Source organism: Grimontia sp. SpTr1, assembly GCF_947387585.1.
GTDB lineage: Bacteria > Pseudomonadota > Gammaproteobacteria > Enterobacterales > Vibrionaceae > Enterovibrio > Enterovibrio indicus.
Genome location: NZ_CANDOD010000001.1, coordinates 115,344 through 346,029, shown reverse-complemented (window position 1 = coordinate 346,029; position 230,686 = coordinate 115,344). Strand labels below are relative to the sequence as shown.

Sequence of the window (230,686 nt, the reverse complement as noted above, 5' to 3'; positions counted from 1 at the left end):
GATAGCAACGAGGTGTTTGGCAACCTCAAGCTGACCATGCCAAATAACTTCTATCATGGGTTTGTTGGGGATGTGATTAGTCGATTCCTTGAGGATTATCCCAAGGTAAAACTTGAGATTATTTTAAGCCAAGAACAGCAGATCCCGACAACAGATAGGGATCTCTTAATGACCTTCGATTTAACCGGTCTTGAAAGCTTCATTGCCAGGCCACTTTTTACAGCCAGGCATGGCTTCTTTGCCAGCGAGGGTTACCTGAGAAAGTATGGAGAGATCAAAACAGTCGATGCACTAAAGCAAGCAGACTGGATCGCAGTGGATAAAGTCTGGAACATAAACCTATACCGCGAACAGGTTCTTGAGCACACTATTGCCATCCGTCCTAAATTAGTGGTCAATGATATCACTGCGGTGATTACCGCCGTTGAACAAGGCATTGGCGTATCATCCCTTCCATTTCGCCATACCTCTGGCAATGAAAAACTCAAAGAGATTTTGCCGGAGTATACACGAACCGACAGAACAGCCTATTTGGTATACCGTGAACGGCAGCATCAGCCCCGCGCACTGACCTTACTGGTGGATGCGTTACTGTCAGCCACAAAAGCGATTAACTATGAGCAGACGCCAATCGAGGCACAGTAAATAGGAAGCTCGCTGGTGAATCAGGATTTAAGCAAGAAAAGCACCCATTAACGGCTAGACTCGGGGAAACAACGCGCTAAAGAAAGGACGCATTGAAATGAGCGATCAAAGAAAGCAATGGATTTACGATCTCCTCAAGAAAGGCATTGAGCATGGCGATCCTGAAGCCGTCAAAGTTGTCGATGAAACTCAGTACAAACAGCACAACCCTATGACAAAAGAAGGCGATGTCGGGCTAGCTGAGCTGTTTGCAAAACTGGCAAAGACTAACCCTCATGTTGAAATTCTGCGCATTTTCTCAGATGGCGATTATGTGTTTGCCCATACCGAGTATGACTTTTCCAGCGTAAAAATCTGTTTTGAAGTATTCCGGTTCGAAGGGGATAAGACCGTCGAGCATTGGGACAATTTAGAGCTCAAGCAGCCCAACAATGCTTCTGGCCGAAGCATGATTGATGGCGAAACAAAAGTCGCCGACTTGGAGAAAACAGAACCCAATCGCGAAACCGTGGTCAATCTTGTTAATCAAGTATTGATAGGTCAAAACCCCGATGTAATTCCTCTCTTTTTCAATATCACTGACTATACAGAACACAGCCCTGAGCTCAGCAATGACCTGGATTCGTTGAAACAAACCCTATGCAAAACACTGCCAGATGGCTCGCCATATGTTCATTACCAAACACTACACCGCACTTTTGCAGAAGGTAACTTTGTCCTGACCGCTTGCGAAGGTCTGCGTGCCGGTGTTCACACGGCCTTTTATGATCTGTTCAGATTAGAAAGCGGAAAAGTGGTCGAGCATTGGGATACCGTGGAAGAAATCCCCCCGCGCGAGATTTGGAACAACCGGAACGGGAAGTTCTGATTTAAACACTTGACGAGATTGAGATTCCAAATGATGCTGTATATATAAACAGTATCATTTGGAGGTGCTCATGAATACGAAAGAGTTTGACCAGTTGCTTGAACGGGTTAACCAAAGCCGTAAAGCAGCCTTGAAAGATAATACGTTTATTGAACAGGCTGAACTCCATGCAAAAGAGTTGGCTCGCCTAGAAAGCATGAACATGCGCCCGGTAAAAAAGCGGGTGAAGAAAAAGAAAGTCAGTGCGCCAAAGCGTTTCTCAAACGTTTACGAGGGATTCGCAGAAAGCCGCGACGATATTTTCCATTATTGAGTCAGAGAGAATCCAGACTGAGCTTATCCCAACGCATCATGGCTTCTTTACCTGACTCATACCCTAGGTAATAAGCCTTCTTAAGAGGCGCCTTTTCCCTGCTAAGGCGCTTCAATTTGAAGTCTTCTGGCGGGCAAACCTGAATAATCTCCACGCCTTCCGGCGGATGCTCAATCAGTTCAAGTGTTTCGTTGTAGCGAATATGACGGGTCAGCATCGGCTCTATCAACGCAGGATGATCTTTGAGTAGCCGTTTAGTCAGCGCATCAAACTTGGAGGCGGATTTTCGATAGCATGCCGGACGGCTTCGGAGCACCATGATTCGGGTGGCACCGCGTCGAATAGCTTCAGCAACAGGAATCGCATCTGTCACGCCGCCATCTACATATCTCACGCCATTCAGTTCCACGCCGTGTCGATACATCACTGGCAGTGCGCTGCTGGCTTTCATGGTTTCGGCCAACATTTCAACATCCGGTGTATGGTACTCAGGTTCGCCATTATCCTGTCTTGTGACACCTAAAAAGAACGGCCTTGGGTCTGCTTTCAGAACGTCTTTGTCGATACCAAGTTCTTCCAACGTGACTTCCCACATCCAGTCGAGATCCATTAAGTCACCGCCCATGGCGAACTGGCCCGGTCTCAGGAATTCTTTGCGAAGGCTGTAATCGAGGTAGATTTTCAGGTTCCGTCCAGGCATGTCAGCCAAGTACGCTGCCAGATTGCTGGCCCCTGCAGATACACCCCAGAAGCTATCGAACGGCGAGAAGTTTTTCTCCATGAAGTAGTCAAGAATGCCGCACGAAAACACGCCGCGCATTGCACCACCTTCTACAATGAGTGCAGATTTCCCAACCTTCTCCATTTATTTTTCTCCTACAAACTCCGTCACCGAGCCTCGCTCCACCACGGCTGGCTCCAACTCTACGACCTGAGGTTCGCTACCACTGTTACTGATGCGTTGAATCAAAGCACCGACCGCGGCTTTTCCGAGACGATACTTAGGCTGATGCACGGTAGTGAGCGATGGTGTCATGTATTTCGCCAAGTGAATGTCATCGTATCCCATCACGGACAAATCTGCTGGAACGGAAATCCCCTGTTCGTTTGCAGCGTTGATAAGGCCCATCGCCATCATGTCGTTACCAGCGAAAATTGCGGAGGGCAACTTACCGCTGTTCTGGAATTTTGCAAGCGCCTGATAACCGCCTTCACATTCAAAGTCGCCTTCCACCACCCATTTGGGGTTGATGTTGAGGGCCGCCTCTTTCATTGCGCGTTTAAAGCCCTGATAGCGCATTTGCGCCTGATGTTTAAGCAACGGCCCGGTGATGCAACCAATTTCTCTATGCCCTTGCTGGATAAGGTGCTTGGTCGCCAGATAACCCCCACGCAGGGAGTTATCCTGAATCTTGTCGCAAGGCAGGGAAATCGGCCCCCAATCCATCACCACCACAGGTACGGATTGAAGCTTTTCAAGGATCTCTGAATACTCCCCTTCCAGCGTTGAACACATCAGGATGAAACCATCAACACGCTTTTGCATCAGGGTATCAATAGACGCTTTCATCCGTTGTGCATCACCTTCAGTGTTACAGAGGATAAGGTTGTAACCCGCGTGATAGCAGCTTCGCTCCACGCCCTTTACCACCTCACCAAAGAATGGGTTGGTTGATGTGGTCACAATCATGCCAAGGGTGTTAGTGCGGTTGGTTTTGAAACTGCGCGCCAAAGCAGACGGCGCAGTGTAATGGAGTTCTTTAGCAGCGTTATTCACGCGCTCTGCAATTTCATCACTGACAAAGCGCGTTTTGTTGATGACATGGCTAACGGTCGAGGTTGAAACACCGGCTAACTTCGCGATGTCTTTCATTGTCGCCATGTCTTCTCCTTAATCAGGCGTGTGCTTTTAGGAATTCGTCCACTTCATCACGTGTGGGAATCGATGTCTGGGCACCAAAGCGTGTCACAGAAATCGCCGCTGCTGCGTGAGCAAACTTAATCGCTGATTCTAAAGGCATTGATTCCATTAGACCAGTCACGAATGCACCATTGAAAGTGTCGCCTGCTGCAGTGGTGTCCGTTGCTTCTACACGGAATCCTGGCACGATTTGACCTTCGCCATTCTGGCTGACATACACACCTTTCGCGCCCAGCGTGATCATCACGGTTTCAATGCCTTTCCCATGCAGTATGTCTGCTGCCGCTTTTGCTGATGCATCATCTTCCACCTTCACGCCCGTCAGCACTTCTGCTTCTGTTTCGTTTGGCGTGATGATGTCGATACAAGCCAACAAACTTTCAGGCAATTCGCGGGCAGGAGCAGGGTTCAGAATCACTTTGGTGTCATGGCGCTTGCCAATTTGAGCTGCCAACTCGATACCATCCAGCGGTGTTTCCAATTGCATCAGCAAGTATTCAGCATGACGAATGCGTTCAAGCTCAGGTTCAATGGCTTCTGCCGTCAATTTGGCGTTGGCTTCCGCAGAGATACAAATGCTGTTTTCGCCGCTATCAGAGACTTGAATCATGGCGATACCCGTTGGGCAATCTGCCTGCATTTTCACACCACTGATATTGATGCCATCGCACTTGAAGCTTTCGCGAATGTTCACGCCGAATGGGTCGTCGCCCACACAGGCAATAAAGCCAATGTCAGCTTTCAAACGCGCTGCAGCCACAGCCTGGTTTGCGCCTTTACCACCGGGGATCACCTGATAATTGCGACCATGCAGGGTTTCACCCGGACGGGGAAAAGAAGGCACCTGTAATACATGGTCTGCGTTAACGCTCCCTAAAACCACTAACTTATTCATCGCGCTGTCCTCAGCCTCCTTCAGGGAGACCTTATTGTTGTACTAAAAAACTGAGTGATTTAGGCTCTTTATCAAGAATCTAAAGCAATCGGTTCTGCACTCTCCCTCAAAGCCGGAGGACTCACAGACCCTCCCGTTTACAAGGGGAGGGTCTGGCTGAGGTTTTCCCTGTTAGACTTACTGAGTGACCACTTTTAGCGGAACAGGAATCGATTTTTGAACCGGCTCGCCTTTCAGCATTTTATCTGCCACTTCAACACCAATAGCACCAATTAATTCAGGCTGTTGAGCGATGGTTGCCGCCAGTTTGCCACGTTTTACCGCTGCAATGCCGTCATCGGTGCCATCAAAGCCAACAATCATCACGTCTTTGCCCGACGCTTGCACCGCACGTAATGCGCCCAATGCCATTTCATCATTCTGCGCGAATACCGCCTGAACATCCGGGTTAGCTGCTAGCATGTTTTCCATGACGTTCAGCCCTTTAGTGCGGTCAAAGTCAGCAGGCTGACTCGAAAGCAATTCCATTGAACCGCCATCCACCACTTTCATGAAGCCTTCGCCACGTTCACGCGCTGCTGATGTACCAGCAATACCTTCCAGCTGAATGACCTTAGCCTGCTCACCGACTTTCTCCATGATGAACTTGCCCGCCATTTCGCCGCCTGCCACATTGTCAGACGCAATATGGCTCACCACTTCGCCGCGCTGCGCACCACGGTCTAATGTCAGAACTGGGATTTCGCTGCGGTTCGCAATGCGGATAGCGTTAGAAACTGCTGCGGAATCCGTCGGGTTGATCAGAATCGCTTTAACGCCACGAATGGTCAGATCTTCCACATTCGAAAGCTCTTTGCTCGGGTCGTTTTGGGAATCCAGAACAATCAGCTCATAGCCCAGCTCTTTTGCTTTGTTCTCTGCACCTTCCTTCATGGTGACAAAGAAAGGGTTGTTCAGTGTAGACACAACAATCGCCATGGTGTCTTGCGCTTGTGCAGCCACGGAAACTGTTGAGGAAAGCAGAGCGGCTGAGATAAGCATGGATAGTTTTTTCATTGTCTTCATCCTTTTGTTTTTGATGCGCCAGTGAGGGGGACACCGGCGCGTTCTACACGTAATTCGTTGGTTTAATATTGGATTCGTAGGGTTACTTGTTTTTGTTGTCGACCATGACCGCGGCGAGAATCACTGTCGCTTTGGCAATCATTTGGTAGTAGGAGGAAACGTCCAGCAGGTTCAGGGCGTTATTGAGGAAGCCGATGATCAGCGCGCCAATGAGGGTACCCATGATGCGGCCTTTACCGCCCATCAGACTGGTGCCACCCAGTACCACTGCAGCAATCGCATCCAGTTCGTAGCCCATACCTGCGGTAGGTTGTGCTGAAGAAAGACGTGACGTTACGATGATGCCTGCAAGAGCTGCCAACAGGCCACAAATTGCGTAAGCACCGATCTTCACTTTGTCGACGTCGATACCGGACAGGCGGGTAGCAGATTCGTTACCACCAAGCGCATAGATGTAGCGACCAAAACGGGTGTGGTTCAGCAGGTACCAGACCGCTGCAAACACAATCACCATCAACCAGACTGGAACCGGAATACCCAGTGCGTAGCCAGTACCGAACCAGGCAAACGCATCAGCGGTATCAGTAAAACCGGTAGAAATTGGACGGCCTTCGGTGTAAACCATGGTCACACCGCGCAGCAGTGTCATGGTGACCAGCGTGGCAATAAACGCCTGCACTTTGCCTTTGGCGATAATGATGCCGGAAATCGCTCCCAGTACCGCACCAGCAAAGAGCGCGGTTGGCACTGCCACCAGCACAGGCACTTCCATCGCAATCAGTGTTGCGGCAAATGCACCACACAGCGCGAGAACTGAACCCACACTCAGGTCGATCCCTGCGGTCAGGATCACCAGTGTCATACCTACCGCAATAATCGCGTTAATCGACGTCTGGCGAAGAATGTTCAGAATGTTGTCGACGGTAAAGAAGTTCGGGTTTAAAAACGACACCACGACAATCAGAAAAAGAAGCGCAACAAGAGATTTCTGTTCTATCAACCACTCTTTGCTGAACAGCTTTTTACCTTCAGCTTTTGATTGGGTTACGGCGTTACTATTCATGCTGCATCCTTCTTAACGTATTTACCTACAGCGCAGGCCAGTAATGTTTCTTGATCGGCATCTTTGGCATCGAACTCCCCGGTGATACGGCCTTCGTGCATCACCATAATTCGGTCACTCATTCCAAGCACTTCCGGCATATCGGAAGAAACCAGAATGATGCTCATACCTTCTGCTTTGAATCGGTTGATTAGCTGATAGATCTCTTTCTTTGCACCCACATCGACGCCACGGGTTGGCTCGTCGAGAATAAGCACGCGCGGCTTGGTCATCAGGCCTTTGGCAATCGCGACTTTCTGCTGGTTACCACCAGATAAGTTGCCGATAAGCTGCTCGCGGGTTGGGGTTTTGATGTTGAAGAGTTGGATGAAATCGTCGACAGCCATGACTTCGTCGTTGTGGCGGATTTGCATACCTTTGCTCAGCTTGTCCAGAGAGCAAATCGACATGTTTTCCTTCACTGACAGTCCCAGAATCAGACCATCGCCTTTTCGATCTTCAGAGATGTAAGCAATACCGTTGATCAATCCATCACGTGGGCTGATTGGGTTAACGGTTTTGCCATTGAGTATGATGTCGCCGCCGTCGCGTGAAAGCGCGCCGTATATCACCTTCATCAGTTCAGTGCGACCTGCACCCATCAGGCCGGACACACCGAGAATCTCTCCGCGCTTCAGGGTGAAGCTGACGTCTTTTACACCCACACCGGAAACGTTTTTCACTTCCAAACAAGTGTCGCCATGGGTCACTGCAATACGCGGATATTGCTCTTCCAGCTTGCGGCCCACCATCATTTCAATCAGGCGGTCTTCATCGATATCTTTCACCTGACATTCGCCGATAAATTTGCCATCACGCAGCACAGTAATATCATCGCAAATAGTGAAGATTTCTTTCAGACGGTGAGAGATATAAACGATGCCGCAGCCTTCGTCCCGGAGCTCACGGATGACCTTGAACAGCGATTCTGTTTCGGTGTCAGTCAATGCATCTGTTGGTTCATCCATGATGATGACCTTAGATTCAAACGACAGTGCTTTGGCAATCTCCACCATTTGCTGTTCGCCCAAACTCAGCGCACCCAACAAGGTTTTTGAGCTGTGTTTCACGTTCAGTCGTGCCAGCAATTTATCGGCTTCGGCGTACATCTTCTCCCAAAGCACGCGGCCGAATGGGCCAGTGAATTCACGGCCGAGGTAAATGTTCTCAGCAATCGTCAGTTCAGGGATCAGGTTCAACTCCTGATGGATAATGCTGATACCTGCCTGCTGCGAATCACGTGGCCCTTTGAATGCTGCTTCTTTGCCTTCGTAATGAATCGAGCCACCATCCAACGCGTGAATGCCAGTCAGCACTTTCATCAGCGTCGATTTGCCTGCACCGTTCTCTCCCATCAGCGCCATCACACGGCCTGGATAAACGTTGAGGCTGGCTTTATCCAACGCTTTCACCCCGGGAAAAGCTTTCTCAATCTCGCTGAGTTGCAATATTGCCTGAGTCATAGGAATGTCCTCGTCTCACTCAAATTCAAAGCGTTTAGAAAACCACGCCAGCTTGGAAAATCACGTTCGCATAAGGTGTGCATTCACCAGTGCGAATCACCGCATGGCTGTCATTGGTGCGTTCTTTGAATTCCTCATGCGAAAGGTATTGGATGGAAATCGATTTACCGCTGCGTGTTTCTTCGTTACGGATTTCCTGAATCAGTGCTTCATGGCAATCAGGACTTACTGTCACGAACTCTTCTGCCAGGATGATCCCTTCGATCTGAGACTCCGTCAGCACAACACGCACCGTCTCCAGAAAGCCCGGAACACCGTGAGTCAATGCCAGATCAATGCGCGCGACATGTTGAGGAATGGGTAAACCGGCATCACAAATGGTGTATTCGTCGGTATGACCCAGCGTAGAGACTAGGTGTGCAATATCAGAGTTCAGTAAGATGCTTTTTTTCATTCTTAACCTTCTTACAGCAGTCATTAATCGATGAACCACCAACCTGACTTGGGAAATTTGGCTGGAAAACCGATCTCATCGAAACGTTTCGCTGACGGTAATCGAAACGTTTCGATTCGTCTTTATAAGAAATTTTCAGGCGTGATTTTGATCGCTTATCTTTAGATATTTGGGCAGGGAAATTTGAGCTGACTCACTGTCAGCAAGAAAGCGGAATAGCGTTTCTAAATCTCAAACAGAGCCATTATTAGACGCACATTGAAAGATGATTACTCTAATTGAGATCGATTACACCAGTACAAAAAAAGCGAAAGATACCGATTTCAACAGAAAACGAATACATACCAAGGAAAAAATCAAACATTTTATTAACGCATCTCATTTATAGAACTCCGAAGCCGCTGGCTGCGCCTTACGATGAACCTTGAGGCAGTAAGGCTTTACCCATAAAAGGTCAATGCGCAGCACAACGTTTCACAGTGAGCAACAGGACGAAACCCATGCCCACTGAAGTCGGATACGATCACCCGCCGAAACCGCTACTCACTCGTCCCAGATAAGTAACGCAACACTACTGACCCTCATACTTTGCGGTGAATTCCAATAAGAACCCACCGCACCCTCAGTCTATATATGTAAACATCTGGAGGTAACATGAAGACTGATATTCCAGAGGGTGCCCGTGCGCCCATGTTCTGGGAGGCGATCATCTCGCTTCTTTCCCTTGTTGTCGGCATCAGCGTTTCCATCGTCATTTACGGGCTCGACCCACAGGTTCCCATGTTGTTGGGTGTCGTCGTGGCCAGTGTCGTTGCTCTTCGCTGTGGCTTTTCATGGAAAGATATTCAATCCGGCATGGTGAACGGTATCTACAACGCCCTGCCTGCAATGATCATATTGATGATTGTTGGCGCCCTGATCGGTGTTTGGATACTCGCTGGTGTCGTTCCAACACTGATTTACTATGGCCTGCAAATTCTGGCACCGGAAATCTTCCTGCCCGCATGTGTGATTATCTGTGCAGTCACCTCACTCGCGACCGGCACAAGCTGGGGTACCACAGGGACTATCGGTGTTGCGCTGATGGGCGTGGGTGGCGGTCTTGGCTTCCCACTTCCGCTAGTTGCAGGTGCGGTACTTTCCGGCGCGTACTTTGGCGACAAAATGTCTCCCCTGTCTGACACCACCAACCTGGCGCCAGCCATGGCGGGCACGGATCTGTTCACCCACATCAAACACATGTCGTACACCACAGGTGTGAGCATTTCGATCACTCTGGTTATCGAAGCGGTGTTGGGACTCAAATACAGCGCATCAGGCGGCGACATTGAACGTATCAATAGCATTCTGACGACACTAGACAGTACCTTCTTCATTAATCCCGTTTTATTCCTTCCCCTCTTTCTTGTGCTGTTCGTGTCTTATAAGAAGATGCCTGCCATTCCAGGAATTGCGCTGGGTGTAATTGCTGGTGCGATATGTGCTGCTGGTCTTCAAGGGGCTGATTACAACGCTATTGCCAGCGTAGCCTTTGGTGGATATACCTCTGAAACTGGTATCGGCGATGTGGACTCACTGCTGTCACGCGGTGGCCTGGATTCCATGATGTACACCATCAGTCTGATCATCGTTGCCATGATGTTTGGTGGTGTGATGGAGCGGACTAACCAACTTCGCGTGATTGCAGACAAGATCCTCGCTGCTGCAAAATCCACGGGTTCACTGGTGGTTTCTACTGTGCTCACCGGTATTGGCGCCAACCTGATTCTGTGTGACCAATACATGGCGATCGTGATGAGTGCGCGAAGTTATGCGGAAGCTTACAAAGAACGTGGGCTTGCACCGGAAAACCTCTCCCGCGCGGTGGAAGATTCGGCCACCGTCACGGCTAACCTTGTTCCTTGGAACTCTGGTGGTGCTTATCAGGCAGCCACATTGGGCGTTGCCACGCTGGCCTACTTGCCATTCAATTTCTTCTGCTGGATCTCCCCACTCGTGACCATTCTGTTTGGTGTGATGGGTTGGACCATGTGGAAAATTGACGATCAGCAAGAAGCGCCAGAAGCTTCAGTTGAACGAAACATATGATGTAGTTTCAATATACCTTTAAGGCTGCCATGGGCAGCCTTTTTATTATGATAAATACAAAAAATGTCTTTCCTTTCAACACCAATGCCTGCCTTCTTCATCAAAAATTTCGAACGAAGAATGAATTGTGATTTCTTTGTGAGAAATTTGAGAGATTTGTTCATTAACGTTTCCTAAAGCAACACACATCAGCGCTGAAGGTATTCAGCTAAGCAAGCTCTAGGGAGTGTTTATCCATGACAGTTCTTGTTAACTCGGTATTTTGTCCGCCTACACCTGGCGGCAATACCAATGAGCCAGGACAGTTCTTCAACCTATCACCACTTGCAAAGCTCAGTCAGCAAGAGCGTCTGCAGTTTGTCTCTTTTGGCCGAGGTCCTTCAGTTAAACCTTCGTTTCCCACTTTGAGCATGGCAATCGAACACCATGCGAGGGAAACGCCTTTTGCAATTGCCGCGATTGATGGCAGACAAACGATTTCCTATCGTGAGCTGGACGCCGAGGCCGAAAAGCTCGCCACCTTATTGCAACGATTGAAAGTGAAATCCGGCGACTCAGTCGGCATTTTTCTTTCACGCTCAATTCCCATGCTGGTAGGTATGCTGGCTTGTTTGAAGATTGGTGCCAATTATGTGCCCCAAGACGCCGGTGTCGCACCGAAATCCCAACTCTCCCATATCATTGATGTCGCCCGCATCCAGGTCGTATTTACCCTTTCCAAACATAAGCACGACCTGCCCGATTCAGACGGCACTATCCGCTTAGAGCTGGATACATTGCTCAAATCACCTGAATTTAAGTCTATGGAAGCGGGTGGAAAGCGGATTACCAAACCCAATGACGTCTGTTTTGTCTTGTTCACCTCTGGCACGACCGGAAGACCCAATGGCGTGCAGGTCACCCACAAAAATGTCGCCAACATCGTCATGACATCACCGGGGAACCTCGGCGTGAAACCGGGCATGCGGGTCGGGCAGATCCTGAGCATTGCTTTTGATATGTCAGCATGGGAAATCTATGTTGCATTGTGTCATGGCGCGACTCTACTTATCCGCGACAGTTCCATTCAGCAAGCCGCCAGCAACGCTGACGTGATTATTGCGACCCCTTCGATTCTGGGACAGATAGACCCGGAGGCATGCCCCGACGTAAGAACGGTCGCGGTAGCTGGCGAACCTTGCCCAGTGCCACTGGCAGAAACCTGGGGGGCGAAATGCGATTTCTACAACTCCTGCGGCCCAACCGAAACAACCATTATTAACACCGCAAAACTGTTCAAACCCGGTGACCGACTCACCATTGGAAAACCAACACCGAACAATACTGTGTATGTGCTTAACGATAACCTCGAGCCCTGCAGCATTGGTGAAGTGGGCGAGATGTGGGCGGGTGGTATTTGTGTCACCAAAGGTTATCTCGCAAATGTCGAACTGAGCCAGGCCCGTTATCGCCCTGACCCCTTCCTGGGTGATGGCCACGTCATGTTCCGCACCCGCGATTTAGGGCGCTGGAACCACGAGGGAGAGCTGGAACACTTTGGGCGCACCGACGATCAGGTCAAAGTCAGAGGTTTCCGTGTCGAGTTGGATTCGGTCTCCTCCCATCTGGAAAACCTGCCGGAATGCCGACTGGCCGTCACTCTACAAATCGACGACAGGCACTTAGCGTCTTTCGTGGTGCCATCGAGTGTGGATGAGCAAACTGCAATCGACCATGTGGCTGCTCATCTTCCCTATTACGCCATTCCTATCCGCGTAATTGCATGTGATGAATTGCCCCTCACAGACCGGGGCAAAATCGACAAACGCAAACTGCTCTCCCTTTTTGACACTGCCATGGAATCTGCCAAGGAAGGTAACGCATGATGGCTCCCTACTCAGAAACCGAATTACCGGCAAAGCAGGGGTTACTCCAACGCATGTGGAAAAATCCTGCACTGGAACATTATTTTCGTCTGGTGATTGTTATATCGCTGGTGAACTTTGGTTGGCTTATGGGATAACGGAAGGAAATTGGTTTGACCGAAACCATCTCGACCTTACCAGTCTGAGCAACATGGTGATCGGCAATTTCTTTGTTGCGGTGTTGGTTCGCCAGCAATATACGATCAACTTTTTGTTCTGGCTGGCCACCCGCGCTCCTGTGACCTGGCCGCTTTCTATTAGATGGCATCTGGGTAAGATCTATCACCACGGTGGTCTGCATTCTGGCTGTGCTATCAACGGTAGCCTTTGGTTTGCGCTATTTACCGGTGCCATCATCTACCAAAAAATGCACGCCCTCAGCCCAGTGTCAGATCTCAGCCTTTGGTCGACGCTCGGTATCATTGGCTTGTTAGTGGTGATGATTGCGATGGCAATGCCAAACATTCGCAAGAAATATCACAATGCCTTTGAAGCCTCTCACCGCTTTGCGGGGTGGTCCGTGCTTATCCTGTTCTGGGTGCAAACTTTGTCGATTGCCAGCGACCAGAATCCAGTTCAACCACTGTGGGACTTTGCCCAGCAAACCCCTTCAGTCTGGTTGCTCAGTATCATGACCTTCAGCATTCTCCTGCCCTGGCTTCGCCTTCGTAGGGTGCCCGTTGAGATCACCACGCCGTCTAACCATGTTGCGCTGTTGAAGTTCAATTATGGAGTCACGCCATTTGCTGGCTCTTCCATGGCAATAAGCCGTTCACCTCTGATGGAATGGCACCACTTTGCTAACGTCCCTTCACCAGATGAACCAGGCTATCGTCTGACCGTGTCACGCGCCGGAGATTGGACGGGGAAGCTCATTGACGACAAACCTTCCCACGTTTGGGTGAAAGGCATTCCGACTGCGGGTGTGGCGAATATTGAAGTGCTGTTCAAGCGCGTGGTGTACGTGGCAACAGGCAGTGGCATTGGGCCATGTCTCCCTCACCTGTTAGCCCAAAAGCTTCCGATGCAGTTGGTGTGGTCAACGCGTAATCCGAGAAAAACCTACGGCGACGCCCTCGTCGATGAAATTCTCGCTGCACAGCCAGACGCCCTGATATGGGATACCGATGAGCTTGGCAAACCGGACATGGTGCAACTCGCTTATGCCGCCTATCAGGCATTTGATGCGGAAGCAGTGATTTGTATCTCTAACCAGAAACTGACCAGACAAGTGGTGTATGGCATGGAAAGCCGCGGCATTCCTGCTTACGGCGCCATTTGGGATTCTTAATAAGAGGCTTTGACGATGAACATCAAAACAGAAGTCGATGGCAATGTAGTCATCATCCAACTGCACCGTCCAGAGAAACGCAACGCACTCTGTACGCCACTTCTCGAAGAACTGATGGAAACATTAACACGCTATGACGCAGACCCGAATGTCGGATGCTTCGTGGTGACGGGCTCTGAGCAAGTCTTCGCGGCGGGCGCTGACATCAGTGAAATGGCAGATATGAGCTATCAGGAAATGACAGCGACGGATTACTTCGGAGGCTGGGAGGCGTTTACCCGTATCCGCACGCCAATCATTGCTGCTGTGTCTGGGTATGCACTTGGAGGAGGCTGTGAACTCGCCATGATGTGCGACACCATATTCGCTGCAGAATCTGCGCTGTTTGGTCAGCCTGAACTGACCATCGGTGTCATTCCCGGCATGGGCGGTTCCCAGCGCCTCACCAAGCTGGTCGGAAAGTCCAAAGCTACAGACATGATCCTGACGGGCAGGATGATGGATGCCGTTGAAGCAGAGCGCGCAGGACTGGTTTCCCGTGTAGTGCCAGATGGACAATTAATGCAAGAAACGCTCGAAGCCGCTAAAACCATCGCACGATTTAGCAAGCCCGCGGTTCTACTGGCAAAAGAGTGCGTGCTAAACGCAGAAAAACTGTCTGTGGAAGATGGGGTTCGAATGGAACGCCGCGCGTTTCATGGGCTGTTTGCTACGGAAGATCAAAAAGAAGGCATGCAAGCTTTCATCGAAAAACGACAACCGCAATTCATTGGAAACTGACATCTCGTTTCTGTTTTTAGCGCCTGTCCTGGGCGCTTTTTTTATCGCGTGATTCTACTTCTGGCTAGTATCTAACTTTAGACAACTTCCTGTTTCACCGCTCGATACACTCTCCTATGCAACTTTTTGTTATTAGGGGCTGTTGAGTATCCTCAGCAGCCCTTTCTGATCTGTATTCGAGGCGTTTTCAATGAATGAAAGCAACCCGCCGCAGGAGGCGAAAAACACACCCGCTGCCGCTAACGAGCCAAAAGCCGCCAGTAGCGCCCGCCGTTTCACTTACTACCTGATCGCGGCTGCGCTGGTTATTTGGTTCTATACGCTGTGGGCAGATCGCATCACGCCCATGACAGATCATGGCCGCGTTAATGGGCAACTGATACGCATAAGCCCGCAAATCTCAGGACCAATCTCTGCCATTTCAATCCTCAATAATTCAGAGGTTAAGCGGGGCCAACTTCTGATGTCCATCGACAAACAACCCTTCGAATTGAGTGTCAACGCAGCAAGACTGGCGCTTCAACAATCCACACAATCCGTGAATGCCGATTCCGCCGCCATTGACGCTGCGAAAGCCAATGAAGTTGCCGCCCGCGTAAAAGTCAGCAATGCCAAACAACATGCAGAGAGAAACATGGCACTGGCAAGACGTGGCGTCGTCAGTCAGGCAACGCTGGATGACAGTTTAGCGTCTCTTGATGCCGCTAAAGCGAGTCTGGCTCAGGCCACGGCTGATCTAGCGAAAGCGCAACAGGAACTGGGCCCCAAAGGAGAAAGCAACCCACAAGTAAAAACCGCCTTGAACAATTTAGACCAAGCACTGCTCAACCTTTCCTACACAGATATCCGAGCGCCCGCTGCAGGGGTGATCACCAACATGAACCTGTCTGCGGGAGATTTCGCGGCGACAGGTAAACCGCTCCTGACGTTTATCAATAATCGTCATTTTTGGCTCACTGCCATGGTCACGGAGAACTCTTTGGCTTACGTGAAGAAAGGTACCGTGGTTAAGATTGTGTTTGATGCTTACCCCGGCGAGATTTTCCATGGAGAAGTCACTTCCGTTGGCTGGGGAAGCAGCGGTAATGGCAGCCTGCAAGTCGATGGCAACAGTGGTTTGTTTGATTCACCAACTGGCATACAGCATTCGCAGCGGTTTCCCGTCAATATCCGCTACTTTGATTTGCCGGCAGATATCCAGCTTCGCTACGGCGGTCGTGCGACAGTCAGCTTCTATCCTGGGCAGTCCACCATTGGTGAGTTGCTACTGGATACCTGGACCTGGCTTTGGAGCTACCTGAGCTATGTCTCTTAACTATGCCTCATCAAGCCATGTTTAGAAGCAGTGGTAACGGAATCATCCGTGTTGCGGTTTTTCCTGTGCTGCTTCTGTTCTGGCAACATGTTTTTGGCACAGACATTCCGCTTCTTGCACCCGCGATTTGTGCGGTATTCCTGACGACATCATCCAAGCCTCCGCCTCTTATCATGGTGTTTTTGATGGCAGTCATCTTGTTTGCCACCGCTTGGTTTCAGGGAGCCTTGAGTAACCTTCTGATCGACCAGCCCTTGGTCTATTACTGTGTACTGTTTGTAGTGTTTTACTGGTGCATGCAGCGCGCACGTGAAAACCCGCAGGATTTACTGGCAACGCTCTTGATCGTATCAACCGCGATGATTGCCGTGTTTTCCCGTCAGAAAGGTCTCGATGTCAGCCAGATCCCGCTGGCTTTAATGAAGAACATACTGATTGCGGGTTTTACTGCCTACCTCGGCTATTTTCTGGTGCCGGGCGGTGACCCTATTGCCCCCGATCCTGTTCCTGCTCCCCACCAGCCCATTCATACGGAAATCTGGCATATCGCTTTCAAAGCTGCCGTAGTACTCATTGTGCTGGTGAATGCGATCAGCTTTGATTTAGTTCAGAGCACCATTGTCACCATTACTGTTGCGCTAATCATCAAAGACCCCGATCCCTCCGCTGGCCACAATTATGGAGTTCGCAGGCTATTGGCAACGTATGCTGGCTTTCTCTATGCCCTTCCCGTGCTTTTAATGAATCTGCTTCAAACCAACTTTATCGGACACGTCAGTGTGACCATCATCTGTGCTTTGTTGATGGGAATCCATGCCGCCACCAAGCGCGCCAGCTTCAACACCATTCAGCTTTTATATTCTGGCTTCGTCGTCCTGATTTACTATGGTATTACCCAAAACGCCGGAAGTGCTTTTGTCGAAGACGGCAAAAGGTTGCTGTCCATCATGGCTGCCGTGCTACTGGGAACCTGCGTTTTAATTTTGCTTCAACCTACCCAAAGGCGGCTTGGGTAAAAGATTTGTCGACGTCTTCTCAATTTGATTTTTTTATTGATGACAGTTATAACTTTCTAAACGATAGTATTATCGTTAGCTTGAATTAGTGAGTTTCAGGTTGGTCAAAATGATGAATGTGAATAAATTAAATCGCTGGTGTACCCAGGACTACAAAATCGCTTTTTTCTTCCCTGCATAAGCATTCCCCTTGCGCAGCCCCTGCGCGCACTTATCGAAAAGCCGTATAAATAATCCGATTCACTTAATTGTGTTTTCGTATTGTCACGCTTACTGTTTCGGTAATTAAAACCCAAATCAAAAATTCGAAATCAGATTAATTTTCTGATGGAATCCTAGTGCCTAAATAAAATGAATAATTGGCAAGTTTTCCGTCAGGTAAAAGTAAAAGGTAGAAAAAATGGAAAACTTCAAACACCTCCCAGAGCCATTCCGTATCCGTGTGATTGAACCAGTAAAACGCACCACCCGCGCGTATCGCGAAGAAGCTATTTTAAAAGCGGGCATGAACCCCTTCCTGTTGGACAGTGAAGACGTGTTTATCGACCTACTGACAGACAGTGGTACAGGCGCTATTACTCAGGAAATGCAGGCAGCCATGCTGCGCGGTGATGAAGCCTACAGCGGCAGTCGTAGCTACTATGCGCTGTCTAACGCGGTAAAAGACATCTTCGGCTATGACCTCACCATTCCAACCCACCAAGGGCGTGGTGCAGAGCAAATCTACATTCCTGTGTTGATCAAAAAGCGCGAGCTAGAGAAAGGTTTGGATCGCAGCAAAATGGTGGCACTGTCGAACTACTTCTTCGACACCACACAAGGCCATACCCAGGTAAACTGCTGCGTTGCCAAAAACGTCTATACCAAAGATGCGTTTGATACCTCTGTCACCGCTGACTTCAAAGGCAACTTTGATCTGCAAAAGCTGGAAGCAGCTATCCTCGACGCTGGTGCAACCAACGTGCCATACATTGTGAGCACCATTACCTGTAACTCCGCGGGCGGTCAGCCGGTTTCTATCGCTAACCTGAAAGCGGTATACGAGATTGCCAAACGCTACGACATTCCGGTGATCATGGACTCTGCGCGCTTTGCGGAAAACGCCTATTTCGTCCAGCAGCGCGAACCCGGATTCAAAGATTGGACGATTGCTGAAATCACCCGCGAAGCTTACAAATATGCAGATGGCCTGGCGATGTCAGCAAAGAAAGATGCCATGGTTCAAATGGGTGGACTGCTGTGCTTCAAAGACGACGCTTTCATGGACGTTTATCAGGAATGCCGCACTCTTTGCGTGGTGCAGGAAGGCTTCCCAACTTATGGCGGTCTGGAAGGTGGGGCCATGGAGCGCTTGGCTGTGGGCCTTTATGACGGTATGCGTCAGGAATGGCTGGAATACCGCATCAAGCAGGTTCAATATCTGGTTGATGGCTTGGAAGCGATTGGCATTGTTTGCCAACAGGCCGGCGGCCACGCGGCGTTTGTAGATGCTGGCAAGTTGCTGCCACACATTCCTTCTGACCAATTCCCGGCACATGCGTTGGCGTGTGAGCTTTACAAAGTTGCCGGCATCCGGGCAGTGGAAATCGGTTCACTGCTTTTGGGTCGCGACCCTGCCACTGGCAAACAACACCCATGTCCGGCTGAGTTGCTTCGTCTGACCATCCCGCGTGCGACTTACACCCAATCACACATGGACTTCATCATTGAAGCGTTCGGTGAAGTGAAGAAAAATGCGCACAATGTGAAAGGACTCGACTTTACGTATGAGCCTTCCGTCCTCCGTCACTTTACGGCAAGACTCAAAGAAGTGGAGCCAGCGGAAGTAAAAAAGCACAACGCTGCTGAGCTGGAAACCACAGTGTAGAAACCTTTTAGAGCGCAATGAAAATTGCGCTCTTTTTTATATTAGAAAAATTATAAATCGCTAAATCCAATAACGTGAGAGAAATAAACAATGGAAAAGAGCCCATCGTTAGTCGGTGGCTCCTGCATTATCGCCAGTGTTTGTGTTGGCGCAGGAATGTTGGGGCTACCCAGTTCAGGAGCAGGCGCATGGACAGTTTGGTCAATCCTCGCTATTTCAGTGACTATGATCGTCATGACTATTTCAGGTTGGATGCTTCTTGAATCTTTTAAACATTACGATTTAAAAGTGTCTTTTAATTCCGTCACAAAAGATCTATTAGGCAATAAGGTTAATTTCTTTAACAATCTAACGGTTTATTTTGTGGGTGGAATTTTACTATATGCCTATATCACTTCCTCTGGGCTAATTCTGCAAGAATTAACGGGAATGAGCAGCCAACTCGCTTCCATTCTGTTCGTTGCCGTGTTTTCTCTGTTTGTCTGGCATTCCACCCGGGCAGTCGACCGAATTTCCGTCGTTCTTATTGCCTTTATGGTATTGAGCTTCGTCTTCGGCGTATCAGGCATGGCAATCAATGTGGATGTTGCAGTGCTGCTCGATGTCGCCAACCCAGAGCGCCAATATGCTCCTTATGCGATGGCGATGCTGCCAGTCGCCCTGACGTCCTTTGGCTATCATCATTCGGTCTCGTCAATGCGCGCCTACTATGGCGAGGAGAGAAAAGCGAAATACGCCATTCTGGGTGGCACCATTATCGCGCTGGCGCTGTATTGTTTTTGGCTCATCAGTATCTTCGGCAACCTGCCACGCCATGAGTTTGGCCCAGTCATCGAGCAAGGCGGCAATGTCGACGTGCTTCTGAAGCAGCTTGATGGAGTGATAGCATCAGAGAGCATTTCAAAGGCAATTAATGCCTTTTCAATGGCTGCGATCTTGTCTTCTTTTATCGGTGTGGGTTTAGGCGTTTTCGACTTCTTGGCCGACTTCTTCAAGTTCGATGACACCAAAGCTGGCCGAACCAAATGCTGGTTAGTGACTTTTCTGCCACCGCTGGTGATGTCACTGCTGTTCCCGTTTGGTTTTATTGTGGCAATTGGTTATGCCGGCGCTGCCGCGACGGTTTGGGCCTGTATCATACCAGCCCTGCTGGCAATGAAATCCCGCACCTTGTCAGGTGGAAACCAAGGGTTTATGGCCCCCGGTGGCAATGCCATGATTGGCGCAGTGATCCTCTTTGGTGTCCTCACCGCACTGTTCCACTTCCTCGCCATGGCAGGCAAATTACCTTCATTCATCGGTTGAATCACCGATAATACAATAAGGCCGATTACTCGGCCTTATTTTTTCCTGAAGGCGTCCCTTCATCCTCATCTTTAGAAACCGCACTGAATGAAGGTAATGTCACCGGGTGCCCGTTTCTTTCTTTGGCAGAGAGATGCATGTCTTCACCTTGCGTGCCTTCCTCCGCGTCAGAGGTTTCCGCTTTGACTGTCGGATAATCCGACTTTAGGGGTGGAGAATCATCTTCAAAGTCCATCGCCGTAGGCACCGCTCTGATCTGGGCACTCGGTTTCGCCATGACGGAGGACAATACAAAACAAACGCGGTAACGCGGTATTTCGGTGACTTGTGGTGGTGATACTTGGAGCTGACTTTGATGCAGGCTGAGAATGGCATCCACAATCTTGCTTCCCATACCCAATGAGCCAGCGTCACTGGTTTCATCGATGGTGTTTTCAATGCAAAAGCTAACGTTCGCTCCTTTGCTCCTGGTGGCGTCCATCAGAATGGAAGCGCGTGCAGGGCTATGTCGAATGGCATTTTCCATTAAGTTATCGAACACGCGATTTATCAGCACTTCATCTGCGAACACAACTAAGGGTTCGGAAACCGTTATCACCAAATCGACCTGTTTATTTTTCAGTTGAAGTTCGAAACGGTGGCGAACATCCTCAAATAGCTCGCGCACATCAATCTCTCGGTAAGAAAGCACAATCTTTGCGGATGGTGATCTCGCAGCTTCAAGCTGACTTTTTAAATGTCCCTGCAGGCGTTGGGCATTGTGGTAAGCCGTGTCGATCATGCCCCGTCCTTCATCATGCTGGATGCGCCATGTTTCGAGATACCCGAGAATATTCGCCAAAGGCGTTTTCAGGTCATGGCTCAATTGCACCAAATGCTCGCGTCGTTGTGCCTCTTGCACCCTAAGCTGGATAAATTGCTGTTGGATAACCGCCATCATTCTGCGGTATTGATTCGCCAGATCCTGAAGTTCCGGTGACCGTAAATACAGCGGGGGAGAAACTCGAAATTCGGTTTTCGCTGATTCTTCTATCTGCTTCACCATCAGCCTACCCGGCGTGATGATCCCACGATGAACCATGCGATAAACCACCAAAGCAAAAAGCAAAATCGCGACCAACGCAGCAGCAACAACCGGTGCATACTGAAGTAAACTTTCGGTGTCGGCAAAGGCGTTGTAACCCTGACTGCCAATAAGAACATAGAGGTAACCCGCCACCTGTCCGTCAGCATCAATTTGTGCTGCAGAGAACACCTTCTCACCTTGTTGAGATAGGGGATCTTCTCCTAAAACAGGGAACGGCTCTCCGCGAAGAAACTGTTTAATCGGCTCGACATCGACCTGCAAACGGATGACATCTTCTTTAGGAGGACCAGAGGTAGTGATATTACCCTGAGGATCAAGAAAGTAGATTTCAAAGTCGGGGCCCAGCAACATCAAAGTATGGAAGATAGAGGACAGTGCTTCCGGACTATAGTCATCACCGACCATCAAGGGGTTATCGTCCCGCATGTGCATTGCAAGATCTTGATGCAGCAGTTGCCGCGAGCGCTGTTCATTTTGCTGCCACACCGACACACTTAGCAGGGTCAATAGTGCTGCGCTGCACAAAAACCAAATCAAGGTGAATAACAGCAGACGGTTTTTAAACGCCAATATTTACCTCCCGTCCCTCATCAATTAAAGACTCGCTCTTTGGAGTAAGGACGGATCGGAAGCTTCACGGAACTTGTAGCCGACTCCCCAAACCGTGTGGATGTATTTAGGTGCCGCCGGGTTACTTTCCAATTTGCTACGCAGCCTGTTGATAGCACAACACACGGTGTGACGATATCCGTCGTAATCGGTATTCCATACCCGACTAAGCAGTTCATCTTTACTAAAGACGCGATCAGGGCGCTTTGCCAGGCAGCATAGCAAGGAGAATTCTGTCGGTGTCAGGTCGATTTCTCGACCTTCTAACTTGACGCTATGGGTTTCAGGGCAGATTTCAAGATGCTGGAAAAGTAGCGCAGTCGAATGCTCGCTGCTCATCTCACAACTGTCAGACTTCAATGCTTTTACTGGTCCAGCCTGCCACTGGCTATGAAGGGAAACGCGGCGCATCAGTGCCCTTACCCTTGCCTGAAACTCAATCACACTGAAAGGTTTGGCGAGATAATCATCTGCACCGGCTTCAAAGCCTTCCACCATGTCAGATTCAGAATCTAACGCGGTTAACATCAATACGGGAATACCGTTTTCTTGCTGGCGGAGAAATTCACAGAACGTTTTACCGTCTCCATCATCCAGACCTCTATCCAAAACAACAGCGGCGATGTTTTCGTTAGCCAACGTGCGATATCCTTCCTCTAGTGAAGAGCCTTTAACGACTTCAAAGCCCATCACTTTGAGGTGCAAGGCAATAAGGCCTGCGATATCAGCATCATCTTCCAGAACCAAAACTGATTGTTGCATAGGGAGCTCCCATTCTTAGGGTCTGTTGACCTTTGGTAATCATCACCCCCCTATGAACCGAGATTAGGTAGATAAATTTCACGATTTTCGTCAAAAATCGGCTAACGATCATACAAGTCTTCGATTTGAACACTGATTCTTACATTTCATACACCAGCCCCTTCTAGGCCTGACATTTCGCCTCTCAAATCATAAAGTTATGTCACCTTAACTTTCGGCGTCTCGCCCCAAAATTACTTACAGCTCGAATAAATTGGCACCAAGCAAGTAACAGCACTAAAGAATTTTTGATACGAACTTGTTATGATTACTTTCATTGCGCGCATATTTTTCAGTTATTTAAACCAAGAAAGGGTCAATAACGTAGTGCAATATCACTCTGATAAATGATTAGAGCTATATTCATTTATCATGTCATTTAAAATGAGAGGGAACTTCCATGAAAAAACTTCTAGCCTCGTCCTGCCTGCTGCTTTCAGCTATGCCAATGAGCAGCTTTGCGGCAGAGTGCGGCAAAGTCACCATCGCAGATATGAACTGGAACTCCGCAAGCCTCATCGCCAATGTTGACCGCATTATCCTCGCAGAAGGTTATGACTGTGATGCGGAACTGGTTCCAGGCGACACCATGCCTACCGGTACATCAATGATTGAAAAAGGCGAACCGGATATCGCACCTGAATTTTGGAGTAACTCCCTGAAAGCCGCGTTGGACCGCGGTGTTGAGGAAGGCCGACTCCGCTTTGCGGGTGCCGTATTGTCTGACGGTGGTGAAGAAGGTTTTTGGATACCTAAGTATCTGGTAGAAAAAGATCCGAGCCTGGCCACCATTGAAGGTGTCATCGCAAACCGCGAACTGTTCAAACACCCTGAAGATCCATCCAAGTCAGCATTTTTCGGTTGTCCTGCAGGCTGGAACTGCCAGATTTCCTCAGGCCACCTGTTCAATGCCATGGGCTTGGGTGACAAGGGCTTCGAACTGATCGATCCAGGTTCAGGTGCAGGTCTGTCTGGCTCAATCGCGAAAGCGTACGAGCGTGGTGAAGGTTGGTTTGGTTACTACTGGGCGCCAACAGCAGTTCTTGGTAAGTACGAAATGGTGAAAGTTGACTTCGGTTCAGGCATTGATGAAGAGCACTTCAAAACCTGTACCACGAATGCAGACTGTCTGGATCCGAAAGTGACCATGTACCCGCCATCAGCAGTGGACACCGTGATCACCGAGAGCTTTGCACAGAATTCTCCTGAAGCAGTTAGCTACCTGTCTAACCGCTCATTCACGAATGCTCAGTTGAATAGCCTGCTTGCTTGGATGGAAGACAATCAGGCTGACGGTGAAATCGCTGCCATGCACTTCCTGGAAAACCACGAAGACATTTGGGGCGCATGGGTAACACCTGAAGTGGCGAAGAAAATCAAATCGTCACTGTAATCGCTATAAACGCTTTGCGGGCTGGCTTTTCAGCCCGCAATTTTTTGCGACAAGCAAATCTCAAAACGCGACGTATCTTTTGGCTCTCTACGTACGTCCGCATTTACCCACTGGCGATGGGTATATAGTTTCTAATATTCTAAAGACGCAGAGGACGCTGTACTGTTATGGCAGACAATTCTTGGCTGACAGAATTTCCGGAGATGTCACGCTCCGATCTTCTGACGATTCGTAAAACACTTGATGGCGCCTATCGCGAGTTTTCGCGAAACTACGGTGAAACCATCGAATCTTTCTTCGACCCGCTGCTCCAATTTCTCATCTGGTTTGAAAAGCTGCTTCTCGGCACCCCTTGGTGGCTGATGATCGCCATTCTCGCGGGTGTTTCTTACATGGCCAGCCGTTCATGGAAACTCTCTGTAGCCGTTATTTTTTCTTTCCTCGCTATCGGATACTTCGGTATGTGGGAAAACACCATGCGCACCATGAGCATCATATTGGTGTGTACAATGCTCGCCATCTTCCTTGGCATTCCTATCGGCATCGCAATGGCACGCTCAAACCGCGTGCAGTCAATGGTCACACCGCTGCTCGACGTGATGCAGACCATGCCCGCTTTTGTATATCTGATACCTGTGGTCATGCTGCTGGGTATCGGTAAAATCCCAGGCGTGATTGCGGTAGTTATCTACGCTATCCCACCTGTTATCCGTTTGACTAACCTTGGTATCCGGCTCGTGGATAAAGAAGTGCTTGAGGCCGCCACAGCATACGGTGCAAGCCCAATGCAGCGCCTGTTCGGTGTTCAGTTGCCATTGGCGATGCCGACCATTATGGCGGGTATCAACCAGACCATCATGATGGCACTGGCAATGGTGGTTATCGCTTCAATGATCGGTGTGAAAGGCCTAGGCCAACCTGTACTGAAGTCAATCACTAACCAATACTTCACCTTGGGTCTCATCAACGGCCTCGCGATTGTCGCACTGGCAATCATCTTCGACCGCGTATCCCAAAGCTACGCAAAACGTTCACAGCAGCACCTGAGCGGAGGCCACAATGAGTAACACTGAAAACAGCACACCGCTGATCCAGATTAAAGGCCTCTACAAGATCTTTGGTAACACCCCTCAAAAGGTGTTGCCGGACGTCAAAGCCGGTAAATCCAAAGATGATATTCTGGCAGAAACCGGCCATACGGTGGGCCTTCAGGATATCAACCTGGACATCGCGCGCGGTGAAATCTTCGTGATTATGGGGCTTTCCGGCTCAGGTAAGTCCACCATGATCCGACACTTCAATCGTTTGATTGAACCAACTGAAGGCCAGATCATCGTTGAAGGCGAAGACGTCATGAAGCTTGATGAAAAAGGCCTTCAGAATTTCCGCCGCCATAAAATGTCGATGGTTTTCCAGCGCTTTGGTCTGATGCCGCACCGCACAGTGCTGCAAAACGTCGCTTACGGCCTGCAGGTGCAAGGCGTCGATAAATCCGAGCGCGAAAAGAAAGCCACTGATTGGCTGGATACTGTTGGTCTGGGTGGATACGAGCAACAGTACCCGTCACAGCTTTCCGGTGGTCAGCAACAACGTGTGGGTCTGGCCCGCGCACTTTGTACCGATGCTGAAATCCTGCTGATGGATGAAGCTTTCTCGGCACTGGATCCCCTGATTCGAAGTGAAATGCAGGACCAGTTGATTGGCCTACAGGAAAAGCTCCACAAGACCATCATCTTCATCACCCATGATTTGGATGAAGCACTTCGCTTGGGCGACCGCATTGCCATACTGCGTGATGGTAAACTTGTTCAACAAGGACGTCCGGTCGATATCCTACTCAACCCTGCTGACGACTACGTGGAAGCATTCGTTAAAGACGTCAACCGTGCACGTGCATTGACGGTAGATACAGTGATGAAACCGCAAAGCCTTCGCATCAGTTCAGAAACCATCGGTGAAGCGCTAGCAGAAATGCGTAAAGCGAAAGCAGAGCATGGTTATTACGTGAATGATGACGGTTATCAAGGTGCACTGAGCATGGAAAAACTGGAGTCGGTAGATTCAGCCCGCCATGGTGATGCCATTGATGACGCAGTACTTGAAGAGGTGCCTGGCATCCAGAGTGATGCACTGATTGAAGCAGTGATTCCGGACACGCTGGAACATGAGCTTCCATTGCCAGTACTGGATCAGGATGGCGAAATTCAGGGCGAGCTATCGAGAGCGAGTTTGGTCGAAGTACTTTCCGATCAATCTGCAAGCAACGCGGAGGATCGCGACGCGGAAGCAAAAAAGCCTGAATCGGCTTCCGCCTAACTCCTTATTTTTAAAGCTTGAAAAGCGCTTCGTTATGAAGCGCTTTTTTTATTCCAGCCCGTGTCTACTATTCAACATATCAACCACTGCCCCGCAGCAGACTTCGCTATACTAGAGGAATATTTATCATTCCTGAGACGGTATCGTGTTCGCAACCAATAGCAAAAGCTCATACGCACACAGCGCCTTCGGCCTAAAGCTAGCGACGATAAACCTGTTCAACTTTATCGAGCCGCCGGGTGCATTTTACGAATTCAGCAACATTTACAGCGAAGACCAATGGCGTCAAAAGCGTGCTTGGCTGAATCGTTATATCGGCAGTTACCAACCTGACATCATTGCGTTTCAGGAAGTATTCAGTGCGTCTGCGCTCAAAGCGCTGCTAGAGCCACTTGGCTATCGCTTCTTTTCAGTGGTGGATGAGCCAGAACCGCTTGAAGATTACATCTACAAAAGCCCCGTTGTATGTCTGGCATCCCGTTACCCGATCCTGAGTGCCCTTCCCCTTCAAGCAGACCCAGAAGTATCTCAACGTATGGGTATCCAACAGGATTTCGAATACAGCCGTTTGCCCCTGTTTGCAACCCTGGAGCTGCCATCTCTGGGTCAGACGGATATTTACGTCGTTCACTTGAAGTCTAAACGCCCAATCATGGAGGATACGACGGCTGAAGGTGAATCGAAAAAGCTCGCTCAATCCATGCAGGAGGAAATAACAGGCTCGTGGGCATCAGCCATACAGCGTGGTTCTGAAGCCTGTCACTTGATGAACAGCATTATCGAACGCCGCTCTCACACCAACAATCCCGCCATTGTCATGGGGGATTTCAACGATGACCTGCGTTCAGAAGTGCTGCGCGCTTTCCACGTTTCCGGTTTGCGTTCCATCACGGATGACATGGCCGACATGCCTCTCTCACACTACCAACTTCACGACAGCTGGGACTTGTACGTAAAAAGTACCGGAGAGACAGGTTTAGAGCGTCCTCCAACCCATTACTTCCACGCCAAAGGATCGGTGCTGGATTACATTTTGCTTTCCAGTGAATTCAACAGTGGTGATCCAGCGAGCATCGCTGAAGTCGGTGACTTTCATTGCGAAGACACCCATCTGGTGAATCCCAAATTCGATCAGGATACTTACAGCACTGACCACGCTATTGTCAGCGTCACCATTTCACTCCGCCAATAACATCCACCAGTAGTGAAGGTCGGCTGATCTCGTGGCAAACACAGTCGCCTTTAAGGTTGCTCACTAATTACGCTGTCATTTCTCGCGAAAATCATCATCTTGGTTAAGCTTAAAAGGGTGTCTCATTCTCGATACTTTGTTTTTAGGAGCCTGTGATGATCGGTTTATCCGCCAAGAAAGTGGTTTGCCTTTTTGCCTTCATTCTCTCAGCGTGTTTCTCGTTGCCAACAGTTGCCGAGAAGCACAGCAAGAAAGAAATCATACTGGTCAGCGAAGCTTGGGAAGACGCGACAGAAAAAGATGGCTCAGGCTTGTACTTTGAGATCATGCGCCGTGTTTTTGAGCCGCTTGGTTATAGTATAAAAACCATTACCACCACCTACTCCAGAAGTGTCTATCTTGTCCAAACGAAAAAAATGGACGCCTTTTTGGGCTCTTACATTGATGAGCAAGAAAAGGTTTTGTACCCCTATTGGCACTTTGATGCTGAACAGGTCTCTGCGGTCTACAAAGCATCTGTGATACCCGCTTGGGAGGGAGAGACTACGTTAAAAGGCCGCACTGTAGGCTGGGTAAAAGGCTACGACTACAACGATTACATAGAGACCAAGTTCAATATTCATGAAGTGAAATCACGCAGACAAGGTCTTTCTATGGTTTATTCTGACCGACTCGATGTCTTGCTAGATGCACGAGCTGAACTCGAAGAAGAGTTCGCGTTGGGCTATTTAAAACGTGACGAGTTTGAAATGGCGAACATTATGGATCTCAAACTCTATCCTGGCTTTGCCGACACAGAGAAAGGTCAGGAATTACGCCGGATATATGATGAGCGCTTTGAGGAGTTACTGAACAAGGGTGAGATAAAAAGGCTCTACGATGAATATGAATGGGAGTACTTTCCGTTTTCCGTCAATCCATCGCCTTAGGGGCCGTTGACCTTTGTTGATGATTTTTGCAGCAGTTTGTGGGGGTTTTATGCAAGGCAGAGGCTTCGATATGTAGCTGGCCTACATGAGAAGCCGATAACGCAGCAGAAATTCTCCACAAACGCTGCCCGAAGGGTTCTGCTCTAAGCGTTTTATGCTTTGTTGAGGTGTATTTGCTTAGAATGACTAGGCGGCACACACCTCGCCGCGCCTAAAACGCTTATAGCCAGAACAAAATTTAACCACCAAAGTTCAACAGCCCCTAGTGGCTGTTGACCCTAACTAGATATTAAAAAAACGCCGCCCATTGGGCGGCGTTTTAGTGTTCACTGGCGCTTATCGGTTATTGGTGATGTCTTGGTAATCACCATCAATCGTCTGTCCTTGGTGGCGTTGTTTAGGGCCGAACGGCGTTTCACGTGTTTCGCTATATGCTTGCTCAAACTGAGCAGCTTGTTGCTCTTGCGCTTTGCGCAGTTTCTTCATGACGAATGGTTTTGCAATTAATGCGCTTACTGAGATCAGGAGGCCAAATACTGCTGCAAACACCAAAGTAAAGAAGCCAAGAATAAGGGTAACCACACCGGTCAGGATTTGTCTCATAGTAATTTCCCGTGGATTAAAATCGTGTTGGCTTCGTATCACTTCCCCATAACATGCGGCTTGGGCGGCAAAATATCAAGGGGCCTTTACATTTATTTACTGACTAGGCTGTTTATCTGGTCCACCAACAGCGGCACATTTTCCCACAAAATGAAGTGTCCTTCATCTGGCATCATTTTTAATTCAGCCTCTGGCAGCTTTGTCTTTGCAAATAGCGAATTGCCAGGATCTGCCAAATCATCTTCTGCCCCATGCACCAAAACAACCGGCATGTTAAGTGGCGACCAGTCTTTCGCTGCTAACTTTTCCAACTCTTTGTCCAATACCATCATTTCTCGGTTCGACTTGAGCAAATCGTCCGGCAGTATCCAGTTCGCCACCAAGGTGTTTGTTAAGTGGTTATACCATTTAGGGGATTCCAATTGCGGATCAAACGCCGATGCGATCAACAACAAGCCATTCACACTGTCTGGTGATAACAAGGCCAGTTGCAACGCTATAGGCCCACCTAACGAATGACCCACTACCCAGTTTTCTTTGCCATCCTCTAGCAACCCCATTAGCGCTTCAGCTTGTTTCTCAATGGAAGTTTCTACCGGACGACCGGACTCACCAAAACCGGGGCGATCAACCGAAACAAGTTCCAGATGCTGTAATGCGGGGTGTGACAGGTAGTCGTCATACGCTTCTTTGCTTCCCGGTGAACCATGAATAAACACCACTCGACTTTCAGCGCCGGGACTACCCGACACTTTTATCGAAGCTTCAGCGATGTTTGACGCATCAACTTCAACTTTCTCTGCCATTGCAAAGCCTGGGGAAGCCACAAACATTAGAACAAGAAAGGCATTGAGTAATGGCGTTTTCACCATGGTAGAAATACTCCTTGTTACACGATAGCGGGATTCGACTATCACCCGGTATAGACCGCTTCTATCCGCTTTTTGCTCCAACCTCGACCTTCTTTGCGTCCAGTTTTCGGTATTAAAAACAAGACTTCACTGACCTTTTTACCACCTCATGTGCAGATAGTTACTTATGAGACAGATTGAGAATGCCACCCGAAGGTAATCTGCCTAGGGGCTGCTGCAAAAATCATCACCAAAGCTTAACAGCCCCTAGGCATCTCATGTCAGTAAGAGGAAGTATGACATGCAAACTCACAAGAACATCATTATGGCTCTCAAGGCCACATTGCTCATCGTCATAGCAACCAGTTTGATTGGCTGCTCAGCATCACGTCATGAACAGCTTGCTGATCTCGGCTTTAGCACGCCATACATGGAAGGCTATGACGACGGGTGCCACAGCAAAGTTACAGCGGCACGAACCAACAAAGACGGCTACCGCCAGGATCCAGAGCGTATGTTCAAAGAGCCACGCTATGCCAACGGCTGGAATGATGGTTATGAGCAATGCTTCGTTGCCAATAAAGAATTTTATTAATACGTAACCCCGCCTTAAAGGCATAAAAAATCCTGCTATTAAGCAGGATTTTTGTTTTCTGTCTGACCCGTATTATTAATCGTGATCACGTGGGAGCAACACACGCTTCTGCACTTCTTCGCCGTTTGAAAGTTTGGCGGTAAAGACAACGCTGCGGCTATATGTCTCATCAGAAATAACAAAGACGAGGCCATTTTCAGGCGTTACATACTCACTCAAAGCGCCTTTCAATGTCACCGTCGCCCCTTCAACAGGTTCGCCGTTTTGCAACACTTTCACCCATGCACCTTGTCCCGCAGCGACCACTCTCATACTGACATCATCGTTCATCATCCCTGCGCTCGCAGCAGATGAAACAGCAAACAGACTTAACGCAATCATTGTTTTTTTCATGATGACCTCTCCGTCATTTCTTTTCACACGTCACTCAACCTAAAGATAGAACTGCATCCCACATTAAGCCAGATGACAGATTCGAAAAACTCCAACAAAAATTTCGATATTTAAGGCACATACGTCATACACGAAACTTCATCTCACCCCGAATTTTTCCTTATTCACCACCCGATAGTCGTGAATAGAATCGCAGCGAAAATGTGATGTGTAATATTTTTGCAACATTTTCCGTGAAGTTAGCCAGAGCTGTCCTATATTTAAGACATCTTGTATAGGCCATTTCACCCATATCGAGCTGGCGCGAGAAAAAAGACAGGAGAAATCATGCGATTGGCACTACCACAAACTATCAAAGCACAACTCTCGAGTGTCGTTTTACTCATACTCTTTTCTGTTGCCGTATTCGCCATTTCCTTCCAGCGATCATTCAGTGAGCTGGAGACATTGGATGGCGCATCCGTAGAAATTCTGAAAAGCCAAACCTCCGTATTAATGCTTCGACGCCATGAGAAAGACTTCATGGCCCGCAAAGAAGCCAAGTATAAAGACAGGTTTGAAAACGAATACGGCGCGTTGACCCAGAAGTTGCTCACTGCGAAAGCGAAACTCAACGCTCTCGATATGGAAGGCCATGAAGCCATTGATGCCATGCTTTACAAACTGGAGAAATACCACAGAGACTTTGAAGCCTTGGTTGACCAGCGTATGGAGATTGGTGCCTCTTTCGACTCTGGGTTGAAAGGGACGGCTCGTGAGGCCTCACATCGCGTGGAAAGGGAGATACAGAAAGTCGAGAATGACATGCTTTACAACAAGCTTCTGATGCTACGACGTCATGAAAAAGACTTTCTACTGCGCTCTGATACCCAGTATGTCGATAAATTCAACGCCCTGATGGATGAACTATCTCCTGCCATCGCGACGAGTGATATGCCCGCCAGTAACCGTCTTATTATGGAAACCGCACTGCGCGAATATCACAAAACCTTCAATGCATTGGCAGCTGGCATGGAAGACGTAGGCTTAACACCGCAGAGTGGTTTGCATGGAAGTTTGCGTGCCTCGGTTCAAGAAGCTGAGAGACAAATGAAAGCGCTCAGTGAAGACTTGGTTACAGCCATCGATATCCGTGAGAAAAGTGTTACCAAGCGACTGACGCTGATCGGCGGCGCGTTGGCGATTGTTGTCTGTCTGACACTTGGGCTGATTACCCGTTTGGTAACAAACAAAGTTTCCGTTGCGAATGCCTTGATGAAAAAGATCGCCGAAGGCGAAAGCTCGCTGCGGGTTCGAATGAACCTTAGTGGTAAAGATGAGTTGTCTGAAATGGCATCTTACTTCAATCAATTTATCGGTAATCTCCAGCACACGATGGAGAAGATTGCAGGTATCTCTTCAGAACTTTCAAGCAACGCAAGACGCAGCCTGACCATGGCGAGTGATACCGCCATCAATGCAGAAAAGCAACGCTCAGAATCGGATTCAGTGTCGACAGCCATGACAGAAATGACGGCTACCAGCCGAGAGATTGCGGAAAGCGTATCGACAGCGGCAAACGTAGCAAAAGAACTTCAGGATTCAGCACAAACAGGACGGGCGGTGAACAGCGAAACCTCTGCCAAAGCCAATCAGCTTTCAGAGAGTATGCGAAGTGCCAGTGACAACATGCAAAGGCTTAATGCCGACAGCGAAGAAATTGGCTCTGTGATTGATGTTATCCGCTCTATCACGGAACAAACCAATCTTCTGGCATTGAACGCTGCTATCGAAGCGGCACGCGCCGGCGATCAGGGTCGAGGCTTTGCTGTCGTCGCTGACCAAGTTCGTGAGCTGGCGATGAAAACCCATCAATCCACGGACGAAATCACCAAAATCATTGAGCAACTCCAGGGCGGCATTCGTCATAGCGTGGATTTGATGAATGAGAGCAGTGAAATGGCATCAATCAGCGTTGAACAAGCACGTGAGGGTGCATCAGTCATGGCTGCCATGGTTTCGCAAATCGAGGATATTGCTGGTCAGAACCTACAAATCGCCACGGCTTCCGAAGAACAAACTGTGGTCACGGAAAGCGTAGACAGAAACATCATCGCCATTGTTGAGCTGGCAGAACACACCGCCAATGCTGCGAAGAAATCAAACGTCTCAGCGTCGGCGATTGAACAACTCGCCAACGAGCTGGATAAGCTGGTCGGAACCTTTACTGGGCAATCCCAACCTCAACCGCGTCAGCAAACAGAAAACGGCGAACAAGTCGATTTGGAACTGGCGCGCACATAACATTGGGGACTGTTGACCTTAGCAGGGGCGCTTGGGCGCCCCTACTTCTTTGTATCAAGCCTCCCCTCTGCCATCAACAAACTACTGCTATATTAATGAAAACACTCAAACATCGGGTTCACTATGAAAAAGCCAGAATTGCCAGTCGATGAAATGTACCGCCTGCAGGTGCTGCATCACCTCAATATTCTTGATACCGGTAATGAAGAGCGCTTTGACAGACTTACCCGACTCGCCAAACAGATGTTCGGTACAAAAATCGCCGCCATCAGCTTTATTGACACCAATCGCCAATGGGTAAAATCGGAGATTGGCCTTGCAAGAGAATACCCTCGGGATATCACATTCTGTGCTCACACCATTCTGGATAACGATCCCATGGTGATTAACGATACCCATGCAGACTCGCGGTTTTCAGATAATCCACTGGTGCTTGGGGACCCCAAAATCCGCTTCTACGCAGGCTACCCTATTCGACATGTGAGTGGCTCATTACTTGGCACTTTAAGCATTGCTGATGACGAGCCAAGAGGATTTGACGACGACGATTTACGCTGTATGAAAGATATCGTCGATCTGGTTGAGAATGAATTGGCCGCGATGCAACTAACCACGCAGGACCAACTGACTGGCCTGCTCAATGAGCACGGTTTTGAAGTCCTATGCCAAAACAGCCTCAACATGTGCGAACGCCTGAATGCGCCAGCGTCACTCGTGTTTTTCGATTTACGTGGTTTGAAAACAATTAACCTGCTTCAGGGCAATGTAGAAGGTGACCGGGCGTTGGTATTTTTTGCCGAGTTGCTGAGATTTGGCTTTCGCGATTCAGACGTCTTGGCAAGGCTGGAAAGCGACAAGTTTGCAGTGCTGATGAGCAACACCCCTATCGCCAACACTCAGGACATCCTGCACAGGTTCAAAGAACGTGTAGATCGATATTCTGTAGAGAACGCTCTCCCCTACACGCTGGATTACTGCATCGGGGTGTCGTGGGCTGAGCCTGAAGGCGATTATGATTTCGGACAACTGTTGGATATAGCCCGCAATCTGGCGCTCAAGGCCAAAGGTTAGCTGTGCCTACAGCCGAAAACGCTCACATTTGGTTTCTCGACGTTGATTCAGTGCATCACGGTCGAAAACAGGTTGATGATAACCACACCTGCAACGATGAGTGACATTCCCAATATTGCAGCCAAATCCAGTTGCTGCCCATAGAACATCCAAGCCACCAGAGACACCAACAAAATGCCTGCCGCGCTCCAAATAGCGTAAGCGATACCCAGCGGCATCGACTTCACTGTGATAGAAAGCAAGTAAAATGAGATTGAATAACACAGCAGTACTGATGTTGTCGTTACTGGCTGGGTGAAAGACTGGGTTTTTGGCATCATCGACGTTGCGACAATTTCAAAAAGAATAGCAACCGACAAAGTGACAAGTGGCGGCAAAGTAGTGATGAGTTTCAGCATAATGACTCAAACATCCTCTAGGTGCAGTTAAACGTGTTGGCATCCTGCCCCAGAAATAACGAAGCCCTGCCATATGCAGGGCTTGTTATACCCAACTGAACCAGTCAGCTGGATATTATCCGCAAAACGATTATACGCGGTTTGCAGCGTATTCGTTAAGCTCTTCTACAGAAACTGCAGTGATGAATTCATCGTTCAAGAAGAAGTTCACCATCTCGCCTTCTTTCTCGCCACGCAGAATCTGAGTCGAGCCATCAGCGTATGCAACAGACATTTCCAGAGACTTGTCGTTGATCTGCTTAACGTCAGCAGCAGAAATCTTGATTGGCGCGGTCGTCAGATCTTTGTCCAGCTTCTGGTTGATCTTGATAACAGCGCTCATTGGCGTATCAGCAACCGCTGGTGATTTGCCAGAGATTGGGTTGGTGCCAGTCCAGAACTCGATTGAGTTGAAGATGAACAGGTCAGCTGCTGCCGCTACGCCGTAAACTGGGCTCATCAGTACGTACAGACCTGCACGAGCATAGCGGTTGTCTACTGCAGACAGGTTCAGTTTCATCACTGCACCTGATGTTGCCATTTGACCGATACAACCTGTCAGAGACACTGTCAGAACTGCTGCCGCAACAGCTTTGATTGCAAATTTTTTCATCGTTTTACACACTGTGAGTTTAAAAAGTCGGCGAAGTATACAGTGTATTTTTACGAAGAAAAGAGGCGAAAATGAACACCTTCACTTGTCCGGCAACAAGTGATTTACAGACGTTTGTAAGGGCAATGTCAGCGCGGTTAATTCATCGTTAATGACTGAACGTATCCGTCTGTTTTCATTAACGGAGTGAATTTCACTCATTCACACGACAAATATTAACAAAAGGAAATCCAGACCTGTTCGTTTGCTTATATTTTAACCAGGAAATTCCCCTCACAGCCTTCAAGTCAAGTGCAAGCCCTCATGCTTTCTTATACAATCCTCCACCTTCGATCTCTGAGATACCATCATGAACCGTAAAAAGAAAGTCATCCAAACGCTGAAAAAGAAAGATAAGAAACAAAAAGCCAAGCTGAACAAAAGCAATAAGCCGCGTTACATTTCCAAAGCAGAGCGTGAAAAGCTGGCAGCAGAGGAAGTGCAAACTGAGTCAACCGAGAATCAAGAGCAAGCACAAACCTCTGAGTAAGTGATACCACGCGCGTTTTTCTTCCCCCATGCAATGGAATGCAACCTGATCCCTGCCCTCTCCTGTTCATGACATAGAATATTGCGATAGAGTGATCGCGCCAAAATGAAAAGGAGAAAGGCATGTCAGCACCAAGTTGGGACTTTTCGTTCGTCTACCAAAGCCTTCAAGACACTGCGATACAAAACGATCTCGCGCGCTGCAGCGATAACATTGCAGCACTGAAGAACCTCTCACCGGATACCATTGAAAACTGTCAGCGTGCGCTGACTTTGTTGGATGAAGCCTCTACCCTGCTTCAATCTGTCTCAAGCTATTCGGGATGCCTCTCAACCGTGGATGCCACTAATGCAGAAGCCAAGGCTGTCGTGGTGAAAACCGAAGTGATGGATTCCAGCCTCAATCAAGCGTTCAGCCCATTTGAAGACAAGCTATCCTCCTGCGACGATGCGTTCTTTGAGGATGTATTGGCGGGCTCCGATGCCACAGGTAGCTATCAGCGCCATGCGTTTCGTCTTTCCCGACTGCGCGCGCAGCAAGCTTTCCGTCTTTCCGTTCCCGAGGAGCAATTGCTTTCAGCCATGCAGGTCGACGGGAAAAACGCTTGGGGTCGCCTCTACGACGACATCACAGGTACACTGAAAGTCAGCCTGAAATTCCCAGATGGCAGCGAAGAAGAGATGGGGTTGTCACAGGCAGCAAGCCTGCTTTACGGCGGAGATACATATCGACGCGAGCCAGCCTGGCATGCCATTCGCGAAGCGATGGGAAAACAGGAAGTGACCTTTGCGGCTATCCTGAATGCCCTCGCAGGCAATCGACTCACTGAGTACGAGAAACGCAGCCACACCAAGCCACTGCATTTCCTCGCCCCTGCGCTTGAAGAAGCCCGTATAGAGCAACCTACACTGGACGCCATGCTGGATGTCACCAAAGCCAGCCAGGACCTTTCCCGTCGCGCAGCAAAAGCGATGGCAAAAGTGTTCGGCACAGAGCAGCTAAAACCTTGGGATGAAATGGCAGCAATGCCATCATTCGGTGCATCCAAGCCAGCAAACTATTCTTTTGATGACGCGATTGCGATCATCCGCAAAGCATTCGACAGTGTCGACCCTGAAATGGCGGAATTTGTTGACATGATGGTTAAACAAAACCTGATTGATGCAGCACCTCAATCTAACAAGAGCATGGGTGCCTACTGCACTAAGATTGCCAAAACCCGCACCCCACTGGTGTTTATGAGTTTTGGCGGCAGCATGTCTGATGTATTGACGCTTGCGCATGAACTGGGGCACGCATTCCACAACTGGGTGATGCGCGACATGCCATTTGTCGAAACCGAATACCCAATGACACTGGCAGAAACCGCCTCCATTTTTGCAGAAAACGTGGTGCGTGATGCGTTGCTCGAACAGGCAGAAAGCGACCACGACAAGCTATTGATGCTGTGGGAAGAAGCCCAAACCGCCGTAGCGCTCATGCTCAATATTCCGGTCCGTTACGGGTTTGAAAAAGCCTTCTATGAGCAACGACAACAAGGCGAATGCTCACCAGTACAGCTTCGCTCGCTGATGGCAGATACCTGGAATGAATGGTACGGCGACGCTATGTCTCAGCCTAACGATCTGTTCTGGGCGACTAAGCTGCATTTCAGCATCGCAGAAATCAGTTTCTACAACTATCCGTATCTGTTCGGTTATCTGTTCAGTACAGGTGTGTACGCAAGACGCGCAGAGAAAGGTGCTGCTTTCTACGGTGATTACAAAGCCCTGCTAAGAGACACGGGCAGAATGAGCGCAGAAGACGTGGCAAAAGCCCACCTGGGTGTGGATTTAACGAAGCCGGAATTCTGGCAGCAAAGCATCCAGATTGCTGAAAAGCGTATCGAAGCGTTTGAAGCCCTGGTTAAAAAGCTTTAACGAACTATCAGCAGAAACAAAAACACCCGCCGAGGCGGGTGTTTTTGTTTGCGTGGTTGAAGGCGAAATTAACCTTCAATACCACGTGATTTCAGGAACTCAGCGTAAGTGCCTTTGAAGTCAGTGATCTTGCCATCACGGATTTCGATAATGCGGGTTGCCAGTGAGTCAACGAATACACGGTCATGCGATACGAAGAACAATGTACCTTTGAATTGTTCCAAAGCTGTGTTCAGCGATTCGATAGATTCCATGTCCATGTGGTTGGTCGGTTCGTCCATCAGCAGCATGTTTGGCTTGTGCATCATGATCTTGCCAAGCAACATACGGCCCTGCTCACCACCAGACAGCACTTTGACAGACTTCTTGATGTCATCTTGAGAGAACAGCATACGGCCAAGGAAGCCACGAACGGTTTGCTCGTCATCACCTTCTTGCTGCCACTGGCTCATCCACTCCATCAGGTTCACGTCTTGCTCAAAGTCATGAGCGTGATCCTGCGCGTAGTAACCGATGTTTGAATTCTCAGACCACTTGTATTCACCGGTACGTGGCTCTAGCACACCTGCCAGCGTATTCAGAAGAGTGGTTTTACCCACGCCATTCTCACCAATGATCGCAACGCGCTCACCCACTTCAAAAATGCCGCCGAAGTTCGCGAACAAATCAGCTTCAAAACCTTGGCTCAGGTTCTCGACTTCCAGTGCGTTACGGAACAGCTCTTTTGACTGCTCAAAACGAATGAATGGGTTCTGACGGCTTGATGCCTTCACTTCACTCAGCTGGATCTTGTCGATTTGCTTCGCACGTGAAGTCGCTTGTTTTGCTTTAGAGGCGTTTGCAGAGAAACGCGCAACGAAGGTTTGCAGCTCAGCAATCTGTGCTTTCTTCTTCGCATTGTCTGCCAGCAGACGCTCACGCGCTTGTGTCGCTGCCGTCATATATTCGTCGTAGTTACCTGGATAAACGCGCAATTCACCGTAGTCCAGGTCAGCCATGTGAGTACACACTGAGTTCAGGAAGTGACGGTCGTGCGAGATGATGATCATGGTGCAGTTACGCTCGTTCAGCGTGTCTTCCAGCCAACGAATGGTGTCGATGTCCAGGTTGTTCGTTGGTTCGTCAAGCAGCATGATGTCTGGGTCTGCAAACAGTACCTGCGCCAGAAGCACACGCAGTTTCCAGCCCGGTGCTACCGCACTCATTAGGCCGTAATGTTGCTCAACAGGAATACCTACCGCCAGCAGCAATTCACCCGCTTTGGACTCTGCCATGTAGCCGTCCATCTCAGCGAATTCCACTTCCAGATCAGCCACACGCATGCCGTCTTCTTCGCTCATTTCTGGCAGAGAATAGATACGGTCACGTTCTTGTTTCACAGCCCAGAGCTCTTTGTGGCCCATGATAACCGTGTCGATAACTGTGAAGTTCTCGTAGGCAAACTGATCCTGGTTCAGCTTGGCAACACGCTCATTAGGATCAACGCTTACATTACCGCTGGTTGGTTCCAATTCACGGCTCAGGATCTTCATGAACGTAGATTTACCACAGCCGTTCGCCCCGATAAGGCCGTAACGGTTACCTTCACCGAACTTTACGGAAATGTTTTCGAAAAGTGGCTTGGCGCCGAATTGCTGGGTGATATTAGCTGTACTAAGCAAGGCAATAATCCTGAACTGAGAATGGAAAACGCCGCAAGGGTACAGAGTTCGCTCCAGTACTTCAAGCAAACAGCGAAACAAGTCACATTTCTGTCATTCACAGCCCGGTTTAACAACAAAAGTTTGCGCCAAGTCCCAAGCTCCCACATTCGGCCTGCAAGGCCCCAAATTCAGAGAATTAGTAACTACACTTAGTGGATTACTCTGTCTCAAATTAAATACAACCATTGACAGTCTTGAACACTTTTGAGAGCGCTATGGATACAAAGATCATCTCGACATTCTTCCGCTTAAATGCCCTGCCCGTGCTTGGTGTGGTTTTGGGGGCTTTTCTCTCCACTTTGTTGGTTGCTGTTGCTTCTTCCAATGCCTCCGCAGACGCTGGTGCTAAACAGGTGCTGTATATCAACGCCTTTCACCGCGGTTATGGTTGGAGTGACGAAATCGAAAGTGGCATTCGCGACACTTTCGATGCAACGGGGACAGAGATCGATCTTTCCGTGGTCTATCTCGACACACTGAGATATCAAGGGGAAACCGTCAGTGAAAAAGTCGCCGAGCTGTTGGCAATCAAACAAGTTGCCGATGCCACCGACTTGGTCATCACTTCTGACAATGCCGCATTAGATTTTGCGCTTCTCCATCAAAAGGAGCTGTTCCCTAAACAACCCATCCTCTATACCGCTCTGAAAGATTACCCGATCGACGGGTTAAGTACGGCTATCAATACAACCGGCATTTCCGAGTACAGTGATTATAAAAATGCCGTGGACCTCGCCTTGTCCCAGCACACTGACGCCCGTTCTATTGTGTTTGTGGGAACCACAAAAGAAGGCCATAACAAACGTGTTGTCGACATCGTGAGGGAAAGCGTGCTTCCAGCCTACGTCGATATCCTTGATACTGAAATTATCGTCGATAAGTCTATAGAAGCGTTGGATGCCGAGTTAAGCCAGTTCCCAGCACACTCACTGATTTTCCTTTTGAGTAATACCCTGCCTAAATCCGATGGCTCCGAATACAGCCCAGCGGAAACGGCAAGACTCCTTTCGTCTATCGCTCCGTTCCCTGTCTATACCTATTGGCATTCCCATATCGGTCACGGCGCGATAGGCGGTCAGATAGTCACAGGCTACAGCCAGGGTAAAGCCGCAGCTCAACTGGCGCTCGAAGTGCTTTCAAGGGATGTTGCAACTCCCCTACCTTCCGCCATGTCAGCGCCTGCCTCATTGTTTTTTGACCTTGAATCCATGGAGAAGCACAAAGTATCTCGTGATGACCTACCCGAGGGCACCCGCTTCATTAACTACCAACCGCCGATCTGGCAGGAATACAAAACCGAAGCCTTGACCACTTTGGTGATTATCTTTGGTTTAGCCTCACTGGTGCTTGCCTTCTCTTTACTGACCAAAAGACAAAGTGAAACTATTCACCAGATCAGTGATGAGAATGTAGAGCTGACACACGCACTGGATTTGAATCAGGAGGCATTGGACGATGTCACGCACCAACTGGAAGAAGTGAATCCAATTGATGAACTGACAGGATTGAGCAATTTCCGTCACTTCAACGACATGCTCGACAAAGAGCTTCGCAGAGCCAGTCGCTACAAAACCCCTCTAAGCTTGCTGATGATTTCCGTCGATAAATTTGAGGAATACAAATCAGCCCAAGGAGAAGAAGCCGCGAATAATGTACTGACAGACATCAGCAAAGTGATCTCGGAAACCTGCCAGCGTTCATCCGACGTGCTTGCCCATTTGGTGGACGAAAAATTCGCCATCATTCTTCCTCATACGACTCGAGAAAACTCGCACATAGTCTGTCAAAAGCTACATGATCAACTGAAGGTTAAAAATCTGCCTTTCGTCCTGTCCAAAACAGGTGCTGTCACCCTTAGCATCGGCTTGTCATCTCTCGAAGCCAGCGGTGAGCGTATAAACCCACAGCACATGTTCAATACCAGCGAAATGATGAGAATAGATGCGGAGAGGCAAGGTGGAAACGGCACCCGCTCGGACATTATTGCCATTCATCCGGAATCAGGTTCTTCGAGCGCCAGCTAGCCCTCACCGTTCACCTTCCCTTCACTCCCAAATAACACCGATCATCTTCATATCGGTGCTTTCATCGCATTGGCCTAACAGTCTTCACAAAATGGGTTAGTGTGAGCGGGTTGGTTGTTTTTCCTTAATTATTTTACGGAAAAGCTACTGTGCATCCGAAATACCTTATCGAAAGGCGCGCATGAATTATGCTGCGCCTCTTTTTTAGCCCAACAACTTGAACATCTCTACCCATAACAATGATTCGAGAATCAAAATTCTCGAGCATCTTCACCAATATAAGGACAGATAGGTATTTCACGGTAAAACAATAATAACTAACATCGCATTTGTTAGAAAAGATAGAGCACAATGAACCCTACAATCGCATACCTAGAGCGCACGCGCGTTCTCGTCGTCATCGGAATTTGTTCTGTAATTGCATACATTACAGGATTTCTTTTCGGCGGGGCTTTTTACTACCACCTAGCCATTTCGCTCGGCTATGGTGTCACTCTCAATTTTCTGCACGTATTTCTGGCGAGAAACTTCCCCAAATGGTCTAACCCCAAGCGAACGGCTATTGCCGTTAGCGTAGGCTCGATCATTGGCACCATGAATATGCAGTTGTGGATTTATCAGTACCGTGGTTTCTGGCGGACAGAAGTACTTCTTCCCACGCTAATATTCACGGTTTCTGTCGCGATCTTTACAGCCTGCTTTTTCATCATGCGTGACAGAGCAAGAGAAGCAGAAAATGACCTCAAAGATTCGCAACTCCGGCAAGCAGAGCAAGAAAAAGCCCTGATAAACAGCCAACTGAAAAGCCTCCAGGGGCAGATGGAACCGCATTTTCTTTTTAATACGCTGGCTAACATCCAGGTGTTAATTGACATTGATGCGCCCAAAGCAAAATTACTGCTCGAGAAAATCACGGACTTACTCAGGGCAAGTTTGAAACAGCAGCGCAAAGACACTGTCTCCCTGAATGACGAACTTAAGTTGCTGGACAGCTACCTCTCTATTCAACAGATCCGCTTGTGTGATCGCATGGGGTTTGAAATCAAAGTCGACCCCTCGATCTCCAAGCAACTCCGCATCCCTCCATTCCTGATTCAACCTGCTGTCGAGAACGCCGTGGTGCATGGCATAGAGCCTTCAGTGAAAGGGGGATACATCCAAATCAATTTCTTGAAAGAAGACGACATGCTTACCGTGGAAATTTCCGATAACGGCATTGGCTTTAATGATGGATCTAAAGGCAATGGTGTAAGCATGAAGAACGTGAAGGAACGCCTTTCAACCCTCTATGGTGAAAAAGGCAGACTGAAACTCATTCCCCATCATGGAGGGGGATTCACGACAAGGATTTCATTTCAATGCGAGCAATAATTGCGGACGACGAGCCGATTCTCCGTCATCACTTAAGTCGGCTTCTCGGGGCGGTATCTTCTGAGATTGACGTTGTAGCTAGCGCGAAAGACGGTATTGAGGCACTAGACCTCATCAAGAAACTTCAACCCGACGTGGTATTTCTTGATATCAGAATGCCGGGACTGGATGGACTGGAAGTGGCGAACCTTATTAGCGATATGAAAAAGCCACCTCGCATCGTTTTCGTCACGGCATATGATCACTATGCCATCGAGGCCTTTGAGCAAGGTGCCATTGATTACCTTATCAAGCCCATCGATGAGAAACGCCTAACCAAGACCTGCTCTCGCTTGAAAACGCGCACCAAACCCACTCTAAATGCTGACGAGCTGACCCAAATACTTTCTCAAACAAAGGAGAAAGCAGAACAACCACTCACTTGGTTAAAAGCGGCAAAAGGTGAAGATATCCACCTTATTCATGTTGATGATGTCGAGTACTTTCGGGCAGAAGACAAATACGTCACCGTCGTGACTAACGACGCTGAATACATCATCCGCACCCCGCTCCGCAACCTTTCCCAGATGCTGTGTGAAGAAACCTTCTGGCAAATTCACCGCTCTGTCATCGTGAAAGTGTCCGCGATAAATCGTGTATTTAAGGACATGACCGGCAAAATGGTGGTTGAAGTAGCTTCCAATCAGAGCCAACTTCCCGTGAGCCGAAATGCGCACGCTTTGTTCAAGCAAATGTAACCGATACCCAAACACTCTGAAGACGCTCGCATTCAGCATCTTCAGAGTGTTTGGGTGTCTATTACCTCGTTTTCGGTTCAAATCATCCAAATGCGGTTTATCGGCGAAAAATGCATTTGGTCTCATCGCACTTTTCTTTTCTCTAACCTGATGTAGCTTGGCATCGTGAAAAGACAAGGAAACACTCAAGGAGAAGGACAATGTACATCAAGGACAATTGGCTGAGTCGCATAGCGCTGTTAGCTATTGTCGGATTCGTTGTCGTTTCCGTTTTGTGGTTTAAGCAAGTTAACGCCGGCCCGATGCAAAAGACGCTTCAAGACGCCTTTGTAGATGCCAGCACGGGAGACCGTAGCGCAGGGGATCACGTACTGAGCGCCGTCGAAAACCTGCTTATTCAGTATCCCGAAGATGCCCTGTTGACCGCCTATTACGGCAGTACTATGTCGATGAAAGGACGTGATGCGTGGCTACCTTGGAACCGCCAGAAGTATTCAGAAATTGGTGTCGACTCGTTAAATAAATCACTCAAAAGACTATCGGACGAGTCGTTTAACAAACCTTATTACGGGCTCAATGAAGGGCTTTACATACAGTCGCTTGCTGCCATCACCTTCATTAGTCTGCCTGAATCTTTCGAACAACGAGATCGTGGTTTTGAAATGCTGAAAACCATGATGGCGTCTGAAGAACTCGGTTACTACCCTTTCGGGCCACGTGCTTGGATACACATTGAAGCGGTAAAAGCCGCTATTGATATGGAAGAAACAAGCACAGCGACCCAATGGGCAAATGAAATGCAGCGCCTTGCACCTACCCATCCTTATACCCAACAAGCGCTGGAATTGGTGACAAACTAACCAAGCACATCTTGCTTACGCAACTTTCTGCCCATCAATGATGTCTATACCCAAACAACTTGAAGATGCAGGATTCAGCGAGTTTGACTGGCGTTGTGATCGCGGCGTTCCTTTGCAGGTGTAGTCACCTCCATCAAAAAGGAACAACAAAGAGCACGACGTCAGTCAACTCGCCCGAAGGGAGGCCCTCAATGCGCCCACTTCTTCGTTAAATTCCACGGAAATAGAACCACTATTCCTCGAGAAATTTGCCTCGAATTGAACGCATTGATGGCCTCTGAATTCGAGCATCTTCAAGTTATTTGGGTATATAGCATTATCTCCACTATTCCACGATGAGGCGAAGTCATGTCCATACGTTTATTTTCTGTTGCCATGGTGCTGTTCCTAAGCGGCTGTGCCAAAAGTGTTTACACTGACTTTGACCAGCAGTTCGCTTATCAAGATATTCAGACCTACGATATCGCCGTCAAGCCTTCAACCTCTCCCGTATCACTGGACGACAGCCGTATTGAGCGCGCATTGGAGCGGGAAATGGCCGCCAAAGGCATTAAAGAAACCAACACTTCTCCCAACGTGACGCTTCGCTATTTCGTTCAGCCAAAAACCGAAGCCATTGCACATGGTCCTTCAATCAGCTTCGGTTACGGTTCACGCCGATTTGGTGCACGATATGAAACCCCAATTCGCATTGAAGAGCGAGATTACGGTCAACTGGTCGTAGAAATGGTGGACAATCAGAGCAATCAGGTCATTTGGCGTGCCGTATCAAACCGCAAACTGACGGATAGCATGACCCCTTCAAGTAAGAATGAGTTCATCAATGAGCAGGTGAAAGACATGTTTGCAAACTTCCCTCCTTCAAATGGTGAAAAGTAAGCAAGTTAACACTCACTTTTATGCCACTTTCGGACATTAACCTGCTATCCATCCTATTTTAAACAGCTAATGTCATCTTTCCTGCTGCTCAATGCATCGAGCAGCAGAGTGTTGACCTCCAACACTCAAATGTCAGCCTTTTATTTTAGGAATTCATCTCAGTAAATGACTTTCCCGTAGAATCTGCATTTAACACCGCATTTATAAATGCTTGAGTAAAAGGCAACCGATTACAAATGCGACTTAACTCACCCATCAAATCTACCAGACATAAAAACAGGCCATTAAATTCAGATAGTTAAAATGGGTCACTCAAAATAACCCTCAAAAGTAGCGGTCATTCGATTGACATCACACATTTCGCCGATAGAATACCGCGCCGTTTAACCGATAGAATCATATCGGGCGCGTTTCTCTTTGTTATTGAGGTGTAAAATGGCGGCGGACAACAACTACAGCCTGGGACCAGTCCCACAGTCAGCTCGAAAGGGCATCTTATCCCTGACGATGGTCATGCTGGGATTAACCTTCTTTTCAGCGAGCATGTGGACAGGAGGAACGTTAGGCACCGGCCTTTCATTCAATGATTTTCTCCTCGCTGTTCTCATCGGTAATCTTCTCCTCGGTATTTACACTTCCTTTCTTGGTTACATCGGCGCCTCTTCTGGTCTTTCAACTCACCTTCTTGCTCGATTCTCTTTCGGAACCAAAGGTTCCTGGCTTCCTTCTCTCATTCTTGGTGGTACACAAGTTGGTTGGTTTGGTGTTGGCGTTGCCATGTTTGCTCTGCCAGTCCAGAAAGCGACAGGTATCGACACCAACATTCTGATTGCAGTCGCCGGTCTAGCCATGACCGCCACCGTTTATTTCGGCATCTCTGCGCTTATGATTCTCTCCGCCATCGCTGTTCCTGCTATTGCCCTTCTCGGCGGATACTCAGTCATCGAAGCTATCGATAGCCTGGGTGGTATTGAAAAGCTCCAACTCATCTCTCCTGAAAATCCTATGTCATTCTCAACCGCGCTGGTTCTGGTGGTTGGTTCATTCATTTCGGCGGGAACACTGACCGCAGATTTCGTGCGATTTGGTAAGAGTGCAAAAGGCGCTGTCGTCGTAACCATGGTGGCGTTCTTCATCGGCAACAGCCTGATGTTTATCTTTGGTGCAGCTGGCGCGGCAGCAACAGGTCAGTCAGATATTTCAGAAGTGATGATGATGCAAGGGCTGCTCCTTCCAGCCATCATTGTGCTTGGCTTGAACATCTGGACAACCAACGACAACGCGCTTTATGCATCCGGCCTTGGTTTCTCCAATATTACCGGGCTGCCAAGTAAATACCTGTCCGTTGCCAACGGTATCATTGGTACCCTATGCGCACTGTGGCTCTACAACAACTTTGTTGGTTGGCTGACCTTCCTTTCAGCAGCGATTCCGCCGATTGGTGGTATCATCATCGCCGATTTCATCAAGCACCGTGCGCGTTACAAAGATTTTGCCAACGCCGAGTTTAAGACCGTGAACTGGGCAGCAATTGGTGGTGTGGCCGCGGGTATTGCGGCTGGTCACCTACTCCCAGGTATCGTGCCTTTGAACGCCGTATTAGGCGGTGCAATCAGCTATCTTGTACTGGATATGCTAAACAACAATAAAAAAACCGAATCTGCTCGCGTGTGAGCCAAAGAGGAAACCTCAATGTCAGCATCTCTACTGATTAAAAATGTTGTTATTCGCGGTCAGGAAACGCCTTCGCAAATCCTGATTGAAGACGGCGTTATTCGCGCCATTGAAGACAACAGCGCTGAGCTGAAAACAGATGCAACCGTAATTGACGCAGAAGGCGGTATGGCATTGCCACCTTTCTGTGAGCCTCATATCCACCTGGACACCACGCAAACCGCTGGTGAGCCAAGCTGGAATATTTCAGGCACCTTGTTTGAAGGTATCGAGCGCTGGGCTGAGCGCAAAGCCATGCTGTCTATCGAAGATGTGAAAGCACGTGCAAAACAAACCCTGAAGTGGCAAATCGCTAACGGTATTCAACACGTCCGCACCCACGTTGATGTGTCAGACCCTACCCTGACCGCATTGAAAGCCATGATTGAAGTGCGTGAAGAAATGAAGCCTTGGGTTGATATTCAAATCGTGGCGTTCCCGCAAGAGGGCATTCTCTCCTACCCAAACGGTAAAGAGTTACTAGAAGAAGCAGTAAAGATGGGTGCAGACGTTGTGGGTGCCATTCCACACTTCGAGTTCACCCGTGAATACGGTGTTGAATCCCTGCACTACGCCTTTGAACTGGCGCGTAAATATGACCGCCTGATTGACGTGCACTGCGACGAAATTGACGACGAACAATCACGCTTTGTCGAAACCGTAGCGACACTGGCACACAAATATGAAATGGGCCACAAAGTGACAGCGAGTCACACGACGGCAATGCACTCTTACAATGGTGCTTACGCGTCTCGCCTATTCCGTTTGCTACGTATGTCTGGCATCAGCTTTGTTGCGAACCCACTGGTGAATATTCACCTGCAAGGCCGTTTTGATGACTATCCAAAGCGCCGTGGTATTACCCGTGTCAAAGAAATGCTGGCATCAGACATTAACGTTTGTTTTGGCCACGACGACGTGTTCGATCCTTGGTATCCACTGGGCACCGCCAACATGTTGCAAGTGCTGCACATGGGACTGCATGTTTGCCAAATCATGGGTTACGACCAACTGAACCAATCGCTGGATTTGATCAGCCATCACTCGGCAAAAACCCTGAACATCCAAGACAACTACGGTGTGGAAGTTGGCAAACCGGGCAACCTGCTGATCCTGCCTGCTGAAAACGACTTTGATGCCCTGCGTCGTCAGGTGCCTGTTCGCTACTCTATCCGTGCAGGTAAAGTGATTGCAGAAACCCAACCTGCTACCACCTCATTACACCTTGAAGAGACCGAAGCCGTCACCTTTAAGCGTTAATAATAAAGCCCCGCAAGCGCGGGGCTTTATTATCCACTGAATCAGTTCAGCTCATCAAACCCGTTTATACCCAATGGCGCGCCGCCATTGACTGCGTCCTGTGCAATGGCACCATAGAGTTTTCCGCCTTCGAAGTTCACTGTCAGGGGACCAATTGCGACGGTTTTCGAACCAGCAGGTGTGATGGAAACCACCGCTTCGCCCGGCATTAAACCGACACCTGTTATCGTCTGTTTGTAGACGAAATTGCTGATGGTAGGGCTGGCGCTGGAAATATCCGCGGTCGGCGTAATGTAAACATCCACAGTTCCCGCAGAAACCGAGCCGTGAACCAGTGAGATCTTCGCTTCTGTTGCAACTTTTCGGCGATCTTCCTCAAAGGGAAGCAGCTCGATATCAAACGAGTCGGAAGCCTCTACCGAGCCCAAAACAATGGCGTTATAGAATTTACCTTGCTCGAGGGAGACAGGGATATCTTTCAGCACATCCGCACTTAATGACGGTACGTTCACCGTTACATCCTGCGTACCTGCAGGAACCTGCAAGAAAGGAGATTCGTTCAAATAAGTCAGGTCAGCCACAGCAGGGGTTGTGCTGTCATTTAAGAGTACGTTGACCGCTGGCGCGTCTGATACAGCATGAACCGCACGAAGATCTGCACCTGTCGTCTGGTCAAAAATCACAGATGCTCCTGTACCGGACGCTGCGACCAACACGACTGGCGACGTGGTATTCCCGCCGTAAACGTTTGGTGCTGCGGTGACCAACAAATCAGAACCGGATGCCAATGGCAGGCTGCCACTGTCATAAACCACCGTTTTTGTCCCCTCAGGCGCAATGCGGATTCGGTAATCCCCCGCGAGAACTGAGAGTGGATCGCTGAATTGTCGGTAGCTCAGTGTCAAAGCTGGTGAAGCCGATGCAATGTCCTCATCTGGCGAAGTCACGTACACATCGACAGTGGGTACAGCTGGCGAACCATGAACCGCCTGCACTCTGACATAGCCACTAGCAACCGCAGAATCCGCATTCTCCACCACCAGCACTTCCAGAGAATTGTCGGCGACACTGCCTATCGCAATCGCAGAATAATTGCGTTCAGCTTTCAGATCGTAATCTTCCGTAATAACCGTCAGTGTACTTTGGTCAGGCAACAAGGCGTTTACCTTTACCTCGTAGTTCTGTGAAGCGACCTTCGCAAAACCGCTGCTCTCTCCATAATCCAACCCTTCCACCAAGGCAGATTGGTTCGCCGTTATATTGACTTTTGGCGCATCCGCTCCCGCGTGGATAACCCTGAGCGAGGCCTGCGTATGCGAACCTCCGCCTCCACTACTTCCCCCACAGCCATAAAGTGAAAAGCCCATAATCACATACAAAATCATTAGCCATTGTTTCATCTCGTCACTCCTCTTCTTTCAACGAGTGACTGTGTTACACAATGACGCGAGGTTAGGATCAAAAGGTCAAATCTGAAGATTTAAGATGAGAAATATCAACGTAAAGACAAGGTATTATTGGAAGTGATCCAAATGGCTCGGCACGCTCATCATTCAACTCACTGTAATTTATAAATAACTTAGCAGCATCCTTGATATTCGCTTCGCGTGAGTGATTTTCATCATGAATGGCTAATTTAAACAGTGATTTACCTCTGTCTTTATTAAGAAGCAGTATTCGCAAAATAACACCACACTTTTTGTGTGAACTCAGCTTAAATTCGCTGCCGACTTTCTGTACACAGCCACCTCATAGGCATCTAATTACATAAAAATACGATCAAACTAAGTTGGTGACATGTTTCCACAAATTATTATTCTCAACGGAACAGGCAGCGCCGGGAAAACCAGCATTGCTAACGCACTCATTGAACGTCTACCCCGCCAGTACTTGAACTTCAGCATAGACAGCGTGCTTTACGCCCTCCCTCCTTCGGATCTGAAAGCCATGATTGAAGGCAAACCTATTTTCCGTGAAGGCTACGACTACCCAACCTTAGTAGAGGGGTACCATCAAGCCGCAAAAGGATTAGCAAAAGCAGGCTGCTACCTAATCCTTGATAACGCTTGGACTGTCGACGAAGAAAAGAAAAACCTTCTGGCCGCATTAGAAGGTTTCACTGTTTGTATGGTGGGTGTGAAATGTCATTTGCTGATTGCCGCCAGGCGCGAGAAAGAGCGTGGAGACAGAGCGATTGGACTGGCGGAAAGTGAATACAACTACGTTCACCAACACCTGTACTATGACATTGAGCTTGATACCACGAGTCAGTCACCGGAAGCGGCGACAACAGAGCTACTCAAATGGCTGGAAACGAATCCGGCACTGCTCGGGGCTCAACGCAGTCAGAAAAAGCTCAATGCGTGTTTAAGTGCTGCCTAGGATCACTACATACACCTTTTAATGCTTGGCACGGACTGGGAATCTGTTTCTGCCCCAGCCCAGAGCCAACAATGAAAGCAAGCTCAACCATCCCAGACTGCCACCACCTCCACCACCGGAAGAGACGTTATCTTGCGATGCGGTTTCTGATAGCGATAGGCTCGCACCTTCAAACGCTTCTGAGCCATATACCATGACGTAATAGGTGCCCGAAGTCAGGCTAGAAAGCTGACAGGTTTCCTGGTTGGAACTGGACGTGGATTTACAATCATAGACACTTGTCGTCGGTGCAGCGCCTCCGCGGACATACAAATCAGCGTCGCCTATCCCGCCACTCAGGGAAATCGTCAAGCCTCCCCCAGACATTGGCGTTGCTGGCATTGGTGTCGCCGACATCGCCGATGCCCGATTAGCAGACAAAACACCTGCTGAGCTTACGGTGAAGGAGTAGTAAACCTCCTCTCCCTGAAGCCCTTGAATGTTGGTGATAGGAGCGGATGTGTCGATCGGATCTGCACGTTCTTCCGGCGCTTGGGAACTACTTTCCTGTGTCAGAGAAATAGTGACACCAGAGAATGCTGCGTAGCCATGAAGCATCACAAAGAACTCATCCCCCGCGCTGCCCTGGGCAATACAACTTTCATTGTTGCCATAGTAGTAAGGGCGGCAATCGTAATCTGATTGGGAAGGCGTGCTGCCTTTTTTAAGGTAAAGGTCAGCATCACCCGAGCCACCAGAAATACTGACCCGTAGGCTGCTGCCATCATCCGGCAAGGTGAAGCTGTAGAAAAGCATGTCACCGCGGGTACCTGACAAGCTGGATACCGCATCGCCGACATTCAGAACCTGTGGCGGAGATTCCACTACATCCAGTTGGACAGAAGCACCCGAGTAGGCCGTTTGCCCCACCACCAGCACATTGTATTCACCCGTGCCTTGCAAGGTCACATCACACACTTCGTTATTGTCTGACGTGGTGGAAGCACAGTCGTAATCACTGGTTGTTGGCCAGCCATTGTATTTCACGTAAAGATCCGCGTTCCCCGACCCACCACTTATGGCCACAGATGCAGAATCCGTATTCGCGGGGAGCGAGAAGTAGTAATACGTTTCAGAACCGCTATCGCCACTGGTGTTATTCACAGGCACACCGCTGGTGAGTTCAGTAGTATCCAGACATGCGTAAACACCCACTTGGCTGAACGCATCGACCACGTCAGTAGTGTTGTAACCTAAATCATCCGCGGCGCGGGCCACGCCACAACCGCCTTCATCAAAGGTGGAATCCGGCGTCCAGTAAAGTTTGTTTGCAATGGCAAAGGCTGAAAAGGCCTTTTTAACGTCCCAGTCAGGCTTGGTCGCAAGCAAATAGAACGCGCGGTTAAACACGCCACTGGAGTAGTGAACATCCATGCCATCGTAATATTGGTTCGCATGGTCGATTGAGCGGCCATCATCCGACGGGGTGATAAAGTAACGCAAAGCGCCCGCAGATTTGTAAATGGCACGACCAACCTGCCAATCCACGCTGCCTTTCCAGTAAAACTCTGCTGCTTCCCCGGCAATATCAGAGAAGGCTTCGTTAATGCCGCCCGACATGCCAGCATAAATCAGATCTGAGTTTTGGTCGGTAAATCCGTGGCTCACTTCATGCGCTGAGACATTGACGTCCACCAGCGGATAAAAACGAGACTGACCATCACCAAATGTCATTGATGAGCCGTTCCAAAATGCGTTTTCGTAGTTGCTGCCATAGTGAACACGCATCACCAGTTGGAAGGTCAGCGGAGACATGCTCAACCAGTCCTGATACATGTCGAACACCAGGTTGCCGAAGAAGTGCGCGTCGTTCAGCGGCGAGTAAGCACCGTTGATAGATTTAAACGTGTTGGTATTACTGGCATCTGCGCAAGCATAAGAGAAGGCCGTAGAACCGGACGTACCATGGTTCAGGTTTACCGTTTTCACGTTCGCCGTTTCTAAAGTACATGTCGATCCCACTTTGTTAATTTTCATTTCGGCATAGTCAGTGCCGAAAATGTATTGCCCAGTTTTCTCATTCCCGCCAGGGCCGCGGCCCTTATCTTCAATGTGTGCAAGCCCTTCCCACGTTTTCAGGATTTCACCGGTTTTAGCATCAATGTATGCGCGTGGGCGGGTTGGTTTTCTGGCGGGAAGGAAGAAGCTGACTTCATAGACCAAACGTGGAGAGCCCTGCTCATCAAGCCAGACAAACAATTCCGACTTTTCGTTTTCAGGCGTCAGAATTTCAGCCGCAGGCGCCCCAATTAAATGTTGGTCTTTCAGAATTTGAAGGGCACGTTGTTGACTGACAGAAGGCGTTACGGAGGCCAAGGTATTGCTGAGAGATGAAACCTTTAACCCTCGGGCATTAGCGTATTGATTGTTCACATTGTCTGAGACAACACGGCCTTTGCGCACGGGAACACCTTGGAAAAACTGCTGGTGTTTCACCTTCACTTTGCCGTTAGGCAAAACCACGGTTTCAGACGGATAAAATCCTGTTTTTGAAGAGGATAAGCGACTACGCATTGCCGCTGCAGAAGGCGCGTTTTGAAACACAGAATCATCCGCCTTAACAACCTCGGCAGCATTTACCTTCAAAATCAGGAAGTTCAAAAAAATAAATCCAAACAGGAAAAGCGCGCGACCTAACATCCATCCCCCAGTAGTCTCACAACAGAAACATGCGTAACGATTATGATTAATCATGGTTGAGGGTTGAGTATTGATAAAGCGAAAATGAATATTTTTTGACCCAAATGATCCTATTTTGAGACTTTTAAAAATCAAGGTTTTCGGTGGGAGATTTAATGTTTTCTAAGTCAATGGGTTATGCTTACGGCAAAAGGAAAGAAATTAGGCTCTCACAGTGCCTAATGTTGTAAACCTTATCGACGGGCTGGCAGGACGCCGTAAAACCATCCAAAGAAGCACTGAATCTGGTGTTTGATTGACAACTGGGGAACGGGCATCACTTTTCGCTAAACGGCGGAAAATCTGAAAGAAATAAGCGAGCTTCTCTATTGCACCACTGAAGCGTAGTGTTTAGTGTTGTAACCGGATACTCACGATACAAACCAGGATCAGGATATTGTTGTGGAACAACTAGAGTTTCTTATCTCCTTTTTTACGGAACACAAATTTCTGCTCACTCTCGTTGTGATCACCCTTTTCATGCTGACTCGACGAGTGCTGATCAAGTTGATTTGGGGTGATTCCAACTTCCTGAGTGAAGAGCAGCGTAAATGGATTTCACGCACCAAAAACGGCTCCTTTACCATGCTTCTCGTGGTCATGTTTTTGGTCTGGCGTTCAGAAATCAATGAATTCGCACTGTCACTCACAGCTATTGCCGTTGCTGTCGTCGTCGCTTCCAAAGAGATTATTCTTTGCTTTACTGGCTCCATCCAACGCGCCAGCTCTCGCTCATTTCAAATTGGTGAATGGATCGAAGTCGGTTCGCTTTGTGGCGAAGTGATTGAACACAACCTGATGGCGACCAAAATTCAGGAAATCGACCTGCATCACGGCACATACAACTACACAGGAAAAACGGTTACCTTCCCGAATAGCCTGTTTTTCACCACGCCCGTGAAGAACCTCAATTTCATGAAACGCTATGTTTATCATGAATTTATTATCACAGTAAAAGAAACCGCGAACTTGTATCCGTTAGTGCCGAGCTTGCTGGCGAGAATTGATGACCACTGTGAAGACTTCTACGAAGTGGCGACGCGCTACAACCACGTGATTGAACGTCACGCCGGTGTCGACCTTCCGGGTGCAGATCCACACATTCACGTCACTTCGACTGAAATGGGCGACCCACAGGTACATGTTCGCATCTTCTGTCCGACCGAGCGCGCGACAGAATTGGAACAACTTATCCGCGAAGATTTCATGACTATGTACTGCGAAAGAGTCCTAAAACAACCGCCTGTCACCTTTGCCGAAGATTTGCTGACAGATTCCGACTCTAACGCGCTACATTGCTGATAACCCTTCCAGTTTTATCGACAAAAGGCTGCCTATTTTAAAAGGCAGCCTTTTGTATTTTCCGCCCAAATTTTTCAACTTTGTTAAATCCCCAAGGTAAAAATTTCATCATTCCACCGTCATAAAAGTACTTTTATGCACCGCTTTTGTTTCCAGTTGCCTTTTTTTGATCTTTGATTGTTATGCAGATGTTAACACTCGTTCGAAGTACATCTTTATCAAAGAGGAACGCAATAATGCTGTCTACAAGGAAAACGCTAACTACCATTGCTGCTGCCTGTGCGGCTTTTTCCGCCACCACTTTTGCGGCAACTGAGCTGACAATCGCAACGGTGAATAACGGCCACATGATCGAAATGCAAAAGTTGAGTAAGGAGTTCGAAAAAGAAAATCCTGATATCAAACTCAACTGGGTGACGCTTGAAGAAGGCGTACTTCGCCAGCGTGTGACCACCGACATCGCCACCAAAGGTGGTCAGTTTGATGTAATGACCATCGGTATGTACGAAACCCCAATTTGGGGTGAAAAAGGCTGGCTGAAAGAAGTCGAAACCGATGCCGCTTACGACGTTGACGATCTCCTGCCGGCGATGCGCGCAGGTCTGTCTTACGACGGTAAACTCTACGCAGTCCCTTTCTACGGTGAAAGCTCCATGGTGATGTACCGTAAAGATCTGGTCGACAAAGCCGGCATGACAGTGCCAGACCGTGCGACCTGGGGTCATATCCGTGACGTGGCAGCGGCCATTCACGATCCAGACAACGGCGTATACGGTATCTGCCTGCGCGGTAAGCCAGGTTGGGGCGACAACGCAGCGTACATCACCACCATGGCCAACTCTTTCGGTGCGCGCTGGTTTGACGAAGACTGGAAACCACAGCTGAACTCACCAGAGTGGAATCACGCCGTCAGCTTCTACGTTGACCTGCTGAGCACTTACGGTCCTCCGGGTTCAAGCTCAAACAGCTTCAACGAAATCCTGGCGCTGTTCAACGAAGGCAAGTGTGGTATGTGGATTGATGCCACTATCGCAGCGTCTTTCATCTCCGATCCTAAGCAGAGCAAAGTTTCTGACAAAGTGGCCTTCGCACAAGCACCCGTTGCTGTGACCGACCGCGGTGCAAACTGGCTGTGGGCATGGGCGCTGGCGGTTCCGGCAGCAACCAAAAATGCTGAAGAAGCACAGAAGTTCATCACTTGGGCAACGTCTAAGGACTACATCAATCTGGTCGCAAAAGAGAACGGCTGGGCGAACGTACCTACCGGTACCCGTCAGTCAACTTACGACAACCCTAACTTCCAGGAAGCCGCAGTATTTGCTGAAGCAGAACTGGCAGCAATCAACTCAGCAGACCCAGCGAACAGCACCCTGAAACCAACTCCTTACGTGGGCGTTCAGTTTGCTGCCATTCCTGAGTTCCAGGCGATTGGTATTGCTGCAGGACAGCAGTTCACTTCTGCCCTTGCAGGCAAAGTCACTGTTGAACAAGCGCTGAAAAACGCCAACAAGTCTGCGGATCGCGAGATGCGCAAGTCTGGCTACTACAAGTAAGCACCTCATTGCCGGGCAGTCACCTGCCCGGCTTTTCCTTCTCAGCTTTACTGGTAATTTCAAATGCAAAAATGGTTGCCTCGGCTATTGGTTGCGCCTTCCTTTGTCAGCTTGCTGCTCTGGATGATCGTCCCGCTTTCCATGACGATCTACTTCTCAACCATCAGATATAACTTACTTTATCCGGGAGACAACGAATTCATCGGCTCGATGAACTTCGAGTTTTTCTACACGGACGAAGCTTTTTGGCCCGCGATCATCAACACCTTAACCTTGGTGGGTATGGTACTGGTTGTTACCGTCATTGGTGCGCTGATCATCGCCATTGCGCTGGACAAACCTTTCTTCGGTCGCGGCATTGTGCGCGTACTGTTGATTTCTCCTTTCTTCATCATGCCAACCGTGAACGCGCTTATCTGGAAAAACATGATGATGCACCCGGTATACGGCGTGTTAGCCGCGCTTTGGGAAAGCGTTGGCTTGCAGCCCGTAGACTGGCTGGAACAATTTCCGCTCGGCTCCATCATCGCCATGATCAGTTGGCAATGGATGCCCTTTGCGTTGCTGATTTTCATTACCTCGCTCCAATCCATGGACCACGAACAAAAAGAGGCCGCATTACTTGATGGTGCGACAGGCTGGCAGGTATTCCGCTACCTGACACTGCCCCACTTGGCGCGTCCGATTGCCGTGGTGATGATGATTGAAACCATCTTCATGCTCTCTGTGTTCGCGGAAATCTTTGTCACCACGGGTGGTGGCCCGGGCTATGAATCCACCAACCTCGCTTTCCTGATTTTCGGGCAGGCATTGATGCAATTTGACGTAGGTGTCGCATCAGCAGGCGGTCTTATCGCCGTGATCCTCGCCAATATCGTCGCATTCTTCCTGATCCGAGCGATCGGCAAGAACCTGGTGACCTAAGGGGGCGTTATGGCTAAACATGTTTCACTTATCGACCAAACTGGCTGGCTGCGCCCCATCATTTGCTGGGCATTGGCGCTGCTGGTGTTCTTCCCAATCCTGATGATGCTGATCACCGCGTTTAAAACCGAACAGCAAGCGATTGAAGTACCGCCCTCGCTTATCTTTGAACCGACGATAGAAAACTTCGATTTGGTTCAGGAGCGAAGTGACTACCTGAAATTCGCGATTAACTCAGTGATCACCGCATTCGGCTCAACCATTCTGGCACTGATCATTGCCATTCCTGCGGCGTATTCCATGGCCTTCTACCCTAAGAAGCACACCAAGGATATGTTGCTGTGGATGCTTTCCACCAAGATGCTGCCGGCTGTGGGCGTATTGGTGCCGATCTACATTCTTTGCCAGAAAACCGGGCTGCTCGATACCACCTTGGCGCTTACGATCATCTACACACTGATCAACCTGCCCATCGTGGTCTGGATGCTGTTCTCCTACTTCAAAGATATTCCAAGAGACATCCTTGAAGCTGTTCGGCTGGATGGCGCAGACACACTCGGTGAAATCCGCCATGTGTTGCTGCCGCTGTCTCTGGGTGGCATTGCGTCAACCGCGCTGCTTTCCATCGTACTGAGCTGGAATGAAGCCTTCTGGTCAATCAACCTGACCTCGGCCAATGCGGGCACACTCGCCACCATGATTTCCACTTACTCCAGTCCAGAAGGGCTGTTCTGGGCGAAGCTTTCTGCGGCTTCTACTTTGGCCTGTGCGCCTATCGTCATTCTCGGTTGGTTCTGTCAGAAACAACTGGTTCAGGGATTAACCTTCGGGGCTGTAAAATGAGCTACTTACAAGTCAATCATCTATATAAAAAATACGGCGACGCGCTGGCGCTCAAAGACATTGATTTTGAAATTCAAAAAGGCGAGTTCGTCGTCTTCGTTGGGCCATCAGGCTGTGGTAAATCCACCTTGCTGCGCACCATTGCGGGGTTGGAAAACGCCTCCGACGGCGACATCCAGCTAGACGGTCAGTCGATCATCGAAACTCACCCGTCCAAACGTGATGTGGCCATGGTGTTCCAGAGCTACGCGCTCTATCCGCACATGTCAGTGAAAGACAATATGTCCTTCGCGCTAAAACTGGCAAAACGCCCGGAAACTGAAATTCAGGAAAAAGTCGCCAAGGTATCTAAAGCGCTAAAGCTGGATGCCCTGTTGGACAGAAAGCCCAAAGCCCTTTCCGGTGGTCAACGCCAACGTGTGGCCATTGGTCGCGCCATTGTGCGAAACCCGAAAGTCTTCCTGTTCGATGAACCACTTTCCAACCTGGATGCCGCACTGCGGGTCGAAATGCGTATCGAGCTTTCCCGCCTGCATCAGGAACTTGGCGCAACCATGATCTACGTGACCCACGACCAGATTGAGGCCATGACGTTGGCAGACAAAGTGGTGATCATGGCTCAAGGCGAAGTGGCACAAATCGGCACACCGCTGGAGCTCTACCACCAGCCTGCTAACCAGTTTGTTGCGACCTTCATCGGCACACCAAAAATGAATGTGCTGCCAGTGGATAACGCAATCAACAGCAATGATGCGCTGAACGTCAACTTCAATGGTGACGCCCACATCCAACTCAATCCTGACGCGTTCGAAGCCAGCGCCGCGGATGCCAAAGCCATTGGTTTCCGGCCCGAATCCCTAACCTTCTGTTCACCGGAAGAAGGCGATTTGAAAGGCGATGTGGAAGTGATCGAACAATTGGGTTCAGAAACCCTGACCTATGTACGCACATTGAGCGGCGAAACTGTCGTCGTACGTGCTGATCCGAAATATACCCCGAAGCTCCGCGATGCCATTGGTGTGAAGCTGGATCCGTCTCGCGTGTACCTGTTTGATGCCAATGAAAATGCCGTGAACATCTATGGAGAGGTCAGCCATGTCTGAGCATAACCGCCTTGTCCACTTTGGGATCGGAGCGTTTCATCGCGGACATCAGGCGTATTATCTGCACTTACTGAACCAACAGCTCCCGGAAGCGGAGCGTTGGTACTACACCGATGTGAATCTGCGGGAGGAAACCCGCGCCATTCCTGATGCGCTGCGCAAACAGAATGGGCGCTTTCACTTCAAGCGCATCGCACCGGATGGCAACGCCGACTACATCGAAATCACCAGTATCGACCGGGTGGAGGATGCTTCCTCCAACCCTTCGGTGATCCAGACCATCTTTGATGATGACAAGGTCAAAGCCATTACCATCACAGTGACAGAAGGTGGCTATTACCTGACAGAGTCGGATGATCTGAACCTCGCCCACCCCGAGATCGTGCAGGATATTGAGGTGGTGAAATCAGGCAGTGGCCAACCGAAAACCCTGTTTGGCTATTTAACACTGGCGCTGCTTGTGCGCCAAAAAATGGTGAATGGCGCAATCACCGTGGCGACCTGTGACAACCTGAGAGATAACGGCCACCGACTGAAACAAGCATTCGGTCAGTTTGTTGAAGCCGCACAGTTAGACGAGTTAACCCAATGGATTAGTGACAACGTCACATTTCCTTGTTCGATGGTCGACAGAATTACACCCGTTCCTCCGAAAAACCTGGCAGAAGACGTCGAGCGTGAAGTAGGTAAAAAAGACCTCTGCCCCATCATGGGCGAAGATTTCGAGCAATGGGTGATTGAAACCAAGTTCGCGACAGACTTTCCTCCGCTTGAACAGGTCGGCGTCACCTTTACCGACAAAGTGCAGGCGTTCGAAGAAACCAAAATCCGTATCCTCAATGGCGGACACTTCGGGCTGTCTTACATTGGTGCCTTGCGCGGTTACCAAACCTACGACGAAAACATCCGTGATGACGAACTCAACGCGTTGCTCAAGCAATACCACCAAAACGAAGTCATCCCGACCATTTATGAACACCCTTTTGATTTGGAAAATTATCGCCAAGTCATTGTATTGCGGTTCAGTAATACCTTTATCGCCGATTCCATCGAGCGTATTGCGATGGACAGTATCAGCAAGTTTCCGCAATTTATTCTGCCCACCATCAAATTTAACCTTGAGCGCGGATACGTGCCGACCGCGGCAATGACCTTAGTCAGCCACTGGTACTGTTTTCTCGCTTTGTATTTAAACGGCAAGCTCCAGTTCAACTATAAAGATCCTTATCTCCACATTGCAGAAAAGTGGATGCAATCGCCCGAGCCGATTAAAGCGTTCCTCGCCGATCCCGATATCTGGCAAGGACTCAACAAACGCTTTCCGTTCTTTGGCGAACAGCTCGAAGAGCAAATCAAACAAACGCTTGATGGCTATCAGGAGCGCTACCCATGACACTATCACTCCAACAAAATGGTGCGCCGTTACTTGAAGGAAAGGTTGCCCTGCTGACCGGTGCCAATGGCGGCATCGGGCTTGCCGTGGCGTATGCCTACCTCGCCAGCGGTGCAAAATGCGTGATTGCTGACATACCGCTCGACCCTTCACCAGGTGTGGCAGCGTTGCAAAGTCAGTTCGGAGAAAACGTCGCTTATCATCACTGCAATGTGACAGATGCCGACGCGCGGCATCACCTTGTCACCTCCACTATTTCGCAGTTTGGAGCCATTGATGTGCTGTTCAACAACGCTGCGATTTTTGACATGGGGCCATTGTTGGAGGCCACGGAAGAACAGTACGACAGGCTGTTCAATGTGAACGTCAAAGGCATGTTTTTTCTGATGCAGGATGTCGCCAAAGCCATGGTAGAAGCAGGCAATGGCGGCAAGATCATCAACATGGCATCACAGGCCGGTCGTCGCGGTGAAGCACTGGTTGCTCACTACTGCGCGACCAAAGCCGCCGTGATCAGCTACACCCAATCTGCCGCCCTCGCGCTCGCGGAACATGGCATTACCGTGAACGGCATTTCTCCCGGCGTAGTCGATACCCCGATGTGGGATCACGTTGATGCCTTATTCGCCAAATACGAAAACCGCCAACCCGGCGAGAAGAAAAAACAGGTGGGCGAAGATGTACCTCTGGGGCGCATGGGCGTGCCGAATGATATCGCAGGCACCGCGCTGTTTCTGGCCTCTTCCCTTTCTGATTACATCACCGCCCAGACTTACAATGTCGATGGCGGCAACGTGATGAGCTAAGCCTATGGCCACATACCTTGGCATTGATATTGGCACCTCCGCCGTCAAAGTCATCCTGATGGGAGAAAACGGCGATGTGCTCGATTCCCAGTCAGAATCTTATGGCTTTGACTCGCCTCATCCACTCTGGCGCGAACAGGATCCGGAGATCTGGTGGAACGGCTCTCGCGCCGCCATTGCCAAAATACGCGCCCGACAATCCTATGCCTGGAGTGCGGTCGCAGCGATCGGGCTTTCCGGCCAAATGCATGGCGCTGTTTGCCTCGATGAAAAGAACCAACCCGTGCGCCCTGCCATTTTGTGGAACGACGGACGGGCTTTTAAAGAGTGTGACACCCTCAACCAACAGCTTCCGCAGTTGGGAGAAAGCTCTGGCGTGCCAGCCATGCCGGGATTCACCGCGCCGAAATTGCTGTGGTTAAAGCAGTTCGAACCAGAGACTTTCAACAAAATCCACAAAGTGGTTCTGCCGAAAGATTACGTGCGCCTGAAGCTCACGGGGGAACTCTGCACCGATGTAAGCGATGCAGCTGGCACACTGTGGCTAAACGAACAGATCAGAAATTGGGATGAGAACGTCCTCAACGCCAGCGGCATTTCGACAGCGCACATGCCAAAACTCATCGAAGGCAACGACATCAGCGGCACGTTAACCGCAGAAACCTCGCTCGAGATTGGGCTTCCTGTCGACACGCCTGTGTGTGGCGGTGGCGGCGATGCCGCCGTTGGAGGCGTGGGCATTGGTGCCATCAATGAGGGCGATGCCTTTGTCTCGCTCGGGACCTCCGGGCAAATCTTCGTCGCCAAAGAGCGCTATGTCGCCAACCCTCAAAAACTGGTCCATGCCTTTGCCCACGCGATCCCAGATCGCTGGTATCAAATGGCCTGCCTGCTCAATGGCGCCAGTCCGCTAGCGTGGTTTTCAACCATTAGCGGCCAGCCAGTTCCCACACTGCTAAAAGAAGCCGAACAACATGGTACGGGTAACGGCTCAGAGATGTTCCTTCCTTACCTCAGTGGCGAGCGCACACCACATAACAACCCCTTTGCGACAGGCAGCTTTCAGGGCATCACCTCCACCACAGAACGGCACCATATGACACAAGCCATTCTTGAAGGCATCGCCTACAGCTTGCGGGATTGTTTACTCGCACTGTCTGACAATGGACTGCCATTTCATGCATTGGGTGCCATTGGCGGTGGTGCGCGCAGCCAATACTGGCTGCAAATGGTAGCGGATGTGCTTGAAGTGCCGATTAACCAATATGTTGGCGGCGAGACCGGCCCTGCGCTCGGCGCAGCAAGGTTAGCGATGCTTTCAGTAAAAGCGGGTACGCTTGAAGAGGTCTGCACCACACCTGTTGTCTCGGCAACGTTCCAACCCAACGCAAGCCGTCAGGCGTATCATCGGGAAAACCATCAACGATTTATTCACTATTACCAGCAGCTTGAGCCAACCATGGGCCCACGCGATAAGAATTAGGTGAGCTATGTCTGCAGCCAAGGATCCCGTTTGGGAGTTTATACAAATCGACGAGCAATCCATCTTCTACAAAGAACATGGCGTGCCCGCATCCTGTATTCATTGGCATGTTCATGAGCAGTATGAACTGCATCTGATTGTGAAAACTAACGGTAAGGCCATGATTGGCAACTATCTTGGCCCCTTTTCTCCCGGTCAACTGACTCTGGTTGGCCCATGGCTTCCACACAACTGGGAGAGCAATCTGGCACCCGGTGAAAGCCATCAGCTACGCGATATGGTGATTGTGTTCGAACCGGACCTGTTTGATAAAGCAACCAAGTCATTTCCAGAGCTGGCGCAGCTTGCTCCTGTGTTAGAACAAGCCAAAATGGGATTGGAATTTCTCAACGTACCCTTTGAAAAAGCCGTCGAGTTTTTTGTGAAGGTCAGGGAAAGTTCGGGCGTCACCCGTCTGGTGAATTTTCTCGCGTTTCTGGATTACCTGAGCCAGCGAAATACCCGCATTCTCTCAAGCCTGCCCGCGTCTGAAGTGAAAGATGCCGGCACACTGCAAACCCGCATCAATGATGTTGTCGACTATGTGATGGCGAACTACCAGCAACCTATCCGCCTGAAAACCATGGCTGACAGACTGGGAATGACAGAGTCTTACTTCTCGCGCTTTTTCCATCAATCTTCCGGCCACCGCTTCACCGACTTTGTCAACCGGGTGCGGATCCAGCGCGCCTGCGTATTACTGAGTGATACCGACGACACCATAGCCGACATCAGCCAAACCGTGGGCTTCCATAATCTGGCGAATTTCAGCCGTCAGTTCCGACGCATTAAAGGCGTCAGCCCGCTGGCTTACCGCAAGAAACACGCCTCGCCGAACATACTGTAACGGCCACTATCAGGGATCGAAGCTCTGGACTTGCCCAGACTTCGGCACCTGTGCCTGTTCCAGCAAATCTTTATCGAGAAACTCTGTGAGGGCGAAACTGGCCTTGCAGTAGCTCTGGCTTTCCGCGAACACATCACGGGCATAATCAATGCTTTCTTCCGCCAGACGGCGTTCTTCAGGAGAGTTTTCGCTGTCGCTGAACGCGATTTGCTGTGCGAGCAACTGGGTACGAAGGTTGTTACGGCAGATAGGCTCACTGACATTCACCTGCTGGCGTTCAAACGTGCTTTCCGCACTGTTAACGTCATCAGCATCGAGAAGTTCAGCGGAGTAGGCTGTTGATGCGAAAAGTAAAAGCGCAAACGCGGCAATCGCGCGGGAGAAAAATCGCAGTGGCAACATCTTTCTCATCATTCAATTAACGTGTGGCGAGATTATTCCATAAGTGAGAATGATTGTTGAGGTGCATCGCCAATTTTTGAACCGGGATAATGTAACGAAATGCTGACCCAATCCTCTTAAATTCCAACTATCTGATTTCTTTGAACAATATCTCATCAGTCACGCGATAACTGCGAGTTTAGTCGTGCCTTCACTTATGCACTTTGTGGTACATTCCGCCGGATAAATTAGACAGAGATGGCGTGTTGTTTGCCGAGAAGAAAAGGGCGGTAGCTTGGGGCTGGGTGAGCCAAGATATCAACGATTTTTTATGAGTAAAACCGCCGCTGGAAGCAGATAGTAAAAAATTAAACGTTTTTAGTCTGGGACGCCCGATTTTGACATAGCGGAAAGAAGCATAAGGTCTTAACACACTAATTTATAGGGAGTCTATGGCGGATGTGTCTAGGTCTACACGAACTAATCGAGCGTCCCGCTTTTGGACTAAACGGGCTTTATGCCCGCTAATGACTTGTTAACTAGTTTTTGCAAGGGATTAATATGAGTCGAAATAGTCAGCAAAAAAGAGCAAAAAAGAAAGCTTTAAAAAACAAAGTTGAAAATCAAAAGGCTGAGAAGTTAAGAGTAAAAATGAATACAATTTCAACCATTTACCTTGACGAGTCAGGAAACACTGGATCAAATCTATTAGATAAAGACCAACCAGTATTCTCATTAGCTAGTTGTAATTTCACTGAAAAAGAAGCTCAAATACTAAGTAACCTAGTTGGAAGTCAATCTGATCATGAAATTCATTTCAAAAGATTAAAAAGAAGAAAGCCGGGACAAGACGGTATCATTCGCCTTATGAAGCATGCATTGGTCAACCCAGATAACATTAAAGTAAATATATTCCACAAACGATTTATGATTACTTCAAAAATTGTTGATACGTTAATTGAGCATATGCTTCATATGCGCGGTGAAGATTTATACATTAACGGTAGGAATATCGCACTATCGAATATGCTTTTTTACTGCTTAGAATCATTCTGCGAAGAAGAAAAAGTTACTGAAATGTATCGTAAATTTATTGAAATGATTAAGGAAAAAACACCTTATAGTATTTCATCATTTTATTCTATCGTCGGAGAAGTAAAAGAGTCGTCGACACATGAAAGCTTTAAGTCATCAATTGACCAAATATTGGAAACTAAAGATTATATAGATGATGCTTTATCTAATATTGATAAGTCTTCTTTAGACCCATCAATACCAGCTCTTTTTGCACAGTGCGTACAATGGGGTCAGTCATCCCCTAGAGGATTCCATTTAATCCACGATGATTCACATGCTGTAGAACAACAGAAACTATTATTTGCACAATTTATGGATTGGACGCAAGAGACTGTAGAATATGGTTATGATCGCCGAAAGTTTGGCTTACCTTTGAAAGGTAAGTCATTAAAATTTGAAAGCTCTCATGACCACCTTCAACTACAAATAGCTGACATCATCACAAGCTCTTTTACTCATTGGGCTGCAGGTGTTTTAAAAGGCGAAACCGAAGAATATCTATTTGTTGAACTTAATAAATTAAATCTTGATCGATTTATTGGGAATAATAAAATTTGGCCAACACCAGATGTTGATCCAAAAGACTTAGGAACTGTTCATGACGGTGGTTTAAATGCTGCTAACCATATTCCTATTTATCTAGCTAAAGCCACGCCAAATCCTGAGGTAGCAACCAGTTAACAAGTTGCTCAAACGGACAAAAAACAGCTGGCTATTGCTCGTTCCTCGCTAATTTTAGCCAGCTATTTTATTGCCGATTAGCAAGACGTTAAGCTTCAATCGATAATTTTAGGAGTTGTAATGAAAATATATTTCTCGGATTTCTTTGACGTTAGTGAAGAATCGATTGAAAGCTATGGCGCTTTCAATCCTTCATTAATCAATGATATGCCTCTGTTTGTCGATCCGTTCCTATTATTCAATAGCGAAAAAAAACAGTATCAAGATTTACACAGCGATATGATTCAATACCTCGCTTTTCTTCGAGAGGTTTCAAAGGACGACGGAATCAATAAAGGGTTATTGAAAAGTTGGTTCATGTTCCCAGAGGTGAAGCAAAATTGGTTTGGGTACAGTACAGTAGGGAATGGAGGCAGTGGGCTAGGAGCAAAATTTGCTAAGGCGCTAAATGAAAATCTACATACTGTGTTTACGAACTTTGGTTCTGAAGAAATTACCACGAGCAGTCATCTTGAAAAACTATGCCTTATTAGAGATGGTGTTGGTAGGGATAACATCAGTGACTTTACGACAAACTTGATAAAATCGTTTTTACTTGAATATACACAAGAGTTCGCAAAGAAATATATCAATAAGGACTTCAGGCAAGTTCACCTTGTTGAAAAGGTTTATTTTAATTATCAAACCAGAACTTGGGTTAATAAGGAATTTGATCTACCAACCATTGATGGTGACTTTGTGCTGTTAACTCCGAAAGACATTCTCACCAAAGATGAAACATGGATTAACAAGGCTGATATGGTCGCTAACTTCAGCGGCATTGCTAACGCAATACCAAATGACCAGCTAAGAGCGCAGTTAAATGACTACCTAGCGCGTAACCTTCCTGTCGATCCTAACAAAAAAGACTACGACAAGGCCATTGCATCCACAATCCTTAAATATCCTGAATACATTGACTATTTTATTAAGTTTAAAGAAGACTCCGGTGAAGAAGCTAAAGATATTAGTAAGTTAAAAGTTAAAGAAACCGAAGTTATGTTTATTGAGCGAGTTAAGTCTTTGGCTGAAAAGCTCAAAGAAACTGAGTTTTACGAAAATAAGCCAAACACGTTTGACGAAACTCTTCAACGTATAAAATTCATGAAGCAAGTCATTGAAAACAATGACGGCTATAAGATCTTCCACATCAAAGGACAACCTGTTAAGCGAGAATCAGATCTACAACTTTTATTCCGTTTAACTTGGTTTGCATCAGTTTCTGACGTAAACGCTGAAGTTAATAATGGTAGAGGTCCTGTTGACTATAAGATTTCGCGAGGTAATCGAGATAAAACTCTAGTAGAGTTCAAATTAGCCAGTAATAGCAAATTGAAACAGAATCTCAAGAATCAAGTGCAAGTCTATGAGGCAGCGAATCAGACCAAGAAGTCGATAAAAGTTATTCTATATTTTAACGATACAGAGTTAGCTAAGTTGATCAAAGTCTTCAAAGAGTTAGAGTTAACAGAGGGTGATACGTTAGTAACTATCGATGCCCGTCCAAATAAAGATTCCGCTTCCAACGTAAAATAGACAACTACAGGGACAGACACTTTAGTGGTTATGAAGGTGTCTGTCTTTCGTAAGAAAAAAGAGACCTAACTTAATATAAGTTGCTTCGCCAAATCATTATAAACAAGGATAGTTATGGAAGATGTTATTGAGCGTGCCATTGCGCTTAGAAGAGTTGAAAAGCACGAGGAGTCGCGGGCGCTGCTGTCAGATTTGCTAAGAGACCCTGAGCTCAAACCACAGGCTCACCTCAATATAGCGTGGTCTTTTGATAGTGAAGGGAAAGAAAAGGAGGCGATTCCGCATTACAAGGAATGCCTGAAAGGGCACCTATCAAAAGAAGATCGCTTTAATGCATTGCTGGGGCTTGCCAGCACGTTGAGATGTTTAGGGCATTTTGAAGAAGCATTACCCTATTTCCAGACTCTTAGCGATGAATACCCAGATTCTGAGGCAGTTAAACCCTTCTTTGCTATGTGTCTCTATAACTGCGGACACCCCAAGAAAGCAGTTGAAATGCTTTTGTCTACTTTGCTTTCTACAACAAACTCCGATGAGTTACTGGCTTACTCAGCAGCACTTTCCCTCTACTCAGAAGACATTGAGAGGACCTGGTAGTCAGTCATCATCGGTTTTTTAATCGCTCAACACCGTCATTTATACAACACCAATACGGTGGTAGATGATGTGATAATGCGTTTAGAGACATACAATAACAAAGATGCTGCTCCGCTCCATCACGACCAGCTTTAACGTTAATCATCATCAAGGGGAACAAAGTTGTGATCGAAACAAACCGGCTCATTTTGCGGGATTGGAAAGAAGAAGACTTTGCGCCTTTTGCTCAGTTAAATGCTGACCCAGAAGTGATGCGGTACTTCCCTTCCACCCTTTCCCTAGAAGAAAGTAATGAACAGGCGATGCGTATTCAATCGCTGATTACTGAGAGAGGCTGGGGTTTTTGGGCCGTTGAACTGAAAGCCACGGGGCAATTTATCGGTTTTGTTGGGCTTCACAGTCAAGATGAACGGAGCGGTATTCCTTGCGCGCCCTTTGTGGAGATTGGCTGGCGATTATCTTCTGAATATTGGGGAAAAGGTTATGCCCCAGAAGCTGCACTTGGCGCGTTGGAGTTTGCTTTTTGTAAGCTGGGTTCCCCTTCGGTGTACGCATTTACCGCACTACCCAACAAGCCTTCACAACGTGTTATGTCCAAGCTGGGTATGGAAAACGTTAACCAGAACTTTGACCATCCTAAACTCCCAAAAGGGCATGATTTAGAAAGGCATTGTCTTTATAAGATCTCACGAGAGCAATGGTTTCAGAAGTCTAAATAGCCCGGTTAAACATTCGCTTTCAGTACCCGAAATATCTTCCCACTCAGCGCAACAAATCCTTGCCACAATGAGCCTGTGGGTAAAGGGTGAGAAGCGACTCACGGTTTTGTGCTTCGAGTCCTTCAAGTCATCAGTTGAACATCTGTTTTACATCTCAATTGGGGCGACGTTCTGTATTCTTATGGTAATAATTCTCAATCGCTTTTGTCATGCTATGCCTTTGGTTTTTGCCGTGGCGTCAGCAGAGCAATACGCATTAGGCTGCTAGGCCACTTTGATGGGTACCCACCAGTCAAAGCATGTCAGGAGAAGATAGATGTACTTTTGGAATATTGAAGCGCTAAAAAGCAACATCAAGCAAGGCGGTTTCTCGGAGAAAGATCGCTTTCGCTATGTTTTGATATATATCGTGCTGGGTTTGCTTAGCATGTCGTTTGGTGCCTACTTCCCTTTGGAAAACCCTAACCTTTGGGACAAAATTGACGACGTCGGTTTGCTTGTCATTACGATTGTAGGAACCTTTTTCGCTTATAAAGCCAATGGCGGAGACAAAGGTACAGACTTTCTTGGGCGCTATTTCAGTATCAATTTTGTCGTGACGCTGAGGTTATTGCCTTGGTTGATACCGATGCTGGTTGTCTTAGGGGTTTACTATTTCTATGTGTTTCCTTTAGAGGAAGACATCGTCACGACTCCCTTTGAAGTGATACTTTTTCAAGTTTGGTTTGCGTTTCTTTACTTCCGTATGTGTAAGCATATCGGTGATCTTAAAGAGGCAGGCTGAAACAGCGGATCGGGACAGACGCTATGAGAAAGGTCATGCCTATTTGCCTTAAAGGTTAATGGCTCCTCTTCAAAACAGTGTCTTTCCCGTTTAATTTCATTCTCTACCCCTCAAACTCTTCCATCTCAATCAAGAGCAACGTGATCTTTCTTTCGAGATCAACATCATAACTATTGATGCCTTGCATGCCTTTTGCTTCTATTTCGAGCTCTCTGACAATATCCATGACTTTTCCTCTCGTGCTGAAAGCTGTGTCCTTCTTTTTCACAAAGAATGGGATATGCGCTACAACTGCTTATCCCGAGTAGAATAAATTTTTAATTCATTTAGCCATTTATGCATACTTAGTCTGATATTTTACAATCTAGTCTATTTTCTCATAGCAAGTAGACTAAACTAGACTTTCTTTGTTTAGCGTTGAATTTTAGATTATATTTTTTGAGGAATTGTGTTGAAGTATTTAGTAATAGGATTATCTCTAATAACTTTATTTGGGTGCGAATTCCAATACGAATTTCAAAATACAAGTCGGCACACTGTGACAATAATTGACCCTAAAAGCATTGATGTTATATGCGCAATGGCTGCTATAGATAATGACTTGGGGTTTCATGATATAAAAAATGTCGGCAACGAGATAACGATGAAATATGAAAATATTGACGTGGCAGTTACTGTTGAAGAAAGTAAGTTTACTATTGTTTCCTCCAGCGATCCAATTATTCAATTTAAAATTGATGACACTCTTTCAGAAAAGATCAGTGATTTAGTTAAGAATAGTTCCGAAATCATTCATGTGGCATTAAAAGAACATTGTGTGATTTAAAGATAAGATTTGAATTTATAGGGTAGTCACTTACAATAGGATTAGCTAAAATAGCGGCAAACAAAGACATCAGCCAAACTTATATCCGATGCTAAGAGCAAAGCAGATTTGACTGATGTCTATCTACCCCTCAAACTCTTCCATCTCAATCAAGAGCAACGTGATCTTTCTTTTAAGATCAACATCATAACTATCAATGCCTTGCATGCCTTTTGCTTCTATTTCGAGCTTTCTGGCAATATCCACGACTTTTTGTGTCACATTGAAAACCTTATTTGGGCTGCTGATCCGCAATTCACAAGCATTAACTCGGCATTCCGCTTTGTCTAACTGGGCGTCTTGGGAAACCACGTAAAGATCAAAGTAGTCCTGAAAGCTTTGGGCAATATGAGCATGTTCATCGGTCTTTTCTTGCTTGGCGAACTCTGCATGCCTCTCTCGGAAGCGATTGAATACCTTATTGGACTCTGACGGCATGAGAAGCCGCTCGTAAGGGTCGTCACTTTCTTGGGCTTCGACATCAGCTTCTGGGAAATTGGCATATGCGTCAGAGGTTTCATCTCCTATGCCATTTTCTTCAACGTTGTCATTGGCAGACACATGGTCATCCGTTACTGGTTGCACGGAGGTGGGTTTAGCCGCAGATAAAGGTTCAGCATTGGGGAGTATGTCCGCAACGGGGTTGAGCAATTCGCTTGGCGCCAAAGGTGTAACGGCTGGAGTTCTGGTTGGCAATTGTTGGCCGAGGTCTTTGTGGACTTCAGCCGTTTGAATCTGAGCGCGGGTGGCGTGATAGGTGATCAAAGACCCGCCACTTGCCCCGATAACCACACCCAACAATAGGACAAGAAACCCGTTCGCTCTGTTTTTCATCTCTCAACTCAGTATCAAACCACTCCACCCGTGGCGTCCAAAATACTGCCTGTTGTGTAAGACGCTTCTTCAGAAAGTAAAAAGCATATAGCTCTCGCAACTTCTTCCGGTTCTCCGCCACGTTGCATAGGGATGCGCGGCGCAAGTCTCGCGACGCGGCCTGGCTCTCCCCCGTCGGCATGAATATCGGTGTGAATGAGACCCGGTCTGACGCCGTTTACCCGAATGCCTTCCGCAGCCACTTCTTTGGCAAGCCCAATGGTTAAGGTATCTACCGCACCTTTGCTGGCAGCATAGTCAACATATTCGCCTGGTGAGCCAGTACGTGATGCGCCAGAGGAAACGTTAACAATCGCGCCGCCCTTTCCGCCACGTTCGGTACTCATGCGTTTTACCGCTTCGCGGGCGCAGAGAAAACTGCCGGTGACGTTGGCTGCCAGCACTTTATTGATACGCTCTGCGGTTAGCTCCACCAGCTTGCTTTGGGTGAAAAGGATACCCGCATTGTTCACCAATCCCGTCAGCGGCATTGTATTGGCATCTATCTCGGCAAAGAGCGTGGCAACGCCCTCTTCTGTCGAAATGTCTGCTTTTACCGCAAAGGCGCTGCCGCCGTTTTCTTCAATCTCATTGACTACTTGGTCTGCGGAATCAGCGCGGGAGTGATAATTCACGCACACGGTATAGCCCTGCGCTGCCAGCAGTTTTGCGGTGGCAGCCCCAATGCCGCGGCTCGCGCCTGTCACCAATGCAATTTCGTTTTTCTTTATCACGGCTTACTTCTTCCCTGCATTTGGATAGTCAATGTCTTCGATGTCCACAACCTGCCACGGTCGGTTTTTGTTTCTGAAGATACGTTTGTGCTGCTTGGGGTAATCCGCTTCATCGTGGTCAAGGCGCTGACCCACCACAATGCAACGAAGGGTTTCGTCGCCTGTGTTGGTCATGATGTGTGGTAACCCGCCTGCAGGGTAGCCAATGAAATCACCCTCACCCACCTCGAAGTCTTCATCATCAATCGTGACAGTCGCAGTGCCGGAAAGGATGTAGACGCACTCATCTTCAAAGTAGTGAACATGATATTCGGTTGATTCATACCCCGGCTCAATCTCGACGATGTGGAAGCCCAAACCGGTCAGGCCAGCCAGATCACCTAGTGATTTATTGGTGCGAACCGCATTGGGGTTGAGGAAGTGGGTTTTGGTGAGCCCTTCCATGGATTCGATATCTTGCCTTTTGACGATGTACTGACTCATTGCTTTCTCCTTTTTTCACCACCATGCACTGCCCAACAGCAGGTGTAATGGTTACAGAGGGAGAATTGGGATCTTTGTCGCGCAGCGAAGGGAAGAAACCCGCTCAAGGTTCAGCGGGTTATCTGGGTTAGCGTGCTTTCGGTTAGTGAAAGCTGGGAATGAAGTCTTCGTCTAAATCTAGCCTTTCACCGTTGAGCGAGACGGGGTTCATTACGTCGTCAATTCGCGGGTCAGACAGCATCCGCTCCATGCCTTCATCTCTCGCCTCTCTCGAAGGCCAGATGATCCAGGAAAACAGCACCACCGACGGGCAATTTTCGTAGCCGGATGACGCCATTTTTCGTGAAGATTCCTGCTCATTACAGTGGACCACATTGAGTGCACCATACGCGCGCATCAAGGGGATCGCGTCCTGAACCAGACGCTTGTAGGCTTCTTTATTGGCAACAGGCAACGCTGTCACCAGTCCATCAACATATAGCATGATCTACTACCTCCGCCGATTCAGTTCCACTCCTATAGCGACCCTGCAAACGGCTTTATGATCAAGCCACTGACTTCTATATTATTGAAATTATGGTTTATTTGGTGAGCACTGAGGGAGTACCCAGCGCTTTACCATCACTATTCCTTGTTACGCGAATAGTACCTTTTGGGACTTGTCAGTGGATGACTCAGAAAGGAGACATGCAAAAAGTTTCTTATTTGTATTTGATATTGGGAGGAAAATTTTTTTTATCTTTGTCGTCAGCAAATCGAACGAAAATGATCAATCAGACCGACGATTTCGTCACCCATCTCACCAAACTCTTCAGCGGAAAGATCGCGATCCAAAAAGTCGTTGTAGCCACGAAGTTGGGATTTATCGAACGTTTCCAAATTACGGAACCCCATCGACCAGTCAGGAAATGCCCGCTTTTTGATTTCGGAGCGATCAAGGACAACCACTCTGTTGTGACGATCGTCCTGCTCAATCTTTTGATAGAGCTTGTCGACGTTGTGCTCTTCGCCTTCCAATACCTGAAAGAAGTTGCCTTTCGCGTAAAGTAAAAGGCCACTGACAGCGAGTTGTCCGTTGTTTTGACGAGACTTGCCAAGCAGTTGCATTAACTTACTTTCCGTAAATTCCACGGTCGCCGAGCTGGCATAGATCAATCGAATCATCCTTCCCCCGCGTTGCTTGTAAGCAATGGATTATCAACTCACTATAGTTGTTCTTCGCAGCAGTTGGGGGACACGTAAGCCTATGAATATACCGAACAACATACTCAAAACAGCAGCGAAACCGGATAAGGAGAAGGCAGGCAGGGACAAGAGCAATTGGCTGTCGTTTCCGCCTCCAGCGAGAGAAGCACCAATGCCCATCAAGATACCCGCAAACAGATGCCGCCAATACATAGAGAAAGGTTGGAGGTTGAGTTTGAAGGATCGCGTAATAAGCGCCGCAGTGGCCATGCCTGCCACCAAAGCAAAAAGCAGCAGGGAACGTTCAAGAGAGGGCATTCGCTCATCGGTTTCTTCCCAAACGGAAAGACTCAAATCTGAAAGATACCCGCTGGGTGTCCATTTGGGTTCGTAGAGAAACGTCAGGCTGCCCATCAGTCCAATCGCCAACATGCTAAGCCAGAGCCGTGTATCCCATCTTTTGATCAGAAGAATGCCAGCGCCAATTAACAAGGAAGCCACCAACAAGGCGGTAAAATGCCATTGCGGTAAGGCAGAGGAAAGCCTTGGGGGAAGAGTGTCAGCAACACTCGCCAGCAGAATCCAACCTATCAGCCAACCGGAAACGGTCGCAATCATCAGGGTGTCACCGCGTGACAATTTGCTGATGGTCGAAACACCGCAGCCCTGATTCATGGCGGCTCCGAAGCCAAACAGCACGCCACCGATCAGCGCCGTCCACTGTATGGCATAAACGCGAAAAGGCACTTCTATGGCCATCATGTCTGCAACCAACAAAGAGACCCAACCTAGTACGCCGCTGGTCAGAATAGCGATAAGAAACTGGGGGCGTTTATCTAACGCTTGATTGACCCCTTTCACCAGGCAAAGCCCCGTGGTCTGAGCGAGATAGCCGAGAACAAAAAGAAACAAGATGGCGGTGAGAAAGAAGGTCACGGACTGCTGAAACCTGAATAAATTTCTTGGTGGTAGCCTTGATTGTAGTGAATAGCAGGCGTGGGGTTTGGCTCAATGTTTAGATGAAAAACAAAGAACTAGGCCGTATTAAGTACGGTTAAAATGCGCTGTGTTCGGGGCCAAAGAAGCATCCATTAAGGAATGGAGGATTGAAACAGGTTCACCGGAATGTCGATATCTTTCCCTGTGTCCTGATAGATTTTGAATGCGGCACTGATGCGGTGACCACCGTCTTGCAACACGTAAGTCTTCCCGCAGGTACAGCGGATAAGTTGGATCGCTTCGTTAATGTCTGCGCCCTGCTTCAGTTCTTTCAAGATGGATTTGAACCGGGCATCTTCTCCCCGCACCCAGTTCAAATTCATGGCGACCAGCTTGCTGACTTTCATCAATTCCATTCGCATACTCCTTTCTACTGAGAGTATGCACCGAAGGAAGTGGGTTTTGCGTCTCAGCTTCAGTGCAAAGCACTATTCATTCGCCGCCAGCCATTTCCGTAACAGACCTGCCAACTGCTTTTGTTCATCGGCTGTCAGCGCTTCCAGAATATGTCGTTCGTTTTCGATGTGCTGCTCGACGACCTTGTCGATCAGTGCCTGTCCTTCTTCGGTCAGGGTGACCAAACAGCTTCTTCTATCGGTTTCGCTGGCTTGCCGAATCACAAGACCACGCTTCACCAAGCCATCGACACGCGTGCTCATGGCTCCGGATGAAAGCATCAGGGTTTGATAAAGGTCAGTCGGGGTAACAGGTTCGCCGGCGCGGCGGAGGGAAGCCAGAATATCGAATTCGATATTGCTGAGGTCATTTTGCTTAAATACGTCTTCCAGTTTCGGGGTGATGATTTGTTTCGCCCTTCCAAGTCGTCCAATCACGCCCATTGGTGAGCAGTCTAAGTCCGGTCTTTGCGTCGCCCATTGGGCAATGATGGTATCTACATGATCGGCTTTCATGGTGTCCTTCACTTCGGCACTCAATCTATCTTTTGAAAAAGATACTTGATCAAAAGAGACAATGCGAATATTTTATCTTTCATAAAAGATACTTTTTGAAAAACTTTGACCGGAGGCACATGTGGGCAATTACCTGTTAGCAGCATTGGTTCCTATTTTATGGGGAAGCACTTACGCTGCTGTCAGTCTCTTTTTGCACGATCTCTCGCCTTTTTGGGTGGCAGTTTGGCGTGCACTGCCTGCGGGTCTGTTGCTTCTTTTATTGAAGCCGGGGCGCCCTCCGCTACCTTGGTCAAAAATGACCTTGTTAAGCGTCTTTAATATTGCCGCTTTCTTCCCGCTGTTATTTATTGCGGCTTACCGTCTTCCGGGCTCTGTCGCCGGCACACTTGGCGCAACCTTACCGCTGCAATTAATGCTGATGCAGTGGTTGGTGGAAGGAAAACGCCCACAACTGAAAATGCTGTTGTTGGCGCTGGTTGGCTTCTCTGGGATTGTGATGATCCTGAACCCGAGCGCTAATATTGATCCTATCGGCGCGGCGGCGGCACTGGCTGCGACGGCGTTAGTGGCAAGAGCTTCCTTATGGCTGAAAGACTGGCCAGTCACGGATATTTTCCGCCTGACAGCTTGGCAGTTAACACTAGGCGGTCTATTACTGGTGCCGTTGGCATTCATTGTGGAAGGCGCACCGAAACCCATTACCACCCATGAATTGCCGGGGCTGGTTTGGGTCAGCTTGCTGAACAGCTCGTTCGCTTACTGGGCATTTTCACGGTCGATCAAAAAGATCGGCGCAGACAGCATGGCAATGATCAGCATGCTGAACCCTGTTGCTGCGGTCACCTTGGGTATTTTCCTGGTCGGTGAAGTATTGGGGCCGTACCAATGGCTTGGTATCGCCATGGTGATGATGAGTCTGGTGTTGATGGTGTACAGCAAGCAAAGAACGCAACGGAAACTGACGCTGAACCCCGCACATTAATCAAGTTTTCAAAGCCCCTGCAAAGGGGCTTTTTCGTCTGCACTTATTGTTAAGACAAAATACAGCCGAAAGCACAGAAAAGGTTGAAGCAAATCTAATATTTAAGCTCAAACAGATGCATATTCCATTTGAATCATTTCAGTTTATTCGTCCTACAAACACCACCTCCATAGATACATCCTTCGCCTTTTATCGCAACCAAAGTCATTCCCTCCTGATAGTTTCGGAACAACATACCTTTACGCTTTTCATCCCAGCTTGAACACCGCCCAAAGCCAATGCTAAATATCCTTTCACTCAAAGGATTGGAGGAAGACATCATGGACATTCGTATCGACGACCTAAACGGCCCGGAAATTAAAGGCCTCCTCCAGGAACACCTCAATAACATGCACGAAATCAGCCCGCCAGAAAGCGTGCATGCCCTTGACCTCAGTGCCTTGAAAGCCCCAGATGTGACTCTTTGGAGTGTGTGGATTGAAGGGGAACTGGCCGGTTGTGGCGCGCTGAAGAAAATTGGCCCGTCGCACGGTGAAATCAAATCTATGCGCACGTCACAAAAACACCTGAGAAAGGGTGTAGCTGCGAACTTGCTCGCACATATTCTCCAAGAATCACGCAGGCGTCAGTACACGCGTCTAAGTTTAGAGACAGGTACTGAACCAGAATTTCAGCCAGCGCATCGTCTTTATGAGCGTTTCGGCTTCGAAGCTTGCTCGCCATTCGGGGAATATATTGAAGATCCAAACAGCGTCTTTTATACCCGAACACTGCAACAGTTCAGTCCTGCCTAACGTTAAGGACAACGTAGATTCAGGGTTATGCATAAAAGAATAGAAATTATTGATTACCATCCGCGCTACACAGAACAAACCATTTCCATGTGGCGCAGTAGCAAAGAACGAGCCTTGGGTATTCCCGAGGCTCACGATTTTGAAGCACATCGTTACTACCTCAACCGTATTCTCACGGCGACGAACCGCATCTATCTTGCTTTAGAAAGACGCTCCGAACGTGTACTGGGCCTGATTGCGTTTGATGAGAACGTGATTACCCAGCTTTACGTCGATTGTGAGTATCAGCATCAAGGCATAGGCAGCGCCTTGGTCGAGTTAGCCAAAGAAACCACCAGCGATAATCTTCAGCTTTATACCTTTGAAATGAATGAGGTAGCACGACGATTTTGGCGCAAGCATGGTTTTGTTGAAAAGCAAATCGGCCAACATGACAATGAAGAAGGTCTGGTAGATGTGCTTTGCGAGTGGATCCGTGGAGACGACTTTCCCACCCTTCAATACGCGGCGATGTAACCCCACTTCCTCCCGTTTTTCATCACATCAATCAATCAGATTTACACCACGAATTTGTGCAATGGTAATCGGGTGGTTTCTCACCACAACCACCTGATATTCCATAAAATTCACATCCAGCATCCATCAATATCTTTCATCGTCACAAGCAATAAATTGACTTGTCGCTAGCTTCGCAAAGCTGTAACTTGCGCGCTCTTTGGTGCGGTGCCGAGTAAGTGGATGAAATGAGCGCCGCCGGAGCCTGGTACGCTGAGCAGTCGCCCTGTCTGGGCATTCAGCGATAACGATAGTCTTGATTATTCAATCAGTTCTTACAAATGTGAGCGGCATGTTCCCGCCGAGCTACTATCGTTTACTTGAGTTAGTGTCAACGACTGATGCGCTCACTCCATCCGTTCGAAAATCACTACCTGGGGCATTGACAGCGATGACTGACAAAAACACAGCTCGACCAGCAGTCGAGGACAATAACCAAGCTTTATCAAATGACCGATTGCTTGTTGGCTGGCGTGAATGGGTTGCCTTACCAGATCTGGGTATCACTGCGATCAAAGCGAAAGTGGACACTGGCGCACGAACTTCGTGTTTGCACACTTTCGGCATTACCGAATATGAAAAAGATGGCGAGAAATGGGTGAAGTTTATGATCCACCCAATTCAAGACGACAACATGACCGAAAAAGAGTGTCACGCAAAAGTGAAAGACATGCGCAAAGTACGCGACTCTGGCGGTCATGAGACCTTGCGTTATGTCATCGAAACAACACTGGTGGTTGGTAACTTGTCATACCCTATCGAAATGACACTGACCAAACGCGACACCATGGTATTTAGAATGTTGCTGGGTCGTACCGCAATGGAAAATCGACTGTTGGTCGATCCGGTTAAATCTTTCCTCGTTCAGGCGCAACAAGGTTAATTATATGAAAATTGGAATTCTCTCTCGTAACGAAAATCTTTATTCCACTCGCCGCCTGATCGAGGCGTGTGAGCAACGCGGCCACGAATATAAAATTATTGACGCGCTGCGTTGTTACATGAACATCAACTCTACCCAGCCTTCTATCCATTTGATGGGTGAAGATCTGGTGGGTTTTGATGCCATTATTCCGCGCATCGGTGCATCTGTGACCTTCTATGGCTGTGCAGTTTTGCGCCAGTTCGAGATGATGGGAATCTACACCCTGAACGATTCAGTGGCGATTTCCCGCTCACGTGACAAGCTGCGTTCACTCCAGCTGCTGTCTCGTAAGAATATTGGTATGCCTATCACAGGTTTTGCGAGCAAACCGGGCGATATTAAAGACCTTCTGAACATGGTGGGCGGTACCCCAGTGGTCATCAAACTGCTGGAAGGAACCCAAGGTATTGGTGTGGTTCTGGCAGAAACCCGTAAAGCGGCAGAGAGTGTTATCGAAGCCTTTATGGGCCTGAAAGCCAACATCATGGTTCAGGAGTACATCAAAGAAGCGGGCGGCGCGGATATTCGCTGTTTCGTTATCGGCGATAAAGTGATTGCAGCGATGAAACGTCAGGCACTGCCAGGCGAATTCCGCTCTAATCTGCACCGCGGCGGCAGCGCGTCTCTGGTACGCATTACCCCAACGGAACGTAAAACAGCGGTTGCTGCTGCGAAGGCGATGGGTCTTCACGTAGCAGGCGTTGATTTGCTGCGCTCTGAGCGCGGACCTCTGGTGATGGAGGTGAACTCTTCACCGGGTCTTGAAGGGATCGAGACTGCTACCGGTAAAGACGTAGCAGGCCTGATCATTGAACATATAGAGAAAATAGTCTCTTCTCCGAGGACAAGGACACGTGTCAAAAGCAAATAACAAAAATAATGCATTCGAAATTGGCGGGACGAGCATCCCGCCAGGTCAACGCGCAAGTGTTGAATTTGAAGTTGCTAAGCTTTACACACACTCTCCGCTATCTGTAACAGCGGAAGTTATTCATGGTAAGAAGCCCGGCCCTGTTTTGATGATAAACGCGGCTATTCATGGTGATGAGCTAAACGGCGTTGAAGTCGTTCGCCAGATTTTGGATCGTCTGAACCCTGCCACATTGAAAGGCACGGTGATTGCGATCCCTGTGGTGAACGTTTTCGGTTTCATTCATAAATCGCGTTACCTTCCAGACCGCCGTGACCTGAACCGCTGTTTCCCGGGTTCTGAGCGTGGTTCTATTGCCGGTCGTATGGCGTACCAGATCTTCGAACAAATCGTTCGTCGCTGTACTCATATTCTTGACCTGCACACGGCTGCGATTTATCGCACCAACCTGCCACAAATCCGTGCGAACCTTTCCAACGAAGAAACCTATGAAATGGCGTTGGCTTTCGGCACCCCTGTGGTTATCGATGCTGCACTGCGCGAAGGTTCTCTGCGTTCTGAAGCGGAAAAGATTGGTATTCCGGTACTGACTTATGAAGCCGGTGAAGCGCTGCGTTTCGAACCTTACGCCATTACTGCGGGTGTGAAAGGTGTGAAGCGCGTGATGCAGCACCTTGGCATGATCCGTAAGGCAAGCAAAAAGACCAATGTCGAGCCTGTGATTGCCCGTGCGACCCGTTGGGTGCGTGCAGAAGCGGACGGTATCTTGCGTTCACACGTGCTGCTTGGACAGCGCGTGAGCAAAGGTCAGTCTCTGGCTTCAATCAGTGCGCCTACCGGTAGCGAAGAAATTCAAATCTACGCACCACAAGGCGGAATTATCATTGGTCAGCAAACCCTGCCACTGGTAAACGAAGGTGATGCCATCTATCACATCGCTTTCTTTGAAGAGCCAGACAAACTGGTTGAGCAGCAAGTTGAAAACTACCTCGATGAAGTGGTTGACGACTCAAGCAACGAAATCAAATGGGGCATTGGCGTGCAATAAGCGCGACGATTCCCGACAAGAAAGGAGCGCTATGCGCTCCTTTCTTATTTATCTAAACAACTCCAATTTCAGCACGTTAAGACAATTCCATCCGTATTTTCCTTCCTTTGTCCGGTCAGTCCGTTCTTCGCCTTTTCGATGCTTTCCCAACCACGCAATTTTTACCTTGATTTAACAAAGTCCTTTCATTCTCATTTTTGATACCTGACTCAAAGTTAACCACTGGCTAAGATTTAATCGACATCAGAGGACTGACCAGAGGAAATTGAAATGAAGGGAATCGTTATAGCGATGTTGTTCACCATCACGTCGTTTTCAGTATTTGCTGGCTCCACCACATCAGGCACAACCACTACAGGTTACACCCAAACCAAATACCCTATTGTGCTCGTTCATGGCTTGTTCGGCTTTGACAGCATTGCGGGGATGGATTACTTCCACGCCATTCCACAAGCGCTGACCCGCAGTGGCGCGAAAGTGTTTGTGGCGCAGGTGTCGGCGACTAACAGTTCCGAAAAACGCGGTGAGCAGTTGCTGCGTCAGGTACGTTGGGTGAAAGCCGTGACAGGGGCAAGTAAGGTGAACCTGATTGGTCATAGCCATGGCAGTCCAACCGCTCGCTATGTGGCATCTGTTGCGCCACAGCACGTGGCTTCGGTCACCAGCGTCGGCGGTGTCAACAAGGGCTCTGAGTTCGCTGATGTTGTTCGCGGCACCTTCCCTCCCGGTTCTGCAGGCGAAGCGTTAGCAGTTACCGCTGCCCGCACCCTCTCTGGCTTAATCAGCCTGCTTTCAGGGGGTTCTAGCTTGCCGCAAGATCCGTTAGCTTCATTGCATTCGCTAACCACTAAAGGTTCTTTGGCGTTCAATGCCAAATACCCTGAAGGTGTGCCGACCAGCCGTTGTGGAGAGGGTTCTTACCGTGCAGCAAACGGTGTGTATTACTACTCCTGGTCTGGTACCAGCACTGTCACTAACGTGTTCGATATCAGTGATCCCGTCCTTTTCGCCACTGGCCTTTTCTTCTCAGAAGCTAACGATGGCCTTGTAGGACGATGCTCAACCCATCTCGGTAAAGTTATTCGCAGTAACTACCGAATGAATCATCTTGACGAAGTAAATCAACTGTTTGGCCTTCATCATCTTTTCGAAACCGACCCCGTTACCCTTTATCGTCAGCACGCCAATCGCCTTAAGCGTCAGGGGTTGTAAATAAGGAGACGTCTCATGCGTATCACGTTCACCAGCTATAAAATCGCAATTCTGATCATCGCCGGGATTTTGCTGTTCGCCGCGCTTTATCTTTTCTCCGGTTCAACGGAGCAAAACACGGTCGCGAGAGCACCTTCCCACGAAGGGACGGAGGTCGATATATCTTCTGATCGTGATACGTTTGAGTACTTTCTCTCTACCTTGGGCGAGCGCGATCTCGCCCAGATCACCACAGATTACGAAGCCTTCGCAGACACCCTCAGTTTCGGCGAGAAGCAGAAGGTTCTTTTTGAGAAATACCAAGCTTATCGCCAGTCACTGGTGGGAATATCAATGCCTGAAGGTTTATCCGGATTGAATTACCTGACATTCATTCATGAACAAACGCAGAAACTGCAGTCCGAACACTTTTCCGATGCCGAGCGCCAACGCATTTTCTATGAGGAAAACCTCGCCAGAGAAATGACCATTAAACGCATGCAGTTGGAAACCATGGGGCTCGACCGGGATACAATGAACGCACAGTGGCAGGCCGAGTTGGATCAACTGCCACCGGACATGAAAGAGAGTTACCAAAACGCGGCTTTACTGTGCGAAATGAATGCCCTATCAGCACTGGATGACAGCGAAAAGCATCAACAGTTGAATGAGTTAGTCGGGGAAGAAGCCGCACTCAGGTTGCAGGCCTTTGAACAAGAAGAGGCTGAGTTTAACAATCAATTCCAGCAATACCTGACTGAGCGCCAGAGCCTATTGGAAGAGAGTTATTTGTCTGACACAGAACGCGAGCAGGCACTCAGTGCGCTGAGAGAGTCCTATTTTTCCGATGAAGAGAGACGCCGTGCTGCCGCCTTAGAGCGTATTCACGACGACGAATCCAACGCTATTTAATCTGCCCGGGGCTCCTTATTCCGCGTGCGAGCCCCACTTCAGCACAGGCCATTGATATTCGCCCGCCTTTTTGAAGAGCTGACTGCAAGGATTCACCACGTACACTTCATCGGCAAACAGACACATCGGCAGATCATTAATTGAATCCGAATAGAAGCTGACGTGTTCGAAATCCTCGTCGAGCGTTGCTATCCATTGCGCCAGACGGTGAACCTTGCCTTCACGAAAGGAAGGAATGCCATCTGGTTTCGGTTGATATTGATCATTCTCCACCACCAAATCGACCCCCATCGATACATCCGCTCCCAGCACTTTCGCAATGGGATGCACAAGAAAACCGAGCGATGCTGAAATGATGGCAATGCACGCACCTTCTGCCCTCAAGGTTTCAAACCGTGCTTTGGCTTCGGGATAGATATGTTCCAACATCCGCTCTTGGACAAAGCGCGCTGCCAGCGCATCAACATCCGCGACGGAATAAGATACTAACGGCGACAGGCTATATGCTAAATACCCATCGAGCTCCAAAGTGCCTGCGAAGTAGGCGTCCATGTATTCTTCATCTTTTTTGAGAAAATCAGGATCGCTCACCATGCCAATATCAATCAGATATTGGTGCCAGCGGGACATGGAATCGCCTTCCACCAGTGTGTCGTCCAGATCAAACACAGCAAGATGTGCGGCCATGGTTATCTCCTTGATTTAATGGGCAATGAATGGCGTTGTGCTGAAAATCATCTTGGCACAATTTGATGACAATGGGGCTACCGAGTGCACGATTGTGAGAAGTGAGTGAGTTAAAACCCTAGGGGCTGTTGACCTTTGGTGGTGAAATTTTGTTCTAGCCCTAAGCGTTTTAGGCGCGGCGAGGTGTGTGCCGCCTAGTCATTCTAAGCAAATACACCTCAACAAAGCATAAAACGCTTAGGGCAGAACCCTTCGGGCAGCGTTTGTGGGGACTTTCTCCTGCGTTATCGGCTTCTTATGTAGGCTAGCTACACATCGAAGCCTCTGCCTTGCATAAAATCCCCACAAACTGCTGCAAAAATCATCACCAAAGGTCAACAGCCCCTAACGAAAGTAAGCTTCCTCGGCCATCAGCGAGACGCGTGGCCGAACTGATGTACCAAACCTACGTTGGAATGCCGCAACGGCTGACACGGACTCATCGACCACTTCCAATGCCACTATCTGATCAAACTCGTCCACATAGAGCCTGAGATTTCCAATGTATACGGCTCTATCATCAACGCGCACCAGATACTTCATCACTTCCGGTAAGGCCAAGGGCAAGTAAGTAAGTTCATCGACATCCCCCTTTGCGCGTTCAAGTTCCGTTACCTGCATAGTTTGCCTTGGCAACGCGAAATAGAAGGGCTGGCCCCAGTCAGCCAATATGCCAATGCTTTCTCCGTTGTTTCCCACATCGGCAGAAAGCCACAAAAGTACCCTTTCGTTCGCGAAAGGCTTAAAAGTATCAGTCTCTTGCTTAAGATCTTGCGCTATCACGGCAGGGATTATCGATATTTTCCCCACTATCATCACTTGATCATCTTTGATCTGAGAAAAATCCACCGGCGTATCTGATCTAGTGTTATTCGACGCGCAGCCAGAAAGCAGGAACAAGGGAAAAACCAGACATACCAAGCTTCGACGGAGCAAGGTCGCCGCCAGTTCAAGGCATTTGGGTTGAGGAATGTAATGTTCTAAAGCCATGGTTCAACCTTAGTACACGCACACTAAAACGCCGCCTAATTGGTGAGATGAAATTAATTTCTGGTACTTGCGGTCAATTACTCCACTAACGTGGACTTTCTCCATGTTGGTCGCTCAATAACCACGATAAGGTAACGATTATGCTTAACTGGGATTCTGTGATTACCACTGCCAAAAATGGCAACCCTGTTCCACCCCGCCGGGTTGAAAAATCAGAGGTGGAGTGGCAGGCCGAGCTAAGCCAAGAGCAGTTTTATGTGACCCGCAAACATGGCACCGAACGCCCTTTCAGCTCTGAAATGTGCGGCCTGTTTGAACCGGGCATTTACACCTGTGTGTGCTGCGGCGAACGGCTGTTCAACGCGAATGAGAAGTTTGACTCAGGCACAGGCTGGCCTTCTTTCACTGCACCACTCGAAGACAACGTGGTGGCCTACAACATGGATATTTCTCATGGTATGACGCGGGTCGAAGTCACCTGCAATGTGTGTGACGCGCACCTTGGGCATGTGTTCCCAGATGGACCACTTCCAACCCGTTTGCGTTACTGCATCAATGCCGTGGCTCTCGCTAAAGAGAAGTAAGAATATCGGCACAAATAACGAGGCGCCCTCACTTTGGTGGGCGCCCTTTTATTACCAGACAGACTAAGCAGCTTCTGCATAACTTCCCATACACAACCTCATCAAGTTCAAATAATTCCCTACTTTTCATGATGTTTTCGCACTAAAGCCACACTTTGCGAGCTTGAAGGTTCTTATAATGAAACAATTCAATTTGATAACCATTTCCTTGCAGGGAAAGCAATGCACACTTATTAGCACGTGGAGTAGTTGATTCATGACAAGAGGTTCATCGGCATGGTCAGCGATCGTCATATTCATTTTCTTTGTTGCCACCTTTACCGGCACAACGCCATTTAATCTTCATGATGCGAATATCGCCCAGGTGAGCATTGCCTCCGGAATTGGGATGATTGGCTGCCTCTATGGCGGCATTCGCACCCTCGTCGCGTTGATTGCAGCTTCCACATTGGCTTTTGGTCTGGCGATTTACCGCTGGGATCCGAGCGCGCCTCTCGCACCTGCGCTGATCACTGGCGCCATCACGCCCATGGCCTGTTACCTTTCAGCGCAAATCTGGGAAAGGCTGTTCATAGGTAGCGGCGTTCGGTTTGAAACGCTGAAACACTACGTACTGCAAGTGTGTATTCTGCCGGGCTTTCTCGTGGCACTCGTTACTGCATCCGATTCGCTGTACGGTGGTTACACGGGTGACGGCAACTACTTTTACGACCTTTACGAACTCACATCGACCTATGCCCTTGGCATTCTGCTGGTCGCACCTTTCTATCAACTCTGGCGACTCGAAAGGAAGCCTTTGCAGCAATTTACGCGAAACGCTTTGCTGGCAATCATCTCCTATCTGGGGTTAACCGTTCTTGCTTTTGTTGGCAGCGCACCGGGACTGATATTCGTTGCTCCTGTCATCCCCGTTATATTGGCCTTTAAAGGGGAAGAACTGGCGTCGTTAGCTGCCCTTTTTGGTATGGGCATCATCGTCACCACCATTGCCCCCTACAATCTCGGCCCCTTTGATTTGCCTGACAAGGTGGAAGGCCATGCTTCGTTGATGACCTATGTACTAATGAGTGTGATCATGCCGTTAGCTATTGGCCTTCACGTTCGCCGATTGAATGTGGTTTCACGTTCGCGGGATAAATGGCAAACCAAAGCCAATACTGACCAACTGACCGGACTTCCAAACCGCTATGCGTTTTTCCCTGAACTTGCGAAACAGTTTGAAGATGCTGCCCAGAATCAGGGAAAATTGGTGGTCGCCATGATCGATGTTGATCATTTCAAAGTAGTGAATGACACCTATGGGCATGCGGTGGGTGATGTGGTGTTAATGGAAATCGCCTTACTAATGCAAGAAGAAATGCGCGATTCAGATTTGGTTGCGCGGATTGGTGGAGAAGAGTTTGCCATCCTGTTTCCCGGCAGCAATGAAGAGCAGGCACTCAAGGCGCTCGAACGTTTACGTCTGCGCTGCGAAAACCACATTTTCCGCTATCAGGAGTTTGAACTGAGTGTCACCATCAGTATTGGTGCCGCCGTGTATCAGTCATCTGAATCAAAAGATGCCCTTCTGGGTCGCGCAGACGGCCTACTTTACCAAGCCAAGCATGGCGGAAGAAACCGGACTGAGATCGCGTAAGTAGGCATCAACTATCAGCAATGCCGCCGCGGGTCAGAAGATAAGGGTCCAGTAACGCTTCAAGTTTTTCGCGCGACAACTCAGTTTCTTCTTCTGCCACATCAATAATCGGACGGTTCTCCGCATACGCTTTCTTGGCAATCGCAGCCGCTTTGGCATAACCGATCACCGGGTTCAATGCCGTTACCAAAATCGGGTTTCTCGCCAATGCCGCTTCTACCTCATCTTCTCTGACTTTGAAGCTAGAAATCGCTTTAGTAGCAAGCATGGTTAAGCCATTTGAAAGCAGGTTGATGCTCTCTAACAGCTTATCGGCAACCAGCGGTAGCATGACGTTCAGCTCGAAATGCCCCGATTGCCCCGCCAAACCCAACGTTGTGTCATTCCCCATCACCTGTGCAGCCACCATAGCGGTTGACTCAGGAATGACTGGGTTTACTTTCCCCGGCATGATAGACGAACCAGGTTGCAAGCCTTCAAGCTCAATTTCTCCCAGCCCAGCCAAGGGGCCAGAGTTCATCCAGCGTAAGTCATTACTCACTTTCATCAACGCCACTGCCAGATTTCTCAGCTGGCCCGAAAGTGCCATGGTCGCATCCAGACTTCCCATGGCGTTAAAGGGGTGCGGATTGGCTTCAAACCGGATACCGGTAAGAGCAGACACTTCGGTCGCAAACAATGCGGCAAATTGCGGGTGTGCATTCACACCGGTCCCTACAGCTGTGCCTCCCTGAGCCAGTTTCTTCATCCCTTTCAGGCTGAATACAACGCCTTCGTAGCAGCCTTCGAATTGATGTCGCCAAGCTTCCAGTTCTTGTCCAAAGGTGACGGGCATGGCATCCATCAAATGGGTGCGACCTGTTTTGACGATATGCCCAATCTCATCTTCTTTCACGCTGATGGCATCCATCAATACCGAAATAGCCGGCAACAGGCGGCTTTCTACTTCAAGGACAGTGCTGATTTGAATAGCAGTCGGAATGGAATCATTGCTGCTTTGGCTCATGTTTACATGATCATTCGGCGACACCGCCATCCCACATTTAATGGCTGACAGTGTGGCGACTACTTCATTCATATTCATGTTGGAACTGGTACCTGAGCCAGTCTGGTACACGTCGACCGGAAAATGCTTCAGGTGATCACCCGCGATGACTTCATCACAACTCTCGGTTATTGCTTCGGCGATCTGCGGGTCAAGCAACCCCAGACTGCTGTTGATACTGGCAGCACAGTATTTCACCATCGCCAGTGCTTGGATAAATGGCACCGGCATGGTGCGTCCGCTAACGTTGAAATTATCCACTGCACGTTGAGTCTGCGCCTGATAGAGCGCATTCTGTGGCACATCGACTACACCCATACTGTCCCGCTCGGTGCGGGTAGCGTTGTTCTTCATCGCGTTATCCCTGCAGACTGGTTCTCAATACCACCATGACCCCTAACTTCCAGTATGACCCCAATACTGAAATTTACTGTCTCACTGGCGCATGGCACTTTCTTTCTGACATTGGAAAGCCCTGTGAAAGACACATTATTTCGCTTAACATACGCCGTAATCTCGACTCTAACGCAAGGCGTAAAAACATGAATGATGACGATATCCTGACCAGTGAGAATCTGATTGAGATCGTTGAAAACCAATTGGCTGACAACAACCCGAAGAAAGTGAAAGAAACGCTGATGCGTCTTCGCATGACGGGCTCAACGCAAGAGGAAGCGCTGGAGTACATCGCCTGCGCACTGATGGTTGAGATTTATGACGTGGCAAAAGGCGAAGGGGAATTCAATCTCAAGCGCTACGAAGAACACTTGGATATGCTGCCAGAAATGCCTTGGCAGGATGATTTAGAAGATTAAGTCTCCTAGAACGAACAAAAGCGCCCCAGGGCGCTATTTTGTATTCAAGCTCCAAACTTGATGCGATTAAACCTGCTCCATCGGCACTGACATCACGCTAAGATCGTTGAGCCAATAAAGTAGGAAGATGTGGCAAACCACCACCACTGCTGTCAGTAAAGCTCGCATCATGGTGTACCAGAAGGGATAAACCCCTTTGAACATCAGCACGACTTCCAAAATGAACAATATGGCGAACGAAACAATCAGCAGGTAAATGGAGTAAGGCATTGGCATCAGCAATGCACCGACCGCCACCAGTGAAAACACAATCCCTACCGTTAATCCGTTATTTGGCTTGTCTGGCCGTGCACCACTAATGGTCATGCCCCACACCGCACCAGAGAGAAACGCCAGAATCATTGCACTGTAACTGTTAAAGGCGTTCACTAAACTGTGCTGCCATGCATCTGGCCAGAGAGGGAGTAAGACACCGAAAGCAATAAACGGGATAAGTCCCAATGCACCGTATATCAACGCTGTTTTCTTCATAACTAGCTCGCTTTTTTATTCCTTATTTCTCGCTACGCAATCTGAGAAGTAAACCGATCAGTCCTGAAGTAAAGGATGCCCTTCGGGAAGCTGCTTATGGATCCAAAGCACCAGTTTATGCTTCATGTTTGGCCCATCTTCTTTGTCTGACGCGAGAGGCGTTAACACCTTATCTTCGACTAACAACCTGTAAATGCACTCAATTTTTATTTTATTCGACGTCCCCTCATCGAAGGTAGCGAAGCCACGTTTACGGGCGTATTGCTCACCAATCTGGAGCGCTTTTTTGAGCAACTGTGCCTCATGCTTAATTTTTTTCATGGTGTTACTCCGGCTGTTGTTTTCGCCAGCATAGCAGACGATAAGACGGAACAGTGTGACCATTACCGAGAGAAGCTCAAACACAACATGACTTATCAATACCCTAGCCGCAAAATAGTGTCTCTAACTACTCAAGATACAGATGAAATGGACGCTCGCTCTCAACACTACCTAAACGCATTCCTTGATACCCTTTCCCGGGAACAACGTGCCAACTACACCAGCTTTTCAGCAGACTATTTCTGCGCCGACGAATACAACGCCAATGCGTGTGCGGAACTGATTAAGAAAGGTGAAAAGCGCGCAAGTTGTAGTATGGAGCTTTGGTACAGTCAGGAAGGTGAAGAACGTCCACAAGTCGGCCACCTGCATGTTGTGACCGATTGGTATGGCAACCCACACTGCATTATCGAAATCACTGACGTTTCCGATTGCCCGTTTAATGAAGTCACCGCGGAATTTGCTGCTTCAGAAGGTGAAGGAGACAAAAGCTACACGTGGTGGCGGCAAGCCCATTGGAACTTCTTCAGCAAGGAATGCGAAGAACTGGGTATCGAAATGAAAGAGGATATGCTGTTGGTGTTAGAGAGGTTTGAGGTGGTTTACCCGCGCTGAGTAAACCACTTCATTTTCATATCCCAAACGACCTGAAGATAAAGGTATCAGCAGGGTTGGCAGTCGTTAAAGCCTTGAGTTTATTGGTACACCACTTGGTTACGCCCATTCCCCTTCGCTTCATACAGTCGGTCGTCGGCGATTTTGATTTGTTGATCAAGATTCCCCATCACATTTGATACGCCAATACTGATGGTCACCTGAATATTTTCCTGTTGGTGCGGTATTGGCGTTCTCTCAATGCGCTGACGCATTTTTTCCAAACTGGCGACAAAGTCCTCGAATTGACCATCTGCCTGTATGCAAAACTCCTCTCCGCCAAATCGCGCCACCACCTCATTCGGGAAATAGATTTTGAGGATGTTTGCGACCATGACAATCGTGGCATCGCCGACATCATGACCATAGTTATCGTTGACCTTCTTAAAGAAATCGATATCCAACATGGCGATGTTACGTATTCTCTCGTTGCAGCCAGACGCCTCCCCAAACAGAAACCTACGGTTCCACAACCCAGTTAACGCATCCTGATTTGCCATTCGGAATAGGTCTGAATTGGCCTCTTTCATCTCAAGAACCTGATGAACACGGCAGTAGAACTCTTCTTGGTTAAAAGGTTTTTTAAGGAAGTCATTGGCACCCGCTTTTAGAAAGCGGGCAGTGAGAGTGTTGGCATCGCTTCCGGAAATTCCAAGTATTGCCAATTGGTTTTTATCAATCTTTTGGCGGACTTCATGAATCATGGAGATCCCGTCTTTAACGGGCATATCGTGATCAGTGAGCACCAAGGTGATGTCCGGATGCTGTTGAATAAGTTCAAGCGCTTGTAGTCCATTCTCCGCTTGCAACGTTTGAATATACTGGTGCTCTAACAAGTGCACCAAGTGATGACGAACCGTCATCGAATCATCCACGACCAGACATTTATGTCGTTGATTGTTCGTCAGGCGCTGAATCAGTGGCAATAGATAAGAGACTGACACCATGCTGTCTTTCAGAATGTAGTCCAGCACCCCTTTCGCCAGCATTTTCTCACGGATGTCATCCTGAAACATGGCCGTAAGAACAATGACTCTCTCATTTTTCTCCAACAAGAGGTCAATAATTTCACCGTCTTGGGCGTCTGGTAAACAATAATCCAACACGGCGCATAATAGGTTTGGTTCTGATTTTAAGATCGTTTCTGCGGCGTCGTAACTTTCAGCCAAAAGAACCTCATAACCTGAATGAGTTAAGATTTGATTCAAATAATTTCTAAAAGCGCGACTGTCCTCTACGACCAGTATTTTTCTGCTCAAGGTCGTACCCTTATTCCCCCACAAGTAACATTTTTAACAATAGCCAACAATTCATACAGGGTTATTAAAATTTTCAACTACGACAATGCAAATCGCACTTCCACATTCATACACTATTCAAATAGACATCACCGTTGCTCTTTAGCTGTCTATCGGCCTCATGATTTAACGAGGCTTAAAAATCTCATAAAAACAATAAGAAAGGGATAATTCACCATTTAGAAAGTCGCCAAAAAACCAGCATGACCACTGCGTTTCTGGGAGGTCAACACAGTGATTTATATGGTGTAAAAAATGTTATTTTAGCAATCTTATATATGAGAGAATATGTACACATTTATTACAGAAAACGGATTATAACTTTGGATCGATAACCTTGAGAAAATAGAAGGCGACAACAGCTTACTGGATTAATCATTGTGGAAAACCGAAAAATCGCGAACACTGTATAAAAAAGAAACGAAAAAGGTTAAGTCATGACTTTGGTTCTTACCGTGATTATTTTTCTGGTGTGTATCGTTTTTCTGGCGATTGGCGTGGTATTTTCCCGCAAGCCAATCAAGAGCAGTTGCTGCGCGTCTTCTGATCTTGATAAAGACAAACCTTCCTGCGCTGTTACTCCGCCTGATAATAGGGGCTGTTGACCTTTGGTGGTTAAATTTTGTTCTCGCTATAAGCGTTTTAGGCGCGGCGAGGTGTATGCCGCCTAGTGATTCTAAGCAAATACATCTCAACAAAGCATAAAACGCTTATAGCAGAACCCTTCGGGCAGCGTTTGCGGGGAATTTCTGCTGCGTTATCGGCTTCTCATGTAGGCGAGCTACACATCGAAGCCTCTGCCTTGCATAAAACCCCCACAAACTGCTGCAAAAATCATCACCAAAGGTCAACACCCCCTACGGAGTAAGGACAACAAAAAGGCGAACCATCTGGCTCGCCTTTCTTCTAAGCTTGTGTCCGTTTAATCGTGTTCAGCTGTGATCTTGATAACTTCCACTACCACAGAACTGGCAGCTTTCAGTGACTTCACCGGCAGGTATTCATAGATTGAATGGAAGTTATGCGCACCAGTGAAAATGTTCGGGCATGGCAACCCCTTCTGGGAGAGCACTGCACCGTCATAACCGCCACGCATCGGAATAGCTTTCATCTCGATATCGTTGCGCACGTAAGCCAACTTGGCAATATCAATCGGGAAGCCAGCATCACCTTCCAGGCTGTTTGCCACGTTCTCATAGCGATCTGCCAGCGTGATAAAAACACTTCCCTCACCCCATAAAGCCCCACAGCTTTCAGCAAGGTTTTTCAGGAAGTTCATCCGGGTTTGATAACCATCTTTGGTAAAGTTACTCACCTCTTTTTGTATTAGTCTTTAACCTTATTATTGGTTTGCCATTTCTTAGGCGATATGCCTACCCACCTTTTAAATGCACGGGTAAATGAAGAGTCACTTTCATAGCCAAGCGTCTTTGCAAGCTCGCACACCCTTACACTGCCATCCAGTAACATTTCTTTAGAGTATGTAATTAGGCATTGTTCTACTAACTCTTTATATATAAATCCTTCCCTTCTTATTGCTTGATTAAATGCCTTTTCGGTCATGCTAAACCTTCTTGAAATTTCACCTATAGACACATTTTTAGATATATTTCTTCTTATCTCACTTTTTACACTACTTATAAAGTTCTCTTCTATTTTCGTTTCCCAATGATACAAAACTCTTACTATACTAGCATTGTTGTTATTTTCACTATAGTCACGTCGATTTCCCAGCCAGTCTCCCGGGAACCTAACACCATTAAAACCGCTAGAGAATTGAATATTTTCGGTCGTTAAGCTCCTATTTAATCTTGGTTTTTTCTGTTTCAAATTCACACCAAAAAGGGAGTCGCCGAATACTTCAAATAGAGAAACATAATTATACAATTGTTGGCATAGATATTGAGAAAGGTTATTATATTTATCAATTTCAAAATTAACATTTCTTATATTCAATTTAGCAATCCCGCTGTCAACAGATAGACTTATTTCTAGACCTCTAGCATGCATATGAACATATTTTGACAAATAATATATAGCCTCAGATAATGTTAATGATGTATTAAAAATGATATCCAAGGGTGCAATGAAGTTACAACCATTCATCTTTGAAAGTTTAATCCCAAATAAATCATCATGACATATAAAAGAAGCATATTCGACTAATCTAGCAAACGTTTCATAAGGGATTTTTTTATATTCATCGGATAGATCCACATCTACAATTCCAAATTTTCTTAGAATATAATCGGCATCTACACCAAGAGAAGAACAAAGCTCATGATATTTTTTTAGCTCAATAATGCTTACCATAAGGATCCTATCTTTTAATTTTTATAAAGTTATTTTCATGGTTTACTAATTAGTGTTTAATAATTTTTTATTATATAAATTTGCAAGCCCTATCAGAGAACTGATAGGGCCTCTTCATTTAATCAAAGTAGATGATAAGTTGTGGTGCTGCCCAGCGATTACTTTCTGAAGAATACACTTCATAACTACCTATATCGTAATCGAAATCTAAAACAAGTGACACTCTTGGAAGTTCATATTTACCATTACTATTTTTCACTCGATTTAGTGCTTCTTTGAACTGTTCAGTGACATTGAGTCGCGCATCAGGATAAAAACTCCAACCTATTGGAACACTTCCTTTAGGCGATTGCTCACCCCATGCGTTATCTGTCATAGCAGGCGTCGATTTATTGGCACTAAAGAGATAATGACTGGCATAATCACTTACATCAACTTTATGGTAAGCGTAGTCATCCACTTTAATTCTCCTAAGTCGAAGGTTAACTTCTTTTGGCTCTCGGAAACCATAGCGCGAAATATATTCATTTAAATTAAATGAAATGAACGGCCAAGTTTCTGAACGTGCGCAAAAACCGCATTGCTCTCGATCTACTTTAAGATGTGTTTCACCAGGCGAAGAAACCTTTTTTGGGTCAAAGGCAAAGTATTTCATATCCTCATCAGCTATAATAGAATATTCATTATCCTCACGTATCTCATGAATAGTGTTATATTCACCTTCACAGTAACCTTGTATTTTTATTCCATTATTACTTCCTAGGTTTAGTTGTAAACCAAGCTTATCATTGTCATGTGTTACGTTTCTTAGCTGTTTCGTCTTGATAAGCCTATCTATATCTTCACTTGGGTCAAAGGATTCTTGGTTAGAATGACTGTTAAACTCTACAGGATATTCCTTCATCGCTAGATAATATGGTAGCCTATCCCCATTATCGTCTTTTTCATCTATTAGTTTAATACTGGAATTAAGATTATGATCTTTTATTGTACTGCCATGGTTTTTGGCCGTCACGACTAAAGAGACATTATCAACCAATGCAGTATCACCGACTGCAGTAATTTTAGGAACTCCTGTTCCATTTCCAAGTCTGTTATATAAATGCATCAAAGGTACATCATCAGAAACAACAGTATAGAGCTTCATGTCTCTGCCATTAGTTGTCACATTCACATAGTTATATTCGCTATTATCTCCATCGATATCATTAAAATTTGTAAAGTTTACTGTGGCATCAGGCCCTGCTAGGTATTTTACCTTTATTCGACCTGTAACAGCGACATCCCCTTCACTCTGGCCGTGCCAACCATTAAAATTTAAACCCGACTTGCTGTTTGATGCAAAAATGACATTTGATGGTTTAAATGATGTTGTAACCTCAAAGCCTTTTTTATCCGATATCTCTTCATATTTCTTATAAGTATGAACGGTCGGCGTAGTCAGTAGTGTAAATAAACCCATTGGTTCATCATAAAGTGGATAAGAACGGCTGGATGAAGCGTTTGAATCCAGATCGTTGTTCCAAACGGTTGAGCGACTACCCGGTAGTTTCAATTTAACTGTTATACCCTGATCTTGTGTGCTGGACTCTCCTCGCAAATACACTTCTGAAAAGGAAATCTGAGGCATGATCTTGCTATATTCACTAGGAGCGGTAGAATGGGCACCCAATATTCCGCCTATAAGCGAAAATACGCCAGAAGCCGCAGTCAAGCCACCTTCCACCACCGGTCCTTTTCCAGCAGCAGCTGTCGCACCTGATAAAGCGCCCATAAGTCCGCTAAAAGCATCCATCCAACCACTAGCTGTAGCCAATTGACCACCCGCGTCATTCACACCCGAAAAAAGATCCTGTAAGTCATCGAATTCTGAAACCGTATAGTTACCTGCTTGGTCTAAGTTGTTTTCGAGGCTATCAGAAACATTCATCAGATATTTCTTGGGGTTTCCGATATCTTCATCAGTGATGTTATTTGATGTTCCAACCGCATGACCATATAATTCAAGTTTCTCTACTTTCTTAGGGAAGATATGTATATCCAAGTCTATATCTTCACCTGGAGCACAAGGGTCAAACTCAACAACAAAATCAGTTAGTCCCCATCCCCCGTCTTGAACATTATTTATTCCACCAAACCCAGTCACTGATTCTTGATAAAATCTTGCATCGGAGGATTGGTTCATATTGAATATTTTCGCCTTACCTTTTACAGACATTTTTACAGACAGTCCTGTTCCAATGTCATTTGCCCCCATATAGGACATGACTCTCAACTTAGCAGTCAGCCTGTTGTAAAGAATAATGTAGGGGTACTGATTTGACGACCAGCTGTCATTTCCATCAGCACTCCATGTTTTTTTTGCATTTTCGTAGTGGGACATTTTATAACCCAAGTTGAACTTTAAAATTTCCCAACCTTTATCTGGATCCATATCCGGTACTTTGTCTAAGATCGATCTAGAAATAGAGCGGGCACAATTAGTTCCTACTGGTTCCCCACTTGGCCCCATAATGTCTTTTGTTAATACTTGCCCACCAGGAACATTATAAAGTGACTCAATTTCACAAATATAAAAAGGACTCAGTTTAAACTCTTGAGAACCATAAAGACTCTCCATTCCAACTTGATAATGCTGCGTTCTCCAATCGAAAAGGTTCTTTCTATTTATAACATTAGAGTTTGGGTAATAGGGTTTATCCGGATGAGTAGTTATTGTCGGCTGTTGCCAACGTTCATCTACATTCTGAGGTACATTTGCCCATGAAGAAAGAGGCGCTAACATCGCCATATTTATCAGTATTGCCAATTTTTGTATTTTCATAATTTCCACCTAAATCAAGTCGATTGTCAATCATTATTTGCATTGTTTTTTGAGCACTTAAAAAGCCGACTGCCTAATAAATAAAGCATGGCAAAAGCATGAGTTCAAATAAAAGAAAAATATTTAGATCTTAGAAAGAAAGCAATTTTGCATTAAAATTAAGACGTAATAACTTGAAAGAAAAGAAAGTCACATTTAGAGAAAAGATTTCGATCTTTTATTATTCCATTTGGATACTTATTTTTCTTTGTGAAAGAAAAAAAATTATAACGAAATTTATTACACTAGATAACAAAGTTGAGAATTAGACACTTATATGTCTACATATTGATCACTTTGAATCTGTTGAGAGGCGTCGTGTAACTTACGTCCAACTCATACTTTTCTGGAAGATCTCAGATTCAATCCGGCGCAATATCGTTCAATAACTTCCCTTCTGGCTTTGCTAACGTCTTCTTCATTAGAAAGGAGAAAGCAATGAACAGTCTGATTCTGGCGATGACCACCTTTGCCTTTGTCGGTGCGGTCACACCCGGCCCAGTAAATATTCTCGCCACCAGCACTGCAATTACCCAAGGGCTAAAAGAAGCCATTAAACACGTTATCTCGGCTTCGCTGGCGTATGCCTTGGTAGTGATTCTGTGTGGTGGGGTGATGCAAAGTTTGCTGTCGTTGATCCCTTCGCTGGAAACCACCATGCAGCTCCTTGGCAGCGCATTTCTTTTGTATCTTGCCTACAAAATTTTCATGGCACCTGTCTCCGCCATTGAGAAAAACGCACAGACGCAATCAGGTTGGTGGACAGGTTCCATCACCCAGCTTCTCAATCCCAAGGCGTGGTTATATGCCCTTTCCGGCGTGAGCATTTATGTGGTTGGCAGGGAAAACGAAGTCTATTGGCTGGGGATGTATACTTTCGTTTCTTTGCTGGTATGTCTGATTAGCATCGGCTTTTGGGCCGCACTTGGACATATTTTGTCCAGCAAGCTTGAAAACCCTGCTCATCAGCGCCAATTTAATAGAGTGATGGCGATTGTATTGGCACTGTCTGTCGCGGCAATTTGGATTTAATTAGGGTCTGGGACGAGCAATGAAAAAGGACACCACCACTCAGTTCAAACAAAGCACGCTGTTGCCTTGGGTGGAAATGCGCGTCGCCAATCAAAGCCGCGCCTGTTATGAAGCCCACTCCCATGATGAGTTTTCATTCGGCATTATTGAGCAAGGCCATTCTGACTATAAAAACCGCCATCGCGTGAACGATGTTCGCGTCGGCGATATCGTCACCATTAATCCCGCTGATGTGCATTCCTGCAATCCAAAGGGCAACACCTGGTCTTACAGCATGTTGTTCGCCGATACGCTGAAAATGGGCGAAATCCAACAGGACATCCTTCAACATACACACCGTGGTTACAGTCAGGACTACACGCCTTTCAAGAACGATTTGGAGCGCAATCCGCTCATTCAAACCCGTTTTCTGGCGTTGTTGGAAGCATTGATAGATGACAACAGTCCACTAAAGGCGCAGGTGGCGTTTTACGACTTTATTGAATCCAGTTTTTGGCAGCACGGCTTGAGCGCAGAGAAAACTCAACGTGAGGGCGATGTCCTGCGAGTCAGGGAAAAAATGCTGGATGAGCTCACTGAGACCCATCAGCTCGACAGTTTGGCAGAAGAAGCTGGAATGAGCCGCTATCAGTTAATTCGTGCATTCAGACAGCGTTTTGGCCTGCCACCCCATGCTTACCTGATGGATGAAAAAATCAAACGCGCGAAAGTGCTGCTTCGTGAAGGCAAAGAAATTTCAGCAGTGGCTTTCGAACTCGGCTTTTCCGATCAAGCGCATTTTCAGCGCCACTTCAAAAAGAAACTGGCAGTGACACCTAAGTACTACCAGTCCCATTTTATCGGCAGCTAATCAGCCGAATCGGTACGCATCCATCGCCAGCAGTTTGTCATCTTGCCAGCTCTGGTGAATGCGTACCGCGTTATCTTCCCCGCTTGCACCAAGCGCCGCAACCAATGGCAGGAAATGGTCATCCGTTGGGTGATTAAAGCGAGCATTCGGTGCGTCAGTCAGATAATTCACTACCGCTTCGTGGTCTTTGCTTTCCAGCTTGTGCGCAATCCAATCCGTAAACGCCTCTGCCATCGCAGAGCCATTTGGCGTTTTCTGACGGCTGAAAATTTCACGAAGATTGTGGGTTATCGCGCCTGAGCCAATCAGCAGAACGTTTTCTTCTCTTAGCGGCGCGAGCACTTTGCCGAGCTCGTAGTTCATCTTTGCGCCTTGCTTACTGCTGATAGATACCTGCACCACGGGAATGTCCGCATCGGGATAAATGAGTCGTAGCGGGATCCAAACACCGTGGTCCCAGCCCAAATCTTCATCTAAAACGGCTTTGTAGCCAGATGCTGACACCATATCTGCAATTTTGTTGGCCAGATAAGGTGCGCCCAGCGCAGGATAGGTCAGTTCATAAAGCGGCTTTGGAAAGCCGTAAAAGTCGTAGATCACCGAAGGCGAGGCACCGGAAGTAATCACGACATCGTCATCACTGTCTAGATGACCTGAAAAAATGACGATCGCTTTAGGTTTGTCGAGTGTGCCACTAAGCGATTTCATAAACCGGGAAGCGTGGCTGTCATCTACTGCCAGCGTTGGACCACCGTGCGATAAAAACAGAACTGGTTGGGTCTTATTCATTGATGTGTCTCCTTTTTTAACCTCCCGCGAAGTTTCTCGTTTCTGTGTCTCAGCGGTATCGATATCTAACGTTACAGCAGATATAGTCGAATAATTAACCGCTTGAAATTGACAATCTTGTTCAGAAAAATCGAACAGAGGCGCTGATATGGAAATCCAAACCTTATTACTGTTTGTGGTGGCTTCACTTTCTATCAATCTGATCCCCGGGCAGGATGTGGTTTATATCGTGTCCAACACCATGGCAGGAAAACTAAAGATGGGGCTTCGTGCCGCGACAGGCTTAGGTGTAGGGTACTTCGTGCATACCTTCGCAGCGGTATTTGGTCTTTCGGCGATTATCGTCAATTCCGCTGTCGCCTTTATGGCGGTGAAGTACTTGGGAGCCGCTTACCTTTTGTATTTAGGTATTTGTGCGCTGAGAAACTTCTTTTCTGGCAACTCGAAAATCACTATCAGCGCGTCCGATGCAGGCAATAACGCCAATGTTTTCAAACAGGGCGTGATGGTGGCGGTGTTGAACCCCAAAGTCGCGTTGTTCTTCCTGTCATTCCTTCCCCAGTTTATTGACCCGAAAGCGGCCTCACCTGAATCTCAGCTTCTGCTTCTTGGTGTCGTCTTCTGCATCACCGCCACACTTTGCAACCTCTCGTATGCCATTGTTGGAAGCTGGTTGTTCTCATCGGCGAAATCACAACGATTCTCACGTGTAATTGAAGGGACCTCAGGTGTTCTCTTGATTGGTTTGGCAGGAAAAATCGCCTTGAGCAGAGAGTAGCCTTCTATTCCTAGCTCGCTGTTTTACCTAAATTTCACTTTTCCTCAACCATACTTGTGATAGTTCTGGGGAAGGTCCGAGATCAAACAGGATAAGAAATGAAAATATTAGTGGTAGAAGACGAACCACAGTTAAGTGAACAAATACTCGATACCTTAGAAAAGAATGGATGGGTGCCGGAGCTCTCTGAAGATGGCATCGATGCCCTGTATCGCGCCACATCAGAGCCTTGGGATGCCATTGTTCTCGATTTAGGGTTGCCGAAAATCGATGGCCTGACAGTACTTAAAAGCATCCGTGACGAGAATATCAACACCCCGGTTATCATCCTCAGCGCGCGCGATACCCTTTCGCAGCGCGTTGAAGGTTTGAATGCCGGTGCGGATGACTACCTCACCAAGCCGTTCGAAATGCTCGAGCTTATTGCCAGACTTCGTGCTCATCTAAGACGTGCTTCCGGCAGTGCATCGCCTGTTTTACAAATGGGTGACTTGAGCCTGGATACCCGAACGTCGACCGTGCTTTGGCAAGGTCAGGCAGTCACGCTGACCGCGCTGGAATACAAAGTGGTTGCTTACTTCATGCATAACCCTGAGAAGATGATTTCCAAAACTGAACTGGTTGAGCATATTTACAAGCAGGATTTCGAGCGCGACTCTAACACCGTCGAAGTTTTCATTGGGCGAATACGCAAGAAGATAGCGCCAGACATTATCAAAACCGTGCGCGGGTTGGGGTATCAACTCAATGCGCAGTAGAGTCAGCTATATCGGCAAACTGAGCCTGAAAAGCCGCCTGCTTTTGGCAACCGTGATTTGGGCAACCGTCATGATTTCTATTGCCGGGATCGGAATCCCAGTGCTGATGAATGATTATCTCGTAACGGCGACCAAAGAGCGCTTGCAGCTGTCGATGGATGAAATCTCCAACAACTTACAGCTTGATGAAAATCAGCAGTTGGTGTTGGCACAGCCTCTCTCAGACGCCCGTTTTGAGCGTCCTTTCAGTGGGCTGTATTGGCGTATTACTCAGGGAACGACGGTGCTGCGTTCACCATCGCTGGAGGACAAAGATTTCAAACTCTCCGACGGGCCCATCAAGGAGATGCTTGGTGCGAGGAAAGAACCTCTCATCACCATTACCCAGACCTTCGTACCCAAAGGCGGAACAACGCCAGTCACCGTAAAAATTGGTATCGACGAAGATCCCACCGAAGACGTATTGCAAAGCCTCTCCAGTAAGCTTTGGGTGATTTTATCCATGCTGTTTGTGGGCGTGATTGTGCTGGTTGGCTTGCAAGTCGCATGGTCGCTGCTGCCGCTTAATGACATGCAACGGGAGTTAGTGAAACTTAAAGAGGGTAAGCAAGATGCCCTCAGCACTAACTACCCGCAGGAGGTCTCGCCACTGGTGTCCGATCTCAATGCCTTACTGTTTCACTATCACGAGTTACTTTCCCGTGCCCGACAACATGCGGGCAACCTTTCCCACGCGCTCAAAACGCCTTTATCCGTGCTTAAAAATGACGTGCTTTCACTGGATGAGGAAAGCCAGAAAAAGCTGCTGCCCTCAATTGAGCGTATCCAGAACCAGATTGACTACCACCTTGGTCGCGCTCGGGTCGCAGGCTCAATGAATATCCTCGCGGTGAAGTCCAACCCGAGTACACGGGTGGATGCGATCACGCTGGCATTCGACAAGGTTTATGCTTCTCGTGAAGTCATTGTCATTAACGAGCTTGATGATGAATTTGACGTTGCCGTCGACCCTGCAGATTTGGATGAAATGTTGGGGAATCTCATCGAGAACGCTTATAAATGGGCAAACACCTTGGTGCGGATTTACGCTATCGATGCGGGAAAAGAAACCGTTCAAATCTGTGTTGAAGATGATGGAGAAGGCATTCCCGACGAAGAGCTGACCAACGTGCTCAAACGCAGTGTCCGACTCGATGAATCCACACCCGGCACGGGCCTTGGACTCAATATCGTCAATGAAATTGCCCACAGTTATCGCGGAAGTCTCGAGTTAACCAAGGGAAGCATGGGCGGATTGAAAGCGGTGCTAACAGTGAAGCTCGCCCGCTAGGGTCTGTTGACCTCAAGGTAAGAAGAGTTCGGACTATTTTGAGCCGCCAATCATGGCGGCTCTTTTTCATTTAAGGGCTAACATTCGCCAGCGATATCTCGTTGTCGCTAACCACCAACACCCTACCATCGCTGTAATAATCGTGCTGGTCATCCACCGCCAGCGGGGTCAATGCCTGATAGTACTCTGTTGAAAGCTGAGGAAGCTGCGTATTGATCATGTTCGCCAGTTCATCGCGCTCTGCGTCGATATTCGGGTCAATGCTGTGTAGTACCGTGATGATCCCTGAATACATGGTCAGCTTTAACCCATCGTCATAGCTAATGGCGCCTACCCACAAAGGCTGATTCAAATCTTTATCAATCCCTGCCTGCCACCAGCGAATATGTGAGCGTTTCAGTAAGTCGCCCGGCAGTTGGAACGCCATATCCTGAGGACGTTCATTCCAGAATAAATCGGATACAGGTGGTGTCTGGCCTTTCAGCAGATCAACATAGTCAGCCCAGTCAATATCGTTACGAGAGAAAGTTTGATTCTCCAGCCAACCTAATTCATTCATCATGGTTCTTGGCGACTCACCAACATAAAGCACATTCACCCCTTGTGCATCAAAGAATGGCGATTTGCCAGGGTAAACTTTGTAGCTCAGTGAAACTGGCGTTACTGTCTCTGTCGGCACTGTGTCGACAAAGTTGTCTGCGTACCAGAAGTAGTGGCTGTAATTTACGCCAAGCATGGCGACCAGAAAGAAGGCACTGACTTTTGGCACTAACTTCTTCCATTGGAAGGCATAGCCTACCCATGCAAGAATCGCGGTCGCCGCGATGGCCATTAAGCTATATTGGTGCTCGCTGACCATCGAGACAATCGTGTCCAACAGAGGAAATTGCTCAACGCCTGCGGCCAACAAATACCCCCAGAGGATGAACTGCCCAGCGCCCAGAATCAGACCGATTGTCGAGTAGAGCGTGAAACGTCCCCATGAGACCTTCTGTGAACCAGCCATAAAGGGAACTACCCAGGCAACCGGCCCCAACAGTCGGGCGAAGGTCATCGCATAGGCTCCTTTTGTCACCATCAAACGTCGGCAACGTGCAAATGCTCTGCGGGTTTTTGGCTGCCACTTCATCAGTTTTTGCTGCACAGGTTTACCGAATTTCCGTCCTGCCAGATAGCTGAGTTGGTCGCCGAGAAAACCTCCCAGCAATACCATAATCACGCCTGTGATTATGCCGTCGTACAGCTGGTAACCCGCGGCCAGCAGGAAAGGCTCTGCTGGCACAAATAAGTTGGGGCCTATCAGCGCATCGAGAAAAGCGCCCAGAAATAATCCGATAGACTCAAACATGATGACCTCTTAGTCCTTTGCTCTCATTCATTCCGATGGGCTTACTTTTGGTCCTGATAGTGACCAAAGCGGTATTCCATTTCGTTATTGCGCATCTCACCGAAGAAGAAGCGTCGGAAGTTGGCCTTCAGGTATACAAAGCCTGTTGCAACCATGCCGTCTTGATCCAATCGGCGCGGGTCGAACTGGAAAGCCTGATTAATGAAGCGAAAGCGCATCAGCTTGCTGGCACGGCGAACGTAATCACAGTCTTCGCATAGGGTGATTTTTTCATCAAAGCCTTCGAGCTGTTTGTGTGCTGTGCGGGTTGAGAAAATACATGCGCCCACGGCTGTCGGGAAGAAGAACTGTGTGGCAAACATGCCGCCATTAAATGCTGCGTAGCACACCTTCTGGACCGCTGGCAGCGCCTTGGCACCCATGTAAACACCAGCTACCTGGAGGTTCTTTTCATTCAGTTCTTTCAATGATTTTTCGAGGAATTCTGGTTCTAAACGCACATCGGCATCGAGAAACAACACACGTTCATGGTTGGCAATGGAAGCGCCCGTGTTACGGCCAAGACTGACACCACGGGTTTCCATGCGATGCACAGTCAACGCTGGCAGGTGCTTTTCAAATGAGCGAGCAACATCGCGAGTCGCATCGTCGCTATTTGAATCCACCAACACCACTTCGAAGTCCTGATGAGTCTGGTTAACCAAGTCATCCAGCAGTCGGCCGATACGCTTTTCCTCATTGAGGGTAATAATGACTACGCTGATAGGTTCCATTTCTTTCTCCTTCATTTGATTGATGGAGAGAGAATAAAGAACCCACACTTAACGCCCGGTGAGTACTGCGTTCAGATTCAGTTCATGTTAGAACCTGGAAAAGAAAAAGAGAGAAGCATATCCAGTTTATGAGTGAATATCTGGCGCTGCTTGGCGAGGAGATATACGGTCAGTCCAGATTTGTTTTCGAAAGCCACATTAATGGTGAACAGCGATGGAACTGGATTATTTAAGACTCAACAAAGAAGCGTGGAACAAGCGAACCGCGGTTCACATTGAATCAAAGTTCTATGATGTTGAAGCGTTCAAGCAGGGGAAGTCTTCACTCAATGCCATCGAGCTGGAACAAGTTGGAAACGTTGAAGGTAAATCCCTGCTTCATCTCCAATGTCACTTTGGTCAGGATACCCTTTCCTGGGCACGTTTAGGCGCAAAAGTCACTGGCGTAGACCTGTCTCCCGCTGCGATTGAACAAGCCCAATGCCTCAGTCGCGATTTGGGCCTCGAAGCAAGGTTTATTGAAAGCGATATCTACGAATTTAGAGAGAGCAACACAGAGCAATACGATGTCGTTTTCACCTCTTACGGTGTGCTTTGTTGGCTACCGGATCTGTCGCGCTGGGCAAAGACAGTCGCAGGTGCACTGAAAGTGGGTGGGGAATTCCACATCGTTGAGTTCCATACTTTTAACGACTTACTCTACGGTTACTCCTACTTTCCAAGTGAGGAACCGGATATTGAAGAGGAAGGCACTTACACAGAAAACTGCGATGGCACCACATCGACCATGGCTACCTGGCCACATCCACTCAGCGAAGTTATCAATGCGCTGATTCAGGCGGGCCTTCGAATTGATGTTTTTGCCGAGTATCCATATAGCCCCTATAACTGCTTCGAAGGTTTGGAGTATGTAGAGCAAAAAGGCTATCAATTACTTCACAAAGGTCAGCAAGTGCCATTGCTATATGCCATCAAAGCCACGAAAGACGCTCGCTGATTGCCAAGAAACGGTTGTCAGTGAACCAATGGTGGGTGTTTAATTCGCTGGTCAATATAAATTCAAAGAGAAACAACAATGCTCTCTGCCCCGGTTTGGCCAGCCATATTAAAACTCGATGGTGATGACGAACTGCTTTTTATTGCCAGTCAAAGCCAGTTTGAAGATGAAGCAACAGATATGATTTTCAGCGATGAAGATATTCTGATTGATTCCGAAGGCGCCAGCTTTTTACTGTCGATGGAAAGCCGACAAATTTCACTCGTTCCACACACTAAGCAATTCGAGGCCATAGAGGTTTCTGAGCTGGTTCAAGCTCATGAGTTTTGCAAAGCAGAGGTTTGTCTGACCAAAATTCATTTCCCCACAGTCAGGGAGGCCATTGCAGCGTTAGCGCCATTCAAGCGATGAGTACTCTCGATGAAAAACAGACATGCCCTGTGTGAGATCCACCGCAATTGATCTGCTTATCTTCAGTCATTTACGCTTACAACCCCATCACGACTGTTCCTTGTCATAACCCTATGTTTAGCTAGCCTCACTCGACGCTAAAAACAACTAATGGGTGAGATAACGTGGAATTCCTGCTTGAACAAAACCTAATTCAGGTAAGCTCTTTTTTCGCCGTAACACTCGGCATTTTGGTTCTGTTTATCGGACGGAGACTGAACCAAGCTGTTCCTTTATTAAAAGAGTTCAGCATTCCTGAACCTGTTACTGGCGGCATCCTATTCTCCGTGTTGTTTTCACTTTTTTATGCCTTCACAAGTATCGAAATCTCCTTCAATCTCGTCGCAAGGGACATATTGCTGGTCTATTTCTTTACCACTATCGGAATCAACTCTAGCCTCGGTGATTTGATGAAAGGCGGACGCCCACTGGTGGTTCTCCTGCTCATCACAATTGGCTATATGGTGGTGCAGAATCTGACGGGGATTACCGTTGCAGGGCTGTTTGGTCTTGAATCCCCTGTTGGTTTGTTAGGTGGCAGCGTTTCCCTGATTGGTGGGCACGGCACAGCGATCGCTTGGTCGCCAAGAATTGCTGAGGAATACGGTATTTCCAATGCGATGGAAATTGGAATCGCCAGCGCCACCTTTGGGCTTATCCTCGCCAGCTTGATGGGTGGCCCCATTGCCAAATTCCTTATTCAAAAGCACCAGCTAAAACCGCAAACGGTTGAACCTTTAGATATCGGCTCAGAGGAAAACCAAGCGCCAAAGCAAATCAACAGCTTCGATTTCCTGGATGCCGTTCTGGCGATTCATATCTGTATCATTCTGGGTTTTGTTATTAATGAAGGGATATCTGAGCTTGGTCTTCAACTGCCGCTGTTTGTCAGTTGTTTGTTTGCGGGCATCATCATGACCAATCTCGTCCCCAAGTCTTTCCCGAGACTCACAGGCACGCAATGGCCATCGCGCAAGCCTGCCGTTGCTTTACTGGCAGACATTTCACTTGGTACGTTTCTGGCGATGTCTTTGATGAGCATGCAACTTTGGACGCTCATCGATTTGGCAGGCCCGATATTTACCATTCTTGCCGCGCAATTCCTTGTTGCTGTGTTGATCAATATTTATGTGGTGTTCCCAGCCATGGGTAAGAATTTTGATGCCGCGGTGATTTGTAGTGGCTTTGGTGGCATCTCGTTGGGTTCCACACCAACTGCAATGGCGAATATGTCAGCCGTATCTCAGCGCTACGGTAACTCGCATTTGGCGTTCATCATCGTGCCTTTGGTGTGCGCTTTCTTTATCGATTTGGTCAACGCGCTGATGATTCCTTTCTTCTTGGCGAACTTCTGATCGACTTGCATTGGCACTTGGTTCCTGCATCAAGTGCCAATCCTCATCATCTCGTGTTTTATCTCGTTACCCTCTTTTCAGTCTCTGGCATTGGTCGGTGCAATGAGTTGTGCTTCTCCAATTCGGTGTTGGAGGATGTTATACCCAGCCAATGCTGGAGAGCCTTCAGCAGGAACATCCAGTTTCTCCACATCTAACGCAAAGACAGTGATCTCGTAGTTATGCTTGGATGCTTTGGGGGGAGGACATGCCCCGCCAAAACCAACAACACCAAAATCGTTGCGCTGCATTTGCGCGCCTTTTGGCATGAGGCTTCCCCCCTCTTTTCCGGCATTAAGTTTTAGATATTGCACATCGGCAGGGATGTTAATCATCACCCAGTGCCACCAGCCGCTGCCAGTTGGCGCATCCGGATCATACATGGTCACCGCATAACTTTTGGTGCCTTCCGGTGGATCGACCCATTTCAGCTCTGGCGAATAATTCTTTCCCGTGCAGCCCCAGCCATTAAAGATCTGACCTTTTTTGAGCGACTCTCCTTCTGTAACCTGCGGGCTTGTCAGCGTCATGGCAGATGCACTCGTCGCTACAAACAGCGAAAAAGCCGCCATCAATTTAGGATTCATTATGGTGTCCTTCTTTATGGATGAACCCCAAGTATTGTCGGGTATAGCGTGACTCAATGTTTTCTTTATGAGATGCAAAAACGCGAATATACTCGCGCTCTGTTATCAGCTAAATGCAGGTATGACTGTGAATCAGGCACCAACAAAAATCACTTTCTTTGAATGGCTGACGCCGCTTGTCGCATCAGGAAAGAAAACCATCACCATTCGCGATGAATCAGAAAGTCACTATGTGCCGGGAACGCGCGTCGATGTTCACACGCTGGAGAAGGACGAGTTCGTCTGCCAGATTGATATCGTGTCAGTAGAAAAAATTGGTTTTGATGACATCAACGAAGAGCACGCCGCTCAGGAATTCATTCCGCTGGAAGAATTAAAGCCGTTGATACGCGAAATCTACCCAAACGATGAAGATTTTTATGTGATCACCTATACGCTGGTCGCCTAACTTCTGGCAGACGATGATATGCAAAGGCCACCCGAGGGGTGGCCCTTCTGTTTCTGCTACAGAATGCTTTTCAACGCCTCAAAGAAACGGTCAATTTCCTCGAAGGTGTTGTAGTGCATCAGCCCCACGCGGAGGATGCCGCCTTTCTCTGTCACGCCAAACGCATCGGTCAATTTGTCTGCGTAGAGATGGCCACTCCAGACATAGATTTGCTGCTTGCCCAGCGCTTCTGCAATCTCCATTGGATCACGGTCGCCGAACCGCAAAGCAAATGTCGCCGTTCGTCCTTCCACTCCATCAATGCCATAGAGTTCTGCGCTCTCGACGCTCTGAAGCTTTTCAAGGAAGTAAGCCGAAAGTGCGGACTCGTATTGATGGAGGTTGTCATAGCCCTTAGCCAATCGGCTGCGCAAGGTGTCACCTTCCCCCAAGGACGCCAAATACTCAACAGACGCAACAAAGGCACTCAGTGCTTCGAAGTTCAACGTACCGGTTTCAAAACAATTAGGGGCAAAGCTTGGGGCCGGCTCTACTTTGTAAGGCGTTACCGACGAAAGCAGGTCGAATTTTCCGTAAAGAAAGCCAAGGTGAGGCCCGTAAAACTTGTACGCAGACCCCGCGAGAAAATCAACATCCAGCGCTTTCACATCCACCAGTTGGTGAGGAAGCAAATGCACAGCATCAACAAACACTTTTGCACCCACAGCATGACTTTTGGCAATCACGGCTTCTAGGTCAGTAATGGTGCCCGTAATATTGCTGGCAGCCGTCACAGCCACCAGTTTGGTTTTCTCACTAAGCAGGGTCTCAAGCGTGTTTAAGTCCAGCGTACCGGAACGATCTTTGATCGGCAGATGATGCACCGTCACACCACGATCTTTGGCGGCCATGATCCAGCTTGATCGGTTGGCACCATGATCCGCGACAGACACGATCACTTCATCGCCTTCCTCCCATTGCTGGCTCAATGCGCGGCTAAAGCTGAACGTCACTGAGGTCATGTTCGCCCCGAAAAAGACTTCATTTGGCGCTGAACCCAGCAAAGCTGCGGCGCTTTCCCTGGCTTGTGTGACCAAATCCACCGTTTCCTGACTGACCTGGAATTTCCCGCCAAGGTTTGAGTTGCCGCCTTTCAGGTACGCGCTGAACGCATCAATAACGGAATCTGGCATTTGTGTACCACCGGGACCATCAAGGTAAACCGGAGTGACGCCCTTTACTTCTCGCTGCAACGCAGGAAATTGGGCTCTTAATGCTTGGATATTGGTGCTGTTAAGCGGTGAATACGAAGACATCGCGCACTCCCTCCTCGCCTCGGTTACTCGACAGTGTTTCTGAGATGTGGTGATAGTAACGTTGGTCATCCAGAATGATGAATTGGTTTGGTTCCAGCACCGTATTCAGGTGTGGGTGTTGATCCACTGGAGAGGAATAGATCTGGGTAAAACCACCTGCAATGTTCTTACGCTGCACACAGAAAATGCCTACAAAGCGGAAGCCATCCTGATGAATACCCTCCGGTGCCGGCGCGCTGGTATCGCTTGCCGAACAGGTCACGCGGATCTGATGTACGTCGATGTTAGCGCCGGTGTGTTCAAGCCCAGTGGCACTGGCAAAGGACTTCAGCAAGTGCTGGAATTCGGGCAAATCGATCATGTCATCAGACATTGGTTCAAAGTGGCGTTCAATATCGCCAACTACCCGGTTTACCTCTGATGACTGCATGAACGCCGCGTGGGGTAAACGGACAATATCGCCTTTGTCTGAGAGCGAAAAACGGGCGTAGCTTCGGAAACGGACATCGCTATCGACATAAGGGTCTTTGCTTAGCTCACCAAAGTAAGGGAGCAAGGTCGAAGCAACATTCTCAGGGGTTTGGAAGGCTTCAATCAGAAACTTGTTTTGCATATCTCATTCCTTGTGGATTGGTCTGACAAAACCCAATCTGTTACTAGATTGTTAAAAGAATCTTATGCCACCCAAATACATTTCATCAATAGCAAAAACCAAATAAAGTTTGATATGCCAGTATTAAATCTCGCCACTTTCTGGATTCAGAATATCTGATTACATTTAAAGAACAGTGTGGAATTAATCTCCGTGATCTAGATCGTCCATAGTGAATAAAGACTGTCTATGTTGGTGAAGCGTAATCACCTAATGTGTGTGGGTTGATCTTTCATTAGGGTCAGTCACTATTTATTCCATCACTCAAAGGAAGTTAGAGAATCCATGACATTGGAATGCCGGGTTGTCGCCCACATTGAAGAGTTTGGTGAAAAAGCCTGGGATGCGCTGCTCGCTGAGGACTACCCTTTTCTTCGCTATGCCTTTCTGAAAACGTTTGAAACCAGTCAAACCATTAGTGGGAAAAGCGGCTGGTACGCCCAATATATTGGTGTTTTCCGCGGCGATGAACTGATTGGGGCGGCACCTTGCTACCTAAAGACTCACCCTTATGGCGAATATGTCTTTGACTGGTCCTGGGCGGAAGCATACGAAGACGCGGGCTTGGAATACTACCCTAAGGTTATCTGTGCTGTGCCGTTTACTCCTGCATCTGGCCCTCGCCTTTTAGTTTCACAGGGTGAAGATGACGTTGAAATTCGCCGATACTTAATGGGGGCTATGCATTCACTCGCCGAACAGCTGGAGTGTTCAGGTGTTCACATTCTTTTCCCGCCAAAAACCTTGATTGAAGAGCGCCACGCTGGCGGCTTTCTCGAGCGTCGCGCAGTCCAGTTCCACTGGTTCAACCGCGACTACAGCACGTTTGATGATTTTCTGAATGCCCTCACTTCCCGCAAACGCAAGAACATCCGTAAAGAACGCAAAAGCATTGCCAAGCAAGGTGTCTCAGTGGAAGTTGTTGAAGGACATGAGGTGACAGCAGAACAGCTAAGTCGGTTCTATCAATTCTACCAACGCACTTATCTCAAGCGCTCGGGCCACACTGGCTATCTGAACCAGGACTTCTTTGAACAATTGATGATGGCAATACCCGACGCATTGGTATTGGTGTTTGCTTTGGTCGACGGAGAACGTGTTGCTGGCTCGTTGTATTTTAGTTCTGAAGAAACTTTGTATGGGCGTTACTGGGGATGTCTATCGGAGTTTGAAAACCTCCACTTTGAGCTTTGCTATTACCAAGGCATTGAGTATTGCATTGCCAATCACATAGCCCGTTTCGATGCAGGCGCACAAGGCGAACACAAGCTGCTTAGGGGATTTGAGCCAGTCGTCACCCATTCTCTTCATCATTTACGTCATCAGGGCTTTCATCAAGCAATCGAAGATTATCTGCAACGAGAGCACGGATTGATTCAGGGTTACTACGAGGATGCGCTGGCCCACCTGCCTTTCAAACAAATCTCAGACTCACAATGAGTTAGATGGTGCTTAAATAAAAGAATAATGGCATGAGGGATTATTATGACCCAACTGACTTTGCGCTGTGAATGTGGTGCCCTTGAAGGCACGTTAAAACACGTATCACCTCAATCTGGTAACCACATGGTCTGCTACTGCGATGACTGCCAAGGTTTCGCAAAACATGTTGGCAATGAAGATAAATGGTTGGATGAATGGGGCGGAACCGACATATTCCAACTTGCTCCTGCTGATGTCGATATTCACAAAGGTGCTGACCAACTCCGCTGCGTGCGAATGAAACCCGGTGGTATTTACCGATTCTATACTGCATGCTGCCGCTCACCTATTGCTAACACCATTAGTCGGAAACATCCGTTTGTCGGTATTCCTGCTGCTGTCATTCATGGCATTGATAAAGAGCAGGCTTTAGGACCGGTGAAGTGCTACGTGATGGGAAAGTTCGCAAAAGGAACACCGCCAACTAAACCACATCCGAAATTCTCAATGAAATCTATGTTTGAAGTAATAGTGTTTATGTTGAAAAACAAAATCAAGGGTACCAATGTACCGACCCCGTTTTTCAAAGAGGATGGTAAGTCTGTCGCGGTACCGGACCAAACGGTGAATCGGGGCTGAGTAGTTTCATTTAATGCGTTTCGGGCGCCTTAGATCAGCGAAATGCTCAACGCGATTTCTTCCGCGCTCTTTGGCGCTGTATAAAGCCTTATCAGCCTCATCAAAAAGGTTTTGCGTGGTGACGTTGGCGGAGTTGGTTTGAAGTGTCGAAATGCCAATGCTCATGGTCACATCACATCCCCAAGGGAAATGGATTTCTTCGAAACGTCTGCGTATACGATCCGCAATTTCTGTCGCGTCACCCTGACTGATCTCTGGGCATACCACCAAAAATTCATTGCCGCCCCAACGGCCGACAAAGTCGTGTTTTCTCAACTGCTGACGAAGGTGTTCTGCCGCTACGACTAGCCCCCTATCACCCGCTCTGTGGCCTTCTGTGTCGTTCAGTATTTTGAAATTATCCAGATCGACAAGAAGTACCGAAAGCCCACGGCCATAGCGCTTCGCTCGCTTCACTTCCTCATCCAGTTTCGCTTCAATATAACGTCGGTTATAGACGGTAGTCAGTGCGTCGTGCGACGAGTCTAACTCCATTTGCTTTAGCGCCGTCATATCACGGGCGATGGCAATCACCCCTTTATGGGGTCCAAAAACGAACGAAGAAATGGCAACATTAAGCGGAACCAGCCTGCCGGACTTCGTCTGCCCTTTGATCTCGGCATTATTACCGCCCACCACACGACTGCCTTTGTTGGCGATAAATCGTTCTCTGAGCTTAACATGGCGATTTCTGACGGCCGGGTCGACGAGGTCTTCAATCTTCATTTCCTTCAACTCGGATTCGCTGTAGCCGAATACTTTCGACGCCATCACATTGGCTCTCAGAATTTTCCCATCCGTATCTGAGTAGATGAAAGCATCAGGAGAAGCATTGAAAATTGTTTCGATTTCCTTGGCCCGCATTAACACTTTTCTGCTCACGAAAGAGATCGTAAAAGCAAAGGCCAAGATGATAAATAGAGGGTAGGTACTGCTGACGAGGGTCCAAAAAGCATTGGTTTGATTGCTGGCTAGCGTTTCGTTGTATTGTTCAATAGGACTCGGAATCAGATCTGCACGTAGCCTCACCAGCGCTGCACGGGCTTGACTATCGTCTACCCTGACCAATCTGTCAGCCTCCTCAGCGGGCAGATGTGCGTGATGAAGGTACAGGTCATTTAGATTACGAAAGTATTCGTTTAGGGTAGCCTGAACTATCAGCAAATCCTGTTGGTCGTATTCAGGCAATCCCGATGACATGACTCGCTTCAAAGCATCTGCGGTTTTCCAATAGCTTTCCGTGGCATCTCTGTAGTAAACATCTTCACGACGAATCACATAGTTTTTGTAGTGGTGAATGAAACCAACATAGCCAAATGTCCTTTCCAGTTCAGCTAAGTCCAGAGCGATCTGAATGTTTTGTACTGACGCCTTATTCCATGACTCATTCATCTCGTTCAAGTACTCAGCCTGACGAACATTATGAAACACCAAAATGGCGCAGACAGAGAGAGTCAGCGCACTCAGAAGTATGTTTAGCTTCCGGAATGTCATGGCCACGTTGCCTGATAAGAAGATCGCCTGCCTTCTAGTTTAGACATCACTAACAGTTGTGATTCATTACATCAACGAACTGTGAAATTGAACGAGTATTTGAGGTGTCTGACGACAAATACTTTTTACCCAAAAAAAGAAAAAGGCAGCCGAAGCTGCCTTTTATCGAAATCTAGCGTGTTAGGTTGTCTGCAGTTTTGCTTTGACGGCGTCCATACGCTTGTTCCAAAATTCTCTGTATTTGAAGTAGCCATATGTCGCGACCAAAGAGAAAAACAAGTAAGACAATGCAAAGACAAAGGGGGAAGTAATCAACTCCCTTTCCAGACTCCACATGACACCAAACACCGTGATACCCAGCTTAACAGCGAATCCAGAGATCAACAGCAGAAGAGCAAGTTGAGGGTACTTAGTGTGTCGGAAGCTTAGCCAGTAACAACACCCTACAGCTATCGTCGCTAACGAAAAGCCCACCATATATGAGTGGAAGTGATCGCCAGCCAGGATGCCGCCAACAACTGAAAGAAAAATAACCGCGAAAAAGGCCATTTCTACTCCAATAAGCAAGGTTAATGAAAAGGTTGAGCGATTTTTGCTCACTTGCGGCTATTTTCACACACTTCGTTTTAAAGTGCTAAAAATTAAAATATTACAACCCTGTAACATATAAGCGTTTAATCAGAGAGTTAGAGCACTCAAATTGACGATATTTCCATCACTTAGCTAGAGATCAGTAGGTTAAAAACTTGTTGTTTTGTTACCAATGGAAATATTTCGTTACGAATTAGATGTAAAAATATGCGAAGTGAATTTGATTAGGTGGGGGTGTCAGGCCATTTAACACTGATTTATTTGTGAGCGGCCGATGCGCGGTATGGCAGACAAGGCCAATTTAAGGAAAATTGGATCGCCAGACATAAAAAAGCCGGGCAAAAACGTCCGGCTTTTTTCGAGGTGGTTTAAGCAACAGATGAAAACTTTTCTTCCAGCAGTTTCTTGTCGAGATAGGCTTGGTTCAACGCACCAACTTCTACTACCGGACCCAACATTTTGACGCGCATCAGCGTACCGTGGGATCCAGCAACTTCCGCAATACGGCCTTCTGAGTAGTCATTCACATACTGGAACGTTTCAATAGCCAAATGCAGTAAGTTGAAGTCCTGACGGCGGACAGAAAGGTAAGAGCGCCACATTAGCGCATCGAAAACTTCAGCCGCACTGTAAGCTCTGATAACAAACCGCCAACCTCTATCTTCGCCATAGAAGTCCAATGGGAAAAACTTGCGGATTCGTTTTGTCGTTTTCAATGTGATTTCTCTTATTCCATGTGAAAACCCGTTGCACTTGATTAGCATTGCCACATCAAGCACATACAGATTGAGTATAGAAGCTGATTTCATAGCTGCCACAGCAAAAAATGAAATAAATTGCTGTTTTTATTTTTGTTTTTTTTAAAAACAGGTCTAAGTAATAAATCGCTAATGCTGTGCTCTTACCGTTATTCAGAATATTGTTCTGGGCAAAGCTTAGGGGCTGTTGGCCCAGACTGACACAAAACCTAAAAATCTGTGCAGACCCTCGGGTTCATATCAGTAATAACGCAACATAATCGAGCAGCCTAAACTACGCTTATAGGTCGTTTTCAAGGGCGGGCAGTTTACATGAAATTGAAGATTTTCCGATGGATAATCGTTGTTGTGATGATAATTGGTGCTTTTATATTCGGCGTGGAGTATCAAAAGTTCACCTACCTCGATGCCTGCCTAGATATGGGTCAACAAACTAACGTAGGTAGCCACCGTGTGTGTGTCAGCAGGCACGATTAAGGAAACGACCACCAGAAACGATCTTCAATACCCAAACAACCTAAAGACGCATGATTCATGCGAGTTTGACTTACGTGCTACATCTCTTTTTCATTTGACTGATTTATATCCAAACGGCATTCAATAGCGGTAACAGGCTATTGTTTGCGCTATTTTTGAGTCACTTTTCCTGTAAAATGCACACAGCTGACAAATTTATTGATAAACCAATGGAACGTCGGTCTGGGAATGAGAAGCAGAACAAGCAAACTTATCCACTTGATATTCAGGCTCATTGACTTCTAAGAGCACGGTGGAATGCTGTTTATCTCTTCCTCGCAATGCGTGCCGTCTTACGCTTTTATCAAGACCGCTCTCGCAGTTTGCTTTTGTTTAACAAAACCATGACATGTTCATTCACTATCTTTGAACATGTTGTCATATTTTGTGTCATATATGCTAAGACGCATCCTATTCGAGAATGTCGTCTTACTCATTAAGAGCCGTCGAAACGATAAGAGCCTTGAATGCTAAAAAGTTTTCATAAATCACGTCAGAGCATACAGACCAAACTTTCCGCCATTGTACTTGGCATCAGTCTTATCTTTGCTTTCGTGTCTGTGACAGTTCAACTTGGCATCAATTACAGCAACACGGTTGAGTGGACGACAAAATCTCTCGAAAAACGCATCAAGAGCACCATCAGCACAATTGGCTATTCCCTCAAGCAGGATGATCTCACCCTACTCGTTCGCCAAATGCAGCAACTGGCTGATATGCCTTATGTCAGCAACGTCTATCTGGTAGGTGATGACGGCCAACAGTATTGGGCAGACAACGCTTCTATGAGCAAAACTGATGAGCATTTCATGCGGCAGGATTTGTTCTATCAGGGAAAAGATATTGGTGATCTTGAGATCTATCTGAATTTCGAAGCCATCAAACAAGACGCTTTCAAGAGTGCAACACCCTCAGCATTCGTTTATCTCTTCGAAGCATTATTGGTCGCTTTCCTGTTGATTGTGATTGTTCGCAGAACCTTCACCCGCAGAATCCGTTCATTGGTCGACACCGTCGACCGTATCGACCTGAATACAGTAAGAAAATTTGCGATTCCAGAAAAGCTGACCCGAAGCGAAGATGAACTTGGGCAGGTTGCCCGCTCAATCCAAGAGCTATACATGCGAATCCGCGGCGATTTCGTGCAAAACAAATTGAAAGAACGGACGCTAAAGCAACACAAAACCTTGCTGGCAGAAGAAGTGACCGTGCGCGCACAGGAGCTTGAATGGCAAAGTCTGGCAAACAAACTTCTCGCCGATCTTTCTCTTCGTCTGCTGAAAGGCCACAAAACCAACGTTGAACATGACGTTCGTATTTGTATGCCGACCCTCGCCAAATTGTTCGAGTCAGACCATGTGTTCTGGCTATCTATCGACCAGGAAAAAGTCTCATACCGCGCTTCCTATCCTGTCGACAGCGATGAACCGCCTATCGATTTTAGCGACAACTACAAAGTGAAACGTTGGTTGATGGAAGCGCAGAATGTCGCCACTGTAGACATCAACAACCTTGATGAAAATGCCATTACCGAGCGCGATTTCCTTGAGCATTTAGGTGTACATAGCCTAGCGATGTTCCCGTTGACGGATGGCCGCAAGAGTTTTGGTTTGGTCGCCGCCACCACGAATCACCGCTCTATACGCTGGAACGAGAATAAAAGTCTTCTGCTCAAACGCTTCGCTACCATGCTGAGTGAATTGACGATTCGAGAGCGCGATCATCTGGCAATGACTGAACTCCAAGAAGAGCTCATCATGGCTAACGAACGACTGCGCTTGGAAGCAGAAACCGATGAGTTGACCCGCTTATTAAACCGTCGCCCATTTAGCCGTCTATTCAGCACCGCTCTGTATGATGCCGTTGATGATGACACCGCCGTCACCATCATGATGATCGACATTGACCACTTTAAAGCCTACAACGATATTTACGGGCACCTGCAAGGCGACAAGGTACTCAGTTACGTCGCACGCGCCATGAACAAAGTGGCGAATGAATATCATGCGCCTCTAGCACGGTTTGGTGGGGAAGAGTTCGCCCTGCTATTGCCAAAAGCCGATCCAGACTTCGCCCAGCAAGTCGCATGGGAACTTTGCCAAACCGTACGTGACCTTTGTATTCCTCATCAGGGGAGTGCGAACAGCGGCATTATTACTATCAGTATCGGCGGTATTATCTGTAAACCGACACCGGATACCCAACCAAACCAGTTGCTTGAATCAGCCGATCAATGCCTCTATAAAGCCAAGCGCGCTGGCAGAAACCGCGCCGAACTTAAGCGCTACAGTGTATACACCGAAGAAATAATGTAGTGTCAGTCAATCGCGATTCAAGGGCAGTCATTCACTGCCCTTTTCTTTTTATTTCATAACTTTATTCCATACCACCACATCTTAGTGACGCTTTTTCACGCTTTGTCTCTTAAATCAGAAACTCTGAATTTCCCAACTATGCAAACATGAGTCATCGATAAACCGCATGTGCAAGGGGTTCAGTATGGTGCCTGTCAAATCACCCAGACAAATTTGCCATATCGTCAGTTCGCTGAACGATACAGCGCAAAATGATCTGGTTTTTGCCAACATCCGTCAGTTTCCTCATCCTCACTATGAGCACACGTTGGTTGTTTTGAAGAAGTCAAAAGTGCAGCCGGTCAAACTGCCGCGTCAGGTCAGCTGTTTGGAATTGGCATTAAAAGGCTCATTGCCCCGCCGCCTTCGTACGTGCAATAAAGCGCTCACTGCGCTCAAACCGGATATTTGCCAAACCTATGGCGACACGACGTTTCCGATACAGTGGTTGGCACACCGTCTCGATATTCCAGTAAAACTGCATATTCACAGTAACAGTGGCAGCCATTGTGGTTTTTGGCGTGAGCTTCTGCGACCTTGGAAATACCGCTTACTCGCTCACTCGGCAGATTTTGTCATTACACCTGAAGATGAAAGCCTGAATTGGCTTGAGGAAAAGGTAGGACTGGAATCAGGTAAGGCGCACTTAATCCGCACAGGTATTGATAACCGTCATTACTGCCCGCCCCTACGCGAGATAGACCCCAACATCACTAATCATTTTATTGGGACAGTCCCTATCCCGACACAACGTTTTGTTATCGGTGTTCCGGTTTCCGGTTTCTGCAAATCGACCGTGCTGGCCTTTCTTGATGAATACATGGCAGCGAGAAAACAGTCACCGGCATTTGCCCGTGATTGTCTGCTGTTGTTGCTGGGCAATAGTCCAAACCTTCGTGCTTATCGTAACGTTTTGGACAGTTTCAAGATCACCGAGGAGAATGTTCGGTTTTATAGCCATCTTTCAGACAATGAGCGTTTCTATAGTCATATTGATGCTATTGTCAGCTTGAATGATGACACCCACACGCCGGTCTCTTTGCTGGAAGCGATGTCGATGGGACTCCCTGTGATCACCCATCGTTCTGACATTGACAATTCAGATGAGGAACATCCGCTTCGCTGGCAAGTAGCAAACAGCGAACCGCTGATTCAGCATCAGCTCCTCACCCTGTTTTCCGATAGTCATTTTCGCCTCAAACTCGGCCAGGCTTCCCGCGCTTATGTGATGAACAAACATAACCACCACGAACACAGAATCCGCTACCGAGCGCTCTACGAAATGGCTCAGCGTAGGGTTGTTCACGAAGAAGATGTGCCAGCAGCGCCTACGATCGCGCCCTCTCAACTCAATCGCTGAACGATCATCTTCAGGTTATTTGGGCATATAACAACCTCGACGCATTCATTGTCGCAAATTCAAGAATATGTGAACTATTATTTAGTCAGGCTCGTGATTAAAGGCAGCGACTGACGATGAAAATTCTGGTTGTCGACGACATGACTTCCATGCGACATGTAATGCTGAACCTGCTTCGAAGCATTGGGTATTTGGATTTGGAGGAAGCCACCAACGGTTGGCAAGCCTTCCAAATGCTGCAAAAAACACCCTACGATTTACTGATCACTGACCTCAACATGCCAAAAATGGATGGCCGTGAGCTGCTGCAAGAAGTACGTGGCAACGAAAAGCTCGCCAAAACCCCCGTATTGATAGTCTCTTGCGAACAAGACAAAGATAAGGTGAAAGAGCTAATCCAACACGGCGTTAACGGCTTTGTGGTCAAGCCTTTCAATGGCGTCACCCTGCAGAAACAAATCAATCGCATCGAACGCCAACAGACGATGCAAAAAGAAAAAACAGACGAAAAGAAGAGTTGGATTAACGGAGAGTAAATGCTGCCTCCATTTCCAGCTCAATCGCACTGCATCGCCAATACTCAAATACCACTTCCTGCGCCACGCCCGACTCATCAACATTCACTTTGGTGATTTTTATTGCCGGAGAACCCGTGGTTGAGCGGGTAGCGAGTGCGACATCTTGGTCAAAAGTGGTCGACACAACACGGTACTTTGCCTCAGTGACCTTGAGTTGCCATTCGCTTTGATAAAGTTCAGACAAATCTCCCTCCAAAGCATGCTGCAACAGGTTAGGCACACGTTCTGCGCGAATCACATGTTCTGCATACATAACCGGCCTGCCGTCCAGGCTGTGGACTCTTTCAAATCTAAATACGTCAGAGAATGGAGGAAGGGACAGTGCCTCAGTGCTTTCTTTGTTCGCCATCATACTATCGCTAGAAAGCACTTCTGTAGTGGGTTTTCGCCCTAGAGACAAAGCGACTGATGAGAACTCATAAGGCTTGGACAGATTGATCACCAGAGGCCGCTGGGAAATAAACCAGCCGCGACGATCTTCGCGGAAAATCAGTCCATCCGCTTCCAGCAATGACAGTGCCTCTCTCAAGGTAACACGGGTTGTCTTGAATGCTTCTGCCAGCTTTCTTTCTGATGGGAGTTTAGTGCCAGCAGCAAGCTGGCCACTTTGAATTTGTTCGCGGATAGCGTCAGTGATTTTGATGTATTGCAAGTGCAGCCATTCGAAAGCAATCAGAGATAAACCTCAGCATACCTCACTAACCATGAGAATACAGCCAGTTATCCCCAAACGACCTGAAGATACGCTTACGAATACTTTGAAGTTAGCGCCAGCGAACACCCGCCAAAGAGATAATTTCCATACGCTCCAGCTCTCGCAGCAGATTACGGGCATATTCAGGTTCACAGACCGAGAGCGCTGACAGTGCAGCACCGAGTGGCAGGTTTTTTTCAAGCAAAGAAAGGAACACACTGGTAGCACTGTCGCAGACCATTACGTCGCCATTGGAAGGGCTGAAAAGTACCATCTGGTCGCCAGATTCGTAGCTACATACATCCAACGAGAATCCTTCTGCAAGACAGACTTCGACATCCGCTTTCAGCACCAGATTATTATCTATTAGCTCGGTCATTCTCATCGTTACTACTCCACTACATATACCCAAGCTATCTATCCAGACTCGAGATAATGCAGATAGCTTGGGTATAGTCACTTTGCATCACATTAGACGTCATCATGAGCAAGCGACAATTTAACTGTATATGCAGAAGACCTATTCCCGCAGGTCATTCAGGGGTATTTTTTGTCGGGTCGCAATATTGATACAAAGCAACGACCGCTGCACCACGAGGGCGCAGCGGGCTTTCCATTGCTTCATACAGCGTTAACGCTGGAGAGAGTATTTTTCGATGAGGGTATAGAGGGTCGGACGTGACACACCGAGTAGATTGGCGGTTTGAGACATGTTGCCTTCCGCTCGTGCCAACGCTCTTGTCACTGCATGGCGTTCAGCTTCTTCACGCACCTGACGAAGATTGAGCGGTAAACCGCTGTCTTTGCGGTGCTCCTTCGTCAAAGCAAGATCCATGGCTGTAATTTGAGTACCATCAGCCATGATCACAGCAGAGTGAACCTTGTTTTGAAGCTCTCTGACATTTCCCGGCCATGAATAAGACATCAGTGCTTCCACCGAATCTTCCGTAAAGCCTACCAAGTTGCGGTTCATGGTTTGATTGAACTGTAACAGGAACGTCTTAGCCAACAACAGGGTGTCGTCTTCCCTTTCGCGAAGTGGTGGGATGGTAATTGTCACTTCACCGAGTTGGTGGATCAGATCTTCGCGGAATTTGCGATCACCCGAGCGATGATTCAGATCCTGATGCGTCGCAGCGACCACTTTCACATCCACTGCAATGGCTCGCTGACCGGCGATTCTATCTACCATTCTCTCCTGCAAAAAGCGCAGAACTTTGGCTTGAATCGAAGGCGGCATATCCCCAATTTCGTCAAGAAAGAGTGTGCCGCCATTCGCCGCTTCGATTTTGCCAATTTTCACCTGACGGGAATCAAAATTACCTTTCTCTACACCAAAGAGTTCACTGTCGAGCAGATCTTCAGGTATCGACGCACAGTTGACGGTAATAAAAGGACCATTGCTTCGAGGGCTGCGATCATGAATCGCACGTGCCAGCAGCGCTTTACCCGTGCCGCTTTCACCATAAATCAGGGTATTCACTTCAGTGTTGGCGACGCGATCAACCATACGTAAGGTTTGTACCATTGGTGGACTGCCGCCAAGGATAGATTGTTGCTGACGCTCATAAGCCCTCAAACGCTCGACTTCATGCTCTAGCTTGGCAGTATGTCTCGCTCGCTTGACCATCATGCGAAGCAGTTCATCACTGAAGGGGCGTTCTATCACATCGGTTGCGCCGGCCTTGAGAGCAAGGATGGCATCGCCGTCATTTTCGCTGTTTACAATAACCAGAATTTTCGTTCGGGGAGCAAAAGCGTGGATTTCCCTAACCAAGTTAATCGCGACAGCATCACTGCTGCCCATTACGACCACAGAGGTCAGCATTTGATTCAGTGCCGTTGCCACGCTTTGCATGGGCGCAGCCACCACGGAGGTAATGTCCTCCAAAATTTGGCTAAGTTGTCGTTGAGACGTTGAATCGTCATCAATAATGAGCAGTGCGTCCTGACGTTTCGTGGTCAGGCTTGGTGCGGTATCAACCATGTATCTCCCCTTTGGGTATTCACACCGTGTATTGAACATGCCTCAGGCCATCAACGAGCGGAGACCCACCCGTTCCGGAAGCAACACGGAAATCCGTGTTTTTTGCCTTTTTGGCGTTACAGATCCAACGGATACCGGTAAAGATGTTGTTGTTTAGGGCACTGATTTTTCAGTCAACAACTGTCTTTTACCAACCGGAATCTTTAAAAGTCACGGTGCTTTCGAACGTACTTACGCAGCATTCACTAACCCAAATGAAGCAAGGCCCTGTCTCGCAATTCAATTTGCTGCGCGTCGATAAATCACGGCAATTCATGAAAACACGCGGTGACGACACGTATTGAGGAAAATCAGTCAGGCGGGGGGAGCCAAGCTATTGTTATTAGGATCGGTTCAACGTCTCTTCGATACAGATTCAAATCCACAAGGACAGACATCGGGCGTCCCGAACTGTTTCTTTTCGCTCGTGAGTTACTCTAGCAGCGCGATTTGGAAACGTTTCCGATAAAGGTAGGAATTGCATTTAATTCTTATTTTGTAGGCACATTCTCTGAATTTAACAGGATAAATTGTGCTCGTACTGACATAAGTATTAGCCCCATTTTGTTCTCTCCCTTGTTGTTTTCCCCTGCTCCCCAATAGCTATCGCAGGGCGAGTTTTCAATCAAAATAGCCGGTGCAGTTTCTGTTAAAAGTTGACGCAAATTTGGGTGCTGCAAAAACTTCTCCATCACCACGAAATGCATGATGTCGTAACGCACAAGCGCCCAGTCCTTGCGGACATGAGCCTCCAGTTCACGGCTGAGTTTGAAAGCATCACATGGCGTTTTAGCGGATAAAATTTTCTGTTGTAAGGCCACATCAGCAAACTTTTGGGCGTGGTACGCGTGTTCGGTCGATGACCAATGTTCACCATCAATGATAATAGATGCTGGAAAGAAATTAGACAGGAAGCCATATGACTCGTCAGGCTCATAAAAGCGAATTTCATTCACTGACATTTGGCGATACCTTTATTGACCTTGTTGAGATCATCTTAGTCAAAAGACTGAATTTTGGCTTAGTCAACAGATTGATTTTACGTTAAACCTCTGGAATTCAACCACCCATTTGCCTGCTTTGCGTAACTTCTGTCTTCCGGCTGACAGTTTTCTATCATAAGATTGTTTCATTAGCATGAAGGGAAAACGCGCTCGACGGAGTGAAAATATGAAATTGGCTGCCATGCTTGCCATTGCCATGATCTGTGCGGTGTTGTTTGTTCCTGTTCATGCCGTTATTCCTGTCAAAGACGCGGACTGCAATGACTGGAATGCAAAGACCTTCTGGTTTGAGCCTTGGGGAAGCTCTGGTGTACATAAAGGCATCGACATTTTTGCCCAATCTGGAACCACGGTAATGTCTGCGACAACTGGCTTGGTGCTCTATACAGGTGAAGTGGCTAAAGGTGGCAAAGTGGTTGCCATTCTTGGGCCAAAATGGCGTTTACACTACTATGCACATTTGGATGAAATCGCGCCGGACACGTCAGGATGGCTGACACAAGGTGAATCGATTGGCACGGTCGGCAGCACGGGTAACGCCATTAACAAACCTGCTCATCTTCACTATTCCGTCATGTCACTGCTCCCTTATCCTTGGCTGTTCAGCACAGAAACTCAAGGTTGGAAGAAGATGTTTTATCTCGACCCAGCCGCCCAGTTTTCCCAGTGCGTCAGCGATTAATCAGAGAACCAAGTAACACGACTCCCTCTCGGATTTCCCTGAGAGAGCTATTACCGAAGCCAGCCACTAATGCTCGTTCTGTCGCTACTGACCGATGACTTTTATCTTCCTGATGGCAATAGTAATCCAACGTTCGAATGGTATATCCTTCCGCTTCAAACGCCGATTTAACCTCTACTGCTGTCGGTCCCCCTTTCCAGCTAAAGGTCACATGTAACCCCGCGGCCTGACTCAGTATCTCCACCTGATCGCCACAAGCATGGGTTAACAATTCGACAAAAAGCCTCTGTTTCTCCTGATAAAGGCTACGCATTTTACGGATATGTCTAAGGTAATCGCCTTCGGTAATAAAGGTCGCCAGCGCTTCTTCTATATGTATTGGAGTATCGCCACCAATAGCATCCTTAATTTGTAAGCATGATTCCACCAGAGCTTCCGGTACGACAAGGTAACCAACACGCACTGAAGGCAGAAACGCCTTACTGAATGTCCCGATATAAATCACCCGCGCATCTTCGCCATGCAATTGCGTCGCGAGCCCCTGAAGCGAAGGATAAGGTCGGTTGGCAAACTGGAATTCACTGTCGTAATCATCTTCGATGATCCAACGGGCTTTCTGGCTTGCCCACTCAATGCAGCGCATTCGCTGCGAAGTATTCAGGCTAGTGCCCATGGGATATTGATTGCTCGGCGTCAGGTAAACAGCTTGACCTTCGAACTGCTCAATCTTCTCGACATCCGCGCCGGACTTCGGCAAAACCGGCAGCTCCTCAATCTTCATTCTGCTTCGCTTAAGCACCTTCCGCATTTGCACATAGCCAGGGTTCTCCATCATCACGCTATCACCGGCCTTCAAAATGGCATTCGACGCGATGTAAAGCGCTTGCTGCGCGCCAGAGGTGACAATAATCCGATGCGCGGGTGCTGAAACAGATCGGCTGACAGAAAGGTATTCACTCAGGGCTTTTCTAAAAGTCAGGCTTCCCTGAATATCATTTTGCCCCGCAATGAAACTTCGCTGATATTGAAGCTGCATCGCTCTCGCCCATTTCTTGTAGGGGAAATGAACCAGATCAGGTACGCCCGGTGCAAAGGCACGGTTTCTTTTTTGGGTGTCGAAAGCTTCTGGTACTGCAGCCACTTCATCAGAGCGTGATGGTATGGTTGGTGACTGGCTATCTTCCGCCTGAAGGAATTGCTCAGGTGTCGAAACATTAACGAAGTAGCCCGCGCCACGTCGGCTTTCCAAATACCCTTCTGCTTTCAGCTGCTCATAAACCGCTGTCACCGTGTTTCGGCTCAACCCCAACTCCTGCGCCATAAAACGGGTAGCAGGAAGCCTGCCATGATGAGGCCAACGGCGATTCAGGATCTTTTCCTGAATCGCGGCATAAAGTGCGCTTTGCTTTGAACTTTTTTCACTGGCGAGCTGCAAATCACCAATGTCGATCGGCTGCATATTGGATCCATTAACTTATCTAAACTGGCTCTATTTGTAGAGCCATTTATCACTACACTACAGGAATGAACGACGAAGAAGCAATGAACAAACAAGGAAGACGTTTATGACGCTAGGCAACACCCAACGGACAACAGTAAAAAAAGCCGCTCACAAAGCAGTTAAAGACAAAGAAGCGCTTTACAGCATTATTGATGAATCCAAACTTGCCCACGTGGCTTTCAGTGATGAGCGCGGCCCAACAGTGATTCCTATGCTGGCATGGCGTGAAGGCGACAACATTTACATTCACGGCGCCAGAAACAGCAAGATGCTTAAACACTTGAAAAACGGCGCGGATTGCTGCGTGACTTTTACCATTCTGGATGCTTGGGTGTTAGCGCGTTCCGCTTTCCACCACAGCGCACATTACCGCTGTGCGATGGCATTTGGACGCTTTGAAGTCGTTGAAGATAACGCCAAAAAAGCGGCGGCTTTTGATGAGTTCCTGGAGCAAATCGCACCGGGAAGAAGCAAAGAAGCTCGTCCCGGTAATGAAAAGGAACTGACAGCAACAGAGCTTTTGGTCATGCCACTCGCTGAAGCTTCAGTCAAGATTGGCCGTCATGGCGTGAATGATGATTTGGCCGATATGAATTTACCCGTTTGGGCAGGAATTCTTCCTTTCCGCACAGTAGCAGGGCCTTTGGAGCCAACCGCTGATAATGGTGTCAACAAAACACCAGACTATTCATCTGCCTACCCGGGCAGATGGTGCGAATAAAAATTCATTCCCCAAGGGGCTTTGTCTCTTGGGGATTGTGTAGCTCCCTGATATATTGAATTTTCGTCTATCAGGAGAGGACAAGGATGAGCACATTCAATCGGGTAGCCATTGTTGGCGGTACCCACGGGAACGAATTCAGCGGTATTTATCTTCTTAAAAAGTGGCAGGAAAGCCCTGCACTTATCAGCCGCCCCACCTTTGAAACAGAAACCCTTTTTGGCAACCCAAATGCATTCCGCGATAACAAACGTTATCTGGATTGTGATTTGAACCGCCAGTTCATCCCTGCCGATCTTGCAAATCCAGAACTGGGTAATTACGAGCAAAGCCGAGCTAAAGCCATCAACCTTCAATTAGGGCCAAAAGGCAACGCCCGCACCGATCTCATCATCGACCTGCACAACACCACCAGCAACATGGGACCAACCCTGATACTGCTGAAAAACGATGCCTTCAATACTCAGCTCGCCGCTTACGTGGCCGAGCGCATGGACAATGCAGTGATTCTGTTTGAAGACCACTGTTCAATGGAAGAGCATTACTTCCTTTGTTCCATCGCTGATCAGGGCATCATTATTGAAGTGGGTCCTCAGCCGCAGTCTGTTATTCGTCAAGACGTACTGGAGTGGATGGATGATATGACACGCCACATCCTCGACTTTGTAGAGCTGTTTAATAAAGGCGAAGTCCCAACGCTACCAGAGACTGTTTCGGCATACCGCTATGTGGAAACCTTGAAGCTGCCTGAAAACGAACAGGGCGAACGTATCGGTATGGTGCATAAAAATGTGCAGGACGCTGACTTCACACCACTGCGAAATGGCGACCCTATCTTCACCAAGTTCGATGGCACAGAAGTGTATTGGGATGGCGACTACGAGGCCTACCCGCACTTTATCAATGAAGCCGCTTACTACGATAACAACCTTGCCATGTCGTTGGGTGAGAAGGTTGATATCCCTGTAATTAAATAATCGCAATACATATACCCAAACCAGCGGTTACCGATCAAAAACGCCCTCAAAATTGAGGGCGTTTCCATACAATTCAACCCTGCTTGTCAGGATTGGGTTTCCCCTGCAATCACTGAAGGGTCACCTTCGACCACCGGCATATCGCCGATTTCAGCCGAGCCTGAAACCTGTGTAGGCACTGGGACGCTGGGGTCTGCCAAGGTCAGGCTAGTGCACTGCCCTGTTGCGGATTGCATAGTCTGTTCAATCTCTCGCGCTTTGATCACATACTGGTTGGAACTTCCCATGGCAACGCCATCGTTGAGAGAAAATGCTGGCGTGTACTTGCCGCTATCCTGCTCATAAGGAATCCCCCAAAAGTCACCGTTTCCGCCATAGTTGAACAGGAACGTTTGTCCCGCGTATGTGCCCGCGGAGCCAGAGCGGTCATTGGCATTGCTGTGGGTGTAAGTGAACTGCAAAGGACGATCGAAACTCACCACATCCCCGCTACCATTTTTAACTGCCGAAAGCTGATTCCATGACTGGATACCCGTTTCCCAGACATAAAATTCAGTCACAATGGATGAGTCATAAATGTCATAAGGATTGGTTACCGTCGATGTCACCATAGGCCCGCTTCGCACGCCCCAACTGTGTGGCGTTGCATCTATATCGTTCTGTGTGAGTGAAGCGTTGTATCGGACAGGCTCAGAACTATTCACACTCACCAGTGTTAACGCATTACCACCAGAGGTACTGAAAGTGAAATTGTGCGGGCCACTCGTCGTTTCAAACGGGCTGCTGGCGCCACTCCAATTCACTAAATCACCACTATCCAATGTACCAATCGGACAGTTGTCATAACAGTACAGCGTGACTGAACCACCATTCAGCAGTTCACCTGAACCCGTTTCGCTTCCGTTAATAAAGCTTTGCTCGTAGTAGGTCAGCGACGTTTTCCCTTCCAGATACTTGACTTCGCCCCCCAATTGTTCGGAGTACATGTAGAGCGATTCATTTGTGGTAAGGGTAATTTGCACTGGGCTGATCGTCGCCACAGAAGGACCGTTCTCACCCCAGCTCAACTTACCGGTTTTATAAAAACCGTCTGAGCCTACACTATCCTGTGCAGCCGTGAGATAATTCACCACCCATTGGTCAAAAGAACCATCGCTAAAGACGGTGCTATCCCAATAGCCAAACTGAATACCTCTTGCTTGAGAAAGGCTGAGCGTTTTCACTTCATTTTTAATCAAACGCCCAGGCGCAGTCACATAGGTATAAGAGGTTTGCGCGCCGCCATCATTTCTAACAACGGTTTCGCCATTGGTCACAGCACCATCAACTTCGGTCCAAAGGCCCCAGTAACCCACATATCCGTAGCTATCATAATTACTGTTATTAGCACTTGAATAGAGGATAGGAAAACCAGCATTTACCCTGACTTCGGCACCTGATGATGCGTTATATAAGTCATATCTATGCACGTAGCTGTCAAACTGGGTTCGGCTCAAACAGGTACCTGAATTGCTGCCGGACTTATAAGGTAAGCTGTCGAAATCTGACGCGTTTTGCAGCAAAACGTTATCGCTATTAAACGCCAAAGCATAAGCTCCCGATTGATCAGAGGAGGTCAGTGCCACACCTGTCGAACGATCACTACTCATCACCACACTGGCACTTTGCGTATAGCTGCTGGCACCCTGCTGGCTGGACTCATAAAGCGTAAAACCTATCGAACCAGGTTCGCTGTCCAAAGTGATTACTTCACCTCCACCTAATTGGTTGAGGTTGGTGAAATTGTCATAGAAATCAAAATTGAACGTAAACTGCCCGAAAGGGTTAGAATCAGAAGCCCCTTCGCTAATCACAGCCTGAAATTTTATCGCCTGATTACCGCCTCCCCCTTCCATTTCGGGGATCCACACGTTGACAATCAAGGGATCAAGATCAGAGGCCCGGGTGACGTTTGCTACCGCTTTCAAATAAGACGGTGTATTCGCAGCGCCAGATGACTGCCCTGACGAGCCGTCATCTTCTGAGTCAAAACAAGCTGCTTCATCCGCCAGTACTAAATAGGGACCCGCGTTGGCAAACTCCGTGACATTGAACTGCGCCGTGAAACAGAGAATGCTGTTTACCAATTCGATGGGTTGTAACGCCTCATTCCAAACATAAGATTTGGTCTGCGCGTTCGAGTAGTCTGTGCCAGCGTCGTTGAATGCTGCATGAGCAACACCCGAAGATAAAGCCATCGATGACAACAGCCATACAGTTTTAGTCATTTTCATTGGTCACGACCTCCAACTGTTGGGGAAGTTGTAAACTACTGGTAGAAGTCGCAGATCCTGCACCGTCGCTATCACTGCATCCCAAAAGACCGATAGAAAACAGGCATATACAGCCCAACTTTATTAACCCTTTCATTACACCCTCACCTCATCATCCGTTTCTAAAGAGATAAAAGTCTCAACTTCAAGACTTCATATACACATAGTTTTAGTGTGGAAAATAACCGTTGTCAGTTTTGTGCCTAAATCAAAGGTAAGGGACATATCCCATTGAAATCATTTACTTAAATCCGGTATGACGTACTGACAGAAAGAGGGAATTACGTTGAAAAATAAGGAGTTAAACGCAAGCTGAGACAAATTTCCGGTTGGATGCTCATAAATATATAATGTGACTCAAATCACTTATTCAACACTTTTGGTAATCAATAAGCAAAAACCGAAATAGAAACGTAGTGAATGTGATCTCGATCTGCTGAAGGGTGTTGAAGGTTCCCTAGACTGGAGCCAGAAACATTAACAGTAATGACACATAAATTAAAAAAATATTGCTGTTTTTCAAAGCAAACACAGAGGGATACATTAATGAGCGAAGTTTTATTAGCAGTTTTTGCTGGTGCAATTGTTGGTTTTTTCTTTAGCGCCGTGAAGTTGCCTCTCCCCGCCCCACCAGTGATATCTGGAATCATGGGTATCGTTGGGATCTATCTTGGCGGCATGGCCTATCAAACAATTGTCACGAGATTCTTTTCATAGTCTCTCCCACATTCTTTACCCCAAGCGCAGAAATTTAATGCGCTGGAATTTCATATTTTATTTACGACGTAGAAAATTCGAGGAGGACTGGTGTCTACAGGGAAGCTACCGCCGGCGGCAGATGGATTACAACTCAACTTCTGTAAAACATTGGCGTGTCGAAACTTTGGATTGAGTGATGAGAAGTATTATTTGCTTCAAGATTCGGATCCGTCTCGTCCCGGTTTGGTGTGCCGAGAGTGTGGTGCCTTTCCTCCTCTCCTTAACAACAGGGGCGTTATTGAAGAACTGAGTCGTCTAAAACAGCAAGACTCAGGTAATCTCGCCGCGTGCAATACCGAAGGCTGTGAGGCATTTGGTAAGCCTGTGCTCACCCATCGTGAGCATTATCATGCGTTTGGTTACAGTGGTGAGCGTCAGCGCTACCGTTGTAAGCATTGCCAAGCGACTTTCGTGGATAAATGGTCGAATGCCAACCCTAAGTTGGATGTTCAGCAACGTCTGCTGGGATTGCTTTTCACCGGACATCCGGTTCGGGAGATTTGTAGAAAACTGCATATCAACCCAAAGACTTTTTACGATCACCTCGAGCAAATCGCTGCGCGCTGCCGAAATAAACTGGCAAGCGTGGACGCTCGATTCCTGCAATTATCGAAGGAAAACCCACTGGCTTCATCGCTCACGACGTTGCAGCCGCGCAGTGACAATGGCGTGATGTGGTTAACCACTGGTGATGCAGAACATGGCTACGTGTTGCTGCAAAATATCAACTACTCATCTGACGAAGAAAAGCCAGATGAAGTGGGTGATGTGTACGCTGAAAAAGCGAGGTTGATGCCGGATAATTTCATCCACTTCACAGACTCCTTTGAAGCGAATCCCGAAGGCTTACTGAATCAGGTCAACGAGAAGTACAAAGAAGTTCTTTCACGCAGCAATGTGGAAGACCTCTATACGCGACCAATACATGTTGATTACCCGTCAAAAGGTTGTTTGATTCGACCCCAGTACGCGGCGTATGCGCAGTATCTTCGTTTGAAAGAGTTGACTGAAGAGTGGCAAGACCTCACGGTCTATCTCCCTCAAGAGCCATTGCTACGCTCTGCGATCATCAGTGTGTTTAGGGAACGCCTTCAAGAGAAACAATGCCATCCAATCTACGTGGTGCAGAATGCGCATTGGCTGGAACACGATAGTGCCGATAACATCGACATTATGCTCTTGAGTTGGTGGCGTGACCGCTGGGCATTCACCCAGAAAGGACAAGCAGAGAAAGCCATCTGTCACTTAGGGAAAGAGACAGGTCTGGAAGCTGCTTGGTTGGAAAGAGCAACGACAACAGCACTGGAAGATTATCAGGATCGCTTTCACCTGCATTTTCGCTCCCTGATCGATGAGCCAAGACGTCGGTTGCGCCCAGGAGGCCTGCTTCCATTACTGGATATCTTCCGCGCATGGAACAACCTTTGCCATCAGAACAGCGAAGGAATTACCCCTGCGCAGGCTTTGGGACTGGCGCGCCACCCTTACACATTGGCGAATTTGTTAGCATAATCATTAGGGTGCGATAGGCTTATTTGGCTCTACTTGCACCTCAATTGCTATGAGAAAACAAAAAAGCGAGCTTAAAGCTCGCTTTTTTGATGCATTCAAAACCGATTACTCGTCAGCTTCTGCTTCAGAGTAGTCTTCCGCTGCACCACCACGCGAAGTGGAGCACAGGTTGTAAACGACATGCTTGTGGTTGATCTCTTTCAGGTACTTCAACCAGCACAGAGCATAGGCTGATTCAGCTGCACGACGACCATTCACTTCATCAACAAATTTCTGCTGCTCTTCGTCTTGTGGAACCATTGCACCTTCAAACAGTGCTTTCATGGTGCGTCCACAGGTTTCCAAAAGTTGTGCTTCTTTGATGGTGAAATAGCCTGATCGAGCAAAACCTTTTGGAAAATGCTTGTCATCAAAAAACTTTTGACCACTAAACATTATTTAGCTCCTTAACAAATTTGCGCAATATTCTTCATTAAACCATTAAGGTGTAAAGCAAAATATTGTTGATCTGACGATTAAGAAAATTAATTCTTACTGCGGTTTATAGCGGTGATTTCGTGTTCTGTCGAGAGTTTAACGATAATTTCATGATGAATTTTGCACGTAACTTATCCGAGAAGTAGCCCTAGGTCGAGACCACCGAAAGTAAGCCTTTGTAACAATGTGAAAAACGTCAAAAATTAAGAAAAACTTTTATTAACTGCCCAGAAACGCTCACCACTCGTGCAGAAAAATCTCACACAATAACTGGGCTCAACCTCACATATCCACTGCGATGTAACGATGTCAGTTCACAGTCAGGAACAGAATCGCTTTCCTTTTTCATTAACCATAACCTACTGATAAGATTCTTTTCGTAACAATCGAAATTTCTAATTGATGACAGCGAATTTTTTCGTTTTATTTAATCAATCTGCTGGATTTATGCTTGGGCGGAATTGGTGTCACAGTTATGCCAAGGAAACTTCATCAATAAGTCACATAACTTCGGCTATATTTGATGAGACAAAGGCTTAGCAAGAAACGTAATGTCCTTTGATGCAATGAAAATTATTCCGAAGTATTGTTAAACGAACAGGGTAAATAAAATGGCCAAGTGGGAACAGTGGCTGAAAAACGACACAAACCGTAAAGAGAAGTTTAATTCCAAATTCAATGACGAATTTGACGATCGACCTCAACGCGACAAGAAGGCTCGCCGCAAGGCAAAACCAAGCCGCTCATCTCAAGAGGATTACCCGTTCGATTGATGACAAAAAGCCAGCGTCTCAGCGCTGGCTTTGATATCTCTGGTGTTAACGTAACATCAGAAAAACATTTGGTAGGTGTAACCCGTCAGTATCGCCATGCCCAATACCACCGCCAAAAAGGCCAGAATCATCTGGTTGCGGAACATGGACTTGAGCATGATAACTTCAGTCAGGCTCGCTCCTGCACTACCAATAACCAGCGCCATTACCGTACCCACGCCCATGCCTTTTGCCATTAAGGGCGCACTCAGCAAAATCACAGCCTCTGCACGGATGTATAGCGGAATGCCTATCACAGCTGCCAAAGGTATTGCGAATGGGTTATCCTCGCCGGCAATAGAAGCAATCCATTCCGCAGGCATTGCACCGTAAATCAATGAGCCCACACCAACACCGATGAAAATGTATGGCATCGCCGTTTTAAAGTCTTTCCACACGCCACGCCAAATCTTCAGCCACTTATTCTCTTCTACCGGTTTCGTACCACACGTGGTGCCACAGCAACTCTTTGCAGGTTCTTCATAAGTAGATGGTTTGAGGTACTTCTCGAAACCCAACTTTTCCAGCAGGTAACCCGCCACCACCGAAATAACCAGTGCCGAAGCGAAGTAGTACGCCGTGACTTCCAAACCAAAGGCCACTGCAAACAAGCCAATGATCATAGGGTTAAGCAAAGGGCTTGCGAACAGGAACACCATCATGGTGCCAAAGCCTGCCTGTGCGCGAATCAGACCTTTTAAGAAAGGAATTGTCGAGCACGAACAAAATGGCGTGATGGCGCCTAAAAACGCAGCCATGACATAACCTTTGCCGTTTTTGCTGCTCAGAATGCCGCGAATCTTTTCTGGCGGTATGTATTGCTGCAATACGCCAACCAGATAACTGATCACTAGGAACAGCACAGTGATTTCAGCGGCAAGGAAGGCAAACATGCCCAGCGTTGATTGGAGGGTCTCCATGGTCATCATTAATTTCTCTATATTTCTAGAATGTTCGAAATATAGAGTTTTGATTTCTCCTCTGCAAGATATTTCTGGTAATATCGAAATATTATTTTTATCCAGGAAGCACTATGGAACTCGAAACTGTCGCTAAGGCATTGAAAGAACTGGGACACCCAACCCGGTTAGCGATATTCAAGAGGCTGGTCAAAGGTGGGCATGCCGGTATCGCTGTGGGTGTGGTTCAGGAGGAATTGAACATTCCTGGCTCAACCCTTTCCCATCATTTGTCGAGTTTGGTGTCTGCGAACCTGATCGAGCAGCGGCGTGAAGGACGAACCCTTTTCTGTGTTCCCAAGTACGAGCAACTCGATGGTGTTTTATCCTTTTTGCGCGAAGAGTGCTGTGCGGACGAATCCCTCGAAGAGACAAAGACTCGTGGGTAAAGAAAAAGCAGGGCGATTGCCCTGCTTCTGATTTGATTAGCTTTGCTTTTCCTGCCACTCGGCGTGTCTTTGTTCCACACGCTTTTTCACGTCTCGCCACTTTTCAGCGCTTTGCAGGTCGCGCACCGAGAACTGATGCTTCTTCGCCAGTGATGCAGCCTTCGGTACGTCAATGATTGGCAGGTTGTCTAAGGCCTCAATTGATGACTGGCGGTTGTTGCATAGCAGCAGCATATCGCAGCCAGCAGCCAGTGCTTGCTGACAGCGCTCTGCCGGGCCGCCCATGACCGTCGCCCCTTCCATGCTCAAGTCATCAGAGAACACAATGCCTTTAAAGCCCAGTTGTTCCCTAAGCACTTTCTTCAGCCAGTAAGGCGAACCACTGGCAGGCAAGTCATCATAGTGCGGATAGATAACATGCGCTGGCATCATGGCATCTAATACGCCTGCTTGGATTTGCGCGGTAAAGATTGCCATGTCCTGTTCGAAAAGATTGTCACGCTCATCTTTCGGGCTTTCGAAATGTGAATCGGCAAGCACGGCACCATGGCCTGGGAAGTGTTTACCCGTTGTGGCCATACCCGCGTCTTTCATACCAGCCATAAATGCAGTTGAGAACTGGATTACCGTATCATTGTCGTCGCCGAATGCGCGGCTGCCAATCGCTTTGCAGTCAAAGCCACGATCCAACACCGGCGCAAAACTCAGGTCAATATCATGGGCCATCAGTTCGGCAGCCATCAACCAGCCCGCTTCCTTCGCCAAAGTCAAGCCATCTTCCATCTGGACGTAAGACTGCGCAGGTGGAATGATGGTGAATTGCTCGCGAAATCGCTGAACACGGCCACCTTCCTGATCAACACCAATTAAAATAGGGCGTTTAGCCGCTTTACGAACAGACTCTGTCAGTGCTGCCAGCTGGCGACTGTCGTGGTAATTACGAGCGAAAAGGATCAAGCCACCAACGCTTGGGTGTTGTAATAACTCACGCTCTTCCGCGTCCAGCTCACACCCTTCAAGATCAAGCCACAATGGCCCCATGGGTCACTCCTGTTTGAATTTCGTTTTAAGCTGGCAACATATTACGCTGACACGCACACTCTAGAAAGCCTGACACCAAATTTTGGTGCTGGGAATTGCAATCCTATGAGAAACTTAGCGATTGAAACCGTTAAAAAAGAGAGGCGAGTAAATCATGTACATCGGCATAATGTCTGGCACCAGTTTGGACGGTATTGATATGGTCGCCGCCTCTTTTTCTGACCAGAGCGTCACCTTGCATCATCAGGCTGAGTATCCCTTTCCTGAAACGCTCAAGGAAAAGCTCATCGCACTGAGCCAGGGCGTGCCAGTCACGCTGGAAGAAATTGGCACCATCGACCATTTCCTCGGTAAAACGTATGCCGAAGCGGTCAATCGCTTTCTAAACGAAAACTCGTTGAAATCAGAAGACATCACAGCCATTGGTTGTCATGGCCAGACGGTATTTCATAAACCCACAGGGCCAATGCCATTCACCATGCAGCTTGGCGATGCCAATATCATTGCAGCGCTGACAGGCATTACGACGGTTGCTGATTTCCGACGCAAAGACATGGCGCTCGGTGGTCAAGGCGCACCTCTTGTTCCTGCCTTTCACCAGTTTCTGTTTGGCACTGATTCCACCACCAAAGTGGTGCTGAACATTGGTGGCATCGCCAATATCTCAGTGCTTGCACCTAACCAAAGCGTCGTCGGTTTTGACACGGGGCCAGGCAACATGCTGATGGACAGTTGGATAAGCGAACACCAAGGCAAACCGTATGATAAAGACGGCGCTTGGGCGGCGAGTGGAGCCGTCAATCCGGCACTGCTGAATCAAATGCTCAGCGAAGGATATTTTGCTCAGCCTGCCCCAAAAAGCACTGGGCGGGAGCTATTCCATCGGGGATGGCTGGAGGCTCAACTCAACGCTTTCAATCAGCCATTGAGTCCTGAAGATGTACAAGCGACGCTACTCGCTTTCACGGTGCAATCTATCGCCAATGACGTGGCTCGCTATGGACAAGGTGAACTTCTGGTTTGTGGTGGTGGAGCCAGAAATAAAGCCTTGATGAAAGGCCTTCAAGCAGCATTACCTGATTGGCAGGTTATGACAACGGACGATAAGGGCGTTAATGGCGATTCGCTGGAAGCGTTGGCTTTTGGCTGGTTGGCACACCAAGCCTTAGAAGGAAAACCGGGGAACTTACCCGATGTAACTGGCGCGAGCCGACCTTGCCGACTTGGCGCGATTTACTATCCCGATTAGGGGCCGTTGACCCTACCCCGGCTGGGTACCAAACTTATTCGGACGTTTCACCGACACAGGCATATTCAGGCTGGTGCGTTTCAGATAAAGCAGGTATTGGCTGAAACTGAGTGGTCTCGAGTAGTGGTAACCCTGTGCGATGTCGACACCGTACCGCTTCAATACCGAAGCGGTTTCCAAATCCTCCACCCCTTCAGCGACCACCATTAACCCAAGCGACTTTGCCATTTCCGTGGTCGCACGGACAATGTTCTGTTTGCGAGGGCTATTAGTCAGTGAGTTGATAAAGCTGCGGTCAATCTTAAGCTCCGTAAACGGTAGCTGAGAAAGATAAGTCAATGACGAGTAGCCAGTGCCGTAATCATCAATCGAGACTTCAATGTCGTATTGGGACAGGCGATCAATCACTTCATGCAATCTGTCATAGTCTGACACCATGGTAGATTCTGTCAGCTCCAGTGACAGCGTGCCCGTTGGTACATGGTATTGCTCTGCTATATCTGCAATTTTGTCGACCAAATTGGGAATCGCGATATCAGATGCACTCACGTTAATAGAGAGCCGACGGCTGAAACCCAGCTCGATCAGTTTGCTCTGCTGGTAGAACGCCCGTTTAATCACCCAAAGCGTTAGATTGTTGATAAGCCCCACTTCTTCCGCCAGTTTCACAAATACTTCCGGTGACACCTGACCAAACTTGGGATGCTCCCAACGCAAAAGCACTTCTGAGCCATGTATGGACCCAGTGCGAAGATCAATCTGAGGCTGGTGATACAAATCCAGCTCGTCGTTTTCGATGGCGCGCTTCAAATCAGACACCAGCGACATATTCATGGTGCGGTTAAAGCTATTGAGCGAGTCATAAGCGTTGAATCGCTTGTCGGAAGGAGAAGTCTCCGCCACTGCCTGCATCGCTTTACGCAGCAACACATCTGTTGTCGCACCGTCTTTTGGAAACTCACTGGAACCTATCGTTCCTTGTGTGCGGATGCTGAGGTCGCTCAATTCGACGTAATGATCCACCTCATCCATCGCGCTCGACAGTAACAGATCGATCTTTTCCTTGTTGGTCGATAGCACCACAAAGCCAAACAACCCTTCTTTGATGCAGGCAATTCTGTGTTTGTCTCTATACCTCCCTTCCAGCACTTTAACAGCGTCACAGTTAAGCGCTGCATGTAAGCGGTTACACACTTCGCCAACAAAATACTGTTTTTGCTTCACGGACATGTAAGGAGAAAGAGAATTAAAGCGATCAATTTGGAAGCAGCAAAGCGTGAACTCATTATTGCGATCGATAAGTTGATCGACCACAAGCGACAAGACGTTCACGTTCGGCGAGGACGAGAGCGTGTCATGAGTGAGCTGATAAACAGACTCTTCTCTTTGTTGGCGAAAACGTTCGGCTAGCGCCATTGCCATCAACATGGCAGTCAGCACATGTCCCATCATAAAGGCATATCGGTTTGCCAACGTGTATTCAATATTTCCCGTGACCAGCAAAGGAGGAAAGACCCCGGCAATCACCAAAGGTATCCAAGAAAAAGTAAACATTGGGCTCCATTTCTTTGCCACGGCCCAACGTCGCCACACCAGCACACCAATCAGCGCATAAAAGACAGGTTGTATAGCAATCAAAAACGTCGCCGATACGTACTCAGGGATGACAAACGAAATCATCGTCAAACCCAACAGCACCATCAATGCGTAGTTCACAACCTGCCTCAACAGACTCTGTACTTTGTGAACACGCAAATAAAGATGCGCAAACAATAGAGAAAGTAAGAACAAACAGAACGTCAGTCCCACCGTGTTGTTACTGAAGAAAATCTGTATTGCCGGAGGAAAAAGGTAAATTCCGAAACCATGAACTGCGCCCAGCAATACCATGCTCACACCAACATATCCGGCATAAACCAGATAGACCCGCTCTCGCAGTGAAACATATACAGCAAAGGTGTATACACCCACGGCCAACATGATCGCGGCAAAGCCCCCCCAAACTGTATGAAGAAGTTGGGTCAGAGTATGATAATCATGTTGCTCCATCAACCAGATTGGCATCGCTGGAAACCCTTCGGAGTAGACGTGCAAATACAACTCTGAACGTTCAAAACCGTCCATCATAAAGTTAACGGCAGGTGGCATGTCACCAAGGGTATAACCTCGCTCGATACTGTCACCCAATCGCCAGCGGTTAATCTCTTTGCCTTCGTGATTGAATTGGTAAATGTTGAGACGATCTATCATCGGCGTATCGAAATAAAGCGTGAGGTGGCGATGTTCAGATTCTAGATTCTGGACATCGACTTTTACCCAATAGGATTTACTCCCAAGCTCCCAAGGGATCTGATTGGGATTCTCAACATAACGGAAGATAGCTGACTCATGGACATAACTGAGAATGTGGCTGTTTGTGTTATCAATGAAGTAACCATAACTCACATCAACACTGTCCGGATTAGATGTCAGGGTCGGAAAAAGACCTGCAAAGCGAGAGCCACTGAGCATGCCGAGAATGACGACAAAAAGCGTCGCCGCAACCCACAACGTGCGGTTAGAGATTAGGGGCTGAAATTTCATTCATTCTCCCGGCTACATTGAATTCTTGATAGATAAGTGGAATTCGGGAAAGCAAGAGAGCTTCGTTCTAGTCATACGCCAACCAATGTGCAGCCCTTCTTATCATGTGAGGCTGCTGAAAATTCCTACAATGACATGTTTCAATCTAGATACGGATGACTACTTTTTCAAACATCAGGGTGCTTTAAAGCATAAATATTACTGATAATTTGCTGTTGAACGATGTAAGTGTGATTTTGAGCAAATGAATGACACTAGAACATTTGTTCACAGGGAGAAAACTTCGTAGACTCTGAGGCTGAATTTCCGCCGCAGGATGACGTCATGACCACGACACGAACGTTAAGCAGCAACTTTGAGAGCTTGCTTGACGACACTAACCTCCTCACTGAGATTGCCATTCTCTACTACCAACAGAATACGACGCAGGAAGAGATCTCAAAGAAATTTGGTATCAGCCGTGCCAAAGTCAGTCGTCTGCTGCGTCGTGCACGTGAAGAAGGCATCGTAGAAATTTCTGTTAAGTTCCACCCGGTGCACAGTGCACAACTGGAACAAAGGCTGATGGAAAAGTTCAGCCTCAAGCGCGCCCTGATTGCTCTTGATCAGCCAAGCGTTCAGGAGCAACGCAACCAAGTCGCGACGCTGGTTTCTTCCTTTATTGATGGTAACTTGCAAGAAGGTATGGTTGTCGCGGTTGGGCAAGGACAAAACGTCGCTGCCGTTGCAGATCATCCCGGCATTGTCTCTCATCGTAACGCCCGATTTGTCTGTGCAATTGGTGGCACTCATCGCAGCGGCGATATCATCAATGCAGACCATATCTGCCGTCGTCTCGCCAAGAAGTTTGGTGGCAGCAGCGAAACCCTCTATGCACCGGCTTATGTTGATACCCCGGAAATCCGTGATGTCTTCCTAAGTCACCCAAATATCAATGAGACGCTAAACCAGGCACGCAAAGCCGAATTTGCTTTGGTGGGTATCGGTGACATGGACGAGAACAGCCACATGGTGAAACTGGGCTGCTTCTCTGCGCGTGAATTCGTTGAAGCGCGTGTGAACGATGGTATTGTCGGTGATATTGGCGGGTTTGATTTCTTCAAATTGGACGGCAGCCGCGCCAACACCCTGATGCGTGACCGTGTTGTCGGGCTTGAAATGCGGGACTTGAGACTGATCCCAAATGTCATTGCCATGGCTAGTGAAAGCCGCAAAGCTTTGTCTATTCTCGGTGCATTGAAAACAGGCACGATAGATGTGCTGGCAACCAGCGCGAGCTGTGCCATGGCACTGCTGAACATGGTCGATAATGAAGGATGATTTTGACGCGCCAAAATCAACACTGGTCAAGGATCCAACAGCACATCAACAGATCTCGTTATAAGCAAACGTTTCTATGAGATCCCAGTGAGGTTTATCAGATCTGAGCGTTGACTTTATCGCACAAAAACACAAATATGACCCAATCATTTGCTCAGGTATGTTGCATTTGTTCATTCAACGTCTACCCCGATGCATTGAATGGCCAGTAAAGGCACTTCTGAGCCCCCTACTAGATACAACAAAAGGTTTAAAAGATGAGCACTAAATTGGAACAATTACGCAAGCTCACAACCGTGGTTGCTGACACGGGTGATATCGATGCGATCGCCAAATACCAGCCGCAAGACGCGACAACAAACCCTTCTCTTATCCTGAAAGCTGCTGAAATCCCACAATATGCACCGCTGATTGAAGAAGCGATTGCCTACGCAAAAGCGAAAAGCCAAGACGTTGAACAACAACTGGCTGATGCGGGCGACCGTCTGGCAGTCAACATTGGTAAAGAAATCCTGAAAGTGATTCCTGGCCGCATCTCTACAGAAGTAGATGCCCGCCTTTCTTACGATTTCGAAGGCAGCGTAGCGAAAGCACGTAAACTAATCAGCATGTACAACGAAGCAGGTATCAGCAACGACCGCATCCTGATCAAGCTGGCGTCTACCTGGGAAGGTATCCGTGCTGCAGAAGTGCTGGAAAAAGAAGGCATCAACTGTAACCTGACTCTGCTGTTCTCTTTCGCACAGGCGCGTGCATGTGCTGAAGCGGGTGTATACCTGATCTCACCTTTCGTTGGTCGTATTATGGACTGGTACAAAGCGAAAGAAGGCCGTGATTTCGAAGCAGCAGAAGACCCAGGCGTATTGTCAGTATCCAGCATCTACAACTACTACAAAGAGCATGGCTACGAAACGGTGGTAATGGGTGCAAGCTTCCGCAACACAGGCGAAATTCTGGAACTGGCTGGCTGTGACCGTCTAACCATCAGCCCGCAACTGCTACAAGAGCTGTCTGACGCAGAAGGCGAAGTGGTTCAGAAACTACACGACGACGTGGAAGTGAAAGATCGCCCAGCACCAATGACTCATGCTGAGTTCCTGTGGGATCACAACCAAGATGCCATGGCAGTTGAAAAACTGGCCGAAGGTATCCGCAATTTCGCGATTGACCAAGGCAAACTGGAAGACATGATTCGCGGTATGCTGTAACCGACAAAACAGAATTACTCAGAGCGGCTATTGCCGCTCTCTTATTTCCTATATCATTCGCTTGATTGAAATCCGCTCTGAACATAATTCAACAAGGTAAGCCCAAGATGGAACGTAAAACCCTTGCCAATGCGATCCGTGCTCTCAGCATGGACGGTGTACAACAAGCTAACTCTGGTCACCCAGGTGCCCCAATGGGCATGGCGGACATCGCCGAAGTCCTGTGGCGCGACCACATGAACCACAACCCACAAAATCCTGAGTGGGCAGACCGCGACCGCTTCGTGCTGTCAAACGGTCACGGCTCTATGCTGATCTACTCTCTGCTGCACCTGACTGGTTACGATCTGTCTATCGACGATCTGAAAAACTTCCGTCAACTGCACTCGAAAACCCCAGGCCACCCTGAGTATGGCTACGCGCCAGGTGTAGAAACAACTACTGGTCCTCTGGGTCAGGGGATCACCAACGCTGTGGGTATGGCGATTGCGGAAAGAGCACTGGCAGCTCAGTTCAACCGTGAAGGCCACGACATCGTTGACCACAACACTTATACGTTCCTGGGCGACGGCTGTCTGATGGAAGGTATCTCTCACGAAGCGTGTTCACTGGCAGGCACCCTGGGTCTGGGCAAACTGATTGCGTTCTGGGATGACAACGGCATCTCTATCGACGGTCACGTTGAAGGCTGGTTCACTGACGATACACCTAAGCGTTTCGAATCTTACGGCTGGCACGTTATCCCAGCCGTTGACGGTCACGACGCCGATGCGATCAATGCAGCGATTGAAGCGGCAAAAGCAGAAACCGGTCGTCCTACCCTGATTTGTACCAAAACCATCATCGGTTTCGGTTCACCAAACAAAGCAGGCTCTCACGATTGTCACGGTGCACCACTGGGCGCAGACGAAATCAAAGCGGCACGTGAGTTCCTGGGTTGGGAACACCCTGCGTTTGAAATCCCAGCTGACGTCTACGGTCAGTGGGACGCGAAAGAAGCAGGCGCTGCAAAAGAAGCGGCTTGGAACGAGAAGCTGGCTGCGTACGAAGCTGCACACCCAGAGCTGGCGGCAGAATTCAAACGCCGTGTAAACGGTGACCTTCCTGCTGAGTGGGAAGAAAAAGCCAACCAAATCATCGCCGACCTGCAAGCGAACCCAGCGAATATTGCGTCACGTAAAGCGTCGCAAAACGCGCTGGAAGCGTTCGGTGCGATGCTGCCTGAATTCATGGGTGGCTCAGCTGACCTGGCACCATCAAACCTGACCATGTGGTCTGGCTCAAAAGCCCTGACCGGTGAAGATGCGTCTGGCAACTACATCCACTACGGTGTGCGTGAATTCGGTATGACCGCGATCATCAACGGTATCGCCCTGCACGGTGGTTTCGTCCCATACGGTGCGACCTTCCTGATGTTCATGGAATACGCACGTAACGCGATGCGTATGGCAGCACTGATGAAAGTGCAGAACATTCAGGTTTACACCCACGATTCTATCGGTCTGGGTGAAGACGGCCCGACGCACCAGCCGGTTGAGCAAATCGCTTCTCTGCGCCTGACACCAAACATGAGCACATGGCGCCCATGTGATCAGGTGGAATCGGCAGTTGCGTGGAAACTGGCGATTGAGCGTAAAGACGGCCCAAGCTCGCTGATCTTCTCGCGTCAGAACCTGGCTCAACAAGAGCGTGACGCAGAGCAAGTGGCAAACATCGCCAAGGGCGGTTACATCCTGAAAGATTGTGCAGGCAAACCTGAGCTTATCCTGATTGCTACCGGTTCAGAAGTTGAACTGGCAGTTGAAGCAGCAGCACAGCTGGCGGCAGAAGGCAAAGCGGTTCGCGTGGTGTCTATCCCATCGACTGACGTGTTTGACAAGCAAGATGCAGCATACCGTGAAGCGGTACTGCCATCAGACGTGACAGCTCGTGTCGCTATCGAAGCAGGCATTGCGGACTTCTGGTACAAGTACGTGGGCTTTGACGGTCGCATCATCGGCATGCACACCTTCGGTGAATCTGCGCCGGCGGGTGAGCTGTTCAAGATGTTCGGCTTCACCACGGAAAACGTGGTTGAGACAGCAAAAGAACTGCTGGCATAAGCACCCAGTCAACACTGAAAACCCGCCAACTGGCGGGTTTTTTATTGCCTATTTCTTTTATAAACACTCAATAACCAACTGAAATTATCAAGTACTTTCATACTGATACATTGCTTTAGCTCCCACTGAACAAACAAAACTTTCCCACCCTACAAATTTTTGTGCCTCGTCCCATTCGTATCGCCACCTTAGACTGGCAAAAAATCACGAACAAGGAGTGACAGCATGACAACGGACACCAAAACAGCCAGTCAGGAATACATTGAATGGAATGTGGATCTTTCTACGCCAATCACAATAAAAGGTGGCTCACTACCTTTCTCAGACACACCTATGGTCGGCGTAAAACGCATGATGTTTGAACGCCGAGGCGATGAAATTGCCCGACGCGCTACCTCTTGTGTCCGCTATGCACCAGGAAGCTCGTTCAAACCACACAGTCACCCGGGTGGTGAGGAATACATTGTGCTGGAAGGCACATTCTCTGACCAAAATGGCGACTTCACCAAAGGCTGGTATGTGCGCAACCCGGTTGGCTCAACTCACGCCCCTTTTACCAAGGAAGGTTGTGAGATCTTCGTGAAACTTTCTCAAGTGCCTTCGACCGAACCGGACTACTTCTATCTCAACACCAACGAAGCTGATTGGACATCAGTGTCTGAGCTCCACAAAACACTGCCGCTTTGGAATTCGGACCTCGAAGAAACCTCCTTAAATCAGCTAAAAGCGGGTTATCAATCCACAGAAGAAACCTTCGACAAGGTCATTGAATACTTTGTTCTCTCTGGCAGTGCAACCATCAATGGTACTCAGTATGAACATCACTCTTGGATGCGCTTCCCCGCTAACACGCCTGTCACGGTCGCTACCAATAGCGGCGCGGTGATCTACAGAAAAATTGGTGCAGGCGAAGTACGCGTTTAACCCTTCTGCTCAACATATTCATAAAAAACAACAGCCGGAAAACCGGATAAGGAAAAGTCATGTCTTCGGAAAGCAAAATCGCGTTATACGAAACTACGGGTTTCCCGAACCCTGCACGCATTCGAGCAGCGTTGGCTGAAAAAGGATCTTTGAATCAGGTAGAGTTTATCGAGGTTGACGTTATGAACCTTGAACACCGAACCGAAGCGTTTTACGCCATAAACCCTTTGGGAACAGTACCTGTACTTCGTACGCTGGAAGGTGAATATCTTTCAGAGTCTACCGCTATTACCGAGTACATTGATGCGTTGTTTGACGGGCCATCTCTCACAGGTAAAACCCCACTTGAGCGTGGCATGATTCACATGATGCAGCGCCGTGCGGAGTCCATGGTAATGGATGCTGTGGGTGCCTACTTCCACCATGCTACAGCAGGTTTGGGTCCTGCACTCGAAACTTATCAGTGCAGTGAATGGGGCAATCATCAGAAGCAACGTGCACTAGCCGGTTTTTCGTACTTCAATCAACATCTGGAGCACCACTTGTACGTGGCTGCAGATACATTCTCGATGGCTGATATCACCTTGTTCTACGGTCTGGCATTTGCCGAATTTGCGGGTATTGAAGTCCCAGCGGAACTCACCAACCTAATCGGTTGGAGACAAACCATGTCAGAGCGCGCTTGCTTTTCTGCAAGCTGAAGGAGGTGCGCCATGAAAGTACAACCATTCTTTCATGCTGAGACCGGCTCACTGACGTATGTGGTCTCTGACAGTGGCCTAGCTCTCATCATTGACCCGGTTCTTGACTACAACAATGGCGATATATCGCATTCACACATCGATCACGTACTCGATTACATCAAGAGAAAAGGGCTTGAACTGCGTTACGTCCTAGATACACATATCCATGCAGACCATCTATCGGCATCCCAGTATGTGAAGGCTGCCACAGGCGCAAAAACCGTCATTAGCCACCGGATACGAGAAGTGTTTAATCAGTGGAAAAGCAAGTTCGGCTTGAACAATCTGGCGAACTTTGATTTTCTGGTCAATGGAACCTCAAAAATTCATTTTGGGTCCAAAGTGATCGAAGTCATTGAAACGCCTGGCCACACTCCAGCCTGTGTCACTTACAAAATCGACGACAACGTGTTCGTCGGTGACACACTTTTCGCACCAGATAAAGGGACGTCAAGAGTGGACTTCCCCGGCGGTAGCGCACAGGATTTGTACAACTCCATTCGAAAACTCTATGAACTGTCAAGTGGAACAAACGTTTACCTGTGCCATGATTACCCGCCCCTTGGATCATCACCTACCATGTGCGTGAAGCTGGACTGGCAAAAACGCAGGAATATCATGCTCAACCAAAATACCACCATGGGAGAGTATGTTTTTGCAAGAAGCAAAAGGGACGAATCGCTAAAAGTCCCCAAACTATTGAACGTTGCAGTACCGTTTAACCTAACGTTTCAGCTACCAGAGAAATAACCAATAAAAGGGCCGTTTAATAAACGGCCCTTTTTTAGTTTTTATTCGCTCACAGAAGAAAGCAACCAGTCCCTGAAGGACCTAAACTTTCTGTCGTTATCACCCTCTTCATTTTTCCAAACCAGAAAATAGCAAAAGCGAGAGCGAAACTGATATGAGTCACGATCAAAAGGACAAATTAACTCACCTGAAGCCAATTCATCCTCAATCAGTCTACTACGCCCTAAAGCGAGACCATTTCCTCGGCGAGCTAACTCAATAACACTGGCGAAGTCATTGATTTTCAGACCATGTAACTTCGCTGGCAGTGGCGCTCCAACATTATCCGACCATTCCTGCCACGAGGGATACCCACTGCTAGCCGGAACCGAATAATCATGTAAAAGAGGAATACCCTCAAATTCATCAGGTGGTGATCGCTCAAGTCCATATTTTTTGGCAAATTCTGGCGTACACACGGGGAAAATATCTTCGAACATTAAGAGCTGGGCACATAATCCATCCCATTGCCCCAACCCGTAACGTACACCAATATCGATGCCCCTTTCGGCATAGTCCACCAAAGCGACATCAGTTTCGACCTGAATATCGCAATCTTCCTTTTCTAACTGGAAAGCATTGATACGGGAGAGCAGCCATTTCGAGGCAATGGAAGGACTGGCCGAAATCGTGATGGTGTTTTCTTCCGGCTCATCGAAGAGATTACTCAGACCACGGGTGATTAAATCAAAACCACGGTGAATATCGGGGAAAGCGCGTAATGCTTCTTCTGTCAGAGTTAACCTCGTTGAACCCGAGGTCGCACGATTAAACAATCTGATATCAAGCCAGTCTTCAAGTTGCCTGACTTGCTGTCCCACCGCAGCAGGTGTCACATTAAGTTCTTGCGCAGCACCTGCAAAGCTGTGATGCCTCGCGGCAGCTTCAAACGCTCTTATGCCATTAAGGTATGCAATTCTGTTTACCTTGCCTCTAAAGGACCTCTTTTTCGATGCATCCATCATCTATCCTCAATTGCTCCCAAAACACTTCATGCTTCCACTCTTTGCCAACAAAAATCGCGCTTTTACCTAATACCAAAAATGAAAACTCTAGCTCGGTCTAATAAATTGAATGTTATATTTGCTTAGTTTAGTATCGAACCAAACATTCGTTTCGAAAGTTGCCAGCACTCATTTCGTTATAGGTAAACACGCCAATAAATTGGGGGACTAATACTAAAATCCCATACAAGCACCATTAACTAACTTTGTTCAAAGTTCATTCCAACCACAGGGAGAGTGTCAATATTGAAGCCTCAAAAACCAAATTCATAACACGAATTCATTATTGCGTTATACACAAAAATATTTTTTATCATGGATATACAAACACATGTCAAACTGGGCTAAAGAAGCAAGCTTATCGACCACCCGCTAAAGGCAGCGGGTTAAACTATAGAGGGATTAACAGAAAACACAATCCACCATTTCTCATACTTATTTAATTCATAGTTATTAGAATACATTTATCAACAATCACTAATAAATGAAAACTGATAATTCAAAAGCATCTCCCGGTAACTATTTGTGATTATTAATAACAATTAATCAATATGTTATAGGTATCTCAATCAAAATCATCATTTTCTTCATTTATCATCACTAAAGTTCATGCTCCATCGGTACAATTCAACACTAGTTCTTTTTTAGTTCTTATTTAAATTCCAATTCATCACCCCACCAAGATGACTCTTTAATGAGAATTTATTCACTTTGCATATTAATAAATCTTGACTATTTGCAATATTTTAAATCAATAATCTTGGAAGACCCCTACCCACAATTAAGTAATGTGCATCTAACCTCAAGAGTATAAACACCAACATGATCGAAGAATCTGAAGAAAACCATATTCAACAAAACAACTTCTCTGACTGCTTTTTTCTGCCAACGCTTTTGGACAGTAAAGAAAATCTACTGTAGCGCTGAATCAATCATGCCTCGACCCAAGATCTTCACACGTTAGCATTTGATGAATTAGCGCGTTATTCACGGAGGTTTCGATGGGTAAATCAAAAGGAAAACCCCTAGCAGTGATCGCCGGTTACGGCGAGGGGCTGGGTGAGGCGATTAAAAACACTTTCGAAAGCGATGGTTTCCAAGTAGTCACCATCAGCCGTTCAAATGGGATGATCATTGCAGACACAACAGATGCAAATGAAATCAGCCGTGCATTTGCACAGATTGATGCACTCTATGGCACCCCAGAAGTCGTGATTTGCAATACTGCCATGCTGACTATCGAGCGCTTCTTCTCAACGACAGCGACGCGCTTTGAGGAAACTTGGCGAGCGTCAGTAATGAGTGTTTTCAACATCGCCCAGGCTGTCATTCCAATGATGATTAAACAAGGTGGTGGCACACTACTTGTCACTGGAGCAACAGCAGGTATCCGCGGAAGTAAAAACTTCAGCGCATTTTCATCTGCAAAATTCGCACTGCGCGGACTTACTCAATCCCTGGCCAGAGAATTCCAACCACAACGCATCCATGTTTCCCATGTTGTCGTTGATGGTATTTTGTGGTCTCCCAAAAGTCGTGAGCGTTTCCCTGCCCTTCGACGCGAGACCGCTATCCAGCCGGCTGATGCGGCGAGTGTTTATCTTAGCCTGACCAAGCAGTCTGCCAGCGCCTGGACGCAGGAAATAGATATTAGACCCTACAGCGAAGTGTTTTGATCAGGGAGGTAGAAGATGAACAGGCACCCTCAAACCGTGATAGCAGGCGGTGGTTTAAGCGGGCTGTATGCAGCTTATTTGCTCGAACAGCAACATCAGGATTACCTACTATTGGAAGCACGCGAGCGCTTTGGTGGGCGTATCGTTTCTGCATCACCAGGCTCACAGGCAGCCAGAGTCGATCTGGGTCCCTCCTGGTTCTGGCCGAACATAAACCCGCGAATTTCTGGATTAGCCGAAGCGCTCAACATTCCCAGCTATAAGCAACATGGTGACGGGCACTATCTTGTCGAAAAAGCCCGGGGCGCGCCGCCACAGGCAATCAATGTTGGGTATGACATTATGCCTGACACCTATCGCCTTGAAGGCGGAATGCAAGCAATGGTCGAAGGCTTACTGGAAAAGCTTCCAGCGGAAAAACGGATTGCAAGCAGCAAGCTGACAGAAGTTTCACTGAACAATGGCACTTACACCCTGAGCTATGAGAGGTCGGGGGAGACCAGAATGCTGCAAACACAAAACATTATTTTCGCGATGCCACTGAGATTGATTGCACGCACAGTGAGTTTTAATCCGTCATTGAGCCCTGCTCTGATGAATACTTTTGACGGCACAGAAACCTGGATGGCAGCGCATGCTAAAGCCGTATTTATCTATGACAAACCTTTCTGGCGCGACAATGGGTTTTCGGGTTCAGCTTCAAGCAATGTAGGGCCTTTAGTAGAAATCCATGATGCTTCGCCGGAGTTAAATGGTCAGCCCGTATATGGCGCAATCATGGGCTTTATGGGTATTAACGCCGCAGCGCGGAAAACCGCAGGCGATGAGACATTGAAAAAACTCATTCAACAGCAACTTGTCAGGTTGTTTGGGCCAGATGCGGCAAACCCGATTTCAATTCAGTATGTGGATTGGTTTCAGGAAAAGTACACGGCCACGAACGATGACATGGCTGTGATGCATGGTTTGTATGGCTTTACCCAACAAGATGAGAATCACCCAAACATTTTCTTTGCTGGAACCGAAGCCTCCCGCGCTTATGGCGGGTATCTGGAAGGCGCTTTAGACTCTGCCAACAAGGCAGTTGAAGCACTAATGACAAAATCCCTTCAGTTTTCCTGAAGGGATTCGGTTAGATTCCGCTACTAAATATACCGATAGGGTCGCAACCATAACGGTTGCTTCCTTTGGTGCCACGTAACAAGGTAAACACCAGAAACACCAAAGGACCCACAACAGGCACGACAACAACCAACCACCACCAACCTGACTTGTTGATGTCATGAAGGCGTCTAACGGTCACAGTAATCAAGGGGATCAGGGTAATAGCAAACCAAAGTGGTGCAGCGTAAAAGTCCGTTAGCTGGAACGCATGCACCCCAACCTCAGCAACATCAATCCCGACGCAGAGAGCCAACACTATATTTTGAATGAGGAAGAATCCCCAAAACTCTCGTCGTCTAGCCCTGCCTGAAAACTTCGCGTAATTCCAAAACGCGGCAAACAGCCATTTCATTCGAGTATATCCTTACTTCTCTTAGGCTTATTCGAATTTTTGTTGTACAGCCATGACTATACCCAAACAACCTGAAACTCAGAGATACCGAGGCCAACTACAGGTAGCTTGGGTATTGCTTTTTAAACGCGGGTTTAAACTACCAAAAGCTTTTCCTTCGTAGGTGAACTCACTACACAGAAATGTTGTTCCACACTTTATTTACGTAGTGATTGTCATTTTTGAGGCGTATTTCTCAGCCATAAAAAGTCACAAACTTTAATGAAACTCTTCAAACTCAACCTTCAGAGAGCCTCAGTTCGTCATTACTCAATGCCTCCAAAAAACCGCAACCCTCGCAACTTTCAATGCTTTGAATCCTGAAATCGCGCCTTTTCAATATATCCAGTTGAATCAGAATGAACTCAAATGTATATTGCGAACGATTTTGATAACCATTTTCATTTATGAAAAGGAGCAATAAATGAAAACCTTATTCCAGGCTGCATTGCTTTCTCTAGTGACCACCTCAGCAATGGCTACAGAATCGGTTGTTATTGAACACCGTATGGGAAAAACTGAAATTCAAGGCGTACCAGAGCGCGTAGTTGTCATTGGTCTGGGATCGCTAGATGCAATCAATGCACTGGGTATTGACCCTGTTGCGGTATCCAAAACCCTTCCACAGGTTCCTGCTTACCTAGAAAAATACAAAGACGACAAGTACGCCAACGTGGGTAGCCTGTTTGAGCCAAACTTCGAGGAAATCTACAACCAGAACCCAGACATCATCATTGTCGGCCCACGCAGTTCACCAAGCTTCGACGAGCTATCAAAAATTGCGCCCACCGTTGTATTTGCCGCAGACAGTTCAAAAGGTTATTGGAACGCGACTCAAGAGCAATGGCGCAACTTGGGTAAAGTGTTTGGCAAAGAAGAGCTGGTTGAAGAAAAAATCGCAGCCATGGATAAAGAGTTCAAAGCCATTAACAGTTACAACCAGACAAATGGTGTCGATGCCCTCACCATCATGAGTGCTGGTGGCAAGCTCTCTTCGTTCGGTGCTGATTCTCGCTTTTCTGCTATCTACACAGATTTTGGTTTTAACGAGTCTGTAAAAGGCATCAAAGCGTCAAACCACGGCGATATGATCTCGTTTGAATTTATTCGCGAGTCTGACCCTAAAACCCTTCTGGTCATTGACCGTGACACTCTGATCAATCCTGCTGAAAGCGAAACCCGCGAGCAGTTTGATAACGACCTGATCAAAGCGACACAGGCATACCAGAACAACAAGATGACCTATCTCGACTTGAATGCTTGGTACCTGTCTATGTCAGGCATCACTGCGACCGAGCAAATGATTTCTGACATCAAAAACAGCGTTGATCTATAAGCGACAGCCCTAGGGTCTGTTGACCCTAAGAAACTGAGGTATACCTTGTTAAAGCTATTGTTTCTTCTGGGCTTGCTGAGTCTGGCATCCCTATTTGTCGGTGTCAGCGAGTTGTCTCCTGCCCTTTTGTTGGCAGGAGATAGCCAAGCGCTCGAACTTCTCTTCACCAGCCGCCTTCCCCGTTTGCTGTCCATCGTGCTCGCCGGTGCAGGCTTGAGCATTGCAGGTCTGGTGATGCAGCAAATCAGCCAAAACCGGTTTGCTGCGCCTTCCACTACAGGCACCATTGAATGTGCCATGCTCGGCTATATGCTTAGCCTTGTGTTTTTCGGCAATGGTAATCAACTCTGGCTGATTTTTTCCGTTTCCATTTTTGGCACCTTGTTGTTTGTTACCCTTATCCAACGCATCCAATTCCGTAACGCTGTATTTGTACCGCTAATTGGCATTATCTACGGCAGTATCATCAGCTCATGCGCCACGTTCCTCGCCTATAAGTATGATGCCCTACAAATGCTAAGCAGTTGGACAGTCGCCAACTTTGCCAGCATTTTGAAAGGGGATTATGAGCTTCTCTATATCGCCCTGCCGATTGCAGCCTTCACTTATGCCTACGCCGCCCGGATTTCCGCTGTCGGCATGGGACGTGATTTTGCGGTTGGTCTTGGCCTGAGTTACCGACAGGTGTTAGTGATTGGCGTGATGCTGGTTTCCATTCTTTCGGCGAGTGTTGTGATGATTGTGGGCGCCCTACCCTTTATTGGTTTGTTGGTGCCTAACCTTGTCAGCATTTTCTATGGCGACAACCTTCGCAAGAACATTTCCCGCGTGGCGATTGTCGGCGCGCTTTTGGTACTTGCCTGCGACATTGTCAGCCGCTTAATCATCTTCCCGTACGAAATTCCGGTTTCTATGCTGGTGAGTATTTTGGGTGGATTGGCCTTTATCTATCTCATTACCAAAGGGCCAAAAAATGTCTGATACCAAAAAAATGTGGGCAATGGCTATCACAGCCCTTGTCTTTTCTGCTCTGTTTATCTGCATTGGACTCACGGCCACGAACTATGGGTATTTCCTGTCTCGTCGTGTCCCGAAAGTGCTGGCAATGGTACTGGCGGGCATTGCGGTTGCCCAGTCGTCGTTGGTATTCCAAACCATCACCCATAACCGCATTCTCACACCAAGCATCATGGGGTTTGATTCCCTGTATGTGCTGACACAGACACTACTGGTTGCTGTGTTTGGGGGCTTCAGCTTTTTCCTGATCAACACCTACATTAACTTCGCCATTGCTGTGACCGTGATGGTGGGGTTCTCGCTACTGTTGTTTGGCTTCTACTTTGGCAAGGAAGGCCGCAACCTGATTGTGTTGCTCTTAATTGGCCTGATCCTCGGGCAGGTATTTTCAAGCACCGCTTCGTTTTTCACCATGCTGATGGATCCGAACGAGTTTCTGGTGGTGCAAAGCAAGATGTTTGCGAGCTTTAACAACATCAAGATTGAGTTGGTGTATTTGTGCCTGCCACTCTTGCTGGTCGCCAGCTTCCTTCTTTACCGCATGCACCGGACGTTAGATGTGTTCTGGCTGGATAAGGACAACGCCATCAGTCTGGGTGTTGATGTGCAGAAAACCACACGTAAAGCGCTGATTCTCTCCGCTGTCCTCATCGCCATGTCGACTGCATTGATTGGCCCTGTCATGTTCTTTGGCCTGTTAGTTACAAACCTGACCCGAGAACTGTTCCGCTCCTATGAGCACCGCATTTTACTGGTGGGATGTTCGTTGATGTCCATTTGCACCTTGTTGGTCGGCCAATGGGTGGTAGAAAACCTGTTTAAGTTTGATACCACGCTAAGTGTTGTCGTGAATTTCGCTGGAGGACTCTACTTCCTCTGGATGCTGCTGAAGAACCGAGTTGTTTAACATGATCACCTTAAAAAACCTGACCAAAGCTTTTGGTAAACAACGCGTCGTAGATGAAGCCTGCGGCGAATTCGAGAAGGGTAAAGTGACCGCCATCATAGGTCCAAATGGCGCGGGAAAAAGCACCCTGCTTTCTATGGCCAGTCGCCTCGTCACTCCCGATGGTGGCCACGTGGTGATAGATGGTAAAGCCATCGCCGAATGGGATACCGGTGAGCTGGCAAAACGTCTTGCCGTGCTTCGTCAGGCGAACTCAATCACTATGCGCTTTACCGTACGCGAATTAGTCTCGTTCGGTCGTTTTCCCTACTCAAAGGGAAACCTGACCACCGAAGACAATAAAGTCATCGATAAAGCCATTGATTATCTGGATTTGAAGTCATTGGAAAACCGTTATCTTGATGAGCTAAGCGGAGGTCAACGGCAGCTGGCGTTTATTGCCATGGTGATCGCGCAGGACACAGACTATGTGTTCCTTGATGAGCCTTTGAATAACCTTGATATCCGCCATTCATTGAGCATCATGCGAACAATTCAACGTTTGGCGCACGAAATGGGGAAGGCCGTAGTTATCGTCATCCACGACATCAACTTTGCAGCCTGTTATGCCGACAACATCATCGCGATGAAGCAAGGCAAAATCGCCACCAATGCTGTGGTTGATGAAGTGATTCAAGAAGCGGTTTTGGAAAACATCTACGACACGCCATTTACTATTGTCGAAGCCAACGGCAAGCGAATGTGTCTTTACTACTGAGGGCGAACGCGCCCTCACTTTTTACTGAGCAGCGCCTTGGGGGACACACCAAATTCACGTCTAAATGCTGCGGTGAAATTGGAAGGATGTTGGTACCCAGCCTCATACGCCGCTTCAGTAATCCCAACCAACCCCCTCTCTAGTTGCTGGCGCGCGATTTCCAAGCGACGCTGGCGAACATAGCCTTGAACAGTCAGATCGAGGTTTGCTTTAAATAGACGCTGTAGCTTGGACACGCTGATTGCGAACTCGCTCGCCAGGCTTTCCAGCGTTAACGATTGCTGCAACTGCGTCTCAATATGCCCCACAATGTTTTCCACTGTAGGATCGAGCCGCCTTACAGTCTCAGGCACTGCACTCTCACCTGTCTGCATCTCAGACATTTCTAGCTCGCTCAGCACATGCAAGGCAAGTTGATGTATCAAACTTTCTACTGCCAGCTTTTCCCCAAAAGTTTCCGGCGTGCCAGCTTCGACCAGCTGATTGGCGATGGTCAACACCTTCTCATTCACATGGATCTTCATGTGTGCCTGATGCGTGGAAAGCAGGCGAAGCATTTCACTGTGTTTATCAGCGCGCTCTCTGACCCAATCTGGCTTGAACATCACATTGATCTTTCTCACCGGGTTTCCTTTGCGAATAGCGCGACGAAAATGAGCAGGACGAGCCAAATTAACCAACACCGCTTTGGGCGTCACATTGGCGTCTAATTCAAATTGCAGTTCGTCGTATCCAAAGCTGAGTTGTCCCTCGAGAAGCAAGGTCAGAATTAATGAAGAGGGAGCCGAGGAGACAATATTAGAATCATGCAGCTCCATGCTTGTGCCACCATGCATGGCGATGCCATCACCATACTCGTAAGCAACGAAGTTTCCTTCCAATAGCGCCTTAGATTGACCACGATTTTTGGAAACAATCATTTGTTTCTCTGTCAGCTCAATTTTTTCAGCTAACGCAACTTTCGTAGGTTTCTGACGAGGACGACGACCCGGTTCCATCTTTGACCTTTCCTCATAACAGCTAGGCGATTTCGCATAAGTGATCGCACTTCATCACTCGAGTGCAAAACCATACCATACCTGCGAATCATTATCATTTGTATTTGGATGTCATTGTCATGGAATTGAAGATCACTGCCGCTTTCAAACCCACAGCCCTTGCGTCAGCCGTTATGGCTGCACTCAGCACACCTGTCTTAGCCGAAACACTGGCCGAAGAAGAAATGGTGGTTTGGGGTACCCGCGTTACCAGTAACTCTGAGCAACTGCTGTCTGACGATTTCGCTTTAAAGCAAGCTGACCATATGTCTGACCTTCTGCGCGAAATCCCGGGGGTTGATGTGGGTGGAACCCATTCCGTTAACCAACGTATCAATATTCGTGGTCTCGGTGAGGATGATTTGGATATTCGTTTGGATGGCGCGTCTCAGCACGCCAACATGTTCCACCACATCGGTAACTTAACGCTTAACCCCGACATTCTGAAATCTGCCGACATTCAAGTCGGAAACAACTCTGTTGTTCAAAATGGTCTCGGTGGCTCGGTCTATTTTGAAACCAAAGATGCGTTGGATTTGCTTCGTTACGACGAAAACTACGGTTTACGTGTCCACGGTGGTTTGGCCTCCAACAAGAGTCAGCAGGGTTCGTTGACAGCTTACGGTTTGCTTACCGAGCACATCGATATGATGCTGTACACCCACCTCGTCAGTAGAGACAACTTTGAAGACGGTAATGGCGAGGAGACTTTTGGCTCTGAAGGTGACGTTCTCAATGGCCTATTTAAAGTTGGCTACCAGATTAATGACGAACAGCGCCTGCAATTTGCCTATGACGCCTATCGTGATGAAGGTGACTACAGTGTACGCCCTGACATGTCCGGCGATGCCAACCAGATCTTCTCCGGTGACTCCCTGGTTCCAACCAAATACGATCGTGACACTATAACCCTGAGTTACAAACTCTCCGGTGAGGCGCACAATGGCAAGGTCGCTCTTTATAGCAGCAAGACTGAGATAGACCGTGATGAGTCTGTACTCGCACCTCAATGGCGTCCAAACCGTACTTCACGTAACAAAGCAGACAACCATAACCTCGGCCTGAACATTCAATTCCAGTCAGACTTTAAACTGGCAGGGCTCGAAAATACCCTCACTTACGGCACTGATTACATCGACCGTAATACCACCAGCTCATACGGTGGTGAACAGTTCATGGATGAAACCACCATCTCTACTGCCATCTTTGTAGAGGACAACATAGCAGTCACTGATTCCATCACCTTAGCGGCAGGACTTCGTTATGACGATTACCAGCGTAAAGCAGAAACCAGTGATACAGATTACGACGACATCACATGGTCATTGGGGGCCGAATGGGCTGTTTCAGAAGATTGGACACTCTTTGCGAACACACGCTCACTGTTCAAAGGTCCTGAACTACTGGAATCCTATATTCGCTATCAGGATGTGACATACCTGGCAGACGATATTAAACCCGAAACAGGCAGCAACACCCAAGGTGGTTTCCGATTCGCAACCCAACATGGTGCACATCAGTTTGGTGCGAATGCCACTGTATTCCAAACCAAAATCAACGACTACATCGCAGAGTCATATAGCCGCACAGATGACAATTATCTGATTGAGAATATTGGCGATGTTGAGCTGGAAGGCTTTGAAATTAGTTCAACCTACGCCTACAAAACCTTCTCAGGCAAGCTCTCTTATTCACGCTCAGACATCGAAAACGTCACCACAGGCGGTCCTGTTCTCGCAGGTAATGGCCGCAGCATGGACACAGGTGACACCATTGTACTGGCGTTGAATTACTACTCCAGTGACATTGAAACTCTATTCGGTTGGACAAGCTTCTTTGTGGAAGACGAGGACAACGTGCAAGATGGCCAACCTATCAAAGACGGTTACAACGTTCATAACCTTTACGCGCAATGGACACCATCTTCAGTGGATTCGCTAACAGTGACCTTCGGTATCGATAATGTCTTTGACGAACTATACGTATCACACGCCTCACGTTCAGGCGAAGGCCGCGGCGCGACATTTGATGACTATGAGCCAGGCCGCAACGTCAAGTTGTCTGCATCTTACCAATTCTAACTTTTTCACTCTTGAGGGCGGAAAGCGTCTTGCTTCCGCCTCATTTTTTCGGAGACACGTATGAAAAAGGCGATGACAGAAATTGAATCTGAACATGCCGCAAAGTACCTCGTTACGCTTTGTCGGCACTTTGCAAGAAAGGTATCGGCTGACTGGGATGAAAAGTATGGCGAAGTGAAATTTCCTGTCGGCACCACCAAATTTGCCGTGAATGAGGAAGAAACAGCACTCACCATTCAGTGTGAAGCGGATGACGACGAGAAGCTTGAGATACAGAAAGCGATTATTACCGGCCATGTTGATCTCTTCTCTCGCAGAGAGAAAATCCAGCTAAACTGGACCTGTGCCTAGAAAGCAAAGATACGTAAAAAGAAACCCGCATCAGGCGGGTTTCTTTTTCATTTATCGATATTATGCAAACTGCTTTCTTCGCAGCTCTCGCGAAAGCCCTATGTAAAGACTCACGCACATCACCAGCAGGAATACCGCAAACGGCAGACCGGTAGAGATAGTTGCCGCTTGGAGCGCACCTAAGCCGCCGCCCATTAGAAGGGCAATTGCCGCCAGGCCTTCGATGGTACACCAGAAGATACGCTGCGAAACCGGCGCATCAATCTTGCCACCCGCCGTGATCGTATCGATAACCAGTGAACCGGAATCTGACGAAGTCACGAAGAAGATGATGGTCAGCACCATGCCGAAGAAGCTGATCACTGCAGTGAACGGTAAAGCTTCAAACATCTTGTAGATAGAAAGCTCAGGCTGCCAGTTACCATTGGTAATCAGGTTAACCACACCCATGTAACCGCCATCCATTTGGTCCAGCGCGGTTGTACCAAAAGTGGTCATCCAGACAATACATACGATAGTTGGCGCAATCAGCACAGCCAAAATGAACTCACGAACGGTACGGCCGCGTGATACACGCGCGATGAACATACCAACGAATGGTGACCAGGATACCCACCACGCCCAGTAGAAAGTCGTCCAACCGTGGTAGAAGCCAGAATCTTCACGGCCCACCCAGTTAGACAACGCAGGCAACCAGCTGAGGTAATCAACCGTGTTGCTGACAATGCCCGAGAAGATAAGTGCCGTTGGACCCACCACCATCACGAATACCATCAGCATGGCTGCCATCACCATATTGATTTCACTTAAGCGCTTCACGCCGCCATCCATACCACGATATACCGATACGAGAGCAGCAATGGTGATGGCCAGAATCAGGATGGACTTGGTTTCAATGCCTGAATCGATACCGAACAGGTAGTTAAGGCCTGCAGCAATCTGGTTTGCGCCGATACCGAGGGACGTTGCCAAACCGAACAAGGTCGCCAATACCGCCATGATATCGATGATGTGTCCCCACAGACCCCAAACACGATCGCCAAGCAGCGGATAAAACGCTGAACGCAACGTTAGCGGGAGATCTTTGTTGTAGTGGAAGAATGCCAGTGCCAGACCGACAACGGCGTAGATTGCCCACGCATGGAAACCCCAGTGGAATATCGCAGCCGCAGTACCAATGCTTCGTGCGTCATCAGAACCCGCTTCTAACCCCAAAGGAGGTGTTAGAGTGTGGTTCATTGGCTCTAGCACACCGTAGAACATCAGGCCGATGCCTACGCCAGCCGAGAAGAGCATTGCGAACCATGCTGGGTACGAGTAATCCGGCGTTGCTTCTTCGCCACCCAATCGAATTTTTCCGACAGGTAGGATTGCCAGCACTAAACAGAAGATGAGAAAAAGGTTGGCTGAAATCACGAAGAACCAGTCGAAGGATTGGGTAATGGCGGGGCGAAGCCAACCGAAGAAGTCGGCTGCCTGGTCGCGGAATATCAGCACACCCAGCACAAATACCACCACCATGATAGCGGAGATAGGGAAGACGGGGTTATGGAAATCTAACCCCAGGAAGTTCACGTTGTCCTGACCTACCTGATAGTCCGTGTTGTATAGGTCGTCATCATTTTTGTTTACTGTTGTCGTAGGCTCTGTCATAGCATTACCTTTTGAAACGCCCTGCTTCATCTATGAAGGAGAACGGATAGAGAAAATTGCCATCTGGACATAAGACCAGAGGGCCTGAGGACAAGGTGTGTTGCTACTAGGTCGGTGTATGCTCACCGATCCAACAAATGCAGAACTAACACCCCTGTTAAGATGGGCTTAATTGAACAGGGAGAGAGTTAAAGCTCTCCAAAAACATTTTTTGGCGCGTGACCTTATTTATTCAACCTGCAAAAATGACTAATCGAACATTGGGGCAAAAGCGTAACATGGCCAGTTCCAAGACAAGCCACTCAATATAGAGAAAGAAAGCAAAAGCCGCCGTAATCTTCTTAGCTATATCGAGAAAAAAGGTCTCATCTTTAGCTATCTGGTAGCTTAAAAAATGAAGGGCTCGTCTTTGTTATCTCTGTCACTTTGCATCGCGAGACAAAGGTGCTGAGCAAATCCTGATAACGCTGCAGGATTGGCTGAGCACCTTCCAACGCCATACTAAGCTGGCCAGATTTCGCCAAAGACAAATCCCCACTAACAGGCGCATCCACCAAAACCAAATCCGGTGGGGCTTTTTCCCGAAGGGCGTCCCAACGGACATTCTGAAAAGGACTCAATTCAAACCAGATATCCAACCCTTCAGCATTGTGGAGAATGCCGTTCTCTCCCAGCCCTTCAGCCATCACATCTTCCGGCCCCGGCAACAGGCTGAACAAAATCGTACATCGCTCAGCAATAGAAGCGGTGTTGACCCCTTCTCTCGCACCCGAGGCTTTGAGCCTTGCCATTGCTTCCCGCTGAGTCGCATCAAACACATACAAGCGACAGCCGTGGGTTTGACACCAAGTCAAAATACGCTGAGCAACGGGCTCTCCCAATTTGCCCAACCCGATAAAGCCAATATCCATGAATGGCACCTTCATATCGGTGATTGTGGTTTATTAGCAGAAACCAGATTACCTAGGGTGATTTGCGGTATCGCGTACGTCGATTGAGCTGTTTGCGACATTGCAGAAAATGAAAAGATTGGGGAGAGAGAAACGTAGAAAACAAAAGCGCCTGCAGGATGCAGGCGCTTTGTCTATGAACAATCAATCGATTAACCGCTTAACGTACCGGTATTGGTTGTGTCAGTGCGTTCGCCCGACTTAGGGTCTGGACCAAAACGGTTGCTGCCTTTGGTGCCATCGAAGGCATTCAGCACCAGCAATGCAATCACACCAAACGGCAAGATACCAATCAATGCCCACCAGCCCACACGATCCGTGTCATGCAGACGACGCACTGTAACCGCCAATGTCGGAATAAATACCGCAATCGCATACACGGTTCCCGCCGTGCCAATACCGATATCAGGGTTAAATGTGCCCAATGCCTGATCCACAAATGCAAGAGCAAAAGTGAACAGCATGTTGAACGCCAAAAACATCCAATATTCTTTGCGGCGCGCGCGGCCTTTGAAGTTCGCGTATTGTTTCAACACGCCGATATACCAATTCATGGTTCTCTCCGAGTAACAAGCCAGCGGAAATAACTACCCTCTGGCAAAAAGATCAGCGCTTATTTTAACAAAATATCCAACCCATTGAACAACCTGACACAGTGAGTAAAGGCACATTGCTGACGCTGAGTTGTTGCATGTTGGTTAACAAGCTGACTAACTGAATGACTCAGAGGGATTTTGAGCACATGCACATGGCAAGTAATCAACAAAGCTCACCGCTGGCCTGGCTGCCTATTCTGCTCGCCGTTATCGCGACGATAAGTTGGGCTGGTAACATTACACTGGCAAAGCTGGTCAACGAATCCATTCCGCCAATTGGTCTCGCCTTCTGGCGCTGGACGGTTGCCTCGCTGGTTCTGGCTCCGTTTGTGTTGCGCCCAATGCGTGAACAATGGCCGTTGTTCAAAGCCAATGCATCGTTGATGGTGCTTTTGGCGCTCTTCGGTGTCGCGGGTTATAACACACTGGTATACATTGCATTGGAAAACACCCTATCGACCAACGTGGTGATCCTGCAATCTTCCTCACCGTTGTGGATTCTTTTGGTGCAGTTTCTGCTCTTTCGCCAACTCACGACCATAAAGCAGACTTTCGCTATTTCCGTGTCCGCCATTGGCGTGCTGCTCATTATCACCAAAGGTCAACTGGTGACTGATTTCTCTATCGGCAACAGTGAGCTTATCGCCCTGTTCGCAATTCTGGTTTGGGCGACCTATTCCGTACTGGTGCAAAAACTCCCTGAATCACTCAAGGGCTTACCTATGCTGGGTTACACCGTCTTTCTCGGCAACATGATGCTACTGCCGTTTTATCTTGGCGAATCGCTGTTGTTCGAACCCATGCCAATGACTAAGGAAAGTTTGGCTATCTCTCTCTACACCGGTATTTTCGCATCCGGTATCGCCTTTTTTTGTTGGAATGCAGCAGTACAGAGAATGGGAGCAGCAACCACTGGGCAATTCATGCATTTGATTCCGGTATTTGGGCTGATTTTTTCGATGCTATTTCTTGGTGAAAGGTTGGAGAGTTATCACTGGCTGGGAATAGGTTTTATCGTGACGGGTATCGTCGTTGCAAATCTCTCAGTCAACCGCAATCTAGTAGACACAAAAAAAGCGCCCTAGCAAAGGGCGTATCATTTATATGGATAGAAAAACTGAGAGTAAAAATTTACATGCTCTCAAACAACAATGCCGAGATGGGTTAGTAGTGGAGTCTCGGCATCGCAAAGAGAAACAAAGCAGAAGAATCTTGAATAAAGAGCTTGCGCCTTTTTGAAAACAAGGAAGTTTCCAAAAAAGTGGCGACAAGGATAAAGAACAAACTGAACCTTAAATAGAGGATATTTTAGGGATAGCTTGTTCGGAAAGTTCGAACAATAGGGATGTTATGAAACTGCAGTACCTGAAAGGACTCACGATATTCGCAACAGTGGCAGACCAAGGTAGCTTCTCTGCTGCTGCAAAACACCTACGTGTTAACCGCTCCGCTGTCAGTGAGCAAATACTAAAGCTGGAAACTTCTTTGGGTGTCCGCCTCATTCAAAGAACAACACGACAGTTGTCCCTGACGGTAGATGGGCATGCGCTATATCCGTCCGCAAAAGCCATCGCACAAGGATTGACAGAAGCGGAATCAAGTCTCAATCACAACAAACCGGAAGGAACCATAAGGATCACAGCACCCCATGACTTTGCTACAACCTGGCTTCTTCCAAAGATTTATATTTTCAAAAAGCTACACCCTCAAATACAGCTAGACTACATTCTCTCTTTCGACAAAATTGATATCGTCAAAGAAGGGATCGATCTGGCACTTCGCGTGTCCCACATTGAAGAAGAAGGCTACATAGCCAGGCCCTTGTTTCCGGATAAGATTGGCCTGTACTGTTCACCAGCACTCATCAACGAAATGGGTCAAACACCAACCATTGATAATATTTCTTCTTTTCCTTGGATACTTTATGGTGCTTTGGCACCTAATAATGTCATTCCTCTTTCCAATGGTTTTTGTAATATCTCGCTGCAACCTGAAATTTTTGACAAAACCAACTCACCGACTCTTATGAGGGAGATCATTCTTGATGGCAAGGCCGTCGGGTTTCAGCGAGAAAGGGCGATGGTCGAAAAAGTAAAAACAGGAGAAGTAGTTCATATTTTGCCTGAATGGTACGAGCGGGACATTTGCTGTCACCTGCTTTATCCATCCAGAAAGAATCTGTCTCTGAGAACGCGGCTTTTTATTGAGTATCTCTTGGAGTATGCAGAGTAACAGCGTTTCGCTATAGTATCGGGCTCTCTGCCAGTAAGTAATATATGTATGTTGTTTATTTCTCATAACGTTTCTATCCCTGACGACGAGATTGATATCTCGTATATCCGCGCGCAAGGTGCTGGCGGCCAAAACGTAAACAAAGTCTCCTCAGCTGTGCATCTTCGCTTTGATGTGCAGGCATCGTCGCTGCCAGAGTTCTATAAAGAACGTTTGCTGGCACTGAAAGACAGTCGCCTGACCAAAGACGGTGTCATCGTGATCAAAGCTCAGCAGTTCAGAACACAAGAGAAGAATCGTGAAGATGCACTGCAGCGTCTTCAGGAACTGATCAAAAGTGTCGCTATTGTGCAAAAAGCGCGCCGAGCTACCAAGCCGACCAAGTCTTCGCAAAGAAAGCGCGTGGATAGTAAAACCCAACGCGGGAAGACCAAATCACTTCGCGGCAAAGTCCAGTTCTGATCTTCTCTACTCCTTCTAACTCATTAGCCTAATGTCACATTACTCAGCCCATTCCTTACGTCAGGCTTGTTTGCACTGACGTCTTGTTGTGCAATCAAAGCACAACAAAAAAGGAGGACCACAAAGTGGCCAACGTAGACTTAAAGGAATACCCGCTCTCACAAACACAAGCCATCGTCTGGAACGACATGGACGCCCTGCAACACATCAACAACACCGTATATTTCCGCTACTTTGAGGATGTTCGCGTCGTCATGCTTGAAGAACTCAAAGTGTTCGACTTCGTCAAAAGCCACAACATTGGCCCTGTCGTCGCTTCAACACGGTGCGATTACCGTGCGCCACTGGTTTACCCAGATACTATCACCACGGTTTCCTGGGTAGAGAACATTCAGGAAAAGCGCTACACCATGAAATATGAGATCCACAGCCATAGCCAACAACGCTGTGTCGCAGAAGGAGAAGCGCTCATCGTGTATTGCGATTTCAACACGGGGAAAAGCTGCCCTATTCCCGCTGAAACGCTGGAAGGACTTCAAGCTTATGTGGGTGGTCAATGACCGCAAACTCCCTCACACTTTCCGCACTGCGCTCTGGCTTTGAAAGCCGGAGCGTATCTCCGCTGGATATCTCTCTCTCACATGGCCAACATCTGGTGATACACGGCCCTTCAGGCTGTGGCAAAAGCAGCCTGCTCAAAGTGATTTGTGGATTGTTGCCTGCTTCAGAAGGAAGTATTCAATGGGACTCAAAGAGCGTTACTCTGGAATCACTGTCCTGGTGGCGCACGCAGGTTAATTACCTGCCACAGGATCCGGTCATGGGTGGTGACACTATCGAAGCGGTGCTGATGCTGCCTTGGTCAATGCAGGCGGCCACACTGAGCAAGCCAGATCCCGCTAAATGCCATGAAGTGCTGAGATCGCTCTCGCTCCAGCATGCACTCAGCGCCGAGATTTCCTCACTCTCAGGTGGCGAAAAACAGCGCCTTGCCATCGCTCGCGCACTTCTATTGGAACGCCCAATCTGGCTAATGGATGAACCCACGTCAGCGCTAGATGGCAATAGCCGCGATATCGTGATGTCACTATTGAAGGCTAAAGACATTGTTGCAGTCTCGGTCTCCCACGACCCAGTTTGGATTGCAGCAGCAGATGTCGAATTTGATATGGGAGTCGCATCATGAATGGCGCGCTCGACATAAGCGCTTGGGCGCTGGCTGGCCTTTACTGTGTTTTTCTGATCCCACTACTGCTTTTTCAACGCTGGCGATTAGGGCTCAGCAAAAGCCTGATCACTTCTGTGGTAAGGATGACCTTGCAGCTCGCGCTGGTTGGCCTTTATCTTCAAACCCTGTTTAACTTTGCCAGCTTCTGGCTTAACACGGCTTGGCTTCTGGTGATGATACTGGTGGCAAGCTGGACTATCTGCAAACAATCCGACACACCATGGCGCAAAATGTTGCCCGCCGTGCTGAGCGGGCAATTGGTTTCCCTTGGCGTTGTGCTGCCACTGTTGATGGTCGGGGTGATTCAAACTTCTCCGTGGTGGCAGGCACAGTACCTAATCCCTGTGGCGGGGATGTTGCTCGGCAATATGCTGTCTGCCAATGTATTGGCGATTGAGCGTTTGCATTCCAGCATGAAACAGCGCCACGCGGAATATCAGTTTTATGTTGCCCTTGGCGCGAAAGAGCCGGGTAAGCCATTTCTGAAAGAAGCGTTTTCTGCCGCCCTGAGACCGCCATTGGCTGCCATGAGCACTTTAGGTATTGTCAGCCTACCCGGAATGATGACAGGGCAAATTCTGGGTGGTACAGAGCCTTTGCTGGCGGTGAAATATCAACTGGTGATTATGGTGGCCATTTTCATCACAGTCACTCTGTCAGTCGCCACCACGCTCAAACTGAGTAGTCTGCGACTCACTGATAGCTATGGAAGACTAAACCAATAGCCACATCGCAGAAAGCCAGAAAGCAAAAAGCACGACCAAATGGTCGGGCTTTCGTTATTCAGTAAGCCGTCGATTATGACACTGACAGTACCAAGCCTGGCAGCACAACAAACACTGCGGTCAGGTAGGCCACTACAGCCAGTTTGGTTTTCGCCGCGTAGTCGGCCAGTAGTTCTGCTGCTTTCAGCGGCAGTTCACGCAGGAACGGAATACCGAAGATAACCAGAATACCCAGCACGTTGAATGACAGGTGAACCAGTGCAATCTGCAGAGCGAATACTGCGTTGCCACCCGTTACCGCGGTTGCTGCCAGCAGTGCGGTAATACAAGTACCAATGTTCGCACCCAAGGTGAATGGATAAACCTGACGCACGCTCAGTACGTTAGTACCCACCAGTGGAACCACAAGGCTTGTCGTTGTTGAAGAAGACTGAACCAGAATGGTCACCAGCGTACCCGACGCGATGCTGTGAATTGGACCACGGCCGATTGCGCCGTTCAGTACTTCACGCGCTTTACCTACCATCAGTTTCTTCATCAGTTTGCCCATCACAGTGATAGAAACAACCACCAGAAGAATACCGAACAGAACCAGCGCTACACCGCCAAACGAACCAGGGAAGATTTCGAAGACTGACTTAGCACCACTCACAACCGGCTTAGTCAAAGGCTTGATGAAGTTCAGGCCTTTCAGGCTGAGGTTGTCAGCTTGCATCAGTGGGGATACCAGCCAAGCGGAGATTTTCGCCAGGAAGCCAGTCATCATTTCCAGAGGAAGGAAAATCGCTACCGCAAACAGGTTGAAGAAGTCGTGTACGGTGGCGCAAGCAAATGCGCGACGGAATTCATCTTTGCAGCGTGCGTGACCCAAACTCACCAGGGTGTTCGTAACCGTGGTACCGATGTTTGCGCCCATCACCATTGGGATTGCCATTGCAACTGGCAGACCACCAGCAACAAGACCAACGATAATCGCGGTGACTGTACTTGAAGATTGAATGAGAGCGGTACCGACGATACCAATCATCAAACCTGCAACAGGGTTAGAGGCAAACTCGAAAAGCTCTTTTGCCTGCTCACCTACAGCCCATTTGAAGCCACTGCCGATCATAGATACGGAAACCAGCAGAAGATACAACATACCAATGAGTGTTGCCCATTGCATTGCACGTTTTGGATTCGCGGACTGAGGTCCTTGTAGCGCATCAGACTGGATGCTCATAACTCACTTCCTGATAGTAATGATTTCAGTTCGAAGTGGATGCTATGAATTAAATATTACAGAAATATGAATCCAAGATTGCGACGGCACTTTTTTTACTCTTTTTGCGTTCAAAATATGACCAAACAGAAATTTCCCGAATGGCTAGCAGAAAAATCTTTCATGACAAGCCATAAAGATGTTTCGAACTGTTACTATTTCTCTCCACAATGTGACCGCAAAACAACGCCTATAAAGTCAGGCTTGCTGCCTTAACTTTCATCAATGGGAATTTACTTTACAAAGACCTAGATAGGCGGAATTTTCCTCCACACTATCTTTGGCTGATTTGGGATTCTACTAAAGCCATCAGTTTGGGCGACACTGGTGTCACTGAACTAGGAAACGTGGCAACCACTTCACCCTTTGCGCTGATAAGGTACTTGTAGAAATTCCATCTCGGTTCCACCCCTGCCTGCTTACTGATTTCTGCAAACACTGGGTTGGCGTTGCTTCCTTTTACAGGGCTTCTCGCCATCATCGGAAACGTCACGCCATAATCGAGGTAACAGACTTTCGCGGAACGCTCTTCGTTGCCTCTGTCTTGGTTAAAGTCATTGGACGGAAAACCAATCACACTGAAGCCTTCGTCTTTATATTTTTGATAGAGCACTTCTAATTGCTCAAACTGCGGCGTATATCCGCATTGACTAGCCGTGTTCACCACCAGCAAGGTTTTGCCTTTGAAGGTCTCGCAAAGGTCGACTGTCTCGTTAGAGTTAAGCTTTCGCTGCGAGCCGTTGAGAATATCTGGACAACTTTTTGCTATTGCTGGGGCGCTGAGAGCCAGCGTGATAACGGCAGTGGTGAGCATTTTCATTGGAAAACCTTTTGGAATGATTGGCGACAATTAGCATTACCCAAACCAGAGAAAAAAGATCAGATCATCGCGCCAGAACACAAAAATGCTTCCTTCTCTTGTTCCTTTCTCATTCTCATCGGAGCCTTCTCAAAGAACAGCCGCATTGATTTGGCTGCTACCCGGCTCAGAGATAACGTCGAAAAATACTCACAATGATAAGGACGTTCCCATGAGAATTTTGCTTGTTACCGCACTATTTCTGACCACCTTCTCTGGTTTTGCCGCAGAGAAAGGGAAAACAGAACACCTACTGGAAAACGACGCAGTGATGGCCGTGCGCCATACCTATCCGCCAGGTTCAGAATCTGGGATGCATGGACATGATTACCCTTACCGGGTCGTTTATGTTTTAGAAGGCGGCACTGCAGAACTTGTACCAGATGATGCGAGCAAACCAACCCGCACCATCGAATTTAAGGAAGGAATGACACTCTATGTACCTGCTGCCACTCACAATGTGAGGAATGTAGGAGCAACGCCAATTAGGCTGCTCGAAATTGAACTGAAACGCTAAGCCTAAAAAATCAGCGTCGGGATCATGTTTTACAGGCGCTGATACGTCTCACATTTAATAATCACTTTTCCAATAAACGACTTCTCTCCCTGTATTCACATCTACTAACTCGCCGGTTAACCCTATGTTTTTCATGGGTACTCAGTCCGTTTTTCTCACTATCAAGTCACAAAGCATACAAACGAGTCACAAGTAAAATATATCGATTCATTTTGTATCAATATAACCAGATGCTTGCCAATTCCATAAAGTTAATAAAATGATAAATAATGTATCGTTTTAATTAAAAACAGGACGAGGTTGCCCAGATGGGGTGGCCAACAATGAGGACCAAGGCAATGAGAAGTAATTGGTTAAAGGGAAGAAAAACATGGACTGCTGTGCTTTTAGGTGCAGCTATGGCGTCAGTCGTTGCGACACCAGCATTGGCCCAGGAAAAGATTCGCTGGAAAGTTCAGGCAGTATTTGGCACCCACTTACCCGCACTGGGCGACCCCATTACTCAGGTCGCAGAACAGGTGGATAAAGCCACTGATGGCAATATCAAATTCAAAATCTATGAACCAGGCAAACTGGTCCCGCCTTTTGGTATTACTGAGGCCATCAAAAACAAGCAGATAGATGCCGGCTACACCTGGTTAGGTTACGACCAAGGCAAAATCCCCGCTGCCGCTTTATTTGCCGCGGTGCCTTTTGGCATGGAGCCATGGGAATACGCGACTTGGTGGTACGAGGGTGAAGGCAAGCAGTTAGCTGAAGAACTCTACGGTAAACACGGTGTTCATCCTGTGCTGTGTAGCGTGATCGGTCCAGAAACGGCGGGCTGGTTTACCAAAGAGATGAACTCACTCGACGATTTCAAAGGGCTCAAAATCCGCTTCGCAGGTATTGGCGGTAAAGTCCTGCAAAAAGCGGGCGCTTCTGTCACTGTTCTGCCAGGTGGCGAGATATTCCCGGCGCTGGAAAAAGGCGCGATTGATGCATCTGAGTTCTCCATGCCTGCTATCGATAGCTTGATGGGCTTCGACAAAATCGCCAAGAACAATTATTTCCCCGGTTGGCACCAGACCTTCACAGCCTCCCACCTCGTGATTAACAAGGATGTCTGGAATGCACTGGATGAATCCACGAAAGCCACCATCGACATGGCATGCACCGCAGGCACATTCCGTGCCCTCACCCGCGGTGAGTCGCTGCAAGGTGAAGTGCTCGCGGGCTTTGAAGAAAAAGGGGTTACAGCCCGCACCCTCAACCCCGAACTGCTGCAATCCCTGCATTCGCTTTCCACCGAAGTGATGCAGGAAATTGCAGATTCAGATCCTGACTTCAAACGCATCTACGCTTCCCAACAGAAGTTCCTCGGCAACTACAAACTCTGGAAACAGATGGCTTACCTGCCAAGGGATTTCGAGTAATTCATCAACTGGGATGACCTAACCGCTCCCCCGCCACATGCGCTGGGGAGCCCCTTTTGGGCAAGGATGCGCTATGCAAAACAATAATCAAAGCTCTGCCTCACAAGACACCGAAGCACTGCCAGAAACCCGACTCTCGCGCGCGCTTGATGGCTTCTTACTTCGCCTGGGTAACGCATTTTCCTGGGTATGGGTGGTGCTTATGTTGGTCATTATTATCAATGTGGCGATGCGCTACCTACTGGGTGAAGGCCGCATCGAATTTGAAGAACTGCAGTGGCACCTTTACGCACTTGGCTGGTTGGTTGGCCTCTCATATTGCATGGTCACCGACAGCCATGTCCGGGTTGATTTGCTGCGCGAGCGCTTTTCACTCAGAACCCAAGCCAAAATCGAACTGCTTGGCCTCATCATTCTGCTGATGCCATTTCTGGTGCTGGTGTTCTGGTATGCGATTCCCTTCTTTCTTTACTCATGGGAGCTCGGCGAAGTCTCTACCGCACCGGGTGGATTGCCTTATCGATGGGCGATGAAAGCAGTCTTGCTCCTTGCTTTCGGGCTGCTTGCGTTCGCCACCCTATCCAAAGTCAGCCGCATCTGCGCTTTGCTGTTTTCCAATAGTTCTAACACACCCAAAGCTGATGTTGACAATGAGCGAGAGGAGTCATCGTCATGGAAGTGAATGAAATTCTCGTCCTCATCATGTTCGGGATGTTTATCCTGCTGCTGTTTACCGGCTTCCCGGTCGCTTGGGTGCTTTGCGGCATCTCATTGGTATTCGTGCCTGTCGCCATGTTGGCAGATGAATGGTTCGATGCCTTTATCGGAATCGACTGGAATTACGCCTCACTGGTCGTCCCAAGAATGTGGGACATCATGACCAACTGGGTATTGGTCGCCCTGCCCATGTTCATTTTTATGGGCCTGATGCTGGACAGATCCGGGACAGCCGAAGATCTAATGGGCAATCTGGTGCGTCTTTTTGGTCGCGTACGAGGTGGACTGGCAGTCACAGTTACCTTTGTCGGGCTCTTGCTTGCAGCGTCCACCGGGATCATCGGCGCATCTGTCGTATTGCTGGCAGTGCTGGGAATGCCAATGATGATGCGTGATGGCTACAGCAAGGAGTTGGCCTGTGGCACAGTCGCATCAACCGGCACGCTCGGGATTTTGGTTCCCCCCAGCATAATGCTGGTGATGATGGGCGATCGCATTGGCGTATCTGTTGGCGATCTGTTCCTTGGCGCAGTGTTTCCCGGGCTAATGCTCGCGGGCTTTTACGTTACCTACATTCTTTCTCTGGGTTACCTCCGTGCTGATATCGCACCAGTATCCAAAGACGCCGAGCCTATCAGCCTGAAAGTCATTTTCAGTGCGCTAAGTGCAGCCTTGCCGACTGCTGCGCTTATCATTGCAGTGCTTGGCTCTATCTTTATGGGTATTGCGACACCAACAGAAGCCTCCGGTGTTGGCGCGTTGGGAGCAACGATTTTGGCCTTCGCCCGTGGAAAGCTGACGCTCGAGGTTGTCCGCGAAGTGGGTAGGGAAACCACCAAAACCACGGCATTTATCTTTGCGTTGATTATCTGTGCGACCGCGTTTTCTCTGATCCTACGCGGATTGGGTGGTGATGAACTGATAGAGAAAGCTCTTACCAGTCTGCCGTTCGAACCCAGCGGCATCGTCATTGCCATTCTGGTCGTGACTTTTATTCTCGGCTTCTTCCTCGACTGGATTGAACTCACCCTCATCATTTTGCCTTTGGTGGCACCGGTGGTCAGTGCGTTGGGCTTTGATCTGGTGTGGTTCGCGGTGCTGTTTGCGGTTTGCCTGCAAACGTCTTTTCTGACGCCGCCTGTCGGCTTCGCCCTTTTCTACCTAAAAGGCGTTGTGCCTAAAGGTATTCACCTCATCCATATCTATCGTGGTGTGGTGCCTTTCATTCTGTTGCAGCTACTCGGTCTCGCGATCGTGTTTTGGATGCCATCCATCGTGACCTGGCTACCCAAGGTGGTCTATTCGCCCTGATTTATCGCTTTTACCCAAGAAAGTTATTTGTGACTGGTTCACATATTGATTCACAAGGAGTCGTTATGTCTCATTCGATTATTCTTCCGCGCCTGATGGAAATTGGCGACGGTGCATTACAAAAGCTACCGGATATGATGCGTGCGCTTGGCTGCCATCGTCCCATCATCATTACTGATAAAACCATGGTAACACTGGGACAGGCCGCGAAAGTGGAAAGTCTGCTGCAACAGAAAGAGATTCAATCCACGGTCTTTGATGACACCATTCCTGAACCCACTGATGCTTCCATCGCGGCAGGTGTTAACGCCATCAGCACTGGAAACTATGATTGCCTCATTGCATTGGGTGGCGGCAGCGTGATTGACAGTGCCAAAGCCATGGCTGTATTGGCTGGTTCTGGGGGTGAAATGCGTGATTACCGTTTCCCACGCATTGTGTCAGAAACGGCATTACCACTGGTGGCGATCCCAACCACGGCCGGAACTGGGTCAGAAGTCACTCGTTTCACCATCATCACGGATGCAGAGAACGATGAGAAAATGCTCTGCGTCGGCCCCTCATTTATGCCGACCGCAGCGTTGGTGGATGCCGAGCTTACCCATACCTTGCCCACGCGAATGACCGCAGATACAGGCATTGATGCTCTGACCCACGCGATCGAGTCTTACGTTAGCCGAAAAGGCAATGCTTTCAGCGACTACCACGCCAGAGAAGCGATGCGCTTAATTGCGCCTAATCTCCGGCGCGCTTGCCAGAACGGTAATGACTTTCAGGCGCGAGCTGACATGATGCTGGGCGCAACCCTAGCAGGCATCGCCTTTTCAAATGCCTCAGTAGCTTTAGTGCATGGTATGAGCCGTCCCATTGGTGCGTTATTCCATGTGCCCCACGGCCTTTCAAACGCCATGTTGCTGCCTTCTGTCACCGCTTTTTCTTTACCCGCAGCGCCAGAGCGCTACGCCGATTGTGCAAAAGCCATGGGCGTTGCTGACCCACAGGATGACACTGACTTTGCATGTCAAAAATTGCTCGACGAGTTGCACGCACTCAACCGCGACTTGGATGTACCAACGCCAGAAGGCTTTGGCATCGACAGAACCGCCTTTTTTACCAGCATGGACACCATGGCTAAGCAGGCGATGGCGTCAGGTTCACCCGCCAACAACCCGAGATTACCTAGCCATAAAGAGATGGTCGATATTTACAGCCAGCTTTGGCAGTAAGCCCAAGTACCTTATCCACTAAAGGGAGTTAAACATGAACACGATTGGACATCTGATAAATGGTGCTTTGATCACCGAGGGGCAAACCGCATTGCCCGTATACAACCCCGCCACTGGCAATGTGGCAACACAAGTCGATGTAGCAAGCGCCAAAACCGTCAACGAAGCGGTACGGCTTGCCAAAGAGGCTTATCCGGCCTGGCGTAATACGCCGCCAATCCGCCGTGCCAGAATCATGCAGAAGTTTCTGCAACTGCTGGAAGATAATACGGACACCATCTGCGAAATGATTGGCCACGAACACGGCAAAATTAAACATGATGCACTGGGTGAGCTTCAGCGTGGCATTGAGAACGTCGAGTACGCCTGTGGGATCCCGACACTTCTCAAAGGCGAACACAGCCGCGGCGTGGGGCCGGGCATTGATGCCTGGAGTGAATTCCAACCCCTTGGTGTCGTTGCCGGTATCACTCCATTCAACTTCCCAGTCATGGTCCCACTTTGGATGTACCCTCTCGCCATTGCCTGTGGGAACTGCTTTATTCTCAAACCTTCAGAGCGCGACCCAAGCTCGACACTTTTCGTCGCCCAGTTGTTGCAGGAAGCCGGATTGCCACCGGGCGTGATGAATGTGGTCAACGGTGACAAAGGCACGGTTGATGCCCTGCTCGACCACAAAGACATCAGCGCTGTCAGCTTTGTCGGCTCAACGCCCGTGGCAGAAAGCATTTACTCCCGTGCAAGTGCTGCTGGGAAACGTTGTCAGGCATTGGGTGGGGCAAAAAACCACGCCATCGTGATGCCGGATGCTGACCTAGATAACGCCGTCAGCCAGCTTCTTGGCGCTGCGTTTGGTTCTTCGGGTGAGCGTTGCATGGCGCTTTCTGTTGTTACTGCTGTTGGTGACAGCACCGCCGACGCACTCATCGCCAAACTCAAAGAGAAAATGACAGATCTTCGCGTTGGGGCCTGTAACGACAACAACAATGACTTCGGTCCTGTGATTACCGGCGCGCACCGCGACCGCGTGATGCGTTTGATTTCAAGCGCCGAAACACAGGGAGCAGACGTTGTTGTAGATGGTCGAGAGCCTTTGGTTGCAGGTTTCGAATCAGGCTTCTTTGTTGGCGCGACCCTCATTGACCGCGTTACACCGGAAATGGAGAGCTACAAAGAAGAGATCTTTGGCCCGGTTTTACAGGTGGTTCGCGTTGAGACCATGGCTGATGCCATGCAGCTCATCAATGATCACGAATACGGAAACGGAACCTGTATTTTCACCCGCGATGGTGAGGCTGCACGTTATTTTTCGGATCATATTGAAGTCGGCATGGTCGGCATCAATGTGCCTTTGCCGGTTCCCGTCGCTTATCACAGTTTTGGTGGCTGGAAACGCAGCTTCTTCGGTGACCTAAGTGCCTATGGTCCAGATGGCGTTCGTTTCTATACACGAAGAAAAACCATCACCCAGCGCTGGCCTTCCGAAGCCGTGCGAGAGGGTGTGTCATTTTCAATGCCAGTGATGAAATAGTGTGAAAGCGTGATACTTAAGGGGCCCACTTGTGTGAGCGAGCTTATACAGGTGCGCCCCGACAATACGGTTTATACCCAAACGACCTGAAGGTGCTCGCATTCAGAGGTCATCAATGCGTTCAATTCAAGGCAAATTTCGCGAGGAATAGTGGTTCTATTTCCGTGGAATTTAACGAAGAAGTGGGCGCATTGAGGGCCTCCCTTCGGGCGAGTTGACTGACGTCGTGCTCGTTGTTGTCCCTTTTTGATGGAGGTGACTACACCTACAAAGGGACGCCGTGATCACAACGCCAGTCAAACTCGCTGAATCCGGCATCTTCAGGTTGTTTGGGTATACAGTCTAATGCGGATATACTTTCACCATATCGACTGAATCAGGTGCAGGGATGACGACAGAAAGACGCGAAAAAGCCTCATCAATAACCCGTGTATTGGAAATTATCGAAGCAATTTCCTGCTCAGAGCGGCCGCCGAGTCCAGCCGAACTGTCAATCATGCTCGATATTCCTAAACCCAGCATTCACAGATTGCTGCAACAGCTCGAACGGGAAGGCTTTGTACAAACCAACATGCGTGGAAACCTTGTACCAGCCAACCGTATGCATGACATCGCGCTCGGTGTATTACACACCACACACTTTAAAGCTATTCGACAGGCGATTTTGCAAAAGCTCGCCAATGAAGTGGGTGAAACCTGTGGTATCTCGTTGCCAAATGGTGTCGACATGATCTATTTCGACCGTGTACAAACCAACTGGCCATTGCAGATTAATCTGCAGACCGGCAGTCATACGCCGATTTGGTGCACCGCCAGTGGCAAACTTTACCTCAGCACCCTGTCAAAACGACGACGGCAGCGACTTATCAATAATATGAGTCTGGAGCGACATGCCAAGAATACGATTACAGATCCCATTGACTTGGAACGTGCGCTCACCGAAATAGAAAAACAGGATCTCGGCATCGACAATGAAGAGTTTGTAGATGGTATGGCTGCTATAGCGGTGCCTATACGAAATGAAGACGGACAGTTACATGCATGTCTGTTTACCCATGCCCCCGTGTTCCGAAGTTCGTTGGATGACTTGTTAAAATTCGAACCCCAGCTGCGTCGTGCAGCGAGGGATTTAGAAGCCCTAATGAAGGAAGGTTAAGCCCACTTTTTGCCTATCCGCCCAACGACTATCCTGCTACATTACCCATGATGTCGGCAGGTTTGTTTAGCTTGTAATTCCATCATTTTTCCGCCTATCCCAGAAAGATACATCCCTATTATTTTCAAATAGTTAATACCATTCAAACCTGCAATCAAACACAATAACCCTACTAATTTTAAGTAGTCTTATTATTGATTCAATTTTGGGCTAGCAGGATATTTCAGACCTCCTAGGATGAATATCGATACGTTAAGTATCAACTTGACACAAGGCAGTATCGTCAATCATCAATAAAGGGATAGTTTCTCATGAAGAAGATCACCGCATGTTCGTTAGCCATTCTGATGGGTTTCTCCATTCAGTCCGCATCAGCAACCACTCAGGAAGAGTTGGGTAATATTGGCGCGTATGTCGATTCCATACTGAATCCGAACATGACCCACACCGCCAATACCACAGGCACGACGTATAAAACCCACCAGCCTCCTTCCGTCAATCAAGCAGGTGAAGCGCTGCACTATTTGGCGTTTGCAGAGTATGTCTACAAAAGCTGGGGCGCACCACGCGGATGGGCACTGACGGAAAGCATCCACGACAGCAGCACAGGCTTCCACGCTGCTGTTTATACCAGTGGCAGCAACGCAGTAATTGCTTTCCGTGGCAGCGAACTGGGAACTTCTGACTGGGTAAACAACGGCATTATGGCCGCAGGTGAAGTGCCACCACAGTATCGCTTTGCAATTTCTGAGTCAGCGCGGCTTGCCAACAAATACCGCAGCTACAACATCCATTACACGGGACACAGTCTCGGTGGGGGCTTGGCAACAGTTGCCGCCATTCGCACTGGAAAACCAGCCACCATTTTCGATGCATCAGGTATTGGTAATGCGGTTCTGGCAGAGATAAAACAATCCATGACGAATGCAGGAGTTTCCGCATCTACTTGGTCAACCAATGCCCGTAGAATCACCAACTACAATCTGGAAGGCGAATTCGTTTCTGATGGCGATTTGCAGCAGGATGCCGACGTGATCGGCATAGATTCAAAACAGTATGGCAATATTTTCTACCTTTCAGCTGCCCGCTTTACGCCACTGTTTTTCCTTAATACAGGTCTGTCCCGCCACTTCACGACGCCATTGAAAGAAGAATTGCAGTTCCTTGCCCAACCTGTGTTCAGGGTTAATTCGAATGATTGGAATAGCATTGATAACGACATCAATGGGTTTATGGCGCTGTTTTACATTGACTGGACAGACGACACCCTGGACTTGATGGCGTGGCAGGCTGAATACGCCATTAACTCCTTCCCAAGTTTCCTTGAAGACCTTTGATAGCAACGTTGGCTAGGGGCTGTTGACCTTTGGTAAGAAAAAGCCCCTTAATCGGCCAGATTAAGGGGCTTTACTTTAATGGAACATCAACCAGGGGGAACAGTTGAATTCGTTACGCCGCGCGTGCCACAAAGGCTTTCGTGCGTTCGTTTTGAGGATTACCAAAGATCTGGGATGGTGGACCCTGTTCGACAATCACGCCGCCTTCCATAAAGATCACCTTGTCGGCAATCTCACGGGCAAACTGCATTTCGTGGGTCACCACAATCATGGTTTGCTTTTGCTTAGCGAGTGCTTTCATTACCGTCAACACTTCCTCTACCCATTCAGGGTCGAGTGCTGACGTAGGTTCATCAAACAGAATCACTTCGCCTTTACAGGCCATGGCACGGGCGATGCCGACACGTTGCTGCTGACCACCGGAAAGTTGCGCAGGGTATTTCTCTAAATGCGCTTCCATTCCGACGCTGACCAACAATTTACGTGCAGCTTCCAACGCTTTATCTTTTGGCTCTTTCCACACGGTGATCAGCGATTCCGCCACGTTTTCCAGTGCGGTTTTGTTCGCGAACAATGCATAGCTCTGGAATACAAAACTGCTTTGTTTACGAAGCTGGTGAATCTCGCTTTTCGATACCTTGCCAGCGTTAACACGCACATCACCAATCTGGATTTCACCACCACTTGGCACTTCCAGGTAGTTCAGGCAACGAAGCAGTGTTGACTTTCCCGTGCCAGACGGACCGATGATCACCACAATCTCACCTTGTTTGACGTCGAGGTCGATTTGCTTCAGCACTTCGACATCACCAAAGCGTTTGCTCAAATTTTTCACTTCAATCATCGTGCATACGCCTTGTTCAATCGGACTTCCATCACCGTTTGAATACGGGTGAAGAAAATCACCACCAGCCAGTAAATCAAAGCCACCGCCATGAAGGCTTCAAAGAACTTAAAGCTCGAAGAGGCTTCCATTTGTGCCTTCGCCATGATTTCCGCCACACCCAGCGTGAACGCCAGTGAAGTACTTTTGATCATGTCGATGAAATAGTTCATCAATGAAGGGGTTGCGACGCGCGCTGCCTGCGGCAGGATAATACGTTTCATTGCCTGCAGTTCAGTCATGCCGACACTCAGGCTGGCTTCCATCTGGTTCTTATCAATCCCCAGAATCGCACCGCGAATACTTTCTGCCATGTAGGCGGAGAAGTGGAGCGACAAACCAATCACGGCGGCAGTGAAAGCATCCATCCCTACGAAAATCGGGAAGACCTGTGGCAATCCGTAATACAGTAAAAAGAGCTGAACCAGCAGCGGTGTACCGCGGAAGAACGAAATGTACACGGCAACGACAGAGTCGAGCACATTGACTTTGAACACCCTTACCAGTGCCAGCAGCACCGACAGCACCAGAGCAATCACAAAGCCAATCAGTGACATTTCCAGAGTTATTCCCAGATACTTCACCAGTATCGGGAACAACTCCAGCATGTAGTTAAAATCGAAGCTCTGCATTATTGCGTGATGTCAGAGTCAAACCACTTCTCTGAAATCTCGCTGAGGGTGCCATCAGCTTTCATTTCAGTCAGTGCCTGATCCACTTTCGCTTTGATAGCCAGCTTCTCAGGAGTGTTCAGGAATGGCATTGCATTTTGGATAGTTTCGAACGGTTCACCCGCCAGTTGCAGAGGCAGACCAGACTTCTTGATAAGCTGTGCTGAAGAAACACGGTCCATCACGAACGCATCGGTGCGACCCAGTGCCACATCTTGTTCGAAACCAGAATCGTAAGTGATGATGTTGATCTCGTTGGCTTTGTCGTAGTTACGCAGCAGTTGCTCAAAGTTACTGCCAAGGTTAACCGCGACTTTCTTGCCTTTCAGATCCTCGATACCTTTGATGTCTTCGCGGCCTTTACGTACAACCACCTGCGCACCGTCCACCACATAAGGAACAGAGAAAGCGTATTTTGCTTTACGCGCGTCAGTCATGGTGATTTGGTTACTGATGGTGTCGATGTGACCCGCTTCCAACATGCCGAAAAGGCCAGAGAAGTTTGCAGTCACGAACTCAACGTCGTAGTCCGCACGCTCGCCAATTTCATTCCATACATCAATTTCGAAGCCTTGCAGCTTGTCCATTTTCACAAACGTGAATGGGAAATAGCGGCCAGACATACCCACTTTAATTTCTTCTTGGGCAAGCGAAGCGGTCGAAGTGAAGCTTGCTGCAAGTGCGACAGTAGCAAGCAAAACGTTTTTCATAGCAGGCATGGTTACAACTCCAATTGTTATTTTTCCTAAAACACCTTCCGTCGGGTTCACGTATTGTTCGTAAGGTGTTTCGTTTTATGGAGCCAAATGTAACTCATACATTTTTTTGTGATAAATAACGAAATGTTCTATGTAATAATCTGCAAATGAGAGCATTTATAGATACATCCGCCGCATTGGTTACTTTTTGAGCAAACATTACTCTGAACTAGCCCCGCTCTATCGAATTTTAAAAAGGCAGAAAAAATTTCACCCCTCTCACCCACTCGCCCGTTTATACCGACAAACCAGCAAGAAAAAGGAATCGGTATATGAAATTCAATCAAGTCACTATCGCTATCGTCACAGCACTGACCGTGGTTGTCGGCTGTTCAGAGTCCATCCACGACACCACTCAAACCTCGCCTCAACAGGAGCCACCTCTGGTTCAGGAAGAATTGGTGGAGCTGGAAGTCATGGATGCAACGAATCCACTACCCGCTACTCCAACCTCCAAAATGGCGTATAGCCGCGTTGCTACCGATCACCAATTTATGGTGATGCCAATGCCAGGTGTCGATCCCTACGTGCAACCTGAAAACCGAGATAGCTACCTAGAAACCCCAAGTAACGCCACTCAATTAGTGACAGTGTCACCCTTGTCGACTTTCTCTGTAGATGTCGACACAGGCAGTTACGCCAATGTTCGCAGTTACCTGAAGATGGGCAACAAGCCGCCAGCAGACGCCATTCGTGAAGAAGCCTTCATCAACTACTTTGATTACGCCTACCCAACACCTGTAACCAAAACCAGACCTTTTTCTGTCAGCACTGAACTTGCCCCAGCGCCATGGAATGCGGAACGTAAGCTAATGCGCATTGCACTCAAGGGTTACGACATTCCGGTCAACGAGCGTAAAGCATCGAATCTGGTGTTTCTGGTAGATGTGTCAGGCTCCATGAATGAACCCAATAAGCTGCCGCTGTTGGTACAAAGCCTCTCTCTGCTCGCTAAAAACCTTGGAGAGAAAGACAAAGTGAGTCTGGTGACTTATGCGGGGAATGCCTCCGTCGTACTCGAGCCCACCAGCGGCGACAACCAACAAGCGATCGTCGATACACTTAAAAGCCTGCAAGCAGGCGGCGGCACCTATGGTGAAAGCGGGATCAAACTGGCTTACCAGCAAGCGAAGAAAGGCTTTATTAAAGATGGCGTAAACCGCGTGATTCTGGCGACAGACGGTGATTTCAACGTCGGCGTGACCAGCTTGGATGCGCTGAAAGATCGGGTGGAAGAAGAACGCGAGAACGGCATTTCTCTCACCACATTGGGCTTTGGACGTGGTAACTACAACGATGCCATGATGGAGCAACTCGCCAACATCGGCGACGGCAACCATGCTTATATCGATACCTTGCACGAAGCGCAAAAGGTACTGTTGCGACAGATGAGCGGCACACTGCAAAGCATCGCGGAAGATGTGAAAATCCAGGTCGAGTTCAATCCAGACACGGTTAAGGAATACCGCCTGATTGGCTACCAAAACCGTAAGCTGCGTGATGAAGATTTCAACAATGATAAAGTCGACGCTGGTGAAATCGGTGCAGGACACACAGTCACCGCCTTATATGAACTGACACTGGTTGGTGACCAAGGACGCATTGACGATCTGCGCTATCAGCAGAAAAAGACAGACGAGGCCTCACACAGTGACGAACTCGCCCAGGTCAAAGTCCGATATAAGCTGCCCGGCAAAGACAAAAGCCAGCTCACCACTCAGGTGATTAATGCCAGCAAAAGCAAGCCAACATTCACTCAGGCCAGTGCGGATTTCCAGTTTGCCACTGCGGTTGCCGCCTTTGCGCAGAAGCTCAAAGACAATCACTATGTGGATGGTTTAGCCTACAGTCAAATAGCTGATATCGCGCGTGAAAACCGGGGCAAAGACCCATTCAACTACCGCGGCGAATTTATCAGTCTGGTGGAGATTGCGCAGAACCTTTAGGGGCATTCGTTAACAGGCATCCATGGATAAACAAACCGACGAAACATTGATGGTGAACTTCAGCAAAGGTGACCAGCGCGCCTTTGCTGAACTCTATCAACGCCATAAAAATCCGCTATATCGCTACTTCGTCCGTCAATTGGATACGGCGCAACACGCCCGTGCCGAAGAGTTATATCAGGATGTTTGGTACCGCGTGATTGATAAGCGGAAAAGCTATGTGCCGACCGCCAAGTTCACCACCTGGCTGTATCACATTGCCCATAATCTGGTGATTGATGAACACCGAAAAATGATGTCATCCAGCGCTTATGCTCAATCATTGGACGACAATCAGAGCGAAGTCCCCGATTGGGACGGCGATAAGCAAACTGCCATCAAAGCCTGTATGGCACTGCTCGCGCCTTTGCAGAGGGAAGCATTTCTACTTCGTCATGAAGCAGGCTTTGAGCCAGCACAAATATGCGAGATCGTCGGCGCGAAAGCGGAGGCTGTGAAAACCCGGCTTCGCTATGCTATGGATCAACTTCGCCAGTGCCTGACAAAAAAACTCGGAGACCGACAATGACAGCGCCAATCAAAGACGAAGACATCGTCGCGCTGTACAAGGAAAGCGCGACAGAAACACCAAGCAAAGACTTAGACAATCGCATCCTTACCCATGCAAACAGTCAGAGCAAAAAACACATACCTTGGTGGACCTATGCAGGTGCCGCCGCAACGGTCGCTTTTATCGCTTTGCTGGCACCGTGGAAGTGGGTGGATGACACCCTAGAAACGCCTCAAAGTATCGAATCTATTATCGAACCTGATATCGAACCAAGGAACGCCCCTGCATTCATCAGCCCAGAAGCCTTGTCTGACCATGAAGCCGATGCGGTGCGGTCAATGGAAGTATTGCCACCAAAACCAGAGGAACAGCGTTTCTTCCGCAATTCACCCGCGGCGGCGAAATCTCTGCCCCAAATGGAGATGGAACTGGAAGAATCCATCATCACTGAGTTTGCAGACGTTGAAAGACTGCTTGATGAAGGTCAGGAACAACAAGCGCGAGAACTGTTGGAACAGATGCTGACCGACGATCCCAAGCTAATTAACAAGTTGCCGGAAAGACTGAAAACTCTGGTGGAAAAAGAAGGAAAATAAATCCAAGGTCTGATGTGGAATCAGGCCTTGGTGAGCTTCTCGACTTCTAGACATTACCCACGCTAGAAAAGGAGTATCGGATAAGGGTGAGTTTTAGGCAGAAATGAAAGTGTTGGATTCACTCACACCGGATTGATGCCAGTCAGATACTCACCCTTGCCCAAAGGCGTAATACACCATGAAGTATGCACTACTAGTCGGTAATGTATACCTATCCATACCAGCATGTTAGATGATATCACCCATCAATAGTCACAAAATCGGTCACGTAAATTCGAGTTTTAGTCATAACTCGAATTTAATATTAAATGATTAAAAAGTACTGATAAATTTATGAGAAAAAAGTTGTTAGACAATGAAAAGGCAATTAGAAAATTATAAACACCATCAGTGATATAAAAACAATTCTGTTTTGACACAGAGTTGACAATTAAAAACGCCTCCTCAACAATGTAGTTGCATTTGTTTAGCGTATAAACTATATGCATATATTGATTCCGTTAATCATTAATTTAATTAACAAAAGGGAAATATGATGAAGAAAATCAATTTTATCGCAAAAAAAGGTCCTGTACTCGCTACTAAGAAGGAACCTGAAAAGCCAGGACCTTGCTGTACGCCTTAATATCTTTACAGCAGATTCCATATCTCTAAACTTGTCTGAATAATACCTGTTATAATTTGGTATTCTGACTTTAAAATCAGGGGATGCTTTATCATCCCCTTTTTATGCTTTAGTTGTGAGATTAGTGAATGCACGTATTTCTTTTTTATATTACCGTAAAAGCGTTTTCACTTTGCATTTAGAATAAAACTGTGACAAGAGCTTCCTATTTATATCAACTTATCTATAAAAAGAGAAAATCTCATTCTTTGTCATTTTTGCTGTTGGCTTTGTTGTTAACCGCATCTCAAGCGCCGCTTCCCTATTTGTCTGGTCATCTCATCGACCAAGTCCTTCCCAGCTCAGATTCAAACTTGCTGCTCAAGACGGTATTCTTACTCGCTATGCTTTACTGCAGTTACCTGATTTTAAGCTACGTTAACGCATGGTTTCGCCTAAAGGTGCGTAAAGAGATTATGATTGAGTTCAATCAGGATGTGATAAAGAGCATTCTGGGGTTGAACTACAATCAACGACTTAAAATTAACAACGGTGATCTCTTGTCCCGGGTAACTAGGGATATCGACCAGTTTGAAGTCATTATGCCTTATGGCTTATCAAGCACGATTCACCATCTTGTCTTGTCAGTGGTGCTGCTGGTAATCGTATTTTTCCTGAACTGGCAATTGAGCGCCATACTGCTTGTCCTCCTGCCTGCTGCTGTCATGGTTTACTTAAGATTTGATGGCGCCCTTTGGTCTTCTTCCAAAGAGGAAACTAACGCCTCGGCAAGAAAGATAACTGTCGTACAAGAAACGATTGAATCTGATGCAGAAATAAAACTGTACCGCTCTGAACATTTCTTTTTGCGGTATTGCCGACAAGCCGTTGAAAAGCTGGAAAATAAGCGTTTTACCCGTCAGTTGTATGATACCAAGGTCAACATGATCATCATGGGTATCCCTATGCTCGCCATGGTCATCATCTGGTATCTGGGCGGTGCGATGGTGATTGAAGAACAGCTCACTATAGGCTTAATCATCACCTATACCGCCACGTTGAATTTGATGGTGCCGTCGCTGATCAGAATTATTGAATTTGCTTCAAGCCTCCCGAATGAATTGACAGCCTTAATGCGCGTAAAAGAGTTATGTGATTTAGCGAAGGTACAATCTGAACGGGATTTTCCTGACCACACCGAGCTTCAAGCAAATCCTTCTGCTTTCATCGAAAACATGGCAATAGAGGGAATGAGCTTTTCCTATCAACATGATTATCCGTTGTTTTGCAGCCTTGACCTCACCTTTGATCGGGGCCGCGCCCATTTGATCAATGGCGGTAACGGTGCGGGTAAATCAACGTTGCTGACCATACTCAGCGGAGAGTTACAGCCTCAGTCAGGGCATATCAGGTTGGATTCAACGCCCCTAAGTACGCTTTCAAACCGATCTGAATGGATTTCGATGGTGCCGCAGCGAATTCACATCATCTCCGATTCTATTCGCAACAACGTCACTTTCGGTATGGATGTTGAGGAAGAAAACATCCATCACGCTCTGGCTCTCGTCGGTCTGAATCAATGGATTGAGCGACTTGATAAAGGCATTGATCATGTCATCAAAGACGCGCATTCAGAGCTTTCAGGAGGCCAAATTCAAAAGCTGGGCCTCGCGCGTGCCATATTGCGCGATACACCGATTCTATTGATGGATGAGCCTACCAATAACCTGGACAGCGAAGCGGTGAAGCTACTTATCGATATTATCCGTACCCAAAGGCAATCCAAGATTGTGGTCATTGTCAGCCATGACGACCGCCTGTTTGATACGGTGGATCGAATTGTTTATCTCGAGAATGACAGCTCCAACTATTCAACCCGAGTCAGTGAAATGAACACCAAAGGTCAACAGACCCTAAGAAAGTGAGTAGCAAGAAAGTGTGGTTTTCCCCGAAACGTCAGTCAGCGCTACACACAGGCACACACGAAATGTTTAACTGGGGAAAAAGGCTAAGGAATGCATGATTTCAACGTCGACATCAATACAAAACTAATCAAATAGCCTCGCCTCCTTATCGTAGTAAAAACAGGGAATTGAAAGCCTCTCTATGACGTTAAAACAGTATGGACACAAACAATGAGACGCTACTTCAAGAGTATATTTGCCATCGTTGTGCTGGCTTCCGTTGCTGCTGGCTATTTTTTCTATGAGGAGCCGCCCCTTAGTGTTTCAGGTGTGCAGGTACAACGTCATGATATGGCCTACATCATCCGCGTGACGGGCGAAGTCATCAATGACCGCACTGTTTCTCTCACCGCGTTAGTCAATGGCCGTATTGAGGACGTTTACGTTGCCCGTGGCGATAAGGTGAAAAAGGATGACACGCTGGCTTCCATGGATAACCGTGCCTCTGTTGCCCGCCTCAATCGTGCCAAAGCCGTCGTTCAGCAACAAACGGTTCGTCTGAAAGAACAACAGCAGCGTTATGCCAGATTGTCTGAGCTCTCCAATAGAAAGCTCGTTGCCGTCGAAGCCCTGGATCAAGCGCAATACGAATTAGAAACGGCGAAAGCGGCGGTGGCGATAGCCAAAGCTGACGCCCAGATGAGTGCCATCGAGCAAGATTGGCAAAGGCTCGACGCACCATTCGATGCCGTTGTCACAGACAAATGGACTGAATCGGGACAGTGGGTTGAAGCCGGAACCCAACTTTTCCAGCTCGTCGCCATTGAAGGATGGGAAATTGAAGCCAACTTAGACGCCGTTGATACCGGAAGAATTCACACCGGCCAAGTGGTTAACGTGTCTTCTGATTCCTTTCCTGACCAAGTATGGCAAACCCAAATCCATTGGATTGGCCCAGCCATTGAACGCTCTGCAGAGCGCTACTTAAATACCTTTCCCGTTCGCATGGCCTTAGGGCCAGATGCACCGCAACTGCTACTGGGACAACAATTGGATATCGAAATCGTTATCGAAGAGCGTGGCGATGTTCTAAGCCTGCCATACAGCGCCCTGCGTGAGCGCGAACCAGGCCTGTTTGAAGTTGCCCTGGTTGAGCAAGGCGCTATTCGCTTACAGCCAATTGAATCTGGGTTAGAAACAGACACCCATGTTGAAATACTCAGCGGTATTCAAGAAGGGCAAAAAGTCGCGCTGTTTGATAGCGGGTATCTGGAAAATGGACGTGCAGCAAGGTTTATCGCGAACAATGATCAAAATTGAATCCTTGTATAAATCCTATTTCCGTGGGGAGACGCCATTACCCATCATACAGGGTGTCGATCTGCACGTAGAGCAGGGAGAGTTTGTCACCATCATGGGTGCATCCGGCTCAGGAAAGAGCACCCTACTCAACATTATTGGCTGCTTGGACAAAGCCGATAAAGGCACTTACCACCTGGACGGAACCGGTGTTCATCAAACCAATGACGATGGACTTGCAAAGCTTCGTTCGTCGTTAATGGGATTTATATTTCAATCTTTCAACTTGCTGTCACGCCGTGACGCGTTAGCCAATGTCATGCTGCCATTGGTGTATCAAGGCACACCGTCCTCACAGCGCCGAGACCTTGCGTTATCCGCACTTGAACGGGTTGGACTGGCAGATCGTGCCACCCATTTACCCAATCAGCTTTCCGGTGGCCAGCAACAACGGGTTGCCATTGCACGGGCACTGGTCAACAAACCCAAGTTACTAATTGCCGATGAACCTACCGGTGCGTTAGATAGCCAGACTGGGCAGCAAGTCATGGATTTGTTCAGGGAGCTTCATGCTGAGGGTCACACCATTATCATGGTGACTCATGATGCGCATCTGGCAGAGGCTGCAGACAGAGTCGTGCACATGCGCGACGGCAGGATAGTGGTATGACAGGGTTGCGGATTCTGCCGGATTTGTTTAAAGAGGCGCGTCTGGCCATGCTGGCGAATTGGGGCAGATCTATGCTCAGCATGATTGGTATCGCTGTGGGTATCGCCGCAGTGATGACAGTCGATACCGTCAGTACCGGAGGCAAAGCCTTTGTCATGCAAGAGCTGGAAACTTTCGGTCTCAAGTCTGTTTGGGTGTATCGCACACAAAGCAGCAAAGATCCCCACAAGCGCATGCGGACAGGCACAGGTATCACCAATAACGATTTAATCGCACTTCAGGGAGATTGCTGCCCATCCGTCAATCTGATCAGCCCCATCGTTAAACCCAGAGGCGGAACCCCAATCGTCCAAGCTGGCAATCGCTACAGCAATGCTGAAGTGGTTGGCGTCAATGCCGCCTTTTTAACCATCAACAACGATAAATTGCGAATTGGCAGAGGCCTAAGAGACGCAGAAATCAGAAATCGCAGACCTGTCGCTATTATCGGCGAAACCGTCGCCTCAGATTTGTTCCCTGGCATATCGAACCCTTTAGGTCACTCGTTTCGAATGTCGGGTCGCGAATATCAGGTTGTTGGCGTGCTCCGTTCTAAAAGTCGGGATCTACTGGCCAGCATCGGCTCTGCGGGAGGCGATGTGAATAACCGCATATTAGTCAGTTACCCACTGGTACAGGCACTTAACGGCAATAATGACGTGAGCTACATTCAAGCTGAAGCCACAATGGTAGAGGCCGCAGAAGCAGCGGCCGCGCAGATAAAAGGCGTGCTTTCCCGTCGCTATCAAGGCGTTTTTGAATATCAAAGCAGCACACTCGCTTCCTACATTCGAACCACAGACAACATTCTTGGTGGCGTGACCATTATCGGCATTATTGCCGCTTCTAGTGCGTTGATCGTTGGTGCCATTGGCGTTGGTGGGATCATGAGCACGGCCGTTGCTGAAAGGACGCGGGAAATCGGTATTCGTGCCGCGATTGGCGCCCACCGCAGCCACATCATGATTCAGTTTATTGTGGAATCCGTGCTCATATGTCTGATTGGCGGTTTGGCAGGTTTAGCCGTGGGCATGCTGATCGGCGTGGTCTTGGACTTCTTTACCGGCTTTCCGCTATTCCCCGGCATCTTGGGCATCAGCATTGCCCTTTTTGTATCTATTTTGGTTGGATTGGTTGCGGGATACTTGCCCGCCCGAAGAGCGGCCCAAATGAAACCCGTGGACGCGCTTAGAGACTCATGAAGATTCGCCGGCACCGACCTTAAGGCTGTCCTGATATTCCTCGTAGAATGATGCAGAAAGTATAAGAACATTTCTGGTGAGGTGAACAAACCAAACGAACAGCAGGGAATCAGTCACCACATACGCAACGCCAAGGAGTATTGCGAAAAGAAAGAACTCTAATGAGTGCCACCCTAGCGGTCTGTTTTCCTCATGAACGGTCCAAAACAATACGGCTGACAAAAAAATAGCAGCCCATGCCGGTAAAGCCAACACTAGCGTACTGATTAAAAATACCCGCCATATCAGCTCTTCGTAAGCTGTGATCCCCAATTGAAATAGCAGATAGTTTTTGTTTTCTTTAAGGCACTTGATCCCGCGGATGCTATCAGCCATAAACTTTATGGGTTGCGGTGAACTTAGCGGCAATCCCGCGAGAAGTAAGACGCAGCCAACAACAATGCCGCCCAAGACTAAAGTGCTAATTTCAATAAAAGATGCCAGTTGCCAATCCAGATAGAAATACAAGGTATAAGCAATGACGGGCAGCATGAGCAGAAAGCCAACGCGATCCCCAATGAATCGCGGGTAAAGAAAAGACAAACAGACAACGGCGATGAGCAGCAATACAAGCAAGGCCACGTTTAGAAGAGCCCTTGCCTAAAGTGACGGCGCAATACGCCCTCTTTGTGCTCTTGCAAAAATGCCCGGAAATCCTCTGAAAACATCGCGTACAGATGGTAGTCGTTCCATCCATCCCCCACAGGGACATAGTTTTTCAGCACACCTTCTTTGATACCACCAAATTCTGCCAGACGAATGGAATCCTCATTTCCTGAAAGAACATAACCATAGACCTTATGTAAATTCATGACATTAAAGGCCATTTGCAAGCTCAGCAACGCTATCTCTGGCCCAAAGACACTGGTACGGTATTCCGCTTCTCCCACGAGGTAACGAAGATCTGCAGTGCGGCTTTTCCAGTCGATGTTATTGAACCAGACCATCCCGATTGGCTTGCCACTTTTGACTGAACACACCAAGCCTAAAAGGTTGTCTCCACCATAAACCGCAGCATTTTGCTCAAGCCAACTCATCACCTGCTCTTGGGCACCATCCGCAAACGTCGAGCTGTCAAAAACCGTTGAATTCAGATAGGGATCTTCCAGCCAGCGAGCAATGGTATCAATATCTTCGAGATTGGGACGACGCAAAGCACAATAAATTCCACGAACACTGTCAAACACGTTGATCCTCACTTCCCAGCATTAATAAATCGTAATAAGCGCCTTCAACAAACAACTGATCTCTCAAACGGGCTTCTTCAGTAAAACCTAATCGTTTCAGACAATCTATTTCTTGCTGTTCATGAGGGAGTAACTGGACATAATACTTACCGATGCTGTAGTTCCGGGCCAACCAGTTCATGACGAACTTGATATTTTCGTCAGCAGAGTCACACAGCAAATGAACATCTATATAGGCAATGCCCTCGAACACAGCTCTTATTCTGAGAAATCCGACTTTGGTGGTTTCACCCAATACCACGAAATCTCCACCACCCAACGCCGCATCAAGTTCGGATTGTGAGCAGCCAAGAGGGTAAGCCAGGTTTTTATATGTAGAACATTTGAATCCTGATGATCCTAAATCAAGATAATCATCCACCGTTGCCAATCTAAATGACACTGAAATCTCCACTCTTTTTTATAAGGAAAACACGCTCACTATTCGGCGAGGTCTATACCCAAACGACCTGAATATGTAGGGTTCAGGCCTATGAGGCATGTTGAGAAATATGCTCAATGAGATTTTTTCGCTTGATAAACGACAGGTCGAACGTGGCAGCCAGCACTTCCCGCCCATTCACATAGGAATGACCCGTTAGCCTGGCGCCCAATCGGTTGATGGCCTTTATGCTGACGCGCGCTTCTAAGGTGTCTCCCGGCAGAGCAGGAGACTTAAATCGCATTTGGCTGACAGTGCTGGCAACCACATCGGTTTCTTCTTCAAATTCACTCCGGTAGTGAATCAACACAATGCCGGCCTGTGCTAATGCTTCACCCATCAAAACGCCAGGCATCATGCTGACATGTTTGAAGTGTGCATCAATCAGATCTGAAGATTCAGGGATGTGGTATTGCGCCACGGCCTCAGACTCAGTCAAATAACTTACTGAATCAACGAATAAAAAGGCATCACCATAGGGCAAGATTGAACGAACAGCCGCTTTACTCAATCCACCCTGTGGCCCCCTCAATCCATCAATGATATTTCGATTCATAGACGCCATTCACAGACAAAGGTCATTCCACTTTTTGCAGGATGGTCGCCGCATTCGTGCCACCAAAACCGAAATTTAAAGACAGAACTCTCTTCAAATCAGCTTGTGTGGTTTCACGTACGATGGGAGCATCCTCAAACAGAGGGTCAATATTTTCGATATTGATGGATGGCGCAATGAAGCCATCTTTTAGCATGGCGATGCATGCAATCAGCTCGATAGCACCCACCGCCCCTATCGCATGTCCAGTCATGGATTTCGTTGACGAGAACCTCGGAACATTGCCGCCAAATGCACGGCGTAATCCATTGACCTCCGCCACATCACCCGCGACAGTGCCTGTCCCATGCGTATTGATTGCATCGATATCGGCAGAGTCAATACACGCGTCTTCTAACGCGCTGGCAATACAGTCAACAAATGTACCGCCATCAGCTTGAGGCAGAACCAAATCATAAGGGTCTGAGTTAGCGGCATAACCTGCGATTTCTGCATAAATTGGCGCATTACGCGCCAACGCAGAATCAAGTGACTCTAAGACAAGCACACCTGCCCCGCCACTAATCACAAAGCCATCTCTGTCGCGATCGTAGGGGCGTGATGCCGTTTCGGGGGTGTCATTAAAACCGGTGGACAGCGCCATTCTCAACGCTTGAAAGGAAGCGACGATCAGGTCGCTCACTTCCTCACAACCACCTGTGATGGCTCTGTCTATCACTCCATCACGTATCAGTTCATACGCATGTCCGATATTGTGCGTACCTGTCGCACACGCCGACGAAATGGAATAGCTTCGCCCATTAATACCAAAGAGTTTGGTCAAAAGTGCACTTGGTGTACTGCTCATGGATTTGAGCACGGTATAAGGTTCAGTTCTTCGAACCTGACCATTGAAATACTTTACACCTTCTCGATGTATCACACCGACATCCGCCACACCGCTGCCGACAAGACAAGCCGTTCGCGGGTCAGAGAGCGCTTCAGAACTTAAGCCGGAAGCCGAAATCGCGTCATTGGCGGCAACACTGCAATAGAGTGTTGATGTCGGCATCGCCCGGCGGAGTTTGAGCGGAATATTCGTGGACTGTATTTTGGCTTCTTCTAAATCGATTAAACCAGCAACACGGCTCGTTAATCCATATTCAGACCAAGATTCGACAGCGCGAAGGCCACTGCGACCAAGCTTTAGCGATTCAGTAAAAGTGTCAAAGTCGTTGCCAATGGATGAAACAACGCCAACCCCTGTTACGACAACACGTCTACGATTATCCATTTTTTTCGCTTAGCTTGGATTCAATGATTTCTAAAAGATCACTCACAGTGTCAAGCTTGATTAAGTCTTCGTCATCGATGGATATCCCCAAAGAGTCTTCTAAATCAAGAGTGAGTGAAACTGCTTGCATTGAGTCCATACCAAGATCATCACGCAATGACATCGATGGGACAATATCTTTCGCTGAAATAGCATTTTCTGACTCAGACTCTAATCGACTCATGATTTCCGATATTATCGAATCTGTTAAATATTGTTTGTTCTCGAGGATAGAATTCATATTAATTACACCAACTACATGAATTAATGATAAGGTTCGTATATCCGAACAACGACAAGACGAAATAATTCAATCAATTGTTTTTATTGCCATCGATGTGGAGAATTATCTAGTTGCCGTTAGCTTATCTTTCACGGCAGCCTGCTTCAAACCCTTTCAACATTTCTTCTGTCAAAATATCATCACATCTCAAATACAAAACATAAAATACAATTTAAATACCATTCCCATTCGAATGAGACCAATGAATAACCTTGAATTTTTATAGCCCTTTCAAACAACTCACACTATTCTAATTAAAAATTATGAAATACAACCTACATGTTAATTTGGAAATTCGTGACACTCTCCCATAAGTTATTTAGTGAAAAATCAAACTTAATTTTCAGCCATTTTTAAATAATGTCTTTGCTGTATATATATCCAAACCGTATAGCGTTCATTTTTTTCATCAAAAGGTGTACAAAGAAATCAATATGCAACAATTAACATCATAATAAAGTCGTAAAAAAGTCTCACTCAAGTGACACAACTGTTAACCATCTCCGTCCTAACATTCCCATTGATTTACACACAATAATCGTATGGAGAATGCGGATGAAACACTCGCTACCAGTATCTATTCTTTCCTCAGCAGCGCTGATGTTGTCAGCAAGCGTGTTTGCTGATACCACGCCATACCTGCCGTCAAACAGCGTTGTTGTCGACGCTTACATAGGCGGTGATGAGTTGACGGAGACCAACAATGGCGCCATCAAAGTTGTCGAATACAATGAGACGGCGATCAATTTTAACTACGCTTTTGACACCACGTCTCACATGTTCACGGCACCTGTGGCTGGTCTCTATAATATCGATGCCCGTTATGCACAGCGTACTTGCGGGTTTAAGTACCTGCTTCGGATTGGCATCTCTCTCCCAAATGCTGTCCCACCAGGCAGCAATGCTTCTATCGGGCCAGTAACATTTGCCAATAACGATACGGGTTGCGCCATCCCCGGCGTCGCAGCAGTAAACAGCATTATGCAGCTTGAAAAAGGCGAGACTATTTTCATCCAAGGCCGTTATCAGCGTGCACCTTATGATGTATCTCCGTGGAACTACCAGAACCGCTATCAGAACCGTCTAGTGATCACCTATCTAGGCTGTAACTTCTGCGGTTTTCCCCCAGCAAGTTAAGTCAATATCAAATAGAAAGGGACGCATCTGCGTCCCTTTCTATATCGAAATTGTGCTTGTTAGTAACGCTTTTCAACGGTGAAATCATCAAGCTCCAGACGCCAAACGCCATCAGCTTCTTTCACCCACTTTTCCAGCGTGATATGGCCTTCGCCGATATTCATTTTCCAGCGAGATTCCATCACCACAGTTTTATCATCAAGCTCTGTAAATTTGGGTTCTATGTAGACCAAATCTGTCGCACCATCGCTGATCAATTGCTTCCAGAATGCCGTTGCCGCCGGACGGCCATGATACACACCAAACGGGTGGGAAATCATGGTCGATTCCATGGTGTATGCATCACCAAGATACTGATAGTCACCTTTATTGAATGCAGCGATCCACTGTTTTGATGCTTCTTGTGCCTCTTCAATCGGGCCCGCATAAGCTGCTCCTGCGAATACCATTTGAGTCGCGATTGCCGCTGCCATTATTTGCTTTTTCATCCTTCACTCCACGTCGCTTTGTTTGGGTTGAGCAAAGAGTACCCACGTATTATTGTTAGATATATATCGCACAATCGAAAACACTGTTTATGGAAACTAAACATATTGGCTACCAAATGCAGCTTTACGTCGCCTTGGTTAGGGCAGGCAGTTTTACTCAGGCCGCAGAACAACTGGGCATTACCCGCTCTTGGCTCAGTCAGCAAATCAGTGGATTGGAGAAATCACTAAACACCCTGTTGTTGCATCGCACCACCCGCACGCTGCGGATGACAGATTCCGGCGAGCGCTTTTTTGAACATGCCGTAGCAATGGAAAATTTGCTGGAAAAAGCCCAGGAAGATATTTCTTCAACCCAAGCGGGCATAAAAGGAAGAGTCCGAATTTCCTGCCCAACAGCCCTGGCATCGGTATTGGTTGTCCCTACGATTAAAACCTTAAGGTGCGAACATCCTGAACTGGATATCGAACTTGTCGTGACGGATACCATCCAGGATCTGCTCCAGGAAAATATCGATGTGGCGATTCGTGTGGGTAATCTCCCAGATAGCAATTTGAAAGCCAGATTACTCGGGCGCTTTCACCAATGCTGGTATCAGTCACCTGAATTGCCGGAAGATTCAGATGACCAGATTCTGCTGCCGTGGCAAACCGCAGAGCACGCCAACGTGCTTCGTGTAAACAATATTCTCACCGCTGCAGAAATGGCAAAGCAGGGATTGGGACGTGTATTGCTGCCGGATCTTTTTGCCCGGTCATGTTGTGAGCAAGGGTTGCTGACCTTGGTTTCAAGAGCAGAGCCTGAGCCAGAACAACAACGTGATGTTCACGCCATCCACGCGTTCTCAGAGTTTACACCCGCGCGAATCCGTCTGGTTATCGACACGCTGCTGTCGCAGTTCCAGCTTTCACAGTCAAACATGGACTAAACAAAAACGGTGACTACCCGAGTCACCGTTTTAAACGCTGCTTGTTATTACATCACCACTGGGTTTCACCTTCGTGCACCTGAGCGCCCAGTTCCAGCGTGAAGGTGGCACCCAGTTTCGGGTAGTAACCCACCATAGTATCAATCACGCCTTTGCTGTCTTCGCTCTTGGCTTTAGCGTCTGCAAAGCGCTCAATCCAAGTGGCTGTGTAATCAATGGTCGAAGGATCCAGTTTGCCTTCGGTTTTCATGTGACCCGGGATGACCAGTTCAGGCTTCAAAGACTGCATTTCCTTGAGCTGATCCAACCACGCTGTCACTTCTTCATCGGTTTGGGTGTCTGCCATCCAAACGTGCATACCTTCAACAATGCCGACGTTACCCAGAATGGCCTTCTCAGATGGGACCCAGAGGTACGGACGATGCGCTAGTACCCCATCTGTGCCTTTGATTTCGATAACCGCATCATCGACTTTTAGCTCTGCGCCGTTAAATACATCCGGTACAAGAGGTTGCTTCGGTGCATTCGAACCCATTTTGGGGCCCCAGAAACTGATCTTGGTTTCCAGCTTTTTCACGATAGCGTCACGTACTGCTTGAGTGGTCAGCACATTCGCATGTGGGAAGATTTCAAGTAGCTGTGAAGCGCCGAAGTAGTAATCCGGATCCGCCTGGCTGATGTAAATGGTTTTCAACTCTTTGCCGGAGTCCAATACTTTAGCGGCGATTTGCAAAGCATCCGCACGGGTAAAACCCGTGTCGATCACCATCACTTCTTTTTCGCCTGCAACGACGGTAGAAGTCACGTTGAAGCTGTTGTCGTCTCCGTAGTAAATGTCAAATGTCAGTGGTGTAGTCTCCGCTATTACTGGGGCAGTCAAAGCGAAAGATAAAGCTAATGCGATTGCTGTTTTCATTGTTGTACTTCCTCGTTATTTGGGCTTGGGAAGAAGCATAACGATTGGATATGCTCGGAAATACCGCCTATTCTTTGCATTATTATTTCTCAAATCGAACAGATAAAGAGTGAACTTATGGATAAGTTGACTGCCGCAAGGGTGCTTCTCGATGTGGCGCAAACGGAAAGTTTCACCGCCACCGCTGACCGGTTAGAGATGTCCCGACCTATGGTGACACGCTATGTGGAAGCCATGGAAAACTGGCTTGGGGCGAGGCTGTTAAACCGCACTACCCGCAAAGTGTCACTCACCAATATGGGTAAGCAAGTGCTACCAGATATGCAGCGATGGGTGGAACAGGCGCTGCATCTGGAAGAGAGCCTGATGCCCGGCGAAGCGCTGAGCGGATTTATCCGCATCAGCACCAGTATGTCATTTGGTTTTTCCCTGTTGATGCCAGCACTGCATGAATTTCGGGAGCGTCATCCCGGTGTCACCATTGATATCGACGCACAGGACAGAGCGGTTGATCTGGTCACCGAACGCGTTGATCTCGCCATCCGCACCGCCAGCAACCCAGATCCTTCGCTGATTGGCCGACCCCTCGCTCCCTGTGAATCAACCTTGGTTGCCTCTCCTGCCTATCTGAAATCTCGGCCGCCTATCTTGGTACCGGAAGATCTCAAAGCGCACGAATGCCTGGGCTATAAGAACTTTGGCCGACACGAATGGCACCTCACCAAAGGCCATGAAAAACAAACTATTGAAGTAAATTGTCCGATCACTGGCAACGAAGCTACCGTGCTGCTTCATGGCTCATTAGCAGGCATGGGAATTTCCATGCAGCCGACGTATCTGGTCGAGGAAATGCTGGAAAAAGGCGAACTGGAAGCAGTATTGCCGGAATGGGAATTAAACACCCTGACCATCTATCTGCTGTACGCATCACGCAAGCATCTTTCGAGGCCTGTGCGTGCTTTGATTGATTTTCTGGTTGAGTATTTTGATGGGAAATTCTGACGCTCAGGAACAAACCCTCCCCTTGAAAGAGGAGGGAGTAAAGGCGCTTACTTGTAAGCACCCGCCGCGTAATGCAGTTCGTAAGAGTGGCTGTAGATCTCAAGGATATTACCGAACGGGTCTTCCATGTAGATCATGCGGTAAGGCTTCTCGCCTGGGTAATAGAAACGAGGCGCTTTCATGCGCTTCTTGCCACCCGCCGCGACAATTTTTTCTGCCAAACCTTCCACATCCGGGTCCTGCACACAGAAGTGGAAGATACCGGTTTTCCAGTATTCGAAGTTGTTCTCTGGGTTTTCCTGATTCTTGAATTCAAACAGCTCAACACCAATGCGGTCACCGGTAGAAAGGTGCGCAATGCGGAAACGTTCCCAGCCGGCACCGAATACATCCGTACACATTTCACCGATGGCAGAATCGTCTTCAACAATCTCAGTCGGCTCCATGATGAGGTACCAGCCCAGTACTTCGGTGTAAAACTTCACCGCTGCTTCCAAGTCAGGAACGGAAATACCAATGTGTGAAAAGTTACGGGGATATGGCGTTGTCATGGTCAAAGTCTCTCAATGCGTTATCGGATGAAGAGAAGTTTACTTATCACCTGTTTCATTGAAAAATTATCGATTATTATTAAATCCATAATATTTTGTTATTCATTCCCATATGCTGAATCCTAAATGGCTCAACACCTTCGCCACGCTGGTTGAAACTGGCAGCTTTACCAAAACCGCTGAACGACTTTACATGACGCAACCCGGCGTCAGTCAGCATGTGAAAAAGCTGGAAGACGAGTTGGCGGAAACCCTCATATACCGTGAAGGAAAGCAGTTCGAACTGACACGTGAAGGCATCATGCTGAATGCCTTTATCGCCGAGCAAAAACAGCAGCAGGCAGACTTTCTGGCAAGAATGAAAGACGATGATCCTCATCAAGGGGCAATTCGCATTGCCTGTTCCGGCGCAATGGCGATGAAGCTCTATCCGTCTTTGTTGAGCTTGCAAACCTCATACGCCGGCTTATCGGTGCAGCTTGAAGCCGCGCCCGCAGACAGAATTCGTCAGATGCTCATGGATAACCAAACCGACATTGGCATCACTACCCAAAAGTTCGATCACCCTGCCTTTGAAGAAACCTTACTCGGTGAAGAAGCACTTTGTGTGATCGTGCCTTCCAACGCTGGTATTCCCCAAGGCAATTTCCATGCGCTTGCTTCATTGGGCTATATTCATCACCCCGATGGAAAACACTACGCCGACTTGGTGCTTGGAAGTAACTTCCCCAAAGAATACCGTGGCGTCGAATCCTTGGATCATCGCGGTTACGTCAACCAGCTGGCGCAGATCCTTTTGCCCATATCAAAAGGCATTGGTTTCACCCTGTTGCCAGAAAGCGTCATGAGTCGATTTGAGCAAAAAGAACAGCTTACGTCGCTCCCGCTTGAGTCACCGGTTTCGCAATCCCTGTTTCTTTCGAAGAAGAAACATCGTGATTTGCCGAAGCGATTCGAAGCGGTGATGGAAATCATTCACCAATCAACATGCAAATAAAAAAGCCGCCCAAGCAGGCGGCCAATGTCTTCAAGCGTAAAGACTTAACACACTTTAAACTTGCCAATGAGTGCATCAAGCTCATCCACTTTTCTGTCGAGCGAGGCAATGCGGTCTGCACTTTGCTGAGCACTGTCCAGCGACTTGGAAGAAATATCGCTGATGGCGGTAATATCTGAGGCGATTTCTCGGGTCACGGATGTTTGCTCATCGGCTGCCGTCGCAATCGTGCTTATCATGCTTTGCACGGATGCAGCGCCATTGAAGATGTCATCCAGCGCTTTCACGGCGCTCTCGCTGTGGTTCACACCAATCTCAACCAAACCACAGTTCTCTTCGGTACTGGTGACGGCATTTTGTGTGCCCGTCTGGATCGATTGGATAATAGTAGAGACTTCTTGCGTCGCCTGCGTAGTACGCTCCGCCAGTGCGCGAACTTCATCTGCGACAACGGCAAACCCACGCCCAAACTCGCCCGCACGCGCGGCCTCGATTGCCGCATTCAGTGCGAGCAGGTTGGTTTGTTCAGCAATACCCTGAATCACTTTGATCACGTTACCAATTTCTTCACTGTGGCTGCCCAGCTCACGCATCGATACCGACATTTCCTGCATTTGCACAGACACTTGCTGGATGCTGTTTACCATCTCACCAATCACGCGGCGGCCTTCATGCGCTGCTTCCTCTGAGCGTTTGGCTTCATCAAAGGTCGCAGTCCCCTGATTCGCCACTTCAGAAATGGTCAGGCTGAGCTCTTCAGACGCAGTCGCAATCAAGGTCGCTTTTTCATCCTGCATCGATGCGCCTGATACCACATCCTGACTGATGGTAGACAGTGCTTTAGCCGAAAAATGCACCTCTTCAGTTACGCCACGGATGGATGAAATCAGGCTCACCAATGATGCTTGCATCCCGTTAACAGACACCGCCAGGCTGGCGAGTTCATCGCCAGACTTATCTTCAATCGATTCATTGGAAAGCTCTCCATTGGCGATACGCTGTGCCGCTTGGTTCAAGATTGTCAGACGACGTGTAATCGAGGTGGAGAGCAGATAAGCAATGCCGCAGGAGAGCAAAATAGCCACCGCTGCAAGAGAAAGCAGAGTCATTCGCATCACTTCATAGGCTTCAAGCAGACTGCCAAGTGCCTTATCAGTTTCAGCCACTTCCTCAGAAGAAACTTGGTCGAGAATGTCTTCGATAGGTGCAAGGTGCATGAGATACACGTCGTGAAGCTCTTCCACCAAATCAGACATTTCAACACCATTTCCTACCCGCGGAAGAATGCTGTTTTCAAAAGCGGCTAGATAAGCCTTCATGTGCTCTTCTATCTCGGCCAGTCTCTGAAAGTCTTCCGACCCTGGGGTTTCCAACAGGCGCACATGACCAATCAAATCCATATACTCTTTGATGTTGCTCTTTAAATCCTCCTTGGCACCAGTGACATCATTTATCACTCCCATTGAATCCCGGTAAACATCACCGGCTTCATCAATCAGTCCAAGATAACCTATCGCTTCCGGTACATCGTCGGTTCTGACCTCGATACCAACCTCCTGAAGAAACGCCAACTTAATCCAGACAAACGCCACCATACCAACTAACAGGCTAAGAATGCCCCCAAACCCAAAAAACAATTTTTGACTGACCGTCAGCTTCCTCAACATGCTGATTCTCCTCCCCGATGAAATGAATCATTTACCGTATGATGTATCGACCCACGCACCATTCGCTTTAGTGATAAATCGAACAATTACATAACAGGCACGCCGCGTTCTCTCAGGATGGGCACATCATGCTTTACTATTCAGTGGGTTAGTTTTTGAATAAAAAATGCGCAGGATTTGTTAAAAGACCCATTGATAACTTGTAGGGATGGAAACAAGGGAGAAGCACTGATGAAGCGTCAATCGACTGCCGAGCACTACCAGAAAAGGCTTTCTGTACTGTCGGATTATATCTACGACAACCTGGAAGACGATCTGGATATGGACAAACTCGCTGAGGTTGCGCTGATCTCGCCTTATCACCTACACCGCATTTATCGTGGGATTTACGGTAACAGTCTGACGGATTCCATCCGTTGGATACGTCTTCACTATGCGGCGGACAGGTTGATAAAGACGGACATGAGCATTGAGGCAATTGGCCGCCTGGCGAGATACAACTCTGTGCAAAGCTTCACCCGTGTTTTCAGTGAGACCTTTGGCATGCCACCTGCACGCTTCAGGCGTGAGGGTGATCATGTTCAATTTTCGCAACCAATACGGAAGAACGAGGACTACCCCATGCAAGAGATTACAATCAGAGAAAGCGAAACGATGACCCTTATCGGATTCGAACACCATGGTGATTACATGAAGGTGGGCCAGCAGTTTGAGAAGCTGCAGGGCTGGCTGGCAACGCGTAACTTGATTGACGAAAACACCCGCTTCTTTGGCGTCTATTTCGATGACCCTGATACCGTGCCGACTGACGAATTGCGCTCCTTGGCTTGCATCAAAGTGAGCAATGTAAATGACTTTCCTGAGGAAGAAGGCTTAAAGCGTTTTGACATTCAGGGAGGGAAATGTGCGGTGATGCATTACAAAGGTCCATATGCCAACATGGACGCCGCGTACCGCTGGTTATTTTCTGAATGGTTACCAAATTCTACTGAGCGGGTCGGTAACCAACCAGCCTATGAAGAGTATCTGAATGATGTCCATTCCGTACCACAAACTGAGCTGAGAACGGACATTTATATCCCATTGGAGTAATCTTTCTACCTCAACGGAATTCAATTAACAGGTAAGCGGCAGTCAGGGGCCGCTCCTTTCATTTTAGAGCGATGCTCTCAGCTCTGACGTTATCCAACGGTGGAATGCCTGCACCTTTTTAATCCTGAGGTGAGATTCCGGGCAGACAAAGTAGTATCCAAATGCCACTTTCTGGTTGTGCTCACGGCCAAAGGGATACACCAAACGCCCTGCTTTCACATCTAGGTCCGCCAGTGCGGTGGAAGTAAGCGCCACGCCTTGTCCTTCTATCGCCGCCTGCATAGCGAGCGCTTCGCTGGAAAACTGATGACCGGAATTGGCATCTGAATGCTCAACACCTGCCGCGCGCAACCACATTCCCCAGCAAGGTGCCTGCGCCTGCATGGTTTGCCAATCAGAGCGTAGTAACATGTGGTGCTTCAGGTCTTCTGGCGAACGCAAAGCATGTTTGCCTTCCAGCAACGCGGGACTACATACTGGCACCACTTCTTCCGGAATCAACACCTCACAGTGCACGCCAGTGTAGTGACCACCACCATAGCGAAGCGCAATATCAACGCCATCCTGTCTGAAATTCACCAGAGATTCGCTGGCATCTACCCGCAAACGATACGCCGGATACTGCTGGTAAAAACTCCCTAATCTTGGCAGCAACCACTTTGCGGCAAACGTTGGGGACACACTCACCACCAGCTCGTTGCTGTGACGATGCCGATGCAGTTGCCGAATTCCCTCCTCGAGTTTGGCGAACCCTTCTTCCATAAACGGATAAAGCTGTTCACCCACTTCGCTAAGTGAAATTGAGCGCACCTTGCGCTCAAACAACTCAACCTCTAGATAGCTTTCCAGAGTTTTAATTTGCTGACTAACGGCGGCTGGCGTGACATGCAGCTCTTTCGCAGCCTGCTTAATACTGAGGTGCCGAGCTGTACTTTCAAACGCTCTCAGCGCGTTCAACGGAGGAAATCGAACTTCCATGACTTAGTTTTCCTTATCCATAACACAGGAAACCTCGTTTGTTGTAGCAGAAATAGTAGCCCAAGATTGGTTTCAACTTAAGCATATCTTGGTCAACAGAGATAAAACCGGAGGAAAGGCAAATGAAGATTTCAGAAAAGAAAAGTCATACTTTGTTGGTCGCGCCTTTTGAGCAGAATAAAGAGACGCATATTGAATTAAGCCGAATGATATGGAAATTGGTCGAGAGCGTGATGGCTAGGTATCAGGCACTTAGGCTCAAACATCAACGGGAAAAACTTCGCGATTCACTCACTGACTATCCGGACTACCTCCTTAAGGATTTTGGATTAAGTCCGGAAGAAATCAGTGTGATTAAAACCCGAAGTGCTCATTTAAAGTCAGAACAAATTGTGCACAGTGTGAGAAGGAATTGAGCGTTCACCTACCCTAGGTGAACTTTCCACCTAGGCTAGGACTTCACTTTATCGCTAAGTTCACACTGCGCTTCCCACTTTACATACCAAGCTTCCAACTCCTCTATGGGCTTGGGATGACAGATAAGAAAGCCCTGTATCAGCATGTTTGGGTAGTGGGATGTCAGATATGCCAACTCCTCATCCAACTCCACGCCTTCCGCAACCACTTTGCATTCGGATTCCAGTGAGAAATCCGCCAAAGAACGGACGATAGCCTGACCAAAGTGATCCGTGTGGATCTTGCTTATCAGGGAGCGATCAACCTTCACTTCTGTAAAAGGTAAGTGACGAAGATGCCGGAAGTTGGCAAAACCCGTCCCAAAATCATCAAGCGAAACACCGAAACCCTGCATCCGTAAACGATTCAAGGACTCCAGTTGTTCCGGAGAATTCAACGCCGACTCTTCGGTGATTTCCAATGTTATTCGCTGTCGTAATACATTCTTTTCTTTAAACAGCGCACCCAAACGGTTGGGAATACTCAGATCATCCAACTGCTCCGCAGATAAGTTGATGCTAACAGTCACATCCTGCCCGAAAATCGCCGACAATGTTTCCATGTCAGAGGCTGTTTTCTCCGCAATCGTCGTTGTCAGTAAGTCGACTAAGTCATGCTGAACTGCCGTAGACAGAAAGCTTCCAGGTAAAATCACCCCTCCACTGTCAGCGTCCAGAATGCGTGCTAATACCTCAACACTTTCTACACAACGAGTGACGGGATTCACTTTCGGCTGGTAATAAGGCACCACACTGCCATTGATCAGGTATTTGATCAGAGCTTCACGCGCCATTGCAGAATTTTGTTGAAACTGCATTTCATGCGGCTTTGGCAGTTTGTTCAGTGTCTTTTCCAAGGCATCAAGGGTGATTGGCTTTGAAATGCTACCCAGTAGATAGACCCACTGAAGCTTAGCGATTTCCGCAGCCAATTCGGTAACACGGTTTTCCAAATCAGAAATAATGCATACCGCACCTCGGAAGTTCATCTTCCCCAATTCACGGATAACGCACATACCATCAATATCTGGCATCCCCAAATTAGTAAAGACCACGTCATAATGTGTCTTTCCGATGTTTATTTCATCTAATGCTGTTTGCGGGCATGAAAAACAGCTGACTTTTTCATAACCCAAGCAGCTAAGCATTTTTTGAATCAACAACAACACGGACTCAGAGTCATCTATGACTGCAACATGTTTAGTATTTTTCACTCTCCCACCAACCCAATGTCCTATTAGTGCCAAGAATACTTTCAATCTTGTTGTTGACTTAAAGATCTGTGATTTTGGTAATTAAAATTGACACACAGACCTTTTCTCCTCTCTATATTTTTTGTTCTTAGAAGAGTGATAAATCTAATCGTTTATATGAAATTAACTTGATAGAAAATCGCCAAAACAAACCAAATCAACGATTAATAATTAATAGAAAACATATCAGCTTTGCGCCAGAAGCGTTTGAAAAAAATGTCTCCTTTTTGGGAGTAATTACAATAAAATCATCTAACCATATGTTTGTAAGGTTATTTTTCCATAAGCAAGCAAGTTTACATCCATATCACTTCGTATCAAGTGGTTTCATACCGTTATCAATGTCTCATTTTAGAGACACATGGCTTATACATATGAATCAATTTCCATATATCAAATAAGGTTTCCAATAATAAATTTCGAACATACAAGATAAAAACTCGCAGAATAATGTATGAAACTCTTAACCCATAATCCATTGAGATACATTTAAACAGACATTTTAAACACAAGAAAGCGGTTGCTGTCATAAATGATGTCAATATCAAGATATGTCTAACTTCACCATGTTGCCGCGAGTAAATTCAATCACTTCAATTAAAGATTTTAGTTTAACGGATACTAATAAAACGAAGAATGAAAAGTAGTGAGGGACATCTTCGTCTTTAAAAAGCTAACAGTTATATCAATATTGGAAGGAAGATCATTAATTTGAGGAATCGAAGTGAAACGTCAATGGACTCCAAAGCATTTTTTCATCCCGCATGTCAGCAATGCCTGACACCCCAACTTTTTTCGTTGCTCCGGAATTCATTTGTGTTTGCTCTCTATACCCAAACAACCTGCAGGGCTCGCCACCCGTCAATTAGCCCTGAGGGAGGGGCTCAATGCGAGCATCTTGAGGTTGTTTGGGTATAGAATACGGGCCTGAAAATTTGTAATGAATTAGAGTGCCCTTATGTCTCGTGACTACACATTCGAATGCCTTGTCACCATGCCACGCCATGAACTGGAAGAATTCAGCGCCCGAATGATTGGCCGCATGGTGCCAGAAGATGTGATGACTGAAATCTTCACATTTGATCAGGAAGAAATAGACAGTGAAGAACGTTTGTTGTCAGCACGTCTTGATGCCATGTTGCGAATGACTGCAATCGCACTGAATGAAACCCAGCAAGCTTTTGATGATTCAGAACACGCAAAGCAGAACAGCGAAAGAATGACGCGATTGCTCCTTTGGCATTTCTACGCCATCTCTTTTCGTTTGGAGCAAGCCATAACGTTGGAAACGCATTGTGAAGAAGTTGAGAAGCTGCTGAAAAGCGCGCCGAAAGATGTGTTTGGCTGGGTGAATACCCTGACAGAATTACTACACACCTATGCCGAGATCAGTGCGGAACAGAACCCTGAAAGCTAACTAGGCATTTTCCCCCAGCTTTTTCAGCTCCTGTTCGCTGAAGTTTACAAACCCGATAGGAACATCGCTGCCAAGCGCAGCGATGATCTTTTCTGCACTTTCCGCCCCAAATCCACCACAAAGCTCTATGACCTGTGCACCATTGGCGATCAGCCTTGTTGCTGCATCTATCGCTTCTTCATCGGTGCTGACACCCAGTATTTCCGTTCTGAACAATGGAGACTCGATAACAGACTGATGTTCGTGTTGCTGGTAATCCGGCGCTTTGATGATAAAGCCGTAGTGAGAGATCATGTTGAATCCTTTTAGCTAAAGTGATTTGTAAGAGAGAGACTGTTGACCCTAACATCTTAGTCCCAACTTCCCAGAAATTATCCACGCAATTGAATCCTTTGGGTTTTGCTCTATCTTTTCAGATACACGCAGTTTGTAGAGCTCCTCATGAACCTGAAACGCATTGAAACCTTTGTACTCGTCGCCACCCTTCGCAGTTTTCGCAAAGCCGCTGAACAACAGTTCACAACCCAGCCTGCCATCTCGTCGCGCATTGCAAGTCTGGAAAAAGAGTTGGGCGTTATTCTGTTTGACCGCGAAGCCTCGCCCATTACCCTGACCGCCAAAGGCCGCGAACTGCTGCCCTACGCTGAGAAAATGCTACTTACGGCGGAACAATTTCAAAAGCGGGCTGAAAACAATGCACTGTTTACGGGAACCTTGAGGCTGGGGATTTCTGAAACCGTCGTGCACACCTGGCTGACGGAGTTTCTTCGAAGCTTTAACGATAAGTTTCCACGGTTGGATATCGACATCACGGTGGATGTAACGTCAAACCTCCGTCATGACTTATTGGATAGAACGCTAGATTTGGCTTTCCTGATGGGACCGATTTCGGAGCCTTCCGTCCAAAATATGCCGCTTTGCCGCTATCCGCTGGTATGGGTGGGAAGCCCGTCGTTGGGGCTTTCCAATTACACAATGAATTTGGCTGAATTGGCCGACTTCCCCATCATTACTTACGCAAGAAATACTCAGCCCTTTGGCGAAATTAAAGAACAGTTTGCTCAGGCTGACGCCGCCAACGCCCGCTTCTTTACCTCCAGTTCTCTTTCTGCCTGTTTGCGGATGACCAGAGACGGATTGGGTCTGGCGACCCTACCTACTGTCATTGCCGCTCCTGAAATTGAAACGGGAAATCTGCTACTTGTTGATTGCGGATGGGTGCCGTCTCCGCTCGGCTTCACCGCTTCTTATCTACATGCCCCAATGAATGGCGCGGCGGAAGAAGCAGCAAAACTGGCGGTGGAAGTGGCGGCGATGCACAGCATCAAGGTTGACTAGGCGGGGATTGCTCCGCTTTCACCAATGTCTTCGGCCTGTAGCCCTCCGCTTTCCATTTCTCCCACACAGACTCATCAACACTGACATTCACCGCTTCCAGCTCATCAGGTTTATTGCCAGCATAGGCGCGGTAAAAGCGGCCTTGATCGTCGCCTTTACCTCTGAATCGACGAAACATCCCGTAAAGCCCTTTCAGGAATTCTTCATAGGAATCTCTGGGAGCCGTTTTCCATGCATCCTGATCGAATACCACACGGGAAAGATCTAACGCCAACCCCTTGTCCTGCGCTTTTTCTGCCATCCACTTGAACGGAATTTGCTTTAATTCGTCGTTTTTATAGCCGCCGCCGACGTTAGCATGTGCACCGATAAACCAGCGCTGCTCCACCTTTTCAGGATCACGGGTTTCTTCTGAACCGACTGGAAGCGTCCACAATGCAGTGTCGTAAGCAGCACGGTGTTCATCCAACGCCACTGCATGAAAAGCATTGAGTACGCTTCGGGAGAGTTTGGTGTCGTGCCATTTGAATATGCCTCGCTCGGAAAGCACAGTGCCCGGCACACCCAGCGCACCGACAGTGTCCCATATTCCAAGAAAATGCACCTTAGGCTCGTCACAATAGGCTTTTCGAAAGGCGATACACTCTTTGGAGTTAGGCGAGAGTGCCTTATTGCGATAGAGCGTTTTTGCTTGCTCTAACAAATCAGGCGTCGCTGTTCTCAATACACCACATTTTCGGATGAGCCCCGCCAGACTCCTTGCGGTATAAGCCCCTCGGCTAAAACCAAAGATCCAAATCTGCTCATTCTGATGATAGTGCTTGGCTAGCCATCCATAACCCTGCATCAGGTTCTTCGTCAGACCCCATCCTGTTGTCCCACCGAGAAAGCGGGTAAACGGCGATGTGCCAACACCCGGATCATAGAAAAAGCGCTGCCTGTTTCCTTTGTCATCCGTGGGTTTGATGCATTGAGACATCAGGAAAACGTTGGTCTGATCCTGAGGGTCATTCCAGGTGCCATCGAAAAGAACAATCAACTTCTCGCCAGAAGCCTCTCCCTGTTCGCTTGTTACAGCGTCCTGATCCTTGTCAGCCATAGATACCTCCTCCACACATCACACTTTCTTCCCGTGCTCTGTGACGCCTGCAGGAAATTTCGTGCGGTGTGGGTGTGATTATTGCGTTGTGTCCGATGCTTTTCTTGAACGGTAACTCGTCTGAAATTCTATGCATTGTCAGGTGTTTAACCTTATACAAACCCGAGACAAATCGAGCTAATTCATGATGATTACGGCGTATCAATCACTTAGTACCCGTGAGTTGAAAGGATGTCTCACAAACTGAACAGGGAAAGAAAGTTGGCTGACAAAGTTGTCAGCGTATCAGGGCATAAAAATTATTTATCAGAAAAGGTAAAAAACTATAATTGGACGAAATGACACCAACCTGCAACATTTAGTTAACACAACATTCAATCAACGAGGCGAAGGAAAGCCATGAGTCAACTTGCAGGACAAGAAGCCCCTCTTTCATCCAATCACTACGAAGCAGCCCTGACACAGGCACGTGAATTAAGAAATCTGACACGTGACGGCAAGTTTATTGGTTCGACAAGTGGATTTGCCCCTGGCATCGCACAGGGAAACCTTGTCATTCTTCCCAAAGACTGGGCGGACGACTTTCTTGTATTTTGTCAGAAGAACCCCGTTCCTTGTCCTCTGTTATCAGTATCCAGCCCGGGTGAACCAATGATTGATTTGCTTGGCAAGGATATCGATATTCGCACCGATGTACCTGAATACCATATCTTCCGAAACGGTGAATTGGCTGAGAAAACTCATGACATTAAAGATCTTTGGTGGCATGACATGGTGACTTTTGTCTTGGGTTGTTCTTTCTCGTTTGAAGATGCTTTGATTCGTGCTGGCCTGTCTCTTCGTAATATTGATTGCCAATCGAATGTATCAATGTACCGCACCAACTTGGCGACGACACCAAGCCAGTATTTCAGTGGTAACATGGTGGTTACTATGCGCCCGTTTAAACCAGCAGACGCTATTCGCGCCATTCAAATTACTTCCCGCTATCCGAAATCCCATGGTGCGCCAGTACATATAGGAAACCCCGCCGACATTGGCATCAAAGATCTCTCCAACCCGGATTTTGGTGATGCAGTACCTATTAAGGACGGTGAAATCCCCGTTTTCTGGGCATGTGGTGTAACGCCACAGTTGGCCATTATTAATGCTAAGCCGCCCATCGCCATTACCCATGCACCCGGCAAGATGCTGGTGACGGATATCAGTAACGAGCAACTCTCAGTTTTATAAGTAGTAGGGTCTGTTGACCCAAAATAGGACACTAGTGAAAAGGAGACTTCCGATGAAGTTGTTGAAAAACCTGCTGCCAGCCATGGCAGTGTCTCTCGCTGCACTTTCTGTGCCTTCTGCACTCGCTGCGCAATGGCACATGCCGACACCTTACGGTGATGCTCACTTGCCGACCAAAATCGCCTATGACTTTGCCGAGCAAATCAAAGAATCCACAGGTGGTGAAGTCGATATCAAGGTTCACTCGGGAGCATCTTTGATGAAGCACCCTGAAATCCCTCGCGCAGTGCGAACTGGTCAGGTGCAGATCGGCGAAGTTTTCATTGGCATCATGGGTAATACCCACCCTATTTTTAAGCACGACAACATTCCTTTCCTTGCCACTGACTACGAGCAAGCCCAGAAACTGTGGGAAGCCGCTAAACCAGAGGTTGAAAAGCAACTCAGCAAAGAAGGCATGATCCTACTCTACACCGTGCCATGGCCTGCACAAAGCCTTTACACCAAAAAGCCAGTGAACTCGCTGGCGGATATTAAAGGCACCAAAATGCGCGCTTACAGCCCATCCACCTCACGTCTTGCTGACTTGATGGACACCACACCAACCACGGTTCAGTTACCGGATATTCCACAGGCATTCAGCACTGGCATTATCGATGCGATGGTGACTTCACCTTCGACGGGCGCAAACGGTCAGGCGTGGGATTACCTGAGTCACTTCACCGAGATCAAAGCCTGGATTCCAAAGAATTTCGTGGTTGTTAACAAACGTGCGTTCAAACGCCTGGATAAAGATTCACAGAAAGCCATTTTGGATGCCGCAGCAGCAGCCGAAGCACGCGGTTGGGCAGAGGTATTGGATCAAGAAGCCAAAGACACCAAAACGTTGGCTGACAACGGCATCGTGGTTTCCCAACCTTCTGAGCAATTGCTGAACGAGCTTCAGGCGATTGGCGTGACCATGACAGAAGAGTGGGAAGCAGAAAACTCGCAAGCGCTAGCGCCTGTTCTGAAAGCCTATAAAAACTAAGTAAGTAGTTACTTACTACGACGTACCCTCCCCTGGAAACGGACTTGGGGAGGGCTTCAATACCCTGAGCTACGCCTGTCTGGAAGCATTATTATGAAACGAGCTCTGTACCTGCTGTCGGGTGGTTTATCCGGCTTCTTTATTGTGTTGATCATGCTGATCATCCTCGCCCAAATTATTGGCCGAATGATGGGCTTTATTGTTCCGTCAGCGGAAGATTTCTCCGGTTACGCTTTGGCTGCCTCAACCTTCTTTGGCCTTGCCTATACCTTTCGTGAAGGTGGCCATATCCGCGTTAACCTTGCTATTCAAAGGTTGCCAGAATCGCTGCAACGCCCTCTGGAAACTCTGGTCCTAACCCTTGCGTTTTTGCTGCTTTGTTTCTGTAGCTATTACTGCACTTATATGGTCTGGGAATCCTACGACTTCGAAGAAGTCACCCACGGTTACATTCCGATTCCTCTGTGGATTCCACAAGTGCCACTCGCGGTCGGCATGATTGCATTCAATCTCGCCGTGCTGGATAGCCTGATTGACAACATTCGCGGCATTACCCCCCATTACAAGCAGTTGGAAGGTGAAGACGTTTCGCTCGAACTGATTGAAGACCCTGACGAAGCTACGGCTCCGCAGGCAAGCAGCAAGGAGCGCGCAAAATGACGGACATGACCTTAATCTCTTTTATTCTTGCCATCTCCATGCTGCTGTTTTTAGCCGCTGGTTTATGGGTATCCCTTGCCTTAATTGGTGTCGGTGTCATGGGCCTGTACATGACAGGCAATGAACAAATCGGCCTGTTGTTCGGCTCTTCAAGCTGGGGGGCGAGCACCAGTTGGTCGCTGACGGCTCTACCGATGTTTATCTGGATGGGTGAGCTTCTGTTCCGAACCCGACTCTCGGAAGATCTGTTTAAAGGCCTTTCTCCTTGGCTTAGCAGCTTTCCCGGCAAACTACTCCATGTAAATGTGTTGAGCTGCGGCATTTTCGCTGCGGTATCGGGCTCATCCGCCGCCACTGCAGCCACAATTGGACGCATGACTCTGCCCGAGCTGAAAGCACAGGGCTACAGCGAGAAAATGGCCGTCGGCACGTTGGCAGGTTCAGGTACTCTGGGTCTTCTTATTCCACCTTCCATCATTTTGATTGTGTATGGGGTGGCCGCAGAAGTGTCCATTGGACGCTTATTTATCGCCGGAGCCCTGCCCGGCATTATGTTGATGCTCCTGTTTGTGGGTTACACCACCATCTGGGCATTGATGAATAAAAATGAAGTGCCTCAGCACTCGAGTAACGATGTTAATTGGCAAGTTAGATTCAAAGCGCTGAAAAAGCTGCTCCCGATAGTCGCCCTTATTTCCTTTGTTTTGGGGTCGATCTACGGCGGTTTCACTACACCGACAGAAGCAGCAGCGCTTGGCGTGTTTGGCGCCATGGTTTTGGCCGCCCTTACCGGCTCTTTGAGTCGTCAGAGTTTTATCGACAGTCTACTGGGTGCCGTGAAAAGCGCCTGTATGATTGGCTTTATTCTCGTGGGCGCGCATTTTCTTACACTGGCAATGGGATTCCTCGGCATTCCCCGCGCGTTAGCGGAGTGGATTGCTGCGATGTCGCTGTCGCCGTTTGAACTCCTGCTTTACCTCACCATCTTGTTTGTGGTGCTGGGCTGCTTCCTGGATGGTATTTCTGTGGTGGTTCTGACCGTTGCAGTTGTATTGCCTATGGTGCAGCAAGCAGGGATTGATTTGCTGTGGTTTGGTATCTTCATCGTTCTGGTGGTGGAGCTGTCGCAAATCACCCCGCCCGTAGGTTTCAACCTGTTTGTTATTCAGGCACTCACGGGCAAAAACATTCTGTATGTCGCACGCGCTGCGTTTCCGTTTTTTATGCTGATCCTTTTAGGGTTAGTGTTAATTACCGTCTTCCCGGAAATCGTGACCTATCTGCCGACCACCATGAGTCAGCGCTAGCAGGACAAACTGCTTCTAAAGAAAGCAGAGCAACAAGGAGTGAGTTGAGATGAAATTAAATTGCGACATGGGAGAAAGCTTCGGTGCCTGGACCATGGGGAAAGACGCTGAAGTGATGCCCTGCATTGATATGGCAAGCATCGCCTGTGGCTTCCATGCCTCGGATCCAGTCACGATGCAAAAGACCGTCGCTTTAGCCCTTGAACATGGCGTCACCATTGGCGCCCACCCTGGCTACCCGGATTTGATGGGCTTCGGCCGCCGCAAATTTGATTGCACAGAGGAAGAACTTTACGCTTGGCTTGGCTATCAAATCGGTGCGCTGAAAGGCATTTGCCGTCAGCAAAAAGCCATTGTCGATTATGTAAAACCCCATGGTGCGCTCTATAACACCATGATGAAAGACATGGCGGTGCTGAAAACCGTGATGCGCGCAGTGAAAGCCGCTGCGCCGGGTTGCCCATTGGTGGTGATGGCAATTCCTAAGCGCCAACCTATTCTCGATTTGGCATTGGAAGTAGGCATTGATTTGATGTTTGAAGCTTTCTCTGACCGCGCCTATGACGATGAGGGATTTCTGGTCGACCGTCGTATTGAAGGCGCGGTCCACGGCAGTGCTGACGCCATCATCAAGCAGGTACAACAGATTGTTGAAAACGGTTCTGTCACAACGTTGAGTGGAAAAACGCTCAAGGTGGACGCAGATACACTCTGCATTCACGGAGATGGCCCCCACGCTTCGGCGGTTGCCCAAGCATTGAAGAAGTGGAGGGCAAATGGCGCGAATTGAGGCAGTCAATGAACAGACATTGATTGTGTATTTTGGGGACAGAATTGATGATGCCATCGCCGCTGACGTCAACCGCGCCATCTTTCAGGTTCGGGAAGGTCTGGGGGATTTAGTCACAGACATCATCCCCTCCTATAACTCGATGTTGATTGGCTTTGACTTAAACAGAACGGATCGTTTTGACATCATCAAACGCATCCGGTTGGCGCTTGAATCCAACACTGACGCTGTCACCAATAACAACGACAATCAGGTAGTTGAGATTCCCGTCTACTACGGTGAGGAAGTCGCGCTGGATATGTCGGATGTGTGTGACAAAACCGGCCTCGACAGTGAGTCTGTCATCAAACTGCACAGCGAGCGTGAGTACCGCGTTTACGCCATCGGCTTTAGCCCCGGCTTTGCTTATCTTGGCAGCTTGGATGACGCGATAGTCATGCCGCGTAAATCCACACCACGCCTCAAAGTACCAACAGGCAGTGTAGGGCTGGCAGACAACCAAACAGCCATTTATCCCAGCAGCACACCGGGTGGCTGGCAAATTATCGGCCGTACACCACTGAATATGGTGGACTGGGACAGCGAATCACTGGCGAAAGTCAATGTCGGCAACCGAGTAAGGTTCTGCCCTATCGACAAGGACGAGTTTTTGAAGCAAGGCGGTGTGTTATGAGTTTTGAAGTACTGAACCCTGGCATGCTTACCCTACTGCAAGACAGTGGTCGCATCGGCTTCCAGCATTTGGGCATCACTACAGGAGGCCCAATGGATGAGCATGCTTTTTACTGGGCAAACCGTCTACTGGGAAACAAGCCAGATGCAGCGCAACTTGAAATCACCTTCGGCCAACTGCAGCTACAGGTGAATGCCGCCACAACCGTTGCTATTGCAGGCGCAGATCTTTCCGCCACCTTGAACGACAAAGCTATTCAACCCTGGCTCACCTATGCGGTGAAGCCAGGTGATGTCCTGGCGTTTGGTGCACCCAAAAGTGGGCTGCGCACCTATCTCTCCGTAGCTGGCGGTTTCGAATGTGAGCCTAAGCTCGGGAGTTGCTCCACGGTGAAAAGGGAGCAACTGGGCGGTTTAACCGGTCTCGGTGATGCCTTGGAAACGGGGGATATTCTACCCTTTACCGCAACGACTGAATTCACCGAACAGCGCACACCTAAATGGGCGATTCCCGATTACGATGCGCCGCTCGAACTCGGGGTGATGCCGTCCTATCAGCATGCGTCATTTAGTCATGATGAACAGATGACGTTTTTCACCAGCGAGTATGAAGTCAGCCAAAACATTGACCGCATGGGTTATCGCTTATCTGGCACGCCAGTGCACAGCAGTCTCGATGGCATCATCTCAGAAGGTATTGCCTTTGGTGCGATTCAGATCCCCAACGATGGCCAACCGATAGTACTGATGAAAGACAGGCAAACCATCGGCGGCTATCCGAAAATCGGCTGTTTGAGCAGTTTAGGTGCTGGCCAACTTTCACAGCGTCAACCCGGGCAGATTGTTACCTTCTCTCCCATGGATGTTGCGGACGCCGAAGTCGAAAGAAGGCTCTTCAACCGGGTCATTTTCGGATGAGTCCATCTCAGGGGAAAATGGTGCACATCGACAAGGCCACGAATGCGAGGCCAGATGATGTGCGCCCTTTTCTCAAGGCGATTAATCGGTATATCTCAGCCAAAGATAACAACAAGCCACACCTGCTCACCAAAGTGTTTACAGAAGAATCACTGCTGGAAATGAAGGTCAACACCGACAGTATTTCGTTTCCCTCAGATGTGGTTGGCGTTGAAGCAATCAGCCAAGTTCTGTCCTCCCATTTCAACCAGCGTTTTGAGAATGTTTATACCTTTTGCTTGTCAGACTCCATTATCAGGGATGGCACTCTTCTCAACTGTAAGTGGCTCGTCGTGATGACAGAGAAGGACAATGACATCCTGCGCATCGGTTGTGGCTATTACGACTGGCTGTTCAGCGATGATTCTTCTATCGCGGTAAAGGATCCGAAAGTGGACAAACTCACCATCACCATTGAGTACATGGCTGCCATTCACTATTCGAATAAAGATCACTTGCTCGATGGGATAGGCGAACTGCCCTACCCTTGGTGTTTCAGCAGCTCACTGAGTATTGAAATGCCGATGATCGAGGACTTAAAAACAGTGAGACGCTTTCTGGAACAGGATTAGAAGTAGCCCTACATTTTATCTGGCGAAATGTGACGATTTTACGCTACGCTTCGCCTACACCCTTTGCTTGTTTACTGTCAGAAAAACAAAGAACTATGAATCTAATAACAAGAACTGCGCTAGCTTCAGATGCCAAGAGCATCACCGATATCGTCAACCCCATTATCGAAAGCGGTCGATACGTGATTCTCGACTCCGCTTTTTCGGTATCAGACCAAAGTTTCTTCATCCAATACTTCCCGGTAAACGGCGTGTTTTTGGTTGCTGAAGATCATGACTCGAAAACTGTTCTGGGCTACCAAACCGTTGAGCCATATGCCAGCTATTCACGCGCACTGGACCATGTCGGCATCATCACCACTTATGTCGATGAAAAAAATCATCGTCAAGGCGTTGCAACGTCGCTGTTTGCTTCCACGCTCGATATCGCGCGCTCACGCGGTTTTGAAAAGCTGGTTGCTCAAGTTAGATCAGACAATGAAGTGGCTCTGCACACTTATCTAAAACATGGTTTTGAAGTGTCGGGACGCGCAAAAAATCATGCGAAAATTGGCGGCAAGTACATCGATGAGATTACGTTGGAACTGTTTCTGTAACGTTTAAATTTGCCTATTTAAAAACAGCCCAGACAAGTGTCTGGGCTGTTTTTTTGGTAGCGTCGCTTTCAAATTTACACTGCTTACCAGACCCAGCTCGTTTCTGTGTTCGGAATCCTTTTCTGGACAGGCGGCGTTCCATCCGTAAACCACACCTCAGCAAGCACGTAATAGTGAGATTCTGAAGAAACAAAATCGACAACCGCTTCCCCTGATTCCAAGGAAGAGAAAGCCATTCGACTGTTGTAGGCCGCCGTGTAAGTTCCGTTGCTATTCTCAGAAAACTCGCTGTATATCGACACTACACCGGGTGATGTTGAATAGCCGCTGATATCGACGACAAAACTCTGCTCCAACACAGGGCTATATGAGAAACCATCAGGCACAACTGTTTCGTTAAAACTCGATGCTGAACTGGTGACGGTCTCCGGAATGTTTGCTTCGCCACCAGAGGTATCAACCATAATTTCAAACTCTGACAGACTGGATACTTCAACATTGCTTTCCGGTGCAGACTCATCAGCGATAACGGTTGAAGACACGTTTGAACTGCCGCTTCCGTCACCACCGCCACCACATGCGCTCAGAAGGGCCATTAACGCTAACAGACTGATATTCTTATTCATGGCACTTACTCCTCAGACAAGTAGTATTTGTTTTCAGTTGCTTTTTCTAATAAATACCACTGAAGATTATTTTCACCGCCGGACTCGGCATAGCCTGCAAACTCTGGATATGCCTCGACAAGGTCGACATGCTCTCTCGGCCAAGACCACTCATCTGGGATAAGCAGCGCCCAAGGATGATTCGAAGAGGTTTTAAAGTAACGTGATGTTGCTGGGTCGCTGGAGTCGCTCCACCACCCTAGCCAGTAGGTGTCGAATTGCTCTGTCGGCGCCTGATCGGCGAGGTGGATTTCTAATCCTCGTCCAGGGTTATACCAGAGCCCGTCGCGGACATAAGCGCCCGGTGTGGCAAAAATAAACGGGTCATAAGGCATTGTCATCAGAGAGCTCGTATCAGTACCCTCGTTGAAATACACATCTATTTCGAACTCGAAGACCAACGCTTCCTGGCAATGCTGCGCCGTTCGATAGTACATACAGCCTGCTGGGAGTTTCTGTTTGAGATCGTCTGAAACAATGAATATTGCCTCATTGGAGTCGCTCTCTAAGCCGTTGCTCTCTTGTAACACTGCATTGTGTGTCAAAGTGCTCGCTGAGCTGATGTCAGACCGGTTTATTCCCCCGAGTCTGAATGCAAACCCATTGTGATAACCAGCGCCGTAGGCTGAAAGATAACCTTGAATCAATACACGGGTAATCGCGCTGTTTTCATCCAGTGTTTCTGTGATGCGGAATTTAAAGACAACATCGTTGAGATCGTAATCCCCCTCTTTAGGCCAGTTGTCCTCAAAAGCGATCGTGGCATATCCACTCTCGCTGGGGTAGTAACGCAGCGAGGAGCCATTTTCCATGATAGTCACAGGATGATCCTCAACTTCGCCGGTTGTGGCACCACCGAAGTAATCGAGACCAGACGCTTCTGAAAAACGGAAACGAGACCAAGTCGAGCCAATCGTCGCGCCTGCCGGAACCGCAATGGAGAGAGAATTGATGCCCGAGGTTAACAAACTGTCGCTAAAGACCTTCTCACCTGCGTCTTCAAAATCGCCGTCCTGGTTCCAGTCTATCCATGCTGACAAATAACCAGCAGTAGATGCCTGAACAGAAACCAGAGACGTGTTACCCACTTCCAATGCGGTAACAAAGCCAACACCGTCTTCATCCGCTAAACCGGCTTTGTTGTCATCAAGAGGGGATGTAAAGCCGTCACCTTCGCTGTCTGGTGCGATGGAGCCTAAGTAGAAACCGCTATCCACTTCGTGACGCGGACCGTTGGAGGCAAGCAACGTTTTGTAGCTGTCTGGCGCGTCACCAAAATCAATCGTCGAATCTTCATCAATAATGGGTGCGTTTGCACACCGTGCGCCGTCATTTTGTCCAGATATCGGCCCTGAGGCGAACAGCACTGCCTCCAGGTTTTTGTCATCGATATCGTCTTCGTTTGAAAGGTCGATTCTGAAGATTTTGCCATCATCATTTCGGGAGATGTAAAAGTTGCCATCAACGTCGAAATAGACCGCGCCAAAGCCACCAGATGGTGGGCCGATATCAGCCACCAAACTGTAGACCATGTCGGAATCGCCTGTTTCTAAGTCCACGCGATACAGGTTGTACGAGTTGTTGTTGACTGCATAGAGATTGCCATCAATCGGGTTGATCGCAACGTCTGACGTTCTGAGGTTATTGAGGTCGGTGTCTAATGTGGTCGCTGTTAATGTCGCCGAAGGGTCAGCCTCCAGAGGAGAAAGGTCAATTTTGATGATTCCCAGCTCTCTGCGGTGCAGATAGTAAACCTGGTCATGCACATCACCACTAATAAATTTAGTGTTGTTAGGCAACCCATTCACTGTGAGTTGTTCACCAACGTAGTTTTGGCCAATCCGTATCACCACCTCGTTGTCGTAATCAAAACCGTATATATAGCGGTCTGATTGGTTAAACCCAACTGCGTTGATATGGGTGTTGAGACCAGTGGTTTCTGCCAGCGTTGAATAGCCACCGGTGACAAGGTTCACACCATAAACTTTACTGGGTGAGCTTTGGAACAAGAAGGCTTTGCTGGGACATGTATCAAAAGGCTCAACGGAAGCTGGTGTTCCAGCGTGTACCGAGGAACCGAAAAGAGCTGATAAAAAAATGGGGATAAATAGACGCACGACATAGGCTCCAATTAAGTCCGGACTTTAGAGCGTATAAACAACATCCATGCCATGTAATTATCTTATTGATTAAAAAGAATTTATCAATTTTCGTCTCAGGAATACTCTCACATCAAATCCAGTACTGAGAAAAGATGCACGCACTGTGTCATTTTGAGAAAACAGGATGAAGTAACACTTAGTCATTGTTTGTATCTTCCATAAGCCAAAGCTCAGAAAGCGCTTCCTGCACAATGTACCGAGCTACATTTATTAGGAACATAGTGCAAGCCAATCATCACTCGCTTGCCCGTTTATCGATGAGGGAAAAGACCGTGAAAATTGCCGTTACCGCCGCCAGTGGGCAATTGGGCTCAGAAATCGTCAAAGCGCTGATTGACGTAATACCGAAAGAAAATGTCATTGCTTTAGCCCGCACCCCAGAGCGCGCCAAAGAACTTGGTGTTGAAATCCGTCCCGGTGATTACGAAGAGCCTGAAGAGCTTGAACAATCACTACAAGGCATTGATACCTTGTTACTGGTGTCCGGAATGGATGCGCCTGACAAGCGCATTGACCAGCACCGCAATGTGATTAATGCTGCCAAAAAAGCAGGGGTCAATAAGATTGTTTACACCAGTGTTCAAGGCGCTGAAGAAGGCACTGCGTTTTCACCCATTATTCAAAGCAACAGACAAACCGAGCAAGATGTTCGTGAATCGGGGCTTAACTGGGTGATAGGCCGCAATGGTATCTACATTGAACCGGATATCGAATACATCGAGAATTACAAGAAAGCTGGGGTTATCACCAATTGTGCGGGGGAAGGGAAATGCGGGTATACCTCTCGTGGAGAGCTTGGTTATGCCTATGCCCGAATGCTGACTGAAGACAAGCACAACGGGCAAACTTACAACCTGCATGGTGAAGCCCTCACTCAAACCCAGTTAACGGAATACCTCAACGCGACATATCACACTCACCTGACTTACGTGCCGCTCTCTTTTGAGGACTATAAGGCTGAGCGCATTGCGGAGTTAGGCGAATTCCTTGGAACCGTCATTGCAGGGATATATCAGGGTATCAGTGAAGGTAAGGTCGACAACCCCAGCCATTTTCTGGAAGCTTCTGGACGCGAACACCAAAGCTGGGGCGATTACTTTGCGGATATAGAGACGGAAGATTGATCTGGATTGGCGATCAGGCCGCTCATTCTGGCCTGATCGTCTGAAATACGGGATACATACTGGCACCGAAAGAGGACAGATTCTCACCGACTCTCGAAGCAGCAAGTGTTGCCATCGGATAATCAAACGAGCGCTCAGACCATACTTTTTCTAGGTTCATTTCTTTAATAAGCGCTTCCGCAATTTCTTTGGGGGCAGAGCCGCCAAACACCACACAGTCAGGGTCAAACCAAGACAACGTTAGCATGATTGCAGGAGCAAGCTGGGTGGCAGATTTCTTAATCCAAGCATTCACCACCGGATGCTCAAGCGAAGGAATGTCTGTCAGCAGATGTACATCTAAACCTGCTTCACGCAAATCAATCATCAGTTCACGAAGGCAAGGTCGACGCTCAGGCATCATCGTGAAGTAAGCGCCAATCTCCCCGGCGTTCTGGTGTTTACCGCGATATAGCTGTCCATTAATGATCGCCCCGCCACCAATACCATGGCCAATTTCTAAAAGGAGCATATTGTTCACGTGGTTCCACTTACCGGAATAGAACTCTCCCACCGCACCGACGTTACAATCATTATCAATCCAGACAGGCCACGGAAAATGGCGGCCAAATGCTTCCGCTAAATCCATATCGCGCCAATGCGCCATCGGCGCTATCGCCCAGACATACTTACCATTTTCCGTTTGCGGACCAGGCATGGAGACTCCGACACCTAAAATACGCGCGTGTTGAAGACGGTGTTTAGTGACCAATCGTTGCACGCTAGCCGCCAGCAGCGACAGTGTGTCTTCAACCGATTGGGATTCATCATATTCGATGGAATCCAAATCAACCGTATCACCACGAAAGTTAGCCAGTGAGATCTCAAGCCGCGCAATATGAAAAGCCACGCCAAAAGAGAAGGCAGCATAGGGACTGATTTCAACAGGCACAATGGGTTGACCACGACCAACCACCATACGCTCGCCTTCAATGATCCACTGCATAGACAGAAGTTCTTTGCAAATCGTGGTCACTGAGCCACTGCCAAGCCCTGACCACTCTGTGATTTTGGCGCGCGAGACCGGGCCATTTTGACGAATAAGGTCCAGGACCTTTCGCTGACCAGGGCTCAGTTCAACAGTTAGCGGAATAACAGGTGCAAGCATATATACATTGAGCTCTTTAAAAATAACGGCTGGGAATCATAGCACTCGATATCTCGACCGCCTATCCAAGGCCTGAAGGAATGTGATTCTAGATCCCCTCTAACCCTGCCTCATCAGCAAGCGAACGAAGCATGGCAATATCGTCATGGCTAATCATGTCTATCAGGCCATCACGCATCCAACCAATGATCTCTCCCCTTACGTCGTAGCCGAATTGACGATTGAAAAACAGCGTTGTGTCTTCATTGTTTTCTTTCGTCGGCAAATACAGTCGCGTACATAAACCTGCTTCTTTGTAAGCGACAAGATCTTCCACATGGGCATTCGGGTATTCAAAACAAACACAATCTGCCCGCGAATTCAAAACGGCAGACAGCTGGTTGTTGTACCTTGCCAACGTCACAACCTGCAAGTTCACTTCCGGCACCCGTTTTTTTACCTGATTGATAAGCACATGATCGAAAGCCAGTAATTGAATATGATCCAAGGCCTTCGGTATACGTTTTAGGAGTGTGCTTAACTCTAAAACAAAGGCGTCGCGACGCCTCCTCTGTTTTGCTTCCACCACCAAACCAACATTGTTTTCCATAGCCCACAGCAAGGCTTCCGTCAGGAGCAGTATCTTCGTCCCTTCGAACTCGGGAGAAAACCAGCCGCCAAAATCTAGCGCAGCCAGCTCGGCATAAGTCATTAATTCCACATATCCCTGACCATTCGATGTGCGCTCTACACTTGGGTCATGGATAACGACGATTTGATTGTCTGCCGTCATCGCAATATCAATCTCGATGGTGGAGGTGCCCGCTTTGAGAGCGCCTTGAAAAGCTGGGAGGGTATTTTCGGGGAATAGCGTTGAGTAACCACGATGGCTGTTAAGGTAAATTTTTCCTGTTCCCGCAATATAGAAGTTAAATGACATATCAAATATCCTTTTTAATAAAGTTTAATAAAACTTTATATGCCAAAGATGACCTTAGTCAATCCATATTCGTCGATAAAATTAATCTCTATAAATAACAAATGCATGTGTCATTTGTTAATAATGTGTGACATTGATCTCTCGCGGATTTAACCAAAGTAACTTATGTTTGTCATACTCACCAATTAATCTTTTTAGAAAAGTTTATTGATGAGTGACAGATAAGGAGATCACTTACAATGCAAAAAGCAATGGAGCTGAAATCACTCATGGAAACGGTTAGTACGCCAACACTGGAATTGCGCAACATCTGTAAGAAATTCGGTGAATTCACAGCGACGGACAAAGTGAGTTTCACCGCAGATATTGGTGAGTTTGTCACCCTGCTCGGACCTAGCGGATGCGGGAAAACAACGCTGCTGAAAATGATTGGTGGGTTTCACGATATAGACAGTGGCAACATTCTGCTGGGTGGAACAGACATCACCGCACAGTCACCAGAACAACGCAGCACGGCTATGTGTTTTCAGTCTTATGCGCTGTTCCCACACCTGAGCGTGTCGCACAACATCGTCTTTGGCTTGGTGCAAAAAAATGTCAGTGAAGAGGAGCAGCAACAACGTCTAAAACTGGCGCTGGAGCAGGTTGGGTTGACTGAACACAAAGATAAAATGCCAGCTGAGCTCTCAGGTGGTCAGCAACAACGCGTTGCGTTGGCGCGGGCAATGGTAGTAAGACCTGACGTGATTCTGTTCGATGAGCCGCTTTCAAACTTGGATGCCAAACTACGCGAAAGCGTTCGCTATGAAATTAAAGAGCTTCAACAAAAATTTCAGTTAACCGCCATTTACGTCACCCATGATCAGGCAGAAGCGCTCGCGATGAGCGATAAAATTGTCGTGCTGAACAAGGGTCGGATAGAGCAAATTGGCTCGCCCGAAGACATCTATCACAGGCCCGCTAACCGCTTTGTTGCAGATTTTATCGGTGCGGCCAACATTCATACTGCGACAGTGCTTTCTACGCCAGAACCCGGTGTCTACCGTATTCAATGCGAGTTGGGCGAATTCACAGTGAAATCAGACACAGCACCTCCGGCGGAGCGGTGTTACATCTGCTGGCGGCCAGAAGAAGCAGAATCTGTGCAAGCAAACGGTGAGAACGTGATATCAGTAGAAGTCACAGAAAAAGCCTTCCTTGGGAACATGACTGATCTCTTTGGCAGCATAAACGGTGAAACTGTCCGTATTCAGTTGCACCGTCATAGCGCTATACAGCAAGGCGAAAAGGCACACTTCAACGTCCCTGCAGACTGTATTCGCTTCCTTGAGGAGGCGACATCATGAAAGTTGTTTTACTGTTGCTGCCTGGACTCGGCACCATCTTATTTTTAATGGGTGATGCCTTCTATACCACCATTTCCCATAGCTTAGGCTTGGGCAGTGAAGAAAACCGATTTACCCTGCAATACTGGAATGAAATGTTATCGGACAGCATTCTCTGGCGCTCCGTGGGTTACTCCTTCCGTACCTCATTGCTCGGCACATTGGGGGCAGTGCTCCTCGCTTATCCTATCGCTTTGTGGCTAACCAAACCGCTGCAAGGAAAAAACCTGATTATTGGCATGTTGCGAGCGCCTATGTTTGTGCCAGGTTTAGTTGCGGCGTTTCTTCTGATGAACGTGATCTCCTATCACGGCATTATCAACGAAGGCTTACTGGCTATTGGGGTCATTGATAAGCCTATCCGAATGACCAATGACAGTTTCGGCTGGAGCGTCGTTTTCCTGCAGATTTGGAAAAATCTACCCTTCGCGCTGATCCTGATTGGCGGATCGGTAAACAGTATCAGGACGGATCTCCTTCATGCAGCCAGTGATATGGGTGCATCACGCTTTGCAAAATTCCGGCAAGTGATTTTCCCGCTCACAATTCCTGCTTTGCAGGCCTCGATGATCCTGATTTTTATCGGAGCTATGGGCGACTATGCGTTTGCTTCCATCGCAGGCTCGCGTACCAGTTATTCGATGACCATGCTGATGTATTTTACCGCATATCAGTATTTAGAGTGGGAGAAGGTTTATGTCATTGCCGTCGTATTGATGACGATCGCTGCGCTCGGCGCGATTGTGATTACTGCTGTGCTGCAACCTTTCGCCCGCAAACGGTATTCGCTCATTTCCCTCGACAAAGCTGGACTTGATGGGGTGGCAAAATGACAACATTAGCACCAACTAAGCATTCACAGCTTGTTATTAAGCTGTCCGTCGGCTTTTTCTTCATCATCAATTTGATCTGGCTGGGTATGCCTTTTGTCATGGCGTTACTCTGGTCTTTGGTTGACCCAGAGCACCCGTGGAGCTTCCCGGATATTCTTCCACCCGTGCTTTCCTTCGGGCGATGGGAGCTGGTATGGGAAACCACCTCCCTGAAGGAAGCGCTGTTTAACAGTTACACCGTCGCGCCGACCGTTGCGCTGCTGACACTGGCGCTGGCGATGCCGACCGCATACGCTTTTGGCCGACTCTCTTTTCGCGGAAAGCGAATTGCGGAAATGCTGACACTGATTCCCATGGTTATCCCGCCGATGATTCTGGCGATTGTGTTCAGCGCAGTATTGTTTGATTACGGTATATCTGAACCATTTATCAGTATTGTAATCGCTCATACCGTGCTCGCACTTCCCTATGCCATACGCATTCTTTCCGCCGGTTTTTCCAGCGTGCCTCAGGATCTGATTGAAGCATGTGCTGATATGGGAACCGGACGCTGGGGAACATTCCGACACGCCTATTTCCCGATGTTGAAACCAAGCCTGTTAGCCTCCCTGATTTTCTGTCTGGTGATCAGCATTGAAGATTTCAATATGGCCTACGTCCTTGGTGCACCGGATTTTATTACGGTTCCCACCATTTTGTATTCGTTCTTAGGTTACTCATTTATCAGACCGGATGCGGCAGTCGTATCGCTGATCCTGGTCATTCCAAACGTCATTCTAATGCTGATTATCGAACGCCTGTTGAAAGGGAATTATCTTTCTCAATCGACAGGCAAGGGCTAGTGATCGGCTTTTCATCTCACCCAGAGCAAATGAAGAAGTAGAGGACTTACTCCAATGAAGTACAAAGGATTATCGACAATCGCTGCTGCAGCATTTCTGCCATTGGTGGCATCCGCTTATGACATCACAACCATGAGTTGGGATGACATTGAGCAGCAGGCAAAGAAAGAAGGCAAAGTGACGTTTGCAGTCTGGTATCTGCAACCGGCATGGCGTGAATACGTGAAAGCGTTTGAAAATGAAACAGGCATTAAGGTGCGTATTCCCGAAGGTACGTTTGATGGCAACACTACCAAGCTTCTTGCTGAGACCAAGCGCAAAAGCGGCAGTATGGATGTGGTGGCTATTGGCGCTTCAAAGCTTAAGATTTTTGATGCCGAAAATCAGTTCGTCAATTTCAACCTACTGCCAGATTATGCCAAGCTCAATACTCGTCTTCAGGGGATTGAATCCAATGGTTACGCCGTCGGTTTTTGGGGAAACCAAACAGGCTTGGCTTATGACCCGACTCGCATCGACGAAGCAAAGCTGCCACAAACCTTCGAGGAGCTTTCAGCGTACGTTCAAGCCAATCCAAAAAGCTTCGGGGTCAATGATCCCAATGGTGGCGGTGCCGGCGGACGCTTTATACAGTCCACCCTCCAACACTTTGCGCCTTCAGACTATACCCAAGAGGCTTCTGAGGATGTTATGAAAGATTGGAGTCGCGCGTGGAAATGGTTTCACGACAATCGTGACAACCTGATCATCACAGCATCCAACGCCGATAGCATCACCCGAATCAACGACGGTGAAATCGTGATTGCACCTGCATGGGAGGATCACCTTGCAGGGCTGCAGAAACGTGGCGCCATCGCAGAGAGGATTAAGTTTTATATTCCAGAGTTTGGTATGTCGGGCGGTGGCAATTTTGTCGTGGTGCCAAAGAATGCCAAAAACCTTGCTGCTTCCGTCTATTTCGTTGATTGGCTGACCTCACCCAAAACCCAATCGGGTTTGAATGCTAAATTCGGCAGTGCGCCACAGCATCCAGATGCCAATGCAGAGGCCGCCTTGGTCAATGCTAGTATGCGACAGAACTCCACCGACTCATTTGGCGAAGAATACGATGTGGAATCAAAGAAACGTTTCACTCGTGAAGTGTTGATGAAATAAGATCAAACTACAGTGCCTTCAAACGCAACGATTTAAGTGCGTTTGAAGGCACCGTCGTTTTGATGGATCTCTATGAAGCTTGCCCCATTGAATAGACCTTACCTCTCCGTTACTTAACCTTCATTGCTAAACGACGCCAAACATCCATTTCCGACCAACTTTCCTGAAAACCATAGGGATAAGCGGGTAACCCCGGATCTGAAGCCTCGCTCAAGGCTTGGATATGCTTGTCTGGCAAATGAATCTGAGCAGCGGCAAGGTTCGCTTTGAGCTGCTCAGCAGTTCTGGCACCAAGCAATATGGAACACACTCCCGGCCTTTGGGCTAACCATGCCAACGCGATATCGGCTACCGATCTTTGATGCTGCGTAGCGATCTCATTCAATGCCTCCAATACGCGGTAGGTTCGTTCTCGATTGCGAAGATGATACGCCTCCACTCCGCGATTGGGATTTTCTCCCAACCTTGTTTCGCCAATTGGCAGCAGATCTTTTTGATACTTGCCGGTCAGCCAGCCTCCACCAAGTGGCGACCAAGGGGTCATTCCTATCCCTTCTTCAAGACAACACGGCAAAAGCTCCAGCTCAATATCCCGCTCCAACAGACTATATTGAGACTGCATAGCGACAGGTACTGGCAACCCGTTCTCTTTCGCCGTGGTAATCACTCTCTGCAATTGCCAACCCGTGAGGTTTGACCAAGCGGTGTAGTGAATCTTACCCGCAGTGACAAGGTCACCCAAAGCCACCAGCGTTTCCATGACATCAGTATCCTTATCCCAGCCATGGATGTAGTAGACATCGATAGCATCCAGCTGCAGCCGTCGAAGACTGGCATCTACCGAGCGAATAAGGCTCCGCCGTGAAGCGCCATAACTGCCAGGAGGTGGTGAAAAGCGCCCTTTTGTCGCCACCAATACATTATCCAATCCACCGCGCGACTTGCCCCACTTTCCAATGATCGCTTCCGACAAACCCGCGCTGTAATTGTCTGCTGTATCGATAAAATTCCCACCGCTTTCAACGAATAGGTCAAGCTGATTGAAGGCTTCCTGCTCAGAAGTTTCCGCGCCAAACGTCATGGCTCCCAGTGCCAACTTAGACACCATTGGGCCTGCATGCCCCAAGCGCACTTTTCCCATGCCTGTAGAGAGTGTGTGTTCATCTGCCATCGCGTTATTTCCTCTTATTTTTCCGGCGTCCACGCTTTACGACACCGGGTGACTGCTGACCTTCTCTAGACTAATGGCGAGCACCATTTCATCAACGAAACAGATTGGTAAGGTCTTTTCATGAATAAAAAGGATGTAAACTGGAACGATCTTCAGTTGTTTATCGCTGTTGCCCGTACAGGCGGGTTGTCAGCAGCATCCAGAGTTACCGGGAAAAGTCCGGCAACACTGGGACGCAGGATGCTGTCACTTGAACACAATTTGGGCGCAGAACTCTTTGCCCGTCACGATAAAGGGTATGAATTGCTTTTGGCAGGGAGAAAACTCCTCGAAGAGTTGCAGAGTGTTGAAGCATCACTGGATAAACTAGCGACCCCAGCCAGTCAGAGTCACCGCCCTTTAATCAAAATATCTGCAGGCACCTGGACAACCATGCATTTGCTGGCGCATATCGACACGTTGTCTGGCTCGCCGCAAGATTGCCTTATCCGCTTTGTCACATCAGAAAAAGTGCTCGATATTTCTCACAGAGAAGTCGTTATTGGTTTTCGAAATCAGCGCCCAATGGAAGATAACCTCGTTTGTCGCAAACTCGGCAGGGTCGAGTTTGCACCATATGGCACTAAGGACGCGCCGCAAAGATGGATAAAGGTTATTGCCGAAACACCTTCAGCAAAATGGATTTCAAAGCATTCAGCAGCAGAAGTATTTGTAGAAGTCAGTGCACCAAGAAACAGTCTGGATTTGGCTCTCGCAGGAAGAGGCGTTGCCCTGCTGCCTACCTTCATTGGCGACACCGAAGAAACGCTCACTCGCCAGGGTTCCATCATAGAGGAACTCAGTCACGATCAATGGCTGGTTACTCACCATGAAGACCGTTACTTACCCGAAGTCAGGCGATTGATTAAAAGGCTAAATGAGGTGATAGATTCGTAAATTTCAACGGAAGTCTACCCGCTAGTCACCCAAGACTAACCACCTCAATTGGTGGCAAATTGTGCGATCTATGCCCACCAAAAGTGAGGGTTTATTAACCCTTTCAATGCTAATATTCTTCCATAGCATTGAGCATTTAACTTATTGATTCACGGTAAAAACCTTTTATTTACCCCTGTTAAGGTGAAACCAATAAGGAGAGAGAAATGCTCAGATTTCAGTTCTATAAATCACAAGACGTTGTCACTCACGTAAAACTGGATACCCCTACGACTGAAGACGAGATCCGGCAGCTGACTGAGCAGGGTTTTACTGAGTCTGGCGATGTCATCTCTGCACCGACGATTCTTAAAGCCATGGAGCAGCATCAAAACCGTCATGAAGATACGATTAAAGAGTACGCGACTATCGGCGTGATTTTGGGTCTTTTTTCCGGTTATCCCTAGGGTCTACTCGTTATAAAAAAACGCGCCTGTTGGCGCGTTTTTCGTTGTTTCTGTTCATCATTGTTCGCAGAAACCATCAAAAAGTTCCGGCGTATTGTCAAAGCCTTCCGCTTCAGCCAGCTCCCATGGTCGCTCACATTGGTTCGTGTAAGCGCACCATTGATAGCCTGCAGAAGGAATACAACCAAACTCATCACGATCTGCACCTACCGCGTTGTTTTGCACATGGCCTTGAGTGCATCCAAACAAGAGTGAAACCGAGAGTGGGATCAGAAAGAGATGTTTCATAGAGCACCTTGTAGCGTTAGATATTTGAAGACTTTTATACCTACATAACCTGAAAATGCATGATTCAGGTTGTTTGGGTTTATATAAGCATCTTTTCGTTGGCAAGAAGAGTACGAATTTAGGATAAACCAACAAAAAGACGCGCCAGTGGCGCGCCTTGGTATCCATCAACGATGCGCATTATTTCGCTTGCTGCAAACGGCGGTAGAGCGAGTCCTTCAATACTGCGCGGTCATGCTTGAGCTTATGCATTTCCTCATCATCAATCGGTGAATCTCTGAGCTCCAGGCTTCGAATTTCTTTATCAAGTGCGTTGTAGGTTTTCGTGTCTTCTGCAAATGAAGCATCTTGAGAAGAGAGCTCTGAGATCAGATCCTTGAACTCTGGGAACTCATTCAAGAGTGAGTGGTTTTCACCTAACATATCAGCCCCTTATTTATTTCCTTTGTCGTTGAGCTTTCACCATAAAAAATTCTCAACCATGTAGATATACCCATGATTGAGAATAGTCGACTTCGGCTGATATCCAAACATTGAGTGACCTTAAGCAATACGTTCAATCACCAAAGTGAATGGCATACCCTTCTGTTATTAAAGAATAAAACTCTGTGTGATAGCGCTCAAGGATTGATGATTTTCTTTCTAGAAATCACCGCCATAATCAACTCAAATAATAGGCTTGATGCTCATATTTCAATCTGTGACAAATAGAGCATTACTGACTAAATACACCACCAAATTTTCAGGATATTTCTGTTAGTGAAACACTTTTCAGTTCCACTAATAAAACTAAGAAGTATTAGGTGTTTAGATGGCATACAAACGTGACTGGATTCGTAGACGTTACACCGTTATGTTTAGTCGTCATAGATAAGAACTAAAAAGGTATGAGAATGTTCAATTGCATTCGACGTTACATCTTGGATGAGTCCGGGGTGACCGCCATCGAGTATGCCATTATTGGCGTTGCTGTTTCTGTGATTACACTTGCCATGTTTTCAGAAAATTCTGCGCTTCCAAGCGCACTGGTTAGCGCAATAACAGTCATCGAAACCAATATTAATGCCGCTGGCAATTAAAGAACGCGCCTTATCTGGCGCGTTTTTCTTATCCCGTTAAAGCTCGGGCTCTACACCCATCTGGTCAAGACAGAAAGCATACACATCAGCGCCCAAATCCAGCACCTTGTGCATTGGCATACCAGCGCCATGTCCCGCGTTCACATCAATGCGGATCAGCACTGGGTTCTCTCCACCATGTTTTGCCTGAAGCTCTGCAATAAACTTGTAGGAATGCGCGGGCACCACGCGGTCGTCATGGTCAGCCGTCGTTACTAATGTCGACGGATAAACAACGCCTTCTTTCACATTGTGCACGGGTGAATACCCCAGCAGATATTGGAACATCTCTTCACTTTGCGCAGAGGTACCATAGTCGTACTTCCAGCCCTCACCGGATGTGAAAGTGTGGTAGCGCAGCATGTCCAACACACCTACGGCAGGCAACGCTACTTTAAACAGGTCTGGTCGCTGCGTCATACACGCGCCCACCAGCAAGCCGCCGTTGGAACCACCTCGAATCGCCAGTTTCTCGGGTGATGTGTAGCTTTCTGCAATCAGAAACTCTGCTGCTGAAATAAAATCATCGAACACATTTTGTTTCTGAAGCTGAGTGCCTGCCTGATGCCATGCTTTACCATATTCACCACCGCCTCGCAGGTTTGCAACGGCATAAATGCCACCCATTTCAATCCATGCTGCAATACTTGGGTTGAAAGCAGGCTCTAAGCTGATATTGAAACCGCCATAAC

225 protein-coding genes and 2 pseudogenes (2 of these 227 only partly in view) are annotated in these 230,686 nt (G+C 48.0%); 139 read left to right on the top strand and 88 right to left on the bottom strand.

The genetic code is table 11. The features are described 5' to 3' along the window. From QL223_RS01690 to QL223_RS01680, 3 genes are all read left to right on the top strand, one after another. A protein-coding gene (locus QL223_RS01690; RefSeq protein ID WP_002541180.1) for a LysR family transcriptional regulator crosses the window boundary here: on the top strand, positions 1 to 645 show its 3' portion. It extends 267 nt beyond the left edge of the window; only the last 645 of its 912 coding nucleotides appear in the window; the start codon falls outside the window, past its left edge; it ends in the stop codon at positions 643 to 645. A 97-nt stretch (positions 646 to 742) separates the two neighbouring features. After that, positions 743 to 1,513 (top strand): hypothetical protein, encoded by a 771-nt coding sequence (locus tag QL223_RS01685; protein WP_039850391.1) that lies wholly within the window; start codon positions 743 to 745, stop codon positions 1,511 to 1,513. Positions 1,514 to 1,583: 70 nt separating this feature from the next. Further along, on the top strand, positions 1,584 to 1,826 hold the full coding sequence (locus tag QL223_RS01680) for a hypothetical protein (RefSeq protein ID WP_002541179.1): 243 nt from the start codon (positions 1,584 to 1,586) through the stop codon (positions 1,824 to 1,826). 1 nt (position 1,827) lies between these two features. On the opposite strand, the gene QL223_RS01675 is transcribed toward QL223_RS01680, so the two are convergent. The 7 genes from QL223_RS01675 to rbsD all read right to left on the bottom strand — a co-directional run bounded on the left by QL223_RS01675 (position 1,828) and on the right by rbsD (position 8,726). Then, entirely contained in the window at positions 1,828 to 2,691 is an 864-nt protein-coding gene (locus QL223_RS01675) for a patatin family protein (RefSeq protein ID WP_002541178.1), read from the bottom strand. Continuing rightward, entirely contained in the window at positions 2,692 to 3,708 is a 1,017-nt protein-coding gene (locus QL223_RS01670) for a substrate-binding domain-containing protein (RefSeq protein ID WP_002541177.1), read from the bottom strand. A 13-nt stretch (positions 3,709 to 3,721) separates the two neighbouring features. Next, positions 3,722 to 4,642 (bottom strand): ribokinase, encoded by a 921-nt coding sequence (gene rbsK / locus QL223_RS01665; RefSeq protein ID WP_046306124.1) that lies wholly within the window; start codon positions 4,640 to 4,642, stop codon positions 3,722 to 3,724. A gap of 177 nt (positions 4,643 to 4,819) precedes the next feature. Next, complete coding sequence (gene rbsB / locus QL223_RS01660) at positions 4,820 to 5,698, bottom strand: ribose ABC transporter substrate-binding protein RbsB (RefSeq protein WP_002541175.1); 879 nt, start codon at positions 5,696 to 5,698, stop codon at positions 4,820 to 4,822. A gap of 91 nt (positions 5,699 to 5,789) precedes the next feature. Continuing rightward, the gene (gene rbsC, locus QL223_RS01655; RefSeq protein ID WP_002541174.1) at positions 5,790 to 6,770 is read right to left on the bottom strand and encodes a ribose ABC transporter permease; all 981 of its coding nucleotides are present in this window, start codon (positions 6,768 to 6,770) and stop codon (positions 5,790 to 5,792) included. After that, entirely contained in the window at positions 6,767 to 8,272 is a 1,506-nt protein-coding gene (gene rbsA, locus QL223_RS01650) for a ribose ABC transporter ATP-binding protein RbsA (protein WP_002541172.1), read from the bottom strand. Before rbsA ends, rbsC begins: the two co-directional genes overlap by 4 nt. 34 nt (positions 8,273 to 8,306) lie before the next feature. Further along, on the bottom strand, positions 8,307 to 8,726 hold the full coding sequence (gene rbsD / locus QL223_RS01645) for a D-ribose pyranase (RefSeq protein ID WP_002541171.1): 420 nt from the start codon (positions 8,724 to 8,726) through the stop codon (positions 8,307 to 8,309). A gap of 654 nt (positions 8,727 to 9,380) precedes the next feature. Between rbsD and nhaC the strand changes: the two genes are divergently transcribed. From nhaC to QL223_RS01600, 9 genes are all read left to right on the top strand, one after another. Further along, complete coding sequence (gene nhaC / locus QL223_RS01640; protein ID WP_002541169.1) at positions 9,381 to 10,814, top strand: Na+/H+ antiporter NhaC; 1,434 nt, start codon at positions 9,381 to 9,383, stop codon at positions 10,812 to 10,814. A gap of 236 nt (positions 10,815 to 11,050) precedes the next feature. After that, on the top strand, positions 11,051 to 12,679 hold the full coding sequence (locus QL223_RS01635; protein WP_002541167.1) for an amino acid adenylation domain-containing protein: 1,629 nt from the start codon (positions 11,051 to 11,053) through the stop codon (positions 12,677 to 12,679). Further along, positions 12,676 to 12,816 carry a hypothetical protein gene (locus tag QL223_RS01630; protein ID WP_281543658.1) on the top strand — a complete coding sequence of 47 codons (141 nt, stop codon included), beginning with the start codon at positions 12,676 to 12,678 and terminating at the stop codon, positions 12,814 to 12,816. Before QL223_RS01635 ends, QL223_RS01630 begins: the two co-directional genes overlap by 4 nt. Beyond that, complete coding sequence (locus QL223_RS01625; RefSeq protein ID WP_281543657.1) at positions 12,801 to 14,009, top strand: hypothetical protein; 1,209 nt, start codon at positions 12,801 to 12,803, stop codon at positions 14,007 to 14,009. Before QL223_RS01630 ends, QL223_RS01625 begins: the two co-directional genes overlap by 16 nt. A 15-nt stretch (positions 14,010 to 14,024) precedes the next feature. After that, positions 14,025 to 14,789: an enoyl-CoA hydratase-related protein gene (locus tag QL223_RS01620; protein WP_002541164.1), complete on the top strand. Its 765-nt coding sequence runs from the start codon at positions 14,025 to 14,027 to the stop codon at positions 14,787 to 14,789. A 190-nt stretch (positions 14,790 to 14,979) separates the two neighbouring features. After that, entirely contained in the window at positions 14,980 to 16,104 is a 1,125-nt protein-coding gene (locus QL223_RS01615) for an HlyD family secretion protein (RefSeq protein ID WP_002541163.1), read from the top strand. A gap of 17 nt (positions 16,105 to 16,121) precedes the next feature. Next, complete coding sequence (locus QL223_RS01610) at positions 16,122 to 17,120, top strand: DUF2955 domain-containing protein (protein WP_039850402.1); 999 nt, start codon at positions 16,122 to 16,124, stop codon at positions 17,118 to 17,120. Between the two features lie 400 nt (positions 17,121 to 17,520). Continuing rightward, positions 17,521 to 18,987: a tryptophanase gene (tnaA, locus tag QL223_RS01605; RefSeq protein WP_281543656.1), complete on the top strand. Its 1,467-nt coding sequence runs from the start codon at positions 17,521 to 17,523 to the stop codon at positions 18,985 to 18,987. A gap of 90 nt (positions 18,988 to 19,077) precedes the next feature. Next, positions 19,078 to 20,292, top strand: coding sequence for an aromatic amino acid transporter (locus tag QL223_RS01600; protein ID WP_281543655.1), 1,215 nt, complete (start codon positions 19,078 to 19,080; stop codon positions 20,290 to 20,292). A 25-nt stretch (positions 20,293 to 20,317) separates the two neighbouring features. Here the strand turns inward: QL223_RS01600 and QL223_RS01595 are convergent, their stop codons facing one another. Both QL223_RS01595 and QL223_RS01590 read right to left on the bottom strand, forming a co-directional pair. Continuing rightward, positions 20,318 to 21,949 carry a HAMP domain-containing sensor histidine kinase gene (locus QL223_RS01595; protein WP_281543654.1) on the bottom strand — a complete coding sequence of 544 codons (1,632 nt, stop codon included), beginning with the start codon at positions 21,947 to 21,949 and terminating at the stop codon, positions 20,318 to 20,320. Between the two features lie 24 nt (positions 21,950 to 21,973). Next, positions 21,974 to 22,750, bottom strand: coding sequence for a response regulator transcription factor (locus tag QL223_RS01590; RefSeq protein WP_281543653.1), 777 nt, complete (start codon positions 22,748 to 22,750; stop codon positions 21,974 to 21,976). A 439-nt stretch (positions 22,751 to 23,189) separates the two neighbouring features. Here QL223_RS01590 and QL223_RS01585 point away from each other — a divergent pair, with 439 nt between their 5' ends. From QL223_RS01585 to QL223_RS01565, 5 genes are all read left to right on the top strand, one after another. After that, positions 23,190 to 24,182: an ABC transporter substrate-binding protein gene (locus QL223_RS01585; protein ID WP_002541156.1), complete on the top strand. Its 993-nt coding sequence runs from the start codon at positions 23,190 to 23,192 to the stop codon at positions 24,180 to 24,182. 167 nt (positions 24,183 to 24,349) lie between these two features. Beyond that, on the top strand, positions 24,350 to 25,249 hold the full coding sequence (locus QL223_RS01580; protein ID WP_002541155.1) for a proline/glycine betaine ABC transporter permease: 900 nt from the start codon (positions 24,350 to 24,352) through the stop codon (positions 25,247 to 25,249). After that, positions 25,242 to 26,498 carry a glycine betaine/L-proline ABC transporter ATP-binding protein gene (locus QL223_RS01575; protein WP_281543652.1) on the top strand — a complete coding sequence of 419 codons (1,257 nt, stop codon included), beginning with the start codon at positions 25,242 to 25,244 and terminating at the stop codon, positions 26,496 to 26,498. Before QL223_RS01580 ends, QL223_RS01575 begins: the two co-directional genes overlap by 8 nt. A gap of 145 nt (positions 26,499 to 26,643) precedes the next feature. Then, positions 26,644 to 27,690 (top strand): endonuclease/exonuclease/phosphatase family protein, encoded by a 1,047-nt coding sequence (locus tag QL223_RS01570; RefSeq protein WP_281543651.1) that lies wholly within the window; start codon positions 26,644 to 26,646, stop codon positions 27,688 to 27,690. Between the two features lie 155 nt (positions 27,691 to 27,845). After that, positions 27,846 to 28,619 (top strand): transporter substrate-binding domain-containing protein, encoded by a 774-nt coding sequence (locus tag QL223_RS01565; RefSeq protein ID WP_281543650.1) that lies wholly within the window; start codon positions 27,846 to 27,848, stop codon positions 28,617 to 28,619. 336 nt (positions 28,620 to 28,955) lie between these two features. Here QL223_RS01565 and QL223_RS01560 read toward each other — a convergent pair whose 3' ends face one another. After that, on the bottom strand, positions 28,956 to 29,222 hold the full coding sequence (locus QL223_RS01560) for a hypothetical protein (RefSeq protein ID WP_002541151.1): 267 nt from the start codon (positions 29,220 to 29,222) through the stop codon (positions 28,956 to 28,958). 92 nt (positions 29,223 to 29,314) lie between these two features. Then, positions 29,315 to 30,094, bottom strand: a complete 780-nt coding sequence (locus QL223_RS01555; protein WP_281543649.1) for an alpha/beta fold hydrolase — start codon at positions 30,092 to 30,094, stop codon at positions 29,315 to 29,317. Positions 30,095 to 30,374: 280 nt separating this feature from the next. Between QL223_RS01555 and QL223_RS01550 the strand changes: the two genes are divergently transcribed. After that, positions 30,375 to 30,668 (top strand): hypothetical protein, encoded by a 294-nt coding sequence (locus QL223_RS01550; RefSeq protein WP_281543648.1) that lies wholly within the window; start codon positions 30,375 to 30,377, stop codon positions 30,666 to 30,668. 75 nt (positions 30,669 to 30,743) lie between these two features. Here the strand turns inward: QL223_RS01550 and QL223_RS01545 are convergent, their stop codons facing one another. Beyond that, positions 30,744 to 31,061: a hypothetical protein gene (locus tag QL223_RS01545; RefSeq protein ID WP_281543647.1), complete on the bottom strand. Its 318-nt coding sequence runs from the start codon at positions 31,059 to 31,061 to the stop codon at positions 30,744 to 30,746. Between the two features lie 327 nt (positions 31,062 to 31,388). On the opposite strand from QL223_RS01545, the gene QL223_RS01540 reads away from it, so the two are divergent. Together QL223_RS01540 and QL223_RS01535 are read left to right on the top strand one after the other, a co-directional pair. After that, entirely contained in the window at positions 31,389 to 33,344 is a 1,956-nt protein-coding gene (locus tag QL223_RS01540) for a methyl-accepting chemotaxis protein (RefSeq protein WP_281543646.1), read from the top strand. Positions 33,345 to 33,467: 123 nt separating this feature from the next. Further along, a complete protein-coding gene (locus QL223_RS01535) occupies positions 33,468 to 34,415 on the top strand; it encodes a diguanylate cyclase (protein ID WP_281543645.1) in 948 nt (315 codons plus the stop codon). A gap of 47 nt (positions 34,416 to 34,462) precedes the next feature. Here the strand turns inward: QL223_RS01535 and QL223_RS01530 are convergent, their stop codons facing one another. Beyond that, on the bottom strand, positions 34,463 to 34,813 hold the full coding sequence (locus tag QL223_RS01530; RefSeq protein ID WP_281543644.1) for an SMR family transporter: 351 nt from the start codon (positions 34,811 to 34,813) through the stop codon (positions 34,463 to 34,465). A 130-nt stretch (positions 34,814 to 34,943) separates the two neighbouring features. Continuing rightward, a complete protein-coding gene (locus QL223_RS01525; RefSeq protein WP_281543643.1) occupies positions 34,944 to 35,465 on the bottom strand; it encodes a DUF3332 domain-containing protein in 522 nt (173 codons plus the stop codon). Positions 35,466 to 35,814: 349 nt separating this feature from the next. Here QL223_RS01525 and QL223_RS01520 point away from each other — a divergent pair, with 349 nt between their 5' ends. Beyond that, entirely contained in the window at positions 35,815 to 35,994 is a 180-nt protein-coding gene (locus QL223_RS01520; protein WP_281543642.1) for a DUF2986 domain-containing protein, read from the top strand. Between the two features lie 122 nt (positions 35,995 to 36,116). Then, positions 36,117 to 37,913, top strand: a complete 1,797-nt coding sequence (locus QL223_RS01515; protein ID WP_281543641.1) for a M3 family oligoendopeptidase — start codon at positions 36,117 to 36,119, stop codon at positions 37,911 to 37,913. A 68-nt stretch (positions 37,914 to 37,981) separates the two neighbouring features. Here QL223_RS01515 and QL223_RS01510 read toward each other — a convergent pair whose 3' ends face one another. After that, the gene (locus tag QL223_RS01510) at positions 37,982 to 39,574 is read right to left on the bottom strand and encodes an ABC-F family ATPase (protein ID WP_281543640.1); all 1,593 of its coding nucleotides are present in this window, start codon (positions 39,572 to 39,574) and stop codon (positions 37,982 to 37,984) included. 257 nt (positions 39,575 to 39,831) lie between these two features. Between QL223_RS01510 and QL223_RS01505 the strand changes: the two genes are divergently transcribed. The 7 genes from QL223_RS01505 (at position 39,832) to QL223_RS01475 (ending at position 48,460) form a co-directional block, all read left to right on the top strand. Continuing rightward, positions 39,832 to 41,640, top strand: coding sequence for a GGDEF domain-containing protein (locus QL223_RS01505; RefSeq protein ID WP_281543639.1), 1,809 nt, complete (start codon positions 39,832 to 39,834; stop codon positions 41,638 to 41,640). Between the two features lie 351 nt (positions 41,641 to 41,991). Further along, complete coding sequence (locus tag QL223_RS01500) at positions 41,992 to 43,011, top strand: histidine kinase (protein ID WP_002541136.1); 1,020 nt, start codon at positions 41,992 to 41,994, stop codon at positions 43,009 to 43,011. Next, complete coding sequence (locus tag QL223_RS01495) at positions 42,999 to 43,748, top strand: response regulator (RefSeq protein WP_002541135.1); 750 nt, start codon at positions 42,999 to 43,001, stop codon at positions 43,746 to 43,748. The genes QL223_RS01500 and QL223_RS01495 overlap by 13 nt, the downstream gene beginning before the upstream one ends. 200 nt (positions 43,749 to 43,948) lie before the next feature. Continuing rightward, positions 43,949 to 44,608, top strand: coding sequence for a hypothetical protein (locus tag QL223_RS01490; protein WP_281543638.1), 660 nt, complete (start codon positions 43,949 to 43,951; stop codon positions 44,606 to 44,608). A 348-nt stretch (positions 44,609 to 44,956) separates the two neighbouring features. Next, positions 44,957 to 45,487 (top strand): DUF4136 domain-containing protein, encoded by a 531-nt coding sequence (locus QL223_RS01485; RefSeq protein WP_281543637.1) that lies wholly within the window; start codon positions 44,957 to 44,959, stop codon positions 45,485 to 45,487. A gap of 435 nt (positions 45,488 to 45,922) precedes the next feature. Next, positions 45,923 to 47,161 carry a cytosine permease gene (gene codB / locus QL223_RS01480; RefSeq protein WP_039850058.1) on the top strand — a complete coding sequence of 413 codons (1,239 nt, stop codon included), beginning with the start codon at positions 45,923 to 45,925 and terminating at the stop codon, positions 47,159 to 47,161. An 18-nt stretch (positions 47,162 to 47,179) separates the two neighbouring features. After that, positions 47,180 to 48,460 (top strand): cytosine deaminase, encoded by a 1,281-nt coding sequence (locus tag QL223_RS01475; protein WP_281543636.1) that lies wholly within the window; start codon positions 47,180 to 47,182, stop codon positions 48,458 to 48,460. A 41-nt stretch (positions 48,461 to 48,501) separates the two neighbouring features. Here the strand turns inward: QL223_RS01475 and QL223_RS01470 are convergent, their stop codons facing one another. Then, positions 48,502 to 49,860 (bottom strand): DUF4397 domain-containing protein, encoded by a 1,359-nt coding sequence (locus QL223_RS01470; protein WP_281543635.1) that lies wholly within the window; start codon positions 49,858 to 49,860, stop codon positions 48,502 to 48,504. 397 nt (positions 49,861 to 50,257) lie between these two features. Here QL223_RS01470 and QL223_RS01465 point away from each other — a divergent pair, with 397 nt between their 5' ends. Then, on the top strand, positions 50,258 to 50,842 hold the full coding sequence (locus QL223_RS01465; protein WP_002539015.1) for a chloramphenicol 3-O phosphotransferase: 585 nt from the start codon (positions 50,258 to 50,260) through the stop codon (positions 50,840 to 50,842). 18 nt (positions 50,843 to 50,860) lie between these two features. On the opposite strand, the gene QL223_RS01460 is transcribed toward QL223_RS01465, so the two are convergent. Next, complete coding sequence (locus QL223_RS01460) at positions 50,861 to 53,521, bottom strand: pre-peptidase C-terminal domain-containing protein (protein ID WP_281543634.1); 2,661 nt, start codon at positions 53,519 to 53,521, stop codon at positions 50,861 to 50,863. 441 nt (positions 53,522 to 53,962) lie between these two features. Here QL223_RS01460 and QL223_RS01455 point away from each other — a divergent pair, with 441 nt between their 5' ends. From QL223_RS01455 to QL223_RS01415, 9 genes are all read left to right on the top strand, one after another. Further along, positions 53,963 to 54,862: a mechanosensitive ion channel family protein gene (locus QL223_RS01455; RefSeq protein WP_281543633.1), complete on the top strand. Its 900-nt coding sequence runs from the start codon at positions 53,963 to 53,965 to the stop codon at positions 54,860 to 54,862. 236 nt (positions 54,863 to 55,098) lie between these two features. Then, positions 55,099 to 56,415, top strand: coding sequence for a sugar ABC transporter substrate-binding protein (locus QL223_RS01450; RefSeq protein WP_046304927.1), 1,317 nt, complete (start codon positions 55,099 to 55,101; stop codon positions 56,413 to 56,415). A gap of 63 nt (positions 56,416 to 56,478) precedes the next feature. Next, positions 56,479 to 57,339: a sugar ABC transporter permease gene (locus tag QL223_RS01445; RefSeq protein ID WP_002539008.1), complete on the top strand. Its 861-nt coding sequence runs from the start codon at positions 56,479 to 56,481 to the stop codon at positions 57,337 to 57,339. Between the two features lie 9 nt (positions 57,340 to 57,348). Continuing rightward, the gene (locus QL223_RS01440; protein ID WP_281543632.1) at positions 57,349 to 58,182 is read left to right on the top strand and encodes a carbohydrate ABC transporter permease; all 834 of its coding nucleotides are present in this window, start codon (positions 57,349 to 57,351) and stop codon (positions 58,180 to 58,182) included. Further along, positions 58,179 to 59,285 (top strand): sn-glycerol-3-phosphate ABC transporter ATP-binding protein UgpC, encoded by a 1,107-nt coding sequence (gene ugpC / locus QL223_RS01435; RefSeq protein WP_281543631.1) that lies wholly within the window; start codon positions 58,179 to 58,181, stop codon positions 59,283 to 59,285. The genes QL223_RS01440 and ugpC overlap by 4 nt, the downstream gene beginning before the upstream one ends. After that, positions 59,278 to 60,678, top strand: a complete 1,401-nt coding sequence (locus tag QL223_RS01430; protein ID WP_281543630.1) for a mannitol dehydrogenase family protein — start codon at positions 59,278 to 59,280, stop codon at positions 60,676 to 60,678. Before ugpC ends, QL223_RS01430 begins: the two co-directional genes overlap by 8 nt. After that, complete coding sequence (locus QL223_RS01425; protein ID WP_002539002.1) at positions 60,675 to 61,484, top strand: L-iditol 2-dehydrogenase; 810 nt, start codon at positions 60,675 to 60,677, stop codon at positions 61,482 to 61,484. Before QL223_RS01430 ends, QL223_RS01425 begins: the two co-directional genes overlap by 4 nt. Before the next feature lie 4 nt (positions 61,485 to 61,488). Next, positions 61,489 to 62,967 carry a xylulokinase gene (gene xylB / locus QL223_RS01420; RefSeq protein WP_281543629.1) on the top strand — a complete coding sequence of 493 codons (1,479 nt, stop codon included), beginning with the start codon at positions 61,489 to 61,491 and terminating at the stop codon, positions 62,965 to 62,967. 7 nt (positions 62,968 to 62,974) lie between these two features. Beyond that, positions 62,975 to 63,853 carry an AraC family transcriptional regulator gene (locus QL223_RS01415; RefSeq protein ID WP_046304938.1) on the top strand — a complete coding sequence of 293 codons (879 nt, stop codon included), beginning with the start codon at positions 62,975 to 62,977 and terminating at the stop codon, positions 63,851 to 63,853. Positions 63,854 to 63,862: 9 nt separating this feature from the next. On the opposite strand, the gene QL223_RS01410 is transcribed toward QL223_RS01415, so the two are convergent. Beyond that, positions 63,863 to 64,255 (bottom strand): hypothetical protein, encoded by a 393-nt coding sequence (locus QL223_RS01410; protein ID WP_281543628.1) that lies wholly within the window; start codon positions 64,253 to 64,255, stop codon positions 63,863 to 63,865. A 540-nt stretch (positions 64,256 to 64,795) separates the two neighbouring features. Here QL223_RS01410 and QL223_RS01405 point away from each other — a divergent pair. From QL223_RS01405 to QL223_RS01385, 5 genes are all read left to right on the top strand, one after another. Next, complete coding sequence (locus tag QL223_RS01405) at positions 64,796 to 65,992, top strand: DUF3800 domain-containing protein (protein WP_281543627.1); 1,197 nt, start codon at positions 64,796 to 64,798, stop codon at positions 65,990 to 65,992. A 120-nt stretch (positions 65,993 to 66,112) separates the two neighbouring features. Continuing rightward, positions 66,113 to 67,567: a hypothetical protein gene (locus QL223_RS01400; protein WP_281543626.1), complete on the top strand. Its 1,455-nt coding sequence runs from the start codon at positions 66,113 to 66,115 to the stop codon at positions 67,565 to 67,567. Between the two features lie 114 nt (positions 67,568 to 67,681). After that, on the top strand, positions 67,682 to 68,164 hold the full coding sequence (locus QL223_RS01395) for a tetratricopeptide repeat protein (protein ID WP_281543625.1): 483 nt from the start codon (positions 67,682 to 67,684) through the stop codon (positions 68,162 to 68,164). 164 nt (positions 68,165 to 68,328) lie between these two features. Beyond that, the gene (locus QL223_RS01390; protein ID WP_002538991.1) at positions 68,329 to 68,883 is read left to right on the top strand and encodes a GNAT family N-acetyltransferase; all 555 of its coding nucleotides are present in this window, start codon (positions 68,329 to 68,331) and stop codon (positions 68,881 to 68,883) included. Between the two features lie 316 nt (positions 68,884 to 69,199). After that, on the top strand, positions 69,200 to 69,667 hold the full coding sequence (locus QL223_RS01385) for a hypothetical protein (protein WP_281543624.1): 468 nt from the start codon (positions 69,200 to 69,202) through the stop codon (positions 69,665 to 69,667). Positions 69,668 to 69,770: 103 nt separating this feature from the next. On the opposite strand, the gene QL223_RS01380 is transcribed toward QL223_RS01385, so the two are convergent. Next, positions 69,771 to 69,893: a hypothetical protein gene (locus QL223_RS01380; protein WP_281543623.1), complete on the bottom strand. Its 123-nt coding sequence runs from the start codon at positions 69,891 to 69,893 to the stop codon at positions 69,771 to 69,773. Between the two features lie 225 nt (positions 69,894 to 70,118). Between QL223_RS01380 and QL223_RS01375 the strand changes: the two genes are divergently transcribed. Next, positions 70,119 to 70,493, top strand: a complete 375-nt coding sequence (locus QL223_RS01375; RefSeq protein WP_281543622.1) for a hypothetical protein — start codon at positions 70,119 to 70,121, stop codon at positions 70,491 to 70,493. Positions 70,494 to 70,616: 123 nt separating this feature from the next. Here QL223_RS01375 and QL223_RS01370 read toward each other — a convergent pair whose 3' ends face one another. The 8 genes from QL223_RS01370 to QL223_RS01335 form a co-directional block, all read right to left on the bottom strand. Further along, the gene (locus QL223_RS01370; RefSeq protein ID WP_281543621.1) at positions 70,617 to 71,366 is read right to left on the bottom strand and encodes a hypothetical protein; all 750 of its coding nucleotides are present in this window, start codon (positions 71,364 to 71,366) and stop codon (positions 70,617 to 70,619) included. Positions 71,367 to 71,380: 14 nt separating this feature from the next. Then, on the bottom strand, positions 71,381 to 72,136 hold the full coding sequence (locus QL223_RS01365) for an SDR family oxidoreductase (protein ID WP_281543989.1): 756 nt from the start codon (positions 72,134 to 72,136) through the stop codon (positions 71,381 to 71,383). Between the two features lie 6 nt (positions 72,137 to 72,142). Next, on the bottom strand, positions 72,143 to 72,622 hold the full coding sequence (locus QL223_RS01360) for a cupin domain-containing protein (protein WP_281543620.1): 480 nt from the start codon (positions 72,620 to 72,622) through the stop codon (positions 72,143 to 72,145). Between the two features lie 142 nt (positions 72,623 to 72,764). Continuing rightward, positions 72,765 to 73,106: a DUF1428 domain-containing protein gene (locus QL223_RS01355; protein WP_281543619.1), complete on the bottom strand. Its 342-nt coding sequence runs from the start codon at positions 73,104 to 73,106 to the stop codon at positions 72,765 to 72,767. A gap of 263 nt (positions 73,107 to 73,369) precedes the next feature. Next, positions 73,370 to 73,786: a BLUF domain-containing protein gene (locus tag QL223_RS01350; protein ID WP_281543618.1), complete on the bottom strand. Its 417-nt coding sequence runs from the start codon at positions 73,784 to 73,786 to the stop codon at positions 73,370 to 73,372. A gap of 33 nt (positions 73,787 to 73,819) precedes the next feature. Then, positions 73,820 to 74,743 carry a YeeE/YedE thiosulfate transporter family protein gene (locus QL223_RS01345; protein ID WP_281543617.1) on the bottom strand — a complete coding sequence of 308 codons (924 nt, stop codon included), beginning with the start codon at positions 74,741 to 74,743 and terminating at the stop codon, positions 73,820 to 73,822. Positions 74,744 to 74,898: 155 nt separating this feature from the next. Further along, positions 74,899 to 75,162, bottom strand: coding sequence for a hypothetical protein (locus tag QL223_RS01340; RefSeq protein WP_281543616.1), 264 nt, complete (start codon positions 75,160 to 75,162; stop codon positions 74,899 to 74,901). A 72-nt stretch (positions 75,163 to 75,234) separates the two neighbouring features. Continuing rightward, the gene (locus QL223_RS01335) at positions 75,235 to 75,717 is read right to left on the bottom strand and encodes a MarR family transcriptional regulator (protein ID WP_281543615.1); all 483 of its coding nucleotides are present in this window, start codon (positions 75,715 to 75,717) and stop codon (positions 75,235 to 75,237) included. 121 nt (positions 75,718 to 75,838) lie between these two features. Here QL223_RS01335 and QL223_RS01330 point away from each other — a divergent pair, with 121 nt between their 5' ends. From QL223_RS01330 to QL223_RS01295, 8 genes are all read left to right on the top strand, one after another. Continuing rightward, positions 75,839 to 76,702 (top strand): DMT family transporter, encoded by an 864-nt coding sequence (locus QL223_RS01330; protein ID WP_281543614.1) that lies wholly within the window; start codon positions 75,839 to 75,841, stop codon positions 76,700 to 76,702. 320 nt (positions 76,703 to 77,022) lie between these two features. Continuing rightward, entirely contained in the window at positions 77,023 to 77,496 is a 474-nt protein-coding gene (locus QL223_RS01325) for a GNAT family N-acetyltransferase (protein ID WP_039850053.1), read from the top strand. 27 nt (positions 77,497 to 77,523) lie between these two features. Continuing rightward, a complete protein-coding gene (locus QL223_RS01320) occupies positions 77,524 to 78,012 on the top strand; it encodes a GNAT family N-acetyltransferase (protein WP_281543613.1) in 489 nt (162 codons plus the stop codon). A gap of 430 nt (positions 78,013 to 78,442) precedes the next feature. Further along, the gene (locus QL223_RS01315; protein WP_002538971.1) at positions 78,443 to 78,934 is read left to right on the top strand and encodes an ATP-dependent zinc protease; all 492 of its coding nucleotides are present in this window, start codon (positions 78,443 to 78,445) and stop codon (positions 78,932 to 78,934) included. 4 nt (positions 78,935 to 78,938) lie between these two features. Next, positions 78,939 to 79,847 (top strand): 30S ribosomal protein S6--L-glutamate ligase, encoded by a 909-nt coding sequence (gene rimK, locus QL223_RS01310; RefSeq protein WP_002538970.1) that lies wholly within the window; start codon positions 78,939 to 78,941, stop codon positions 79,845 to 79,847. Next, positions 79,831 to 80,895 (top strand): succinylglutamate desuccinylase/aspartoacylase family protein, encoded by a 1,065-nt coding sequence (locus QL223_RS01305; RefSeq protein ID WP_046304975.1) that lies wholly within the window; start codon positions 79,831 to 79,833, stop codon positions 80,893 to 80,895. The genes rimK and QL223_RS01305 overlap by 17 nt, the downstream gene beginning before the upstream one ends. A 270-nt stretch (positions 80,896 to 81,165) precedes the next feature. Further along, positions 81,166 to 82,107 carry a triacylglycerol lipase gene (locus tag QL223_RS01300; RefSeq protein ID WP_039850051.1) on the top strand — a complete coding sequence of 314 codons (942 nt, stop codon included), beginning with the start codon at positions 81,166 to 81,168 and terminating at the stop codon, positions 82,105 to 82,107. A gap of 15 nt (positions 82,108 to 82,122) precedes the next feature. Next, positions 82,123 to 82,998 carry a lipase secretion chaperone gene (locus QL223_RS01295; RefSeq protein WP_002538965.1) on the top strand — a complete coding sequence of 292 codons (876 nt, stop codon included), beginning with the start codon at positions 82,123 to 82,125 and terminating at the stop codon, positions 82,996 to 82,998. Positions 82,999 to 83,013: 15 nt separating this feature from the next. On the opposite strand, the gene QL223_RS01290 is transcribed toward QL223_RS01295, so the two are convergent. Both QL223_RS01290 and QL223_RS01285 read right to left on the bottom strand, forming a co-directional pair. Further along, positions 83,014 to 83,685 carry an HAD family hydrolase gene (locus QL223_RS01290; protein WP_002538964.1) on the bottom strand — a complete coding sequence of 224 codons (672 nt, stop codon included), beginning with the start codon at positions 83,683 to 83,685 and terminating at the stop codon, positions 83,014 to 83,016. A 384-nt stretch (positions 83,686 to 84,069) separates the two neighbouring features. Beyond that, positions 84,070 to 84,714 carry a hypothetical protein gene (locus QL223_RS01285; protein WP_239644013.1) on the bottom strand — a complete coding sequence of 215 codons (645 nt, stop codon included), beginning with the start codon at positions 84,712 to 84,714 and terminating at the stop codon, positions 84,070 to 84,072. Positions 84,715 to 84,854: 140 nt separating this feature from the next. Between QL223_RS01285 and msrB the strand changes: the two genes are divergently transcribed. Together msrB and QL223_RS01275 are read left to right on the top strand one after the other, a co-directional pair. Then, positions 84,855 to 85,298 (top strand): peptide-methionine (R)-S-oxide reductase MsrB, encoded by a 444-nt coding sequence (gene msrB / locus QL223_RS01280; RefSeq protein WP_002542438.1) that lies wholly within the window; start codon positions 84,855 to 84,857, stop codon positions 85,296 to 85,298. 256 nt (positions 85,299 to 85,554) lie between these two features. Beyond that, the gene (locus tag QL223_RS01275; RefSeq protein WP_002542439.1) at positions 85,555 to 86,934 is read left to right on the top strand and encodes a sensor domain-containing diguanylate cyclase; all 1,380 of its coding nucleotides are present in this window, start codon (positions 85,555 to 85,557) and stop codon (positions 86,932 to 86,934) included. 7 nt (positions 86,935 to 86,941) lie between these two features. Here the strand turns inward: QL223_RS01275 and QL223_RS01270 are convergent, their stop codons facing one another. Continuing rightward, positions 86,942 to 88,333: a class II fumarate hydratase gene (locus QL223_RS01270; RefSeq protein WP_002542440.1), complete on the bottom strand. Its 1,392-nt coding sequence runs from the start codon at positions 88,331 to 88,333 to the stop codon at positions 86,942 to 86,944. Positions 88,334 to 88,521: 188 nt separating this feature from the next. Between QL223_RS01270 and QL223_RS01265 the strand changes: the two genes are divergently transcribed. Next, complete coding sequence (locus tag QL223_RS01265; protein ID WP_002542441.1) at positions 88,522 to 88,794, top strand: hypothetical protein; 273 nt, start codon at positions 88,522 to 88,524, stop codon at positions 88,792 to 88,794. A gap of 66 nt (positions 88,795 to 88,860) precedes the next feature. On the opposite strand, the gene QL223_RS01260 is transcribed toward QL223_RS01265, so the two are convergent. Together QL223_RS01260 and QL223_RS01255 are read right to left on the bottom strand one after the other, a co-directional pair. Then, on the bottom strand, positions 88,861 to 89,325 hold the full coding sequence (locus QL223_RS01260; protein ID WP_281543612.1) for a DUF3429 domain-containing protein: 465 nt from the start codon (positions 89,323 to 89,325) through the stop codon (positions 88,861 to 88,863). A gap of 57 nt (positions 89,326 to 89,382) precedes the next feature. Next, the gene (locus QL223_RS01255) at positions 89,383 to 89,646 is read right to left on the bottom strand and encodes a DUF5062 family protein (RefSeq protein WP_039850626.1); all 264 of its coding nucleotides are present in this window, start codon (positions 89,644 to 89,646) and stop codon (positions 89,383 to 89,385) included. Between the two features lie 147 nt (positions 89,647 to 89,793). On the opposite strand from QL223_RS01255, the gene QL223_RS01250 reads away from it, so the two are divergent. Beyond that, positions 89,794 to 90,261, top strand: a complete 468-nt coding sequence (locus QL223_RS01250; RefSeq protein WP_039850627.1) for an ASCH domain-containing protein — start codon at positions 89,794 to 89,796, stop codon at positions 90,259 to 90,261. A gap of 80 nt (positions 90,262 to 90,341) precedes the next feature. Here QL223_RS01250 and QL223_RS01245 read toward each other — a convergent pair whose 3' ends face one another. From QL223_RS01245 to QL223_RS01230, 4 genes and pseudogenes are all read right to left on the bottom strand, one after another. Next, positions 90,342 to 91,559 carry a diguanylate cyclase gene (locus QL223_RS01245; protein ID WP_281543611.1) on the bottom strand — a complete coding sequence of 406 codons (1,218 nt, stop codon included), beginning with the start codon at positions 91,557 to 91,559 and terminating at the stop codon, positions 90,342 to 90,344. 961 nt (positions 91,560 to 92,520) lie between these two features. Beyond that, positions 92,521 to 92,933 (bottom strand): annotated as a pseudogene (locus tag QL223_RS01240) (peptidase T); the annotation flags it as partial. A gap of 24 nt (positions 92,934 to 92,957) precedes the next feature. Then, a pseudogene (locus QL223_RS01235) lies at positions 92,958 to 93,911 on the bottom strand (helix-turn-helix domain-containing protein); the annotation flags it as partial. 118 nt (positions 93,912 to 94,029) lie between these two features. Further along, the gene (locus tag QL223_RS01230) at positions 94,030 to 96,735 is read right to left on the bottom strand and encodes a hypothetical protein (RefSeq protein ID WP_281543610.1); all 2,706 of its coding nucleotides are present in this window, start codon (positions 96,733 to 96,735) and stop codon (positions 94,030 to 94,032) included. Positions 96,736 to 97,212: 477 nt separating this feature from the next. Here QL223_RS01230 and QL223_RS01225 point away from each other — a divergent pair, with 477 nt between their 5' ends. Both QL223_RS01225 and QL223_RS01220 read left to right on the top strand, forming a co-directional pair. Then, entirely contained in the window at positions 97,213 to 97,806 is a 594-nt protein-coding gene (locus QL223_RS01225) for a LysE family translocator (RefSeq protein WP_281543609.1), read from the top strand. 19 nt (positions 97,807 to 97,825) lie between these two features. Then, positions 97,826 to 98,656, top strand: coding sequence for an AraC family transcriptional regulator (locus QL223_RS01220; protein ID WP_281543608.1), 831 nt, complete (start codon positions 97,826 to 97,828; stop codon positions 98,654 to 98,656). Here the strand turns inward: QL223_RS01220 and QL223_RS01215 are convergent, their stop codons facing one another. Continuing rightward, positions 98,657 to 99,445 (bottom strand): class III extradiol ring-cleavage dioxygenase, encoded by a 789-nt coding sequence (locus QL223_RS01215; protein ID WP_281543607.1) that lies wholly within the window; start codon positions 99,443 to 99,445, stop codon positions 98,657 to 98,659. A gap of 148 nt (positions 99,446 to 99,593) precedes the next feature. On the opposite strand from QL223_RS01215, the gene QL223_RS01210 reads away from it, so the two are divergent. The 3 genes from QL223_RS01210 (at position 99,594) to QL223_RS01200 (ending at position 102,311) form a co-directional block, all read left to right on the top strand. Next, positions 99,594 to 100,223: a LysE family translocator gene (locus tag QL223_RS01210; RefSeq protein WP_281543606.1), complete on the top strand. Its 630-nt coding sequence runs from the start codon at positions 99,594 to 99,596 to the stop codon at positions 100,221 to 100,223. A gap of 98 nt (positions 100,224 to 100,321) precedes the next feature. Continuing rightward, positions 100,322 to 100,981: a response regulator transcription factor gene (locus QL223_RS01205; protein ID WP_002538405.1), complete on the top strand. Its 660-nt coding sequence runs from the start codon at positions 100,322 to 100,324 to the stop codon at positions 100,979 to 100,981. Beyond that, a complete protein-coding gene (locus tag QL223_RS01200) occupies positions 100,971 to 102,311 on the top strand; it encodes an ATP-binding protein (RefSeq protein WP_281543605.1) in 1,341 nt (446 codons plus the stop codon). The genes QL223_RS01205 and QL223_RS01200 overlap by 11 nt, the downstream gene beginning before the upstream one ends. 70 nt (positions 102,312 to 102,381) lie before the next feature. Here the strand turns inward: QL223_RS01200 and QL223_RS01195 are convergent, their stop codons facing one another. Then, complete coding sequence (locus QL223_RS01195) at positions 102,382 to 103,659, bottom strand: LssY C-terminal domain-containing protein (protein WP_281543604.1); 1,278 nt, start codon at positions 103,657 to 103,659, stop codon at positions 102,382 to 102,384. A gap of 41 nt (positions 103,660 to 103,700) precedes the next feature. Beyond that, positions 103,701 to 104,432 (bottom strand): glycosyltransferase family 2 protein, encoded by a 732-nt coding sequence (locus QL223_RS01190; RefSeq protein WP_039849897.1) that lies wholly within the window; start codon positions 104,430 to 104,432, stop codon positions 103,701 to 103,703. Between the two features lie 214 nt (positions 104,433 to 104,646). Here QL223_RS01190 and QL223_RS01185 point away from each other — a divergent pair, with 214 nt between their 5' ends. The 3 genes from QL223_RS01185 (at position 104,647) to gltS (ending at position 107,234) form a co-directional block, all read left to right on the top strand. After that, entirely contained in the window at positions 104,647 to 105,429 is a 783-nt protein-coding gene (locus QL223_RS01185; RefSeq protein WP_281543603.1) for a class I SAM-dependent methyltransferase, read from the top strand. Positions 105,430 to 105,507: 78 nt separating this feature from the next. Beyond that, the gene (locus QL223_RS01180; protein ID WP_281543602.1) at positions 105,508 to 105,840 is read left to right on the top strand and encodes a DUF4144 domain-containing protein; all 333 of its coding nucleotides are present in this window, start codon (positions 105,508 to 105,510) and stop codon (positions 105,838 to 105,840) included. Positions 105,841 to 106,004: 164 nt separating this feature from the next. Further along, entirely contained in the window at positions 106,005 to 107,234 is a 1,230-nt protein-coding gene (gltS, locus tag QL223_RS01175; RefSeq protein WP_281543601.1) for a sodium/glutamate symporter, read from the top strand. A gap of 77 nt (positions 107,235 to 107,311) precedes the next feature. Here the strand turns inward: gltS and QL223_RS01170 are convergent, their stop codons facing one another. Then, positions 107,312 to 107,860, bottom strand: a complete 549-nt coding sequence (locus tag QL223_RS01170; RefSeq protein ID WP_281543600.1) for a YbhB/YbcL family Raf kinase inhibitor-like protein — start codon at positions 107,858 to 107,860, stop codon at positions 107,312 to 107,314. Between the two features lie 121 nt (positions 107,861 to 107,981). On the opposite strand from QL223_RS01170, the gene yqfB reads away from it, so the two are divergent. Next, the gene (gene yqfB / locus QL223_RS01165; protein WP_281543988.1) at positions 107,982 to 108,308 is read left to right on the top strand and encodes a N(4)-acetylcytidine aminohydrolase; all 327 of its coding nucleotides are present in this window, start codon (positions 107,982 to 107,984) and stop codon (positions 108,306 to 108,308) included. 56 nt (positions 108,309 to 108,364) lie between these two features. On the opposite strand, the gene QL223_RS01160 is transcribed toward yqfB, so the two are convergent. After that, on the bottom strand, positions 108,365 to 109,603 hold the full coding sequence (locus QL223_RS01160; protein ID WP_281543599.1) for a cysteine desulfurase-like protein: 1,239 nt from the start codon (positions 109,601 to 109,603) through the stop codon (positions 108,365 to 108,367). Then, positions 109,581 to 110,216 (bottom strand): 2OG-Fe dioxygenase family protein, encoded by a 636-nt coding sequence (locus QL223_RS01155; protein ID WP_002538390.1) that lies wholly within the window; start codon positions 110,214 to 110,216, stop codon positions 109,581 to 109,583. The genes QL223_RS01160 and QL223_RS01155 overlap by 23 nt, the downstream gene beginning before the upstream one ends. Before the next feature lie 324 nt (positions 110,217 to 110,540). On the opposite strand from QL223_RS01155, the gene QL223_RS01150 reads away from it, so the two are divergent. Further along, positions 110,541 to 111,695, top strand: coding sequence for a GNAT family N-acetyltransferase (locus QL223_RS01150; RefSeq protein WP_281543598.1), 1,155 nt, complete (start codon positions 110,541 to 110,543; stop codon positions 111,693 to 111,695). Positions 111,696 to 111,740: 45 nt separating this feature from the next. Next, complete coding sequence (locus QL223_RS01145; protein WP_046304251.1) at positions 111,741 to 112,316, top strand: DUF6151 family protein; 576 nt, start codon at positions 111,741 to 111,743, stop codon at positions 112,314 to 112,316. Between the two features lie 6 nt (positions 112,317 to 112,322). On the opposite strand, the gene QL223_RS01140 is transcribed toward QL223_RS01145, so the two are convergent. From QL223_RS01140 to QL223_RS01130, 3 genes are all read right to left on the bottom strand, one after another. Next, entirely contained in the window at positions 112,323 to 113,849 is a 1,527-nt protein-coding gene (locus tag QL223_RS01140) for a sensor domain-containing diguanylate cyclase (RefSeq protein WP_281543597.1), read from the bottom strand. A gap of 180 nt (positions 113,850 to 114,029) precedes the next feature. Then, complete coding sequence (locus tag QL223_RS01135) at positions 114,030 to 114,398, bottom strand: hypothetical protein (protein ID WP_002538383.1); 369 nt, start codon at positions 114,396 to 114,398, stop codon at positions 114,030 to 114,032. A 410-nt stretch (positions 114,399 to 114,808) separates the two neighbouring features. Further along, positions 114,809 to 115,156: a hypothetical protein gene (locus QL223_RS01130; RefSeq protein WP_039849896.1), complete on the bottom strand. Its 348-nt coding sequence runs from the start codon at positions 115,154 to 115,156 to the stop codon at positions 114,809 to 114,811. Positions 115,157 to 116,181: 1,025 nt separating this feature from the next. Between QL223_RS01130 and QL223_RS01125 the strand changes: the two genes are divergently transcribed. The 3 genes from QL223_RS01125 (at position 116,182) to QL223_RS01115 (ending at position 119,964) form a co-directional block, all read left to right on the top strand. Continuing rightward, positions 116,182 to 118,029 carry a diguanylate cyclase gene (locus QL223_RS01125; protein ID WP_281543596.1) on the top strand — a complete coding sequence of 616 codons (1,848 nt, stop codon included), beginning with the start codon at positions 116,182 to 116,184 and terminating at the stop codon, positions 118,027 to 118,029. A 184-nt stretch (positions 118,030 to 118,213) separates the two neighbouring features. Further along, entirely contained in the window at positions 118,214 to 119,428 is a 1,215-nt protein-coding gene (locus tag QL223_RS01120; protein WP_152442366.1) for a glycosyltransferase family 4 protein, read from the top strand. A 116-nt stretch (positions 119,429 to 119,544) separates the two neighbouring features. Then, the gene (locus QL223_RS01115) at positions 119,545 to 119,964 is read left to right on the top strand and encodes a response regulator (RefSeq protein ID WP_002538377.1); all 420 of its coding nucleotides are present in this window, start codon (positions 119,545 to 119,547) and stop codon (positions 119,962 to 119,964) included. On the opposite strand, the gene QL223_RS01110 is transcribed toward QL223_RS01115, so the two are convergent. The 4 genes from QL223_RS01110 to QL223_RS01095 all read right to left on the bottom strand — a co-directional run bounded on the left by QL223_RS01110 (position 119,951) and on the right by QL223_RS01095 (position 123,688). Next, positions 119,951 to 120,658 carry a UTRA domain-containing protein gene (locus QL223_RS01110; RefSeq protein WP_002538374.1) on the bottom strand — a complete coding sequence of 236 codons (708 nt, stop codon included), beginning with the start codon at positions 120,656 to 120,658 and terminating at the stop codon, positions 119,951 to 119,953. The genes QL223_RS01115 and QL223_RS01110 overlap by 14 nt on opposite strands. 112 nt (positions 120,659 to 120,770) lie before the next feature. After that, the gene (locus QL223_RS01105; RefSeq protein ID WP_046304257.1) at positions 120,771 to 121,085 is read right to left on the bottom strand and encodes a hypothetical protein; all 315 of its coding nucleotides are present in this window, start codon (positions 121,083 to 121,085) and stop codon (positions 120,771 to 120,773) included. A 246-nt stretch (positions 121,086 to 121,331) separates the two neighbouring features. Beyond that, positions 121,332 to 122,687, bottom strand: a complete 1,356-nt coding sequence (locus tag QL223_RS01100) for a sigma-54-dependent Fis family transcriptional regulator (RefSeq protein ID WP_002538372.1) — start codon at positions 122,685 to 122,687, stop codon at positions 121,332 to 121,334. Between the two features lie 530 nt (positions 122,688 to 123,217). Next, positions 123,218 to 123,688, bottom strand: coding sequence for an NADAR family protein (locus QL223_RS01095; protein WP_281543595.1), 471 nt, complete (start codon positions 123,686 to 123,688; stop codon positions 123,218 to 123,220). 208 nt (positions 123,689 to 123,896) lie between these two features. Here QL223_RS01095 and QL223_RS01090 point away from each other — a divergent pair, with 208 nt between their 5' ends. Continuing rightward, complete coding sequence (locus QL223_RS01090) at positions 123,897 to 124,412, top strand: M23 family metallopeptidase (protein WP_281543594.1); 516 nt, start codon at positions 123,897 to 123,899, stop codon at positions 124,410 to 124,412. Here QL223_RS01090 and QL223_RS01085 read toward each other — a convergent pair. Beyond that, on the bottom strand, positions 124,402 to 125,871 hold the full coding sequence (locus QL223_RS01085; protein WP_002538368.1) for a PLP-dependent aminotransferase family protein: 1,470 nt from the start codon (positions 125,869 to 125,871) through the stop codon (positions 124,402 to 124,404). The genes QL223_RS01090 and QL223_RS01085 overlap by 11 nt on opposite strands. A gap of 106 nt (positions 125,872 to 125,977) precedes the next feature. On the opposite strand from QL223_RS01085, the gene QL223_RS01080 reads away from it, so the two are divergent. Together QL223_RS01080 and QL223_RS01075 are read left to right on the top strand one after the other, a co-directional pair. Beyond that, positions 125,978 to 126,634 (top strand): pyridoxamine 5'-phosphate oxidase family protein, encoded by a 657-nt coding sequence (locus tag QL223_RS01080; protein WP_002538367.1) that lies wholly within the window; start codon positions 125,978 to 125,980, stop codon positions 126,632 to 126,634. Between the two features lie 86 nt (positions 126,635 to 126,720). Continuing rightward, a complete protein-coding gene (locus tag QL223_RS01075) occupies positions 126,721 to 127,611 on the top strand; it encodes an aspartoacylase (protein ID WP_002538366.1) in 891 nt (296 codons plus the stop codon). Between the two features lie 86 nt (positions 127,612 to 127,697). Here QL223_RS01075 and QL223_RS01070 read toward each other — a convergent pair whose 3' ends face one another. Next, positions 127,698 to 129,884, bottom strand: coding sequence for a hypothetical protein (locus tag QL223_RS01070; protein ID WP_281543593.1), 2,187 nt, complete (start codon positions 129,882 to 129,884; stop codon positions 127,698 to 127,700). Positions 129,885 to 130,469: 585 nt separating this feature from the next. Here QL223_RS01070 and QL223_RS01065 point away from each other — a divergent pair. Beyond that, the gene (locus tag QL223_RS01065) at positions 130,470 to 130,640 is read left to right on the top strand and encodes a DUF1427 family protein (protein ID WP_002538364.1); all 171 of its coding nucleotides are present in this window, start codon (positions 130,470 to 130,472) and stop codon (positions 130,638 to 130,640) included. Between the two features lie 90 nt (positions 130,641 to 130,730). Then, positions 130,731 to 132,194, top strand: a complete 1,464-nt coding sequence (locus QL223_RS01060) for a hypothetical protein (RefSeq protein WP_002538363.1) — start codon at positions 130,731 to 130,733, stop codon at positions 132,192 to 132,194. Positions 132,195 to 132,299: 105 nt separating this feature from the next. On the opposite strand, the gene QL223_RS01055 is transcribed toward QL223_RS01060, so the two are convergent. After that, entirely contained in the window at positions 132,300 to 132,629 is a 330-nt protein-coding gene (locus QL223_RS01055; RefSeq protein WP_002538362.1) for a DUF413 domain-containing protein, read from the bottom strand. A 653-nt stretch (positions 132,630 to 133,282) separates the two neighbouring features. Here QL223_RS01055 and QL223_RS01050 point away from each other — a divergent pair. Then, the gene (locus QL223_RS01050; RefSeq protein WP_002538360.1) at positions 133,283 to 133,444 is read left to right on the top strand and encodes a hypothetical protein; all 162 of its coding nucleotides are present in this window, start codon (positions 133,283 to 133,285) and stop codon (positions 133,442 to 133,444) included. A 56-nt stretch (positions 133,445 to 133,500) separates the two neighbouring features. On the opposite strand, the gene QL223_RS01045 is transcribed toward QL223_RS01050, so the two are convergent. Next, a complete protein-coding gene (locus QL223_RS01045) occupies positions 133,501 to 134,409 on the bottom strand; it encodes a permease (RefSeq protein ID WP_281543987.1) in 909 nt (302 codons plus the stop codon). Between the two features lie 107 nt (positions 134,410 to 134,516). On the opposite strand from QL223_RS01045, the gene QL223_RS01040 reads away from it, so the two are divergent. Further along, entirely contained in the window at positions 134,517 to 134,831 is a 315-nt protein-coding gene (locus QL223_RS01040; RefSeq protein WP_281543592.1) for a metalloregulator ArsR/SmtB family transcription factor, read from the top strand. 36 nt (positions 134,832 to 134,867) lie between these two features. On the opposite strand, the gene nagZ is transcribed toward QL223_RS01040, so the two are convergent. Further along, entirely contained in the window at positions 134,868 to 135,872 is a 1,005-nt protein-coding gene (gene nagZ / locus QL223_RS01035) for a beta-N-acetylhexosaminidase (RefSeq protein ID WP_281543591.1), read from the bottom strand. A 154-nt stretch (positions 135,873 to 136,026) separates the two neighbouring features. Between nagZ and QL223_RS01030 the strand changes: the two genes are divergently transcribed. Continuing rightward, positions 136,027 to 137,121 (top strand): anhydro-N-acetylmuramic acid kinase, encoded by a 1,095-nt coding sequence (locus QL223_RS01030; RefSeq protein WP_281543590.1) that lies wholly within the window; start codon positions 136,027 to 136,029, stop codon positions 137,119 to 137,121. 12 nt (positions 137,122 to 137,133) lie between these two features. Here QL223_RS01030 and QL223_RS01025 read toward each other — a convergent pair whose 3' ends face one another. Continuing rightward, positions 137,134 to 139,704 carry an EAL domain-containing protein gene (locus QL223_RS01025; RefSeq protein ID WP_281543589.1) on the bottom strand — a complete coding sequence of 857 codons (2,571 nt, stop codon included), beginning with the start codon at positions 139,702 to 139,704 and terminating at the stop codon, positions 137,134 to 137,136. 324 nt (positions 139,705 to 140,028) lie between these two features. Here QL223_RS01025 and QL223_RS01020 point away from each other — a divergent pair, with 324 nt between their 5' ends. From QL223_RS01020 to QL223_RS00995, 6 genes are all read left to right on the top strand, one after another. After that, on the top strand, positions 140,029 to 141,024 hold the full coding sequence (locus QL223_RS01020) for a sugar-binding transcriptional regulator (RefSeq protein ID WP_002538354.1): 996 nt from the start codon (positions 140,029 to 140,031) through the stop codon (positions 141,022 to 141,024). 257 nt (positions 141,025 to 141,281) lie between these two features. Continuing rightward, entirely contained in the window at positions 141,282 to 142,232 is a 951-nt protein-coding gene (gene tal / locus QL223_RS01015; protein ID WP_281543588.1) for a transaldolase, read from the top strand. Between the two features lie 107 nt (positions 142,233 to 142,339). Further along, positions 142,340 to 144,334, top strand: coding sequence for a transketolase (gene tkt, locus QL223_RS01010; protein ID WP_281543587.1), 1,995 nt, complete (start codon positions 142,340 to 142,342; stop codon positions 144,332 to 144,334). Positions 144,335 to 144,559: 225 nt separating this feature from the next. Continuing rightward, positions 144,560 to 145,258, top strand: coding sequence for a cupin domain-containing protein (locus QL223_RS01005; RefSeq protein WP_281543586.1), 699 nt, complete (start codon positions 144,560 to 144,562; stop codon positions 145,256 to 145,258). A 59-nt stretch (positions 145,259 to 145,317) separates the two neighbouring features. After that, positions 145,318 to 145,959: a glutathione S-transferase gene (locus tag QL223_RS01000; RefSeq protein ID WP_002538350.1), complete on the top strand. Its 642-nt coding sequence runs from the start codon at positions 145,318 to 145,320 to the stop codon at positions 145,957 to 145,959. A gap of 12 nt (positions 145,960 to 145,971) precedes the next feature. After that, entirely contained in the window at positions 145,972 to 146,751 is a 780-nt protein-coding gene (locus QL223_RS00995) for an MBL fold metallo-hydrolase (protein ID WP_281543585.1), read from the top strand. A gap of 41 nt (positions 146,752 to 146,792) precedes the next feature. Here the strand turns inward: QL223_RS00995 and QL223_RS00990 are convergent, their stop codons facing one another. Next, the gene (locus QL223_RS00990) at positions 146,793 to 147,755 is read right to left on the bottom strand and encodes a LysR substrate-binding domain-containing protein (protein WP_281543584.1); all 963 of its coding nucleotides are present in this window, start codon (positions 147,753 to 147,755) and stop codon (positions 146,793 to 146,795) included. Positions 147,756 to 148,795: 1,040 nt separating this feature from the next. Here QL223_RS00990 and QL223_RS00985 point away from each other — a divergent pair. Next, a complete protein-coding gene (locus QL223_RS00985) occupies positions 148,796 to 149,470 on the top strand; it encodes an SDR family NAD(P)-dependent oxidoreductase (protein ID WP_281543583.1) in 675 nt (224 codons plus the stop codon). Positions 149,471 to 149,485: 15 nt separating this feature from the next. Beyond that, complete coding sequence (locus QL223_RS00980) at positions 149,486 to 150,592, top strand: FAD-dependent oxidoreductase (RefSeq protein WP_281543582.1); 1,107 nt, start codon at positions 149,486 to 149,488, stop codon at positions 150,590 to 150,592. Between the two features lie 10 nt (positions 150,593 to 150,602). Here the strand turns inward: QL223_RS00980 and QL223_RS00975 are convergent, their stop codons facing one another. Beyond that, on the bottom strand, positions 150,603 to 150,986 hold the full coding sequence (locus tag QL223_RS00975) for a DUF805 domain-containing protein (RefSeq protein ID WP_002538342.1): 384 nt from the start codon (positions 150,984 to 150,986) through the stop codon (positions 150,603 to 150,605). 463 nt (positions 150,987 to 151,449) lie between these two features. Here QL223_RS00975 and QL223_RS00970 point away from each other — a divergent pair, with 463 nt between their 5' ends. The 4 genes from QL223_RS00970 to vctC are packed head-to-tail and all read left to right on the top strand — an operon-like array spanning position 151,450 to position 155,042. Further along, a complete protein-coding gene (locus tag QL223_RS00970; RefSeq protein WP_002538341.1) occupies positions 151,450 to 152,361 on the top strand; it encodes a siderophore ABC transporter substrate-binding protein in 912 nt (303 codons plus the stop codon). 45 nt (positions 152,362 to 152,406) lie between these two features. Next, positions 152,407 to 153,342 carry an iron chelate uptake ABC transporter family permease subunit gene (locus tag QL223_RS00965; RefSeq protein ID WP_002538339.1) on the top strand — a complete coding sequence of 312 codons (936 nt, stop codon included), beginning with the start codon at positions 152,407 to 152,409 and terminating at the stop codon, positions 153,340 to 153,342. Then, entirely contained in the window at positions 153,335 to 154,285 is a 951-nt protein-coding gene (locus tag QL223_RS00960; RefSeq protein WP_281543581.1) for an iron chelate uptake ABC transporter family permease subunit, read from the top strand. The genes QL223_RS00965 and QL223_RS00960 overlap by 8 nt, the downstream gene beginning before the upstream one ends. Before the next feature lies 1 nt (position 154,286). Next, entirely contained in the window at positions 154,287 to 155,042 is a 756-nt protein-coding gene (gene vctC / locus QL223_RS00955; protein WP_281543580.1) for an iron chelate ABC transporter ATP-binding protein VctC, read from the top strand. A 14-nt stretch (positions 155,043 to 155,056) separates the two neighbouring features. On the opposite strand, the gene QL223_RS00950 is transcribed toward vctC, so the two are convergent. Further along, the gene (locus tag QL223_RS00950; RefSeq protein WP_281543579.1) at positions 155,057 to 156,040 is read right to left on the bottom strand and encodes an AraC family transcriptional regulator; all 984 of its coding nucleotides are present in this window, start codon (positions 156,038 to 156,040) and stop codon (positions 155,057 to 155,059) included. A 119-nt stretch (positions 156,041 to 156,159) separates the two neighbouring features. Here QL223_RS00950 and QL223_RS00945 point away from each other — a divergent pair, with 119 nt between their 5' ends. Together QL223_RS00945 and QL223_RS00940 are read left to right on the top strand one after the other, a co-directional pair. Further along, positions 156,160 to 158,160, top strand: coding sequence for a TonB-dependent siderophore receptor (locus QL223_RS00945; RefSeq protein WP_281543578.1), 2,001 nt, complete (start codon positions 156,160 to 156,162; stop codon positions 158,158 to 158,160). A 60-nt stretch (positions 158,161 to 158,220) separates the two neighbouring features. Next, on the top strand, positions 158,221 to 158,511 hold the full coding sequence (locus tag QL223_RS00940) for a DUF2218 domain-containing protein (RefSeq protein WP_251880551.1): 291 nt from the start codon (positions 158,221 to 158,223) through the stop codon (positions 158,509 to 158,511). A 60-nt stretch (positions 158,512 to 158,571) separates the two neighbouring features. Here the strand turns inward: QL223_RS00940 and QL223_RS00935 are convergent, their stop codons facing one another. From QL223_RS00935 to QL223_RS00925, 3 genes are all read right to left on the bottom strand, one after another. After that, positions 158,572 to 160,164 (bottom strand): BCCT family transporter, encoded by a 1,593-nt coding sequence (locus tag QL223_RS00935; RefSeq protein ID WP_281543577.1) that lies wholly within the window; start codon positions 160,162 to 160,164, stop codon positions 158,572 to 158,574. Positions 160,165 to 160,535: 371 nt separating this feature from the next. Then, positions 160,536 to 161,075: an NAD(P)-binding domain-containing protein gene (locus QL223_RS00930; RefSeq protein WP_281543576.1), complete on the bottom strand. Its 540-nt coding sequence runs from the start codon at positions 161,073 to 161,075 to the stop codon at positions 160,536 to 160,538. 191 nt (positions 161,076 to 161,266) lie between these two features. Further along, positions 161,267 to 161,668, bottom strand: coding sequence for a DUF805 domain-containing protein (locus QL223_RS00925; RefSeq protein WP_002538331.1), 402 nt, complete (start codon positions 161,666 to 161,668; stop codon positions 161,267 to 161,269). A gap of 194 nt (positions 161,669 to 161,862) precedes the next feature. On the opposite strand from QL223_RS00925, the gene QL223_RS00920 reads away from it, so the two are divergent. From QL223_RS00920 to QL223_RS00895, 6 genes are all read left to right on the top strand, one after another. Further along, entirely contained in the window at positions 161,863 to 162,795 is a 933-nt protein-coding gene (locus tag QL223_RS00920; RefSeq protein ID WP_002538330.1) for a DMT family transporter, read from the top strand. Positions 162,796 to 163,060: 265 nt separating this feature from the next. Then, positions 163,061 to 163,942, top strand: a complete 882-nt coding sequence (locus tag QL223_RS00915; RefSeq protein ID WP_281543575.1) for a LysR family transcriptional regulator — start codon at positions 163,061 to 163,063, stop codon at positions 163,940 to 163,942. A gap of 48 nt (positions 163,943 to 163,990) precedes the next feature. Next, positions 163,991 to 164,404, top strand: a complete 414-nt coding sequence (arfB, locus tag QL223_RS00910) for an alternative ribosome rescue aminoacyl-tRNA hydrolase ArfB (protein WP_281543574.1) — start codon at positions 163,991 to 163,993, stop codon at positions 164,402 to 164,404. A 125-nt stretch (positions 164,405 to 164,529) separates the two neighbouring features. Next, positions 164,530 to 164,964, top strand: coding sequence for a thioesterase family protein (locus tag QL223_RS00905; protein WP_002538325.1), 435 nt, complete (start codon positions 164,530 to 164,532; stop codon positions 164,962 to 164,964). Continuing rightward, entirely contained in the window at positions 164,961 to 165,590 is a 630-nt protein-coding gene (locus QL223_RS00900) for an ABC transporter ATP-binding protein (RefSeq protein WP_281543573.1), read from the top strand. Before QL223_RS00905 ends, QL223_RS00900 begins: the two co-directional genes overlap by 4 nt. After that, positions 165,587 to 166,357, top strand: coding sequence for an ABC transporter permease (locus QL223_RS00895; protein WP_281543572.1), 771 nt, complete (start codon positions 165,587 to 165,589; stop codon positions 166,355 to 166,357). Before QL223_RS00900 ends, QL223_RS00895 begins: the two co-directional genes overlap by 4 nt. Before the next feature lie 73 nt (positions 166,358 to 166,430). On the opposite strand, the gene QL223_RS00890 is transcribed toward QL223_RS00895, so the two are convergent. Both QL223_RS00890 and QL223_RS00885 read right to left on the bottom strand, forming a co-directional pair. Continuing rightward, entirely contained in the window at positions 166,431 to 167,579 is a 1,149-nt protein-coding gene (locus QL223_RS00890; RefSeq protein WP_002538322.1) for a Na/Pi symporter, read from the bottom strand. A gap of 313 nt (positions 167,580 to 167,892) precedes the next feature. Further along, positions 167,893 to 168,438 (bottom strand): glutathione peroxidase, encoded by a 546-nt coding sequence (locus QL223_RS00885; RefSeq protein ID WP_002538320.1) that lies wholly within the window; start codon positions 168,436 to 168,438, stop codon positions 167,893 to 167,895. Between the two features lie 211 nt (positions 168,439 to 168,649). On the opposite strand from QL223_RS00885, the gene QL223_RS00880 reads away from it, so the two are divergent. From QL223_RS00880 to QL223_RS00845, 8 genes are all read left to right on the top strand, one after another. Continuing rightward, positions 168,650 to 168,994: a cupin domain-containing protein gene (locus QL223_RS00880; RefSeq protein WP_002538319.1), complete on the top strand. Its 345-nt coding sequence runs from the start codon at positions 168,650 to 168,652 to the stop codon at positions 168,992 to 168,994. A gap of 398 nt (positions 168,995 to 169,392) precedes the next feature. Next, positions 169,393 to 170,409, top strand: coding sequence for a TRAP transporter substrate-binding protein (locus QL223_RS00875; RefSeq protein WP_239643966.1), 1,017 nt, complete (start codon positions 169,393 to 169,395; stop codon positions 170,407 to 170,409). Positions 170,410 to 170,482: 73 nt separating this feature from the next. Continuing rightward, positions 170,483 to 171,091 (top strand): TRAP transporter small permease subunit, encoded by a 609-nt coding sequence (locus tag QL223_RS00870; protein WP_002538316.1) that lies wholly within the window; start codon positions 170,483 to 170,485, stop codon positions 171,089 to 171,091. Next, positions 171,082 to 172,437: a TRAP transporter large permease subunit gene (locus tag QL223_RS00865; protein ID WP_281543571.1), complete on the top strand. Its 1,356-nt coding sequence runs from the start codon at positions 171,082 to 171,084 to the stop codon at positions 172,435 to 172,437. The genes QL223_RS00870 and QL223_RS00865 overlap by 10 nt, the downstream gene beginning before the upstream one ends. Positions 172,438 to 172,502: 65 nt before the next feature. Then, positions 172,503 to 173,663 carry an iron-containing alcohol dehydrogenase gene (locus QL223_RS00860; protein WP_002538313.1) on the top strand — a complete coding sequence of 387 codons (1,161 nt, stop codon included), beginning with the start codon at positions 172,503 to 172,505 and terminating at the stop codon, positions 173,661 to 173,663. A gap of 34 nt (positions 173,664 to 173,697) precedes the next feature. Beyond that, on the top strand, positions 173,698 to 175,194 hold the full coding sequence (locus tag QL223_RS00855) for a CoA-acylating methylmalonate-semialdehyde dehydrogenase (protein ID WP_281543570.1): 1,497 nt from the start codon (positions 173,698 to 173,700) through the stop codon (positions 175,192 to 175,194). Between the two features lie 388 nt (positions 175,195 to 175,582). Next, complete coding sequence (locus tag QL223_RS00850; protein ID WP_039849889.1) at positions 175,583 to 176,350, top strand: IclR family transcriptional regulator; 768 nt, start codon at positions 175,583 to 175,585, stop codon at positions 176,348 to 176,350. A gap of 311 nt (positions 176,351 to 176,661) precedes the next feature. Then, positions 176,662 to 177,687 (top strand): Mbeg1-like protein, encoded by a 1,026-nt coding sequence (locus QL223_RS00845; RefSeq protein ID WP_002538307.1) that lies wholly within the window; start codon positions 176,662 to 176,664, stop codon positions 177,685 to 177,687. Positions 177,688 to 177,799: 112 nt separating this feature from the next. On the opposite strand, the gene QL223_RS00840 is transcribed toward QL223_RS00845, so the two are convergent. Genes QL223_RS00840 through QL223_RS00830 form a run of 3 tightly spaced genes read right to left on the bottom strand, consistent with a single transcriptional unit; the run spans position 177,800 to position 179,960 of the window. Continuing rightward, positions 177,800 to 178,531 (bottom strand): amino acid ABC transporter ATP-binding protein, encoded by a 732-nt coding sequence (locus QL223_RS00840; RefSeq protein WP_002538305.1) that lies wholly within the window; start codon positions 178,529 to 178,531, stop codon positions 177,800 to 177,802. Continuing rightward, complete coding sequence (locus QL223_RS00835) at positions 178,528 to 179,202, bottom strand: amino acid ABC transporter permease (RefSeq protein ID WP_002538304.1); 675 nt, start codon at positions 179,200 to 179,202, stop codon at positions 178,528 to 178,530. Before QL223_RS00835 ends, QL223_RS00840 begins: the two co-directional genes overlap by 4 nt. Continuing rightward, positions 179,202 to 179,960, bottom strand: coding sequence for an amino acid ABC transporter substrate-binding protein (locus QL223_RS00830; RefSeq protein ID WP_002538302.1), 759 nt, complete (start codon positions 179,958 to 179,960; stop codon positions 179,202 to 179,204). The genes QL223_RS00835 and QL223_RS00830 overlap by 1 nt, the downstream gene beginning before the upstream one ends. Before the next feature lie 311 nt (positions 179,961 to 180,271). On the opposite strand from QL223_RS00830, the gene QL223_RS00825 reads away from it, so the two are divergent. The 7 genes from QL223_RS00825 (at position 180,272) to QL223_RS00795 (ending at position 188,809) form a co-directional block, all read left to right on the top strand. Next, positions 180,272 to 181,945 (top strand): VWA domain-containing protein, encoded by a 1,674-nt coding sequence (locus tag QL223_RS00825; protein ID WP_002538299.1) that lies wholly within the window; start codon positions 180,272 to 180,274, stop codon positions 181,943 to 181,945. 22 nt (positions 181,946 to 181,967) lie between these two features. Then, the gene (locus QL223_RS00820) at positions 181,968 to 182,513 is read left to right on the top strand and encodes a sigma-70 family RNA polymerase sigma factor (protein ID WP_002538298.1); all 546 of its coding nucleotides are present in this window, start codon (positions 181,968 to 181,970) and stop codon (positions 182,511 to 182,513) included. Next, complete coding sequence (locus QL223_RS00815) at positions 182,510 to 183,091, top strand: hypothetical protein (protein WP_002538296.1); 582 nt, start codon at positions 182,510 to 182,512, stop codon at positions 183,089 to 183,091. Before QL223_RS00820 ends, QL223_RS00815 begins: the two co-directional genes overlap by 4 nt. A gap of 873 nt (positions 183,092 to 183,964) precedes the next feature. Then, complete coding sequence (locus QL223_RS00810) at positions 183,965 to 185,620, top strand: ABC transporter ATP-binding protein (RefSeq protein ID WP_239643965.1); 1,656 nt, start codon at positions 183,965 to 183,967, stop codon at positions 185,618 to 185,620. A gap of 210 nt (positions 185,621 to 185,830) precedes the next feature. Then, positions 185,831 to 186,919: an efflux RND transporter periplasmic adaptor subunit gene (locus QL223_RS00805; protein ID WP_002538294.1), complete on the top strand. Its 1,089-nt coding sequence runs from the start codon at positions 185,831 to 185,833 to the stop codon at positions 186,917 to 186,919. Then, a complete protein-coding gene (locus QL223_RS00800) occupies positions 186,906 to 187,568 on the top strand; it encodes an ABC transporter ATP-binding protein (protein ID WP_039849888.1) in 663 nt (220 codons plus the stop codon). The genes QL223_RS00805 and QL223_RS00800 overlap by 14 nt, the downstream gene beginning before the upstream one ends. Then, on the top strand, positions 187,565 to 188,809 hold the full coding sequence (locus QL223_RS00795; RefSeq protein WP_281543569.1) for an ABC transporter permease: 1,245 nt from the start codon (positions 187,565 to 187,567) through the stop codon (positions 188,807 to 188,809). The genes QL223_RS00800 and QL223_RS00795 overlap by 4 nt, the downstream gene beginning before the upstream one ends. Here the strand turns inward: QL223_RS00795 and QL223_RS00790 are convergent. The 6 genes from QL223_RS00790 to QL223_RS00765 form a co-directional block, all read right to left on the bottom strand. After that, the gene (locus QL223_RS00790) at positions 188,804 to 189,430 is read right to left on the bottom strand and encodes a CPBP family intramembrane glutamic endopeptidase (RefSeq protein ID WP_051997496.1); all 627 of its coding nucleotides are present in this window, start codon (positions 189,428 to 189,430) and stop codon (positions 188,804 to 188,806) included. The genes QL223_RS00795 and QL223_RS00790 overlap by 6 nt on opposite strands. A 2-nt stretch (positions 189,431 to 189,432) precedes the next feature. Next, positions 189,433 to 190,035: a GNAT family protein gene (locus QL223_RS00785; RefSeq protein ID WP_039849886.1), complete on the bottom strand. Its 603-nt coding sequence runs from the start codon at positions 190,033 to 190,035 to the stop codon at positions 189,433 to 189,435. Further along, positions 190,028 to 190,477 carry a GNAT family protein gene (locus QL223_RS00780; RefSeq protein ID WP_239643964.1) on the bottom strand — a complete coding sequence of 150 codons (450 nt, stop codon included), beginning with the start codon at positions 190,475 to 190,477 and terminating at the stop codon, positions 190,028 to 190,030. The genes QL223_RS00785 and QL223_RS00780 overlap by 8 nt, the downstream gene beginning before the upstream one ends. 88 nt (positions 190,478 to 190,565) lie before the next feature. Then, positions 190,566 to 191,072 (bottom strand): hypothetical protein, encoded by a 507-nt coding sequence (locus QL223_RS00775; RefSeq protein WP_039849922.1) that lies wholly within the window; start codon positions 191,070 to 191,072, stop codon positions 190,566 to 190,568. Between the two features lie 22 nt (positions 191,073 to 191,094). Continuing rightward, entirely contained in the window at positions 191,095 to 192,345 is a 1,251-nt protein-coding gene (locus tag QL223_RS00770; protein WP_002538285.1) for a beta-ketoacyl-[acyl-carrier-protein] synthase family protein, read from the bottom strand. Further along, positions 192,338 to 192,625, bottom strand: coding sequence for a phosphopantetheine-binding protein (locus tag QL223_RS00765; RefSeq protein WP_239643963.1), 288 nt, complete (start codon positions 192,623 to 192,625; stop codon positions 192,338 to 192,340). Before QL223_RS00765 ends, QL223_RS00770 begins: the two co-directional genes overlap by 8 nt. A 597-nt stretch (positions 192,626 to 193,222) precedes the next feature. Here QL223_RS00765 and QL223_RS00760 point away from each other — a divergent pair. Next, entirely contained in the window at positions 193,223 to 193,804 is a 582-nt protein-coding gene (locus QL223_RS00760; RefSeq protein ID WP_281543568.1) for a hypothetical protein, read from the top strand. Positions 193,805 to 193,863: 59 nt separating this feature from the next. Here QL223_RS00760 and QL223_RS00755 read toward each other — a convergent pair whose 3' ends face one another. Next, complete coding sequence (locus QL223_RS00755) at positions 193,864 to 194,292, bottom strand: nuclear transport factor 2 family protein (RefSeq protein ID WP_281543567.1); 429 nt, start codon at positions 194,290 to 194,292, stop codon at positions 193,864 to 193,866. Positions 194,293 to 194,381: 89 nt separating this feature from the next. Here QL223_RS00755 and QL223_RS00750 point away from each other — a divergent pair, with 89 nt between their 5' ends. Beyond that, positions 194,382 to 195,221: a LysR family transcriptional regulator gene (locus QL223_RS00750; RefSeq protein ID WP_281543566.1), complete on the top strand. Its 840-nt coding sequence runs from the start codon at positions 194,382 to 194,384 to the stop codon at positions 195,219 to 195,221. A gap of 52 nt (positions 195,222 to 195,273) precedes the next feature. On the opposite strand, the gene QL223_RS00745 is transcribed toward QL223_RS00750, so the two are convergent. Then, entirely contained in the window at positions 195,274 to 196,137 is an 864-nt protein-coding gene (locus QL223_RS00745; RefSeq protein WP_251880593.1) for an MBL fold metallo-hydrolase, read from the bottom strand. Between the two features lie 117 nt (positions 196,138 to 196,254). Here QL223_RS00745 and QL223_RS00740 point away from each other — a divergent pair, with 117 nt between their 5' ends. Next, entirely contained in the window at positions 196,255 to 197,139 is an 885-nt protein-coding gene (locus QL223_RS00740) for a LysR family transcriptional regulator (protein WP_281543565.1), read from the top strand. 47 nt (positions 197,140 to 197,186) lie between these two features. Here QL223_RS00740 and QL223_RS00735 read toward each other — a convergent pair whose 3' ends face one another. Then, the gene (locus tag QL223_RS00735) at positions 197,187 to 197,690 is read right to left on the bottom strand and encodes a lactoylglutathione lyase family protein (RefSeq protein ID WP_039849885.1); all 504 of its coding nucleotides are present in this window, start codon (positions 197,688 to 197,690) and stop codon (positions 197,187 to 197,189) included. A 112-nt stretch (positions 197,691 to 197,802) separates the two neighbouring features. Here QL223_RS00735 and QL223_RS00730 point away from each other — a divergent pair, with 112 nt between their 5' ends. Then, positions 197,803 to 198,687, top strand: a complete 885-nt coding sequence (locus QL223_RS00730; RefSeq protein WP_281543564.1) for a LysR family transcriptional regulator — start codon at positions 197,803 to 197,805, stop codon at positions 198,685 to 198,687. A 44-nt stretch (positions 198,688 to 198,731) separates the two neighbouring features. On the opposite strand, the gene QL223_RS00725 is transcribed toward QL223_RS00730, so the two are convergent. Further along, complete coding sequence (locus tag QL223_RS00725) at positions 198,732 to 200,354, bottom strand: methyl-accepting chemotaxis protein (RefSeq protein ID WP_002538273.1); 1,623 nt, start codon at positions 200,352 to 200,354, stop codon at positions 198,732 to 198,734. A gap of 231 nt (positions 200,355 to 200,585) precedes the next feature. Between QL223_RS00725 and QL223_RS00720 the strand changes: the two genes are divergently transcribed. Then, on the top strand, positions 200,586 to 201,446 hold the full coding sequence (locus QL223_RS00720; protein WP_281543563.1) for a GyrI-like domain-containing protein: 861 nt from the start codon (positions 200,586 to 200,588) through the stop codon (positions 201,444 to 201,446). Between the two features lie 63 nt (positions 201,447 to 201,509). Here QL223_RS00720 and gcvA read toward each other — a convergent pair whose 3' ends face one another. Continuing rightward, positions 201,510 to 202,424, bottom strand: a complete 915-nt coding sequence (gcvA, locus tag QL223_RS00715) for a transcriptional regulator GcvA (protein ID WP_281543562.1) — start codon at positions 202,422 to 202,424, stop codon at positions 201,510 to 201,512. Between the two features lie 122 nt (positions 202,425 to 202,546). Here gcvA and QL223_RS00710 point away from each other — a divergent pair, with 122 nt between their 5' ends. Next, positions 202,547 to 202,840 carry a hypothetical protein gene (locus QL223_RS00710; protein WP_002538267.1) on the top strand — a complete coding sequence of 98 codons (294 nt, stop codon included), beginning with the start codon at positions 202,547 to 202,549 and terminating at the stop codon, positions 202,838 to 202,840. A 35-nt stretch (positions 202,841 to 202,875) separates the two neighbouring features. On the opposite strand, the gene QL223_RS00705 is transcribed toward QL223_RS00710, so the two are convergent. After that, a complete protein-coding gene (locus QL223_RS00705) occupies positions 202,876 to 204,093 on the bottom strand; it encodes an EAL domain-containing response regulator (protein ID WP_002538266.1) in 1,218 nt (405 codons plus the stop codon). Positions 204,094 to 205,090: 997 nt separating this feature from the next. Between QL223_RS00705 and QL223_RS00700 the strand changes: the two genes are divergently transcribed. Continuing rightward, a complete protein-coding gene (locus tag QL223_RS00700; RefSeq protein WP_002538264.1) occupies positions 205,091 to 205,549 on the top strand; it encodes a hypothetical protein in 459 nt (152 codons plus the stop codon). On the opposite strand, the gene QL223_RS00695 is transcribed toward QL223_RS00700, so the two are convergent. Further along, entirely contained in the window at positions 205,550 to 205,843 is a 294-nt protein-coding gene (locus QL223_RS00695) for a DUF6506 family protein (RefSeq protein ID WP_002538262.1), read from the bottom strand. It lies immediately after the preceding gene. A gap of 147 nt (positions 205,844 to 205,990) precedes the next feature. Here QL223_RS00695 and QL223_RS00690 point away from each other — a divergent pair, with 147 nt between their 5' ends. Continuing rightward, a complete protein-coding gene (locus QL223_RS00690; protein WP_002538261.1) occupies positions 205,991 to 206,887 on the top strand; it encodes a LysR family transcriptional regulator in 897 nt (298 codons plus the stop codon). Here the strand turns inward: QL223_RS00690 and QL223_RS00685 are convergent. Further along, positions 206,874 to 207,986: a DUF2235 domain-containing protein gene (locus QL223_RS00685; RefSeq protein ID WP_281543561.1), complete on the bottom strand. Its 1,113-nt coding sequence runs from the start codon at positions 207,984 to 207,986 to the stop codon at positions 206,874 to 206,876. The two genes, QL223_RS00690 and QL223_RS00685, sit on opposite strands and share 14 nt — an antisense overlap. A gap of 399 nt (positions 207,987 to 208,385) precedes the next feature. Between QL223_RS00685 and QL223_RS00680 the strand changes: the two genes are divergently transcribed. The 9 genes from QL223_RS00680 to QL223_RS00640 all read left to right on the top strand — a co-directional run bounded on the left by QL223_RS00680 (position 208,386) and on the right by QL223_RS00640 (position 215,803). After that, positions 208,386 to 209,219 (top strand): putative hydro-lyase, encoded by an 834-nt coding sequence (locus QL223_RS00680; RefSeq protein ID WP_002538258.1) that lies wholly within the window; start codon positions 208,386 to 208,388, stop codon positions 209,217 to 209,219. Between the two features lie 52 nt (positions 209,220 to 209,271). Next, entirely contained in the window at positions 209,272 to 210,249 is a 978-nt protein-coding gene (locus tag QL223_RS00675; protein ID WP_281543560.1) for a TRAP transporter substrate-binding protein, read from the top strand. A gap of 93 nt (positions 210,250 to 210,342) precedes the next feature. Beyond that, complete coding sequence (locus QL223_RS00670) at positions 210,343 to 210,909, top strand: TRAP transporter small permease (protein WP_281543559.1); 567 nt, start codon at positions 210,343 to 210,345, stop codon at positions 210,907 to 210,909. Then, positions 210,906 to 212,216, top strand: coding sequence for a TRAP transporter large permease subunit (locus QL223_RS00665; RefSeq protein WP_062714325.1), 1,311 nt, complete (start codon positions 210,906 to 210,908; stop codon positions 212,214 to 212,216). The genes QL223_RS00670 and QL223_RS00665 overlap by 4 nt, the downstream gene beginning before the upstream one ends. Positions 212,217 to 212,265: 49 nt before the next feature. Next, complete coding sequence (locus tag QL223_RS00660) at positions 212,266 to 213,006, top strand: 5-oxoprolinase subunit PxpA (RefSeq protein WP_281543558.1); 741 nt, start codon at positions 212,266 to 212,268, stop codon at positions 213,004 to 213,006. Further along, positions 212,993 to 213,679 (top strand): 5-oxoprolinase subunit PxpB, encoded by a 687-nt coding sequence (gene pxpB, locus QL223_RS00655; protein WP_281543557.1) that lies wholly within the window; start codon positions 212,993 to 212,995, stop codon positions 213,677 to 213,679. Before QL223_RS00660 ends, pxpB begins: the two co-directional genes overlap by 14 nt. Next, entirely contained in the window at positions 213,676 to 214,596 is a 921-nt protein-coding gene (locus QL223_RS00650; protein WP_281543556.1) for a biotin-dependent carboxyltransferase family protein, read from the top strand. Before pxpB ends, QL223_RS00650 begins: the two co-directional genes overlap by 4 nt. Next, a complete protein-coding gene (locus QL223_RS00645; RefSeq protein ID WP_281543555.1) occupies positions 214,593 to 215,207 on the top strand; it encodes a hypothetical protein in 615 nt (204 codons plus the stop codon). Before QL223_RS00650 ends, QL223_RS00645 begins: the two co-directional genes overlap by 4 nt. A gap of 95 nt (positions 215,208 to 215,302) precedes the next feature. Next, complete coding sequence (locus tag QL223_RS00640; RefSeq protein ID WP_281543554.1) at positions 215,303 to 215,803, top strand: GNAT family N-acetyltransferase; 501 nt, start codon at positions 215,303 to 215,305, stop codon at positions 215,801 to 215,803. An 83-nt stretch (positions 215,804 to 215,886) separates the two neighbouring features. On the opposite strand, the gene QL223_RS00635 is transcribed toward QL223_RS00640, so the two are convergent. Both QL223_RS00635 and QL223_RS00630 read right to left on the bottom strand, forming a co-directional pair. Beyond that, the gene (locus tag QL223_RS00635) at positions 215,887 to 216,429 is read right to left on the bottom strand and encodes a hypothetical protein (RefSeq protein ID WP_002538248.1); all 543 of its coding nucleotides are present in this window, start codon (positions 216,427 to 216,429) and stop codon (positions 215,887 to 215,889) included. 5 nt (positions 216,430 to 216,434) lie between these two features. Then, positions 216,435 to 218,567, bottom strand: coding sequence for an LruC domain-containing protein (locus tag QL223_RS00630; RefSeq protein ID WP_281543986.1), 2,133 nt, complete (start codon positions 218,565 to 218,567; stop codon positions 216,435 to 216,437). A 335-nt stretch (positions 218,568 to 218,902) separates the two neighbouring features. On the opposite strand from QL223_RS00630, the gene QL223_RS00625 reads away from it, so the two are divergent. Then, a complete protein-coding gene (locus tag QL223_RS00625) occupies positions 218,903 to 219,754 on the top strand; it encodes an SDR family oxidoreductase (RefSeq protein WP_281543553.1) in 852 nt (283 codons plus the stop codon). Positions 219,755 to 219,776: 22 nt separating this feature from the next. Here the strand turns inward: QL223_RS00625 and QL223_RS00620 are convergent, their stop codons facing one another. Together QL223_RS00620 and QL223_RS00615 are read right to left on the bottom strand one after the other, a co-directional pair. Further along, on the bottom strand, positions 219,777 to 220,901 hold the full coding sequence (locus tag QL223_RS00620; RefSeq protein WP_002538244.1) for an ROK family transcriptional regulator: 1,125 nt from the start codon (positions 220,899 to 220,901) through the stop codon (positions 219,777 to 219,779). Between the two features lie 88 nt (positions 220,902 to 220,989). Further along, on the bottom strand, positions 220,990 to 221,820 hold the full coding sequence (locus tag QL223_RS00615; protein WP_281543552.1) for a glycerophosphodiester phosphodiesterase family protein: 831 nt from the start codon (positions 221,818 to 221,820) through the stop codon (positions 220,990 to 220,992). Positions 221,821 to 222,059: 239 nt separating this feature from the next. Here QL223_RS00615 and QL223_RS00610 point away from each other — a divergent pair, with 239 nt between their 5' ends. The 4 genes from QL223_RS00610 to QL223_RS00595 are packed head-to-tail and all read left to right on the top strand — an operon-like array spanning position 222,060 to position 226,035. Further along, positions 222,060 to 223,166 carry an ABC transporter ATP-binding protein gene (locus QL223_RS00610; protein ID WP_281543551.1) on the top strand — a complete coding sequence of 369 codons (1,107 nt, stop codon included), beginning with the start codon at positions 222,060 to 222,062 and terminating at the stop codon, positions 223,164 to 223,166. Next, positions 223,163 to 224,038: an ABC transporter permease gene (locus QL223_RS00605; protein ID WP_281543550.1), complete on the top strand. Its 876-nt coding sequence runs from the start codon at positions 223,163 to 223,165 to the stop codon at positions 224,036 to 224,038. Before QL223_RS00610 ends, QL223_RS00605 begins: the two co-directional genes overlap by 4 nt. Next, on the top strand, positions 224,035 to 224,880 hold the full coding sequence (locus QL223_RS00600; protein ID WP_002538240.1) for an ABC transporter permease: 846 nt from the start codon (positions 224,035 to 224,037) through the stop codon (positions 224,878 to 224,880). The genes QL223_RS00605 and QL223_RS00600 overlap by 4 nt, the downstream gene beginning before the upstream one ends. 54 nt (positions 224,881 to 224,934) lie before the next feature. Continuing rightward, positions 224,935 to 226,035 (top strand): extracellular solute-binding protein, encoded by a 1,101-nt coding sequence (locus QL223_RS00595; RefSeq protein WP_281543549.1) that lies wholly within the window; start codon positions 224,935 to 224,937, stop codon positions 226,033 to 226,035. Positions 226,036 to 226,144: 109 nt separating this feature from the next. On the opposite strand, the gene QL223_RS00590 is transcribed toward QL223_RS00595, so the two are convergent. Beyond that, positions 226,145 to 227,206 (bottom strand): aldo/keto reductase, encoded by a 1,062-nt coding sequence (locus QL223_RS00590; RefSeq protein WP_281543548.1) that lies wholly within the window; start codon positions 227,204 to 227,206, stop codon positions 226,145 to 226,147. A gap of 120 nt (positions 227,207 to 227,326) precedes the next feature. Between QL223_RS00590 and QL223_RS00585 the strand changes: the two genes are divergently transcribed. After that, positions 227,327 to 228,142, top strand: coding sequence for a LysR family transcriptional regulator (locus QL223_RS00585; RefSeq protein ID WP_281543547.1), 816 nt, complete (start codon positions 227,327 to 227,329; stop codon positions 228,140 to 228,142). A gap of 206 nt (positions 228,143 to 228,348) precedes the next feature. Continuing rightward, the gene (locus tag QL223_RS00580; protein WP_281543546.1) at positions 228,349 to 228,588 is read left to right on the top strand and encodes a hypothetical protein; all 240 of its coding nucleotides are present in this window, start codon (positions 228,349 to 228,351) and stop codon (positions 228,586 to 228,588) included. A gap of 57 nt (positions 228,589 to 228,645) precedes the next feature. On the opposite strand, the gene QL223_RS00575 is transcribed toward QL223_RS00580, so the two are convergent. Both QL223_RS00575 and QL223_RS00570 read right to left on the bottom strand, forming a co-directional pair. Continuing rightward, positions 228,646 to 228,876 (bottom strand): hypothetical protein, encoded by a 231-nt coding sequence (locus QL223_RS00575; RefSeq protein ID WP_002538235.1) that lies wholly within the window; start codon positions 228,874 to 228,876, stop codon positions 228,646 to 228,648. Positions 228,877 to 229,056: 180 nt separating this feature from the next. Further along, positions 229,057 to 229,299 carry a YdcH family protein gene (locus tag QL223_RS00570; RefSeq protein WP_002538234.1) on the bottom strand — a complete coding sequence of 81 codons (243 nt, stop codon included), beginning with the start codon at positions 229,297 to 229,299 and terminating at the stop codon, positions 229,057 to 229,059. A gap of 470 nt (positions 229,300 to 229,769) precedes the next feature. Between QL223_RS00570 and QL223_RS00565 the strand changes: the two genes are divergently transcribed. Then, on the top strand, positions 229,770 to 229,955 hold the full coding sequence (locus QL223_RS00565; protein ID WP_002538232.1) for a Flp family type IVb pilin: 186 nt from the start codon (positions 229,770 to 229,772) through the stop codon (positions 229,953 to 229,955). Positions 229,956 to 229,991: 36 nt separating this feature from the next. Here the strand turns inward: QL223_RS00565 and QL223_RS00560 are convergent, their stop codons facing one another. Further along, on the bottom strand, positions 229,992 to 230,686 hold the 3' portion of the coding sequence (locus tag QL223_RS00560; RefSeq protein ID WP_281543545.1) for a prolyl oligopeptidase family serine peptidase. 1,354 nt of this gene lie beyond the right edge of the window; 695 of the gene's 2,049 nt are visible here — the last part of the coding sequence; its start codon lies off the right edge, out of view; it ends in the stop codon at positions 229,992 to 229,994.

What these genes read in the sequence shown, in the direction of transcription:
- QL223_RS01685 (WP_039850391.1), top strand. Translation starts at nt 743, where the DNA reads ATGAGCGATCAAAGAAAGCAATGGATTTACGATCTCCTCAAGAAAGGC.
- QL223_RS01680 (WP_002541179.1), top strand. Translation starts at nt 1,584, where the DNA reads ATGAATACGAAAGAGTTTGACCAGTTGCTTGAACGGGTTAACCAAAGC.
- QL223_RS01675 (WP_002541178.1), bottom strand. Translation starts at nt 2,691, where the DNA reads ATGGAGAAGGTTGGGAAATCTGCACTCATTGTAGAAGGTGGTGCAATG.
- QL223_RS01670 (WP_002541177.1), bottom strand. Translation starts at nt 3,708, where the DNA reads ATGGCGACAATGAAAGACATCGCGAAGTTAGCCGGTGTTTCAACCTCG.
- rbsK (WP_046306124.1), bottom strand. Translation starts at nt 4,642, where the DNA reads ATGAATAAGTTAGTGGTTTTAGGGAGCGTTAACGCAGACCATGTATTA.
- rbsB (WP_002541175.1), bottom strand. Translation starts at nt 5,698, where the DNA reads ATGAAAAAACTATCCATGCTTATCTCAGCCGCTCTGCTTTCCTCAACA.
- rbsC (WP_002541174.1), bottom strand. Translation starts at nt 6,770, where the DNA reads ATGAATAGTAACGCCGTAACCCAATCAAAAGCTGAAGGTAAAAAGCTG.
- rbsA (WP_002541172.1), bottom strand. Translation starts at nt 8,272, where the DNA reads ATGACTCAGGCAATATTGCAACTCAGCGAGATTGAGAAAGCTTTTCCC.
- rbsD (WP_002541171.1), bottom strand. Translation starts at nt 8,726, where the DNA reads ATGAAAAAAAGCATCTTACTGAACTCTGATATTGCACACCTAGTCTCT.
- nhaC (WP_002541169.1), top strand. Translation starts at nt 9,381, where the DNA reads ATGAAGACTGATATTCCAGAGGGTGCCCGTGCGCCCATGTTCTGGGAG.
- QL223_RS01635 (WP_002541167.1), top strand. Translation starts at nt 11,051, where the DNA reads ATGACAGTTCTTGTTAACTCGGTATTTTGTCCGCCTACACCTGGCGGC.
- QL223_RS01630 (WP_281543658.1), top strand. Translation starts at nt 12,676, where the DNA reads ATGATGGCTCCCTACTCAGAAACCGAATTACCGGCAAAGCAGGGGTTA.
- QL223_RS01620 (WP_002541164.1), top strand. Translation starts at nt 14,025, where the DNA reads ATGAACATCAAAACAGAAGTCGATGGCAATGTAGTCATCATCCAACTG.
- QL223_RS01615 (WP_002541163.1), top strand. Translation starts at nt 14,980, where the DNA reads ATGAATGAAAGCAACCCGCCGCAGGAGGCGAAAAACACACCCGCTGCC.
- QL223_RS01610 (WP_039850402.1), top strand. Translation starts at nt 16,122, where the DNA reads ATGTTTAGAAGCAGTGGTAACGGAATCATCCGTGTTGCGGTTTTTCCT.
- tnaA (WP_281543656.1), top strand. Translation starts at nt 17,521, where the DNA reads ATGGAAAACTTCAAACACCTCCCAGAGCCATTCCGTATCCGTGTGATT.
- QL223_RS01600 (WP_281543655.1), top strand. Translation starts at nt 19,078, where the DNA reads ATGGAAAAGAGCCCATCGTTAGTCGGTGGCTCCTGCATTATCGCCAGT.
- QL223_RS01590 (WP_281543653.1), bottom strand. Translation starts at nt 22,750, where the DNA reads ATGCAACAATCAGTTTTGGTTCTGGAAGATGATGCTGATATCGCAGGC.
- QL223_RS01585 (WP_002541156.1), top strand. Translation starts at nt 23,190, where the DNA reads ATGAAAAAACTTCTAGCCTCGTCCTGCCTGCTGCTTTCAGCTATGCCA.
- QL223_RS01580 (WP_002541155.1), top strand. Translation starts at nt 24,350, where the DNA reads ATGGCAGACAATTCTTGGCTGACAGAATTTCCGGAGATGTCACGCTCC.
- QL223_RS01575 (WP_281543652.1), top strand. Translation starts at nt 25,242, where the DNA reads ATGAGTAACACTGAAAACAGCACACCGCTGATCCAGATTAAAGGCCTC.
- QL223_RS01565 (WP_281543650.1), top strand. Translation starts at nt 27,846, where the DNA reads ATGATCGGTTTATCCGCCAAGAAAGTGGTTTGCCTTTTTGCCTTCATT.
- QL223_RS01560 (WP_002541151.1), bottom strand. Translation starts at nt 29,222, where the DNA reads ATGAGACAAATCCTGACCGGTGTGGTTACCCTTATTCTTGGCTTCTTT.
- QL223_RS01555 (WP_281543649.1), bottom strand. Translation starts at nt 30,094, where the DNA reads ATGGTGAAAACGCCATTACTCAATGCCTTTCTTGTTCTAATGTTTGTG.
- QL223_RS01550 (WP_281543648.1), top strand. Translation starts at nt 30,375, where the DNA reads ATGCAAACTCACAAGAACATCATTATGGCTCTCAAGGCCACATTGCTC.
- QL223_RS01545 (WP_281543647.1), bottom strand. Translation starts at nt 31,061, where the DNA reads ATGAAAAAAACAATGATTGCGTTAAGTCTGTTTGCTGTTTCATCTGCT.
- QL223_RS01540 (WP_281543646.1), top strand. Translation starts at nt 31,389, where the DNA reads ATGCGATTGGCACTACCACAAACTATCAAAGCACAACTCTCGAGTGTC.
- QL223_RS01535 (WP_281543645.1), top strand. Translation starts at nt 33,468, where the DNA reads ATGAAAAAGCCAGAATTGCCAGTCGATGAAATGTACCGCCTGCAGGTG.
- QL223_RS01530 (WP_281543644.1), bottom strand. Translation starts at nt 34,813, where the DNA reads ATGCTGAAACTCATCACTACTTTGCCGCCACTTGTCACTTTGTCGGTT.
- QL223_RS01525 (WP_281543643.1), bottom strand. Translation starts at nt 35,465, where the DNA reads ATGAAAAAATTTGCAATCAAAGCTGTTGCGGCAGCAGTTCTGACAGTG.
- QL223_RS01520 (WP_281543642.1), top strand. Translation starts at nt 35,815, where the DNA reads ATGAACCGTAAAAAGAAAGTCATCCAAACGCTGAAAAAGAAAGATAAG.
- QL223_RS01515 (WP_281543641.1), top strand. Translation starts at nt 36,117, where the DNA reads ATGTCAGCACCAAGTTGGGACTTTTCGTTCGTCTACCAAAGCCTTCAA.
- QL223_RS01505 (WP_281543639.1), top strand. Translation starts at nt 39,832, where the DNA reads ATGGATACAAAGATCATCTCGACATTCTTCCGCTTAAATGCCCTGCCC.
- QL223_RS01500 (WP_002541136.1), top strand. Translation starts at nt 41,992, where the DNA reads ATGAACCCTACAATCGCATACCTAGAGCGCACGCGCGTTCTCGTCGTC.
- QL223_RS01495 (WP_002541135.1), top strand. Translation starts at nt 42,999, where the DNA reads ATGCGAGCAATAATTGCGGACGACGAGCCGATTCTCCGTCATCACTTA.
- QL223_RS01490 (WP_281543638.1), top strand. Translation starts at nt 43,949, where the DNA reads ATGTACATCAAGGACAATTGGCTGAGTCGCATAGCGCTGTTAGCTATT.
- QL223_RS01485 (WP_281543637.1), top strand. Translation starts at nt 44,957, where the DNA reads ATGTCCATACGTTTATTTTCTGTTGCCATGGTGCTGTTCCTAAGCGGC.
- codB (WP_039850058.1), top strand. Translation starts at nt 45,923, where the DNA reads ATGGCGGCGGACAACAACTACAGCCTGGGACCAGTCCCACAGTCAGCT.
- QL223_RS01475 (WP_281543636.1), top strand. Translation starts at nt 47,180, where the DNA reads ATGTCAGCATCTCTACTGATTAAAAATGTTGTTATTCGCGGTCAGGAA.
- QL223_RS01470 (WP_281543635.1), bottom strand. Translation starts at nt 49,860, where the DNA reads ATGAAACAATGGCTAATGATTTTGTATGTGATTATGGGCTTTTCACTT.
- QL223_RS01465 (WP_002539015.1), top strand. Translation starts at nt 50,258, where the DNA reads ATGTTTCCACAAATTATTATTCTCAACGGAACAGGCAGCGCCGGGAAA.
- QL223_RS01460 (WP_281543634.1), bottom strand. Translation starts at nt 53,521, where the DNA reads ATGTTAGGTCGCGCGCTTTTCCTGTTTGGATTTATTTTTTTGAACTTC.
- QL223_RS01450 (WP_046304927.1), top strand. Translation starts at nt 55,099, where the DNA reads ATGCTGTCTACAAGGAAAACGCTAACTACCATTGCTGCTGCCTGTGCG.
- QL223_RS01445 (WP_002539008.1), top strand. Translation starts at nt 56,479, where the DNA reads ATGCAAAAATGGTTGCCTCGGCTATTGGTTGCGCCTTCCTTTGTCAGC.
- QL223_RS01440 (WP_281543632.1), top strand. Translation starts at nt 57,349, where the DNA reads ATGGCTAAACATGTTTCACTTATCGACCAAACTGGCTGGCTGCGCCCC.
- ugpC (WP_281543631.1), top strand. Translation starts at nt 58,179, where the DNA reads ATGAGCTACTTACAAGTCAATCATCTATATAAAAAATACGGCGACGCG.
- QL223_RS01430 (WP_281543630.1), top strand. Translation starts at nt 59,278, where the DNA reads ATGTCTGAGCATAACCGCCTTGTCCACTTTGGGATCGGAGCGTTTCAT.
- QL223_RS01425 (WP_002539002.1), top strand. Translation starts at nt 60,675, where the DNA reads ATGACACTATCACTCCAACAAAATGGTGCGCCGTTACTTGAAGGAAAG.
- xylB (WP_281543629.1), top strand. Translation starts at nt 61,489, where the DNA reads ATGGCCACATACCTTGGCATTGATATTGGCACCTCCGCCGTCAAAGTC.
- QL223_RS01415 (WP_046304938.1), top strand. Translation starts at nt 62,975, where the DNA reads ATGTCTGCAGCCAAGGATCCCGTTTGGGAGTTTATACAAATCGACGAG.
- QL223_RS01410 (WP_281543628.1), bottom strand. Translation starts at nt 64,255, where the DNA reads ATGTTGCCACTGCGATTTTTCTCCCGCGCGATTGCCGCGTTTGCGCTT.
- QL223_RS01405 (WP_281543627.1), top strand. Translation starts at nt 64,796, where the DNA reads ATGAGTCGAAATAGTCAGCAAAAAAGAGCAAAAAAGAAAGCTTTAAAA.
- QL223_RS01400 (WP_281543626.1), top strand. Translation starts at nt 66,113, where the DNA reads ATGAAAATATATTTCTCGGATTTCTTTGACGTTAGTGAAGAATCGATT.
- QL223_RS01395 (WP_281543625.1), top strand. Translation starts at nt 67,682, where the DNA reads ATGGAAGATGTTATTGAGCGTGCCATTGCGCTTAGAAGAGTTGAAAAG.
- QL223_RS01385 (WP_281543624.1), top strand. Translation starts at nt 69,200, where the DNA reads ATGTACTTTTGGAATATTGAAGCGCTAAAAAGCAACATCAAGCAAGGC.
- QL223_RS01380 (WP_281543623.1), bottom strand. Translation starts at nt 69,893, where the DNA reads ATGGATATTGTCAGAGAGCTCGAAATAGAAGCAAAAGGCATGCAAGGC.
- QL223_RS01370 (WP_281543621.1), bottom strand. Translation starts at nt 71,366, where the DNA reads ATGAAAAACAGAGCGAACGGGTTTCTTGTCCTATTGTTGGGTGTGGTT.
- QL223_RS01360 (WP_281543620.1), bottom strand. Translation starts at nt 72,622, where the DNA reads ATGAGTCAGTACATCGTCAAAAGGCAAGATATCGAATCCATGGAAGGG.
- QL223_RS01355 (WP_281543619.1), bottom strand. Translation starts at nt 73,106, where the DNA reads ATGCTATATGTTGATGGACTGGTGACAGCGTTGCCTGTTGCCAATAAA.
- QL223_RS01350 (WP_281543618.1), bottom strand. Translation starts at nt 73,786, where the DNA reads ATGATTCGATTGATCTATGCCAGCTCGGCGACCGTGGAATTTACGGAA.
- QL223_RS01340 (WP_281543616.1), bottom strand. Translation starts at nt 75,162, where the DNA reads ATGGAATTGATGAAAGTCAGCAAGCTGGTCGCCATGAATTTGAACTGG.
- QL223_RS01335 (WP_281543615.1), bottom strand. Translation starts at nt 75,717, where the DNA reads ATGAAAGCCGATCATGTAGATACCATCATTGCCCAATGGGCGACGCAA.
- QL223_RS01325 (WP_039850053.1), top strand. Translation starts at nt 77,023, where the DNA reads ATGGACATTCGTATCGACGACCTAAACGGCCCGGAAATTAAAGGCCTC.
- QL223_RS01320 (WP_281543613.1), top strand. Translation starts at nt 77,524, where the DNA reads ATGCATAAAAGAATAGAAATTATTGATTACCATCCGCGCTACACAGAA.
- QL223_RS01315 (WP_002538971.1), top strand. Translation starts at nt 78,443, where the DNA reads ATGACTGACAAAAACACAGCTCGACCAGCAGTCGAGGACAATAACCAA.
- rimK (WP_002538970.1), top strand. Translation starts at nt 78,939, where the DNA reads ATGAAAATTGGAATTCTCTCTCGTAACGAAAATCTTTATTCCACTCGC.
- QL223_RS01300 (WP_039850051.1), top strand. Translation starts at nt 81,166, where the DNA reads ATGAAGGGAATCGTTATAGCGATGTTGTTCACCATCACGTCGTTTTCA.
- QL223_RS01295 (WP_002538965.1), top strand. Translation starts at nt 82,123, where the DNA reads ATGCGTATCACGTTCACCAGCTATAAAATCGCAATTCTGATCATCGCC.
- QL223_RS01290 (WP_002538964.1), bottom strand. Translation starts at nt 83,685, where the DNA reads ATGGCCGCACATCTTGCTGTGTTTGATCTGGACGACACACTGGTGGAA.
- QL223_RS01285 (WP_239644013.1), bottom strand. Translation starts at nt 84,714, where the DNA reads ATGGCTTTAGAACATTACATTCCTCAACCCAAATGCCTTGAACTGGCG.
- msrB (WP_002542438.1), top strand. Translation starts at nt 84,855, where the DNA reads ATGCTTAACTGGGATTCTGTGATTACCACTGCCAAAAATGGCAACCCT.
- QL223_RS01275 (WP_002542439.1), top strand. Translation starts at nt 85,555, where the DNA reads ATGACAAGAGGTTCATCGGCATGGTCAGCGATCGTCATATTCATTTTC.
- QL223_RS01270 (WP_002542440.1), bottom strand. Translation starts at nt 88,333, where the DNA reads ATGAAGAACAACGCTACCCGCACCGAGCGGGACAGTATGGGTGTAGTC.
- QL223_RS01265 (WP_002542441.1), top strand. Translation starts at nt 88,522, where the DNA reads ATGAATGATGACGATATCCTGACCAGTGAGAATCTGATTGAGATCGTT.
- QL223_RS01260 (WP_281543612.1), bottom strand. Translation starts at nt 89,325, where the DNA reads ATGAAGAAAACAGCGTTGATATACGGTGCATTGGGACTTATCCCGTTT.
- QL223_RS01255 (WP_039850626.1), bottom strand. Translation starts at nt 89,646, where the DNA reads ATGAAAAAAATTAAGCATGAGGCACAGTTGCTCAAAAAAGCGCTCCAG.
- QL223_RS01250 (WP_039850627.1), top strand. Translation starts at nt 89,794, where the DNA reads ATGGACGCTCGCTCTCAACACTACCTAAACGCATTCCTTGATACCCTT.
- QL223_RS01230 (WP_281543610.1), bottom strand. Translation starts at nt 96,735, where the DNA reads ATGAAAATACAAAAATTGGCAATACTGATAAATATGGCGATGTTAGCG.
- QL223_RS01225 (WP_281543609.1), top strand. Translation starts at nt 97,213, where the DNA reads ATGAACAGTCTGATTCTGGCGATGACCACCTTTGCCTTTGTCGGTGCG.
- QL223_RS01220 (WP_281543608.1), top strand. Translation starts at nt 97,826, where the DNA reads ATGAAAAAGGACACCACCACTCAGTTCAAACAAAGCACGCTGTTGCCT.
- QL223_RS01215 (WP_281543607.1), bottom strand. Translation starts at nt 99,445, where the DNA reads ATGAATAAGACCCAACCAGTTCTGTTTTTATCGCACGGTGGTCCAACG.
- QL223_RS01210 (WP_281543606.1), top strand. Translation starts at nt 99,594, where the DNA reads ATGGAAATCCAAACCTTATTACTGTTTGTGGTGGCTTCACTTTCTATC.
- QL223_RS01205 (WP_002538405.1), top strand. Translation starts at nt 100,322, where the DNA reads ATGAAAATATTAGTGGTAGAAGACGAACCACAGTTAAGTGAACAAATA.
- QL223_RS01200 (WP_281543605.1), top strand. Translation starts at nt 100,971, where the DNA reads ATGCGCAGTAGAGTCAGCTATATCGGCAAACTGAGCCTGAAAAGCCGC.
- QL223_RS01195 (WP_281543604.1), bottom strand. Translation starts at nt 103,659, where the DNA reads ATGTTTGAGTCTATCGGATTATTTCTGGGCGCTTTTCTCGATGCGCTG.
- QL223_RS01190 (WP_039849897.1), bottom strand. Translation starts at nt 104,432, where the DNA reads ATGGAACCTATCAGCGTAGTCATTATTACCCTCAATGAGGAAAAGCGT.
- QL223_RS01185 (WP_281543603.1), top strand. Translation starts at nt 104,647, where the DNA reads ATGGAACTGGATTATTTAAGACTCAACAAAGAAGCGTGGAACAAGCGA.
- QL223_RS01180 (WP_281543602.1), top strand. Translation starts at nt 105,508, where the DNA reads ATGCTCTCTGCCCCGGTTTGGCCAGCCATATTAAAACTCGATGGTGAT.
- QL223_RS01170 (WP_281543600.1), bottom strand. Translation starts at nt 107,860, where the DNA reads ATGAATCCTAAATTGATGGCGGCTTTTTCGCTGTTTGTAGCGACGAGT.
- yqfB (WP_281543988.1), top strand. Translation starts at nt 107,982, where the DNA reads ATGACTGTGAATCAGGCACCAACAAAAATCACTTTCTTTGAATGGCTG.
- QL223_RS01160 (WP_281543599.1), bottom strand. Translation starts at nt 109,603, where the DNA reads ATGTCTTCGTATTCACCGCTTAACAGCACCAATATCCAAGCATTAAGA.
- QL223_RS01155 (WP_002538390.1), bottom strand. Translation starts at nt 110,216, where the DNA reads ATGCAAAACAAGTTTCTGATTGAAGCCTTCCAAACCCCTGAGAATGTT.
- QL223_RS01150 (WP_281543598.1), top strand. Translation starts at nt 110,541, where the DNA reads ATGACATTGGAATGCCGGGTTGTCGCCCACATTGAAGAGTTTGGTGAA.
- QL223_RS01145 (WP_046304251.1), top strand. Translation starts at nt 111,741, where the DNA reads ATGACCCAACTGACTTTGCGCTGTGAATGTGGTGCCCTTGAAGGCACG.
- QL223_RS01140 (WP_281543597.1), bottom strand. Translation starts at nt 113,849, where the DNA reads ATGACATTCCGGAAGCTAAACATACTTCTGAGTGCGCTGACTCTCTCT.
- QL223_RS01135 (WP_002538383.1), bottom strand. Translation starts at nt 114,398, where the DNA reads ATGGCCTTTTTCGCGGTTATTTTTCTTTCAGTTGTTGGCGGCATCCTG.
- QL223_RS01125 (WP_281543596.1), top strand. Translation starts at nt 116,182, where the DNA reads ATGCTAAAAAGTTTTCATAAATCACGTCAGAGCATACAGACCAAACTT.
- QL223_RS01120 (WP_152442366.1), top strand. Translation starts at nt 118,214, where the DNA reads ATGGTGCCTGTCAAATCACCCAGACAAATTTGCCATATCGTCAGTTCG.
- QL223_RS01115 (WP_002538377.1), top strand. Translation starts at nt 119,545, where the DNA reads ATGAAAATTCTGGTTGTCGACGACATGACTTCCATGCGACATGTAATG.
- QL223_RS01105 (WP_046304257.1), bottom strand. Translation starts at nt 121,085, where the DNA reads ATGAGAATGACCGAGCTAATAGATAATAATCTGGTGCTGAAAGCGGAT.
- QL223_RS01100 (WP_002538372.1), bottom strand. Translation starts at nt 122,687, where the DNA reads ATGGTTGATACCGCACCAAGCCTGACCACGAAACGTCAGGACGCACTG.
- QL223_RS01095 (WP_281543595.1), bottom strand. Translation starts at nt 123,688, where the DNA reads ATGTCAGTGAATGAAATTCGCTTTTATGAGCCTGACGAGTCATATGGC.
- QL223_RS01090 (WP_281543594.1), top strand. Translation starts at nt 123,897, where the DNA reads ATGAAATTGGCTGCCATGCTTGCCATTGCCATGATCTGTGCGGTGTTG.
- QL223_RS01085 (WP_002538368.1), bottom strand. Translation starts at nt 125,871, where the DNA reads ATGCAGCCGATCGACATTGGTGATTTGCAGCTCGCCAGTGAAAAAAGT.
- QL223_RS01080 (WP_002538367.1), top strand. Translation starts at nt 125,978, where the DNA reads ATGACGCTAGGCAACACCCAACGGACAACAGTAAAAAAAGCCGCTCAC.
- QL223_RS01075 (WP_002538366.1), top strand. Translation starts at nt 126,721, where the DNA reads ATGAGCACATTCAATCGGGTAGCCATTGTTGGCGGTACCCACGGGAAC.
- QL223_RS01070 (WP_281543593.1), bottom strand. Translation starts at nt 129,884, where the DNA reads ATGAAAATGACTAAAACTGTATGGCTGTTGTCATCGATGGCTTTATCT.
- QL223_RS01065 (WP_002538364.1), top strand. Translation starts at nt 130,470, where the DNA reads ATGAGCGAAGTTTTATTAGCAGTTTTTGCTGGTGCAATTGTTGGTTTT.
- QL223_RS01055 (WP_002538362.1), bottom strand. Translation starts at nt 132,629, where the DNA reads ATGTTTAGTGGTCAAAAGTTTTTTGATGACAAGCATTTTCCAAAAGGT.
- QL223_RS01050 (WP_002538360.1), top strand. Translation starts at nt 133,283, where the DNA reads ATGGCCAAGTGGGAACAGTGGCTGAAAAACGACACAAACCGTAAAGAG.
- QL223_RS01045 (WP_281543987.1), bottom strand. Translation starts at nt 134,409, where the DNA reads ATGACCATGGAGACCCTCCAATCAACGCTGGGCATGTTTGCCTTCCTT.
- QL223_RS01040 (WP_281543592.1), top strand. Translation starts at nt 134,517, where the DNA reads ATGGAACTCGAAACTGTCGCTAAGGCATTGAAAGAACTGGGACACCCA.
- nagZ (WP_281543591.1), bottom strand. Translation starts at nt 135,872, where the DNA reads ATGGGGCCATTGTGGCTTGATCTTGAAGGGTGTGAGCTGGACGCGGAA.
- QL223_RS01030 (WP_281543590.1), top strand. Translation starts at nt 136,027, where the DNA reads ATGTACATCGGCATAATGTCTGGCACCAGTTTGGACGGTATTGATATG.
- QL223_RS01025 (WP_281543589.1), bottom strand. Translation starts at nt 139,704, where the DNA reads ATGAAATTTCAGCCCCTAATCTCTAACCGCACGTTGTGGGTTGCGGCG.
- QL223_RS01020 (WP_002538354.1), top strand. Translation starts at nt 140,029, where the DNA reads ATGACCACGACACGAACGTTAAGCAGCAACTTTGAGAGCTTGCTTGAC.
- tal (WP_281543588.1), top strand. Translation starts at nt 141,282, where the DNA reads ATGAGCACTAAATTGGAACAATTACGCAAGCTCACAACCGTGGTTGCT.
- tkt (WP_281543587.1), top strand. Translation starts at nt 142,340, where the DNA reads ATGGAACGTAAAACCCTTGCCAATGCGATCCGTGCTCTCAGCATGGAC.
- QL223_RS01005 (WP_281543586.1), top strand. Translation starts at nt 144,560, where the DNA reads ATGACAACGGACACCAAAACAGCCAGTCAGGAATACATTGAATGGAAT.
- QL223_RS01000 (WP_002538350.1), top strand. Translation starts at nt 145,318, where the DNA reads ATGTCTTCGGAAAGCAAAATCGCGTTATACGAAACTACGGGTTTCCCG.
- QL223_RS00995 (WP_281543585.1), top strand. Translation starts at nt 145,972, where the DNA reads ATGAAAGTACAACCATTCTTTCATGCTGAGACCGGCTCACTGACGTAT.
- QL223_RS00990 (WP_281543584.1), bottom strand. Translation starts at nt 147,755, where the DNA reads ATGATGGATGCATCGAAAAAGAGGTCCTTTAGAGGCAAGGTAAACAGA.
- QL223_RS00985 (WP_281543583.1), top strand. Translation starts at nt 148,796, where the DNA reads ATGGGTAAATCAAAAGGAAAACCCCTAGCAGTGATCGCCGGTTACGGC.
- QL223_RS00980 (WP_281543582.1), top strand. Translation starts at nt 149,486, where the DNA reads ATGAACAGGCACCCTCAAACCGTGATAGCAGGCGGTGGTTTAAGCGGG.
- QL223_RS00975 (WP_002538342.1), bottom strand. Translation starts at nt 150,986, where the DNA reads ATGAAATGGCTGTTTGCCGCGTTTTGGAATTACGCGAAGTTTTCAGGC.
- QL223_RS00970 (WP_002538341.1), top strand. Translation starts at nt 151,450, where the DNA reads ATGAAAACCTTATTCCAGGCTGCATTGCTTTCTCTAGTGACCACCTCA.
- QL223_RS00960 (WP_281543581.1), top strand. Translation starts at nt 153,335, where the DNA reads ATGTCTGATACCAAAAAAATGTGGGCAATGGCTATCACAGCCCTTGTC.
- vctC (WP_281543580.1), top strand. Translation starts at nt 154,287, where the DNA reads ATGATCACCTTAAAAAACCTGACCAAAGCTTTTGGTAAACAACGCGTC.
- QL223_RS00950 (WP_281543579.1), bottom strand. Translation starts at nt 156,040, where the DNA reads ATGGAACCGGGTCGTCGTCCTCGTCAGAAACCTACGAAAGTTGCGTTA.
- QL223_RS00945 (WP_281543578.1), top strand. Translation starts at nt 156,160, where the DNA reads ATGGAATTGAAGATCACTGCCGCTTTCAAACCCACAGCCCTTGCGTCA.
- QL223_RS00940 (WP_251880551.1), top strand. Translation starts at nt 158,221, where the DNA reads ATGAAAAAGGCGATGACAGAAATTGAATCTGAACATGCCGCAAAGTAC.
- QL223_RS00935 (WP_281543577.1), bottom strand. Translation starts at nt 160,164, where the DNA reads ATGACAGAGCCTACGACAACAGTAAACAAAAATGATGACGACCTATAC.
- QL223_RS00930 (WP_281543576.1), bottom strand. Translation starts at nt 161,075, where the DNA reads ATGGATATTGGCTTTATCGGGTTGGGCAAATTGGGAGAGCCCGTTGCT.
- QL223_RS00925 (WP_002538331.1), bottom strand. Translation starts at nt 161,668, where the DNA reads ATGAATTGGTATATCGGCGTGTTGAAACAATACGCGAACTTCAAAGGC.
- QL223_RS00920 (WP_002538330.1), top strand. Translation starts at nt 161,863, where the DNA reads ATGGCAAGTAATCAACAAAGCTCACCGCTGGCCTGGCTGCCTATTCTG.
- QL223_RS00915 (WP_281543575.1), top strand. Translation starts at nt 163,061, where the DNA reads ATGAAACTGCAGTACCTGAAAGGACTCACGATATTCGCAACAGTGGCA.
- arfB (WP_281543574.1), top strand. Translation starts at nt 163,991, where the DNA reads ATGTTGTTTATTTCTCATAACGTTTCTATCCCTGACGACGAGATTGAT.
- QL223_RS00900 (WP_281543573.1), top strand. Translation starts at nt 164,961, where the DNA reads ATGACCGCAAACTCCCTCACACTTTCCGCACTGCGCTCTGGCTTTGAA.
- QL223_RS00895 (WP_281543572.1), top strand. Translation starts at nt 165,587, where the DNA reads ATGAATGGCGCGCTCGACATAAGCGCTTGGGCGCTGGCTGGCCTTTAC.
- QL223_RS00890 (WP_002538322.1), bottom strand. Translation starts at nt 167,579, where the DNA reads ATGAGCATCCAGTCTGATGCGCTACAAGGACCTCAGTCCGCGAATCCA.
- QL223_RS00885 (WP_002538320.1), bottom strand. Translation starts at nt 168,438, where the DNA reads ATGAAAATGCTCACCACTGCCGTTATCACGCTGGCTCTCAGCGCCCCA.
- QL223_RS00880 (WP_002538319.1), top strand. Translation starts at nt 168,650, where the DNA reads ATGAGAATTTTGCTTGTTACCGCACTATTTCTGACCACCTTCTCTGGT.
- QL223_RS00875 (WP_239643966.1), top strand. Translation starts at nt 169,393, where the DNA reads ATGGCGTCAGTCGTTGCGACACCAGCATTGGCCCAGGAAAAGATTCGC.
- QL223_RS00870 (WP_002538316.1), top strand. Translation starts at nt 170,483, where the DNA reads ATGCAAAACAATAATCAAAGCTCTGCCTCACAAGACACCGAAGCACTG.
- QL223_RS00865 (WP_281543571.1), top strand. Translation starts at nt 171,082, where the DNA reads ATGGAAGTGAATGAAATTCTCGTCCTCATCATGTTCGGGATGTTTATC.
- QL223_RS00860 (WP_002538313.1), top strand. Translation starts at nt 172,503, where the DNA reads ATGTCTCATTCGATTATTCTTCCGCGCCTGATGGAAATTGGCGACGGT.
- QL223_RS00855 (WP_281543570.1), top strand. Translation starts at nt 173,698, where the DNA reads ATGAACACGATTGGACATCTGATAAATGGTGCTTTGATCACCGAGGGG.
- QL223_RS00850 (WP_039849889.1), top strand. Translation starts at nt 175,583, where the DNA reads ATGACGACAGAAAGACGCGAAAAAGCCTCATCAATAACCCGTGTATTG.
- QL223_RS00845 (WP_002538307.1), top strand. Translation starts at nt 176,662, where the DNA reads ATGAAGAAGATCACCGCATGTTCGTTAGCCATTCTGATGGGTTTCTCC.
- QL223_RS00840 (WP_002538305.1), bottom strand. Translation starts at nt 178,531, where the DNA reads ATGATTGAAGTGAAAAATTTGAGCAAACGCTTTGGTGATGTCGAAGTG.
- QL223_RS00835 (WP_002538304.1), bottom strand. Translation starts at nt 179,202, where the DNA reads ATGCAGAGCTTCGATTTTAACTACATGCTGGAGTTGTTCCCGATACTG.
- QL223_RS00830 (WP_002538302.1), bottom strand. Translation starts at nt 179,960, where the DNA reads ATGCCTGCTATGAAAAACGTTTTGCTTGCTACTGTCGCACTTGCAGCA.
- QL223_RS00825 (WP_002538299.1), top strand. Translation starts at nt 180,272, where the DNA reads ATGAAATTCAATCAAGTCACTATCGCTATCGTCACAGCACTGACCGTG.
- QL223_RS00820 (WP_002538298.1), top strand. Translation starts at nt 181,968, where the DNA reads ATGGATAAACAAACCGACGAAACATTGATGGTGAACTTCAGCAAAGGT.
- QL223_RS00815 (WP_002538296.1), top strand. Translation starts at nt 182,510, where the DNA reads ATGACAGCGCCAATCAAAGACGAAGACATCGTCGCGCTGTACAAGGAA.
- QL223_RS00805 (WP_002538294.1), top strand. Translation starts at nt 185,831, where the DNA reads ATGAGACGCTACTTCAAGAGTATATTTGCCATCGTTGTGCTGGCTTCC.
- QL223_RS00800 (WP_039849888.1), top strand. Translation starts at nt 186,906, where the DNA reads ATGATCAAAATTGAATCCTTGTATAAATCCTATTTCCGTGGGGAGACG.
- QL223_RS00795 (WP_281543569.1), top strand. Translation starts at nt 187,565, where the DNA reads ATGACAGGGTTGCGGATTCTGCCGGATTTGTTTAAAGAGGCGCGTCTG.
- QL223_RS00775 (WP_039849922.1), bottom strand. Translation starts at nt 191,072, where the DNA reads ATGAATCGAAATATCATTGATGGATTGAGGGGGCCACAGGGTGGATTG.
- QL223_RS00770 (WP_002538285.1), bottom strand. Translation starts at nt 192,345, where the DNA reads ATGGATAATCGTAGACGTGTTGTCGTAACAGGGGTTGGCGTTGTTTCA.
- QL223_RS00765 (WP_239643963.1), bottom strand. Translation starts at nt 192,625, where the DNA reads ATGAATTCTATCCTCGAGAACAAACAATATTTAACAGATTCGATAATA.
- QL223_RS00760 (WP_281543568.1), top strand. Translation starts at nt 193,223, where the DNA reads ATGAAACACTCGCTACCAGTATCTATTCTTTCCTCAGCAGCGCTGATG.
- QL223_RS00755 (WP_281543567.1), bottom strand. Translation starts at nt 194,292, where the DNA reads ATGAAAAAGCAAATAATGGCAGCGGCAATCGCGACTCAAATGGTATTC.
- QL223_RS00750 (WP_281543566.1), top strand. Translation starts at nt 194,382, where the DNA reads ATGGAAACTAAACATATTGGCTACCAAATGCAGCTTTACGTCGCCTTG.
- QL223_RS00745 (WP_251880593.1), bottom strand. Translation starts at nt 196,137, where the DNA reads ATGAAAACAGCAATCGCATTAGCTTTATCTTTCGCTTTGACTGCCCCA.
- QL223_RS00740 (WP_281543565.1), top strand. Translation starts at nt 196,255, where the DNA reads ATGGATAAGTTGACTGCCGCAAGGGTGCTTCTCGATGTGGCGCAAACG.
- QL223_RS00735 (WP_039849885.1), bottom strand. Translation starts at nt 197,690, where the DNA reads ATGACAACGCCATATCCCCGTAACTTTTCACACATTGGTATTTCCGTT.
- QL223_RS00730 (WP_281543564.1), top strand. Translation starts at nt 197,803, where the DNA reads ATGCTGAATCCTAAATGGCTCAACACCTTCGCCACGCTGGTTGAAACT.
- QL223_RS00725 (WP_002538273.1), bottom strand. Translation starts at nt 200,354, where the DNA reads ATGTTGAGGAAGCTGACGGTCAGTCAAAAATTGTTTTTTGGGTTTGGG.
- QL223_RS00720 (WP_281543563.1), top strand. Translation starts at nt 200,586, where the DNA reads ATGAAGCGTCAATCGACTGCCGAGCACTACCAGAAAAGGCTTTCTGTA.
- gcvA (WP_281543562.1), bottom strand. Translation starts at nt 202,424, where the DNA reads ATGGAAGTTCGATTTCCTCCGTTGAACGCGCTGAGAGCGTTTGAAAGT.
- QL223_RS00710 (WP_002538267.1), top strand. Translation starts at nt 202,547, where the DNA reads ATGAAGATTTCAGAAAAGAAAAGTCATACTTTGTTGGTCGCGCCTTTT.
- QL223_RS00700 (WP_002538264.1), top strand. Translation starts at nt 205,091, where the DNA reads ATGTCTCGTGACTACACATTCGAATGCCTTGTCACCATGCCACGCCAT.
- QL223_RS00695 (WP_002538262.1), bottom strand. Translation starts at nt 205,843, where the DNA reads ATGATCTCTCACTACGGCTTTATCATCAAAGCGCCGGATTACCAGCAA.
- QL223_RS00690 (WP_002538261.1), top strand. Translation starts at nt 205,991, where the DNA reads ATGAACCTGAAACGCATTGAAACCTTTGTACTCGTCGCCACCCTTCGC.
- QL223_RS00685 (WP_281543561.1), bottom strand. Translation starts at nt 207,986, where the DNA reads ATGGCTGACAAGGATCAGGACGCTGTAACAAGCGAACAGGGAGAGGCT.
- QL223_RS00680 (WP_002538258.1), top strand. Translation starts at nt 208,386, where the DNA reads ATGAGTCAACTTGCAGGACAAGAAGCCCCTCTTTCATCCAATCACTAC.
- QL223_RS00675 (WP_281543560.1), top strand. Translation starts at nt 209,272, where the DNA reads ATGAAGTTGTTGAAAAACCTGCTGCCAGCCATGGCAGTGTCTCTCGCT.
- QL223_RS00670 (WP_281543559.1), top strand. Translation starts at nt 210,343, where the DNA reads ATGAAACGAGCTCTGTACCTGCTGTCGGGTGGTTTATCCGGCTTCTTT.
- QL223_RS00665 (WP_062714325.1), top strand. Translation starts at nt 210,906, where the DNA reads ATGACGGACATGACCTTAATCTCTTTTATTCTTGCCATCTCCATGCTG.
- QL223_RS00660 (WP_281543558.1), top strand. Translation starts at nt 212,266, where the DNA reads ATGAAATTAAATTGCGACATGGGAGAAAGCTTCGGTGCCTGGACCATG.
- pxpB (WP_281543557.1), top strand. Translation starts at nt 212,993, where the DNA reads ATGGCGCGAATTGAGGCAGTCAATGAACAGACATTGATTGTGTATTTT.
- QL223_RS00650 (WP_281543556.1), top strand. Translation starts at nt 213,676, where the DNA reads ATGAGTTTTGAAGTACTGAACCCTGGCATGCTTACCCTACTGCAAGAC.
- QL223_RS00645 (WP_281543555.1), top strand. Translation starts at nt 214,593, where the DNA reads ATGAGTCCATCTCAGGGGAAAATGGTGCACATCGACAAGGCCACGAAT.
- QL223_RS00640 (WP_281543554.1), top strand. Translation starts at nt 215,303, where the DNA reads ATGAATCTAATAACAAGAACTGCGCTAGCTTCAGATGCCAAGAGCATC.
- QL223_RS00635 (WP_002538248.1), bottom strand. Translation starts at nt 216,429, where the DNA reads ATGAATAAGAATATCAGTCTGTTAGCGTTAATGGCCCTTCTGAGCGCA.
- QL223_RS00620 (WP_002538244.1), bottom strand. Translation starts at nt 220,901, where the DNA reads ATGCTTGCACCTGTTATTCCGCTAACTGTTGAACTGAGCCCTGGTCAG.
- QL223_RS00615 (WP_281543552.1), bottom strand. Translation starts at nt 221,820, where the DNA reads ATGTCATTTAACTTCTATATTGCGGGAACAGGAAAAATTTACCTTAAC.
- QL223_RS00610 (WP_281543551.1), top strand. Translation starts at nt 222,060, where the DNA reads ATGCAAAAAGCAATGGAGCTGAAATCACTCATGGAAACGGTTAGTACG.
- QL223_RS00605 (WP_281543550.1), top strand. Translation starts at nt 223,163, where the DNA reads ATGAAAGTTGTTTTACTGTTGCTGCCTGGACTCGGCACCATCTTATTT.
- QL223_RS00600 (WP_002538240.1), top strand. Translation starts at nt 224,035, where the DNA reads ATGACAACATTAGCACCAACTAAGCATTCACAGCTTGTTATTAAGCTG.
- QL223_RS00595 (WP_281543549.1), top strand. Translation starts at nt 224,935, where the DNA reads ATGAAGTACAAAGGATTATCGACAATCGCTGCTGCAGCATTTCTGCCA.
- QL223_RS00590 (WP_281543548.1), bottom strand. Translation starts at nt 227,206, where the DNA reads ATGGCAGATGAACACACACTCTCTACAGGCATGGGAAAAGTGCGCTTG.
- QL223_RS00585 (WP_281543547.1), top strand. Translation starts at nt 227,327, where the DNA reads ATGAATAAAAAGGATGTAAACTGGAACGATCTTCAGTTGTTTATCGCT.
- QL223_RS00580 (WP_281543546.1), top strand. Translation starts at nt 228,349, where the DNA reads ATGCTCAGATTTCAGTTCTATAAATCACAAGACGTTGTCACTCACGTA.
- QL223_RS00575 (WP_002538235.1), bottom strand. Translation starts at nt 228,876, where the DNA reads ATGAAACATCTCTTTCTGATCCCACTCTCGGTTTCACTCTTGTTTGGA.
- QL223_RS00570 (WP_002538234.1), bottom strand. Translation starts at nt 229,299, where the DNA reads ATGTTAGGTGAAAACCACTCACTCTTGAATGAGTTCCCAGAGTTCAAG.
- QL223_RS00565 (WP_002538232.1), top strand. Translation starts at nt 229,770, where the DNA reads ATGTTCAATTGCATTCGACGTTACATCTTGGATGAGTCCGGGGTGACC.